The following is a 227901-nucleotide window of genomic DNA, read 5'->3' as shown; positions in this document are numbered from 1 at the left end:
ACGTATGTTCTAACGATAGCCGGACGTGCCGTCGGAGACAAGAGGAAGGGTGCCTGATCAGCACTTTCACCCGGAAGATGTCGGGTGTCCAGTGGAGCTTCGACGCCGCACCAGGGTTGGGCGTGACCGAGGCTGTGCCACCGCCACGAGCAATGGGGCGGGCGCTCCCGCAGCCGGACAGGCACCATCGCGCCTTCGCGCGGTACCGCCCTCGACGCGGCTAGGCAGGCCCCCGGGGTGTGCTCGCCCGGGACCGGTGGGCGGCCGGCGGCAGCGCTACGCGGCCGGGTCCGACGGGAGCGCCAGCAGGAACTCCGGCGCGCCCAGCCCCGACTCGGCGAAGGCCGCCGCGACCGCCGCCGCCACGGCCGACTCGGTCCCCGCACGCACCAGCGCGATCGCCGACCCGCCGAACCCGCCGCCCGTCATCCGCGCGCCGAGCGCACCGGCGGCGCGCGCCGCCGTCACCACCAGGTCCAGCTCCACGCAGGAGACCTCGTAGTCGTCGCGCAGCGAGGCGTGCGACGCATCCATCGCCGGACCCACCTCGTCGACGGCGCCCGAGCGCAGCAGCCCGACGAACTCGCGCACCCGCCCGATCTCCGAGAGCACGTGCCGCACGCGGCGCACCCGGACGGAGCCCTCGGGCGTTCCGTCGTCGAGCCGGGCCAGCGCGGTGGCGCCGCCGTCGGGCTCGTCGGCCACCGAGCGCAGCAGCGGCACGCCGAGCAGGGTCGCCGCCTCCTCGCAGGTCGCCCGCCGGGCGCCGTAGCCGCCCGTGGCGTGCGAGTGCTCGGCCTTGGTGTCGACGACGAGCAGCGCGAGCCCCGCGGCCGACAGGTCGAACGGCACCTGCTCCACCGAGCCGTCGAGGCAGTCGAGGAGGAGCGCTTGGCCGGCGTGGCACCTCAGGGACGAGGCCTGGTCGAGCCCACCCGTCGGCGCGCCCGCGATCTCGTTCTCGGCGCGCACGCACGCCGCCGCGAGACGGGCCCGCCCGGCGTCGTCGGAGGCCAGCCCGAGCCCGAAGACCTCGTCGAGCGCCACGGCGAACGCGGACTCCAGCGCGGCCGACGACGAGAGACCCGCGCCGTAGGGCACGCAGGAGTCCACCGTGGCGTCGAAGCCGCGCACGACGAACCCGGCCTGCCGCAGCGCCCACGCGACGCCGGCCACGTACGCGGCCCACCCCGACAGGGCCCCGGGCGCCACCGACGACAGCGACACCGCGACGACCGAGGACGCCTCCTGCGCCGACACCAGCCGGATCGTCTCGTCGTCCCGCGCCCGCAGCGCGACGAACGTGCGGTGCGGCAGCGCGATCGGCAGGCACAGCCCGCCGTTGTAGTCCGTGTGCTCGCCGATGAGGTTGACCCGCCCGGGCGCCGACCAGACGCCGTCAGGCTCGTCGGTGAAGGCGGTGGCGAACAGCGCGCGCACGCGCGCCGCGCCCTCGTCGCGCGACCAGGCCGGCCGCAGCGTCGCGGCCGAGGTGGTGGTGGTCATCGGGGCCTTTCAGCGGGTGACGGGGACGACGCCGAGCGGCTTGCCGGCCAGCCCGCGCGGGGTCGAGACGAGCCCGGCGGCGATCTCGCGCAGCGCCACCGCGGCGGGGGAGCCGGGGTCGGCGGCCACCACCGGCGTGCCGGCGTCGCCCGCCTCGCGCACGGCGATGTCGATCGGCACCCGGCCCAGCAGCGGCACGTCCGTGCCGACGAGCGTGGACAGGCTCGCCGCCACGCGCTCGCCGCCGCCCGACCCGAACAGCTCGAGCCGCGAGCCGTCCGGCTGGGTGAGCCAGGACATGTTCTCGATGACCCCGACCAGGCGCTGGTGCGTCTGCACGGCGACGGCCCCGGCGCGCTCGGCCACCTCCGCGGCGGCCAGTTGCGGCGTGGTGACGACGACGAGCGACGAGCCCGGCAGCAGCTGAGCCACGGAGATCGCGATGTCGCCCGTCCCGGGCGGCAGGTCGAGCAGCAGCACGTCGAGGTCGCCCCAGTACATGTCCGTGAGGAACTGCTGGAGCGCGCGGTGCAGCATCGGGCCGCGCCACACCACGGGCTGGCCGGGCTCGACGAACATGCCGATCGAGACGACCTTGACGCCGTGCGCCACCGGCGGGAGCAGCATCTCGTCGACCGCCGTCGGCGGCTGGTCGGTCCCCAGCATCCGCGGCAGCGAGAACCCGTAGATGTCCGCGTCGACGACGCCGACCGCCAGGCCCATCTGGGCCATCGCGACCGCGAGGTTGGCGGTGACCGACGACTTGCCGACCCCGCCCTTGCCGCTGGTGACGGCGATGACCCGGGTCAGCGAGTCCGGCTGCGCGAACGGGATGACCGGCTCGGGCCGCCCGCCGCGGAGCTTCTCGGTCAGACCGGCGCGTTGCTCGGCGGTCATCTGGCCGAGCTCGACCGAGACGGCCTGCACGCCCTCGAGCGCCTCCACCGCCGCCGTGACGTCCTTGACGAGCGTGTCCTTGAGCGGACAGCCGGGGACGGTCAGGTCGACGCGGACGGTCACGTGGCCGCCGTCGACGAGCACCGACCGGACCATGCCGAGGTCGGTGATCGGACGGCGGATCTCCGGGTCGAGCACACCGGTCAGCGCCTGGCGGACCGCAGCGGCAAGACCCTCGGGCTGGGAGGGGCTGGAGGGCATGCCGCCATCGTAAGCGGTGGCGCGGACGCCCCCGTGGGGCCAAGGACGTGACCTAGGACGTCCGCTCCGCGACCAGGTAGCCGCCCGCGTCGTACGTCACGGTGTAGGTCGCGCCGGGGTGGTGGGCGGTGGCCCACGCGACCAGCGCCGCGGGCGTCTTCTGGCCGCTGCTCCACGCGGAGTCGAAGACGAGGTAGTCCGCCGCCGGGTTGCCCTTGTTGCCCATCCAGTACACGTCGTGGTGGTCGACGAGGTAGTTCATCAGCCCGACGTCCGCCTCGACCGAGGCGCCGGCGGGGACCGCCGCCAGCGCGCCGCGGGCCGCCGCCTCCCGCGGGTTGGGGTGCCAGAACCCGGGGGTGCCGAGCTGTCCGAGCGCCACCTGCGGCGCGACCAGGGCGCCGACCGTCACGGCGACGGCGACGGCCGAGCGCGAGGAGGACCGCAGCCACGCGCGGGGCGAGCGTCCGGCGAGCTCGACCCCGTCGAGCATCGCGACGAACGCGATCGGCATGAGCACCGCGCTGTAGTGCCAGGTGTGGCCCCAGAAGCCGTAGTTGCCGGACCAGAACCGCCACAGGATCGTGGGCACCGCGACGAGCATCACCGGCGAGCGCAGCCCGACGAGCCCCGTGATCGCGACGAGGAGCAGCAGGGTGATGACCTTGCGCCAGTCGTCGACGAGGTGCGTGACCAGCAGCCACGGGTGCGTCGCGAGGTCGCGCCAGTCGAGCCGGTCGGCGTAGGCGAAGACGCCGGAGGGGTTGAGCGCGGGCAGGATCACCGCCTGCGTCAGGACGAGCCACACCACGCCCCAGGCGGCCAGGGCCCGGCCCAGCCACAGCGCGCGGCGGTCGTCGTCCGACAGCCACACCACCAGGAGCCCGATGACGAGCACGGTCGCGCCGAGGTCCTCCTTGACGAAGACCAGCGGCGCGGCCCACAGCGCGGCCGGCCACCAGCGCCGGCGGACCAGCGCGACCAGGGACAACGCCAGCAGCGGCACGGCGAACGCGATCTCGTGGAACTGGACCGCGACCGCGCCCACGACGCCGAAGCTCACGGCGTAGGCAGCGCCCACGAGCGACCCCGGGAGCGCGCCGAGCCGCCGCACCGCCTCGCGCGCGACGACGTACACGGACCACGCGAGCAGCAGGTCCTGCACCACCATGACGGTGACGGCGCTCGGCGCGATCCGGTACGGCAGGCCGAGCAGGACGAGCAGCGGGTGGAAGTGGTCGCCGAGCAGGTTGAAGCCGGCGCCCTTGATGTCCACCACCGGCGCTTGCAGGTGCGCGTACCGCTGCGCCAGCTGCGTGAAGATGCCCAGGTCCCACGAGGGCGTCTCCAGGCGGCGCCACTGCGACCACGAGAACGTCACGTAGGTCGCCAGCGCGAGGACCGCGACGACGAGCGGTCCGACGACGAGCCCGGCGGCCCGCGCGGCGGGCGCAACCGTCGCCTCGTCGGGCACCGCCACCTGTTCGCGGGCGCTCGTCGTCGTGCCGCCGGCGACGGGTTCCACCGCCTCGCCGACGACGTCGTCGACCGCTCGGTCGGCGCTCAGTCGGACGCCTCGAGCTCGGTCATGGCCTCCGTGGCCTGCTCCTCCTTGAGGTCCTCGAGCAGCTCGCGAAGCTCGGAGCGGACGAAGTCGCGGGTCGCGACCTCGGCGAGGCCGATGCGCAGCGCGGCGATCTCGCGGGCGAGGAACTCGGTGTCGGCGAGGTTCCGCTCGGCCTGCTGCCGGTCCTGCTCCAGGGAGACGCGGTCACGGTCGTCCTGCCGGTTCTGCGCGAGCAGGATCAGCGGTGCCGCGTACGAGGCCTGCACCGAGAAGCACAGGTTGAGCAGGATGAACGGGTACGGGTCCCAGTGATGGATCAGCCCGACGGCGTTGAGGATGATCCAGACGATGATGAACGCCGTCATGTAGAGCAGGAACCGACCGGTCCCCATGAACCGGGCAAAGGCCTCGGCGCCGCGCCCGACGCGGTCGGGGTCCCGCTTGGGCCGCCACCCGAGACGGGAGCCACGCGGCTGGTCGAGACGCTCAGCCATGGCGCGTCCCGTCCGACGCCTCGTCGTCCGCCTCGCGCCAGTCCTCCGGCAGCAGGTGGTCGAGGACGTCGTCGACCGATACCGCGCCGAGCAGGCGGCGCTCGCCGTCCAGCACCGGCAGCACCAGCAGGTTGTAGGTCGCCAGCTCCCGGGCGACGGTCGTCAGCGGGCTGTCCGGCCGCAGCGCCTCGATGTCGGTGTCGACGATCTGCCCGATGGACTCGTGCGGGGGGTGGCGCAGCATCCGCTGCAGGTGCACCACGCCGATGAAACGGCCTGTCGGCGTCTCGAGCGGGGGCCGCACGACGAAGACCGTCGAGGCCAGCGCCGGGTTGAGGTCCTCGCGGCGGACGTGGGCGAGGGCGGCGGCGATGGACGTCTCGGGGCCGAGGATCACGGGCTCGGTGGTCATGAGGCCACCGGCCGACCGGTCCTCGTAGGCCAGCAGGCGCAGCACGTCGGCGGCCTCGTCGGGCTCCATCGCCGCCAGCAGCTCGTTCTTGCGCTCGTCGGGCAGCTCGCGCAGCAGGTCGGTCGCGTCGTCGGGCTGCATCTCCTCGAGGACGTCCGCGGCGCGGTCGATCGCCAGGCCGGCGAGGATCGCCACCTGGTCGTCCTCCGGCAGCTCCTCGAGCACGTCCGCCAGCTGCTCGTCGGACAGCGCGGCCGCGACCTGGATGCGGCGCCGGCTCTCCATCTCGTGCAGCTCGTCGGCGACGTCGGCCGGCTTCATCTCCTCGTACCGCTCCGCCAGGAGCTCGGCACCCTGCGTCGGGGCGTGCTGGAACAGCCCGGCCACCTCGTCGAGCCCCACGGTCTGCGTGGTGCCGCGGCGACGCAGCAGGCCACCGCCGCCCTTGTGCCGGACCGACAGCTTGGTCGCGACCCAGTCCCCTCCCCGCTGGACCTCGATCGCCACGTCCTCGACGGTCGCCTGGGACACGCCGTCGGCCAGCGTCACGGTGCGCTCGAGGAGCTGGCCGACGACGAGCGTCTCGGTGGCGCGCTGCTCGAACCGGCGCATGTTGAGCAGCCCGGTGCTGATGACCTGCCCGGCGTCGATGCTCGTCACCCGGGTCAGCGGCAGGAAGATGCGCCGCTTGCCCGGCACCTCGACGACGAGGCCGACGGCGGCGGGGGCGGCCTTCAGCCGCTCGAGCAGCACGACGTCGCGGACCCGGCCGACCTGGTCCCCGATGGGGTCGAAGACGGCCGTGCCGGCGAGGCGCGCCACGAAGACCCTGGTCCCGACCGAGCTCACCGCGAAAGCGTAACCGGGCAGGTGTGCCTGGCACGGGTGCGCGCCGTGCGGGAGGATCGGTTCATGAGCATGAGCAGCGCGAACCGTGTGCCGCGGGTGCCGACCCTGCCGCAGGGGGAGACCGTCGCCTCCTACAGCACCTACCTCGAGGCGCAGAAGGCCGTCGACCACCTCGCCGAGCACCAGTTCCCGGTGCAGCAGGTGACGATCGTCGGCAGCGACCTGAAGACGGTCGAGCGGGTGCTGCGGCGGCTGTCCTACCCGTCGGCCGCCATCGGCGGCTTCGCGTCCGGGGCGTGGTTCGGCCTGTTCGTCGGCCTGATCCTCACGCTGTTCTCGTCGTCCGCGCTGGACCTCATGATCCCGGCCGTGCTCTTCGGCGGCGCGTTCGGGTTGCTCTTCTCCGTCATCACGTACTCGCTGACACGCGGGCGGCGCGACTTCACGTCGTCCAGCCAGATCGTCGCGACCTCGTACGCCGTGCTCTGCGCGTCGGAGCATGCCGGTCAGGCCCGCCAGATGCTCGCCGCCGTGGGCGGGGTCGTCTCCGGCTGGCCGGGCTCCGTGCCGACCCCGCCGCCGGTCGCGCCGGCACCGCCGCTCGGGCAGCCCCCGTCGACGCCGACCTACCCCGTCCCGCCCACGCCGCCGACCCCCCCGACGCAGCCGCCGGCCTGACGGCGTCAGTGGCGGATCGACAGCACGCCGAGCGCCACGATGCACGCCGTGATGAGGGCGACCGCCACCCAGTAGACGGCGGCGACCGCCCTCGGCGCCGTGAACTCGCCCATCAGCCGGCGGTCGCGCGCGATGCCCGACATGTAGCCGAGCAGCGGCAGCAGGAGCACCGCGTTGACCACCTGGGTGCCGATGAGCAGCGGGACCAGCGACACGCCCGGCAGGAGCACCAGCACCAGGCCCGTCACCGTGACCAGCGCGAACGTCCCATAGAACAGCGGCGCCTCGGCGGGCGAGTCGTCGAGGGCCGCCGGGCGCCCGGCGAAGTCGCACACCGAGTAGGCGGTCGACAGCGGCAGGATCGAGGCGGCCAGCAGCGCCGCGCCGATCAGCCCACCGGCGAAGAGCTGGGACGCCAGCCGGCCGGCGAGCGGCTCCAGCGCGGCGGCCGCGTCCGACGCGTCGGTGATCGTCAGGCCGTGGGCGTGCAGCGTCGCGGCGCACGCGACGACGACGAAGAAGCCGATGACCCCGGTGAGGATCGCGCCGGTGACGACGTCCCAGCGCAGCAGCCCGAGCTCGCGCGGCGTGAGCCGCTTGTCGACCGCGTACGACTGGATGAACGCCAGCCCCCACGGCGCCAGCGTGGTGCCGAGGGTGGCGGTGGCGATGAGCACCGCGTCGCGTCCCGACGGCAGGCTGGGGACCACCGTGCCGGCGAACGCCGCGCCCCAGTCCGGGCGCGCCAGGAAGCCGGCCGCGATGTAGGCGATGAACACCGCCGAGAGCGCCAGCAGCACGCGCTCGACGCCGCGGAACCCGCCCCGCAGCACCAGGACCGACACGAGCAGGGCCGCGACCGGGACTGAGATGTACCGGCTGACCCCGAAGATCTGGAAGCCCGCCGCGATGCCCGCGAACTCGGCGGTCGTGGTGCCGACGTTGGCCAGGCCCAGGGCGGCGATCGACAGCACGCCGGCGCGGGCGCCGTAGCGCTGCCGGATGAGCCCGGCGAGCCCCTGGCCGGTGACGACACCGATCCGCGCGCCCAGGTCCTGGAACAGGATCAGCGCGATGGTGGAGACGGTGAGCACCCACAGCAGGCGGTAGCCGTAGCCGCTGCCGAGCACGGAGTACGTGGTGATGCCGGCGGGGTCGTCGTCGGACAGCCCGGCGATGAGGCCGGGCCCGACGACGGCGGCCAGCGCGCCGAGGGTGATCCGGACCCGGGTGCGGCGGCGCGTGGGCGGGGTGGCGGTCGTGGTGCTCACTGGGCACCGCCCGAGGAGCGCTGCCACGGCCAGCGGCGCTCGCCCTGGTGGGCGAGCAGGTCGACGACGTCGTCGGCGAGGATGCGGCCGATCGGGCGGTTCGCCTCGTCGACCACCAGCAGCGACGAGCCGCGGTTGTCGGTCATCCGCTCGACGATGTCGTCCAGGCCGGCGTCCGGACCGACCGTCACGGGCCACGGCGGCCCGACGAGTCCGCGCAAGGGGGTGTCGGGCTCCGCGCCGAGCAGCTCGACGAAGGACACGTCGTCCAGCAGCGCGCCGGCCTCGTCGACCACGACGACGCCGGCCGGCGTCTCGCCCTCCTGCACCTGCCGGCGCACGGCCGCCACGGCGTCGCGGACGGTGTCGTCGGCGGGCAGGCGCACCAGCCGCGACGTCATGACGCCGCCGGCGGACTCCTCGTCGAACTGCAGCAGGGCGCCGAGCTCGGCACCGCGGTCCGCCGTCATCGCGTCGAGCAGCTCGTCGCGCTCCTCGGGCGGCATCTCGCGCAGGGCCTCGACGGCCTCGTCGGCCTCCATCGCCGCGACCAGCTCGGCGGCCTGCTCGACGGGGGCGTCGCGCAGCAGGTCGTTGAGGTCGCGGGCGTTCATCTCCTCGAGGGCGTCGGCCGCGGTACCGGGCTCGAGGCCGCCGAGCAGCTCGCGCCGCTCCGCGCGGCCGAGGGTCGCCAGCAGGTCCGCGAGGTCGGCGGACCGCATCCGGCGCAGCTCGGAGTGGGCGCGGGCCAGCCGCACCGACCCGCCCGGGACGCCGAAGGGCTGCACGCTCGACCAGTCGAGCACCAGGCCGGGGCTCGGCCGGCGCCCGAGCCCACCGGGCAGCGAGCGCCGCAGCAGGGACGTCAGCGAGACGTCGACGCCGACGAGCCGCCACACCGCCTGCACCCGCGTGATGTACAGGTCGGAGGCGCGGACCACCTGGACGCCCTGGACGTCCACGAGCTGGTGGTCGATGACGTCCCCCAGCAGCTGCAGCTCGCCCGCGCGACGCACCACGTCACGCAGGTCGAACCGCGTGGAGCGAAGGCGCACCGCGGACTGCTCGATCGCCTCGACGTCGGCGGCGTGGAGCCAGGTGCGGCGCTGGCCCACACGCACGATGAGCCCGGTGACCGGCGAGTAGCCCGCGTCCCAGTGGACGACGACGTCGACGACCGTGCCGACGACGTTGCCGTCGCCGTCGCGCACGGGGCGGCCGGCGAGGCCCGCGACGGAGACGAGGGCGCCCGCGACCTCCCGTCGCAGCGCGAGGACCTTGGGTCCGCGGCCGGCGCGTGAGCGCAGCCCGGCACGCCCGGGTGGGGCGGTGGGAAGGACGGAACCCGCCATGGGGACCTCCCGACGTACGCATGGCGCGCGCCGCACGGGCGCCGTCGACGAGGAGCTGGCACCGCGGTCACGCGCTGGGACTGGGGGACGGGCGCACGCCCGCCCCGGGCGGGGCGGCGGCGTCGTGGCCAGGGCTACGCCCGGCGGCCGAGGGGCACGGCCGCGACGTGGGTCAGCGGCGGTGCGAGGCGGCCGGCGAGAGGCGGGCCCTGCACGTACTGCCTGGTGCCATGCGGCTCACCCCCAAGGTCCGGTCCGCTGCGGGCGTACCCGCCCGGGCGCACAGGGTACCCGCCTCAGCGCTCCCGCAGGGCCGCCATCCAGGCCTCGACGTCGTCCGGCGTGCGCGCGAGCGCCCCGGTCAGGAGCCGGCAGCCGTCCTCGGTCACGACCACGTCGTCCTCGATGCGCACCCCGATCCCGCGCAGCTCCTCCGGCACGAGCAGGTCGTCGGACTTGAAGTACAGCCCGGGCTCGACCGTGAACACCATGCCCGGCTCGAGGACGCCGTCGAGGTACATCTCCGCGCGCGCCTGGGCGCAGTCGTGCACGTCGAGGCCGAGGTGGTGGCTGGTGCCGTGCACCATCCAGCGGCGGTGGAGCTGCGCGTCCGGGTCGAGCGACTCGGCGGCGCTCACCGGCAGCAGCCCCCAGGCGGCGACGCGGTCCGCGATGACCGCCATCGCCGCGGCGTGCACGTCGCGGAACCTGATGCCGGGGCGGATCGCCGCGATCGCGGCGTCCGCGGCGTCGAGCACCACCTGGTAGACCTTCCGCTGCGCGTCCGTGTACGTCCCGTTCACGGGCAGGGTGCGCGTGACGTCGGCCGTGTAGAGCGAGTCGGCCTCCACGCCGGCGTCGAGGAGCAGCAGCTCGCCGTCGCGCACGGCGCCGTCGTTGTCGGTCCAGTGCAGCGTGGTCGCGTGCTCGCCGGCGGCGGCGATGGTGTGGTAGCCGACGTCGTTGCCCTCCTGGCGGGCGTGCCCCAGGAACGTGCCCTCGACGACGCGCTCGCCCCGCCGGTGGGCGGTGGCGGCGGGCAGCGCCCGCACCACCTTGGCGAAGCCCTCGATCGTCGTGTCGACGGCCAGCTGGAGCTGCGCGAGCTCGTGCTCGTCCTTGACGAGCCGCAGCTCGCTGAGGGCCTCGGCCAGCCGCTCGTCGGACCGGCCCGCGGCCTCGTCCGCCCGGATCTGCGCGACGACCTCGTCGACCGCCTCGTCGACGCCCGCCAGCAGCAGGATCGCCACGCCGTCGGCGCCGGCGTCCTTGGCCAGCGCGTCGCGCAGCCCGTCGAGGTGCTCGGCGGTGATGCCGGTGAGGACCTCGATGTCCGCCAGGGCAGGCCGCGCGCCGACCCAGAACTCCCCGTGGGCGCTGTCGGCGAAGAACTCCTCGGTGTCCCGGCCGGCCGGCGGGTTGAGGTAGAGCACCGCGTGGTGTCCCGAGCCGCCGTCGCCGGCGCCGTCCTCGACGGGGTGCAGCACGAGCACGGCCTGTGGCTCCTGCTCCATGCCCAGGCCCGTGAGGTGCGCGAACGCGGCGTGCGGCCGGAACCGGAAGTCGGTGTCGTTGGACCGCACGGCGGGCGTGCCGGCGGGCACCACGAGGCGCGCACCCGGGAACCGCGCGGACAGGCGCGCCCGACGAGCGGCGGCGAAGTCCGCGGCGGGCGAGCGCGTCACCCCGAGGTCCGTGCGCGGCCCCCAGCCCGACGTGACGAAGTCGAGGAACCGCTTCGACGTCGGGCGCAGCGAGCGGTTGCCGCCACGGGTGCCGAGCGGCTGGTCAGAGGTCTCGGGGGAGTCGGTCACCCGGTCATCCTCCCACCGCGCGACGAGGCCACCGGCGACCGCTCGGCAGGTCGGTCAGCCGAGCGACGCGGCGCGATGGCGCTCAGGGGCGACGGTCCGGGTGGACCTCCATACGCCAGGTGCCTGCAGGTCCACCCGATGCCGGCGGGACGGGCGGCGACCACGGGACGCGGGCGCCCGGGGGCCGGCGAGGCGGGCGCTACCGTGTGCCGGTGCGCATCGACCTGCACACCCACTCGTCGGCGTCCGACGGCACGCAGGCACCGGCCGAGGTGGTGCGGGCCGCCGCCGACGCCGGCCTCGACGTGCTCGCGCTCACCGACCACGACACCACGTCCGGGTGGGACGAGGCCGCGGCCGCCGCGCGGGTGGCGGGCGTCGCGCTGGTGCGCGGCACGGAGGTCTCGGCGCGGTCGCAGCGCGTGTCGGTCCACCTGCTCAGCTACCTCCAGGACCCCGGGTACCGGCCGTTGGCCGACGAGCTCGCGCGCATCGCGGACTCGCGCGTGCACCGGGCGGAGCGGATCGTCGAGGCACTGTCGCGGGACGTGCCCATCACGTGGCAGCAGGTGCTGGACCAGGCGGGCGACGGGACGGTCGTCGGGCGCCCGCACATCGCCGACGTCCTCGTCGTCAACGGCGTGGTGCGCGACCGGGACCAGGCGTTCGCGACGCTGCTGCACGCGCGCGGCCCGTACTACGTGCCGTACCACGCCCCGGACGCGGCCGCCGCCGTGGAGCTGATCAGGGCGGCCGGCGGGGTGCCGGTGTTCGCGCACCCCGGCGCGGACGGCCGCGGGCGGATCGTCGAGGACGCCGTGTTCGACGAGCTGGCCGAGGCCGGCCTGGCCGGCCTCGAGGTGTTCCACCGCGACAACGACGAGGCCCAGCGGGCCCGGCTGGAGGCGATCGCGGAGCGGCTCGGGCTGCTGGTCACCGGGGCGAGCGACTACCACGGTGCCGGCAAGCTCAACCGGCTCGGGGAGAATCTGACGGCGCCGGAGGTCCTGGCGGCGATCGAGGAGGAGGGAACCGTCGAGGTGGTCAGGCCGTGATCGACGTCCAGCTGTTCATCTCTGTGTTCGTCACCCTCTTCGTCATCATGGACCCGCCCGGGACGGTGCCGATCTTCCTGGCGCTGACGCGGTCGATGACGCACGCCCAGCGCGGGCGCGCCGCCTGGCAGGCGCTCGCGGTGGCGTTCGGCGTGATCGTCGGGTTCGCGCTGTTCGGCCAGCAGCTGCTGACGTACCTGCACGTGTCGCTGCCGGCGCTGCAGGCCGCGGGCGGCCTGCTGCTGCTGCTCGTCGCGATGCAGCTGCTCACCGGCAAGGACCAGGGCGGCGTGCCCGACGACGTCGAGGTCGGGGGCAACGTGGCGATGGTGCCGCTCGGCACGCCCTTGCTCGCCGGGCCGGGCGCCATCGTCGCGACGATGGTGTTCGTGCACCAGGCGTCGGACGTCACCCAGTGGGTCGCCCTCGGGCTGGGCATCGTCCTGGTGCACGCGTGCCTCTACCTGGCGATGCGCTTCGCGACGGCCGTGCACCGGGTGCTCGGCGACTCCGGCACGCTCCTCGTCAGCCGCATCGCCGGCCTGCTCCTGGCGGCCATCGCCGCGCAGATGCTGGCCGACGCGATCCTCTCCTTCGCCCGCCAGGTGTAGCCGCCTCGCCGGACCGCGCGGTCAGTCCGTCGTGGCCGGGGCGGCGGACGACGAGCCCGAGCCGCGGCGGTGCCGACGGCGGCGGCGCTTGGCGGCGTCCGACGACCCGTCGGCACCGGTGGTGGCGGCGTCGACCGCCCGTGCGGGGCCGCCGGCCTCGTCGTGCGCGGGCTTGGGGCGCGACTCGCCCCGACCCTCGCCGGAGCGCGCCGACGCCTCCCCGGAGCGGCCTTCGCCGGAGCGGGCATCGCCGGACCGTCCGGAGCGACCGTGGCCACCGCGACCGCGGCCACCGCCGCTGCGGCCACCGTCGTCGTGCGGGTGCCCGTGGCGGTCGCCGGACGAGCCCCGGCCGCCGGCGGCGCCGCCGTGCTTGCCCGTCTCGCCGAGGTCCTCGATCTCCTCCGCCGCCAGGCCGGCGCGGACCTGCCGGTCCTTCGGCAGGCGCCCGGTGGTGCCCTGGGGGACGTCCAGGTCGGTGTACACGTGCGCCGACGAGGAGTAGGTCTCCACCGGCTCGGGGATGTCGAGCTCGAGCGCCTTGTTGATGAGGCCCCAGCGCGGCATGTCGTCCCAGTCGACGAACGTCACCGCGGTCCCCTTGTTGCCCGCGCGGCCGGTCCGCCCGGTGCGGTGGAGGTAGATCTTCTCGTCCTCGGGGCACTGGTAGTTGATGACGTGCGTGACGTCCTCGACGTCGATGCCGCGGGCCGCGACGTCGGTGGCGACGAGCACGTCGACCTTCCCGTGCCGGAACGCGCGGAGCGCCTGCTCACGGGCGCCCTGCCCGAGGTCGCCGTGGATGGCGCCCGCGGCGAACCCGCGCGCGGTCAGCTCCTCGGCCACCTTGGCGGCCGTGCGCTTGGTCCGCGCGAACACGATGGTCAGGCCCCGGCCCCGCGCCTGCAGGATGCGGGCCAGCAGCTCGAGCTTGTCGAGCGCGTGCGCGCGGTAGGCGACCTGGGTGATGTTCTGCACCGTCTGGTGGTCGTCGCCCGGGTCGTGCGCCCGGATGTGCGTCGGCTGCGTCATGTAGCGGCGGGCCATCGCCACGATGGCGCCCGGCATGGTGGCCGAGAAGAGCATGGTGTGGCGGCTGGCCGGCGTGGCGCCCAGCAGCTTCTCGACGTCGGGCAGGAAGCCGAGGTCGAGCATCTCGTCGGCCTCGTCGAGCACCACCGTGCGCGCATGGGCCAGGATCAGCGCGCGCTGGTTGAGCAGGTCGATCATGCGGCCCGGCGTGCCGACGACGACCTCGGCGCCGCGTGAGAGCGCCTCGACCTGCGGCTCGTAGGCGCGCCCGCCGTAGACCTGGACGATCCGCACGCGGCGGCCGGCGGCGGCCATCGCGAGGTCGCCCGCCACCTGGACGGCCAGCTCGCGCGTCGGCACGACGACGAGGGCCTGCGGCTTGCCGGGGGCGGACAGCTCGTCGTACCCGGGCTCACCGGGGGCGACGACGTGCTCGAGCAGCGGGATGCCGAAGCCGAGCGTCTTGCCGGTGCCGGTCTTGGCCTGGCCGATGATGTCGTGCTTGGCCAGGGCGACCGGCAGCGTCATCGCCTGGATGGGGAACGGGTTGACGATGCCGCGCTCGGCCAGCGCCTCGACCGTCTCGCGACGGATGTCGAAGTCGGCGAACGAGGCGTCGACGGCCTGCACGGAGGCGGCCGCACGGGAGGCGGCGCCGACGGGCGTGGGGACGGCGTCGGCGGCGGTCTGGTGGGTGTCGATGTCGGCGCCGACCGCGGTCGGCTGCTCGGAGGTGGTCACGCAGGACCCTTCACGGGAGGGTGGCGCTGCGCGGCGGCCGGGCCCGGGCCCACGATGCTGGCCCCGCCCTGGTCGCGGCGGCGTCGCCACGCTGGTTGGCCGGCAGCCGATCGTGAACGTCGTCTCGCACCCGGACGCCCCTGGGGGCGGTGCGAGGTGGCCGGTGAGCCTGAGAAGCAGGACGACCGGGCAACCGTATGAACGGCGACAGTCTACCCGAGGTCGTCCGACGACCGAGGGAGGGTGCCGTCGGGCGGGTGAACGGACGGTGACGGCCGGTGGTCCGCCCGGGGTGGGGCGGGGTTACCATCCGTGGATGGCCATCGCCCCCCCGATTGCGGACCCCTCCACCACGATCGAGCTCCTGGGCCTCGCCGCCCAGGTGGAGCACACCCAGTTCACCCGTCTGGCCGCCTACTCGCGAGTGGCGCCGGGCACGGCGCAGCGCATGGCGTTGGCGCGGTGCGCCGTGCAGCGGCTCGACGCGTGCGAACGGCTCCTGACGCGCATCACCGAGCTCGGCGGCGACGCCGACGCGGCGATGGCGGCCTTCTCCCACGTGCTCGACGGGTTCGACTCCCGCACGGCCTCCACCTCGTGGGCGGAGCGGCTGCTGGTGCCGTACCTGGGCTACGGCGTGGCGGACGACTTCTGCCGGATGGCCGCCGACGGGCTCGACGACGAGAGCCGCGCGCTGCTGCAGGAGGTGCTCACCGACCCGATGCCGGCCGACCTCGCGCTGGCCGAGCTCGACGACGTCACGGCCCACGACCACGTGCTGGGCGCGCGGCTGGCGCTGTGGGGGCGCCGGCTCGTCGGCGAGGCGCTCACGGTGGTGCAGAGCGTGCTCGAGTCGAAGCCCGGCATGGAGCACCTGCTCGGCGTCCAGCGCGGGGCGCTGTACGGCAAGCTGACGGCCGAGCACGCCCGCCGGATGGGCCGGCTGCGGCTGACCGCCTGACGGGCTAGAGGGAGCCGAAGCCGACCCGCGCGCGGGTCTCGGCGCCGATCTCCACGTACCCGATGCCCGCGGTCGGCACGATGATGCGCCGGCCGTGGGTGTCCACCAGCTCGAGCGCGGGCTTGCCCGCCAGCGCCGCAGCGACGGCCGCGGCCACCACGTCCGGGGACTCGTCGGACTCGAGCGTGATCTCGCGGGGCAGGTCCCGCACGCCGATCGTGATCTCCACGCCGCTGGCCTCCTTGGATGTGGCGGAGCCTCGATCCTAGGTCGTCGCGGCGCCGGGCCCCTCGTCCGCTCGTCGTGCGGGCCGCACGAGGCCGGCCACGCCCGCCCAGGCGACGCGCGCGACGAGGTCCGCGGTCTCCTCGGCGCTGGGCGCGTCGTCCCGGCGCAGCCGATGGATCGCGGCGCCCTGCGCCATGGCGACCAGCCCGACGGCGACCGTCCGCGCGGCCTGCGGCGCCAGGTCCGTGACGTGCGCCAGCACGTCGGCGATGCGCTGCGCGGCGTCCCGCGAGGCGCTCTCGACGCGCCCGCGGACCGCGGGGTCGTGCGTCACGTCGGACTCGAAGAGCAGGGTGGCGACCTCGCCGGCGGCGTCGACGAACGTGACGTAGGCCCGGACGATCGCCGCGACGACGTCGCGCCCGTCGCCCGGCGTGCCGGCGACGACCGGCCGCACGGCGTCGTCGATCGCCGTCAGGAGGTCCTGCCCGAGCGCGTCGACGATGGCGAGGTAGAGGTCGAGCTTCGACGGGAAGTGCCGGTAGAGCACGGGCTTGGTGACGTGCGCGTGCTCGGCGATGTCGTCCATCGAGACGTGGTGGTAGCCCCCGGCGGAGAACAGCTCCTGGGCGACCGCGAGCAGCTGGCCCCGGCGCTGCTCGCGCGTGAGGCGTCCGGCGCCCTCGGCATCCACGCGCGCATGGTAGCCATCGCACCCGGACGTCGGCCCGCGCTGTGGGCGGACGGTGGTGAGATCTGGGCATGCCATTCCTCGCGCGGCCCACTCCTGCGCACCTGCGCGGGCCCGGGGCGGCCGTCGAGCTCGACCCGGGACAGCGGGCGGCCGTCGAGGCGGTGGCCGCGGGTGCGGACGGGGCGCTGCTGGTGCTGGGTGCGCCGGGCACGGGCAAGACGACGGTGGCGCTGGAGGCCGTGGTCGCGGCGGGGCTCGAGCCGCAGGATGTGCTGGTGCTGGCCGCGTCCCGCCGGCTGGCGGCCGACCTGCGCGAGCGGCTGGCCGCCCGCTGGCCGCACACGGCGGCACGGCCGCTGGTCCAGACGCCGGCGGCGGCCGCCTTCGCCGTGCTGCGGGCCCGGGCCGCCGCGCGGGGGGAACCCCCGCCGGTGCTGGTGTCGGGGCCCGAGCAGGACCAGGTGCTCGCCGAGCTGCTGGCGGGGCATGCCGCCGGTGAGGGCGTGCCGATCGCCTGGCCGGAGGCGATCCGCCCGGACGCGCTGACGCTGCGGGCGTTCCGCGACGAGCTGCGCGACCTGCTGATGCGCGCCGCCGAGCGTGGCCTGGCGCCCGACGAGCTGGCGCGGCTGGGCCGCGAGCGCGGGCGCGCCGAGTGGGTGGCGGCGGCCCGGCTCTACGAGGAGTACCTCGACGTCATGTGGCTGCGGACGGGCACGCCCGACGTGGGTGCGCGGCTGGACCCGGCTGTGGTGGTCGACGAGGCGGCCCGTGCCCTGCTGGCGTGGGACGACGAGGTGGAGCGCACGCCGCGCCCGCGCTGGCGGCTGGTGGTCGTGGACGACCACCAGGAGTCGACGGCGGCGACGGCGCGGCTGCTGCGCGTGCTGGCCGACGACGGTGCGCGGCTGCTGCTGCTGGCCGACCCGGACGCGGCGGTGCAGACGTTCCGCGGCGCCGACCCGGCGCTCGTGGGCCGGGCCGGCGCGCAGCACGGCACCGGCGCGTTCGGCGCGCGCGCCATGACGTTGCCGACCGTGTGGCGGCACGGGCCGGCGCTGCGGGGCGTGGTGCAGCGCGTGACCGATCGCGTCGGCACGGTGGCGGGTGCCGAGCACCGCCGGGTGGGGGTGGCCCCGGCGGACGGCGCCGAACCGCAGGTCGCGCTGCTGACGGGCACCGCGCAGGAGGCGGCGTTCGTCGCCCACGTGCTGCGCGAGGCCCACCTGGAGCGGGGGGTCGCCTGGGGCGACATGGCGGTGGTGGCGCGCTCGGGCGAGCGGGTGACCTCGCTGCGACGGGCGCTGGCGGTGGCCGGGGTGCCGGTGAGCGTGCTCGGCTCGCAGGTGCCGCTGCGCGAGGAGCCGGCGGTGCGGCCCCTGCTCGACGTGCTGGCCGTGGTGACGGGCCGCGTGGCGCTGGACGCGGCGGTCGCGGCCGGGCTCGCGCTGTCGCCGGTGGGCGGGCTCGACGCCGTGGGCCTGCGGCGGGTGCGGCGGGCGCTGCGGGCCGAGGAGATCGGCGCCGGCGGCGGGCGCGCCAGCGACGAGCTGCTGGTCGAGGCCCTGCAGGAGCCGGGGGTGCTCGTCGGGCTGCGGCCGGAGGTCGGCGCACCGGTGCGGCGGCTCGCGCGGGTGATCGCCGCCGGGCGCGCGGCCGCCGGGGAGCCCGGTGCCGACGCGCACGCGGTGCTGTGGGCGGTGTGGGACGCCGCCGGGCTGTCGGAGCCGTGGCGCCGTGCGGCGCTGGCCGGGGGGACCGCCGGGCAACGGGCGGACCGCGACCTCGACGCCGTGCTGGCGCTGTTCCGGGCGGCGGAGACGTTCGTCGAGCGCACCCCGGCGGCGCCGCCGGGGTCGTTCGTCGACTGGCTGCTGGCGCAGGACGTGCCGGCGGACACCCTGGCCGCCCGGGCGCGGCGCGAGTCCGTGCCGGTGCTCACCGCGGCCGGCGCGGCCGGCCGGGAGTGGGACCTCGTCGTCGTCGCGGGCGTGCAGGAGGGGTCGTGGCCGGACCTGCGGCTGCGCGACTCGCTGCTCGGGGCGCAGGCGCTCGTGGACCTGCTGGACGGCCGCGCGCCCGACGGCGGAGCGCCGGACGTCGCCGCGGCGCGGCAGGCGGTGCTGGCCGACGAGCTGCGGAGCTTCGCGGTCGCGTGCTCGCGGGCGCGCTCGCGGCTGGTGGTGACGGCGGTGGCCGACCTGGAGTCCGAGCCGTCGCCGTTCGTCGACCTCGTGGTGGCGCCTGCGGGAGGCGGCACGGGCGACGACGAGGCGGTCGACGCCCGGCTGGTGACGCAGCTGCCCGCGCCGCTCGACCTGCGCGGGCTCGTCGCACGGCTGCGGAGCCGGCTGGAGGGGACGGCGCGGGCCGGTGCGCCCGACGCGGCGGCGGCCCGCACGCTCGCCCGGCTCGCCGCCGCCGGGGTCGACGGCGCCGACCCGGCGCAGTGGCACGGGCTGGCGGCGCCCTCGACCGAGGAGCCGCTGTGGCCGGCGGACGTGCGCGTGCCGGTGTCGCCGTCGCGGATCGAGCTCGCGGCGACGTGCGCGCTGCGCTGGGCGCTGGAGGCGGCCGGCGGGACGCCGACCTCGACGCGCGAGCAGAGCCTGGGCACGCTGGTGCACGCCGTCGCGCAGGAGCACCCGACCGGGACGTACGACGAGCTGCTGACCGCGCTCGACGAGCGATGGGCGTCCCTCGGGCTGCACGGCGGCTGGCCCGAGGCGGCGACGCGCCGGAAGGCCGAGGCGATGGTGTGCCGCCTCGCGGCCTACCTGCGAGGCGCGGGCGCCCCGCTGCTGGTGGAGGCGGGCTTCACGGTGACGACCGCCCGGGCGGCCGTGACGGGCAAGGTCGACCGGGTCGAGGTCGCGCCGCCGGACGAGGACGGCCACGAGCGGGCGCGCGTCGTCGACCTCAAGACCGGCTCCCAGGTGACGGGGCCGAAGGCGGAGGCGAACCCGCAGCTCGCCGCCTACCAGCTGGCCGTCGACGCCGGGGCGTTCGAGGGGCTGGCCCCCGGCACGACGAGCGCCGGGGCGACCCTGCTGTACGTCGGCAACGGCGCCGCCCGGGACGGCAGCAGGAAGGAGCAGTCGGCGCTCGACGACGGCCGCACCGCCTGGGCGCACGAGCTGATCGACGGCGTCGCGGACTCGATGGCGGCCTCGACGTTCCGGGCGACGCGCAACGACGACTGCCGGCGGTGCCCGGTGCGCTCGTCGTGCCCGGTGCAGCCCGAGGGCCGGGCGGTGACGCGATGATCTCCGCGCTCCTCGTGGCCGACCTGCTGCGCCGTGACCGGCCGACACCGGAGCAGGTGGCCGTCATCGAGGCCGACCTGGCACCGGCGCTGGTGGTGGCGGGTGCCGGCTCCGGCAAGACCGAGACGATGGCCGGGCGCGTCGTCTGGCTGCTGGCCAACGGGCTCGTCGAGCCCGGCCAGGTGCTCGGGCTGACGTTCACCCGGAAGGCCGCGGGCGAGCTCGAGCTGCGGGTGCGGCGCCGGCTGCGGGCGCTGGTGCGGGCGGCGACGGAGCGGGGCATCGAGCTGCCGGGAGGGGCGGCCCTCGGGCTCGGCGGCGCGGACGACCCGCTGGCCCGGCTGGAGCGGCCGACGATCTCGACGTACAACGCCTACGCGGCCTCGCTCGTCGCCGACCACGCGCTGCGCCTCGGCCTGGAGCCCGGGACGCGCCTGCTCGCCGAGGCGGCGCGCTGGCAGCTGGCCGACGAGATCGTCGAGTCCTGGTCGGAGGACCTCGGCCTGGACAACGCGGTGACGACCGTCGTCGAGGCAGTGCTCGCGCTGTCGGGGCAGCTCGACGAGCACCTGCTGACCACCGCCGAGGCGCAGGCGGGCATCGCGGGGATCGTCGAGGCGCTGGAGACGACGCCCGCCCCGCGTCCGCGCGCCGACCTCACGAAGATCGCGGAGTCGCTGCGAGCCCGCGGGCGGCTGCTCGACGTGGTCGAGGCCTATCGGGCGCGCAAGCGCCGCGCCGACGCCATCGACTTCGGGGACCAGGTGGCCTTCGCGGCGAGGCTCGCGCTGGAGGTGCCCGAGGTGGGGGCCGCCGAGCGGGACCGGTTCCGGGTGGTGCTCCTCGACGAGTACCAGGACACGTCCTACGCGCAGCTGACACTGCTGCGGGCGCTCTTCGGCGACGGGCACGCGGTGACGGCGGTGGGCGACCCGCACCAGTCGATCTACGGCTGGCGGGGCGCGAGCGCCGGCGGCCTCGAGCGGTTCCCCGAGGACTTCGCGGCACCCGCCCCGGGCGGCGGGCTGGCTCCGGCACGCGTGCTCACGCTGGCCACGTCGTTCCGCAACGACCACCGCGTGCTGGCGGCCGCGAACCTCGTCGCCGGTCCGCTGCGGGCGCGCTCGGCGGCGCGGGGCGGGCTCGTCGACGTGCCGGAGCTGGCGGCGGGGCCGCTGGCGGAGGAGGGCACGGTCACCGCGCGCATGCTCGCCACGATGGGCGACGAGGCCGAGGCGATCGCCGACTTCGTCGTCGCGCACTGGCGCGGGCCGGGCGGGGCGGGCGTCGGCCCGCACGCCGCCGCGGACGGCGCACCCGTCAGCGCCGCGGTGCTCTGCCGCAAGCGGCGCCAGTTCGAGGCGATCCACGCGGCGCTGACCGCGCGCGGGCTGCCGGTGGAGGTCGTCGGGCTGGGTGGCCTGCTCGACACGCCCGAGGTGGTCGACCTGGTCGCGCTGCTGCGGGCCGCGCACGACCCGTCGCGGGGCGACGCGCTCATGCGGCTGCTCACCGGGGCGCGCTACCGCATCGGCGCCGCCGACCTGCACGCGCTCGTCGCGTGGGCGCGGCAGCTGGCCGGCCGCCGCACGGACGCGCCGGTGGCGCCGGACGCCGTCGACGAGCGGTCGATCGTCGACGCGGTCGACGACCTGCCGCCGGCCGGGTGGCGCGACAAGGACGGGCGGCGGCTGACCGCCGTGGGGCGGGCGCGCCTGGCCGACCTCGCCGAGGTGTTGCGTGCCGTGCGGCGGCACACCTACCTGCCGCTCGTCGAGCTCGTCGGCCACGCCGAGCGGCTGCTCGGGCTGGACCTGGAGCTGTTGGCGCGACCCGGCGCCGATCCCGCCCGCGCCCGCATCCACGTGGATGCGTTCACGCAGGTGGCCGACGACTTCGCCCGTGCGGCGGACGCGCCGACGCTCGGGGCGTTCCTCGCCTGGCTGGAGGCGGCCGACGAGGAGGAGGACGGCCTGGAGATGCCGGTCGTCGAGCCCGACCCCCACGCCGTCCAGCTCATGACGATCCACGCCGCCAAGGGGCTCGAGTGGGATGCCGTCGCGGTGGCGGGGCTGGTCGACGGGATCCTGCCGGCCGACCCGGCGAACAAGGAGGGCTACACGAGCAACGCGTGGCTCAACGACCTGTGCGCGCTGCCGTACCCGCTGCGCGGCGACCGACGGGACCTGCCCGTGCTCGAGTACCGGGGTGCGGCCGACATCAAGGAGCTCGACCGGCGGCGGACGGCCTTCCGCGCGGCGGCGGGGGAGCACGGCCTCGCCGAGGAGCGGCGCCTCGCCTACGTCGCGATCACCCGCGCCCGGCACCACGCGCTGCTCACGGCGCACTGGTGGGGCACCGGGTCCCGGGTGCGTGTGCCGTCACCGTTCCTGCTCGAGCTGGTCGACGGCGGCCTCCTGGGCACCGCCGGCTGGGCGCCCGCGCCCGAACCGGGGACGACGAACCCGTACGGCGAGGTGCAGCCGTCGGCGCCCTGGCCGGGCGACCCGCTGCCGCCCGAGCGGCGCCGGGCGCTGGAGCTCGCCGCCGAGGCGGTGCGTGCCGCGGGTGCTCAGGCGGGGAGCCGGGCCGCCGCGCCCGACGCCTGGGCCGCCCAGGCCGATCGGCTGCTGGCGGAGCGCTCCGCCGCGACCGCTCGCCCGGGACCGGTCGAGCTGCCGACCGCCCTGTCCGCGTCGGCGGTGGTGCGGCTGGACCGCGACCCCGAGGCGTTCGCCGCCGCGTTGCGCCGGCCCGTGCCGCAGCCGCCCTCGCCGCAGGCCCGGCTCGGCACCGCGTTCCACGCCTGGGTCGAGGGCTACTTCGGCGCGGCGTCCCTCGTCGATGTGGACGCCCTGCCGGGCGCCGACGACGACTCGCTGCCCGTCACGGCGGACCTCGAGCGCCTCCGCGAGTCGTTCCGCGCGACGCCCTGGGCGGACCGGCGCCCCGTCGCCGTGGAGCAGGAGGTCCGCACGTCGGTGGACGGGTACGTCGTGACGTCGCGCATCGACGCGGTGTTCGACGACGTCGAGCGTGCCGACGTGCCGGACGGCATCGTCGTCGTCGACTGGAAGACGGGGCGCCCGCCGGAGGACCCTGCCGAGCGAGCCGCGCGCGAGCTTCAGCTCGCCGTGTACCGGCTGGCGTGGTCCCGCTGGAAGGGGATCCCGCTGGAGCGGGTGCGCGCGGCGTTCTGCTACGTCGCGACCGGGACCACGGTCTACCCGCAGCACCTGCTCGACGAGGAGGGGATCACCGCGCTGCTGCGCAGCGTGACCGGCGACCGGTGAGGCCGGAGATGGACGCCGAGGCTGCGGACCGCGGCGCGGTCGTCAGCTGACGGACTCGAGCTCGGTCGTCTGCTCGTCGAGGTCGAGGAGCATGGCGAACGCGTCGTCGACCACGTCCTGCTGCCCCGAGCGGACGCCGTAGAGGAGCCAGCGGGCGAGCGCCAGCTCGCCGGCCAGCAGCGCGCGGTCGGTGAGGAACGGGTCCGTGAGCTCGGTGCGTCGCAGCAGATAGGCCTCGAGGATCGACTCGACGGCGTCCGGCGGCGCGGCGACGAGCAGCCAGGCGAGGTCGTCGGCCGGGTCGGCGACCATGGCGTCGCCCCAGTCGAGGATGCCGCTGACGTCGCCGTCGTGGACGAGCACGTGCGATGCCGTCAGGTCGCCGTGCACGACCGTCGGCTGGAACCGCCACAGCCGTACGTCCTCGAGCTTCTTCTCCCAGCGGCGCAGCAGCCCGTTCGGCACCTTGCCGGTCTTGGCTGCCTCGTCGACCTCGGCCTGGCGCCGCTGCCGGTACGTCGGGGCGTCGTAGACCGGCCGGCCGGCGTTCTCGACGATCGACGTCGGCAGCTGGTGAAGCGCGCCCAGCGCCCGCCCCAGCCCGGCGGACAGACCCGGCCCGGCGGTGAGCTCCTCGAGCCGCAGCGGCCGCCCCGGCACCAACCGGTGCACCACGGCGCGGCCGCCCTCGTCGAGGTGGGCGAAGCCGGCGGGTCGCGGCACCTCGAACGGGAGCGTGCCGGCGTCGACCTGTGCGGCGAGCGCGCCGAGCAGCACGACCTCCGCCTCCAGGGCCGCTCCCGCGGCGGCGTCGGCGGGCGCTCGGACCACCCAGTGCCGCTGCTCGGCGTCGGTCACGAGCGCGACGTCGTACTCCGACCCGCCCTCCAGCGGCCGCCGGACGTCGTACGCGTCGAGGCCGGGGACGGCGACGGTCGCGAGGGCGGCGAGCGCGAGCGGGGAGCGAGGCACGTCGCCAGGGTAGGTCGGCGGCCGACGAGGGCGGGGGCCCCCGCCCGGCGTGTCCGGCATCCGCGCCCGCCCGAGCCGCGGTACGGCCGCCGCGTAGCGTGGCGCCGTGGACTTCCCCGCGGCCATGCCCCTCGCCCGAGCCCTCCTCGACCGCGCCGCCGACTTGCGCGCCGACCCCGACGTGCTCGCCCGCGCGCGCCTGGACCCTGCCACGCTCGTGCTCGTCGTCGGCGGCGGCCAGGTCGTCGTGGGGGAGTCCGGCGCCGCCGCGCTCCTCGACCCCGCGACCGCGGCCCGGGTCGCCGGGGACGACGGGCGGCCCGTCCCGAGCGGGGACGGCCCCCAGGGCGACGGGAACGACGAGCCCGGGCCCCCGACGCCCGGCGACGAGTCCTGGCTGCTGCTCGGGCGCGACGGGGACGACGCGTCGGCGCCGCTGATCCTGGCCCGGCGCGTGACTCGTGGCCGCGGCGCGCCGCGGATCGGTCAGTCGTCCGACGTGCTCGTGCACGGACCCGTGCCCGAGCCGGTGACGGCGGACCTCGTCGGGGCGGGCGTGGGTGCCCGGGGCCTCGCCGAACCCGACGGCGACGGTGCGAACCGCCGGCCCGTCGGAGCTCGTGAGGGTGATGGGGACCTCACGGGGCGCGGGAGCGACCGGGATGCGGGCGAGCGGGCCGGCCACCAGCGCGCGGTGCCCGTGCCCGCGCCGGGGCTGCGGTGGGCCGCCCTGCGGGAGGCGGGTGCCGACCTCCCGGCCCGCGATGCGGGCCTGGCCACCATGGCGGTCGCTCTCGACGAGTGGCACACCCGCCACCCCCGCTGCCCGCGTTGCGGTGCGCCGACGGTGCCGGCGCAGGCCGGCTGGATCCGGGTGTGCACGGTCGACGGCTCGGAGCACTACCCGCGGACGGACCCGGCGATCATCGTCGCGGTGGTGGACGACGACGACCGGATCCTGCTCGGCCACAACGCGGCGTGGCCGCCCGGCCGGTTCTCCACCCTGGCGGGCTTCGTGGAGGCGGGGGAGTCGGCCGAGCACGCGGTGGCGCGCGAGGTGGCGGAGGAGACGGCGGTCGTCGTCGACCGCGTCGTCTACCGCGGCAGCCAGCCGTGGCCCTTCCCGGCCTCGCTCATGCTGGCGTTCCGCGGGCACGCCGCCACCACCGAGGTGCACGCGGACGGCGCCGAGGTGACGCTGGCCCGCTGGTTCACGCGCGACGAGCTCGCGGCGGCGACGGCCACCGGCGAGGTGCTGCTGCCGATGCGCACGTCGGTGGCCTACGCCCTGATCACGGACTGGTTCGGGGCGCCGCTGCCGACGCGCTGGTGACGGACGGTCCGGGGCGCGTGGCGGGGCCGGTGCCGTTCCGGCGGCCGACGAAAGCGGGCCGGCGGCCCCTAGGCTCGAGCGCGTGACGCGCGTCGAGATCGAGACGCCTGAGGGGCCGGCCTGGGCCGACGTCGACCGGCCCGGCGGCGACGCGGTCGGGGTGTTCTTCGTGGGTCACGGTGCCGGCGGCGGGGTCGACCACGTCGACATCCGTGCCGCCTGCGACGGCGCGCTCGCGGCCGGCTACGTCGCCGTGCGCGTCACCCAGCCGTACCGCGTGGCCGGGCGACGTGTGCCACCCGCCGCCCCGCGGCTTGACGAGGCGTGGCTCACCGTGACGTCCGCGGTGCTGGACCAGGTGGGCCCGTTGCCGGCCGTCCACGGCGGCCGCTCCAGCGGCGCGCGGGTGGCGTGCCGCACGGCCGCCTCGACGGGGGCGGTGGCCGTGGTCGCGCTCGCGTTCCCGCTGCACCCGCCGGGCAGGCCGGACCGCAGCCGGCTCGCCGAGCTGGACACGCCAACCGTCCCGGTGCTGGTGGTGCAGGGCGATCGCGACGCCTTCGGGATGCCGCCGCCTGGCCCGCGACGCGAGGTCGTCGTCATCCCGGGCGACACGCACTCGCTCACGAAGGACCCGGACGCCGTGGGCGCCGCGGTCCACGCGTTCCTCGCGTTCCTCGCCGGCCGCGTGCCGGGCGCGCGTTAGCCGGCCGAGCGCGGGCCACGCGCCGCGACCGAGATCAGCCGGCAAGGCGCGCCTGCACCTCGGCCAGCGACGGGTTGGTGGCCGACGAGCCGTCGGGGAACACCAGCGTGGGCACGGTCCGGTTGCCGTCGTTGACGGACTCGACGAACGCCGCGGCGTCCGGCACCTGCTCGACGTCGACCTCGTCGTACGCGATGCCGGCGGCGTCGAGCTGCGACTTCAGGCGGCGGCAGTAGCCGCACCACGTGGTGGTGTACATGGTCAGCGTCGCGTCGCTCATCGTTCCTCGGTCGGTCGAAGGCTCGGTCGTCGGCCGACAACGTACGCCGCCGCGCCGGCATTCCTGGCCGTCCACCGGCCCGGCGGGCGGGTCCCGGCTGTCGGCGGCGGCTGGAAGGATGGCGGGCGATGTCCGCCGATGCCCTCCTGGACGCGCTCGACCCCGAGCAGCGCGCCGTCGCCACTGCCCTGACCGGGCCGGTCTGCGTGCTCGCCGGCGCCGGGACGGGCAAGACGAGGGCGATCACCCACCGCATCGCGTACGGCGTGCGCACGGGCGTCTACAAGCCGGCGAGCGTGCTGGCGGTGACGTTCACGGCGCGGGCGGCGGGGGAGATGCGCGTCCGGCTGCGCGGCCTGGGCGTCGGGGGCGTGCAGGCCCGCACGTTCCACGCCGCGGCGCTGCGCCAGCTCGGCTTCTTCTGGCCCAAGGTCGTCGGCGGCGCCCCGCCGCGGCTGCTGGAGAAGAAGGCCCCGCTCGTCGCCGAGGCCGCCCGGCGGGTGGGGCTCGACGTCGACCGCATCGCGGTCCGCGACCTCGCCAGCGAGGTGGAGTGGGCGAAGGTCAGCCTCGTGCCCGCCGACGACTACGTGGCGGCGGTCGGCGCGGCGGCCCGGCCGACGCCCGGCGGGTTCGCCGCGCAGGAGGTCGCCCGGCTCATGACGTCCTACGAGGACGTGAAGAACGAGCGCGGCGTCATCGACTTCGAGGACGTGCTGCTGCTGACCGCGGCGATGATCGCGCAGCGCCGCGACGTGGCCGACGTGGTGCGCGGGCAGTACCGCCACTTCGTCGTCGACGAGTACCAGGACGTCAGCCCGCTCCAGCAGTACCTGCTCGACCAGTGGCTCGGCGGCCGGCACGAGCTGTGCGTCGTCGGCGACCCGAGCCAGACCATCTACTCGTTCACCGGCGCGAGCCCCGAGCACCTGCTGGGGTTCGGCCGCACGCACCCCGGCGCCGCGCAGATCCGGCTGGTGCGCGACTACCGCTCGACACCGCAGGTGGTCACCCTCGCCAACCGGCTGCTGGTCTCGGGCCGCAAGCGGGGTGAGCCGAGCCCGCTCCAGCTCGTCGCGCAGCGCCCGGACGGCCCGCCCGTGCGCTGGACCGCGTACGACGACGACGAGGCCGAGGCCGCGGGGATCGCGGCGCGCATCGCGCGGCTGGTCGCCGACGGGACGCGGCCGAGCCAGATCGCGGTGCTCTACCGCACCAACGTCCAGGGGGAGGCCTTCGAGGAGGCGCTCGCCACGGCGGGCGTCGGCTACCAGGTGCGCGGCGGGGAGCGATTCTTCGCGCGGCGCGACGTCCGCGACGCGATCGTCCTGCTGCGCGGCGCGGTCCGCTCCGCCGACCCGTCCGTGAGCATGCCGGAGAACGCCCGCGACGTGCTGCGCACCGTCGGCTGGTCGGAGCAGCCCCCGGCGCCCCGCGGCGCCGCGCGCGAGCGGTGGGACGCGATGCAGGCGCTGGCCACGCTGGCCGACGACCTGGCGGCGGCGGGCGCGACCGGCCTGGCCGAGCTCGTGGCGGAGCTCGACGAGCGCGCGTCGGCGCAGCACGCCCCGGTCGTCGAGGGCGTGACGCTGGCCTCGCTGCACGCCGCCAAGGGGTTGGAGTGGGACGTCGTGTTCCTCGCCGGCCTCTCGGAGGGGCTGCTGCCGATCTCCCTGGCCGAGACCCCCGCCGCGCTCGAGGAGGAGCGCCGGCTGCTGTACGTCGGCGTGACGCGGGCGCGCGAGCGGCTGGAGATGTCGTTCGCCCGGGCGCGCACACCGGGGTCGCGCGGCACCCGCAAGGCGTCGCGGTTCCTCGACGGGCTGTGGCCGTCGGGCGGCACGGCACGCGCGGGCGGCGCCGAGCCGCCGGCCGCCGCCGACCCGGCGCTGCTGGCCCGCCTGCGCGAGTGGCGCACCGACGAGGCCCGCCGGCTCGACCGTCCCGCCTACACGGTGCTCGCCGACCGCGCCCTGGAGGACGTCGCGACGCTGCGCCCGGCGACGATCGCGGAGCTGGCCCGGGTCCGCGGGATCGGCCCCGTGAAGCTCGACGCCTACGGGCAGGCGCTGCTGGGGCTCGTCGCACGCCGCTGACCGGCGCCGGCGAAACTGCCACGAACTCGTGCCGATAATCCGTTGCCGCGGCGGGGAAGTCCCCCTACGGTGGACGAGGTTTGAGCACCGGGCTGTGCCGAAGAGGCACGGGTCCACGAACGAGAGGGGGTGCAGACCGACGTGACGACGATCCTCATGACCCGCACGGGCGCTTCTGCGTGCCTCCTCGCGGGCACCGGCACCCCGTTCCAGGGGCGTGCTGTGTCCGCCAACCGCCGCCGTGCCCAGCTCCAGGGGCGTACTGCGCCCGTCGTGGGCTTCCTCACGTCGGCCGGCACCGGCGTCGCCCTCGACGACCTCGACCCGATCCCTCGCGGGACCTCGTGATCTGACGACGAACATCGTCTCAGGCCGTGGATCCCGCACCGGGTCCGCGGCCTTCCTGTTTCTCCGGGAGAACCCGGTGAGCTGGGGCCGCGGACCCAGACCAGCTCACCAGCAAGGACTCCAGGAGGAATCGTGCAGCTCACGACGCTGCTCGACACCGTGTACCAGGGCGTCTCCACCACGGGCGCCGACGACTTCGACCGACTGGTCGCCGACCTCATCCCGTGCCGGACGCACGACCCCGAGCTGTGGTTCGCCGAGCACACCGCCCAGGTCGAGCAGGCCAAGGCGCTCTGCCGCACCTGCCCGCTGCTGGAGGGCTGCCTGGCCGGCGCGATCGAGCGCGAGGAGCCGTGGGGCGTCTGGGGTGGCGAGGTGTTCGTCGGCGGTCAGGTGGTCGCGACGAAGCGTGGCCGTGGCCGCCCACGCAAGGACACGGTGTACCCGGCCGCCTGAGCCGGACGACGAGGGCCCCGCACCACGACCGGTGCGGGGCCCTCGCGCGTCTCACGGCTCGTCGGGCAGCCGGGTGCAGCCGCAGCGCGGGTGGGGCTGCCACACCCGTTCCCGTGGGACCGCGTCCGGCAGCGCGACCTCCCACGTCAGCCCCGGGGCGATCGGCCGGCCGTCGACCGTGGCCAGCAGGCTCGCCACGGCCAGCCCGGCCGCGACCGATGCGACCGGACCGGGTTCCACGGCGTCCGTGCCGACGAGCTGGGACAGGACCAGCGGCCATGCGGGGTCGAGGTCGGCGCGATGCAGGTCCAGGCAGCGCAGGCACGCGCCCGCACCGGGCACGACGAGCGGCCCGACGACGGTGTCCCCCTCGCGCACCACGACCGACAGGTGCGTGACGTCGAGCGACAGGAGCCGCTCGGGGCGGGCCGGGTCGGCCGCGGCGCCCTCGACGACGACGAGGACGTCGGGCGTCGCGGGGCCGTCGACGTCGACGGTGGGGGCCACGTCCCGCAGCAGCCGGGTGGCGGCCCGCTCGCGGGGCTGCCCGACGTCGCTCCACCGGTAGCCGGTCGCGCCCACGTCGGCCGTGCGCACGGGTCGTTCGTCGTCCAGGAGGACGGTGCCGACGCCCGCGGCCGCGAGCCCTGCCGCGATGCCGAGGCCGGTGGGCCCGAGGCCGACGACGCCGACGCACGAGGCGCCGCGCCGGCGCGTGCGCGCCACCGGGTCGTCCTCCGGCCGCAGCAGCCCGAGCACGAGGGAATCCGGCGGGCCGTCGGGGATGTCGTCCGGCACCGCGAGGCCGGCGAGCGCGAGCTCGTCGACCAGGCCGCCCAGCCGCGGCCCGTCGAGCCCGGCACGCCGCGTGACCAGGGCCTCGACCTCGTCGGGAGCCAGGTTCGTCAGGCGCACGGCCCAGCGCGGGTCCGTGCCGACCTGCACCTCGTCGGCGCCGCGGCGCAGCACGGGCAGCCCCGTCCGCAGCCTCACGCCGGTCCCTCGCACCGGTGCAGAGTGCCAGCGCCGCCGGCCGCGCACGCTTCGTCGTCCACAGACACGCGAGGGGCCCCGCCACCATGGCGGAGCCCCTCGCGGACGGACCGGTTCAGGCCTTGCCGAGGATCCGGTTGAGCTTGGTGCCGCAGACCGGGCAGACGGCCTTGGCCATCTTGCGCCCGGACTCCGAGACGACAACCTCGCCCGTCGCCTCCCGCTTCTCCTTGCACTTCACGCAGTAGAACTCACCCGCGTAGGTCTCGGCCATCAGGTCCCTCCTCGAAGTGGTGCGTCGGCGCGCGCGAGGCGCCCGATGCGGAACGGGCCGGCGCCGTGTGCGGCGGGCCCAGGGGCACACAGTACAGACCGGGCACCCCGCGCAGGCCCGGACCAGGGTGGGAGCCGGAGGGTTCGACCATTCGGCGGAGGGCGTGCCGGCTGTGGAGGGAGGCGGGCGGTGTCGCCGCGCGGGGTTACGGTGCGGTCTGTGCCGACACCGGACGCCGTCGAGGTCCGCCGCTCCCGCCGCCGCACCCGCACCGTGACCGCGTGGCGCGAGGGCGGCGTCACGGTCGTGTCGATCCCGGCCCGGTTCACGCGGGCGCAGGAGCGCGAGTGGGTCGACCGGATGCTCGGCCGCCTCGCAGTGCAGGACGAGCGGCGCCGGCCCTCCGACGCGGCCCTGCTGCGGCGCGCGACGGAGCTCTCGCGGGAGTACCTGGAGGGGCGCGCGGTGCCGGCGTCGGTGTCGTGGTCGAGCCGGCAGGGCAAGCGCTGGGGCTCGTGCACCACGGTGGACCGCACCATCCGCATCTCCGACCGGCTGCAGGGCATGCCGCGCTGGGTGCTCGACTACGTGCTGATGCACGAGCTGGCGCACCTGCTGCGCCCCGGCCATGACGGGTCGTTCTGGGCGCTCGTGGACCGCTACCCGCACACCGCGCGCGCCCGCGGCTTCCTCGACGGGTACGCCTACGCCCGGGGGCACGGCGAGGCCGGGCCGGACGACGACGGCGCGTGGGATGTCGACGAGGACGCCATGCCGGTGCCCGACGAGGCCACGGACGGCGTCCTGTTCGACATGGGGACGGCTCGACGTCCGTCCCTCGGCGGCCGCCGCGCCTGACCGGACGCCGGGGGCTACGCGGAAGGCGCGCCGGGCTCGTCGTGGCCGAGGATCTCCGCGATCGCGGCGTCCAGCGCCGCCGACTCGGCGTCGGCCTCACGCTGCCGGGCGGCGTAGCCGGCGGGGTCGTCGAGGTCCGCCGCCGTCGGCATGAGGTCCGGGTGCTGCCACACGGCGTCCCGGCCGGACTGGCCGCGCTCGGCGGCGATGGCAGCCCACAGCGCCGCGGCGTCGCGCAGCCGGCGGGGCCGCAGCTGCAGCCCGACGAGCGTCGCGAGGGTCTGCTCCGCCGGGCCGCCGGCGGCCCGCCGCCGCCGCAGCATCTCCCGCAGCGCCACGGCGTGCGGCAGGTGGGCGAGGGCGGCGGCCGCGCTGACCTCGTCGACCCAGCCCTCGACGAGGGCCAGCGACGTCTCCAGGCGGTCGAGCGCGGCCTGCTGGCCGGGCGTCGTCTGCGGGCCGAACACGCCGCCGGACAACGCCGCCTGCAGGGCGGCGGGATCGGTCGGGTCGACGGAGCGGACGGCCTCCTCGAGCTGCTCGGTGTCGATGGTGATGCCGCGGGCGTACGCCTCCACGGCCCCGAGCAGGTGCGCGCGCAGCCACGGCACGTGGGTCATCAGCCGTGTCGCCGCGGCCTCGCGCAGCGCGAGGAAGAGCCGGAGCTCCTCGTCGGGCACCTCGAGGCCCTCGCCGAACGCGGCGACGTTGCCCGGCAGCAGCACGGGCACCGGGGTGGCGAGCAGCGACAGCCCGACGTCGGTCGCGCCGAACACCTCGCGGGCGAGCGTGCCGACGGCCTGGCCGACCTGGAGCCCGAACACCGTCTGGCCCAGCCGGTGGACCATGTCGGTGACGTCGAGCCCGAACCCCTCGCCGCCCATCTCCTCGCGGACGGTCGTCCCGAGCGCGCCGGCGAGGGCCGCCGCGAGCGACGTCGCGATCGGCTCGGTGAGCGTGCGCCAGGTCGGCAGCGTCGCCTCGACCCACTCCGCGCGGCTCCACGCCCGCCCGGCCGCGCCGGAGGGCGCGACGTCGGTGACGGCGTCGAGCCACAGCTCGGCGACGGAGAACGCGTCGGCGACCGTGCGACGGTCGATCGCGCCCACCGAGGGGTCCCCGCCGGCGCTCGCCTGCTGGCGCGCCAGCTCCTGGGCCATCTCCCAGTTGACGCCGCCCTCGCCGCCGGCGGCGACCAGGCGCTGCACCTGCGCCGCCATCTGGCGCAGGGACTCGGGGTCGGTCGGCATGCCCGGGATCGCCGGCAGCTGCGACGGGTCGAACCCGCCCTCCTTCAGCTGCTGGATCACCTCGTCGGCCGCGGGGCCCAGCATCGAGCGCAGCAGCTGCTCCCAGCCGGCGGATGCGGGGTCGAAGGGCGATTCGGCGCTCATGGCGAACTCCTCGAGGTCGGTCCGACCACGGTAACGACCGACCTGGCCCCCGGATGCCCGCCGGCGCCGGCCCGGTGGGCGGGTTCGCTCACGGCGCAGCGGGCGGGCATCGCCGCGGGCGTCACAACGCGCTCCCAGCGAGCTGCGCGATGATCGGCGGGTGCACGCCAGCCCACCCTCCCCGGCAGCGCCTTCCGAGCAGCCCGGCCCGGCCCCCGAGCAACCCGGCTCGTCCGCGGCCCAGCCCGCGGCGCCCGAGCAGCCCGAGGCGATCCTCCCGCCCCGGCCCGGCCCACGGTCCGCGCTGCTCGCGGGCGGCATGCTCGCCACGTCGCTGCTGCTCGCGGGGCTCGTCGTGCTCCCCGCGCCGTACGCGGTGCAGATGCCCGGCCCGACCGCGGACGTCCTCGGCGAGCAGAACGGCACGCCGCTCATCACGATCAAGGGCGCGACGACGTACCCGACGACCGGCCAGCTGCGGCTGACCACCGTCTCGGCCACCGGCACGCCGGGCTTCCCCTCGTCGGTGGCGAACGTCGTGCGCGCCTGGCTGTCCCGCAGCGACCTGGTGGTGCCCACGGAGGAGCTCGTCCCGCCGGGGCAGACCCAGCAGCAGCTCAACGACCTCAACAACCAGGAGATGACGTCGTCGCAGGAGAACGCGACGGTCGCCGCCCTGACCGAGCTCGGCTACACCGTGCCGGCGACGCTCACCGTCGCGGGGACCACGGGCGGCACCGACGCCGCGGGCAAGCTCAAGGCGGGCGACGTCCTGACGGCGATCGACGGCACGAAGCTCGGCGACTACCAGGCGCTCGTCACCACCCTCGGGAAGGTCAAGCCCGGGGCGACGATCACCCTCGGGATCACGCGCGGTGGGACCGGGATGGACGTGCCGGTCGTCACCGGGACGCGGTCCGACGGCAGCGGCGCCCTCATCGGCGTCTTCATCGACCCGACGTTCACCTTCCCGATCGACGTGAAGATCCAGATCGACGGCATCGGCGGCCCGAGCGCCGGGATGATGTTCGCGCTCGGGATCGTCGACCGGCTGACACCGGCCGACGAGACCAACGGCCAGCGCATCGCCGGCACCGGGACGATCGACGTCACGGGCGCGGTCGGCCCGATCGGCGGCATCCGGCAGAAGATGGCCGGCGCCCTGCGCGACGGGGCGACGTGGTTCCTCGCCCCGAAGGCGAACTGCGGCGACGTCACCGGGCACGTGCCGGCCGGGCTGCGCGTCGTCGCGGTCGCGACGCTGCACGACGCCGTCGCCGCGGTGACGGCGATCGGCAAGGGGACCGGCAGCAGCCTGCCGACCTGCGGCTGAGTCGCTACTGGAGGGTCGCGCGGACCGCGTCGACGAGCCCGGGCACCATCGTCGGGCCCTGGGCGACCTGGTCGTCGGCGTCGAACGCGCGCGTGCGCGCGGCGCACCACGAGCCGCCGCCGCGCAGCACCCCGACCGCCAGCCGCACGTCCGAGCGGTCCGGGTGGCCCATGAGGTAGCTCAGCGCCTCGTCGGGGTCCGCGGGCATGGCGTCCTCCGCGGCCGTCGGCAGCACGATCCGCTCGACGGTCACCACGACGCCGTCGACGGTGTCCGGCCAGCCGAGGCCGGCGAGCAGCTCCTCGAGGTCCTCCGCCTGGGGCAGCCCCTCCTGCTCCACGGACGTCAGGTGCCACGGCGTGGTCCGGGCGGCCTCCAGGACGTCGGGCGTCATCTGGTCGGCGAGCGACGGCTCGGCCGCCAGCGCGACCGACGTCCGCACGAGCGCGAACACGCGGACGGGCCCGTCCCAGCCGGCCGCGGCGACGTGCCGCTCGACCTCCTGGACGGCGAAGGCGAGGGCGGCGGTCGCCTCGGGCGAGTCGGGACCGGGTTGCATGCCGTCATGCTCCCATCCCTGTGGGAACCTGGGGCGCGGGCCCGGCGTTGTCCCGACGACCGGCCCAGCAGGCGTTCTGCCCAACCGACGACGACGAGGAACAGTGACTTCCGCCGAAAGCTCCCGGCCGCGCCCCCTGGCGCGGCGCCGCCGCGGTCCCCTCATCCCGACGATCGTCACGATCGTGGTGCTCGTCGTCGGGCTGCTGGTGCTGTCCCAGCTGTGGACCCAGGTGCTGTGGTTCGACCAGCTCGGCTTCAGCCGCGTGCTGTGGACGCAGTGGGGCACGCGCGTCGTGCTCTTCGTCCTCGGCTTCCTCATCATGGCCGGCGCCGTCGCGGCGAGCCTGCAGTACGCGTACCGCTCGCGGCCGGTGTACGCGCCGAGCTCGACCGAGCAGGCCAACCTCGACCAGTACCGCGAGGCGATCGAGCCGCTGCGGCGGCTCGTCATGGTCGTCGGGCCCCTGGTCCTCGGGCTGTTCGGCGGGGGCGCCGCGGCCCAGCGCTGGCAGACCGTGCAGCTGTTCCTGCACCGCCAGCACGTCGGCCAGACCGACCCCCAGTTCCACGTGGACCTGGGCTTCTACATGTTCACGCTGCCGCTGCTGCGCTTCGTGGTCTCGTTCCTCATGACCGCGACGGTGCTGTCGATCGTCGGCGCCGTCGCGACGCACTACCTGTACGGCGGGCTGCGCATCGGCGGGTCCGCCAAGGGCAACCGCACCACGGTGCAGGCGCGCCGGCACCTGTCGGTGCTGGGCGCGGTGCTCATGCTCCTCATCGCGGCGAGCTACTGGATGGACCGGTACTCGACGCTGATGAAGAGCACCGCGGCCAACGACCGCGTCGAGTTCTCCGGCGCGTCGTTCACGGACGTGCACGCGGTCATCCCGTCGAAGGCGATCCTCGCGGTCGCGGCGCTCGTCGTCGCCGTGGCGTTCGTCGTCAACGCGTTCGTCGCCAACTGGCGGCTGCCGGCCATCGGCGTCGGGCTCATGATCCTGTCGGCCGTCGTGGTCGGCGGCATCTACCCGGCGATCGTGCAGCGCTTCCAGGTGCAGCCCAACCAGCAGGCCAAGGAGGCGTCGTACATCCAGCGAAACATCGACGCCACCCGCCAGGCCTACGGCCTGACGAACATCGACGTCACGGCGTACCCCGCCGTCACCACCGCGACCGCGGGCCAGCTGCGCCAGGACGCCACCACCACCGCCTCCATCCGGCTGCTCGACCCTCAGATCGTCGCGCCCTCCTTCCGCCAGCTCCAGCAGATCCGCGGCTTCTACGACTTCCCCGACACGCTGTCGGTGGACCGCTACACGGTGGCCGGGCAGAGCCGTGACACGGTCATCGCGGCGCGCGAGATCAACGTGGACAACCTCGCCGACTCGCAGAAGAACTGGGTGAACCAGCACCTCATCTACACCCACGGCTACGGGGTCGTGGCGGCCTACGGCAACACGCGGGGCGCCAACGGCGCGCCGGCGTTCTGGGAGAGCGGCATCCCGTCGACCGGCGGGCTCGGCGCCTACGAGCCGCGCATCTACTTCGGCCACGAGTCGCCGAGCTACTCGATCGTCGGCGGCCCCGCCGGGTCGGCGGGCGAGGAGTTCGACTACCCCGACGACGCGGCACCCAACGGCAGCGGCGCGCAGACGACCCGGTTCCCCACCCAGCAGGTCTCCGCGGGGCCGAGCATCGGCAGCGCGTGGAACAAGCTGATGTACACGCTGAAGTTCGGCGACGAGCAGATCCTCTTCTCCAGCTCGGTCAGCGCGGACTCGCAGATCCTCTACGACCGCGACCCGCGCGACCGCGTGCAGAAGGTGGCGCCGTACCTCGAGCTCGACGGTCGGGTGTACCCGGCGGTCATCGACGGCCGGGTGAAGTGGATCATCGACGGCTACACGACGAGCGACCAGTACCCGTACTCGGCCAGCGAGTCGCTCGTGGACGCGACGACCGACTCCCTCACCGCGACGTCGACGACGATCCAGCCGCTGGGGTCCAAGACGGTCAACTACATCCGCAACTCGGTCAAGGCGACCGTCGACGCCTACGACGGCCACGTCGACCTCTACGCCTGGGACCCGAGCGACCCGGTGCTCAAGGCGTGGGAGGGTGTCTTCCCGGCGTCGATCAAGCCGATGTCGGACATCAGCGGTGCCCTCATGAGCCACATGCGCTACCCCGAGGACCTCTTCAAGGTGCAGCGCACGCTGCTCGGCAAGTACCACGTCACCGACGCGGCGCAGTTCTTCACCGGCAACGACTTCTGGGACACCCCGAGCGACCCGGTGCAGAACAACGACACGGTCAAGCAGCCGCCGTACTACCTGACGCTGCGGATGCCCGACCAGCCCCAGGCGCAGTTCTCGCTGATGTCGACGTACATCCCGATCGGCTCCAACGCGCGCAACGTGCTGACGGGCTACCTGGCGGTGGACTCGGAGGCCGGTGACATGGCCGGCCAACCGGCGGCCGACTACGGCAAGCTGCGGCTGCTGACGCTGCCGCGGGACTCGACCGTGCCAGGGCCGAACCAGGCCGTGGCCAACTTCAAGTCGGACACCACGGCGCAGGACGAGCTGGCGATCCTCGACCAGCACGGCTCCACGGTGCTCCGCGGCAACCTGCTCACCCTGCCGGTCGGCGGCGGCCTGCTCTACGTGCAGCCGGTGTACCTGCAGGCGTCGTCGGGCTCGACCTACCCGCTCCTGCAGCGCGTGCTGGTCTCGTTCGGGGACAAGGTGGGCTTCGCCGGGACGCTCGACGACGCGCTGAACCAGGTGTTCGGCGGCAGCTCGGGTGCCACCGCCGGCGATGCCGGGACGCAGGGCGAGACGCAGCCCGCCACCGGCGGCACCGGGGGGACCGGCTCGACGCCCAGCGCCGGTCCGACGACGGGCCCGACCCCGACGCCGACCACCACGTCGGGCGACCCGCGGGCCGAGCTCGCGGACGCGCTGCAGCGCGCCAGCCAGGCGATGAAGGACAGCGACCAGGCGCTCAAGAACGGCGACTTCGCCGCCTACGGCGCCGCCCAGAACCGGCTCGACCAGGCGGTGCAGGACGCGCTGTCGGCCGAGAACCGGCTGGGCGCGCCCACCCCGACGCCGACCGCGACACCGGGCGGCTGAGCCGTCCGGCCGCGGTCGGCGAGCGCGGCGAGGTCGGCCGCCAGGCGGCGCTCGTCCGCGTCGTCCGGGCCGGCGCCGCGCGCCCCGGCCGCGCGCCGGGCCGTCGGCCGCGCCCGGTCGGGGTCGCGCATGACGAGCCAGACGAGCGGGAGCACGACAAGGGCGGCGACGACGAGGCGGGCGAGCGTGTCCATGCCCTCACGCTGCGCTCCGGGGACCGCGCTGACGAGTGGCAGCAATGTCGATGGTCGACAAGATCCTGCCAACGGCGTTACCGTGCTGCATGCTGCGCAGCGTGACCGCGCTCGTCGTCGACGGGCTGGCGATGTTCGAGTTCGGCGTCGTGTGCGAGGTCTTCGGGATCGACCGCACCGAGGATGGCGTCCCGGCGTTCGACTTCCGCGTGGCGGCGGCGCGGCCCGGCGCGCGGATCCGCACCGGGATCGGCCTCGACCTCGTGGTCCAGGACGGGCTGGAGGCGCTCGAGGGCGCCGACCTGGTGGCAGTGCCCGCGACGACCATCCGCGACGAGTACCCGCCCGAGGTGCTCGCGGCGCTGCGCGCCGCCCACGAGCGCGGGGCCACGCTGCTCTCGGTCTGCTCCGGCGCGTTCGTCCTGGCGGCCGCCGGCATCCTCGACGGGCGCACCGTCACCACGCACTGGCGCCACGCGGCCGAGCTCGCCCGCCGCTTCCCGCGGGTCACCGTGGACGCGGACGTGCTCTTCGTCGACGACGGCGACGTCATCACGAGCGCCGGCACGGCCGCCGGGATCGACGCCTGCCTGCACCTGGTGCGCCGGGAGCTGGGCAGCGGTGTCGCCAACGCCGTGGCCCGGCGCATGGTGGTCCCGCCGCAGCGCGACGGCGGGCAGCGGCAGTTCATCGAGCACCCCGTGCCGGCCTGCACGGACGACTCGCTGCGACACGTGCTGGCGTGGGCCACCGAGCACCTGGCGCAGCCGCTGACCGTCGACTCGCTCGCGGCGCGGGCGCTGCTGTCGCCCCGGACCTTCGCCCGCCGGTTCGTCGACGAGACCGGCACCACGCCGATGCGCTGGCTGACGGCGCAGCGGGTGCTGCACGCGAGGCGGCTGCTGGAGGAGACGGACCTGCCGGTCGACGACGTCGCCCAGGAGTGCGGCTTCGGCACGGCGGCGCTGCTGCGGCACCACTTCGGCCGGGCGGTCGGCCTGCCGCCGAGCGACTACCGGTCGGCGTTCCGGGCCCGCGCCGCCTGAACCCGGCTAGGGCTCGCGCCCGACGAGCCAGCCGCGCAGCCGGTCGGGGCAGTCCGTGATCACCGCGTCGACGCCGAGGCGCTCGGCGGTCTGCCACTCCCAGGGCTCGTCGAGCGTCCAGACGGCGACCTCCTGGCCGGCGGCGTGCCGGCGCGCGACGAAGGTCGGGTCGGTGGCCAGCAGGGCACCGTCCGGGTTGACCGCGGCGAGGCCGAGCTCGTCGGCCAGGTCGTCGAGGTCGGGCGGGACGGCCTCCAGCAGCAGGCCGCGGCGCAGCTCGGGGGCCGCGTCGCGCAGCGCGCCGACGGTGACGGCCTCGAAGCTCTGCACGACGACGCGCGGGGCGAGCCCGGCGGCCAGCAGCGGCTCGGTGCACAGCGCGACGTCGTCGGGCGACCAGACGTCCTTCAGCTCGAGCAGGAGGTCGATGTCGCGCCGCCGCAGGAACGCCACGACCTCTTCGAACGTGGGCACGCGCTGGCCGGCGAACGCGGGGGAGAACCACGACCCGGCGTCCAGCGCCCGGATGGCCTCGAGCGTCAGACCGGCCACCGCCCCGGCGCCGTCGGTCGTCGCGTCGACGGTGTCGTCGTGGATCACCACCACGCGCCCGTCGGCGGTGAGCTGGACGTCCATCTCGACGCAGTCGGCGCCCGCGCGCCACGCGGCCTCGAAGGCCGCCAGCGTGTTCTGCGGCGCCACCGCCGAGTTGCCGCGGTGCCCGACGACCCTCATGTCCACATCCCCCGCTCCTGAAGGACGGTGCGCAGCAGGTCCGCACGGTCGGAGATGAGCCCGTCGACGCCCACGTCGATGAGGCGGACCATCTCGGCCGGCTCGTTGACGGTCCACACGTGGACCTTGAGGCCGGCGGCGTGCGCGGCGTCGACGGTGCGTTCGTCGACGAGGGTCAGTCGACCGGCTGTGGCCGGCACCTGGAGGCAGTCCACCCGCTCGGCCAGCCAGCGCACCGGGCGGCCGAGGCGCGTGTCGAGGGCGAACCGGGCGATCTCGGTCGTGCCGGCCGATGTCGCCACCGGCCTGCTCAGCCGGCGCTGCGTGGCCCGGCGGCGCGCGGCGGAGAACGAGGCGACGAGCACGCGGTCGTGCGAGCGGGTCCGCTCGATCACCTCGGCCACCGGGAAGATCCCCGCCGGCTCCTTGACGTCGATGTTGACGCGCACGTCGGGGAACGAGCCGAGCACGTCCTCCAGCAGCGGCACGGGCTCGACACCGCCGATGCGTGCCGCGCGGACCTCGCGCCAGGGGAGGTCGCGCACCCGGCCGTGGCCGTCGGTGGTGCGGTCGAGCGTGGCGTCGTGCAGCGCGACGGCGACGCCGTCCGACGTGGCGTGCGCGTCCGTCTCGACGTACCGGTACCCCAGGTCGACCGCGGCGGCGAACGCCGCCAGGGAGTTCTCCAGCCCGTCGCGCGAGAACCCGCGGTGCGCCAGCGCCGCGAAGGGTGGGTCGAGGTAGCCGGTCACGGCGCGATCCGGGTGAGGAACCCGGTCACGGTCGCGAGGTAGGCGGCGCGCGGCTCCGGGGCCGACAGCGCCAGGTCGTGGACGCCGCCGGCGATGACGCGGACGTCGACGTCGGCGCCGAGGCCGGGCGCGAGGCGCGCGAGCGTGCGCACGTCCAGCACGATGTCCTGCCGGTCCAGGTCGGGGTTCTCGTTGCGGTCCGGCCCCGAGGTGTCGGAGTGCGCGACGAGCACCGGGCACGAGATCTCCAGGCCGCGGGCGACACGCGCCTGCCCCTGCCGCACGGCCGACAGCCAGCCGGCCCGCGCCGGGACGCCCTCGGGCCGCTTGAGCCGCGTGTCGAAGTCCCACCGGCCGCCGTTGGCCGCCAGCAGGTGCGTCGCGTACACGGACGGCCGGCTCGACAGGGGTGTCAGCGGGCGCAGCCGCGCCAGGGCGCGCAGCACCTCGTCGCCCACGACGGGCGCGAACACCGAGCCGGCGCCGAGGAACGGGCTGTCGAGGAGGAGGCCCTCGATGCCGCCGCGCTCGCGATGGGCGTGCGCCCACAGGGCGGCGACGAGCCCCCCGGTGGAGTGCGCGTGCACGACGACGGGCACGCCGGGGTGCAGCAGCCGCGCGGCCGTGACGGCCGCGGTGAGGTCCGTGCCCTGCTCGCGCAGGTCGTCCTGGTAGTGCGGCACCTCGCCGAGCCGCCAGGCGCGCCCGGCCCGCCGGGCGTCCAGCGCGAGGAAGGCCCAGCCGGCCTCCTCCACCGCGGCGGCGAGGTGGGCCTGGAAGAAGTAGTCGTTGTAGCCGTGGAGGTGCACCACGACGCCGCGCGGGCGGCGGGGAACCTCCTTGCGGCGCACGAGGGCGTACTCGGGGTCCGAGCGGCCGGCCGCGACCGAGGCCGCCCGCGTCCCGGCGACGACGGGCGAGGCCGGTGCGCGTGCGACGACGAACCCGGGCAGGTGGTCGTCGTCGGCCCAGGTCAGACCGGCGTCGGGCTCGGTGCGCACGGGACAGGCCTACACCAGTTCGGGCTGCGCCGCCGCGGTCACGTCGTGCCGCCCGTCGACGCGCCGCCCGGCGGGGAAGCGCACGAGGAGGAACAGCACGAGGCCGACGACGAGCACCGTGACGATGCCGAGGATGCCCCAGTACTGGTGGTCGCCGCCCCACCGGATCGCCACGGTCCACGCCGCCGGCGCGAGGAACGTCGCGACCCGCCCGGTGGTGGCGTACAGGCCGAACGACTCGGCCTCCCGGCCCTCGTCGGCCATCCGCGCGAGGAGGCCGCGGCTGGCGGACTGCGCCGGTCCGACGCACGCCGAGAGCACGAGCCCGGCCACCCAGAAGACCGTCCGGCCCTTGGCGTGGAGCACGAAGATCGCGGTCGCGGACAGCACGAGGACGACGAGCGAGACGGCGATGACGCGGCGCGGCCCGAACCGGTCGTCGAGCCACCCGGCGGCGATGGTGAAGATGCCGGCGACGACGTTGGCGGCGATGGCGAAGACGATCACCTGCGACGAGCTGAACCCGAACGTCCCGGCGGCGAGCACGGCACCGAACGTGAACACGCCGGTCAGGCCGTCGCGGTAGACGGCCGAGGCGACGAGGTAGCCGAGCATCGAGCGGCGGGTGCGCCACAGCCGTGCGACGTCGCGGCCGAGCTTGGCGTACGCGCCGAGCGGGGTGATCGCCTGCGGGTCGCGCTCGGGGTGCTCCTTGACCGCAACGAGCACCGGGATCGCGAAGACCGCCATCCACACGGTCGCCAGGGCGATGGCGGCGCGGATGTTCCAGCCGTCCTTGCTCGAGACGCCGAACCAGCCGACGTCCGGGTTGATGAAGCCGACGAACAGCACGAGCAGCAGGACGATGCCGCCGACGTAGCCGGAGCCCCAGCCCAGGCCGCTGACGCGCCCGAGGTTGCCGGGCGTGGTGATCTTCAGCAGCAGCGCGTTGTAGGCGACGGATGCCAGCTCGTAGAACACCGTGCCGACCGCCAGCAGCGTGACGCCGAGCACCACCGCGCCGCCCAGGTGCCCGGGGGTGGGTCGGACGAAGACCATGCCGGCCATCGCCAGCACCGTGACCAGGGTGTTCCACCCCAGCCACGGCTTGCGCCGCCCGGACGCGTCCGCGAGCGCCCCGAGCGCCGGCGCCAGCAGCGCGACGCAGATGCCGGAGATCGTCATCGCCGTGCCGAGCCACTCGCTGTGCACGCCCTTGGCGTGGTCGACGTCCTGACCGGCCTCGACGAACGTCGACGACGTGAGCCAGACGGTGAAGACGAACGTCGTCACCACGGAGTTGAACGCCGCCGACCCCCAGTCCCAGGCCGCCCAGGCGAGCACGGGCTTGCGCAGCAGGCGCTGCCTGCCGAACGGCGCGGGGCCGGCGGTGGTCGGGGCGTCGTCCGCGGCGGCGCGGGTGGGGTCGTCAGCCACGCGCGGATCGTACGGCGCGTCGCCGCCGGTGGCCCGCGTGGCGCGCCCCACCCCTCGCCGAGCGCCGCAGTCGTCTGCCGAGCGCGGCAGCAACTTCCCTCGCATTCGGCGAACGACTGCGGCACTCGCGGAGAGCGGGCGGGCCGCAGTCGCCCGCCGGTGGTGCGGGCTCGGACGGCCTCAGGAGGCGGTCTGGTCGTCCACCGCCGCGTCCCCGGCATCGCGCTTGACCGCTTCGATGCCGTTCAGCGCGCCGTCCTTGCGGGTGTAGCCCTCGCCGCCGGTGGCGATGATCTGCCCGTTGGCGGACTTCAGCCGCCACCGGAACTCACCGTTGGCGCTCTTGTACAGCTCGAACTTCGCGGCCATGGGAACTCCCTCGTCGCAGACCCGGACGGACGCCACGCTAGGAGCGGGCGCCGGGCGCGGCCAGCCGAACGGTCAGAACCACTCGATCCGGGTGGGTCGGGCGGACGGAACGCCGCGGACGACGGGTCTTGCCACCACAAACTCCACGACTTAGACTAAGCCGTGAAATAAGCCTGACGGGTTGGGTGACGTCCCGCGTGGTCGGCAGCGATGCCGCCCCGCGACGCGCGGGGCGGCCCCTGTCGCCAGGCGAGGCACGGCCCGGCGAGACTCACACTCGGCACGGCGCACGGTTGCGCCCACTGAAAGGGATCTTCGATGGCGAACTCCTTCACCCGGCGGGCCCTGGTGCCCGTCGGCATCGTCGCCGCGTTGGCACTCGCGGCATGCTCGTCGACGGGTGGCGGCACCCCGGCCGCCACGGGCGGCACTCCTGCCGCGGCCACGTCCGGCGCTCCCGCGCCGACCGGCCCCCTCACGGTCTGGGTGATGGGGGACACCACCGCCCACTTCGACCAGATCGTGCAGCCGTTCACGCAGCAGACCGGCATCCAGGTCAAGGCCGTCGCGATCCCGTGGGACAGCGTCGACCAGAAGTTCACGACCGCGGTCGCCTCGGGCGACGGCCCCGACGTCCTGCAGGTGGGCCTGTCGAAGCTGCGCACCTACGCCGACACCGGCGCCCTGCTGCCCCTCGACGACGCGACCCTCGCCCCCTACAGCCACCTCGCCTCCGCCAACTTCGTCGACGGCGTCGCGGGGAAGGCGACCGCGGTGGGCGGCAAGGTCGTCAGCGTGCCGTGGATCAGCGACACGCGCGTCCTGTTCTACCGGTCCGACATCCTGGCGGCGGCGGGCATCAGCTCACCGCCGGCGACGTGGGACGAGCTCCGGGCGGACGCCAAGACGCTGGCCGGGCGTGGGCCCGGCAAGTACGGCTACTACATCCCGCAGTGGGACAGCCCGCTGCCGGTCGAGATGACCTGGGACTTCGGCGGCGACATCATCGGCGCCGACGGCGCCGTGAACTTCGACACCCCGGAGTTCCGCAAGGCCGTCGACCTGTACACCGGCCTGTACGCCGACAAGAGCGTCCCGACGAACAGCGACTTCGACCAGACGCAGGGCTTCGTGTCCGGCGCGACGCCGATGCTCGTGTCCGGCCCCTACCTGGCCGCCGCGATCAAGGACGCCGCCCCCGACCTGGCCGGCAAGTGGTCCGTCGCCCAGCTGCCGAAGGGCACGACGAACACGTCGCTCCTCGCGGGCTCGAACATGGCGGTCTGGGCGAAGTCGGCCCACAAGGACGCCGCCCTGACGCTGCTCGACTTCCTGTCGCAGCCGGCGACGCAGGTCGCCTGGTTCCAGCTCAACGGCGACCTGCCGACGGCCAAGGCGGCCCTCGCGGACACAGCGCTGACCGCCGACCCGCTCGTGTCCGTCTACGCCGCGCAGCTGGCCAACGCCAAGATCGTGCCGCTCGTCCCGAACTGGGACGGCGCGACCGGCAAGGCGCTCCTCGACGCCCTCAACTCCATCGTGCTGACCGGCAAGGACAAGGAGGCCGCGCTCACGTCGCTGTTCGCGGCCACCAAGGGTCAGTCGACCAACTGAGGGCCGAGCGCCGGCCCGGTGGTGGCGAGCCTCCTCCACCACCGGGCCTCCGCTCGCCACGCTCGAGAAGGGAACGTCACGATGCGATCGCGCGCGACGCCGTACGTCCTCGTCGGACCGGCGACCCTGCTGCTCCTCGCCTTCGGCGTGCTGCCGATCCTCGTCGCGGCGGTCGTCAGCCTGACGAACCTCGACGCCGCCGGGCTCGGCGACCTGTCGCGGGTCCAGGGCGTCGGCCTGGCCAACTACACAGAGCTGTTCGGGGACGCCGCGTTCTGGCAGGCGATGCGCAACACCGGCTTCTACGTCGTGGTCGGCGTCCCGTCGGTCGTCGTCATCTCGCTGGTCGTCGCGCTGCTCCTCAACCGCTCGCAGGGCCGGTTCTTCCGGGTGCTCCGGTCGTTCTACTTCCTGCCGGCGATCACGGGCATCGTCGCCATCGCGCTCGTCTGGGGGTACCTCTACAACACGCAGTTCGGGTTGCTGAACTACGTGCTCTCGCTCGTCGGGCTCGGGCCGGTGCAGTGGCTGTCCAGCCCGTCCCTGGTCAAGGTGTCCGTGGCGCTCGTCGCGATCTGGCGTGGCACGGGCCTCAACACGATCATCTTCCTGGCGGCGCTGCAGGGGGTGCCGAAGGAGTACCTCGAGGCGGCGGCCCTCGACGGCGCGTCGCGGCTGCGCACCACCTGGTCGGTGGTCCTGCCGCTGCTGCGGTTCGCGATCCTCTTCGTCACGGTGACGACGGTGATCGCCTGGCTGCAGTTCTTCGACGAGGCGTTCGTCCTCACCAAGGGCGGCCCGCTCGGGTCGTCGACGAGCATCTCGCTGTTCCTGTTCCAGCAGGGGTTCTCCGGCGCGCGGTTCGGCTACGCCAGCGCCGGGTCGGTGGTGCTGTTCGCCGTCATCGCCGTCGCGACGCTCCTCCAGCTGCGCGCGAGGAGGGCCGATGTCGAGTACTGACACGCTCGTGCCGCCCCGTGTCGTCGCCCGGCCGGCCGCGACCGCGCGGACCGGGCGGCGTCGGCGGCCCTGGATGGCGGGCGTCGTGCTGACGCTGGGCGCGGTCCTCACCGCGTTCCCCTTCGCCTGGATGATCGTCTCGGCGGTCAAGCCGCGCAGCGACTCCGTCGCCTACCCGCCGCACCTGCTCCCGTCGCACGTGACCGTCCAGTACTTCACGCAGCTCATGCGCCAGATGGACTTCGGCCGGTACCTCGTCAACACCCTCGGGGTGGTGCTCATCAGCATGGTGGGCCTGCTGGTCATGGCGATGGCCGGCTACGGGTTCGCGAAGTTCTCGTTCCGCGGCAAGGAGCCGATCTTCTTCCTCGTCCTGACGACGATGATGATCCCGGTCCAGGTGACGATGATCCCGACCTACCTCATCCTCAACGGGATCGGGCTGACGAACACGCTCGTCGGGATCGCCCTGCCGACGCTGGTCAGCGCGTTCGGCGTGTTCCTGTTCCGGCAGTTCATGACGACGATCCCCACCGAGGTGCTCGAGGCCGCCCGCATCGACGGGGCGGGGGAGGCGCGGATCTTCGCGCAGATCGTGCTGCCGATGTCGCGGCCGATCCTCGCCGTGCAGGTGGTGCTGACCTTCATCACCGGCTGGAACAGCTTCCTGTGGCCGCTCGTCATCGCGTCCGACCAGGGCCTGTACACCCTGTCCGTCGGCATCGCCCTGCTCAATCAGCAGGTCGCCACGAACCCGTCGCTCCAGATGGCCGCCGCCGCCGTCATGGTCGTGCCGGTCCTCGTCGTCTTCGTCGTCTTCCAGCGGCACATCGTGCAGGGGTTCGCCCTGTCCGGCCTCAAGTGAGCCCCCAGTGACCAGGAGAACCCCGTGACCACCACCACCGACGCGACCGGCACCGCCCTGGGCTTCGTCCGGGCGGAGGGCGGCGTGCTCGTCGACGGCGCCGGGGACCCGCTCCTGCTCCGGGGCGTCGGGCTGGGCGGCTGGCTCCTGCCGGAGGGGTACATGTGGCGCCTGGGCGCCGGGGCGCAGTCGCCGCGGCAGATCGAGGCGCTCGTCGCGCGGCTCGTCGGCGAGGCCCGCGCGGACGAGTTCTGGCGGGAGTACCGCGCGGCGTTCGTCACCGAGGCGGACATCGCACGGATCGCCGCGAGCGGCCTCGACCACGTGCGGGTGCCGATCAACTCCCGGCTCGTGCAGGCGCCGGACGGCGAACCCCTCGCGGAGGGGTACGCGCTGCTGGACGACGTCATCGGCTGGAGCCGCACGCACGGCCTGCGCGTCCTGCTCGACCTGCACGGCGCCCCCGGTGGGCAGACGGGCACGAACATCGACGACTCGCCGCACGGCGTCCCCGAGCTCTTCATGGACGCCCGCTACCGCGACCTGACGGTGCGGCTGTGGTCCGACCTGGCGACCCGGTACGCCGACGAGCCCGCGGTGCTCGGCTACGACCTGCTCAACGAGCCGCTGCCGAACGAGTGGCAGCACCGCTACCGCGACGACCTCGTGCGCCTCTACCGGGACCTGACCGCGACGGTGCGGGCCGTCGACGCGCGCCACCTCATCGTCTACGAGGGCCTGCACTGGGCGACGAACTTCGAGATCTTCACGGAGCGCTGGGACGACAACTCCTGCCTCCAGTTCCACAAGTACTGGTCCGCGCCCGACGAGGCCAGCATCCGGCCCTTCCTCGACGCCGCCGCGAGCCTGCGCTTGCCCCTCTACATGGGCGAGGGCGGGGAGAACCGCCTCGACTGGCTGTACACGGCGTTCCGCCTCTACGAGACGTTCGGCATCGGCTGGAACCTGTGGACCTGGAAGAAGCTCGACACCCGCACGTCCCCCGTGTCGGTGCGTCCCCCGCAGGGCTGGGACCGGTTCGCGGCGAGCGCGCAGGGCGCGCCGCGGCTGACGCCGGCGCAGGCCGACGCCGTGCTCACCGAGCTCGTCGCCAACGTCCGGGTCGAGGCGGCCACCTGGCAGCCGGACGTGCTGGCGGCGGCCACCGCCGCGGCCCCGGCGGTGGTGCCCGCGTGGGGCTACGGGTTCCGTGGCGCGGGGGAGTCGTACCTCGTCGGGCGCCCGGGGCCGTTCCCCGCGCTGCGTGCCGACGACGCCGGCGGGCTCACGTGGACGCGGCCCGGGGAGCACCCCGACAACCCGTTCCACCACGACGCCGGCCAGGAGGAGTCGCCCGACGAGGAGATCGGGGTCCGCCTGGACGCCGGCGACTGGCTGGAGTTCGAGCTGACCGGGGACCTGTCCCGCTACGCCCCCGTGGTCGTCGACGGGGCCGCCCGCGACGTCACGCTCGAGCCCGGCCGGCGCGGCCTGCGGGCGGTCGCCCACGGACCGGTGACCCTGGTGCGTATCGTCCGCACGGACGGTTCTGGCCGGGACGACGAGGCGTGAGAAGGGCGTGATGACCACCGACACGGCCGGGCGGGCACGCACCGGGGGCGAGCAGGCCACGGTCACCACGCTGCGGCTGCGCAACCGCGCTGCCGTGCTGCAGCACGTGATCCTGGCGCGCCAGACCACGCGCGCCGACATCGCGCGGGAGTGCGGCCTGTCGATGGCCAGCGCCGCCAACCTGGTCGCCGACCTGGTGGCGGAGGGCCTGGTGCACGAGACCGGCACCGTCGCCTCGGGCGGCGGGCGCCCCATCGCCCTCATCGCGCCCCGCCCGGAGGGCGCCTACACGATCGGCGCCGACATCGGCGAGCGCGGCGTCGCCGTCGAGCTGTTCGACCTGTCGATGACGGCGGTCGACCAGGAGTTCCGGGGCGGACGCTCCGAGGAGGACCCGCGGGCCATCGGCGACGACCTGCGCGCCGCGGTGGACGCGCTGCGCGCGCGGAACCGCGACACGTGGCCGCTGCTGCTGGGGATCGGGCTGGCGATGCCGGGCATCGTCGAGACCGACGACGCCGGACGCCAGACCCTCTACGCGCAGAGCCTCGGCTGGCCGCCCGTGCCGATCCCGGAGCTGCTGCCGGCCGACGTCCCGGTCTTCGCCGACAACGGCGGCAAGACGCAGGCGAAGGCCGAGCAGTGGTTCGGCGCGGCGCGTGGCGTCGAGCACGCCGTCGTGGCGCTGCTCGGGCGCGGCGTCGGCGTCGGGCTCGTCCAGGAGGGGCGCCTGCAGGCCGGTGCGCACTCGAGCGCCGGAGAGTGGGGCCACACGAAGATCGAGCGCGGCGGGCGGCTGTGCCGCTGCGGCGGCCGGGGTTGCGTCGAGGCCTACGTCGGCGCGGCCGCCATGCTCGGCGCCTGGGCGGAGCGCGGCGGCGTGTTCGAGGGCACCGGCTGGCGCGCGCTGGGGCAGCTCCTCGACGCCGCCGCGGCGGGTGAGCCCGCGGCGACCGCCGTGGTCGACGACGCGATCGCCGCGCTCGGCCACGCCCTGGCGAACCTGGTCAACCTCACCAACCCCGAGCGCATCGTCGTCGGCGGCTGGGTGGGCATCCGGCTGATGGACGCGCTCGCGGACCGGATCGACGCGGCGATCCGCGCCAACAGCCTGCAGCGGCCCGGGTCGCAGTACGAGCTGTGCCCCTCGACCTTCGGCGGCGACACCGTGGCGATCGGCGCCGCGATCCTCCCGCTCGAGCAGCTCATCCGCGAGCCGCGCGGCTAGGTCACGGCCGCCCGGGCGGCGGGCACCACCGGCGCCCGGGGCGCGCCGCCGCCGCGCGACCTCGCGTCATCGGACACTTGGCGACGGCCACCCTTTGTACTATGGTTCCTTAAGACCTAAACAAAGGGGTTCAGTCATGCAGCGTCCGACATGGGGTGCCGATGTCACGCGGACCGCGGTCCTGGCGCTCATCGGCGCGCAGGGTCCGGTGTCCCGTGCCGAGCTCGCGCGCAGCCTCAAGGTGTCGGCCGCCCTCGTCACGCAGCTCACCCGGCAGCTCATCGCCGACAACCTGCTCGAGGAGCTCGACGTCGTGCCCTCCGCGGGGGGCCGCCCGGGCCGCCTGCTCGGGCTGACGTCGTCGGCCGGCAACGCGATCGGCGTCAAGGTCGTGGCCGACCACGTGGCCCTCGTCGAGGTGCAGATCGACGGCTCGGTAGTCCGCTCGGCGACGGAGCAGTTCGACGCGTTCGCCCCCGACGCCCTCGACCGCCTCTCCCGGATCGTCGGCGCGTTCCTCGCGGGGAGCACCCGGCCGCTGCTCGGCGTCGGCGTGGGGCTCCCCGGCAACGTGGACGTCGCCTCGCAGGGCGTCGTCGACTCCTCGCAGCTGCGCTGGCAGCAGTACCCCGTCGGGCAGACCCTGCGACGCGACCACGGCCTGCCCGTGCTCGTCGAGAACAACGTCAACGCGCTGACCATGGCGGAGCGGCTCTACGGCGAGGGCCGCCACCACGACTCCTTCCTCGTCGTCACGCTCGGCACCGGCATCGGCGGCGGCCTCGTCGCCGACGGCGCGGTCGTGCGGGGCGCCTCGGGCGCCGCCGGCCAGATCGGCCACGTCCCGGTGATCCCCGGAGGCCCGGCGTGCCAGTGCGGCAACGCGGGCTGCCTCGAGGCCCTCATCGGCGAGCAGGCGCTCGTCGCCACCGCCCGCGAGCGCGGCCTGCGTGTCGGCGGCGGCATCGACGACCTGCGGGCCCTGGCCGACGAGGGCGACGCGGCGGCCCGCGCCGTCTTCCAGGAGGCCGGCGAGCTGCTCGGGCGGACCCTCGCGGGCGTGGTCAACGTGCTCGACCCGGAGATCGTCATCTTCCTCGGGGAGGGGCTGGCCGCCTGGCGGCACTGGGCGCCCGGCTTCGAGCCCGCGTTCCGCAGCGGCCTGCTCCCGCAGCTGCGTGGGATCGGCATCAGCATCGAGAGCTGGCAGGACGACCGGTGGGCGCAGGGTGCGGCCAGCCTCGTGCTCGCCACGCCGTTCGACACCGACGGCCGCTCGGGCGAGCAGGGCCGTCTCGTGCGGCAGCGCCTCGTCGACCAGAGCCTGGCGGGGGGTCGGCCGTGACGGTGCTCACCCCGCTCGACACCCGGCTCGCGGCGCCGCCGACGACGACCGGGCGGCGTCGCCGCGGCTGGCGGAACGGGCTGACGATCGTCGCCTTCCTCGCGCCGAGCGCGATCCCGCTGGCGGCCTTCGTCCTCTACCCGATGATCCAGGCGGCGTGGATCAGCCTGCACCGGTGGAACCTCATCTCCGCGATGCAGTGGGTGGGCTTCGGCAACTACACCAAGCTCGTCGCCGACCCGAAGACCCGCGCCGCGTTCGGCCACACGCTGTTCTACGTCGTCGGCGAGATCCCGCTGGTCTTCGTCGGCGGCCTCGCGCTGGCCCTGGCGCTCAACGCGAGGCTCAAGGGCCGGTCGTTGCTCCGCGGGGTCTACTTCCTGCCGGTGGTGACGAGCTGGATCGTCGTCGCCCTGGTGTGGCGCTGGTTGCTCAACCCCGCGGTCGGGGTGGTCAACCATGTCCTCGCGCTGGTCGGGATCCAGGGCCCCGGGTGGTGGACGGACCCTCGCTGGGCGATGCCCTCGATCATCCTGGCCTCGGCCTGGAAGGACCTGGGCTTCGTCATGGTCATCCTGCTGGCGGGGCTGCAGTCGATCCCCGAGGACGTCAAGGAGGCGGCCCTCATCGACGGCGCCGGCCCCTGGCGGCGCCTGCTGTCGATCACGCTGCCCCTGCTGTCGCCCCAGATCTTCTTCGTCGTCGTGATCTCCCTCATCAACGGCTTCCAGGTGTTCGACCAGGTGTACGCGATGACCGGCGGCGGGCCGGCGGGTGCCTCGCAGGTCGTCGTCCAGCAGGTCTACGACCTGACCTTCCGGTACTCGCAGGCCGGGTCGGCCGCCGCGCTGTCGTGGCTCCTGTTCGTCGTCATCCTCGTCATCACCCTGCTCCAGACGTGGGGCCAGCGCCGGTGGGTGCACGATGCGTAGCCGCACGGGTGTGGGCCGGTGGGTGCTGTGGGCGGTCCTCGTCCTCGGGGCGCTCGTCATGCTGTTCCCGTTCGTGTGGACCCTCGTCACGTCGATCTCCACCGGTGCCGGGCTGGACGCCACGCCGTCGCTCGTGCCGCAGCACCCCTCCTTCGGCGCCTACCTCGAGCTGTTCCGGCGCACGTCGTTCGGGCGGGTCGTCCTCAACTCGGCGATCATCGCCGTGGGCACCGTCGCGCTGCAGATCCTGACGAGCGCGCTCGCCGCCTACGTGTTCAGCCGGCTGCCGTTCCGCGGACGCGGGGTCGTCTTCGGCGTCTACCTCGCCACGATGATGGTGCCGATGCAGGTCCTGCTCGTCCCGCTCTTCGTCGAGATGAAGTCGCTGGGCCTCATCGACTCCTACCTCGGGGTGATCCTGCCCGGCATGGCCAGCGCGTTCGGTGTCTTCCTGCTGCGCCAGGCGATGAGCACGGTGCCACGCGAGCTCGACGAGGCGGCCCGCCTCGACGGCGCGGGGCACCTGCGGATCTTCGGCCAGGTGGTCATGCCGCTCGTCACGCCGGCGGTCGCGACGCTCGGCGTCTTCTCGTTCATGAACAGCTGGAACGCGTTCCTCTGGCCGCTGGTGATCCTGCGGTCCCCGCAGCTGAAGACCCTGCCGCTCGCGCTGGCCGCCCTCCAGGGCCAGTACACGACCCGGTGGGACGTCGTCATGGCCGGGTCGGTCGTCACGATCCTGCCGATGCTCGCCGTCTACGTCTTCGCGCAGAAGTACGTCATCCAGTCCGTGGCCGGCTCCGGCCTCAAGTGACCCCGCAGCAAGTGCCCATCCGTCCTCGTCAAGGGAGACCAGACATGTCTCGCACTCGCATCGGCGCCGTGGCCCTCGCGGCCGTCGGTGCCCTCGTCCTCGCCGCATGCTCGAGCGGTGGGTCCGGGGCGCCCGCAACGACCGGAGCCGGCGGCACCACGGCCGCCGCCGAACCGGTGACCATCACGTACTCGAACTTCATCTCCAACGGCGGCAACGAGGCCAACCTCGCGAAGATCGTCACGGCGTTCGAGGCGGCCAACCCCGGCATCACGGTGACCGTCAAGACCCTGCCGTACGCCGACTACTACACCGCGCTGCAGACGGACGTCGCGGCCGGCACGGCGGCGGACGTCGTCGACGTCGAGTCCGCGACGTACGGCGCCCTGGCCGACAGCGGCGCCCTCGCCGAGCTCAAGGGCGTCGACGCCTCGGTCTACAAGCCGTCCCTGCTGGCGGCCTACCAGCGCGACGGCAAGCAGTACGGCCTGCCGAGCTCCTTCTCGACGGTCGTGCTCTTCTACAACAAGGACCTGTTCGACAAGGCCGGCGTCGCGTACCCGACCTCGAGCTGGACGTGGGCCGACGAGCAGGCCGCGGCGAAGAAGCTCACCGACTCGGCGAACGGCGTGTTCGGTGACTACCAGCCGATCTCGTACAACGAGTTCTACAAGACGGTCGCGCAGGCCGGCGGCACGTTCCTGTCGAGCGACGGCAAGAAGGCGGCGTTCAACTCCCCGCAGGGCATCGCCGCGGCGCAGTGGCTCGTCGGCAAGAACGGCACCGTGATGCCGACCGCCGCCCAGGGCGCGGGCACGCCGGACTTCGACAGCAAGCTGTTCCACGACGGCAAGCTCGCCATGTGGCACACCGGCATCTGGATGTTCGGCGCCAACGCCGACGCCGCCTTCACGTGGGACGTGGCCGTCGAGCCCGGTGACACGCAGAAGGCGAGCGCGCTGTTCTCGAACGCCGTCGCCGTCACCGCGACGTCGAAGCACCAGGACGCCGCGCAGAAGTTCGCGGAGTACCTCACGTCGTCGAAGACGATGGTCGACACCCGCCTGGCCGCCGGCTGGGAGCTGCCGACCATCGCTGACGAGACCCAGCTCGGCGCCTATCTGACGAAGGGCGCCCCGGCCAACCGCCAGGCGGTCTTCGACTCGCTGGACAAGACGGTGCTCGCCCCGTCCATCGGCGCCAACCAGAACCAGATGCAGGACGCCGTGACCGCCAAGCTCACCGAGGCTGCTGCGGGAAGGCTGTCGGTTCAGGATGCCCTGAGCCAGGCCGAGGCCGAGGTGAACGCGCTGCTCGGCTGAGCCGGCAGCGCCCGTGGGGGTGGCGCCGGCGCCCGTCGGCGCCACCCCTGTCGGAACGACGGAAGGTACCCACGTGACCATCGCATCGGTGGCGCGCGTCGCGGAGGCGTCGCTGCAGGTCGTCGCAGACCTCCAGCTGCCCAACGGCGCGTACCCGGCGAGCCCCGACTTCGTCGCCTACCGCGGCTACTGCTGGTTTCGCGACGGCTCGTTCATCGCCGACGGCATGTCGGCGGCCGGCGCGCCCGCGTCCGCGACCCGCTTCTTCGGCTGGTGCGCCGCCACGATCGGGCAGCACGCCGACCGCATGACCGCGGCCGTCGAGGCGGCGCGGGCCGGCACGCCGCTGGACGACGAGGCGATGCTGCCGGCCCGGTTCACCTTCGACGGCGGGCTCGGCCTCGACCCGTGGTGGGACTTCCAGCTGGACGGGTACGGCACGTGGCTCTGGGCCCTCGTCGCGCACCTGCGTCGGCACCACCTGCCCGCCGAGCCGTACCTGCCCGCGGTGCGCCTGACGGTCGACTACCTCGTGTCCTCCTGGCACCGGCCGTGCTTCGACTGGTGGGAGGAGCACGCCGAGCGCGTGCACGTCTCGACGCTCGGCTGCATCGGCGCCGGCCTGGAGGCGGTGCTCGCCGCAGACCTGCTGGACGACGGGCGTGCGAGCGGCGCCCGCGCGGCCGCCTCCGGCATCCGCACGCTCGTGCGGTCGCAGGGCACGGTCGACGGTCACCTCACCAAGTGGGTCGGCCGCAGCGACGTCGACGGCTCTCTGGCCGCGCTGGTCGCGCCGCTGGGCTGGATCTCGCCCGACGACCCGGTCGCCACGGCGACGGTCGCGGCGATCGAGGACACGCTGGCCGACGACCTCGGCGTGCACCGCTTCGCCGACGACGTGTTCTACGGCGGCGGCCGGTGGCCGCTGCTCACCGCGTTCCACGGCATGGCCCGGCTCGCGATCGGCGACGAGGCCGGCGCGCGCGCGGACCTCGACTGGATCGCCTCGACCGCGACCGACGAGGGCCTGCTGCCGGAGCAGGTCTCCGACCGGCTGATCGTCCCCGACGCCCTGCCGCGCTGGACCGAGCGCTGGGGGGCCGTCGCCACACCCCTGCTCTGGAGCCACGGCGAGTACCTGCGCCTGTGGGACGCGCTCGGCCGGCCCTGAATCCTCGAGAGGACACCATGACCCAGCACGACGAGCCGGTGCGCCATCGGCCCACCGGCGACGGGCACCCGTACGCCGCCTCGCCCGACCAGCGCGTCCCGGTGCTGCCGCAGGCGGGGGAGCCGTTCTCGGTGGGCGTCGTCGCCTCGCCCGAGGTCGAGGCGATCGCCTGCGAGCTCGCCGGCCCGGACGGCGGGCTCGCCACGGTCCCCATGGAGCCGGGCGCCGTCACCGGGGCGGACGCCGCCGCGCTCGCGGGTGGCGAGGGACACCTCGCCGAGGCGCAGGCGGCGCAGGCGCGGGCGTCCGGGACCTGGCGCGCCACCCTCCCGGCGTTGCCCGCGGGGGAGCGCGGCCGCTACCGGTTCGTCGCCACCCTGCGCGACGGGCGGGTGTGGACGGGCCCCTGGCACGACGTCAGCGCGGGCGCGTGGTCCGCCGCCGGTGGCACGCTCCTGGTCGGCGGCCTGCCCGCCGAGCGCCACCCGCGGGTGGTCCCCGGGTCGGTGGCGTGGTGGCGGGACGCCGAGGGTGTGCGCCGCGCGCGCTTCGCGTTCCGCCTCGAGCCGCACGAGCACGTCGTCGGGTTCGGCGAGCGCTTCGACGCCGTCGACCAGCGGGGGCGGACGCCCGACGTCGTCGTCTTCGAGCAGTACAAGTCGCAGGGGCGGTTCGGCCGCACCTACCTGCCGATGCCCTTCGCCCACGTCGTCGGCGGCGACGGCTGGGGCTTCCACGTGCGCTCGTCACGGCGCAGCTGGTTCGACGTCGGCGCCTGCGACGCCGGCCGGCTCGTGGTGGAGGCGGCCGTCGGCCCGGACGGGCGGCTCGAGGTGGACGCCTGGGACGGGTCGGTCACCGACGTGCTGCGGGGCTTCCTCGACGACGTCGGGCACCCGCAGGAGCTGCCGAGCTGGGTCCACGAGCTGTGGGCGTCCGGCAACGAGTGGAACACGCAGGCGATCGCGACGGCCCGCATGGACACCCATCGCGAGCTCGACATCCCCGTCGGCGTCGTTGTCGTCGAGGCCTGGAGCGACGAGCTCGGCATCACGATCTTCCGGGACGCGCGGTACGACGTGCACGACGACGGGTCGCCGCACCGCCTGGGCGACTTCACCTTCCCCGGCGACGGGGCGTGGCCGGACCCGAGGGCGTGGGTCGACGACATGCACGCCCGCGGCATCAAGGTGGTGCTCTGGCAGATCCCGCTGCTCAAGACCGCCGGGACCATCGCCCGCGACGACCAGGACTGGCAGCCCGACGAGACGCGCCAGGTGCTGGCGGAGGGCGCCGCCCTCGCCGCCTCGGGCCACGTGGTGCTCGAGGCCGACGGCAGCCCCTACCTCAACCGCGCGTGGTGGTTCCCGCGCGCGCTCATGCCGGACCTGTCCACGCCCGCCGGCCGGCAGGCGTGGACGGCCTACCGCCGGTACCTGGTCGACGAGCTCGGGATCGACGGGTTCAAGACCGACGGCGGCGAGCACGCCTGGGGCGACGACCTGCGGTACGCCGACGGGCGCCGCGGCGACGAGGGCAACAACCTCAACCCGGTGCACTACGCGCGGGCCTTCGGCGACCTGCTCCGCTCGGCCGGCAAGGCTCCCGTGACCTTCTCGCGCGCCGGGTTCACCGGGTCGCAGGCCCACGGCGTGTTCTGGGCCGGCGACGAGGACTCCACGTGGGAGGCGTTCCGCTCGTCCCTCAACGCCGGCATCTCGGCGGCGGCCTGCGGCATCGTCTACTGGGGATGGGACATCGCGGGGTTCTCGGGACCGGTCCCGGACCCGGAGCTCTACGTGCGGGCGGTGGCCGCGTCCACGTTCCTGCCCGTGATGCAGTACCACTCGGAGTTCCACCACCACCGCCCGCCGCTGCGGGACCGCACCCCGTGGAACGTGGCGGAGACCGCGGGCGACCCGACCGTCGTCGACGCCTTCCGCCGGTACGCCCAGCTGCGCACGCGGCTGCTGCCGTACCTCACCGCGCAGGCCGCCGCGGCGGTCCGGACCTCGCGGCCGCTCATGCGTGGGCTCTTCGTCGACCACCCGCACGACGAGGCCGCGTGGGCCCACCCACACGAGTTCCTCCTCGGCGACGACGTGCTGGTCAGCCCCGTGACCGAGCCCGGCGTCTCGCGGTGGTCGACGTACCTGCCGGCGGGGGACTGGGTCGACGCCTGGGACGGCTCGCGGCACGGCGGTGGCCAGGTGGTCGACCGGCCGGCGCCGCGTGACGTCGTCCCGGTGTACCTGCGCGCGGAGGCCGAGGCCGCGCTGCGGCCGCTCTTCGCGTCCTGAGCGCCGGTCGAGGCCGCGTCAGCCCGATCGCCGTGGGTGGACCTCCAGTCGTGCCGCGCCTGGAGGTCCACCCGGACCGGCGCTAGAACCCCTCGGGGTGCTGCGGCACGTACGGCGCGGCGAGGGCCGCGAGCTCGTCGGGCTCCAGCGTGATCTCGACGGACGCGATCGCGTCCGTCAGGTGCTCCGGCTTCGTGGCGCCCACGATGGGCGCCGTGACGGCCGGCTGCTGGCGCACCCACGCGAGCGCGACCTGCGCCATCGGCACCCCGCGCGCTTCCGCCACGGAGGCCACCGCGTCGACGATCGCGCGGTCGGCGGCCTCCTGCTGGTGGTAGAGCGTCGCGCCGAACTCGTCGGTCTGCGTGCGCGAGGTCGTCGTGCCCCACGGCCGCGTGACGCGTCCGCGCGCCAGCGGGCTCCACGGGATGACGCCGACGCCCTGGTCGAGGCAGAACGGGTGCATCTCGCGCTCCTCCTCGCGCATGAGGAGGTTGTACTGGTCCTGCATCGACACGAACCGGGTCCAGCCGCCGAGATCAGCGGTGTACTGCAGCTGCGCGAGCTGCCACGCGTACATCGACGAGGCGCCGAGGTACCGGGCCTTGCCCGCCTTCACCACGTCGTGCAGCGCCTCCATCGTCTCCTCGACCGGCACCGTCGGGTCGAAGCGGTGGATCTGGTAGAGGTCGACGTGGTCGGTGCCGAGCCGCCGGAGGCTCGCGTCGATCGCCTGCATGATGTGGACCCGGGAGAGGCCGGCCCCGTGCGGGCCGGGGTGCATCCGGCCGTGGACCTTCGTCGCGATGACGACCTCCTCGCGGGGAGCCATGTCCTTCAGGGCACGCCCGACGAACTCCTCGCTGGTGCCGTCGGAGTAGACGTCCGCGGTGTCGAACGTGGTGATCCCGGCCTCCAGGGCCTGCCGGATGAACGGCCGGCTCTGCTCCTCCGGCAGGGTCCAGCCGTGCGACCCGCGGCTCGGGTCGCCGTAGCTCATGCACCCCAGCACGATCGCCGACACCCGCAGCCCGCTGCTGCCCAGCCTGACGTGTTCCATGGCGCGCTCCTCCTGCTCAGGGCCCCGGCGGTCGAGGTCCAGTCTGCCGGGCCGCGGCGTCGACCGGCGCGCGGTGGCGCATCACGCCGGCCGGAACCTCGCCGGGTCCACCGGGAGCTCCACCTCGAACCGCTCGCCGGGGGCGCCGACCACGTTCGGGTGGCCGGTGCTGACGGTCGCGCGCCCCGGCCGCACGTGGACGACGTGCACACGCCGCGTCTCGCCGGACCCGTCGGTCCAGTCCCACGAGCCATCGAGGCTCGCCAGGCCGCGGTCGACGACGAGCGCCCTGGCCTCGTCGCGCGACGGGGTGCGGCCCAGCGCGGAGCCGAGCAGGTCGCGCCCGACGAAGCCGTCGTCCGCCGCCTCGACGTAGCCCACCGTCTCGCCGTCGGAGCGTGCCACCGCCTGCCAGTGCCCGGGGATCATCCCGCCAGGCTAGGGCGGCCGAGCCCGCGGCTCGACGGGAAATTCGCCAGGGCTCAGGTCGGCGCCGACGCGTTGCGCCGGCTGCTCGTCGTGCGCGCCGGGACGAGCAACGCCAGACCGCTCACCAGGGCGGCCGGCATGAAGAAGATGCCGATGGTCAACGCACCGGCGACGCAGAGGAGGAAGAGCAGGGTGGTACCGGCGACGATCGCGGCCGTCCTGCCCCGCCCGCGCCACAGCGCATGGGTGGCGACGAGCAGCACCGGGGTGAGCAGGAGCCAGATCACCCAGCGGCCCTCCACGTCGACGAGCGTGGCGGCCGGGGCGGCAGACCCCGCGTCGGACGTCGTCGCACCGCTCGCCCGGTCGCTCAGGAGGTAGGCCGCGGCGGCCGCGGCGAGGGCCAGCGCGGCGAGCTGGACCACCCGCCTGGCGTCGAGGAAGCCGCGCACGACGCGATCGTCCTCCGGCCGGGTGCGGCCCGCCAGCGACGCTACGGCTCGAAGCGGTAGCCGGCGCCGGGGTGCGTGATGACGTGCCGCGGGTTGGCGGGGTCGGCCTCGAGCTTGCGGCGCAGCTGCGCGCTGTAGACGCGCAGGTAGTTCGTCTCCTCCGAGTAGCCCGGTCCCCACACGGCCTGGAGCAGCTGCTTGCGCGGCACGAGCCGCCCGGAGCTGCGGACGAGCACCTCGAGCATCGCCCACTCGGTGGGCGTCAGCCGCACCTCCGCGCCGTCGCGGAGCACCAGCCGGCGGGCGAGGTCGATCTCGAGGTCGCCCGCGACCACCACCGTGTCGCCGCCGTCGTCGACCGGCTGGGCGCGCCGCACGGCCGCGCGCAGCCGCGCGAGCAGCTCGTCCATGCCGAACGGCTTGGTGACGTAGTCGTCGGCGCCGGCGTCGAGGGCGTCCACCTTGTCCTCGCCGTGCTGCCGGGCGGAGAGCACGACGATCGGCACCCGCGTCCAGCCGCGCAGCGCCTCGATCACCTCGAAGCCCGACATGTCCGGCAGCCCGAGGTCGAGCAGCACCACGTCCGGGTGCCATGCGGCCGCCTCCCGCAGCGCCGACCTCCCGTCGTTGGCCACCCGCACGTCCCAGCCGACCGCGCGCAGCGTGATGGACAGGGCGCGCGCCAGGCCCACCTCGTCGTCGACGACGAGCACCCGCGAGGCCGTCACGCGTTCACCTCCTCGCGAGGGACGCGGAGCACCATGGTGAGGCCGCCGCCGGGGGTGTCCTCGGCGGACAGGTCGGCGCCGACCGCGGTGGCCAGGCCGTTGGCGACCGCCAGGCCGAGACCCACGCCGTCCGGGTGGTTGTCGGACAGCCGCCGGAAGGGCTCGAAGATCGCCGCGCGGTCCGCCTCGGGCACGCCCGGACCGCGGTCGATGACGCGGACCTCCACCTCACGGTCGCTCGCCGAGGCAAGCACCAGCACCGGCTCGTCCGGCGGCGAGTGCCGCACCGCGTTCGACGTGACGTTGTCCAGCACGCGCTCGAGGAGTCCGGGGTCGGTGTGGACCAGCGGCAGGTCCTCGGGGACGTCGAGCCGGACCCTGCGCCCGTAGGGCTCGACGACCACCGGGACCACCTCCTCGAGGCTCGCCGCCCGCAGCGCCGGGTGCAGGCCACCTGTCTGGAGGCGGGACATGTCGAGGAGGTTGGCGATGAGCCGCTCCAGCCGCGTCGTGGCCGCCGCCAGCGTGCGGACCAGGTCCTCGCGGTCGCCCTCGCCGAGCTCGAGCCCGGGCGAGGTCAGTGCGTCCACGGAGGCGCGGATCGTCGCCAGCGGGGTGCGCAGGTCGTGCGAGACGGCGGCCAGCAGCGCGGTCCGCGCGGCGTCCGCCTGCTCGAGCAGCCGCGCCTGCTCGGCCTGGGCGCGCAGCCGGCGCTGCTCGAAGACGACGCCCGCCTGCGACGCGAACGCCTCGAGCGCGCGCCGGTCGCCGGCCGGCAGGGGCCGGCCGCGCAGCGCGAGCACGCGGTGGTCGTCGACGTCGGCCACGGTGTCGGCGTCGGACGGGGTCGCTGCCGGCTCGGTGCCCGACGAGGCCACGCACGCCCACGTGCCGACGTCGGCCCGCTCGAGCAGCGCGACCGAGCCCTGGCCGAACGTCTCCCGCACCCGGTCGACCACCGCCTCGGCCGTGTCGCCGCCCTGCAGCACCGAGCGCGACACGGACGCGAGGGCCGAGGCCTCGGCGCGGCTGCGGTAGGCCTCCGCGGAGCGCCGCGCCGCGAGGTCCACCACGCTGGCGACCGCGACAGCGACGAGCACGAAGACGACGAGCGCGAAGGCGTTCTCCGGCTCGGCGATCGTGAACCGCCCGACGGGCTCGGTGAAGAACCAGTTCAGCGTGAGGAAGCCGATGACGGCCATGGCCACGGCTGGCCACAGGCCGCCCAGCAGCGCCACCCCCACCGTGCCCGCGAGGAACACCATGAGGAGGGTCGGGAAGCCGAGGTGCGACCGCAGCGGGAGCAGTGCCGTCGTCAGCACCGCGGGCAGGAGGATGGCGGCGACCCAGCCGGCGGTCTGCCGTTGGCGCGACAGCGCCGAGGCACGCCCGGGCTTCGGGATCCCGGCGCGCGCCAGCTGGTGCGTGACGAGGTGGACGTCGATCGACCCGGCGAGGCGGGCGATCTCGACGTCGGTCGACTCGGACAGCGCCTGCCGCCAGCGAGACCGCCGGGTGACGCCGACGACGATCATGGTCGCGTTGACCCCGTTGGCGAACTCCACCACCGCGCTGGCCACGTTCTCGCCCACCACGGTGTGGAAGGTGCCGCCGAGCGACTCGACGAGCTGGCGGTGCGCGGCGAGCGCCTGGGGCGGCGCCCCGGGCAGGCCGTCCGTCACGAGGACGTGGACGGCGAGCAGCTCGGAGCCGGGGGCGCGCTGCGCGAGCCGCGCGCCGCGGCGCAGCAGGGTGTCCGTCTCCGGACCGCCGGTGACGGCGACGACGATCCGCTCGCGCGTCGGCCAGGGCGCGCCGATCGCGTGCTCCTGGCGGTAGGCGGTCATCGCGTCGTCGACGCGGTCGGCCAGCCAGAGGAGCGCGAGCTCGCGCAGGGCCGTCAGGTTGCCCACGCGGAAGTACGACGAGAGCGACGCGTCGATCTGCTCGGCCTGGTACACGTTGCCGTGGGCCAGCCGGCGCCGCAGCGCCTGGGGCGAGAGGTCGACGAGCTGGATCTGGTCGGCGTTGCGCACGATCGCGTCCGGCACGGTCTCGCGCTGCCGCACGCCGGTGACGGCCTCGACCGCGTCGACGAGGGACTCCAGGTGCTGCACGTTGACGGTGGTGATGACGTCGATCCCCGCGGCGAGCAGGTCCTCGACGTCCTGCCAGCGCTTCGGGTGCACGCTGCCGGGCGCGTTGGTGTGCGCGAGCTCGTCGACGAGCACCACGTGCGGCGACCGCGCGACGACCGCCGGCACGTCGAGCTCCGTGAGCGACACGCCGCGGTAGGTCACGGTCCGCCGCGGCACGACCTCCAGGCCGTCGACGAGCGCCGCCGTGGCGGGCCGGCCGTGGGTCTCGATGAGGCCGACGACGACGTCCGTGCCGCGTGACCTCCGCCGGTGCGCCTCGTCGAGCATCGCGTAGGTCTTGCCGACGCCGGGTGCCGCGCCGAAGTAGACGATGAGGTGGCCGCGGCCGTGCTCAGCGGCGTTCATGGTGCCATCCTCCCGGTCCGCGGCGCGTCGCACGAGGGCGTGCAGGGCTGCACGGGACGACTGTCGCGTGCCGGGAGGCCTGGTCACGGGTTCCTGACGTTTCGCCTACGCCTCCTGACGCGATCTTGACGTTCCGGCACGCGCCCGAGCCGCGACGGCGAGCGTCAGGAGAACGTCAGGAGAGCCCCGGCCACCGTTGGGGTCCCGTGAGGATCGGCGCCGGCCGGCCGGCCGCGGCGGACGCTGGGCTCGTGAGGCTGCCCGGAGGGTTGCGCTCGGCCGCTGGAGCGGCACGCGGCGTCACGGCTCCCCGCCGCTGGGGTCGCGTCGACGCCGATGCGCTGCCGTACGGCGTCACGCGCTACCGGCTCGTCGTCTACCCGCCGGGGGTCGGCGCGGGCGCCCGCCTGCGGGTGCGGGCCTGGCGCGCCTGGCCGGTCACCGGCGCGGTGGTCTCGGTCGGCGTCGGGCTCGCGGCCTCGGTGGTGGCCGACCCCCTGCTCGCCGCCGTGACTGGGTGCCTGGCCTACCTCGGCGGGTTCCTGGCCCTCGGCGCCTCGGCCCTGCCGGAGCGGCGGGCGGTCCGCCAGGTGTGGGCGGAGGACCCCGGCGAGAGCGCCGCGCTCGACGACGTGGTGGGTGTCGCCCGGGTGCGCCTGCTCGGCGAGCTGCTGTGCGCGGCCGACGACGCGCTCGCCGACGGCGAGCTCTGCGAGTCCGAGTACCAGGGGGTGTGGCGGTGCGTCTACGACCAGGTGGGCGGCCTCCTGGCCCCCGACCCGGAGCGCGTGGACCCCGTGGGCCGCGCCTGAGCGACGGGGCGTCAGCGGAGCGTCAGCGTTGGCACCGCCCCGCGTCAGCGATGCGTCAGGATCCGCCGCCCGCGCCCGTCTCCGCGGTTGCATCGTGGGCGGCGCCGATCGTCGGCGCGCGGTCCCCTGCGGCCCGCTGGTGCTCGATCGGAGTCCCCGTGCTGGACGTCGTCTACGTCCTGGGCGTGATCGCCCTGTTCGCGTTGGTCGGCCTGATCGCGAAGGCGGTCGAGAAGCTGTGATCGTCTTCGAGATCGTGGCCGCCGTCCTCGGTGCGGCCGCCCTCGTCTACCTCGTGTACGCCCTCCTGAAGCCGGAGAGGTTCTGATGCCTTCCTGGCTGCTCGCGACCCTGTCGCTCCTGACGGTCGCGCTCCTGCTCGCGGCGGCGTACCGGCCGCTCGGCGACTACATGGCGTGGGTGTACACGTCCCCCCGGCACTGGAGGGCCGAGCGCGGGCTGTACCGCCTGATCGGCGTCGACCCCGCGTCCGAGCAGTCGTGGCGGGCCTACACGCGCAGCGTCCTGGCGTTCTCGGCCGTCGGCGTGCTGCTGCTCTACCTGCTGCAGCGCGTGCAGCACTGGCTGCCCTACTCCCTCGGGATGCCGGCGGTCCCGTCGGGCCTCTCGTTCAACACGGCGGCGTCGTTCGTCACCAACACGAACTGGCAGTCGTACACGCCTGAGCAGACGCTCGGCTACACCGTGCAGCTCGCAGGCCTCGTCGTGCAGAATTTCGTCTCGGCCGCCGTCGGCATCGCCGTGGCGATCGCCCTGGTGCGCGGCTTCGCGTACCGCCAGAGGCGGACGATCGGGAACTTCTGGGTCGACCTGGTGCGTGGGACGTTCCGCATCCTGCTGCCGATGGCGGTGGTCGCCGCGATCGTCCTGCTCATCGGCGGCGTCATCCAGAACTTCGACCCGTTCCACGCCCTGACCACCCTCGCCGGCGGGACGCAGACGCTGCCCGGGGGGCCGGTGGCCTCGCAGGAGGCGATCAAGGAGCTCGGCACCAACGGCGGCGGGTTCTTCAACGCCAACTCGGCGCACCCCTTCGAGAACCCCACCCAGTGGACCAACCTCGTCGAGATCGTGCTGCTGCTGCTCATTCCCTTCTCGCTGCCGCGCACGTTCGGCCGCATGGTCGGGGACGACCGGCAGGGCTACGCGATCCTCGCGGTGATGGCGCTCCTCTTCATCACCTCCTTCGTCGTCTTCACGGCCATCGAGCTGCACGGCCCTGGCACCGCCCCGCAGCTGGCGGGGGCGGCCATGGAGGGCAAGGAGCAACGGTTCGGCATCGTCGGCTCCACCCTGTTCGGGACGTCGAGCACGTTGACGTCGACCGGCGCGGTCAACTCGATGCACGACTCGCTGACGGCGCTGGGCGGCATGATGCCGATGCTCAACATGATGATCGGCGAGATCGCCCCCGGTGGCGTGGGCTCGGGCCTGTACGGCATCCTCGTCGTCGCGATCGTCGCGGTCTTCCTCGGCGGCCTGATGATCGGCCGGACGCCGGAGTACCTCGGCAAGCGGATCGGGGCCAAGGAGATCAAGCTCGCGGGGCTGTACGTGATCCTCACGCCCGCCCTGGTGCTCGTCGGCACGGCGTTGAGCTTCGCGATCCCCTCGGTGCGCGCGAGCGTCACGGGCACGTCGATCCTCAACCCGGGCGTCCACGGCCTGTCGGAGGTCCTCTACGCGTTCACCTCGGCCGCGAACAACAACGGGTCGGCCTTCGCCGGGCTGACGGCGAGCACCCCCTGGATGAGCACCGCGCTCGGCGTGGTGATGCTCGTCGGACGCTTCGTGCCGATCGTGTTCGTGCTGGCGCTGGCAGGCTCGCTCGCCGCGCAGGACAAGGTCCCCGTGACCGCCGGCACGTTGCCCACGCACCGGCCGCTCTTCGTCGGCCTCGTCGCGGGCGTCGCTCTCATCATCACCGCGCTGACGTTCTTCCCCGTTCTCGCGCTGGGTCCCCTGGCGGAAGGGCTCGTCTGATGTCCACCCTCACCGGCACGCCGGTCCGGCCGCACGCCACGCGGCCCGCGCGCGTCACGGCGGGCGCCTTCTCCTGGTCGCAGGTGCGGGCCTCCCTGCCGGGCGCCGTCCGCAAGCTCGACCCGCGCCAGCAGTGGCACAACCCCGTGATGTTCATCGTCTGGGTCGGGGCGGTGCTCACCACCGCGCTCGCGATCGGCGAGCCGTTCCTCGGCGGCCCGCAGGCGTCCGGCGGCACGCCCGTGCCGCGTTCGTTCACGGCGGTGATCGCCGTCTGGCTGTGGCTCACCGTGCTCTTCGCCAACCTGGCCGAGGCCGTCGCGGAGAGCCGGGGCAAGGCGCAGGCGGACAGCCTGCGCAAGACCCGCACCAGCACGATCGCCCGCCGCGTCGTCGGGTACGACGAGAAGGCGGACCCCGCCGCCCGGTCCTCCGCGATCGACGAGGTGCGGTCCGGCGACCTCCGGCTCGACGACGTCGTCGTCGTGTCGGCGGGGGAGACGATCCCGGGTGACGGCGACATCGTCTGGGGCATCGCCTCGGTGGACGAGTCGGCCATCACCGGCGAGTCCGCCCCAGTGATCCGCGAGTCGGGCGGCGACCGCAGCGCCGTCACGGGCGGCACGCGCGTGCTCTCCGACCGGATCGTCGTGCGGATCACGTCGAAGCCTGGCGAGACGTTCGTCGACCGGATGATCGCCCTGGTCGAGGGCGCCCAGCGGCAGCGGACGCCCAACGAGATCGCGCTGAGCATCCTCCTGGCGGCACTCACCATCATCTTCGTCGTCGTCTGCCTGGTACTGAACCCGATCGCCGGCTACGCGGCGAAGCCGGTGAGCATCACGGTGCTCGTCTCCCTGCTCGTCTGCCTCATCCCGACGACCATCGGGGCGCTCCTGTCGGCGATCGGCATCGCCGGCATGGATCGGCTGGTGCAGCGCAACGTCCTGGCGATGTCGGGGCGCGCCGTCGAGGCGGCGGGGGACGTCACCACGCTGCTGCTCGACAAGACCGGCACCATCACGTACGGCAACCGGCAGGCGGCCGCGTTCGTCCCGATGCCGGACGTCGACGCCCCGGAGCTCATCAAGGCCGCGGCGCTGTCGTCCCTCGCGGACCCGACGCCCGAGGGCACGTCGATCGTCGACCTCGCCCGGGAGCAGGGCGCGCTCGTCGGCGCCGACGCGCCCGGCTTGTTCGTCCCGTTCACCGCCCAGACCCGCATGTCGGGCCTCGACCTGCCGGACGGCACCCGGATCCGCAAGGGTGCCGGCAGCGCCGTCATGGCGTGGCTCGAGGAGGGCGGGCGCCGGCTGCCCCCGGAGATCGCCGCCGCGCTCGAGGAGCGCGTCCACCCGATCGCGCAGTCCGGCGGCACGCCGCTGGTGGTGGCTCTCGAGCAGCCCGGCGCTCCCGGGCGCGTCCTCGGCGTCGTCCACCTCAAGGACGTCGTGAAGCAGGGCATCGCCCAACGCTTCGCCGAGATGCGCGCCATGGGCATCCGCACGGTGATGATCACCGGCGACAACCCGCTGACCGCGGCCGCGATCGCGGCCGAGGCGGGCGTCGACGACTTCCTCGCCGAGGCGACGCCGGAGGACAAGCTCGAGCTGATCCGCAGGGAGCAGGCCGGCGGGCGGCTCGTGGCGATGACCGGCGACGGCACCAACGACGCGCCGGCCCTCGCCCAGGCCGACGTCGGGGTGGCGATGAACACCGGCACGGCCGCCGCGAAGGAGGCCGGCAACATGGTCGACCTCGACTCGGACCCGACGAAGCTCGTCAACATCGTCGAGATCGGCAAGCAGCTGCTCATCACGCGCGGGGCGCTGACCACGTTCTCCATCGCCAACGACGTCGCGAAGTACTTCGCGATCATCCCGGCGATGTTCATGGGCGTGTTCCCGGGCCTGGGGGCGCTCAACGTCATGCGCCTGCACTCGCCGTCGTCGGCGGTGCTCTCCGCGGTGATCTTCAACGCGATCATCATCGTGCTGCTCATCCCGCTCGCCCTGCGCGGCGTGCGCTACCGGCCCGTCTCCGTCTCGTCGACCCTGGCGCGCAACCTGCTCGTCTACGGCGTCGGCGGGATCGTCTCGCCGTTCCTCGGCATCTGGCTCATCGACCTCGTCGTGCGCCTGTTCCCCGGCTTCTGAAGGAGCGTTCATGAAGGCGTCGTCCACCGGTGGCAGCGGCCGCGTCTACGGGGTCGCCCTGCGCGCGATGGTGGTGTTCACCCTCGTCGTCGGTGTCGGCTACACCCTGGTCGTCACGGGCATCGGCCAGCTCGTGCTCCCCGCGCAGGCCCGGGGATCGGCGGTCCGTACGGCCGACGGCCGGGTCGCCGGCTCCGCCCTCATCGGGCAGTCGTTCACCGACGCGAGCGGCAACCCGCTGGCGAGGTACTTCCAGTCCCGGCCGTCGGCGGCCGGCAAGGGGTACGACGCCACGGCGTCGGGCGGTTCCAACCTCGGCCCCGAGAACCCGGTCCTCGTCAAGGCGATCACCGACCGCACGGCGCAGGTCGCGGCCTTCGACGGGGTGACGGAGGCCCAGGTGCCGCCGGACGCCGTCACGGCGTCCGCCTCCGGCCTCGACCCGGACATCAGCCCGGCGTACGCCGAGATCCAGGTGAACCGCGTGGCCCGGGCCCGGGGCCTGTCGCCCGACGAGGTGCGCAGCCTCGTCGCCGCGCACACGCAGGGCCGCGCTCTCGGGTTCCTCGGCGAGCCGACGGTCAACGTCGTGGAGCTCAACCTGGCGCTGGACCGGCTCGCGGGCTGACGACCGGCTGTCCGGCCCTCACGGCAGGATGGTCCGGTGCCGTCCTACGAGTTCGACGCGCCGCTGTGGCGCTGGCAGGCCCGCGCCCAGGACGTGTGGACGTTCGTCAGCCTGCCGGAGGCCCTGTCCGACGAGCTGCTCGAGCTGGGTGAGCCCTACGCGCGCGGGTTCGGCTCCCTGCGCGTCGAGGTGACGGTGGGCGCCACGGTGTGGCGGACGTCGGTGTTCCCCGACCACGGCCGGCGGGCCTACGTGCTGCCCGTCAAGCGCGCGGTGCGGGAGGCCGAGGGGCTCACCGTCGGCGAGCCGGCGCACGTGCGGCTGCGGCTCGTCGACCTGGAGCCGCGGTAGGGCGGGCGGCCCCGGGCCGCCCGCCCTACCCGCGCCGATGCGCTCACCGTGCCGTGTTGTACTTCCGCACCGCGACGACGTACGCGACCATCCCGACGCCGACCGTCCAGGCGAGCGCCACCCAGATGTCGCCGCCGACCGGCGTGCCCTCGATGAGGTCGCGCAGCGACTGCACCACCGACGTGACGGGCTGGTTCTCCGCGAACCACCGCACGGGGCCCGGCATGGTCGCCGTCGGGACGAACGCGGAGCTGAGGAACGGCAGGAAGATCAGCGGGTACGCGAACGCGCCGGCGCCGTCGACGGACTTGGCGGTGAGGCCGGGGATGACGGAGATCCAGGTCAGCGCGAGCGTGACCAGGGTGAGGATGCCGACGAAGGCGAGCCAGCCGAGGAGGCCGGCACGCGGCCGGAACCCGGTCGCGAAGGACACGCCGACGATGACGACGGTGGTGACCGCGTTGGACACCAGCGAGGTCAGCACGTGCGACCAGAGCACCGACGAGCGCGCGATCGGCATGGCGGTGAACCGCGCCGTGATGCCCGTGCGCGTGTCGCTGAACAGGCGCACGGCCGTGTATGCCACGGACGACGCGACGGCGATGAGGAGGATCCCCGGCAGCAGGTAGTTCGTGTAGTTGCTGCCGCCGGTCTGGATCGCGCCCCCGAACACGTAGCGGAACAGCAGCAGGAACGCGATCGGCATGATCGCGACGGTGATGATCGTGTCGGGGCTGCGCACGATCGCCTTCATGAGGCGCCCCGTCAGGGCTGCGGTGTCGTGGAGCATGGTCAGCTCGCCTCCTTGGCGCCGACGATGGCGAGGAAGATCTCCTCGAGGGTGGGCTGCTTCTCGACGTACTCGACGGTGGCCGGCGGGAACATCGCCTTGAGCTCGGCGAGCGTGCCGTCGGCGATGATGACGCCGCCGTGGAGGATGGCGATCCGGTGGGCGAGCGCCTCGGCCTCGTCGAGCATCTGGGTGGTCAGCAGGATGGTGGTGCCGCCGTCGGCCAGCTCCTTGACGGTCTTCCAGACCTCGAGCCGTGCCTCGGGGTCGAGGCCCGTGGTCGGCTCGTCGAGGAAGATGACGGCCGGGGAGCCGACGAGGCTCATGGCGACGTCCAGGCGCCGGGTCATGCCGCCGGAGTAGGTGCCGACGCGCCGGTCGGCGGCGTCCGTGAGGCCGAACCGCGCGAGCAGGTCGGTGGCCACCCGTGCGGGGTCCGGGATGCGGCGCAGGGTCGCGATGAGCTCGACGTTCTCGCGGCCCGTCAGCACCCCGTCGACGGCGGCGAACTGGCCCGTCAGGGCGATGGACCGGCGGACCTCGGCGGGGTGCGTGACCACGTCGTGCCCCGCCACCTGCACCGTGCCGCCGTCGGGCCGCATGAGCGTCGAGCAGATGTTGATGGTGGTCGTCTTGCCGGCGCCGTTGGAGCCGAGCAGGGCGAAGATCTCGCCCGGCTGCACCTGCAGGTCGACGCCGCGCAGCACGGCGTTGTCGCCGAAGGACTTGGTGAGGTTCTGGATCGAGATCGCGGCGGTCATGGCGCCCGTCCCTTCCTGTCGGTGGGGTGTCACTGCTCGGCCTCCTAGGCGATGAACGGTTCGGGGCGGCGCACGATGACGTCGCCGTAGCCGGTGCTGGCGTGGATCTCGGCGGTGGACTCGTCGCCGACCGGGCCCGCGACGGGCTGGAGCCGGTTGCGGATCGCACCGCTCTTCGACTGGAGGTCGAGCAGCGCCGCCGTGCCCTCGGGCACGCCGACCTCGACCGAGCCGTACGACGTCGTGAGCCGGACCGAGCCGGACTCGGCGTTCTCGACGCGCACGTTGCCGTACGAGGTCTTGGCGACGAGCGAGCCTGCGACGCGGCCGACGATGATGTCGCCGTGCGCGCCCGAGACCGTGAGCGAGCCGGTGACGACGCTGACGGTGGTGTGCCCGTTGGCCGAGCGGATCGTCGCGTCGCCCGCGATCTCGCGGATCCGGACCGACCCGGCGCTCGCCTTGAGCTCGGCCGGCCCGGCCACGCGGCCCGCGACGATGGACCCCGCTGACGCGTTCACCGTCAGGCGGTCCGCGGCCCCGACGCGGGCGTTGCCCGCCGAGAGGGTGACGTCGACCGCGCCGAGGGCACCCTCCGTGTCGAGCGCCCCGAACGCGATCTTGCCGCTCAGGGACGAGCCGGTGGGCAGCTCGATCGTCACGGCGACGGCGCCCTTGGGGCCGATCACGAGGTTCTTCAGGCTGCGGTCGTTGCCGACGGTGAGGATGCCGTTGGCGAAGTCGACGATCGTCTCCTGTGCCATGTGGGCGTCGGCGGACTTGCCCGGGTTGGCCGGCAGCACGGTGACGACGACGTCGTCGCGATCGCTCGCCACGACGTGGACCGAGCCGGCGACCTGGTCCAGGACCGTGGTGATCGGTGCGGGGGCGGGGAATGTGGGCATGACTGCTCCAGTGAGGGGGATGGGCGATGAGGAGAGGAGGAGGTGGGGCGCCGTCAGCGCACCCAGCCGGTGACCCGGTTGCCGCCCTTCTGCGGAACGCCGGTGGTCCGGGACGAGGTCTGCTCGAGCGCGGTGGCGACCGCACGGACGAGCCACGTGTTGACCGAGACGCCGTCGCGGGCGGCGGCGACCTCGACCTGGGTCTTGAGCTGGTCGGGCAGGCGCAGGGTGGTGCGGGTGGTCGTGGCCTCGTCGCCCTCGGCTGCCGCCGGCAGGCCGGCGGGCAGGGGCGGCGGCGGGGCGGTGGCCGGGGCGCCGGCGCGGGGGGCGCCGGCATCGGGCTCGGGGACGGCGACGACGAACTCGGGCTCGCCGCCACGGAGCCTCACATCGACCGAGCCCGGTGCGAGCTCCGCCGAGATCTCGCCCGCGGCGACCGAGAGGGCGTCGAGCAGGACGAGCCGCACGGCCGCGTCCAGCGGGGCCGCGAGGCGCGAGGCGAGCTGGCGGGCCTCGTCGCCGCCGGCCTCGGCCGCCGTTGCGAGCCGGTGCTGGAGGTCGTCGACGTACCGCGTGAGTTCCATGACGTCACTATGACACCACTATGGTGTCAGCGCAACACCACAGATGGTGTCATGTGTGTCATCGCAGGTGAGCGGCCGTATTCCGCGACGGCTCCTCCGCCGGTGCGCGTGCCGTCCGCCCCGCGCGGCAGGATGGGCCCATGCGCATCACGGTGACGGGAGCATGGGGCAAGGCCGGCCGCGCGGTCGTCGCGGACCTGCTGGGGCACGGCCACGAGGTGGTCGCCACCGACCTGGCGGGCACCACCGGGGAGTCGGAGACGCTCGGCGTCAACCTGCTGCGCGCCGACCTGTCCGACTACGGCCAGGCGCTCGAGGCGCTCGCGGGCAGCGAGGCGGTGGTGCACCTCGGGAACATCCCGGCGCCCGGCCACACGACGGCGCCGGAGACCCTCAACCGCAACACGGCGGCCAACTCGAACGTCTTCCTCGCGGCCGCGCGCCTGGGGCTGCGCAAGGTGGTGTGGGCCTCGAGCGAGACCACCCTCGGCCTGAGCTTCGCGCCCGAGACGCCACCGCGGTACGCACCGGTCGACGAGGTCCACTTCCCGGTGCCCCGGAGCACGTACGCGCTGTCCAAGGTGCTCGGGGAGGAGACCGCACGGCACGTCTCCGACTGGTCCGGCATCCCCTTCGTCGGGCTGCGCCTGTCCAACATCCACCGGCCGGAGGACTATCACCGGGTCCCGTCCTACTGGGCCGACCCCCGCTCCCGGATGTGGAACCTCTGGGGCTACGTCGACGTCCGCGACGTCGCCGCCGCCTGCCGGCAGGCGCTCGAGGTCCACACGACCGGCTCGCAGAACGTGGTGATCGCCGCGGCGGACACGATCATGAACGTCCCCTCCGCCGAGCTCATGGCCCGCGTGTTCCCCGACGTGCCGCTGACCCGACCGGTCGAGGGCTTCGAGACCCTGCTGGCGATCGGCGCAGCCCGCGACCTCTTCGGCTATGCGCCGGAGCACTCGTGGCGCGGCCACGTGGCCGCGTAGCTCAGTCCCGCCCCGCGGGCAGCCCCAGCGAGGCGACGTCGACCACGAGGTCGGCGGTGTCCCGCCACGCGGCGATCGCCGCCGCGTTCGGCTCGTCGACCGACGCCACCCAGGCACGGGCGGCGTCGGCGGCCTTGCCGAACCGCTCGTGCCGCGCGACGAGCCGGCGCACCCGCTCGTCGGACGCCAGCTCGCAGTACCAGACCTCGTCGAGCAGCCCGCGGACCGCCCGCCACGCGGGGTCCGGCGACAGGAGGTAGTTCCCCTCGGTGATGACGAGCCGCGCCTCGGGGAGCACGGGGATGGACCCGGCGACGGGCTGGTGGACCTCCCGGTCGAAGTCGGGCGCGTAGACGGCCCGGGCCCGCACGGTCCGGGCACGACGAAGCAGCGCGGCGTACCCGTCGACGTCGAACGTGTCGATGGCACCCTTCCGGTCGCGCCGTCCGAGGCGGACGAGCTCGGCGTTCGCGAGGTGGAAGCCGTCCATCGGCACGCGCACCACACCGACGCCGAGCGCCGCGACCGCCTGCGCCAGCCGCTCGCCGAGCGTGGACTTGCCGGCGCCCGGTGGCCCCGTGATCCCGAGGACGGCGCGCTCCGCCGTCTCGTCGTCGTGCGCGGCGAGCTCCGCCGCGCGAGCCGCGAGGGTGGGCAGGTCGTCGGCCATGACGGCATCCTCTCGCGCCATGCCGAGCGGGGCGGCCCTCCCGCCGCCGATCCCGGCGGCGGCGCGCGCGACGCCGCGCCGGAGGCCTGGCCGCGTGCGACGCTGACGCCCATGGAGACGGCCGCCGGCGTGATGCTCGTCGTGCTGCCGGTCGCCTACGTGCTCGTGGTCGCGACGCTGGCCCGCACCTTCGACTACCCGGGCATCCTGCGGCGGCCCACCGACGAGGTGCTGGCGCGGGTCCGCGCCGGTGGGAGGCGGCTGTCGCTGCTGTGGTGGGCGTTCGCGATGTGCGCGGTCCTCTTCGTCCCGGCCGGCACGCTGCTCGTGGCGAGCGTGTCCCAGGTGAGCGGCGAGCTGCGCACGACGATCGTCGCGCTGGGCGTGCTCGCGGCGGTCGTGCAGCTGCTGGGGCTGGTGCGGTGGTCCTTCGTCGTGCCGTGGCTGGCGCGCGAGGCGGTGGGGGCGTCGCCGGCGCGGGCCGAGGCGATCGACGTGGCGTTCCAGTCGCTGAACCGGTCGCTCGGCCTCGCGGTGGGCGAGCACCTCGGGTACCTGCTGACGGGCGTGTGGACCGCCCTGACCGGCGCAGCGATCCTCGCGCCCGGCGGGCTGCCGGCGTGGCTCGGCGTCCTGGCACTGCCGGTGGGGGCCGCGCTCGTCGTGTGCAGCGCGGAGTTCGTCGGGCCGCTCGAGCGCGACGGCTGGCGCTTCGCGACCCGGCTGCTGCCGATCGCCTTCGCCGCGTGGTGCGTCTGGCTCCTCGCGATGGGCGTCGTCCTGCTCGTCGTCCGCTGACGGAGCCCGCACCGGCCCCGGCACGCCGGTCGAGGAGTGCGGGGCCGGTGCTGACTGCTTGCGCCCGGCCCTTCCCGGACGTAGCCTCCTCGACTAGACAGACCCGTCTACCTAATGGAATCGACCCTGTCGCGCGCTGAGTGCGACACCCATCGCTCGCCCGTCCTGGAGGTTCGGCTATGACTGCGCAGAGCTGCTCCGACACGATGCCGCAGTGCGTCGCCCGCCCGGCCAGGTCGCGCCGCCTCCCGCGCCGGGCCGCCTTCGTCGCCGCCGCCCTGACGACGACCGCGTTCTTCTTCGCCGCCGGTGCGCCGACCCCGCTGCTCGTGCTCTACCAGCGTGAGTGGGGGTTCGCGCCCTCGCTGCTGACGCTGGCGTTCGGCGCCTACGCGATCGCGCTGCTGGCGGCGCTGCTCGTGTTCGGCTCCCTCTCGGACCACGTCGGGCGGCGTCCGGTCCTCGTCGCGGCGGTGCTCCTCGAGACGGCCGCCCTGGCGGGGTTCCTCGTCGCCAGGGACGTCGCCTGGGTCGTCGCCGCGCGTGTGGTGCAGGGCCTGGCGACGGGGCTCGCCACGAGCGCGTTCGGCGCCGCGGTGCTCGAGCTGGCCCCCGGGTCCCGGCCGCGCCTCGGGCCCGGCGTCAACACGGTCGCGGCCGCGGGCGGGCTGGGTCTGGGTGCGCTGGCCACCGGTGCGCTCGCCGCGGCGACACCGGCCGCCCCGGACGTCGTGTGGGGCACCCTCGCGGTGCTCATGGTCCCTGCGCTGGTGGCGGTCGCCGCGACGGACGAGACGGTCCGCCGGCGGCCGCGCGCCCTCGCGTCGCTCGTGCCGCGGGTGGCCGTGCCGGCGGCGGCCCGCCCGACCTTCCGCGTCGTGGCGCCCGCGCTGGCGGCCTCGTGGATGATGGGCGCCCTCTTCATGGGCCTGGTGCCGACGATCCTCGGCGCGCTCTGGGGGGTGCGGAGCCTGGCCGTCGACGGTGCGACCGCGTCCGTGGAGCCGCTCGTCGCGGCCGTGGCGGCGCTCGCGGTGGCGGGCCTGGCGGCCGGCCGTGCCACGGGCCTGGGGGTGCTGGCGGTCGTCCTCGGGGCGGGGTTCGTGATCGTCGCCGTCGCCACGTCCGACCTGCCGATGCTGCTGCTCGGCGGGGTCGTCGGGGGAGCGGGCTTCGGGGCGACGTTCAGCGGGGCGCTCCGGTCGCTGGTCCCGCTGGCCCAGGCGCACGAGCGGGGTGCCCTCCTCTCGGCGATGTACGTCGTCTCGTACCTGGCGTTCGGCGTCCCGGCGATCGTCGCCGGCCGGCTGGTCCGCCCGCTCGGTCTGCTGCCGGTGGTGGTGGCGTTCGGGGCGGTCATCGTCGCGAGCGCCGGCGTCGCGATCACCGCCCAGCTGGGCGCGCGGCGACGGGTGGTGGCCGCCGAGCCCGCGGCCGCCGAGGGATGACCGCGGATCGGTCCCCGGTCAGCGGGCCGCGGCGTCGATGAGCGTCTCGGCGGCGGCCCGCGCCTCGGCGGCGGCGTCGTGGTCGCTGTCCATCCAGCCGGCGATGCTCGCGCCGTCGTAGATCAGGTGGAGGCGGCGGGCGAGCTCGTCCGGCTGCGCGACCCCCAGCTCGCGCGCCGGCCCCGCGAACAGCCCACGCAGCCAGGCGCGGTACTCGTGGCTCGCCAGGCCGACGGCGCCGCCCGACGGCGCCTCGACCGACGCGGCGACGAAGGCGCACCCGCGGTAGCCGGGTTCGGCCATCTGGCGGGCCTGGGCCTCGAACACGGCGAGGATCCGCTCGCGGGGGGTGGTCGCGCCGGCCAGTGCCGCCTCGACCCGGACCCGCGTCCGCTCGTGGCGCTGGTGCAGGTACGCCGCGACGAGCGACTCCTTGCTGCCGAAGGTGTTGTACAGCGACGCCTTCGCCACGCCGGCGCGCTCGATCACGCGGTCGATGCCGACCGAGTGCACGCCCTCGGCGTAGAACAGCTCGCCCGCCGCGTCGAGCAGCCGCTCGCTCGCGGACCCCGTCTTGACGCCGGACATGAGAAGCCTCCCGGATGCCTGCCCAGACAGATCAGTCTACACGGCCATCCTTGACGGAATCCTGACTGGGCCCCCGGGACGCCGGTCCTTGCTTTCGGGCTGAACACGTGTATAGCGTGCTGGTCGTGCGTATAGCCCCGGCGCCCGACGAGCGGCCCGCGGCCGACCTCACGGCCCGGGCCCGCATCCGGGATGCCGCGATCGCGTGCTTCGCGGAGCAGGGCTTCGACGCGTCCTTCCGCACCATCGCGCAGCGGGCCGGCGTGTCACCTGGCCTCATCACGCACCACTTCGGGTCCAAGGAGGCGCTGCGCGCCGAGTGCGACGCGGAGGTGCTGCGCCAGTACACGGCGGTGAAGACCGACGCGATCGACATGCCCTCGGAGCACCTGCTGCGCTACCTGGCGGATCCCGGCATCGCCGCGGACCTCATGGTGTACATGCTCCGGGTCATCCACGCCGGGGGAGAGCCGGCGCGCCTGTTCCTCGAGCGCCTCATCGACAGGGCCCGCGGCGTCATGGCGCGCAGCGTCGAGGTCGGCCTGGTGCGAGCCTCGCGTGACGAGGAGGCGCGGCTGCGCTACATGACCTACCTGACGATGGGGTCGCTGCTCGTCCAGTTCGTCACGTCGCCGGGCCAGACACCCGAGGAGTTCGTCGCCTCGATCAGCGCGCGTGGGCAGGACCAGATCCTGCCGACCCTCGAGCTGTTCACCGAGGGCTTCCTCAACGACCGCACGGCGCTCGACGACTACGTGCGCTACCTCTGGCAGCCGCCCGACGACCAGGCGGGCTCGCAGTCCCAGACCGCCTGACACGACGTGCCACCACGCCTACCCCCGTGACGGCGTCCGCCGCCACGCGCCCACCCCTGCTCCAGCCAAGAAGGACGAGCATGTCAACCACTCAGATGGCCATCGAGATCGAGGGCCTGGAGAAGTCGTTCGGTCACGTCCACGCCCTGCGCGGGCTCGACCTGCACGTCCCGGCCGGCCAGGTGACCGGGTTCCTCGGTCCCAACGGCTCCGGCAAGACGACGACGATCCGGATCCTGCTCGGCCTGCTGCGGGCCGACGCCGGGCGCGCCACCGTCCTCGGCGGCGACCCGTGGTCGGACGCGGTGCGCCTGCACCGCGACATCGCCTACGTCCCCGGCGACGTGTCGCTGTGGCCGAACCTCACCGGCGGCGAGGCGATCGACATCCTGTGCCGCCTGTCCGGCCCGCTGGACCCGCAGCGCAAGCAGGCCATGCTCGAGCGCTTCGAGCTCGACCCGTCGAAGAAGGCCCGCACCTACTCCAAGGGCAACCGCCAGAAGGTGGCGCTGGTCGCGGCGCTCGCGTCGAACGCGCAGCTGCTGCTGCTCGACGAGCCGACGAGCGGCCTCGACCCGCTGATGGAGGCGGCCTTCACGGAGTCCATCCGAGAGGTCAAGGCCCAGGGCCGGTCCGTGCTCCTGTCGAGCCACATCTTCGCCGAGGTGGAGAAGCTGGCCGACCAGGTGGCGATCATCCGCGAGGGCGCCACCGTCGAGACCGGCACCATGGCGCAGCTGCGCCACCTGACGCGCACCCAGGTGACGGTGGTGCTCGACGGCGGCGTCGACGGGCTGGCCGCGCTGGCGGGCGTCCACGACGTCACCACCTCGGACGGCCACGTGACGTTCGCGGTCGACGAGGGCGAGCTGCCGGCGGTGCTGGCGGCCGTGGCGGCGCGCAACCCGCGGTCGATCGTCGCGAACCCGCCGTCGCTCGAGGAGCTCTTCCTGCGCCACTACGGCGACGAGCTGGCTGCGCTGGGAGCGGGGGTCGAGAAGTGACCGCCACCGTCGCCACCCCCGTCGCGGCACCGGCCCGGGTGCGTCCCTCGTCGGACGCCCTGGCGGGCCTGGGCACCATGGTGCGGTTCATCCTGCGGCGCAACCGCGTGCGGCTCGCCGTGTGGTTCCTCGTGCTCGTGGTGATGTACCAGTACGTCGTCAGCTACTACCGGACGATCTTCACCACCCAGAAGTCGCTCGACGAGTTCGCGGCGGTCTCCAACACGCCGGGCATCAAGGCGCTCACCGGCCTCTCGCCGGCGGCGAACACCATGGGCGGCGCGGTGTGGACCAAGGGTTGGATGACCGTGGTCCTCGCCCTGGCGATCGGCGTCGTCTTCCTCGTCACGCGCAGCGGGCGGGCCGACGAGGAGCTCGGCCGCACCGAGCTGCTGCGTTCACGGGTGCTCGGCGTGCATGCGTACTCCATGGCGTCGTGGCTGGTCAACGGGGCGCTGTGCGTCGGGGTGGGCCTCGGCATCGCGCTCGTGTCCATCGGCGGCCACCTCGACCCGGCGGGGACCGGCGTCGCGGGCTCGCTCGTCCTGGGCGCCTCGGTCACGGGCCTCGGCCTCGTCGGGCTGGGTGTCGGCGCGGTGGCCGGCCAGGTGTCGTCGACGTCCCGGGGGGCCAACTCCCTCGGGGCCACGGTGCTCATCGTGTTCTACGTGATGCGCATGGCGGGTGACCTGGGCAACGGCGTGCTGACCTGGGCCTCGCCCATCGGTTGGGGCCAGCACATGCAGCCGTACGCCGGCAACCGGTGGTGGCCGTTCGCGCTGCTCATCGTGCTGGCCGTGCTGCTGCTCGCGGTGGCCGGCTGGCTGGAGGCCACACGCGACCTCGGCGCCGGGCTCGTCCCCGAGCGGGCCGGGCGGTCGTCCGCACCTGCGCGATACGCCACGCCGCTCGGCCTCGCCCTGCGGCTGCAGCGCAACCCGATCATCGGCTGGACCGCCGCCATCGTGCTCGGCGGCATGATGTTCGGCTCCGTGGTGCAGGCGATGACCAACCTGCTGACGGACGCCGGCCAGGGTGCCGAGAACCTGCTGCGCGGCACCGGCGTCGCCGCGCTGCTGGCGCTGCTCATCAACGTGATGTCCCTGGTCACGGTGATCTTCGCCATGCAGAGCACGGTGACCCTGCGGTCCGACGAGGCGTCCGGGATGATCGAGCCGCAGCTGGCGGGCGCGCTGTCCCGCTGGCGGTGGGCGCTGCAGCGGCTGCTCATCCCGGCCGTGTGGTCCGCGGTGCTGCTCCTCATCGGCGGCTACCTGGTCGGCTCGGTGTACGGCGCCTCGATCCACGACGCCTCGCAGGGCGGGCGGCTGGCGCTGGCGGCGCTGGCGTACTGGCCGGCGGTCATGGTGTTCGTCGGGCTCGCCGTGCTCCTGTGGGGCTACGTGCCGCGCCTGGCGATCCCGATCGCGTGGGGCGTCATGGTCGCCATGTGGTTCCTCACGATGTTCGGTGAGGTGTTCGGCCTGCCGCAGTGGCTGCTCAACGCGCTGCCGTTGGCCGCGACGCCGTACCAGCCGCTCGAGGCGATGTCGTGGACGCCGCTGGTGGTGATGGCCCTCGTCGCGGCCGTGCTGACCTGGGCCGGGATCGACCGCTTCGCCCGCCGGGACGTGCAGCCCGCCTGACGGCACGCCAGGACCCTCCTGGTCCCGACTTCTGTGCACTACGCTGCAAAAGTCGAGCTGGGAGGGTCCTGCCGTGCCGAACGCCGCGGGGGTGGGCCGGGCGTCCGCGCGCGCCAACGCGGACGCGGTCCTCGACGCGCTGCGCACCGGCGGCGCGCTCTCGCGCCAGCAGATCTCGCAGCGCACCGGCCTGTCGGCCGCCACCGTCAGCCGTGCGACGGCCGCGCTCGTCGAGTCGGGCATCGTCGTCCCGTTCGGCCGCAGCCCCTCGAGCGGCGGCCGCCCGGCCGAGCTCTTGCGCTACGCGGGCGGGTCCCGCGTCGTCGCCGCCGTCCAGATCGGGGTGCGCCGCATCGAGGGCGCCCTCGTGGACCTCGACGGGAACGTCACCGTGCGCCGGACGATCGTGCCGGTCCTCGCCCGGTCCGGCTCGCAGGAGTGGGTGCGCCAGGTCGCGGGGCTCGTCGACCAGCTGGCCCGCACCGCGGCCACGGCGGGCACGCCCTGCCTCGGAGCCGGCGTCGCCGTCCCGGCGGTGGTCCACGGCGCCGACGACCGCATCGACGCGATGATCGGCTTCGGCGCCCACGACCTGCCCCTCGGCCGGCTGCTGCGCGACCAGCTGAGGATGCCGGTGGTCGTCGAGAACGACGCCAACGCCCTCGCGTACGGCGAGCTCAAGGAGGGCGAGGCCAGCGGCCTGAGCAGCCTCGTCGGCCTGTTCATCGACAACGGGATCGGCGCCGGCATCATCACGGGCGGCGCGCTGCACAAGGGTGCGCACGGCGAGGCGGGGGAGATCGGCTACCTGCTGGTGGAGCGATCGTCGCTCGGCCAGTCGTTCTCCGACCGGGGTGACCTCGAGGACCACATCGGGTACGACGCCCTCACGCGCCGCGCGCGCGAGCGCGGCCTCCAGCCGCCCGACGGTGGCCAGCTGACCGCCGGCGACGTGTTCCGGCTCGCCGCGGCGGGGAACCCGGTGGCCCGCGACCTGGCCGAGGAGATCCTCGACATCACGGCGATGGCGGTCGCCGCCATGGTGATCGTGCTCGACCCGCAGCTCGTCGTCATCGGCAGCACGGAGCCCGCCCGCGACTCGGCGATGGTGCCGGACGTGCAGCGCCGCCTGCAGGGACGGATCATCCACGTGCCGCGGATCGCGGCGGCCCACCACGGCGCGGACGCCGTGCTGGTCGGCGTCGGGCGGCTCGCCGCCGAGCGGGCGGGCTAGCCGCCAGGTTTCTATTCAGATACGAACAAAAGTCCGGGAGTCACATCGGCGCCGCGACGACCTAGCGTTGCGCCCACTTCGTCTCAACGCGGAGAAGAAGTGGGGCCCCAGGAGGCGTTGTGCTCGTCGGCGTGGACATCGGCGGTACCAAGACCCACGTGCGCGTCGTGCCCGACGACGCGGCGGTGCAGGACCTCGTCGTGCGCTCCGACTCCTGGATCGTCGGGATGCTCGCCTCCGACCCCGGCAACGCCCGGCGGCTCGTCGGCCTCCTGCCGGCCGAGGCCGTGGCGGCGGGCTCCGCGCTCGTCGTCGGTGCGCACGGGCTGGACAGCCCGGCCCAGGTGACGAGCTTCAACCGCTGGCTGGCCGACGCGTTCCCCGGCGCGACGCTCGGGGTCAACGACGTCGCGCTGCTCGCGCCCGCGGCCGGCCTCGACCAGGCGGTCTGCGTCGTCGCCGGCACCGGCTCGAAGGTCGTCGGGCACCGCGCGGACGGCAGCATCGTGGAGGCGGGCGGCCACGGGTTCCTCATCGGCGACCCGGGCTCGGCACCGGCCGTCGCGCGCGACGCGATGCGGGCGCTGCTCGAGGCCTACGACGAGGGTGCGGCGCTCGGCGGCCTGGCGGAGGCGATGCTCGCCGTCCACGGCCACCACGACCTGCCCGAGCTGTGGATCGCGATGTTCGTCGAGGACCCGTCGGCGGCGCTGTGGGGGAGCCTGGCGCCCGCGGTGTTCGCCGCCGCCGAGGCGGGCGACCGCCGCGCGCTCGCCGTCGTCGACGCCCACGCGAACCTCCTGACCGCCGACGTGCACCGCGTCATCCGGCGTGGTGCGCTCGGGGACGTCGTCGTCTGTGCCGGCGGCGTCATCACGGGCCAGCCGCTGCTGCGCGAGGCGCTGTGGCGGCACGTCGACGCCCTCGACCTCGGCCTGACCATGCGCACGCTCGACGTGCCACCCGTCGCGGGCGCGGTCGCGCTCGCTCGTCGCCTGCGGGACGGCGTCCGCAGCATCGCCTGACAGCAAGGCTCCTACCGACACGACGAAGTGGAGGACAGCATGACGATCCGAAGGATTCACCGGCGCGGCGCGCTCGCGGCGTCGGCCGCCCTGGCCGCGCTGGCCCTGGCCGCCTGCAGCGTCACGGGCACGTCAGGGAACCAGGCCACCGGCGGGAGCACCGGCGGTGGCGGCCAGGTGACGCTGAACGCCCTGTTCATGAAGCAGGCGGGCTACAGCGAGGACGACATCGCCAAGATGATCGCCACGTTCGAGCAGCAGAACCCCACCATCAAGGTCACCCCGACGTTCGTCGCCTACGAGGCGCTGCACGACAAGATCGTCACGTCGGCGCCGGCCGGCACGTACGACGTGGTGCTGATGGACGTCATCTGGCCGGCCGAGTTCGCGTCCAAGGGCCTCATCCAGGACGTCAGCAGCCGGTTCCCCAGCTCCTGGAAGACCGACATGCTCGGCGGCGCCCTCTCGGCCGCGCAGTACCAGGGCAAGTACTACGGCGTGCCGTGGGGCCCGTCCACCAAGCTGTTCTACGCGAACACCGACATGCTGGCGAAGGTCGGCGCGACGACGGCCGACGTCCAGACCTGGGACGGGGTGCTCGCGGTGGCCAAGAAGCTCAAGGACGCCGGCGTGGTGCAGTACCCGCTCGCGTGGAGCTGGTCGCAGGCCGAGGCCCTCATCTGCGACTACGCGCAGCTGCTCGGCGCCTTCGGCGGCCAGTTCACCGACAGCTCCGGCAAGCTCGTCGTCAACCAGGGCCCCGGCGTGGCGGCTCTGACCTGGATGAAGAAGACCCTCGACGACGGCCTGACGAACCCGGCCAGCCCGACGATGCTCGAGGACGACGTCAGCAAGACGATGGCCTCCGGCCAGGCGGCGATGTCGCTGAACTGGGAGTCGACCTTCCGCGACCTCAACGACGCGTCGATCTCGCAGGTGGTCGGCAAGGTCGCCGTCATGCCGACGCCCAAGGGCCCGTCCGGCGCCAACCCCGGCGTCAACGGCTCGATGGCGTGGGCGATCGGCGCCAAGTCGGCGCACCCCGACGAGGCCTGGAAGCTCATCGAGTTCCTCTCGAGCGAGGCCAACCAGGACCAGTTCGCCGTCAGCCAGATGCCGAACTGGAAGGCGTCGTACCAGAAGGCCGACATCACGAAGACCAACCCCGACGTGTTCAAGGCGGCGGGTCAGGCCTACGACTCGCTGATCTCGCGCCCCGAGGTGCCCAACTACACCCAGGTGTCGCAGATCCTCCAGGTCGAGATCCAGAACGCGCTGCTCGGCAAGAAGACCCCGCAGAAGGCGATGGACGACGCCGTCGCCCAGGCCAACGCGCTGAGCTGACCGACCGATGACGACCACCCCGGACACGGCGACAGGGACCGCGCGGGCGACCGAGTACCCGCTGCGCCGCAAGAAGCTGCGGCACAGCCAGGGCTTCCTCGCCTTCTGGCTGCTCGCGCCCGCCCTGCTCGCCGTGTTCGGGGTGATCATCTATCCGACGCTGCGCACCCTGCTCATCTCGTTCTTCCAGGTCGACTCGGCGCTGGCGACGTCGACGCCCTTCGTCGGGCTGCGCAACTACGTCGACGTGCTGACGGCGCACGGCTTCTGGTCGGCCGCCGGCCGCACGCTGTACTTCACGGTCGTGTCGACGTCGTTCGAGCTCGTCCTCGGCCTCGTCGTCGCCGGGCTGCTCAACGCGCGGTTCCGCGGCCGGTGGCTGTTCCGCACGATCGTCGTCATCCCGTGGGCGCTGCCGACGATCGTCAACGCGGCCATGTGGAAGGGGATCTTCAACGCGCAGTACGGCTCGCTCAACGCGCTGCTGACGCAGCTGCACCTCATCCGCGACTACCACGAGTGGCTCGGCGACCCGAACACGGCCCTCAACATGGTGATCCTCGCGGACGTGTGGAAGATGACCCCGCTGGTGGCGTTCTTCCTGCTGGCGGGCCTGACCTCGATCCCCACCGAGCTCTACGAGGCCGCGCGGATCGACCGGGCGAGCTGGCCGCAGGTGTTCCGCTCGATCGTGCTGCCGATGCTCGTGCCGTCGATCTCGATCGTCCTGGTGCTGCGCACCATCGACGCGTTCAAGGTGTTCGACATCATCTACGCGATGACGCGCGGCGGTCCGGTGAACTCGACCCAGACCATCGCGTTCTACGCCTACACCACGGCGTTCTCCGACCAGCAGTTCGGCCTGGGGTCGGCCCTCTCGTACGTCATCGTGCTCGCGATCCTCGGGCTGACGACGATCTACCTGCGCCTGCTGCGGCGATCGGAGATGAGCCTGCTGTGAAGACCCGCCGGCGTCGCTACACGGTGCTCGTCTACACCGGCGTCACCGTCGTCTCGGCCGTGATCCTCGCGCCGTTCCTCTGGATGGTGCTGGCGAGCGTCACGCCGCAGCGCATCCTCATCGCGCGGCCGCTGCGCTGGATCCCCGACCAGCTCGACTGGAGCCGGTACGAGCAGATCTTCCGGGGCGGTGCCCGCTCGGTCGGGGAGACCTTCCGCGCCGCCATGGTGAACTCGCTCGTCGTCGCGTCCGTCACGGTCGCGCTCGCGATGGTCGTCGGGACGCTCGGCGCCTACGCGTTCGCGCGGCTGCGGTTCCGGTTCCGGGGCGGCGTCCTGATGCTCTTCCTCGCCAGCTACATGCTGCCCCAGATCGCGCTGCTGATCCCGCTCTACCTGATCCTCAGCTCGGTGGGGCTGCTGGACAACCGGCTGGGCCTGATCCTCGTCGACCTGGCCCTCGTCGTGCCGTTCGTCCTGTGGATCCTGTCGAACTACTTCCTGACGATCCCGGAGGAGCTCGAGGACGCGGCGCGCGTCGACGGCACGACGAGGCTCGGCGCGCTGTGGCGCATCGTGCTGCCGTCCGCCCGGCCCGGCCTGTTCGCCGCGATCATGTTCGCGTTCCTGCTCGCCTGGGACGAGTTCATGTACGCCCTGATCTTCACGTCGACGAACGCCTCCAAGACGCTGCCCGTGGCGATCTCCGAGTTCTCCGGGCGGTACACCACCGACTTCGGGCTGGTGGCGGCGGGTGGCTTCCTGGCCGCGCTGCCCGCGCTCGTCGTCGCCATCGCGTTCCAGCGCTACGTGGTCAGCGGGCTGAGCACGGGCGCGGTCAAGGGCTGAGCCGGATCCGGATGGAGGAGGACGAATGAGCTACCGCGCGGACTACGTCGAGGCGGTGCGGTCGCAACCCGGGCTGCTGGCTGCGGCGCTGCAGCGGCTGACGCGCGACGTCGCGGCGGCGCGGCTGACGCCGTGGCGGGCGGGGGAGACGATCGGGCTGGTCGCGATGGGCGCCTCGTCGAACTCCGGCTGGGTGCTCGGGCCGGTGCTCGCGCGCGCGGGGCTGCGGTTCGCCAACCTGACGGCGTCGGAGGTGGACGCGACGCCCGGCGGCTTCCAGCCGGCCGACCACTACGTGCTGGTGTCGGAGTCCGGGCGCAGCCCGGAGCCGATCGCCGCTGGCGCGGGGCTGACCGTCGGCGAGCGGATCGTCGTCAGCAACTTCCCGGAGGCGCAGATCACCGCCGTGACGGACGCCGCCCTCGGCCTGGGCGGGTTCTCGGACTCACCGGTCTACACGGTCGGGTACACGGCGACGCTGCTCGCGTACGCGGTGCTGCTCGCGGACCGGGGCGTGGCGGCCGACGAGCCGTCCGCGATCCCCACGGCCGTCGCCGCCGCGCTGGCGCGGTACGACGAGGCCGGCCGCGCCGTCGGCGACCTGTGGGCGGCCGCGAGCAACGTCGACGTCGTCGGCTCGGGGGAGTCGTTCGCGGCCGTGACCGAGGCCGCGCTCATGGTGCGCGAGGGGCTGCGCACGCCCGCCGCCGCGTGGGACGCAGGCCAGTACGCGCACGGGCCGATCGAGGTCGCCGGGCCGGGGACGTGCGTCGTGCTCGTGGGCGACCGGCGCGAGCTTGCGCTGGTCACGCCGCTGCTGGAGCACGGGGCCGACGTCGTCGTCGTCACCGCCGAGCCCGACCGGGTGCCGTCGGCGGGCCACCCGCGCCTGGTCGTCGTCCCCGTGCCGGCCGGGCTCGGTCCGCTGGCGCGCGCGGCGGCGGAGGTCGTCGTCGCGCAGCTGGCCCTCGCGCGGGCGATCGAGCACAAGCCGTTCCCGATCTCCGAGTTCCTCTACCACGACCTCGACACGAAGCTCGAGGAGGTCCCCGCCCCCTGAGGAGCGGTGCGCCTCAGCCGCGCTCGACGAGCCGCACCACCGGGATGACGCGGTCCGTCTTCCGCTCGTAGGAGGCGAACCGGGGCACCGCCTGGACGATCTGCGCCCAAGCAGCCTCGCGCTCCGGGCCGTGCAGCTCCTCCGCCGTCACCGCGACCGTGCGCCCCTGCACCTCGATCTCCACCTCGTCGGGATGCGCCGCCAGGTTGAGGTACCAGGCCGGATGCCCCGCCGCGCCGTTGGCCGAGGCGGCGACGAGCCACGAGGCGCCGGTGCCCGGGAACCAGGCCACCGGGGTGGCGTGCTCGTGGCCCGTCTTGCGTCCGACCGTGTGCAGGATCAGCAGGTCCATGCCCATCGTCCGGCCTCCCGCGCGGCGCACGCGGCCGACGGACATCCGGTTGACGAGGCGGAGGACGGGGCCGCGCGGCTGCCGCGTGCCGTGGGTGCCGGGGGGCGTCGTGAAGCTCACGACCACAGCCTGCGGTCAGCGCGCGTCCATCGCACCCCGAGACCGGCTACCGGCCGACGATCTCCGCGAGCTCGACCAGGCGGTTCGAGAAGCCCCACTCGTTGTCGTACCAGGCGAGGACCTTCACCTGGTTCCCGACCGCCTCCGTCAGCGGGGCGTCGAAGATCGCGCTGTGCGGGTTCCCGACGATGTCGGCCGAGACGATCGGCGCGGTCGAGTACTCCAGGTACCGCCCGAGCTCGTCGGACGCCGCCGCGGCGCGGAACGCCTCGTTGACGTCCGCCACCGAGGCCGGCCTCGTCAGCACGGCGGTGAGGTCGGTGATGGACCCCACCGGGACCGGCACGCGAAGCGCGAAGCCGGTGAGCCGGCCGTCGAGCTCGGGGATGATCCTGCCGATGGTCCGGGCGGCGCCCGACGAGGTCGGGATGGTGGACATCGCCGCGGCGCGGGCGCGCCGCAGGTCGGAGTGCGGGGCGTCGTGCAGCCGCTGGTCGCTGGTGTAGGCGTGGATCGTCGTCATGAGCCCGGACTCGACGCCGAAGGCGTCGTGGAGCACCTTGGCCATGGGCGCCAGGCAGTTCGTGGTGCACGAGCCGTTGGAGAACACGTCGTGAGCCGCGACGTCGATGGCGTCGGTGTTCACCCCGAGGACGATCGCCGGCACGTCGCCCTTCGCGGGCGCCGAGACGATCACCTTGCGCGCGCCGCCCGCCAGGTGCAGGCGCGCGCTGTCGGCGTCCGTGAAGCGACCGGTGGACTCGATGACGACGTCGGCGCCGACCTCGCCCCAGGGGATGAGCGCGGGGTCGCGCTGCGCGAAGACCCGCAGCGAGTGCTCGCCGACGACGATCGACTCGCCCTCCACCCGCACGCCGTCCAGGTGACCGGAGATTGAGTCCCACTCCAGCAGCGTGGCCAGGGTGGTGACGTCGGTGATGTCGTTGACCGCGACCACCTCGACGTCGGCGCCGCTCGCCAGCGCGGCGCGCAGCACGCTGCGGCCGATCCGCCCGAACCCGTTGATGCCTACCCGAACCGTCATGAGCACTCCTCGATCGATGGTGTGGTGCGTGGCTGGGGTCGGGCCGCAGCGGCCCGGGCGGCCTCGAGGAGCGCGACCGCGCCGCGCACGGCCGCGTCCATCGGTGCCTGGGAGCCCTTCGCGCGGGCGAGGACGTAACCGCCCTGCAGCACCGCGGACAGCGTCAGGGCGAGGTCGCCGGGCACCGTGCTCGCCGGCAGCTCGCCGGCGGCGACCGCCTCGGTGATCGCCTGCGTCCAGCGGGCGGCGACGGTGTCGAAGGCGCCGGCGACGAGGGCGAGGAGCTCCGGGTCCTGGACCACCTGCGGGTCCTGGGTCATGCGACCGACCCGGCACCCCTTGGTCCCCGGGCGGGGCTGCGCCAGGTAGCGCTCGATGCGCTCGACCGGCGTCCCCTCGCCCGCCAGCACGCCGGACTCGGCGATCAGCGTGTCGATCGCGCCACGGAAGGCCGCCACCGCCAGCTCGTGCTTGCCGGAGAAGTGGTGGTACATGCTGCCCTGCCCCACGCCGGCCCGCGCCATCACCTCGTTCGGGCTCGTCGCGGCGTACCCGCGCTCCCACAGCAACGCGGCCATCGCGTCGGTCAGGCGCTCGCGGGTGCTCACGAGCCGACTGTACCTACTAGTAGGTACAGTCGGCTACGCCTCAGGCGTCGTTCCCTGTGTCGATCACGCGGCTCGGTGCACGGACCAGTCGCCCGGGCCGGCCATGGAGATCGGTACCGGGACGGGCGTGTAGACGGCCTCGCGGCCGATCTCCCGCGCCAGCTGCCAGAGCCGACCGTCGTCGGGGTCGTCGCCCCAGACGACGACGAGACGGCCGGCTGGCCGGCCGTCGACAGACGGAACGGTGAGGCGGGTCGGGGCGCCAGGGCCCCCGTTGCGCAGGATCGCGCTGTACGTGGCCACACCATCGGCCGGAACCTCGTCCCCGCGGACCGCCACGGTGACGACCTCGGTGCGCTCGATGACGCTCATGAGATGTCCTTTCGACTCGTTGACAATCACAGGATACATCTGGGATACAAGATGTACTCACGTGGTGAGTGGGACGGTCGGCGCAGGCTGCCGCCGTCAGGGAGGCCCGCGAAGGGAGACCGGCGATGCCCGAGACTGCGGTCGAGCCGAGCACGACGATGCGTGGCGTGAGCGCCGCCCAAGGTGCCTACGAGTACGCCCGCTCCAGGATCATGTCGGGCGAGCTGGCTCCCGGTTCGATGCTCAGCGAGAACGAGCTCGCGCGGCGCATCGGGGTCAGCAGGACCCCGGTGCGCGCGGCGCTGCTTCGTCTGCAGGGTGAGGGCTGGATCACCGTCTACCCCCGCCAGGGTGCGCTGGTGCGCGAGATCGGGGCCCAGGAGGCGGTCGACATCTTCGGTGCGCGCCTGCTGCTGGAGGTCTCCGGCGTCCGCGGGCTCGGCCCGGCGGGCCGCGCTGCGCTCGCGGCCGAGCTCGTCCCCGCCTTGGTGGAGCAAGAGGAGGTCGTGGGACGGGGCGACCTCGCAGGCTTCGTCGCGCTCGACGTGCGGATGCATCGCCGGTTCGTCGAGGGTGCGCGCAACGCGCTGCTGCTCGACCTGTACGACCGGCTCCGCGAGCGGCAGGCGTTCATCGTCGCGCGGAGCCTCGCCTCGCCCGGGCGCACCGCGGCCATCGTGGCCGAGCACCGCGAGCTTGTGGACCTGATCGCCGCGGACGACGTCGACGGCTTCGAGCGGCTGCTCGACGAGCACCTGCGGCGGACCCACGAGGTCTGGAGCCGCCTGGTCGGCCGGCCGGGAGCGCCGGCCGAGGCCTGACGAGCGGCCCGGGTCTCGCGTCGCCGCCATCGGCGCGCCGTCGCGGCCGGAAGCCCTCGGGCGGCGTGATGACGGTCCCCGGTGCGATAGTGAACGATGTGTCGTGAACTATCACGATCGAGAGGAGACGGACATGCATCACCACACCGGTGGATACCTCGGTCCCGATCTCGGCAGCTTCGCGCGCAGCTTCGCGGGCTTCGGCATGGGCGGACCGGGCTACGGGTACCAGGGACGCGTGCGGCGGGGGGACATCCGCCCCGCGGTGCTGCGGGTGCTGGCCGACGAGCCGATGCACGGCTACCAGGTCATCCAGGAGATCTCCCGGCGCAGCGGGGGAACGTGGAACCCCAGCGCCGGCTCCGTGTACCCCACGCTGCAGATGCTCGCCGACGAAGGTCTGGTCGTCGCGAAGGAGACCAGCGGCAAGAGGGTCTTCTCGCTCACCGAGGCCGGCCAGGCGGCGGTGGCGGACCTGGCCGACGAGCCGGCGCCGTGGGACCTGGCGGCCGCCAGCTCCGACCTGAGTGGTCATGCGGCGCTCCGCCAAGCCGGCGGGCGACTGGCCGCGGCGGTGCTGCAGATCGCGAAGTCCGGCGACAAGACTCAGATCATGTCGACCATCGAGATCCTCGACGCCGCGCGCAAGCAGGTCTACACCCTGCTCGCCCAGGACTGAGACGTGACGGAGCCCCCTCGGCTACGCGCACGCTACCGGCGGATCGTCACGTTCTTCGCCGGTGTGATGGCGAGGTTCATCCTCTGGGAGATCGTCCTGCCCAGGATCGGGCTGGGCCGGTGGTCGAACGGCAACCGGAGCGCCCGGAACCGTCGCACCGCGGTGCGGTTCCGGGCGCTCGCGCTGTCGATGGGCGGCCTGATGATCAAGGTGGGCCAGTTCCTCTCGGCACGTCTGGACGTGCTGCCGGCCGAGATCACCGACGAGCTGGCAGGCCTGCAGGACGAGGTGCCACCGGCCGCCTTTGCGGACATCCGGCGGCGCGCCGAGGAGGAGCTGGGACGCACGTTGGCCGAGGCTTTCCAGAGCTTCGACGAGACGCCGATGGCCGCCGCGTCGCTGGGGCAGGCGCACCGGGCGGTGCTGTGGGACGCCGATGCGGCGGAGACCGGCTTCGCGCAGGTCGTCGTCAAGGTGCAGCGACCGGAGATCGAGCAGATCGTCGCCGTCGACCTCGCTGCCCTGCGCCGCGTGGGCGGCTGGCTGACCCGGTACCGACCGGTCAGCAGCCGGGCCGATGTCCCGGCGCTGGTGGAGGAGTTCGCGGCCACCACGCTGGAGGAGATCGACTACACGGCCGAGGCTCGCAACGCCGAGCACTTCCGCTGGGTGTTCGAGAACGACGACCAGGTCGTGGTGCCGCGGGTTGCCTGGGAGCACTCACGGCTGCGGGTCCTCACGCTCGAGGACGTCTCGGCGATCCGGCTCGGCGACTACGAGGCGATCACCGCGGCCGGCATCGATCGCGTGCGGGTCGCCGAGAAGCTGGTGGAGACCTACCTGCAGCAGATCTTCGAGGACGGCGTGTTTCACGCCGACCCGCACCCGGGCAACCTCTTCGTCGCGCCTGTCGAGGGACGGGCCGGCGAGTTCCGGCTGACGTTCATCGACTTCGGCATGGTGGGACGGGTGCCCGACACGCTCCGCTCGTCGCTGCGGGAGGCGTTGATCGCGGTGGGTACCCAGGACTCGGCGCGCCTGGTCAGCGCCTTCGCGTCCATGGGCGTGCTGCTGCCCACCGCCGACACCAAGCTCCTGGACCTGGCCGTGGCTCAGGTGTTCGACCGCTTCGGCGGCATGGCGATGAGCGACCTGCGCACCATCAGCCACAAGGAGATGCGGGACATCGGCCTGCAGTTCCGCGAGCTGCTGGTGAGCATGCCGTTCCAGCTGCCGGAGAACCTCCTGCTGCTCGGTCGGACGCTGGCGGTCCTGTCGGGCATGTGCACCGGCCTGAACCCCGAGTTCAACCTGTGGACGTCGATCACCCCGTACGCCGCCACCCTGGTCTCCGACGAGGGTGGGAGAGGCGGACTGTGGAGCACCGTCGCCGCCGAGGGCACCAAGATCGTGCAGTCGCTGGTGGCCCTTCCCGGGCGTGTGGACCGCATCCTGACCCTCGTCGAACGCGGCGACCTGTCGGTGAAGACGCCCATGCTCGACCTTCGCATCCGCGCGCTGGACCGCTCGGTGCGACGGATCCCGATGGCCATCGTCTTCGCGGCGCTCCTGCTGGCCGGGGCGGTGCTCTACCCGGCCGAGCCGACGCTCGCCAAGGTGCTGATGGCCGTCTCGGTCCTGCCGCTGATCGGCACGCTGCGCCGCGGGCCGCGGCACCGGTAGCGCCGGTTCGCGGCGCTCCAGCGTGGCGCCGCTGCCTCACTCCTCGGCTTCCAGCCGGTCCTGCCGTCTCATCTCGGCACCGGGGGCCCGGTCCAGTGCGGCTTGGATGAGCTCGTCGACGTTCTCGACGACATCCGCCGGAAGGTAGGTCCTCGCGCCGCGTGTCTCGCCGTCGGACTCGCGAGTGACCATGACGCTGACGAGCGCACCGAACGGGCCGGTGGTCGTCCCTCCCGGCAGCACGTCGATCGACTCGACGTCGCCGACGGGGATCCGCACGGCGCCTCCGCGCACACCTTCCAGCACGACCTCCGCGGTCGTGATCCGCAGCCGCGTAGGGCTCATCGCCCCGCGCCACCACGCGGCGTAGGCGACGTCGCAGACCACCACCACAGCCCCGGCGATGAGGTACGCGACGAGTCCTGCGCCGGAGGCGACGGCCGCCGCGAATGGGACCACCGCGATGATCGCCAGGATCATCGCCAGCCGGCCACGCAGCCACCCGGGATCAGCCCGCAGCTCGTACAGCACGTCCCCGCCGACCGGACGACCCGCCGGATCGAAGGGCTCCCAGGGCTTGCTCATGTGTCCATCCCACCCATTCCTTGACGAGTCGGGGGTTGAGACGCTCGGCATCCAACTGAACAGCGGCGACCACGACCGCGGCAGCCGTGCCGACAACAACCGTGCCCGCGGGGGCCCGGTCGATGGTGCTGATCTTGCCCGCGGACATGGCCGGCGTGCGGCCCGTACGGCAGTCGGGTTCGTTCGCCGCCCGCCAAGGCGCCGCGACCCCGGCGTGCAGCAGCGTGCGGCGATCGGATGGTCAGGGCGATCGGACGGTGGCCGCCGGCTCGCCGTCGGTGCGCGCCGGGGGCAGGGGGTGCCGGTCACATGTCCCGGAGACGACGAAACCCCCTCACCTGCGTTCTGACCGGCCCGGGGCTCCGCCTGCCTGACGGCGCAGCACGTCGGTCCGCTCCAGCAGCTCGGCGCGGTCGATCTCGCCGCGGGCGTACCGGGCGCGGACCAGCTCCACCGCGAGGTCGTCCGTCACGGGGCGCCCGGCGGGCTGCAGGGCGTGGCGCAGCATCCGCAGCGCGACGGGGATCGCCGCGGCCCAGAAGAGCAGGTAGGCCGCCATCGACACCACGCCCAGAACCCGTGAGTCGTGCCGGGCCAGCAGCGCGGCGCTGTGCTCGTAGAACGGGTGCATCACTCCGCCTCTCTACCGGTCCACGTCGACGTCGGCACCGGGCGTTCCGTCAGCCGGCGAGCCAGCCACCACGCGGCACCACGCCGGCCCCGATCCGGGGCCGCCCAGGACACGCTCCGGACCTCGTCGGGCGTGGCGGCTGCCCGCTCGTCGTGCTCCCGCAGCAGCTGCGCCCACAGGGGCTCGATCAGCCGGTAGGTCACCTGTCGTTCGAGGTCATGGAACACGTCGTACCCGCGGGGCGTGAGCCGCAGCGTGCCGTGGTCCGGGACGACGAGCCCGCAGGCCCGTGCCGCGGCCGTCGCCAAGCGCGCCGGCAGGAGGCCCGCGGGACCGTAGGCGCTGCGCAGCACACCCTCGTCGAGAGCACCGGCGTAGGCCTGCCAGAACGCCTCGTAGGCTGCACCGCCGCCGTCCCCGAGGTGGAACCGCCGCGCCACCGGCAACCGACCTGCGTCGACCGCAGCGCGGTACGGCGCCAGCCCGAAGTGGTTCACCAGCAGGTCCCGGCCTGTGACCGAGCCGGCACCGGCGCCCATGCCGAGGAACCGGCGGCGCGTGATCGACGTGTACGCCTCGGCGCCGCTCCGCGCGAACGTCCACACCGACCGGCGTTCGTAGCCGCTGCGCCGCGCGATGCGATCCACCTCGGCCAGCACCGCGTGCTCCCGGCGCCGCGCGTGCCGGCCGGTGCCGAACGGTGTGTAGCCGAACCGCATCAGCGGGTACGTGGACACCTGGGCCACGCCGGCGGCGAAGCACTCGGCCGCGTCCTCGAGGAACGCCGCCGTCCACGGGTCGGTGCCAGGCCCCTCCAGTGCGACGTCGACGATGAGGTCGACGTCCACGACCGCGAACCGGCCCACGGCGGCGGCCACCGCCGCACGGGACGCGGCCGCGTCGTGCGGCCGTCCCAGCCGGCGCAGCACGGGGTCGTGGAACGACTGCGCACCGATGCTCACCGCGTCGAAGCCGGCGTCGGCGAGCCGGTCGAGCCCGGCCGGGGTGGCGTGGGTGGGCAGCACCTCGACCGCACGCCGGCCCGTGACCGGGAGGCGGTCGACGAGGTCGTTCAGGATCTCCGGGAAGAGCGTCGGCGTCCCGCCGCCGACGTACAGGGAGGTGAACGGCCCGAACGCTCGCAGGTGGGCGTCGGCCACCGCGTCGACCTCCTGCCGGAACGCCGTCAGGTACGGCCGGCTCAGCTCGTCTGACGTCAGGACCTTGTTGTACGGGCAGAACGGGCAGATCCACGAGCAGAAGGGGATGTGCACGTAGGCGCCCGCGGGCACGTCGAGCAGCCCGACGACGTCCGTAGCGCCCCGCAACGACGTCGCCGCGACCATGCGAAATCACCTCCCGCTCGTGGGCGTCGGGCGCCGCGACTCGCGACGCCGTTGCCGTGTCCTCACGCCGTCCGGTGCCCGCCCTTCCGGGCGGCACGGCGCCGCCCGACCAGCACCGCCGCGGCGGTCCCCCCGAGCAGCACCAGCCCGGCCGCGAGGAACGTCAGCGCCGGTCCCAGGGTCCGGTTGCCCACCAGCACCACCGCGAAGAACACGGCACCGACCGCACCGACCACCCACGGCCATACGGGGTCCTTGAGGTAGGTCAGCACGGCGGCGACCGCCACCACCCCGAGCAGGGCGGCCGCGAGCGGTTCACCGCGGCCGGCGGTGGTCATCGCACCGATCACCGTCGCCGCCAGGCCCAGCGCCACGCCCAGCTCCCGGTGGGCCAGCCGCCGCGATGCACCCCACGCCCACCCGGCGCCGAACGCCAGCAGCAGGCCGCCACGCAGGAGGTCCACGGCCGCCCAGTCGAAGGTGCCGCCCGGCCCCTCCTGCGCCGGGGCCGGCATCGCGGCATCAGGCGCGGAGACCATCAGCGCCGCACCGGCGACGAACAACGCGAGCTCGGCCAGCACGCTCGGTGCAACCAGCACCACGCCGGCCATCAGCACCCCAGCGACGGCGGCCGCCGCGACCAGGTTCCAGCGTCCGTCCGTGACGACGAACGCGGTGGTTGCCGTCGCGAGCGCGACACCGAGCGTCAGCACCACGCTGCCGGAGCGGCGCCGCACGGCGTGGCCTGGGGGTGCCGCACCACCGTGGGCTCGCACCGGCCAGGCGACGACGACGCCGGCGGCGAGCGCGACCGCCGTCAGACCGGCGGCGAGCAGCAGCTGCATGCCGCGGCTCATGGTCGTCCACTGCTGCTGCACCACCACGCCGACGGCGGCGAGCACGAAGGCGCTGCCGAGGTAGACCGCCGCCTCGAGCAGCCTGTCCCGCCATGAAGGCGCCGTCGGCGCGGTCGGTGTCACCCCCTGCACAGGCACCGGCGCGGGAGGCACCCCGGGGGCCTGGGCCGTGGGCGGGTGGCCGGCGCCGGCGACTGCCGCCAGCACTGCGTCGGCCTGCGCCCCGGTGAGCGTGCCGTCGGACACCAGCCGGCCGAGGGCGGTGGTCAGCAGGTCGCGCGGAGCGGGGCTGCCGGAGGGGTCGAGGGCCGGTCCGGCCGGGGGAACGGGTGTCGTCGTCATCGCTGACTCCCTGCTCACGCATCACGCGAGTCCTGCTCCCAGGCTCCTCCCCTGGAGTGGGAACGCAAGCCCGCCGCGGGTGAGCCCCCGCTCAGAACGCCCGATCGGCCGCCTCGGCGCTCGACGGCTCCACGAGCGCCTCGTCGATCGGCTCCAGCTACGCCGCCTCGCTCCGGCGCACCGGCGCCAGGGGCAGCAGGGCGTCGGCCGGTACGACCGAGGCCCTCCCGCTCTGCTGAGCGAAAGGGCCTCTGACGTGCTACATCATGAGTAGCGGGGGCAGGATTTGAACCTGCGACCTCTGGGTTATGAGCCCAGCGAGCTACCGAGCTGCTCCACCCCGCGTCGGCTGGTACAGGTTACGTCACGCAGGCGCTGGTCCCAAATCCGCGGATGGAGAGCATGCCCTGGGCGCCGGTCACGGGAACGCAAACCGCCTGGTGGCAGCCCCGCCGAGGGCGGTCGGACGGGCCGATCGACCCGCTCGGAGCCGGTGCCGTCGGGACGGGCCTCGAGCCGCCCGGCATGCTGCTACGTTCGCAGGCGCGACCTCGCCCGCCGCTCGGCGGTCCGCACGCGCGCCGACGACGAAGGAGCACGATGCCGCGCACGGCCCTGGTCCTGGTGGGCCACCACCCGTTCACCGACCCCTGGCACGACGACGCCGCGGTGGGCCATCTCGTGGCCCTGGAGCTCGCCCGGGCCGGGCTCGACCCGGTCCTGCGCGGCACGATGCCGTGGGCGCTCGACGAATTCGACCCGGCCGACCTCGCCCTGCTCGTCGTGAAGGCGGCACCGGGCACGCCGGACGACGGCACGTTCGACGCCTTCGACGAGCGTCTGACGGCGATCGTGGCCGCGGGCGTCCCGATCCTCGCGCTGCACCAGGGCTCCGGCGCGTTCCGCGGCGCGTACGCCGCGGCGGTCGGCGGCCGGTGGGGAGCGCACTCGTGGCACCCACCGCTCGGCGACACGGCCTTCCGCGCCGCGGACGACGAGCACCCGGTCAGCGCCGGCCTGGCGCCGTTCACGGCGTACGACGAGGGCTACGCGGGCCTCGACCTGGACGAGGGGATCCGGCCGCTGGTCGTCGTCGAGCATGACGGGGTCCCGTTCCCGGTGGTGTGGCAGGGGCCCGGCCCGTCCCGTGTGCTCGTCGACACCCTCGGCCACGACGCCCGGTCGTTCGCGTCGGAGGGCCGCACGGACCTGCTGCGCCGCGAGATCGCCTGGCTCACGGCCTGAGCTCGCCCGACGAACGGCCCGCACGAGATCACTCGGACGGGCCGTTCGTGGAGGTGGTGGAGGCTCAGGCCTCCGGCTCGTCGTCCGACGTTGCGGCGGGCGTGCCCGGCTGCTCGCCGGCGAGGACCAGGTAGAGGTCCTTGCGGGCGCGGTCGAGCACGACGAGCGCGCGCGCGACCTGCGCCTCGTCGCCGGTCTGGGCGACCTGCATGCTCGCGCCCATGAGCCCGCGCACGGCCTCGCGCAGCGCCCAGCGGGACTTCGGGGTGCGGGCGTTGGCGTCGGCGAACGGGTCGCCGAGCTCGTCGGCGTGGGCCGTGACGTACGCCTGGCCGGCCTCCGAGAGGCTCGCCAGCCGGCGGCCGCCCTCGGCGGCGATGGTGACGAGACCTTCGTCCTCGAGCATCGACAGCGCGGGGTAGACCGCGCCCGGGCTCGCGGTCCAGGCGCCGTCGGTCCGCTCCGCGATCTCGCGGATCAGGTCGTAGCCGTGGCGCGGCTGCTCGGCGAGGAGCAGCAGGATCGCGGCCCGGATGTCGCCGCGCCCGGCGCGCCGGCCGTGCCGGAAGCCGCGCCCCTGCATGGCCTCGAAGGCCGCCTCGGGTCCGCCCGGGCCGAAGGGGCCCTCCGGCCCGAAGCCGGGACCGAACGGCGGCCCGCCGGCGAAGCGGCCACGGCCGCCCCGGGGGCCGGGGCCGGCGGGCTGGTCGCGGAAGCGGCGTCGCTGCTCCTCGGGGACCGGGCCGCAGGGCGGCCCTCCGACGAAGGGTCCGCGACGGCCCTCGCGAGGGCCGAACCACGGGCCGACGAAGGGGTCGTGGTGGGCGTGCGTGCGGGCGTCCTCGAACGGATGCGGGTCGCGGTGGTGGTGATGGTGGTGCGTGGTCATGGTGTGCTCCTGCATGTGGGGTCCCGGTGCCCGGGACGGTGAGGCGCGATGCGCCGTCCGGGAGTCGTCATCTCCACCGGACGGCGTAACGATATATCGAAGACATATCGTTGGCAAGTGGGGTGACGATGGCGCTCGGCCGTGCTCCCACGCCGCTCCCGGCCCGGCCCCGGAACGCGCCGTGGGGCCCGGCCGTCCGGCCGGGCCCCACGGGGAACCGCTCGCGGGCGGCCGTCGCCGCCCTTCGTCGTGCTGCCTAGGCGCCGAACCACTCGTGGACGCGGCCGATGATCGCCTTCTCGAACAGGTCGTCGGAGTGCCGGTCGCGCAGCCACCGCGCGAGGCTCCCGCCCGCGGCCTCGTCGATCTCCTTCCAGCACGACGCGGGGTCGCTCACGGCGCGCGTGAGCTGGTCCTCGGCCTCGGCCGGCGTGCGGTAGAAGAACGGGTAGTCGACCGGCAGCAGCGCGTGCGCCCACGGCAGGTCGGGGAACACCCCGACCGCCCCGGCCGCCAGCGCCTCGACGTACTCGAGGCCGTACGACTCCTCGGTCGCCGTGGCGAGGAACGCCGTGGTGCGCGACAGCGCCTCCCAGTAGGAGTCGCGGGTCGCGGTGAGCGGCCCCACCCACATCCAGTCGCGGTGCGACATGCGCATCGCGAGCTCGGACACCAGGTGCGACTCGTGCAGCCGTGCCTCGACGCGGATGGGCGTCTTGTCGTGGACGCGCTCGACCACCTCGAGGAACATCCGCGGCTGCTTGCGCTCGGAGACGTAGATCGCGGGGTAGAGCACCAGCGGGGTCGTCGGCTCCTGGCGGGGGCGGACGTGGTCCAGCCGGAAGCCCAGGTTGACCCACGCGATCTTCGCCTTCTCGGCGAGCTCGGACACCGTGTACCGCGACACCACCTCGCGCACCTCGGTCGCGGTGCGCTCGGAGTTGGCGAAGGTGGGGAACAGGGCGCAGGACAACGCCAGCGCGGACTGCTCCACGGTCTCCGGGTAGGTCGTCGTCGGCCACCAGACGAAGTTCATCAGCCGCGGCTCGGCGCCGGCGGGTCGCAGGGTGCGCCACACGTCGACGGAGTCGAGCACGTCCATGTTGATGACCACGGTGGTCACCGGGTCGACGAACTCCAGCGGGATGAGGTCGAAGCCCTCGCACCGGCGGGGCCCGGGGCCGATGAGCTCGGCCCCGGGGAACACCCGCAGCAGGCGGCGGACGAGCGTCGACCCCGCGTCGTGCCCGACGACGTGCCCGTCGCCGTCGACGAGCGCGGCGTCGTGCTTGATCGCGATCCGCCGGGCGCTCATCGCGCTGCGCTCTTCTCCGCGTCGTTGTTCACGGCGTCGACCTCCGCGGGGTCACCGGACTGCGAGACGACCCCCACGGGCCGCCGATCGGCGGCCGGCACGATCGGGTCCGATGCCGGGGGCTCCTCGACAGTGTCCTCCAGCGACGCGCGGATGCGCATGCCGTAGAACGAGCGCCACACGAAGTAGGCCGACACGGCGAGGAACACGCCGGAGAAGACCTTGACGAGCGTCCCGTTGCCACCGGACGTCAGGCTGACGGCCAGCTCGACGGCCAGGAGGCCGAAGAGCGTCGTGAACTTGATGACGGGGTTGAGCGCGACCGACGAGGTGTCCTTGTACGGGTCGCCGACGGTGTCGCCGACGATCGTCGCGTCGTGCAGCGCCGTGCCCTTGGCGTGCAGGTCGACCTCGACGACCTTCTTCGCGTTGTCCCAGGCGCCGCCGGCGTTCGCCATGAAGATCGCCTGGTAGAGGCCGAAGACGGCGATCGAGACGAGGTAGCCGATGAAGAAGTACGGCTCGAGGAAGGCGAAGCACAGGGTGCCGAAGAACACCGCGAGGAACATGTTGAGCATGCCCTGCTGCGCGTACTGCGTGCAGATCTCGACGACCTTGCGGGAGTCCCTCTCGCTCGCCCTGGTGGCCGTCGCGTCGAGCTTGATGTGCTCCTTGATGAACTCGACCGCACGGTACGAGCCCGTCGTGACGGCCTGGATCGAGGCGCCGGTGAACCAGTAGATCATCGCGCCGCCCGTGATGAGGCCGAGCAGGAATGGCGGGTGCAGCAGCGACAGGTTGCCGACGTTCTCGGTGAGGCGGTTCGTCAGCGCCATGATGATCGAGAAGATCATGGTGGTGGCGCCGACGACGGCGGTGCCGATGAGCACCGGCTTGGCGGACGCCTTGAACGTGTTCCCGGCGCCGTCGTTCTCTTCCAGCATCTGCTTGGCCGAGTCCCACTTGACGTCGATGCCGAACTCCTTCTTCAGCTCGGCGTCGATGTCCGGGACCTCTTCGATGAGCGAGAGCTCGTAGACGCTCTGTGCGTTGTCCGTCACCGGGCCGTAGGAGTCGACCGCGATGGTCACCGGGCCCATGCCGAGGAAGCCGAACGCGACCAGCCCGAAGGCGAACACCGCCGGCGCGACCATGAGGGTCGAGGGAACCATCTCACTGATGAGGAACGCGCCGCTCATGAGCGCGACGATCGTCAGGCCCAGCCAGTAGCCGGAGAAGTTGCCGGCGACCAGGCCGGACAGGATGTTGAGCGACGGCCCGCCCTCGCGCGAGGACTTGACGACCTCGCGGACGTGCTTGCTCTTGGTCGACGTGAACACCTTGACCAGCTCGGGGATGATCGCGCCGGCCAGCGTGCCGAGGGAGATGATGACGGCGAACTTCCACCACACGCCTGCGGCGTCGCCCGTGAGGTTGCCGAGGACGTACCAGGTGGTGACGAACGTCAGGACGATGGACACCCCGCTGGTCAGCCACACGAGCTGGGTGAGCGGCGCCTCGAAGTTCATCCGTGTGGCCTTGGCGTACCGGGCCCGCACGATCGCGTCGTTGACCAGGTACGACAGGGCCGAGGCGACGAGCATGACCGCACGGACCGCGAAGATCCAGACGAGCAGCGTGGCCTGGACGGTGCCGGAGGACACGGCCAGCAGGATGAACGTGATGAGCGCGACGCCGGTGACTCCGTAGGTCTCGAAGCCGTCGGCCGACGGGCCGACCGAGTCGCCCGCGTTGTCGCCCGTGCAGTCGGCGATCACGCCGGGGTTGCGGGCGTCGTCCTCCTTGATCTTGAAGACGATCTTCATGAGGTCGGAACCGACGTCGGCGATCTTCGTGAAGATGCCGCCCGCGATGCGGAGCACGGACGCGCCGAGGGACTCGCCGATGGCGAAGCCGATGAAGCAGGCGCCGGCGATGTCGACGGGCAGGAACAGCAGGATGACGAGCATCATGAGCAGCTCGGTGCTGATGAGCACCATGCCGACGGACATGCCGGACTTCATCGGGATGCGGTGCACCGGGACGGGGTCACCGGCGAGCGACGCGTGCGCCGTGCGCGAGTTGGCGAACGTGTTGACGCGCATGCCGAACCAGGCCACGCCGTAGGAGCCCGCCATGCCGAGGAGGCTGAAGGCGATGATGATCGCCACGCGGCCCCAGCTGAAGTGCTGCAGCGCCTTGTAGTAGACGACGATCACCGCGGCGATGAACACCCACAGCGTCAGCAGGAACTTGCCCTGCTGCGTCAGGTAGGACTTGCACGTCGCGTAGATGAGCTCGGAGATCTCCTTCATCGACGTGTGCACCGGCAGCTTGCGCAGCTGCGTGAACACCATGACGCCGAAGCCGAGCCCGAGCACGCACAGGACGAGGCCGATGATGAGGAGGAGGCGGCCGGAGGCCCCTCCGACGACGTGGACGACCGAGAGATCCGGCAGGACGAGGTTGGCCTCGCCGCCGGAAGAATCGCCGGCCGACTGGGGGAAGAGGCTGGAGAACAACGCGATGTTCGTCATCGTTCCGATCCCGGGTGAAAGCGACCTTGCTTGTCGGAACCACGTTATGAGGGGGGTTCCGCACCGGGACGTGACCAATGACCCACCGAATTGAGATCCACGTCACATGGCGCGGGCCGGCCCCTCGGTGCCTCTGATCACGGCCTTCGCCGCCTCGGTGAGCAGGAGGACGACGACGGCGGCACCCGCCGCCAGCGCCCAGTCGCGCACCCCGAGGGGCGTCGACGAGAACCACGCGTGCATGAACGGCGCGTAGACGAACACGAGCTGCAGCGCCACGAGCGCGCCGCACGCGATCCAGACGAGCCGGTTGCCCCGCAGCACGCGCGGCGTCAGGCTCGACGATCCCAGGAAGCGGCAGCTGAACAGGAACGTCAGCTGGGCGACGGCCAGGACGGTCACCGCGGCGGTCTGCGACGTGCCGGCGCTGGCGCCGAGGCGACCGTCGAGCAGGTACACCCCGAGGGTCGCGCCGCCGATGAGCAGCGACGCCACGATGATGAGCGCCAGCAGCCGAGGCGTGACGACGTGCGAGCCTGCGGGACGCGGCGGCCGCGACATGATGCCGCGCTCAGCCGGCTCGCCCGCCAGGGCGAGCGACAGCGTGACCGCGGTGACGAGGTTGACCCACAGGATCTGCACGGGCTGGAGGGGCAGCGCGAGGCCGGCGAGCACCGCGACGAGGATGACGAGCGACTGCGCCCCGTTCGTCGGCAGCAGGAAGACGACGGACTTGCGGATGTTGTCGTAGATCCGCCGCCCTTCCTCCACCGCGCGCTCGATGGTGGCGAAGTTGTCGTCGGCCAGGACGATGTCGGCCGCCTCCTTCGTCGCCTCCGTGCCCTTGATCCCCATGGCCACGCCGACGTCCGCGCGCGTGAGGGCGGGCGCGTCGTTGACGCCGTCGCCGGTCATCGCGACCACCTGGCCGTGCGACTGCAGCGCGCGGACGATGCGGATCTTGTGCTCCGGGGAGGTCCGGGCGAAGACGGCCACCTCCAGCACGTGGCGGCGCAGCTCGTCCTGCGTCATCGCCTCGAGCTCGGCACCGGTGACCACCCTGGTGCCGTCCGGCCCGACGATGCCCAGCTCGCGCGCGATCGCCTCGGCGGTGCCGGCGTGGTCGCCGGTGATCATCGTCACGTGGATGCCCGCGGCGTGGCAGTCCGCGATCGCCTGGACCGCCTCCGGTCGTGGCGGGTCGACGATCCCGACGAGGCCGAGCAGCTCCAGCTCGTCGCCCACCGCCGCGAGCGAGAGCCCGTCCTCGCCGGGCGCCGGCCGCCGCGCGGCGGCGAGCACGCGCAGGCCGCGGCCGCCGAGGTCGTCGACGACCGCGTCCCACCGGGCCCGGTCCAGCGGGGCCGCGACCCCGCCGCGCAGCTCGGTCGTCGCGCGGTCGAGGAGCCGGTCCGGCGCGCCGACCACGTGCACCGCGCGCACGCCGTCGTGCTCGTCGAGCGTCGCGGAGAGCTTGTTCGACGACTCGAAGGGCACCTGTGCCAGCCGCACCACCCGGTCGGCGTCGGCGCCGGCCTTGCGGGCCAGCGCGACGAGGGCACCCTCGGTCGGTTGCCCGACGACCGTCCAGCGGCCGCCCGACTCGACGAGCCGGGCGTCGGCGCACGCGAGGAACGCGAGCGTCATGGCGGCCAGGTCGTCGTGCTCGCGCAGCGGCGCGGGCGCGCCGTCGAGGAGCACCCGCCCGGTGGGCTCGTAGCCGAGCCCCTCGACCGTGTAGGTGGCACCGCCGGTGACGACCGTGCTCGCGGTCATCTCGTTCTTGGTCAGGGTGCCGGTCTTGTCCGAGCAGATCGTCGTCACCGAGCCGAGCCCCTCGACGGCCGGAAGCCGCCGGGTGATCGCGTGGCGGCGCGCCATCTGCTGCACGCCGAGCGCCAGCGTGATGGTGACGAGCGCCGGGAGGCCCTCGGGCACCGCGGCGACGGCGAAGCCGATGGCGGCCGAGACCAGCTCGTCGAGCGCGAACGCGTGCACCACCCGGCCGATGACCAGCATCACGGCCGCCATGCCGAGGATGGTCAGCGACAGCTGCTTGCCGAGCCGGGCGAGCTGCCGGGTCAGGGGTGTCTCCAGGTGCTGGCCGGCCCCGGTGACGAGCGCCTGGATGCGCCCGATCTCGGTGCCGGCGCCCGTCGCCGTGACCACCGCCACCCCGCGGCCCGCCGCGACGATCGTGCCGGAGAACAGCATCGACGTGCGGTCGCCGACGCCCGCGTCGGCGGCCACCGCGGCGACATCCTTGGCCGCGGGGAGCGACTCGCCGGTCAGGGCGGCCTCGTCGACCTGCAGCGTGACCGCCTCGAGGAGCCGGACGTCGGCCGGCACTCGGTCGCCGGACCGCACCCGGACCACGTCCCCGGGGACCACGGACTGCGCGTCGACGTGCTGCCACGCGCCGTCGCGCAGCGCCTGGGCGTCGACCGAGAGCATCGTCGCGATCCCCGCGAGCGCGCTGGCCGCGCGGCCCTCCTGGACGTAGCCGACGAGGGCATTGACCACGGCGACGACGAGGATGACGGCGAAGTCCACCCACTCCCCGAGGATCGCCTTGAGCACGGCCGCGGCGAGCAGGATGTAGATGAGCACGTCGTCGAAGTGCGCCAGGAACCGCAGCACGGGGTGCCGGCGCGGCGGCTCGGGCAGCCGGTTGGGCCCCACCTCCGCCAGGCGGCGTGCGGCGTCGTCCGACGACAGCCCCCGCTCGTTCGACCCGAGCGCGGCGAGCACCTCCCCGGGCGGCGCCGCGTACGGGACGACCGGTGACTGCGCGACCGTGCTCATCCGAGGCCCCCGTCCGGACAGGTGAGGTGCGCACCAGCCTCGCCGGTGCGCGCCCCACCCGCCACAGGGATCAGATGTAGAGCGGGGTCAGCATCTCGTAGTCGTCGACGGTCGCGTCGTCGAGCACGGCCTCGATGATCTGGCGGCCCAGCGGGTCGAGCTCGTCGGTGAGGAACTGCGTGAGCTCGTGCTTGAAGAAGCCGGCGAGGATCGCCGCCCCCGCGTCGTACGCCTCGACGCCGACCTGCGACTGGTGCTCGGGCGACAGGAGTGTGGGGCGGATCTGCTGGCCGTCGATCTTGACCTCGCGCGGGCGGTAGCCGAACAGCGGGCAACGCGCCGGTGCCAGCTCCTCGCGGCGGATGCGTCCACCACCGCGCCGGGCGAGGTACTCGCGGGTCAGCCACTCGGCCGCGAAGCCGACCTTGTAGGCGCCGATGTGCTGGTTGGGGATGAGCACGTAGCGCGTGTGGTCGTTCGCGACCAGCTGCGACAGCAGGAGGTTCGCCGAGCCGACCTTGGTGTTGGTCGAGAACGGCCAGTAGGAGCCGACGCCCTCGGCGACGAGGCCGCCGTGCGCCAGCGCCGTGCTCTCGGCCCGGGACTCGCCGATCGACGGGTTCTTGTCGCCGCGCGGGGCGATGAGCCGCCACACCCACGCCAGGCTCGGCGGGATGATGTGCATCATCCCCATGATCCCGTAGTTGGGCTTCTCCCTCGTCGACGCGGGCATGCGCACGCCGAACGTGCGGACGTCGACCTCCTTGGGCTCCGCGATGACGTGGCGGATGAACCGCCGGGGGACGATCACGCGCGGGTTGGGGCAGCGCTTGCCGTTGGAGTCGAGCGTGTGCTCCCACGGCAGCACCGTCGAGTCGGGCACGCCGTCCAGCGAGAGGAAGACGAGCGGCTCCTCGGGGTGGATGATCACGCGCTCGAAGGCCGGGTCCTCGCCGTAGCTCGTCATGCCGTCGACCCGGACGAACCACCCGGCCTCGGCGTCGGAGACGACGAGCTTGTGGTTGTTCCGCTGGACGGCCGGGTGGCACAGCGTCATGTCGTCGGTGACCGGCGCCAGCGCGCTCGTCTCGCCGAGCGTGAGGTGGTACGGCTCGTTGGTCACGACGTTGGTGCCGACGAGGATGCGGCCGTCCTCCTCGCGGCGGATCTCCTGCGTCATCTCCGACTTGCCACCGCCCGAGGCGCCCTCGTGCATGATGACGGTCTCGTTCTCGTACGGCGTCGTCACCTGCACGCTCGACGCGTGGGCCGTGATCCAGCCCTCCTGCTCGCCGATGTCCAGGAGCACCGAGAACACGCCCTTCTTGGCGCTCGGCCCGGGGTACACGTTGTAGGCGAACACCTCGTGCAGCGTCTCGGTGCGGTCGTGGACGACGACCTGGCGGCCGCCGAACTCGGTGTGCCGGAACGGTGGCGCGAGGTAGAGGATCGAGCGCGGCGTGAACGGGCCGATCTCCTCGAACGTCACCCAGCCCTGCAGGTCGACGAGGATGAGCGCGAAGAACGCGGCATTGGCCGGCACCACCGCCAGCGACGGGTACCCGAACGACGGGCCGCCGGCCTTGAACGGCACCACGACGAGCTCCTGGGTGCCCAGCCAGTCGAGCGTCTTCTGCTTGACCGGGGCGAAGTCGGCGCCGTACACGTCGCGGTAGCGCGGCTTGTCGGTCGGCCGGTCGTCCGCGATGCGCATGCAGTCGGGGTCGCGGCGCCGCATGTAGTCCTCGGGGTAGTTCACGGCGATGCCGTTGCGGCAGCGGGTCACCGTCGCCTCGGGGACGGCGGTGCCGTCGACGTCGTACTCCACCGTGAACACGGGTCCCCCGGCGGGGCCGAGCGCGAGCGCGTACAGGTCCGCGCGCGACTCGGGGACGATCAGCCGCGGGCTCGCCTCGAGCGCGGCGCGCACCGCCTGCGGCAGGTTGACCTCGGACAGCGGCGTGGAGGTGGTGAGGCTCACGGCGGCTCCTTCGACGAGGTCGGCAGCCCGTCGCGGCCGCAGCCGTCCAGGGCGCCGGCACTGGCGATGCGGTTCCATTGAACGGCATGTGACGTGGCATGACGCTACGAACAGTGGGACGAGAATTCGTGGGACCTTCGGGCTCGCCGCGTCGCCCGGTGACCACCAGGTGGTCATCCGGCGGTCAGGGCGTGGTCAACGTCCAGGTCAGCGGCGCGTCCCGCCGATGGCACTCACCCGCGTGGGGCGGGCGGCTGAGCGGCGGGGCCGGACGGTGGGAGGCCGGGACCGGGGGGCGGGGGAGCGGCGGGCCAGCCCGGAGCGCCCACGGGCGCGCCGGCCACGGCGGCGCGGGCGGGCCGGCGCCGCCGGTACCACCGGCGCGACCAGACGAGGACGGGGACGAGCACCGCGGCGACGACCAGCCACGGCAGCAGCACGCCGAGCACCATGGAGGCGCCCCGCAGCGCCGCGAGCAACGAGTGCCAGCCCACCCCGAGACCGTCCAGGAACGTCCGAGGTTCGGGGGCCTGGATCGCCGGGGCGCCGGGCGCGGTCAGCGACACGGCGAGGGTCGACATCGCGACCTGGTCGGCCAGGGAGGCGCGCTGACCCTGCAGCTGCTCCAGCTCCGCCTGCCGCTGCGACAGCGCCTGCTCCGTGGACAGCAGCTCGGTCGTGGTCGACGTGTGCTGCAGGAACCCCTGGACCCGGTCGACCGAGGCCTGCGCCGCCGTGATGCGGGCGTCGAGGTCGACCACCGTCCCGGTGACGTCCTGCGTCTTCTCCGTGTAGCGGCTGACCTTGCCCAGGGCGCCCAGCTCCGTGACGGCCTCCTCGAGGGACGCGGCGGGCACCCGGATCGTCATCGACGCGGAGCCGGCCTCGCTCCCGGTGCCGGCGGTCTGGTCGCGCTGGTCGACGCGCCCGCCGAGCCGTTCGGCGACGCTCGCGACCCGGTCGGCCGCCGCGACCGGGTCGTCCACCGTGAGGTACAGCTCGCCGTTCTTCACCACCTGACGGGCCGCCGCGGGCGAGCCCGCGGCCCCGGTCGCGCCCGCGGCGGGCCGGGCGGCCGTGTCGCCGGCACCGCCGCCCTGGGCGAGCCCGCCCTGCTGCGGTGCCGAGCCCGCGGAGCTCGAGCCGCTGGACGAGGAGCAGCCCGCGACCAGCGCGCCGAGCAGGGCCGCGGCCGCGAGGGCCGCCCCGATCCGGCGGCGCTGCCGGTGCGGTGGGACACAGGTGCAGGTGGGACCGGCGGTCGTCATGCGGGGACGGTAGGCCCAAGGGGTGTCCTCGCGTGGCCGTTTCACCCCGATCGTGACGGGCTCGTGACCGCATCGGGTCCCGCGGCGTCGACGGTGCGGGTCGGTGGCCCGCGGCGGGCGCGGCTTCGCCGGGACTTCGCCAGTTCATGACGAACGCATGGGATTGGGTGGGCCGATCGGGGTGCCCTCATGACGATCTCGTGCTACAACTGTGACATCGGGCCGTAGCGGTGCGGCCCGTGAGCAGAAGAGGGGCGGCGAGAGCCGTCCCGCCCGTTCCGGGTTCAGGAGCCCGCCACGCCTCGTGCCGGCGAGACGGCTCCCGTTGACGCCCCGCTCCCGCCGGGAGCGGGGCGTCGTGCTGCCCGGCGCCTACGCTGGGCGCCGTGACCCTCCAGGACGTGCTGGTCCCGGCCGCGAGCGTCGTCGGCGGGGTGGTGGCCGGGCTGGTCGTCGCCGCCGTCGTCGAGGCGGTCGCACGTCGCATCGCCCGCCGCTCGCCGCTGGTGGCCGAGCTCACCCTTCGCTGCCACCGACCGCTGCGTGCGCTGCTCGTCGTCGTGCTCGGCTGGGTCGGGCTGCTCGCCAGCACCCGGGCGGCGGCGTGGCGCTCGGGCGTGTCGCACGGCCTGGCGATCCTCCTCATCGGCATCGTCGGCTGGTTGCTCGTCGGCCTGCTGCACGTGCTGGAGGACGCGGCGCTCCGCCGGTACGCCGGGGCCGCCGACAGCCGGCAGGTCCGCCGCGTGCAGACGCAGGCGCAGGTGCTGCGGCGCATCGGGGCCGCGGTGGTCGTCGTCTGGTCCGTCGGAGCGGCGCTCCTCACCTTCCCCGAGGTGCGGGTGGTCGGGGCCAGCGTGTTCGCCTCGGCGGGCCTGCTCTCGGTCGTCGCGGGCCTGGCCGCGCAGAGCTCGCTGGGCAACGTCTTCGCGGGGCTGCAGCTGGCGTTCACGGACGCCATCCGGATGGACGACATCGTCGTCGTGCAGGGCCAGACCGGCCGGATCGAGGAGGTGACGCTGACCTACGTCGGCGTGCGCCTCTGGGACGACCGCCGGGTCATCCTGCCCTCGAGCTGGTTCACGACGACGCCGTTCGAGAACTGGACGCACAGCGCGGTCGAGCTGCTCGGGACGGTCGAGATGGACGTCGACTGGTCGGTCCCCGTCGACGAGATGCGCGCGGAGCTGGAGCGTCTGCTGGCCGCCAGCGAGCTGTGGGACGGGCGCGTCGGTCGGCTCCAGGTGACGGACGCCACCGGTGGCCCGCTGCGGGTGCGGGTCCTCGTCTCGGCGCGCGACTCGGCCACGCTCTTCTCGTTGCGGTGCGAGCTGCGCGAGGGCCTGGCGGCCTGGGTGGTGCGCGAGTCGCCCGGTGCGCTGCCCCGCACGCGCACGCAGCGGATGGACGGGGGCGGCCTGGATGCCGGCTCCCCGACGGCCCCTGACGCGCAGGGCGACGGCGCGCCGCCTCCGGTCGCAGCCGTCGACGAGCCGTAGGCGCTGCTACAGCAGCGGCGAGCCGAGCCGCGCGGGCACGTGGTCGGCGTGGCCCGCCGCGCGCAGCGCGTCGCGCAGGGTCTCCATCGCCTCGTCGAGCCGCTCACCGGGCGTGTCCGGCCTCGCGTCGCGGAACGACAGGTGCGCCTCGCCCCAGGCGGGCAGCACGTGCAGGTGGAGGTGCGGCACCTCGAAGCCGGCGACGAGCAGGGCCGCCCGGGGGGCGCCGAACGCGGTCTCCTGGGCCGCGCCGATGACCTTCGCGACCCGCATCAGGTGGGCGAGCAGCTCGTCGGGCGCAGCGGTGAAGCGGTCGACCTCGGCACGCGGCACGACGAGCACGTGGCCGTCGGAGATGGGCGCGATCGTGGCGAACGCCACGCAGACGTCGTCGGACCACACGAAGCGGCCGGGGATCTCGCCGTCGATGATGCGCGTGAACAGGGTGGCCATGGCGGCAGGCTAGCCGCCTACGCCCGCCGCTCGTCGGCCAGCTGCGCCAGGGCCAGGACGGTGCGCCAGTTGCGCGCGGTGCCCACCAGCCCGGCCTCGCGGCTGAGGACGTCCAGGGTCAGCCGGGACCGGCCGATCCCGTGCGGGTAGTAGACGTAGGCCTCGGCGCCGTGCCAGACGACCTCCTCCTCGCCGTACCGGCCGGGGTCGAACCCGGCCACGGCGTCGGGGTCGGGCGTGCCGTCCCACACGACCACCGTCAGCCGCGAGGGGTCGTCCGCCGCGTGCTCGGGGCACGGCACGTCCGCGACGATCCGGTCCCACGCGGCGGCGGTCCGGGTGATCACGGGCACCGCGAAGCCGACCTGGCGGCCCAGTGCCCGGGACAGGCGCGGCCCGATCGTCGCGGGGTCGGCGTCCGGCGCGAGGACCAGCACGGCGTTGCCGCTGGCCGCGTACGTCGCGATCTGCGTGTGCCCGAGCTCGGACGCGGCGGCCTTGAGGTCGGCGGACCGCACCGTGCGCCCCCCGACGTTCACCGCTCGCAGCAGCGCGACCAGGACGTCCCCCATGGACCGCAACTGTGCCCCGCCACCGCCGGTCGTACCAGCGACCGACGGCCCAGGCGCGGTCACAGGTAGCGGACGGGGTCGAACTCGTCGAGCGGGATGATGCGCAGGCGAGGCAGCTGGACGTTGAACGCCTGGACGTCCAGCTCGAGGTCGTGGATCTCGAGGCCGCGCGGCTGCAGCGCGGTCAGCGTCGAGCTGACGAACTCGCGGAAGGCGACGAGCCCGACCCGCCGGCCGAGGTCGAGCAGCCGCTCGACCTCGGGGAAGAAGTCGCCGTCGTGGCTCCCGAGCACCACGTCGCCGCCGTTCTCGGCGATCGCCTCGAGCATGCGCTTGATGCCGATGTCGACGACCTTCTCGGAGGCGTCGCCGGCGAGCGGGATCGGCTGGAAGCCGATGGCCAGCAGCGCCTGGACGAACGACATCGGCAGCGAGCCGCCGGAGGCGTTGAGGAAGAAGAGGCCCTTGACCGGCTGGTCGAACCGTTCGCCGGCGAAGGTCAGCACCCGCTCCCAGCGGGGCCGGTACTCCGGCGTGGGCCGTCCCCCGAGGATGGACGAGCCGAGGGTCGCGTCGAGGTTCTCGCCGTCCACCACGAGATAGGTGGTGGACTGTCCGCTGGCCATCGCCACACTGTAGGCGTCAGGTCACCGACAGGAGGTGCGCATGACGAGCGGGTCGGCGCGTCGGGCGACGACGCGGGAGTCGTCGCAGACGTGGGAGTCGCTGTTCCGCACCCAGGTCGAGCTGCTGCGGCGCTTCCGGCACGACGACGTGTGGCACGAGGTCTCGCTCGAGGAGTACGACGTCCTGTACACGCTGGCGTCGAGCCCGGACCACTCGGCGCGGATCCGCGACCTGCACGACCGCAGCCTGCTGTCGCAGCCGAGCCTGTCGCGGCTCGTGGAGCGGCTCGAGGTGTCCGGGCTCGTGCGGCGCGGCCCGGTCGAGGGGGACCGGCGCGGCGTCGCCGTGACCCTGACCGACGAGGGCCTCCGGCTCCAGCGGCTGGTCGGCGGCCGGCACGCCCGGTCGATCGACGCGGTGGTCGGGGAGGCGCTCGACGCCGACGAGCTGGCGTCCCTGCGCTCGCTGCTCGACCGGCTGCGGGCGCGTGCGCGGGGCGCCCCGCTCTAGGACCTTGCGTCCAGGCGCAGGTGCCTTCCAGCCGTTAGGACTTCTGACCTAGACCTCGTGGGGCGCCGTCGCGGGACCTCCGGCCCATCGCTAAGGCGAGCCTGCGTTGCACCATGGCAAGCACACGCTTTCGCGGACACGTCGCCGTGGTCCGGCAGCACTGGGGGAGGGTTGATGAGGATTCTGGTCGTGGTGGCCTCCCGCCACGGGTCGACGTGGGAGATCGGCGAGGTGATGGCCGAGGCGATCGCCTCCCGGGGCAACCTCGTCGACCAACGGGCACCGGAGGACGTGGCGTCGCTCGAGGGGTACGACGCCGTGGTCCTCGGTTCCGCCGTCTACCTGGCGCACTGGATGGGCGCGGCCCGCGACTTCGCGGACCGGTTCTCCGAGGAGCTCTCGCGCATCCCCGTGTGGATGTTCTCGTGCGGCCTGGCGACGCAGCCGGCCGCCTCGGCCAACTCGCCGCACGAGCTGCTCGCGTTGCGCAACCTCATCGGCGCGCGCGGCCACCGCTCGTTCCGGGGCCGGCTGGACCGGGCGCTGCTGACGTTCGCGGAGCGGGCCGCCATCGCGGGGGCGCGGGCGCGCGAGGGGGACCACCGCGACCTGGCCGCCGTCCGGACCTGGGCGCTCGCGGTCGCCGACGACGTCGCGGCCCACCCGGAGGCGTCCGTCGCGCGTCACGGGGCGGCCGTCTAGCCCTGCGCGACGCGCGCAAGACTTACGTCAGACTGCAAGCGGTTTGCATGGACCCGTCCTACGATGGGGCCATGTCGAGGCGGCTGGCGGACGTGGCGCGCAAGGTCGGGGTCTCCGAGGCGACGGTGAGCCGCGTGCTCAACGACAAGCCCGGGGTCTCCGAGCAGACGCGCGCGGCGGTGCTCTCGGCGCTCGACGTGCTCGGCTACGAGCGTCCGACGAAGCTGCGCGGCGAGCGCGCCCGGCTGGTCGGGCTCGTGCTGCCCGAGCTGCAGAACCCGATCTTCCCGGCGTTCGCGGAGGTGGTCGGTGGCGCCCTGGCGCAGCAGGGCTACACGCCGGTCCTCTGCACCCAGACGGCCGGCGGCATCACGGAGGCCGAGTACGTCGACCTCCTGCTCACCCAGCAGGTGTCCGGGATCGTGTTCGCCGGCGGGCTGTACGCGCAGCGCAGCGCGTCGCACGAGCACTACGGCCGGCTCGACCGGCTCAACCTGCCGGTGGTCCTCATCAACGCCTCGATCGACGAGCTGCCGTTCCCGCGGGTGTCGTGCGACGACGAGGTGGCCGTGGAGCAGGCGCTCACGCACCTGACCTCGCTGGGGCACACGCGGATCGGGCTGGTGCTCGGTCCGGTGGACCACGTGCCGTCGGAGCGCAAGCTCAACGCGGCGCGGACGCTCGGCGCGCGCCTCGGCATCGAGGTCCCGGACCGGTGGGTGGCCCGTTCGGCCTACTCGCTGGAGAGCGGGCAGGCCTCCGCCACCAGGCTGCTGCGCGAGGGCGTCACCGCGATCGCCTGCGCCTCCGACCCGCTCGCGCTCGGCGCGATCCGAGCGGCGCGGCGGGCCGGGCTGCGCGTGCCCGAGGACGTCTCGATCGTCGGGTACGACGACTCGGCGTTCATGAACTGCACCGAGCCACCGCTGACGACGGTGCGGCAGCCGATCGACGCGATGGGCCGCGCGGCGATCGACCTCCTGGTCCAGCAGATCGCCGGGTCGGGCACGGCGGCGGACGAGCTGCTCTTCGAGCCGGAGCTCGTGGTGCGCGGCTCGACGGCCCCGGCTCCGGCCGAGCTGCCGAGCGCGATCCTCGCCGCCCACTGACGTCCCACCGGCCGAGGGCGATCGTGGCCGGCCACTGACGTCCCACCGCCGCGTCGTCCGTCGGTCCCGCGCGCCATCATGCCGATCCCCTCTGCCTTCGGTCACGTTTCGATAACTTGGCTGTCGACTTCTTGCGTAGTTCTCGTCGTGACCTTTAGTGTCTCCGTCGTCGACAACGCGGTCCGCGCTCGTCGTCCAGGCACGAGAGACGGGGCCTTCGTTGGCGCAGGCGCACTCCGATCCGCTGTGGTGGCGGGACGCGGTCATCTACGAGGTGTATCCGCGCTCCTTCGCGGACGGGAACGGCGACGGGATAGGCGACCTCACCGGCCTGCGGCAGCGCCTGCCGTACCTCGCCCGGCTCGGTGTCGACGCGATCTGGGTCACCCCGTGGTACGCGTCGCCGATGGCCGACGGTGGCTACGACGTCGCCGACTACCGGGCGATCGACCCCGACTTCGGCACGCTCGAGCAGGCCGAGCAGGTCATCGCCGAGGCCCGCGAGCTGGGCATCCGCACCATCGTCGACGTCGTCCCCAACCACGTCTCCTCGCAGCACGCCTGGTTCAGGGCGGCGCTCGCGGCGGCCCCCGGATCGCCGGAGCGCGCTCGCTTCTGGTTCCACCCCGGCCAGGGCCCGCGCGGGGACGGGATCCCGACGAGGTGGCGCAGCGACTTCGCCGGTCCGACGTGGGCACGCACCCGCAACCCCGACGGCACGCCGGGCGAGTGGTACCTCCACCTGTTCACGCCCGAGCAGCCGGACCTCAACTGGCGCAACCCGGAGGTCGTCGCCGAGCACCTGGACATCCTGCGGTTCTGGTTCGACCGCGGCGCGGCCGGCATCCGGATCGACTCGGCGGCGCTGCTCGTCAAGGACGCGGCCCTCCCGGAGGTCCCGGCGCACCCGGGACCCGGCGAGCACCCCCACGTCGACCGCGACGAGCTCCACGACATCTACCGGGGCTGGCGCGCGGTCGCCGACGGGTACCCCGACACCCGCGTGCTCGTCGGCGAGGTGTGGCTCGAGGACCGCGAGCGGTTCGCCCGCTACCTGCGGCCCGACGAGATGCACACCGCCTTCAACTTCGACTTCATGGCGCGCCCGTGGGAGGCCAAGGAGCTGCGCGAGTCGATCGACCAGACGCTCGCCGCGCACGCCCCGGTCGGTGCCCCGCCGACCTGGGTGCTCTCCAACCACGACGTCACCCGTCCGGTCACGCGGTACGGCCGCGGCGACTCGTCGTTCTCCTTCGCCGGCAAGCGGTTCGGCACACCCACCGACCTCGACCTCGGCCGTCGTCGTGCCCGGGCCGCCGCGCTGCTCACCGCCGCGCTGCCCGGCTCCTGGTACGTCTACCAGGGCGAGGAGCTCGGGCTGCCCGAGGTCGAGGACCTCCCGGTCGAGGTGCTGCAGGACCCGATGCACTACCGCTCCGGCGGCACCGACCCCGGCCGTGACGGCTGTCGCGTGCCGTTGCCGTGGTCCGGCACCGAGCGGCCCTACGGCTTCAGCCCCGCCGGCGCGGCGCGCGGGCCGTGGCTGCCGCAGCCGACCGACTGGGCGGGGCTCACGGTGGAGCACGAGGAGGCCGACGAGGCCTCGATGCTCCACCTGTACCGGCGGGCCATCGAGGTCCGCCGGGCGGAGCGGATGGCCGGGAGCCTCGGCGACGGTCCGCTGGCCTGGGTCGACGCCGGCTCCGACGTGCTGGCGTTCACCCGCGGCGACGTGCTCTGCGTGGTCAACCTCGGCCCCGAGCCCGTCGACCTGCCGCCCCACGAAGACGTCCTGCTGTTGAGCGGCCCGCTCGACGCAGGGCGGCTGCCCCGCGATACCGCGGGGTGGCTGCGCACGACCCGCACGAACACCGAGCGGAACCCGGGACCCGGGACCCAACCAGGAGGAGTGACGAGACGATGAGGTCCTCACGCACGACCGCGCTCGGCATGGCCGGCGCGCTTGCCATCGGCCTGCTGGCCGCCTGTTCATCGACGGGCAGCCCGACGAGCCCGACGACCCCCGCCGACGCGGGGCCGACCACCCCGGCGGCCGCCGCGCCGGTCACCATCACGGTTGCGGGCAATCTGCCCGGCGCCTCGCAGGAGAACAACGACCAGCTCGACGCGCGCGTCAAGGAGTTCGAGGCCAAGTACCCGAACATCACGATCCAGCCGGAGGAGTACCAGTGGCTGGCGACGACGTTCACCGCGCAGCTGGCCGGCGGCACGCTGCCGACCGTCTTCGAGATCCCCGTGACCGACGGCAAGACGCTCATCGAGAACAAGCAGCTCGCGAACATCGACGCCCAGGTCAAGGCCAACCTGTCGTACTACAACGACTTCAACCCGGCGATCGTCGGCTACGGCCAGGACTCGTCCGGCACGTTCTTCGCCGTCCCGGCCAAGAACTTCTACGCCAACGCCCTGCACATCAACCGGAACCTGTTCAAGCAGGCCGGGCTCGACCCCGACAAGCCGCCGACGACCTGGGACGAGGTCCGCCAGGACGCGAAGATCATCCACGACAAGACCGGCGTCTACGGCTTCGGCCAGATGGGCAACGGGGCGACCGGCGGCTGGCAGATCGCGGTGGACGTCGACTCCCGCGGCGGCGCCCTCGAGAAGGCGAACGCCGACGGCACGTACACGGCCACCCTCACCGACCCGGCGGTCAAGGCCTCGCTCCAGTGGCTCGCCAGCCTGGCGGCCGACGGCTCGATCGACCCCGACACGTCGCTCGACTGGTCCGGCATCAACGCGGCCTTCGCCTCCGGCCAGTTCGCGATGTTCACGTCGGGCAGCGACGTCTACAACGCCATGGTCCAGACCAACAACATGACGGCCGACTGGGGCTACGGCCTCACGGCGGTGCCGACGGAGAACGGCGGCGCGGCGCTCGGCGGCGGCACGCTGGCGGCGGTCAAGGCCAACGCGACGGACGCGGAGAAGGACGCCGCGGTCAAGTGGATCGACTTCTGGTACCTGTCCAAGCTGCGTGACAAGGACCAGGCCGTCGCCGACGCGAAGGTCGCCGTGGCGGCCAAGCAGCCGGTCGGCACGCCGGTGCTCCCGATCTTCAGCAAGTCGCAGTACGAGCAGTCCCTCGTCTGGATCAAGGACTACATCAACGTCCCGCTCGAGAACATGAAGGGCTACACGGACGTGATGTTCTCCCAGCCGGTCGGCGGCGAGCCGAAGATGGCGACCCAGGCGGTCTACCAGCTGCTGTCGCCGGTGTTCCAGGCGGTCCTCACCGACAAGACCGCCAACATCGACAAGCTCCTGGCCGACGCCAACGTGCAGGCGCAGGACGCGATCGACCACCCGGCGGCCTCGTAGCGCCGTCCCCTCGGTCCCCGGCCGGGCGGCCCGTCCGCCCGGCCGGGGACCGCACATCCGTCCCCTCAGCGCACGTGAGGAATGGTCACCATGGTCACGGACGACCTGGTCGTCGCGGTCCGGCCGAGCGGCCGGCGCACCCGTATCACCACGCGGTTCGTCACGCAGCACACCCGGCGCCGGCGCCACACGCCCGCCACGTGGCTGCGTGGCGGCGGCCTGTCCGCCCTCGTCTTCGCGCTCCCCGCGATCTTCGTCTTCGGGTGGTTCTCCTGGCTGCCGATCGTCAAGTCGGTCGTCATGAGCTTCCAGAAGACGAACCTCATCGTCACCACCTGGGTGGGTCTCGCGAACTTCCACCGCGTGCTCGCCGACCCGCTGCTGCCCATCGCGATCCGCAACACGCTGTGGTTCGCGCTGCTCGCGCTGGTCTTCGGGTTCCCGGTGCCGCTGGTGGCCGCCGTCCTCATGAGCGAGGTGCGGCGGTGGAAGGGGCTGTACTCCGTCCTCGCCTACCTGCCGGTCGTCATCCCGCCGGTGGTGGCCGTGCTGCTGTGGAAGTTCTTCTACACCCCGGGCCCGCGCGGCGTCTTCAACCAGCTCCTCGGCTCCGTGCACCTCGGTCCCGTGCTGTGGTTGCAGGACAAGGCGATCGTCATGCCCGCCCTCGTCCTCGAGGCGACGTGGGCGGCGGCCGGCGGGACGATCATCATCTACCTCGCCGCGCTGACCAGCGTGCCCGCCGAGCTCTACGACGCGGCCGAGGTCGACGGCGCCTCCGTGTGGGGGAAGGTCTGGCACGTGACGATGCCGCACCTGCGCGGCGTCCTCTTCGTCACCTTCATCCTGCAGATCCTCGCGACCGCCCAGGTGTTCAACGAGCCCTACCTCTTCACCGGCGGCGGGCCGAGCAACCGCACGCTGACGGTGCTCCTGCTCATCTACAACTACGCCTTCGGGACCAGCCTCGGCGGCAGGTACGGCGAGGCGACCGCGCTGTCGGTCATGCTCGCCGTGGTGCTGGCGATCCTCTCGGTCCTCTACTTCCGTCTCACCCGCCGCTGGAGCACCTCGTGAGCACGACGACCCACGCACCCTGGCCGACCACGTCCACCGCCCCCGCGGCGCCCGCCACCAGGCGCCGCCGCACGTCCCCGGCCAGCGACCTCGCCTCGCGGACGGCGATCTCCGAGGTGGAGTGGCGCCGACCCGCGGTCCGCCGGCCGTGGCGGGCGATGCACGTCGTGCTCCTCGTCCTGCTGGTGGTGGCGGCCATCGGACCGCTGGCGCTGCTCCTGAAGTTCGCGGTCACGCCGACCCAGGACATCCTGCGGACGCCGCTGGCGCTGTTCCCGCACGGCGTGAAGTGGTCGAACGTCACCGAGGCGTGGAACCGGGTCCACATCAGCCGCTACTTCGTCAACTCGCTCATCGCCGCGGCGGGGTGCTGGGCCAGCCAGGTCCTGGTGGCGACGTCCGCCGGCTACGTGCTCTCGGTGCTGCGGCCGCGCTGGGCCCAGCTGCTCAACGCGGCGATCCTCTGCACGCTGTTCGTGCCCGCGGTGGTGCTGCTCGTCCCGCTCTATCTTGTGGCGCTGCACCCGCCGCTCATCGGCGTCTCGCTGGTCAACACGTTCTGGGGCGTGTGGCTCCCGGCCGGTGCCAGCGCGTTCAACGTGGTGCTCATGACGCGGTTCTTCGACAACCTGCCGCGCGAGATCTTCGAGGCGGCGCGCGTGGACGGCGCCGGCCCGTTCCGTGTGTTCTGGTCGATGGTGCTGCCGATGAGCAGGCCGATCCTGGGTGTCGTCTCGGTGTTCGCCGTCATCGCGTCCTGGAAGGACTTCCTCTGGCCGATGCTGGTGCTGCGCAACCCGAACATGCAGCCGCTGGCGGTCCGGCTGCCCTCGCTGCAGGCGTCCACCGACCTGGGCGTGCTCATGGCGGCGATGGCGATCGCCGCGCTGCTGCCGGTGGTCATGTTCCTCGTCTTCCAGCGCACGTTCCTCAGCAGCGCCGGGATGGGCGGGGCGGTCAAGGGGTAGGGGTCGCGCGCCGGGTCGCCCGGCGCGAGGATCGGGGCATGACGGACCCGACCGGCACCTGGCGCCTGGTGCTCCTCGACGGCCGCCCGCCGGCGAGCGACACTCATGGCCCCGTCACCCTGACGTTCGACGGCGACGGGATGCTCTACGGCATGGCGGGCGTCAACCGCGTGCGTGCCACCTGGTCGGCGGACGCGGACGACCAGCTCGCGGTCGGCCCGCTCGTGTCGACGATGATGGCCGGCCCCGACGACGCGATGGCGACCGAGCGTGACCTGCTCGCGCTGCTGTCGGTGCGCCTGGCCGCGACCGTCGACGACGGGGGCCTGCGCCTGGTGAGCGAGGACGGCACCGAGGCCGTCCTCGTGCCCGAGGACCCGCTCCGCTCCGTGTAGCGGCTCAGGGGTAGAGCCCGCGCGTGCGGTGCGCCTCCGCGACCCTGCGAACCCCGATGACGAGCGCGGCGTCGCGCAGGCTGACACCCTCCGCCCGGGCGTACTGCGCCACCGTCGCGTACGAGCGGTGCATCCGCTGCGCCAACCGCTCCTCGATCTCCGGCTCGGTCCACCAGTACGCCTCGTTGGCCTGGACCCACTCGAAGTACGAGACGACGACGCCGCCGGCGTTGGCGAGGATGTCGGGCACCACGACGACGCCGCGCTCCGCGAGGACCCGGTCCCCGGCGGTCGTCGTCGGGCCGTTCGCCGCCTCGACCACCCAGCGCGCCTTGACGTTGGCCGCGGTCTCCTCGTCGAGCACGCCCTCCACGGCGGCCGGGACCAGGAGGTCGACGTCGAGCCCGAGCAGCGCGGTGTTGTCGATGGGCTCGCCGCCGGGGAAGCCGACGACCGTGCCGGTGTGCTGCACGTGGGCGAGCACCGCGGGGACGTCCAGCCCGTCCGGTGCCATGACGCCGCCGTGCTCGTCGGACACCGCGACGACGCGCGTCCCCGCCTCGGCGAGGAAGCGCGCCAGGTGCGAGCCGACCTTGCCGAAGCCCTGGACGGCCGCGCTGACCTCCCGCAGGTCGACGCCCGCGTCGGCGAGCGTCGCGGCCGCCATGTGCACCACGCCGCGGCTCGTCGCCGTCGCCCGCCCGAGCGAGCCGCCCACCGACAGCGGCTTGCCCGTGGTCACGGCCGGGATGGTGTAGCCGCGGTTGACGGAGTAGGTGTCCATCACCCACGCCATCGTCTGCTCGTTGGTCCCCACGTCCGGCGCCATGATGTCCCGCTCGGGGCCGATCATCGGCATGATCTCGCTGGTGTAGCGGCGGGTGATGCGCTCGAGCTCGCCGGGGCTGTAGCGGCTGGGGTCAAGCGCGACGCCGCCCTTGGCGCCGCCGTACGGCAGCTCGACGACCGCGCACTTCCACGTCATCCACATCGCCAGGGCGCGGACCTCGTCGAGGTCGACGTTCGCGGCGTAGCGCAGCCCGCCCTTGCCCGGCCCGCGCGAGATGTTGTGCTGCACCCGGTAGCCGTGCCGGATCTCGACGTGCCCGTCGTCCCGGCGCAGGGGTACCGCGACGTGCATCTCACGACGCGGGGTCGCGAGCATCGCGTGCATGCCGTCGTCGTACCCGAGGATCTCGATCGCCGTCGCCAGCTGCGCCCGCGCCGTCGCGAGCGGGGAGGGGTCCGCCATGGGGCCACTGTGCCACCCCGGCGACCCTCCGGCGCGCACGCGTGCCGGAGGCGCGGATGCTCTCAGGCGGAGGCGCGCACGACGAGCTCGGGCGCGAAGATCATCGGCGGCCCCGGCTCGGCCCGGCCCTGGAGCTGGTCGAGCAGGCGCAGGCCCGCGGCGCGCGCCATCGCGACCACCGGCTGGACCACGCTCGTCAACGGAGGCGTCGTGGAGGCCGCGATCGCGATGTTGTCGTAGCCGACCACCGCGACGTCGTCGGGCACCGCACGGCCGGCCTCGGCGAGCGCGAGGAGGGCGCCGGAGGCCATCAGGTCCGAGGCGACGAAGATGCCGTCCACGTCGGGGTGCTCGGCGAGCAGCGTCCGGGCGGCCGTCGCGCCGCCGGCGATGGTGAAGTCGGCGAGGACCACGGCGTCGTCCGGCTGACCGGCGGCGGCCATCGCGGCACGCCAGCCGGCGAGGCGGTCGACACCGGCGGACATGTCCTGCGGGCCGGCGATCGTCGCGATCCGCTTCCGGCCGAGGTCGACCAGGCGCTGGGTGGCCAGCCGGCCGCCCTCGACGTTGTCCAGGTCGACGTACTCCAGGCCGAAGTCCTCGATCTCGCCGGCGACCATCGGCCGCCCGACGAACACGCTCGGCAGCCGGAGCTCGGCGAGGGCACGGTCGAGGTCGTCGTCCGAGTGGTGCGAGACGACGATCGCCCCGTCCACGTGCCCGTTGCGCAGGTAGCGCACGGTGCGCTTGCCCTGGCCGGGCCGGACGATGACGAGGACGACCTGGATGTCGGTGTCCGCGAGCGACGCGGAGACGCCCGACAGCACGCCGGCGAAGAACGGGTCCGACAGCACCCGCTCGTCGGGCTCCGGGATCACGACGGCGATGGAGTCCGTGCGGCGCGTGACGAGCGAGCGGGCGGCCCGGTTGGGCGTGTACGCGAGCTCGGCGACGGCGCGCTCGACCGAGGCCAGTGCCTCCGGGGAGACGCGGTGGCCGCCGTTGATGGCACGCGAGGCGGTCGATCGCGAGACACCCGCGCGCGCGGCCACCTCTTCGAGGGTGGACACGGCCGGGCCTGTGGACAGGCCGACTCGGGGCTGGCGCCTGGGCACGCTGGTCCTCCTAACGGGCGATCGGGATCACTGTCGACGGCGGGTGCCGACCCCCGGACAGGGTCGGCACCCGCCGTCGCACGGCTCAGCCCTTGACGGCCCCTTGCATGATGCCCGAGACCAGCTGACGTCCCGCGACGATGAACAGCACGAGGAGCGGCAGCACGGAGACGAATACTCCCGCCATAACCTGGGAGTAGTCCGCGTAGTAGTGCGCCTGGAGCATCTTGAGCGCGACCGGCAGCGTCGTCTTGCCCGGCACCGCGCCGAGGACGACGAGCGGCCAGAAGTAGTTCGTCCAGTTCGCGACGAACGTGAACAGCCCGAGCATGGTCGCGGCGGGACGGGCGGCGGGCAGCGCCACCGACCAGAAGGTGCGGATCATCGACGCGCCGTCGACGCGGGCGGCCTCGATGAGCTCGTAGGGCAGGGCGCCCTCGAGGTACTGCGTCATCCAGAACACGCCGAACGCCGTGACGAGGGCGGGCAGGATGACCGCCGGCAGCTTGCCGATGAGGTGGAGCTGCTTCATCACGAGGAACAGCGGCACGACGCCCAGCTGCGTGGGGATCGCCGTCGTCGCGATGACGAAGACCAGCAGCGGCCCGCGACCCCGGAACCGGAGCTTGGCGAACGAGTACCCCGCGAGCGTCGAGAACAGCACCACCGAGACCGCGGTCACGACGGAGACGACGAACGAGTTGCGCAGCGCCGCCCAGAACCCGATGTCCGACGTGACGACCTTCAGCATGTTCTCCCAGAGGTGGGAGCCGGGGATCAACGACGGGATGGGGTGACGGGCGACGTCCTCCTTCGTCGACGACGCGATGAGGAAGGAGTAGTAGAGCGGGTAGACCGCCACGAGCAGGACGACGGTCAGGATCGAGTAGGTCAGCCAGCGGGGGCGTCGGTTGGCTCCCGCGCCCTTCTGGCCGCTTCGACGGGCGGCCGCGCGGGCGGCGCCGGCGCCGGCGGACTGCCGGATGACGGGAACGGACGGGGCGCTCATGCCGCCACCTTCTTCCGACGCCGGCCGCGCCTGCCGGATACTCCGCCTTCGGAGGCGATCCGCTGGGTGAGGCCGTAGTTGACCAGGCTGATGATGAGGATGATGAGGAACAGCAGCCAGGCGACGGCCGCGGAGCGGCCGAGGTTGTTCTGGCTGCCCCAGCCGAGCTGGTAGAGGTACATCGTCACCGTGACGAACTGGCCGTCGGCGCCGCCCGCGGTGAGCGCGCCGTTCTGCTGGTCGAACATCGTCGGCTCGTCGAAGATCTGCAGGCCGCCGATGGTCGACGTGATGATGACGAAGATCAGGGTGGGGCGGATCATCGGGATGGTCACCGAGAAGAACTGCCGCACGCGCGAGGCGCCGTCGATGATCGCGGCCTCGAACACGTCGTTCGGGATCGCCTGCATGGCGGCGAGGACGACGAGGGTGTTGTAGCCGAGCCAGCGGTAGTTGACCATCGTCGCGATGGCCAGGTGGGCGGGCAGCACCTGCGCGTGCCAGGCGACCGGGTTCATCCCGATCTTGGTGAGCAGCGCGTTCACCATGCCGGACTGGTCGGCGAACATCTGGCCGAAGATCAGGCCGACGGCGACGGGGGCGACCACGTAAGGGACGAGCACGCCCATCCGCCAGAAGGTCCTGGCCCGCAGGTTCGCGTGGAGCACGGCGGCGATGACGAGCGCCAGGATGATCTGCGGCACGGACGAGAGCAGGAAGATGCTCACCGTGTTGCGCAGCGCCTTCCAGAAGAACGGCTGGTGCAGCACCGCGACGTAGTTCGCGAAGCCCGCGGAGCCGTGGCGGCCCGTCAGCAGGTTCCACTTGGAGACCGAGACGTAGGCCGTGTACAGGAGCGGGAACAGGCCGGTGATCGCGAACAGGATGAAGAACGGCGAGATGTACAGGTAGGGCGAGGCCTTGACGTCGAAGCGACCCAGCTTCTGACGCAGGCGGCTCGGGCGGCGCCGGCGGTGGTCGCCGACGGGCGGCGAGATCTCCAGCTCGGTAGTGGTGGCCACGGTAGGTCTCCTCGATGCGTGTGCTGCGGACCGCTGGGTGCTCGGTGGGGCCGGGACCCACGCGGGATCCCGGCCCCACCGACCTACGGAATCGTCAGCCGAGCTGGCTCACCGCGGAGAGGAACTTCGTCCACGACGCGTCCGGCGTGTCGGTCTTGTCGACGTCGACTCGCGTCAGCGCCTTGCCGAACTGGTCGTTGATGTCGAAGTAGTGCGAGCCACGGTAGGGCTGGTGGCCGACCGCGGAGAACCGGTTGGAGAAGATCTGGCCGGTCGGCGCGTTGTTGTAGTAGGCGTCGGTCTTGGCCGTCACGGACGGGTCCTTGACCGCGTCGCTCTGGCTCGGGAAGTTGCCGTACTTGACGAAGACGGCCGCGGCCTGCGCCGGAGCGGTCAGCCAGTCGGCGAGCGCCTTGGCGGCGTCGACGTGCGTGCCACCGGCCGGGACGAGCAGGTAGCTGCCGCCCCAGTTGCTGGACCCGCCGGGCAGGACGTCCGCGATGTCCCAGTTCTTCTGGTCGGGGGCGTTGCCGGCGATGATCTGCGTCATCCACGCCGGGCACATGACGGTGGCGAACTTGTCGGAGGCGAAGGCCTTCGTCCAGTCGTCCGTCCACTGCGCGAGGTGCGCGGACTGGTTGGTGTGCGCGGTCAGCATCGTGTAGACCGTCTTGGCCGGCGAGTCGGCCTTGGCGACCGTGATGGAGTCGTCAGCCTTGGACTCGAACGGCTCGGCCTGCTGGTTGTTGGCGACCTGGGCCAGGGCGCCGAGCGAGTCGAACCACGCCGCACCGGTGTTGGCCTTCATGAACTGGTCGCCGACGGAGAAGTACTTGTCCCACGTGGCGCTGGTCCCGCCGAGGAGCTCGGCGACGGCGGCGCGGTCGGTCGGCAGGCCGGCCTTCTGGAACAGGTCCTTGCGGTAGCACAGGCCCTGCGGGCCGGAGTCGGTGCCGAGGCCGATGACCTTGCCCTTGGCGTCGGTCGCCTGGGCGGTCTTCCAGTCGGGCCAGCGGTTCTTGTTGTCCGCGGTCGAGACGTCGGCGAAGAAGTCCGAGGACTTCAGCAGCTCGGGCATCCAGTCCAGGTCGGCGGCGACGATGTCGTCGGTGACGGTGTTCGTCGCGATGGAGTTCTTCACCGCGGCGCGCGCGTCGTCGGACTTGGCGGCCTTGTCGTGGACGATCGTGATGTTCGGGTGGTCCTTCATGTACTGCGTGAAGAGGTCCGCGTACCCGAACTCGTTGAACGTCTGGATCTTGAGCGTGATCTTCTCGGTGCTGGCCGCCGTGGTGGCCGGTGCGCCGGTGGTCGGGCTGGTGGTGTTGCCGCCGGTGCTCGAGCACGCGGTGACGATCATCGCGAGGCCCGAGATCCCGGCCGCGACGGCCCAGATCTTGCGCGTAGTACGCACTGTGACTCCCTTGTCGGTTCGACGGCTTCCTCGCCGTGCCGCTGGTCGCGCCCCCCGTCGGACGGACGAGGCGGCGTTCGACGTGGTCACGTTCCCACCCCTGCGGCACAGCCGGTGCAGGAGCGCTCCCACGCGTTGGCATGAACAGTGGCGGGGGGCGTCCAGGGTGTCAAGTACTGAGGGGTCGGCGAGGCGGGTGGAAGCGATCTCACACGTGCATCGCTGCAGGTCAGAGGCGCGAGTCAAGCGCTGGCTGTTACCGAATCGTTAACGGCGGGAGCGTGTCCACGCCGCCCGGAGGGCCGAGGCGTGGCGCCCGGGCAGGGCCCCTCGGCGCCCGCGCGCGGTGACGTCGGCGGGGCGGGCCGCAGACCGGGTGCGCGGCCGTGCCGACCGGGCCCGCGGGGTTCGTCGTGCCGGTCCGCGCCTACGCTGGGCCCGTGTCGACGCTGAGCAACCTCGCCGAGCGGTACGGCGCGCTCGAACCGGCCGACCTCGAGTGGCTCCACCTCCTCGTCGGCGACTGGCAGGTGATCTCCGACCTCGCATTCGCGGACCTCGTCCTCTGGCTGCCGACGACGGACGGCGACTGGATCGCGGTGGCGCAGGTGCGCCCGTCGACCGCGCCGACCGTGCACTACGACGACGTCGTCGGCTCCCGCGTCCCGGAGGGCCAGCGCGCGCAGCTCGAGCTGGCCCGCAGCTCGCAGCGTGCGCAGCGCTCGCGCGAGCCGCGCTGGTTCGGCGAGTACGCCGTGCGCGAGGAGGCCGTGCCCGTGGTCCGCAAGGAACGGGCCATCGCGGTGCTCGCGCGCCAGACGAACCTCGGCGGGGCGCGGACGCCGAGCCGGCTGGAGATCAACTACGTCGAGTCGGCCGACGACCTGCTCGGCATGGTGGCGCGCGGCGAGTTCCCGCGCCCGGACGCCCCGACCGGGCGCCAGCGGGGCGCGCCGCGCGTCAGCGACGGCCTCATCCGGCTCAACGCCGAGGGCGAGGTGCTGTACGCGTCGCCGAACGCGCTGTCCGGGTTCCACCGCCTCGGTGCGATGGGCGACCTCGTCGGCCGCTCGCTCATCGAGGTGGTGCCCGACCTGCTCGACGGCGAGTCGCCGGTCGACGAGTCGCTGCCGCTGGTGCTCGCCGGCCGGGCGGCGTGGCGGGTGGACGTCGAGACGCACGGCGTCGCGCTGGCGCTGCGGGCGGTGCCGCTGACCGAGGAGGGCGAGCGGATCGGCGCCGTGGTGCTGTGCCGCGACGTCTCCGAGCTGCGCCGGCGCGAGCGGGAGCTGATCACCAAGGACGCGACGATCCGCGAGATCCACCACCGGGTGAAGAACAACCTGCAGACGGTGGCGGCACTGCTGCGGCTGCAGGCCCGGAGGGTGACGAGCGCCGAGGCGCTCGCGGCGCTGGCCGAGGCCGAGCGCCGGGTCGCGACGATCGCGCTGGTGCACGAGACGCTGTCGCAGACCCTCGACGAGTCCGTGGAGTTCGACGACCTCATCGGCCGCAGCCTGCGGCTCGCGGCAGACGTCGCGACTCCGGGGGCGCGGGTCCGCACGCACATGGAGGGGTCGTTCGGCCTCGTCCTGGCCGACGACGCGACGGCGCTCGCGCTGGTGCTGACCGAGCTGGTGACCAACGCGGTCGAGCACGGGTTCGCCGGGCGGGATGCCGGGAGCGTCGACATCGAGGTCGAGCGCGACGGGGACAGCCTCCGTGTCGTCGTCGCGGACGACGGCGTCGGGGTGCCGGACGACCGGGGCGCCGGCAGCGGGCTGGGCACGCAGATCGTCGCCACGCTGGTGCGCAACGAGCTGCGCGGGACCATCGACTGGCGGCCGCGCGAGGGCGGTGGGACCCGCGTGGAGGTGCACTGCCGGCTGCGCGTCAACCGCGACGCCCAGACCGTGGCCTGAGGCGGCCGGACAGCGCGACGCCCGGGCTCACGAGGGAGGAGCCCCGGTGCACCCGGACGTCGTGAGCCGCGGTGGTGAGGTCAGCTGGCGCGGCGCTGGCGCGCGGTGCGGCGCTTGAGGGCGCGGCGCTCGTCCTCGGACAGGCCGCCCCAGACGCCGGCGTCCTGACCGGTCTCGATCGCCCACTTGAGGCAGGTGTCGACGACCTCGCAGCGACGGCACACGGCCTTCGCGTCCTCGATCTGCAGCAGGGCCGGGCCCGTGTTGCCGATGGGGAAGAAGAGCTCGGGGTCCTCGTCCAGACACGCAGCGCGGTGGCGCCAATCCATGGATGTCTCCTTGCGCGCGCAGCCCATCCAACGCCCGGTCGGGGCGCGACGAACCACGGGGGAATGATGGGGGGTTTCGTGCTGCCACCAAGGTTCACATCCGTCTCGGCCTCGGCACAAGGGTTACGAGAACGTTTCGACCTGGTGACCGCAGAGACGTTCGTCACATCCTGTGGGCACTCTGAGCGGCCGACCCCGCGTTCTCGCAGGTGATCCCATCAAATGGCTCGGCGAGGCGCTGACCTGCGGCGTCGGGGCCGCGCGGGGCGCGAAGGGACTTAGGTCCCGACAAGAGGGGATGTTCAGGTGGGTTCCGCGGCGGGTTCAGTGCTTGACCCGGGCCGTCCGGAGGGTGGGACGAGCCACCCTGCTGTGGTACAGGGGCTCTTCCCGCGACCGCCGGGCGGCCGCGTAGGGTCCAGACCGTGACGGGTCGGGTTCCGGTGGCGGTGCTGGTGGCGTGCGCGCTCGTCTGGCTCCAGGCCGCCGTCGCCCTGGCGGCGGCGACCGCCCTCGTCGCCGACCTGTTCAGGGGCGCTCAGATGCCGGGGGCGTCCGCCGCCCTCGCCGTCATCGCGCTCGGCGTCGCCGGGGCGCTCGCGGGCGCCGGCTTCGCGCTGCTGCGCGGTGGCCGTCGCTGGGCGCGCAGCCCCGTGCTGACGGTGCAGCTCCTGGTGGCAGCGCTCGCGGTGGCCGCCTGGACGACCGCTCCCGCGCCGTGGCCCGCCGTGGCGCTGGCGCTCGCCGTCGCCGTGGTCGTCGCGCTGCTCGTCCCGTCGGCCGTCGGGTGGACGGTGCCGGGGCGGGCGACCAAGCAGCCGTGAGCCGACGGCGCCCGTCGGACGTCTCGCCCGGGACCGGCCCGTCGGCCTGACGTCCGCGGGTGGTCACGGGTTCTGCTCGGCGCCGTGCGGGGCCTTCCCGGGGCGCCGCTCGAGGCACGCCACCTGCAGCGGGACCACGTCGCGGCCGAGGCGGAGCGCCCCGCGGCCGGGAGGCTGGCGTCGTGCCTCGGCGAGCCAGGGCCCCTCGGGACCCAGCAGGTCGGCGGCGCCGGGCTCGGTGACGTCCAGCACGAGCAGGCGGGCGGCGCGGCACAGCGTCGGCACCGGGCCGCGGAACGCGCCGACCGCATGAGCGGTGGTGGTCGCCGCGACCAGGTGCAGGGGATCGCGCGCCCCTAGCCGCCCGGCGAGCGCCTCGGCCAGCGCCGGGTCACGGGCCTCGAGCTCGTCGACGTCGTCGACGACCAGGAGCGCGCCCTCGGCGTCCAGGTCGGCGGCGCACCTCGGCCGGACCACCCGCAGGCCCGCGTTCGCGGCCCCGGCCGCGAGCACGTCCAGCGCGGTGGTGCGGCCGGAGCCGCGCGGGCCGACGACGAGGAGCGGGAGCGTCAGGTCCATCCCGACCGGCCCGGCGTCGTCGCCGCCCAGGCCGAGGGCGACGAACGGCGCCGGCCCAGGTGGCAGCGGTCCGCTCACCCGCGTCGGCAGCGTCCGGACGCGGGGCGTGGCGTCGTCGGGCGTGGCACCGTCGGCCCGTGCCGCGGCGTCCTCCGGCCGCCCCGCCGGCGCCAGCGCCACCTGGCAGAGCACGGCCTCGCCGCGCCCGAGGTGGACGGCGCGGCCCGGCCTCCGGCGCTGCCCCGCCAGCTCGAGGGGGACTCCGGCGAGGACGTCGCCGGTCGGGTCGGGTGAGCCCAGCACGAGTCGGTCTGCGAAGGACGGCGAGAGCCGGAGCGTCGCCCCGCCGATCCCGCCCGCGGCGACCACGGCCACCGGCCCGCCGGCGACCGCCCAGAGCCGCTCGAGGCACTCGAGGGCGGCGCCCCGGGCGAGGGGGCCGAGGACGGCGGCGACGGCCGGGAGGTCGTCGACGAGCAGCAGCGGACGGCGACCGGCGGCGGGCCGGCCACCCGACAGCAGCCGGACGAGGCGTGCGACGCGCGCGCCGTCCTCGACGTCCAGCTGCGACGCGACGCCGCGCGGGACGAGGCCGGACGGGAGGCCGACCGCGTGCACGGGGCGTCCCGCCGCGAGCGCGGCCGACGCGACGGCGGCCAGGGTCGTGCTGCGACCGGAGCCCGGTCCGCCGAGCACGAGGAGGTGGCCCGCGTCGGGGTCCCAGCGCACCGGGCCGCGGGACAGCTCGTCGGGCAGGTCCGCGAGGGCGAGCGGCAGGCCCGGCCCCGACGGGACGTCGGACCACTCGACGTGTGGCGGCAGCGGCGGCAGCCACGGCCCGGTGGCGCTGGGCCGGCCCGCGGCCGCCGCCCTGATCGCCCGGACCCATGCCGACGGTCCGTCGTCGGGCCGCGTCGGCGGACCACCGGCGGGCCCTGTCGGCCGACCGCCCTCGGGCCGCGGGTCCGTCGGTTCGGCCGTATCGCGCTCGGGCGCCCGCGCCGGCCGCGCCGGATCGGTGCCGGACGGGCCTGGTGGCGCGACCGGGGTCCAGCCGGGGCCGGCGGACCACGGGGCGGCGAGCCGGACCGGCTGGCGCCGCCGGCCGGGGAGGGCGCGCGCGACGCGCAGCACCTCGGGCCGCCCGGGTCCGCGGGCGAGCAGGGCGAGGCCGGCCCGGTCGAAGCCGGCCGCGTCCGGGATGCCGACGAGGTCGGTGGAGTCGGCCGCGTCGACCACGCGCAGCACGGCCCGCAGCCCGACGTTCGCCCGCAGGTCGGCCGGCACCGCGCCCGCGGGTCGCTGCGTCGCCAGCACCAGGTGGACCCCGAGCGACCGGCCCTGCGCGGCGAGGCGGGCCCACGACGGCAGCAGCTCGGGCAGCTCGTCGGCCAGCGCCCGGAACTCGTCGACGACGACGAGCAGCCGGGGCGGCGTCCCGGGGTCGGCCGGGTCCAGCTCGGCGAGGTCGCGCGCCGCGCGTGCGGCGAGGATCCGCTCGCGGCGGCGGAGCTCGGCGGCCAGCCCGCGCAGGGTGCGGCGGGCGGCGGCGGCGTCGAGGTCGGAGAGGTGGCCGACGACGTGCGGCAGGCCCGCCAGCGCGGGCGGCAGCCCGGTGGCGCCCTTGAAGTCGACGAGGAGCACGGCGAGGCGGTCGGGCGGCTGGGCGAGGGCGAGCCCGAGGGTGATCGTCGCCAGCAGCTCCGACTTGCCGGACCCGGTGGTGCCGGCGACGAGCGCATGGGGACCGTCCCGCACCAGGTCCACGACGACGGGCGACCCGTCGGCGGCACGGCCGACGGGGACGGTCAGCGCGGGCCGGCCCCACCGGAGCGCGATCGCGCCGGCCTCCGGCGGCGGCACACCCGGTAGGTCGCCGAGCAGGACGTCCCCCGAGCTCGCGGGGTGCGGGTGCGAACGGCCGGCGAGGCCGCGGGCGACGGCCTCGGCGACACCGGGGGAGACGCCGACGAAGGGCAGCGCGCGGGTGCGATCGCCCTCGGTCAGCCGCGCCGTGCGCCCGCCGACCTCGAGGACGGTCGTGCACCAGGGCGGCGGTCGGCCGCCGACGAGGCGCAGCACGCGACCCGGACCGTCGACGCGACCGGGCGGGCGCTCGTCGTCCACGACCACCAGCCGCCGACGGATCCGCCCGCCGTCACCGGTTGCTCCATGCCCGGTCAGGGGCCGCCCGGTGGGCCCGTCGCGACCGCTCACCCCCGAGCAGGTGACCGTGCCGTCGAACCACCTGAGCCATGACCAGTCGCCCGGTCGGCCGGTCCGCAGCTCCACGGCGGCGGCGGGATCGGCGGCCAGCAGGTCGAGCAGGAGCCCGCGGGCGGCGGCGAGCGCGGCGGGGCGCGGCCCCGCGACCGTCAGCTCGCCCTCCCACACGGCGGACAGGACGCCGCTGCGGCCCGCGGGGCCCGGCGGGCGCTCGGGCGGCGCGTGCCCGGCGAGCGCGTCGGCGGTCCCGTCACGAGAACGCAGGGCGGCACCGGTCGGGTCGGCCGCCAGGGCGACCCGCAGCGCCGCCAGGTCGAGGGGCGGCTCGGGCTCGGGCCCCGGCCGGGGACCGGGAGGCGCCGGGCGCTGGCCGACGAGGACCAGGGCGCTCAGCGCGCCGAGCAGGAGCACGGGCTGGTGCATGGTCGCGGCCAGGGCCGCCGAGGTCGTGGCGCCCGCGGCGGCGGGCGCGAGGCGCAGCCAGCGTGCGGGGTCGTGACGCCGGGCAGCGGGCGGCGCGTCGCGGAGGCGCAGGGCGAGCGTGCTCGAGCCCGCCTGCAGCCGGTCGCCCACGCGCCACGACGTCCAGCGCCAGCGGGCGATGCGCCGGGCGCGGCCGCGCGCGGGCACGAGGTACGCCGGGCTCGTCGTGCCCCGGACGAGGACGAGCGCGACGCGCGGACGCCGCCGGGGCCGCCCCGAGCCCGCGACCCCGACGGGCGACGGGTGCGGGCGGGCCCGCCGCGGGCGCCACGGTCGCGGCAGGCGCGGCGGGCGGAGGAGGACGAGCCACGGCTCGTCGTCGGTCACCGGGAGCTCCCCGCGAGGGCCGAGCGTCGTCGGCCCCTCCGCGACCAGGAGCGCGCCCGTGCCCGGACCCGCGACGACCGCCAGGTGCCACGGCGCCCGGGCCGCGCGGACGGCGTCGGGCGTCGCCCCGGGACCCGGACGCACGGTCGCACCGTGGCGCAGGGGGGCGACGCCTGCGGGATGGTCGTCGTCCAGCCCGACGCCGTCGGCGGTGAACGGCCGCGAGAGCCACGAGGGGTCGCCGGTGAGCCGCGCCAGCGCGCCGCGCAGCCGGCGGACGGGCAGGCCGTCGTCGACCTCGACGTCGGCCGCGCCGGCGGGGGACAGGGCCGTCAGGCGCACCCGCCGAGACTGGCGCCGGCGCCGGGCGCCGGAGCGCCGGGCGGGCGACCCTGGGGACATCCCTCCACGTCCCCAGGGCCGCCCGTCGGCTCACTCCTCGGCGAGCGCCGCCACCGGAGGAGTCCGCGCCGCCGAGCGCGCCGGCACGACCGAGGCGAGCAGCCCCGCGCCGAGCGCGACGACGAGGACGAGCCCGAGGTCCCGCCAGGGCACGGCCGGCACGAAGCCACCGACCTGGCCGAGGACCGTCGCGGCACCCGCCCAGCCGTAGCCCAGGCCGAACGTGATGCCGAGCACCGCGCCCACCCCGGCGATGAGCACGCCCTCGATGGCCAGCGCCCCGCGCAGCCCCGCCCGGGTCAGGCCGATCGCCCGCAGCGTGGCCGACTCGCGCCGGCGTTCGATGACGGACAGGGACAGCGTGTTCGTCACGCCGAGGAGCGCGATGAGCACCGCCACCCCCAGCAGCCCGACGACGACGGTGAGCATGATGCCGATGACGCGGTCGTACTGCGCACGGGACGTGCCGGGGCCGGAGGCCTGCAGCGACGCGGTGCCCAGGGCACCCTGGACGGACCGCAGGGTGGCGACCGGGTCGGCCGTCGGGTCGAGCGCCACGTACAGCGTGTCCGGGATGGCGTCCGGAGCCAGCCGCGCCAGGGTCGCCGGGGTGACGATGGCCTCGGTCAGCCCGGTGGGCGTGGCCTGGTCGAGCGCGACCGCCTCGCCGACGGGGGTGCCGGAGGCGTCCACCCGGCGCAGCTCGGCCCGGCCGGGAGCGGCGGCCAGCCAGGAGGGCAGCAGCACGCTGCCGTCCGTGAGGGACGCGGCCGCCCGCGGGTCCCGCAGCACGTTCGCCGCGTCCTGCGGCGACAAGGCCCGCACGGTCACCGGGGTGGCCTGGCCCTTCGCGTCCGTCACGGTCAGCGTCGCCGAGGGCAGGCTGGCGACGTGGCGGACCCCCGCGATCGCGGCGATCCTCGTGGCCAGCCCGGCGGGCAGGCCCGACGCGTCGCTCCCCGAGGGGGTGACCTCGATGTCGACGGGGAAGTGGCCGTCCAGCGTCCGGTCGAGCGAGGTCCGCGCGCTCGCGGCGCCCGTGCTCATCATGACGACGAGCGTCACGCCGATGAGCAGCGCGGTGCTCGTCGCCGCGGTGCGGCGCGGGTTGCGCACGGTGTTGGCGGCGGCGAGCCGCGGCACGGGACCGAGCCGGCCGAGGCCGCGCTCCAGCGCGCCCAGCACGGGCGGCACCCAGAACACGGCGGACAGCAGGAGCCCGACGAAGGACACGGTGCCGCCGAGCACGCCGATGCCGAGCGCCGCCAGCGGGCTGCCCTTCGTCCCGAGCCCCAGCGCCACGGCGCCGCCCAGCACGAGCAGGCCCAGAACGACCAGGACGAGGGCAACGGCGAGCCGCACCCGTCCGGCCCCGGCCCCCGCGCGGGGTGCGTCGATCGGCCGGAGCGCCTCGATGGCAGTGACGTGCGTGGCGGCGCGGGCCGGGACGAGGGAAGCCAGCACGGTGACGAGCGTGCCGACGACCAGCGGCACGAGGACCACCTGCCACGTCACGTCGACGGCGGCCGGCAGCGGCGCCGTCACGGAGGTGTGGTGCAGCACCGCGAGGGTCGCCTGCGCGAGCGCGGTGCCCGCCAGGATGCCCGCGGCGGAGGAGGCCAGCCCCAGCAGGGTCGCCTCGAGGATCACGGACGCCCGCAGCTGTGCGCGCCGTGCGCCCACCGCCCGCAGCAGCGCGAGCGTGCGGGTGCGCTGCGCGACGAGCACCTGGAACGTGTTGGCGATGACGAGCGCGGCGACGAGCATCGCGACGGCCGCGAAGCCCAGCACCACCGTGACCAGGGCCTGGTCGCCGCCCCTGCCGAGCCGCTGCATCTGCTCCGCGGCCGCGTCGGCCCGGGTCAGGACGTGCGCCGCGGGCAGCGCGGCCGCCAGCTCGTCACGGAGCGCGGTGGGCGCCGTCCCGGCCGACGCGGCGACCACGATCTCGTTGGTCCCCTCGGCGAGCAGCGAGCCGCCCGAGCGCCAGCGTCCGACGTCCTCCGGCAGTGCGAGCGCGGCGCCGCCCCCCGACGCCCACGCGCCGTGCGGGTCGTCGACGAACCCGACGAGCGTCATCGTCTCGGTGCTCTCCCCGGCGGTCGGCCTCGCCGGCTTGCCCGTCCCACCCGTGGCCGCAGCCCCGTCGTTGGCGGTCGCGGCACTCGCGCCGGCCGAGGCGCTCACCGTGGGCGTCGTGCCCGCCGGCGGCGCCTGCCACACGGCGGTCAGCGTGCCGCCGAGCGTGACGCCGAAGTCCTCGGCGACCTTGCGGGGCAGGGCGATCTCACCGGCCTTCGTCGGCATGCGGCCCTCCTGCACGCGCAGCGCCGTCAGCCGCTCGTCGGACACGGTCGGGGCCACCAGCTGCCAGCGGTCCTGAGTGGCCGTGCGCAGCTCGACCCCGCCGCCGGTGAGGATGTCCGCGGCGGCGACGCCGGGCGCCGACCGGATGGTGGCGAGGTCGGCGTCCGAGAGCGTGCCGCCGACGACCACGTCGGCCTGCCCGTACCGCGCGGTGACCGCGTCGCGCGCGGTGCGGCTCATGACGTCGCCGGCGAGCAGGGTCGCGGCGACGAACGCGGTGCCGATGGTGATCGCCAGGCCGGCCGCCACGAGCCGCCCGACGCTGCGGCGCATCTGGGCCAGGGTGAGCCGGAACATCAGACCCCCTCGAGCTGGCGCAGGGCGTCGAGGCCGGCGAGCACCGACTCGGGCGTGGGGTCGGCGATGTCACCGGCGATCCGCCCGTCCGCGAGCAGCACCACGCGGTCGGCGTACGCGGCGGCCGTCGGGTCGTGGGTGACCATGATGACGGTCTGCCCGAGCTCGCGGACCGACCGGCGGAGGAACGACAGCACCTGCGCCCCGGCCCGCGAGTCGAGGTTGCCGGTGGGCTCGTCGGCGAACACCACGTCGGGCTTCGTCACCAGGGCGCGGGCGATCGCCACCCGCTGCTGCTGGCCGCCGGACAGCTCGCTCGGCCGGTGGTCGAGCCGGTCGCCGAGGCTCAGCGTCGCGACGAGCTGGCCCAGCCACGCCTCGTCGGGCCGGGCGCCGGCCAGGTCGAGCGGCAGCAGCACGTTCTGCTGCGCCGTGAACATCGGCAGCAGGTTGAAGCTCTGGAAGACGAAGCCGACGCGGTCCCGGCGCAGCCGGGTGAGGGCGTCGTCGTCCAGCCCGCTCAGCACGGTCTCGCCCAGCCGCACGGTGCCGCTCGTGGCGGCGTCGAGGCCGGCGAGCAGGTGCATCAGCGTCGACTTGCCGGACCCGGAAGGCCCCATGATCGCGGTGAACGCACCCGCGGCGAAGTCGACGTCGACGCCGTCGAGGGCGTGCACCTCGGCCGCACCGCGGCCGTAGACCTTCGTCAGGCCGCGGGCCGACGAGGCGATGGTGGGACTCATGGGGGTTTCCTCCGGTGATCGGGTGACGGGCTCACGCTAGGAGCCGCATCGCGGTCGCCGCGTCGCCCCCCGGTCGCTCGTCGTGCCCCCCGGGGTCAGACCCAGGTCGCACCCCGACCGTCATTTTCCTGAACCTTCCGTCGCGATCCACGACGAGAAGTTCAGGAAAGTGAAGGCGCGGGGGGGAGGGGCGGGGCGGGGGGCGGGGCGGGGGGAGAGAGAGTGGGGGTGGGGACGGGTCAGGCGCCGGGGCGGACCAGGCCGGCCTCGTAGGCCGCCACCACCGCCTGGACGCGGTCGCGCACGGCGAGCTTGGCGAGGATGCGCCCGACATGGGTCTTGACCGTCGCCTCGGCGACGAACAGGTCCTGCCCGATCTCCGTGTTCGAGCGGCCGCGCGCCATGAGGACGAGGACCTCGCGCTCGCGGTCGGTCAGGTCGTCGATCGCGCGGCGGGCGGGGTCGTCGGCCTCGTTCTCCGGTGCCGGCAGCACCTGGACGAGGTGCTCCAGCAGCCGCCGGGTCGAGGAGGGGGCGATGACGGCGTCGCCGCGGTGCACCGTCCGGATCGCCGCGAGCATCTCCTCGGGCGGCGCGTCCTTGAGCAGGAACCCGGACGCGCCGGCGCGGATCGCGTCCAGCACGTACTCGTCGAGGTCGAACGTCGTGAGGACGACGACCTTCGGCGCGTCCTCGTGGGCGGTGATCTGCGCGGTCGCGGTCAGGCCGTCCATCGTCGGCATCCGGACGTCCATGAGGACCACGTCGACGTGCGGACCGGAGCCGGTGAGCTGGCGGACCGCCTGGGCGCCGTCGCCGGCCTCCAGGACCACCCGCAGGTCTTCCTGCGAGTCGATGACCATGCGGAACCCGGCGCGCACCAGCTGCTGGTCGTCGACCAGCGCGACGTCGATCATGACACTCCTCGGGGGGTGGGGATCTCGGCGCGCACGCGGAAGCCGCCGCCGGGCCGGGGCCCGGCGCTCAGCGTGCCGCCGAACATCGCGGTGCGCTCGCGCATGCCGACCAGCCCCTGGCCGGCACCGTCGCTGTCGGCAGCGGCGCCACGGCCGTCGTCGGCCACCTCGAGCACCACCGCCTCCGGCCGCCAGGCCAGCAGCACGGTGACGTTCGGGTCGGGGCCGGCGTGCTTGAGCACGTTCGTCAGGGACTCCTGGGCGATGCGGAACACGGTGAGGCCCGCGCCCGGCGGCAGGTTGCGCGGCGTGCCGACGCGCGCCAGCGAGACGCGCATCCCGGCGCCCCGCAGCTGGGCGACGAGGTCCTCGAGGTCGCCCTCCGCCGGCTGCGGGGCCACGGCGACCGAGCCGGTGCCGGGCGTCGCCGTGATGATGCCGGGCGCCTCGTCGTGCGGCCCGTCGGTGCGCAGCACGCCGAGCAGCCGCCGCATGTCCGTCAGCGCCGCCCGGCCGATCTCGCCGATGGTCTCCAGCGCGTGGGTGGGCGCCTGCGGGTTCGCCGCGGCCGCGTACCGGCCGCCGTCGGCCTGGGCGATGATCACCGACAGCGAGTGGGCGACGATGTCGTGCATCTCGCGCGCGATGCGGGCGCGCTCGGCGGACGTGGCGAGCTGGGCCTGCCGGTCGCGATCCACCTCGGCCTGCCGCGCGCGGTCGACGAGGGCCTCGAGGCGCAGCATGCGGCCGCGGCGTGCCAGCGCGAAGGCCCACACGGCCAGCACCATGAGGAACGCGAACGTCCCGGCGGCGAACGGCGTGAGGACGTCGTTCGACCGTTGCAGCAGCAGCACGGTGACCAGGCCCGACCCGGCGATCGCCCCCCACAGGGCGGTGCGCCGTGCCCACAGCGGGCTGTGCACGGTCGCCGAGTACAGCGCGACGAGCACGAGGAAGTCCAGCGGCAGCACCACCGGCGTGAGGAAGAGCATCTGGGCAAGCACGACGCCGTAGACGACGCCCGCCGACGGGGCGGGTGCCACGCGGCGCCACGCGAGGGGGACCGCCACGGCGGTGCACAGGGCCAGGCCGGCGGCGAACGAGCCGAAGGCGTAGCGGGTGATGGGCAGGCCCGACGCGTTGGGCACGCGGACGAGGCTGCCGTTGACCACGACGGACCCGGGCAGGACGACGAGCAGGAGCACGCCGGCGAAGACGCAGTCGACCGCGAAGCGATGCTCGTCCTCCCACGCGAGGAGCCGCTCCCACCGGGACATGCCTGCAGGGTATTGGCGCGGGCGGGGTGGGTGGATGGTCCGGCGGGCGGACGTGGCGCGCCGCACCGTCCGTCCGCGGTCGCACGACGAGCGGGCGGCGTCCCGTCGGTCGTCGTGGACGTGCGTGCCAGTAGCGGGGAACACCACCGCGTGACCTAGCATGGGGCAATGACCCAGGTGCTGCTGGCCGAGGACGATCCAGCGATTGCCGAACCTTTGGCCCGGGCGCTCGGGCGTGAAGGTTACGACGTGCACGTGCAAGGAACTGGTCAAGGCGCCATCGACGGCGCGCCGGGCGCGGACCTCATCGTCCTCGACCTGGGCCTGCCCGACATGGACGGCCTGGACGTCGCGCGCTCCATCCGCTCCGCCGGCCTGTCCACGCCGGTCCTCGTCCTCACCGCGCGCGCGGAGGAGGTCGACCTCGTCGTCGGCCTCGACGCGGGCGCCGACGACTACGTCACCAAGCCCTTCCGCCTCGCCGAGCTGCTCGCCCGGGTCCGCGCGCTGCTGCGTCGCAGCGGCAGCGAGCCGCTGGAGGAGGACGAGCTGCGGGCGCAGGACGTCCGCGTCGACGCGGCCTCGCGACGGGCGTTCCAGGGCGAGCGCGAGCTGCACCTGACCGCCAAGGAGTTCGACCTCCTGCGCGTGCTCGTCCAGGCCAACGGCGCCGTGGTGGGCCGCGACCAGCTGATGCGCGACGTGTGGGGCTCCGACCCCACCGGCTCGACGAAGACGCTGGACATGCACGTGTCGTGGCTGCGCCGCAAGCTCGGCGACGACGCCAACGCCCCGCGCTACATCACCACGGTGCGCGGGATGGGCTTCCGGTTCGAGACCGAGGCCGGTGTCCCGGTGGCCGAGCGGGTCTAGCTCGTGCGCCGCCGCGTCCTGCAGGCGACCATCGCGGCGGTGGCGGTCGCCGTCATCCTCCTCGGCGTGCCCCTGGGCTTCCTCGGGGCGCAGATGGTCCGCCAGGCCGACATGCGCAGCCTCGACACGCGCGCCGGCCGCGCCGCCAGCGCCATCGACCTGCGCGTGCAGCTCGGCGCACAGCTCACCGACCGGTCCATCGAGGGCTACGTCGGCTCGAGCGGCGAGATCCAGGCCACCGTCGTCGTGCGCACGCCCGACGACCGGGTGCTGCGCGCCGGGCCCAACCCGACGGGCCGGCTCGTCTCGGTGGAGAAGACGGGGAGCTCGGGCGCCCAGGTGATCCTCTACGCCTCGTGGTGGGACCTGCTGTGGCGGTCGATGCGGATCGTGCTCCTCGTCATCGGGGCCGCCCTCGTCGCGTTCGGTGCCGGCATCGCCACCGCCATCTGGCAGGCCAACCGGCTGGCCCGGCCGCTGGTGTACCTCGCTGCGTCCGCCGAGCAGCTCGGCACCGGGCAGGTGCGGCCGTCGCTGGAGCCGTCCGGGGTAGAGGAGATCGACCTGGTCGCCTCCGAGCTGTCCCGGTCCGCCGACCGGATGGCCGGCCGCCTGGCCGCCGAGCGGCAGTTCGCCTCCGACGCCTCCCACCAGCTGCGCACGCCGCTGACCGCGCTGACGATGCGGCTGGAGGAGATCGCGGCGATCGCCACCGAGGACGAGGTGCGCGAGGAGGCGCGCATCAGCCTCGAGCAGGTGGAGCGGCTGGTGCGCGTCGTCGACGACCTGCTCGCCGCGTCGCGCCGCGCGCAGGGCGGGACCACGGAGGCGGTGTCGCTGGCCGACGTGGTGCACCAGCAGGAGGAGGAGTGGGTGCCGACGTTCGCGCGCGCCGGGCGCTCGCTGGTCGTCGACATCGATCCCGCGACCCAGGTGCTCGCCACGCCCGGGGCGCTCGCGCAGGTGCTGGCCACCCTCATCGAGAACTCGCTCAAGCACGGCGCGGGCACGACGACGGTGCGCTCCCGCTCGTCGGGGGTGTCCGGTGGCGTCGTGGTGGAGGTCGGCGACGAGGGCGGCGGGGTGCCCGACGATCTGGCGGGCCGGATCTTCGAGCGCGGCACGACGTCCGGCAAGGGGACCGGCCTCGGCCTCTCGCTCGCGCGCGACCTCGCGGCGGCGGACGGCGGCCGGCTCGAGCTCGCGCAGCGCCGGCCGGCGGTGTTCGCGCTGTTCCTCGCCGGCGTGCCGGCGTCGCTGCGGCGCGAGGTGGTGCTGCCCCGCGGCGCGGTGGTGGCCACGCGCGGCGGGCACAGCCGCCGGCGCTGAGGGTCGCCCGTCGCAGCCCCCACCCCCCTCGGCTTCATTTTCCTGAAGTTGTCGTCGTGATTCGCGACAAGAAGCTCACGAAAGCGGACGCGGCGAGGCGTCCACAGGCCGGTCGGGACATCCGGCGGGCCACCGTGGGGCACATCGGATGACGACACCGCCCTCCGGGCGGCGACCGTGGCCGCATGGGTGGCAGCACACCGGTGCGCGGGCGCGACCGGGACTGGGTTCCGTCCGTGGCATGGCGGCAGGCCGGCGTCTTCACCCGCCGGCAGGCGATCCAGTGTGGTGCCACCGCCGGCCAGGTGCGGTGGCGCGTCGAGCGGGGGATCTGGGTGCCGGTCGCCGGCTTCGTGCTGCGTGCCGCGGCGCAGGCACCGAGTGACCATGCCGAGATGTTCGCCGCGCATCTCACGTGGCCCGGCTGCGTCGTCGCGCTCGGTACGGCGGCGCGCGTTCACCGTCTCCCGGTCGCGGCCGACGAGAAGATCCATGTCGTCGTGCCCTCTGGGCGGCCATCGCGCGGCCGACTGACGCCGCACCAGTTCCGGCTCGATGACGACGACGTGGTCGACGTCATGGGTGTGCGCGTCACCGGTTTCCGGCGGACGGTCTTCGACTGCCTCGGGCGCCTGCCGGAGCAGCAGGCCCTTGACCTGCTCGCGTGGGTCGCATCGCGACGCCTCGTCGAGCACGACGAGCTCACCTCCTGGGTCGCCGAGCACCCCGGCAGGTGGGGGAATCCGTCCCGGCGGCGGCTCGCGCGGCGACTGGCCGAAGGTGCCATGAACCCGGCGGAGGACCTCCTGCACGCCATCCTCCGGCGCGCGGGGATCACGGGGTGGTCGGCGGGAGAGCCGCTGCACGAGCACGTCGGTGTGTGGGCGGTGGCGGACGTGTACTTCGCCGACGTGCGCCTGGTCATCGAGGTCGACGGGCAGCGTGCTCACGGCGATGAGCGCTTCCAGGGCGACCGGACCCGCCAGAACCTCCTCGTCACGGCCGGCTGCACCGTGCTCCGCTACACCTGGGCCGACCTCACGCAGCGTCCCGACCAGGTCGCGGCGCAGGTCCGTGCCGCCGTGGCGTCCCTCCGCGCGACGGCACTTTCCTGAAGAAGTGGCGGTGAATCACGACCGCAACGTCAGGAAAATGAAGAAGCGGGGGGTGGTGGCGGGGCGGAGCCCGCGGAACGGGAGAGTGGGCCGACGAGTGTGCGTCAGAGCTGCGTCGCCGCGATGACGGCGACCTCGTCGGCCCCCGAGGCCGTCTTCGGGGCCTTGCCGCCCGTGAAGACCCACAGCTTGTAGCCGACGTAGCGGATCGCGGTGCCGACGACGATGCCGGCGACCTTGGCGGCGTTGAGCGCCAGTGGCGAGGCCAGGTTGAACGTGTAGCGCGTCAGCGCGACGGTCCCGACCGGGACGAGCGCGGCGACGATGTTGATCGCCGCGTAGATGACGAGCTCGCGCCCACGCCGGCCGCTGCTCTTGTCCTTGAACGTCCAGTGCCGGTTCCCGATCCACGACACGAGCGTCGCGGTGGTGACGGAGATGATGTTGGCCGTCGTCGTCTTGTGGGCGAGCACCTGGCCGGGGCCGAACACGAGGAGGTTGAACAGGCCCATGTCGACCACGAAGGAGACGCCGCCGACGACGAGGAAGCGCGCCATCTCCAGCGCCCATGCCCACAGGCCCTTGATGGACAGGCGGCTGTGCGTCGCGGTGCCGTCGACCGGGTCGGCCACGAGGGTCGCAGCGGGCAGCAGCTCGTCGTTCGCGGTCACGTGGCGAGGATAGCGCCGCGGCCCTGGACGCTTCCTGGGAGAGGGGTCCCCTCCCGAGCGGCGGGCGTCCGCCCGACCAGGGAGAATGGAAGCCTCCACGGACCCTCCTCGGGAAGGACACACATGGCTGCCCAGCCTCTCGTCGGGATTCTCATGGGATCGGACTCCGACTGGCCGATCATGCAGGCGGCGGCCGACGCCCTCGCGGAGTTCGACGTGCCGGTCGAGGTGGACGTCATCTCGGCGCACCGCCAGCCGGACAAGGCCCTGGCGTTCGCGCGCTCGGCCGCCGGCCGTGGGCTGCGGGTCATCATCGCCGGCGCCGGTGGGGCCGCCCACCTGCCCGGGGTGCTGGCCGCCGTCACCACGCTGCCGGTCATCGGCGTGCCGGTGCCGCTGGCGCAGCTCGACGGGCTGGACTCGCTTCTCTCGATCGTGCAGATGCCGGCGGGCGTGCCGGTGGCGACGGTCGGCGTGGGCGCCGCGCGCAACGCGGGCCTGCTCGCGGTGCGGATGCTCGGTGCGGGGTCCGACGAGGTGGGCCAGCGGCTCGCGCCGGCCCTGGTGGCGTTCGCGCAGAACCTCACGGCCCAGGCCGACGCGAAGGGGGAGCGGCTGCGGGCGAAGCTCTCGGGGACGCCGACGGGGTTCAGCGCGTAGGCGCGCCGGGCGAGGTCCCGACGGCGAGCGCGATCGCCTGCGCCCGGCTCGCCACGCCCAGCTTGGCGAACAGGGCGTTGACGTGCGTCTTCACCGTTGCCAGGCCGACGAAGAGCTGCCGGGCGATCTCGGGGTTGGTGCGGCCGCGGGCGATCTCGGCGAGCACCTGCGCCTCGCGCGGCGTCAGCACCGGGAAGCGGGCCAGCAGCGCGGCGGCGTCCGTCGGCCGGGCGGCAGCCCGGCCGACGGCGGCGTCGACCAGCCGGGCGCCGACCTGCGGTGCGAGCGTCGTCTGGCCGTGCGCGACCGCGCGCACCGCCGCGGCGACCTCGGCCCGCCCGGCGTCCTTGGTCAGGTAGCCACGGGCGCCGGCCTGGAGTGCCGAGAGGATCGATTCGTCGTCGGCGTACGTGGTGAGCACGAGGACGGCCGTCGTGGGGTGGCGCGCGACGATCCGGGCCGTCGCCGCCGCGCCGTCGAGCCGCGGCATGCGCAGGTCCATGAGGACCACGTCCGGCGACAGGTCGGCGACGAGCGCCACGGCCTCCTCGCCGTCGGCGGCCTGCCCGACGACGACGACGTCGGGCAGCAGGCCGAGCACCGTGACCAGGCCGTCCCGGACGATGGCCTGGTCGTCGGCGACGAGCACGCGGATCGGTCGGTCCATGCCGGTCAGCCCGCGGCGACGCGCGCACGGGCGCGGACGACGAAGCGGCCGTCGTGCTCGCCTGCCGTGGCGGCACCGCCGGGCAGGAGCGCGAAGCGCTCGGCCATGCCCACCAGCCCGTGACCGCCGACCGCTGCCGGTGCGGGCCCGCCACCGCCGACCGCCGCCGGCGCGAGGGGGTTGGAGACGGTCAGCGTGAGCAGCTCGTCGGTGGCGACGAGCGAGGCCTCGACCGGGGTCCCGGGGGCGTGCCGGCGGGCGTTGCTCAGCGCCTCCTGCAGGGCCCGCGCGAACGCCCCGGCCAGCGGCGCCGGGATCGGCGCGGGGGCCCGTGCCAGGTCGAGGCGCGCGGCGACCCGCCCGCCGAGCTCACGGTGCGTCCGGAGCAGCCGCTCGGCGGCGTCCCTCAGGTCCGTCGCCGGCGACGCGGGGAAGGGTCCGCGGGGTTCGTCGTCCCCGCCCGGTTCGCCGCGCCGACCGGGGTTGACCGGCTCGGAGCGCCGGCTGGGGCGGACCGCCTCGCCACGCGCGCCGAGCGGCTCGCTGCGCAGGCCGGCCTGGCCGTCACGCACGGGTTCGCCACAGCCCGCCCCACCATCGCCAACGGGCCCGGCGCGTCCGATGTGATCGCCGAGAACCGGCTCGTCGGGTGCCCGCAGCGCCGCCACGGCCCGCCGGGAGTCCGCCAGCCCCTCGGCGGCGAGCACCCGTGCCTGGGAGACCGTCACGCGCGCTTCGCCGACGCGCCCGGCCTCCAGCAGCGCCTCCGCGGCGTCGAGCTGGATCACCAGGCCGCCGAGGCTGTGGGCCAGGACGTCGTGGATGTCGCTGGCGGCCGCCTGCCGGGCGGCGAGCGCCCCGGCGCGGGCCTCCTGCGCGCGAGCCTCCAGCTGGCGGGCCTCGAGCTCGCGGGTGCGGGCGATCGCGACGCCCGACTGCCGGCGCGTGATGCCGATGAGCATCCACACGGCGACCGCGGCGAGGTACGAGACCGACGGCGAGGCGTGCGTCGCCACGGCGCCGAGCGGCGTCAGGACGGTGGCGATCGCGGCGGCCGTGGCGCCGAGCCACACGGGCGCGCCCTCGTCGGCGATCGCGACGATGATCAGCACGGCCTGCGGCGCCAGGTGGGTGCCGTTCGTCGGGACCACCGAGAACGAGGCGACGGCGACGCCCACCAGGGTCGCGGCGCGACGCACGGCCGTCAGCGCGGGGCGGCGGCCCGGTCGGTCGTCGGGCCGTGGCAGGACCTCGACCATGGCCCAGGCGGCGATCGCGAGGGCGGTGGCCCATGCGACCCACGCGCCGTGCAGCTCGACGGAACGGCCGACGACCACGCCGTAGCCGACGACGGCCATGCCGAGGGCGTGCAGCGCCAGCGGCAGCCGGCGGTCGCGAGGGATCACGGCGCCCATTGTGGGCACGGTGGGCTCAGGCGCTCACGCGCTGCGCCGCGACGCCGAGCCGCTCGAGCCGCAGGACGAGGACCGCCGTGCGGGCGGCGCGGTTGGCGGCCAGGACGAGCAGGATCATGGCCGTGCCGGTGACCGCCCCCGCGCCCAGGCGCGTGGCGGCAACGTCCATGCCGATCCGGACGGCGATGAGGGCGAGCCAGAGGGCGACGCCGGCCCACCCGGTCCGGGTCTCGTACCGCACGGTGCCGGCCCGCGACCGGCCGCCTCGATCCCCGGACTCGTAGGCCGTGATCGCGGCGGGTGCCATCGGGCGGAATCGCGCGATGGTGCCCATGGCGGCGCCGGCGCCCGCCGCGAGCACCAGCTCGAGGGCGAGCACGACGAGGTCGACCGCCGTGAGGACCACGGTCCCGCCCGGCTGCGCGAAGGTGGCGAGGCCGACGGCCCCCGCGATCACGGGCCAGCGCCACAGGCGGGCCGGGTCGACGACCTGCCAGGTGGTCTGCCGGTAGCAGATCCAGGCCACGACGCCGATGCCGAGGAGGAGGTCGGACACGTTCTGGAGCGTGAGGGACATGCCCCCCATGCAACCGGCGGGGTCGTGCCCGGCCCACCACCCTGGGGTGGAGCCCGGGTGGAGACCCGAGGCTCAGCCCGGGATGCCGCCGACCGTCCCCGCGGGGAGCTTGCCGTCACGGACCTGCTGCCAGAAGGCGGGTGCCTTCGCCGGGTCGATGAGCACGGTCGAGCCGACGTTGCCGGGGCGGTAGTCGATGCTCTTGAGCGGCGGAGTGCCCGTGACCCCGCCCGGCCCGTTCGCCGCGCGGAACGCGAGGGCAAGGCTCGCCAGCGTCCGGATGTTCGCCTGGTTGTCCAGCGTCAGCGCGCCCGTGCCGGCGTCGATGAGCTTGACCTGCTCGCTCGGATGCCACACGAGGCTGGCGACGTCCAGCTTGCCGAGGATCGCGCCGACGAGCTGGCGCTGGCGCTTCTCGCGGCCGATGTCGCCCTCGGGATCCGCCTTGCGCATCCGCGAGTAGGCGACGGCCTGGGTGCCGTTGATGTCGTGGCAGCCCGCCGTCCAGACCATGCCGGACTCCGGGTCGTTGGCGTCCCGGTTGTAGCAGACGTTGACGCCGCCGACCGCGTCGACCACGTCCTTGACGCCGCCGAGACCGACCTCGGCGTAGTGGTCGATCTTCAGCCCGGTGAGCTGCTCGACCGTGTGGACGAGGAGCGGCGCGCCACCCCAGGCGAAGGCGGCGTTGAGCTTCGCGGGCCCGTGGCCGTCGATCGTCACGTACGTGTCCCGCGGCAGCGAGATGAGCGACGTCGGGCCGTGCTGCGGCACGTGCAGCAGCAGGATCGTGTCGGTGCGGGCCCCCTGCGTGCCGTCCTGCGGGATCCCGTCCCCGCCGCGGGCGTCCGAGCCCGCGATGAGGTACGTCGTGCCGGGTGTGGCAGCGGCGCTGGAGAGCGCGGCGGTGTGCTGGATCTTCTTGTTCGCCCAGACCGCCAGGCCGACCGGCCAGGCGAGGGCGAGGACCAGCAGCACGACGAGCACCAGCACGGCGAGGCGGACGCGGTGGGTGCGCCGGGGGCCTGCCGCCTCGGCACCCGGTCTCGTCGGGCGCGCGTCGGCCATCGCGGGGGGCAGGCCAGACCCGGATCGGGTGGCAGTGGTCGACCGTCGAGGGACCGCACCGGCGGACGTCGTCGACGAGCCCGGGACCGGACGAGCGGGCGAGCCCGGGAGGACGGGCCGCGACGACGCGAGGGAGTCGACGCGCGTGGCGGCCATGGGCGGATCCGCCCACGGCTCACCGGCACGTGGCGTGGACCGTGGGGCTGAGCCACGCGCGGCCTGCGCGGCCGGCCGCGCGCCCGAGCCCCGCAGCGGTGGGACGGGTTGGGCCGAACCGCCCGGGCGCGCCGTGACTCGAGGTGCGGCGGGTGGGGTTGGCCGGCGGACCGGCGCCGGCGGACTGGCCGGGCCGCGACCGACGACGACGACGGGTTCGTCGTCGTTCCGCTGCGGGCGTCGTGGGGCGCCGGGCGTGAAGCTCGGCGGGTTGGCGCGCTCGTTCGTCATGCGTCCTCCCTGCCCGTGGGGCCGCTGCCGGCCCGTCGATCGTACGGAGGGCCCGCGGGCATCACCTGCCGCAACACGCAGGGGCGGGCGACACCGTCACTTGCAGACGGCGGTGACGTCGGCGGGGGTGAAGGGCTGCTGGCCGGCGACCTTGGTCTGGGCCGGCGTCGGGGTCGCGGTGGCGGTCCCGGCCGGGGCCGTCGTCGCCGTCGCGCCGCCGGACGTGGCCGCGTGGCTCGGGGTGGCGGACGACGACGGGGTGCTCACCGGTGCGTCGGCCCCCGCGATCGGCTTGTCGGCGACCATGTCCGCCCAGACGATCTTGGCGGCCGGCGCCCAGACCAGGCGGTTGGGGTCGCTCGGCGCGGTCAGCACGGGGATGGTCATGAAGGTGATGTCGTTCGCCCGCACCGAGCGCAGGCTGTAGGCGAGCCCGGAGAGCGTGACCAGGTTGAGCCCGCTGTCGACCGTCAACGAGCTGGTGGCGGCGGACAGGAAGCTCGTCACCTTGGCGGGGTTCGCCAGCGTGTTCGCCGACAGCACCTGGTTGGCGATCGCGGCGATGAGCCGCTGCTGGTCGCCGATCCGGTCGAGGTCGCCGCCGTTGCCGATGTTGCCGTGGCGGGCCCGGGCGAACTGGAGCGCCTGCACGCCGTTGAGGGTCTGCTGGCCGGCCTTCAGGTTGAGGCCGGTGTAGACGTCGTGCAGGTCGCGCGGGATGCAGATGTTGACGCCGCCGACCGCGTTGACCATCGCCTGGAACCCGACGAAGTCGACGACGATGAAGTGGTCGATCTTGAGGCCGGTCGTGTTCTGCACCGTACGGCCCGTGCAGGCGGCCGCCGATGCGAGGTCCTTGCCGAGCTGCCAGCCGGTGCCGAAGGCCGAGTTGAACATCGCGTTGTGCTGCGGCCCGCTCTTCTTGCCGTTGGTGGCCTGGCACGACGGGATGTCGACGAGCGAGTCGCGGGGGATCGACACCGCCTCGACCCGGTCCCGGTTGGCGGAGATGTGCAGCACGATCGCCGTGTCGGAGTTGGTGCTCGGATCGGCCCCGCCGATGGCGGCGTTCGCGCCGTTCCGCTGGTCGGAGCCGAGCACGAGGATGTTGATCGGCCGTCCGGCGTTCGGGTCCACCGGGTCGGCCTCCACCGTGGTGCCGTCCGTCGGCGCCGGCTCGCCGAGGAGGCTGCCCACGTCCATCTGGCGGATGTTCGAGTTGAGCCTGGCGCCCAGGGCCGCGAACGCCGAGACGCCGAACAGGAGCACGCCGGTCAGCGAGAGCGCGACGACGCGCAGCGCCCGGCGGGCGACCAGGCGGCGCGCGTGTCGGGGACCGCGCGGGTGCGCGACGGAGGCGTGGCGGACGGGCATGACTCGAGATCCTACGGACGGGGTATGGCCGCGTTCCGGCCGTCGGGGGAGGGGCCGGTGGAGGATCTGTGCAGATCAGCGACCGAGCTGGGCGTACTTCTTCTCGGTGGCGTCCTTCTGCGGGCGCCACCACGCCTCGTTGGCCCGGTACCAGTCGATCGTCGCCGCCAAGCCGTCGCGGAACGTCGTGTACCGGGGCACCCAGCCGAGCTCGTCGCGCAGCTTGGACGCGTCGATCGCGTAGCGCAGGTCGTGCCCTGGGCGGTCGCTCACCAGGTCGTAGGCGTCGGCGGGCTGGCCCATGAGCTCGAGGATGCTCTCGACGACCGTCTTGTTGTCCTGCTCGCCGTCGGCGCCGATGAGGTACGTCTCGCCGAGCCGGCCCTTCTCGAGGATGGCCCACACCGCGGCGTTGTGGTCGTCGACGTGGATCCAGTCCCGGACGTTCTGGCCGGTGCCGTAGAGCTTGGGCCGCACGCCGTCGATGACGTTGGTGATCTGGCGCGGGATGAACTTCTCCACGTGCTGGTACGGGCCGTAGTTGTTGGAGCAGTTCGAGATCGTCGCGCGCACGCCGAAGCTCCGGGCCCAGGCCCGGACGAGCAGGTCGCTGCCGGCCTTCGTCGAGCTGTACGGGGAGCTCGGGTTGTACGGCGTGGTGGGCGTGAACTTCGCCGGGTCGTCGAGCTCGAGGTCGCCGTAGACCTCGTCGGTCGAGATGTGGTGCAAGCGCACGTCGTACCGGCGGACGGCCTCGAGCAGCTGGTACGTGCCGATGAGGTTCGTCCGCACGAACGGCCACGGGTCGTGCAGGGAGTTGTCGTTGTGCGACTCGGCGGCGAAGTGGACCACCGCGTCCACGTTCTTGACGAGGCTGTCGACGATGTCCGGGTCGGCGATGTCGCCCTTGGCGAAGAGGACCTTGCCCTCGACAGGGTCGAGGCTGTGCTCGTCGCCGGCGTACGTCAGCGCGTCGAGGACCGTGACCTGGACGTCCGGGTGCTCGCGGACCGTGTGGTGGACGAAGTTGGACCCGATGAAGCCGGCCCCGCCGGTGACGAGCAAACGCATGCCGATATAGTCGCGCACATTGCGCGGCGGGATCACACCGCGAGGATGGAGCGACGGTCGGTGAGCGGTGAGACTGGCGGGGCGGACGATCTCGTCGAGGCATTCCGGGGTCTCGAGACGTCGCCAGGGGGCGTCGACGACCTGCGACGCACAGTGCTGAACCAGCGGGAGTACATCCTGGGGGTGGAGGCCGAGCTGGCGACTGCACGACGCGAGCGCGCTCGGCTCGAGCAGGAGAACGCGCGGCTTCGGCGTGCGCTCCATCGCGCCAAGCGCCTCCCGTTCGGCTGGATCGACTCGGTCCGACGCTTGATGACGGGTCTGCGCCGTCGGATCGCGATCATCGCCTCGTGAAGGCTCCGCTCGTCTCGATCTTGACGCCGGTCTACGACCCGCCGGTGTCGGCACTGCAGGCCGCGATCGCGTCCGTGCGCTCCCAGACGTTCACCGAGTGGGAGCTGGTTCTCGTCGACGACGCATCCCGGTCGCCCGACGTGCGCGCTGCCCTGGCACGGGCAACCGCGAGTGATCCGCGGATCCGCTCGATCACGCGTGCCACCAACGGCGGCATCGTCGCCGCCTCGAACGATGCGCTGGCAGCAGCGCGCGGCGAGTTCGTCGCGCTGCTCGACCACGACGACCTCCTCACGCGCGACGCGCTGGCGAGCGTGGTTGCCGCCGTTCGCCGGGAGCCGGACACCGACTACCTCTACAGCGACGAGGACAAGGTCGACGCGCAGGGCCACTTCTACGACGCGTTCCACAAGCCCGACTGGTCACCCGAGCGGCTCCGGGGCCAGATGTACACCGCCCATCTGTCCGTGCTGCGGACGGGCCTTGTGCGCGAGGTCGGTGGTTTCGCTGCGGGCTCAGACGGATCACAGGACCACGACCTCGTCCTGCGGGTGACTGAGCGGGCCCGACACATCGTGCACGTGCCCAAGGTGCTCTACCACTGGCGCTCCGTCGCGGGTTCGACAGCAGGTGGCATCGACGCCAAGCCCTACGCCTGGGAAGCGGGCCGCGCCGCGGTGCAGCGCCATCTCGACCGCTGCGCGATCGCCGGCGAGGCACTGCTCGGTCCGGTCCCGGGCACGTATCGCGTCCGCCGGTCTCTGAGTCCCGAGACGTCGGTGAGCGTCGTCGTCCCGACGCGCGGTGGACGGGGGCGCGTCTGGGGCGAAGCACGCTGCTTCGTCGTCGAGATGGTTCGCTCGGTGCTCTCGCACACGGAGCACGAGAACCTGGAGATCGTCGTCGTGTACGACGAGGACACGCCTGCTTCGGTGCTCGGGTCACTTCGCACGGTGGCGGGGAGCCGGCTGACGCTCGTCCCCTTCCGGGAGCCATTCAACTTCAGTGCCAAGTGCAATGTCGGCTTCCTCGCGTCGCAGGGCGACGTGGTCGTCTTCATGAACGACGACATGCAGGTGGTGACCGACAGGTTCATCGAGGAGCTGGTGGCGCCGCTCGCCGAGCCCGGGGTGGGTGCGGCGGGGGCCCGCCTCCTGTTCGCCGACGGGAGTCTTCAGCACGGCGGGCACGTATACGCCGAAGGCGACCTGACGCACGCCGGGTTCCGGGCGGCCGGGGACAGCTACGGGCCTTTCAGCGCCTTTCTCGTCAACCGCGAGTGCTCCGGCCTGACCGCCGCGTGCCTCGCCGTCAGCCGGAGCGTCGTGGACGATGTGGGCGGCTTCTGCGAGGACCTTCCGGGCAACTTCAACGACGTCGACCTGTCGAACAAGATCAGGTTCCGCGGTCTGCGGCTGGTGTGGCTGGCCGACGTCACGGCGTACCACTTCGAGTCGCAGACGCGTGATCCTCAGGTGGAGCCCTGGGAGTACGACTTCATCATGCGACGGTGGGCCAGCCCTCGGCGTGATCCATATCTGCCGGATGAGATTCCCTCGCGACGCCGCTGACCGCAAGCGCCGGCATCGCCGCGCATCTCACTGGGTCTGCATGAGCTGCGCCGTCATGGCGACCGGCCCTCGACTCGTAGCCGCGGAGCGCACCGAGAACTGGCAGGCGTTCGGTACGGCGTGGAGCTCGCGCCCGGTGCTGTCGTAGAGGGACGTCGCCACCGTGTAGTCGCCGTCGCCCAGCGCAAGGTGAGGCAGGTCGAGGACGAAACGGTGGTGCCCGCGCAACGGTTGCAGCTCGATCCCGAGCATGTCGTTGGTCGTCTGGAAGAGAACCGTGCCGATGGGCGTCGTGATGCCGACCCCGAGGGTCCAGTCGCGGACCTCCTCGTCGGCGACGATCTCCATCGCGATCGTCAGCTTCTCGCCCGGGCCGACGACCGGCCGCAACGACTGATCGGCGAGGGTTGTTGCGCCGACTCCGATGAAACGGGCATGAGGCACGTCGTCGGCTTGCTTTTCGCGCTGCCGCTCGAGGTCGGCGCGGCGCGTCTCGTCGAAGTCGGCACGCAGCACGCTGAGGGCATCCTGCGGCTCACCGTCGGCGACGACGCGGCCGTGCTCGAGCACGACGACGCGGTCGCAGAACTCTGCGACCTGGTCCATGCCGTGCGAGACGAGGATGATCGTCCGGCCTTCCTTCTGGAAGGTGCGGATGCGGTCGAGGCACTTGCGCTGGAAGGGCTCGTCGCCCACGGCCAGCACCTCGTCCACGAGCAGGATGTCCGGGTCGACGTGGACGGCGACGGCGAAGGCGAGGCGCACGTACATCCCCGACGAGTAGAACTTCACCTGGGTGTCGATGAAGTCGCCGATGCCGGAGAAGTCGACGATGGCGTCGAAGTTCCGGTCCGTGAACTCCCGTGAGAGGCCGAGGATGGAGGCGTTGAGGTAGACGTTCTCGCGGCCCGTGAGGTCGGGATGGAACCCGGCGCCGAGCTCGAGGAGCGCCGCCAGCCGCCCGCGGAGCAGCACCTCCCCGCTGGTCGGATGGATGATCCCGCCGATGGTCTTGAGCAGCGTGCTCTTGCCGGAGCCGTTGGGACCGACGAGCCCCACGGTGGAGCCGGCCGCGATGGAGAGGCTGACTCCGTCGAGCGCGCGGAACTCCTCCCGGTACCGGCGGGACTGCCTCGGGTTGAGGACGCGCTCCTTGAGCGACTTCTCCTTGTGGATGACGAAGTGCTTCGAGACGTTCCTGACCTCGATGACGTTGGGTGCGGTCGACATCACAGCTCCTGGGCGAAGTTGCCCTGCATCCGGGCAAAGACGCGTTGACTGATCCACAGGATCACCAGGGACGCGGCCAGGGCGGTCCCCAGCCTCGCCCCGAGATCGGCAGGGAAGGGCCGATCGCTTCCCGCGACCCAGAACACCCGCTGGAAGCCGAGAACGATGAGGGTCGCCGGGTTGGCGAGGTACAGCTCCTCGAGCAGGCGACCTCCGGCGCGTGACGCAGCGAGCGCGTTGCCGGCCATCTGCCACGAGTACACGACCGGCGACGCCCAGAACAGGATCATGAGGGCGACCTCGACGAGGTACTGCACGTCACGCAGGTAGACGTTCGTCGCGGACAGGAGCAGCGCCATCGCGGTGGCGAACACGTACAGCAACGCGAGCGAGAGCGGCAGGTACCACCACCGGGAGCCGGTGGGGAACTTCCCGGTGACGGCGGTCGCCGCGACCAGGATCGCCAGCTGGATGGCGAAGTTGATCGAGGCCGAGCCCACCACGCTCAGCGGGAACACCTCCCGCGGCAGGTAGATCTTCTTCACCAGGCCCGAGTTGTTGACGACGGACGACGTGCCGATCGAGATGATCTCGGAGTACAGCGTCCACGCGGTCAGCCCGGAGTAGATGAAGATCGCGAACGACGGGATGTTCTTCTCCGCGCCCATGAACTTGCCCAGCGCGATGTAGTAGATCAGCAGCAGGGCCAGTGGGCGGATGAGGCTCCAGACGAAGCCGAGCGCGCTGTCCTTGTACTTGGCGGTGAACTCGCGGTTCACAAGCAGGCCGAGCAGCTCGCGCCTCGAGGCGATGTCCCGCATGTTGGCGAGGGTGCCGCGGAACAAGGAGTAGGTCGGCTCGGCGGGTCTCAGCGGCTCCTGCGCGAGGCGTTCGGCGCGCTTCTGAGCGGTGGTGGTGCTCATCGATCCCCTCGACTGCGTGCGCGTTGCAGGTCCTGAGCGCGCGAACACTGCGTCGTAGCGTAACGGACCTAGGTCGAGATCCTGGCTGCCCCGGGCAGCACGGGGGGCCTGGCTAGGATCGCTGACGCGCCCGAGTTCCGGGACGAGAGCGGTCTTGGAGGGCGAATGACGGCGTCGCGACGAGCGTCTGACGAGGGGCGCACGGGCGTGGTGTCCGTCGTTCTCGTCAACTACAAGGGCGCCGACGACACGATCGCGTGCCTGCGCTCGTTGACGAGCCTCGACTGGCCCGCTGAGCGCCTCGAGATGGTGGTCGTCGACAACGCGTCGAGCGACGGCAGCGCGGCCCGCATCCGCGACGCGGTCCCCGGCGCCCTGGTGGTCGAGTCGCCGTCCAACACCGGCTTCGCCGGCGGCTGCAACCTCGGCGTGGCGCACGCCACGGGCGAGTACGTCGCCTTCCTCAACAACGACGCGCGAGCGGACCGCTCCTGGCTCACCGCAGCCGTGGCGACGTTGGAGTCCGACGACCGCTGCGGTGCGGTGGCCTGCAAGGTGCTCGACTGGGACGGCAAGCTCGTCGACTACGTCGGCGCCGCGCTCACCTGGTACGGCATGGGCTACAAGCCCCACGCCGAGCGGCCGGACTCGACCGACTTCGACCGGCCGAGGGACGTGCTCTTCGCGACCGGTGCGGCGATGGTGATGCGGGCCGGCGTCTACCGCGAGGTCGGCGGCTTCGACGAGCGGTTCTTCATGTTCTACGAGGACGTCGACCTCGGCTGGCGGCTCAACCTGCTCGGCTGGCGGGTGCGCTACGAGCCTCGCTCGATCGCGTTCCACAAGCACCACGCGACGATGGCCAAGTTCGGCAGCTTCCGCGAGCGCTACCTGCTCGAGCGCAACGCCCTCATGGCGATGTACAAGAACTACGACGACGAGACGTTGACCCACACCCTGCCGGCGGCGCTGATGCTCGCCGTGCGTCGCGCGCTGGCGATGAGCGGCACCGACTCGTCGGTGCTCGACCTCGAGCGGTCGCCGGGCGGCGACGACAAGCTCACGCTCGAGCTTGACAAGACAGCCTTGACCTCGACGTTCGCGATCGATGGGTTCGTCGGCCAGCTCTCGTCCCTGGAGGAGTCGCGTCGCGACATCCAGGCGCGTCGGCGCCGCTCGGACCGCGAGCTCTTCCCGCTCTTTCGCGACGCCTTCGAGCCGGCCTACGGCATGGCCTCCTACGTCAAGGCGCACGACGAGCTCGTCGACGCCTTCGGCATCGCGGAACACCTGACGGGCGGCCAGCGGATCCTCGTCGTCACGGGAGAGCCGCTGCTGGAGAAGATGGCGGGCCCCGCGATCCGCGCGTGGGAGATCGCCAAGGCGCTGGCCGACGAGCACGACGTGTGGCTCGTGTCGACCGGAGGCTGCCGCGTGTCGTCGGACACGTTCCGGGTGTCCTCCGAGTGGGGCGACGGGCTGAGCAAGGCGCTGGAGTGGGCCGACGTCATCGTCTTCCAGGGTCTCTTGCTCGAGGTCGCGCCCTGGCTCGCGGCGACGTCCAAGATCCTCGTCGCGGACCTCTACGACCCGATGCACCTCGAGCAGCTCGAGCAGGCGAAGGACCTGCCCCCGGGGGAGCGGGAGCTGGCGGTCGCCGACGCGACGCGGGTGCTGAACGAGACGATCGCGCGCGCGGACTTCATGCTGTGCGCCTCCGAGAAGCAGCGCGACTTCTGGCTGGGCCAGCTGGCGGGCCAGGGGCGGGTCAACCCCGCGGTGTACGACGAGGACCAGACGCTCGCGTCGCTGCTGGCAGTCGTGCCGTTCGGGGTCAGCGACGAGCCGCCGGTGCAGCGGCGGCACGCGATCCGAGGCGCCGTTCCCGGGATCGGCATGGACGACAAGGTGATCCTGTGGGGTGGCGGCCTCTACAACTGGTTCGACCCCTTGACGCTCGTCCGCGCGGTCGCGGCCCTCGATAGGAAGCACGATGACGTCCGCCTGTTCTTCCTCGGCATGTCGCACCCGAACCCCGGCGTGCCGAAGATGAGGGTTGCCTGGGAGACCCGGCAGCTCGCCGACGAGCTGGGTCTGACCGACCGCGTCGTCTTCTTCAACGAGGGCTGGGTGGCATACGACGAGCGGGCGGACTACCTCCTCGACGCCAACATCGGCGTCTCGACCCACTTCACGCACGTTGAGACGACGTTCAGCTTCCGGACGCGGATGCTCGACTACCTGTGGGCGTCGCTCCCGATCGTGGCGACCGAGGGTGACACGTTCGCGGATCTCATTGCGTCGCGCGGGCTGGGCAGGGTGGTGCCGGCGCGTGATGTCGACGAGTTGGCGGCCGCGCTGGAGGAGATGCTCTACGACCGGGCTGCCGCGCAGGCCGCGCGAGAGAATGTCACCGGCGTCGTCGCGCAGTTCCGTTGGAGCGCTGTGCTCCGACCTCTCGTGGCGTTCAGCCGGTCTCCGCGGCGCGCCGCCGATCTGCCCATCACGAGCGGTTCGCCCATGGCGACGGCCAGGGTGCGGCGACCGGTGCGTCGGCTCGGCCTGGTCGGTTCCGTGCGTCTGGCCGGGGCCTACTTCCGAGTGGGCGGGCTCCGAGAGGTGAGCCGGCGTGTGACGGGCCGGGTGAAGAGGCAACTGTCCGGACGCAGCTGAGGTGGTCAGACGTGGAGGATCTGCCCGATTCTCCGGAGTGCGGTGTTCTTCCAGAGGCCTGAGCGGGCGATGTCCGTGACGCGGGCCAGCTTGCCGCGGTTCTCCAGACCGGCGCACGTGGCCACCGCGGAAAGGTCCCGGGCGGAGAGGCGATCGCCGAACTGCGCGAGGAAGGCCGAGGCTTGGGCCGATGCCGCTCGCATCCGTGCCCGGGTCTCGTTGCCGTCGAGCGCGCGTCCCAGCAGGTAGCGGGCATCTCGCGCATCGACCGCACCGACGGCGTTGCCGCCGTGCTGCCGGTAGAGCAGGGTCGGCGCCTCGACGTACCCGATGCGACCGAAGGCCGCCGCGATGAGCGCCAGCCACCAGTCGTGCATCGCGACCCCGTCGAACGGTTCGCGCACCAGGTCGGCCAGCGCTCGGTTGATCATGACCGTGCACCCGGTGACGGAGTTCTGTACCAGGAGCCGCGCCAGCCGCGTCTCGTGGACGGGCAGCTTCTGGACGTGCGCCATCGAGGGTGATGTGATCCGCAGGGATTGGTCGACGACCGCGGCGTCGGTGTGGACGAGAACAGGCACCCCGGCGCCGACCGAGGCCTCGATCCGCTGCATCTCGGCCAGCGTGAGCGCCACCTTGTCTTCTCGCCAGACGTCGTCGTCGTCGGCGAGCATGACATATCGCCCGGTCGACCCGACGAGCATCTCGAGGAAGTTCTGGCTCGCGGAACCGCTGTTGGACGGCCGTTGGTTCACCACGATGCGGTGGGGGTGGTCCGCAGCGCGGCGCTGCGCGACGGCATAGGTGTCGTCCGCGGAGTTGTCGTCCCGGATTCGCAGCACCCAGTCGTGGCACGTCTGGGCGAGCACCGACTCGATCTGCGCATCGATGTAGGCGCCGCCCTGGTAGGCGGCCATCAGGATCTCGATCGTGGCGGGCGGTGTCACTTCTCGGGTGCCAGCGAACGCTCGAACTCCAGGGCGACTTCCCACCGCGGAAGCAGGCCTCCGGCGACGGCCTCCGCGAGAGACGGGGCAGCCGCGTCCTTGTCGGACAGCAGCGGCGTCAGGGGACCCCCGTCGCGCGCGGTCGTCGGCCACGTGATGCCGAGCGCGGGGTCCAGCGGGTTCACGCCGTGCTCGTGGCCCGGTGCGTAGGGCGCCGAGCACAGGTAGAGCACGGTCGAGCCGTCCTCCAGGGACATGAAGGCGTGCCCCAGCCCCTCCGACAGATAGATGGCGCGCCGGTCGGAGTCATCGAGCAGCACCGAGTCCCACTGACCGAACGTCGGAGAACCGACCCTGATGTCCACGACGACGTCCAGCACGGCGCCACGCGCACACGTGACGTACTTCGCCTGGCTCGGTGGCACGTCGGCGTAGTGCAGACCCCGGACGACGCCCGCCGCGGAGACGGACAGGTTCGCCTGGGCCACCGTCAGTCGGTGTCCGACCGTCTGCGCGAACGGCGCTCCCTGGAAGTACTCGAGGAAGACGCCCCGCGGGTCGGCGAACTGTCGTGGGGTGAACTCCCATGCTCCAGGTAGACGGAGTGCGCGGAACGTCATTCTCGGTCCTCTCCTGTCGGGCGGCGTCGGCCAGCCTAGCGAGGCGGATAGGCTGCCACGTCGGTCAACTGCAGCGGGAGGGCACATGCGCTGGCTCGTCGTCGGGTCCTACGGGATGCTCGGTCAAGACCTCATCGCACGGCTGAGCGCCGAAGGTGAAGTTGTGACGGCCGTCGACCGGGACACGCTCGACATCACCGACCCGGAGGCGGTCCTGGCCGCCGTGCCCGGCCACGACGTCGTGGCGAACTGCGCGGCCTTCACAGCCGTCGATCCCGCGGAGGAGCAGGAGGGCGCCGCGTTCGCGGTGAACGCTGTCGGAGCCGCGAACCTGGCGCGAGCAGCTGGCCGCACCGGTGCGCGGATGCTTCACATCTCCACCGACTACGTGTTCGATGGCGTCGCGTCGTCGCCCTACGCCGAGGACGCCCCGCCGGCACCCCGCTCTGCATACGGCCGCACCAAGGCCGCGGGGGAGTGGGCGGTGCGCGCCATGGCACCCCGGCACCTCATCGTGCGCACGGCATGGCTCTACGGCGCTCATGGCAACAGCTTCCCCAAGACCATCGCCCGTGTGGCCCGCGCGGGTGGGCCCCTCGCCGTCGTCACCGACCAGGTGGGGCAGCCGACCTGGACGGTCGACCTCGCCGACCTTGTCGTGCGACTGGTGCTCGACGGCGCGCCCTCGGGGACGTATCACGGCACCTCCTCGGGCGAGACGTCGTGGTACGAGTTCGCGCGGGCGGTCGTCACCGCCGCGGGGCTCGACGCCGCGATCGTCGGGGAGACCACGAGCACGGCCTTCGTCCGTCCGGCGCCGCGTCCGGCCTACTCGGTCCTCGGCCACGACGCGCTGACGGCGATCGGCGTTGCGCCGATCGGCCCTTGGCGCGAGCGGTGGGATGCCGCGGCGCCGCTCGTCATCGGCGAGGCTCAGCCCGCGGTGTAGCCCGTGCAGGCGAGCTTGGCCGCCGTTCCGGTGGCGGGATCGACGCCGAACAGGCAGACCGTGTGCGCGCCGGCCGGGGTAGCCAGCGGAATCGTGTAGCCGTGCGCCGCGCCGTCGCCGTAGACCGCGTCGACATCGGGCCGCAGGCCGGCGGCAAGGCCGTCGCCCGCCGGCGTGCCGTCGATGGTGAACCGGACGTCGATCGACATGGAGGTGTCGGGGTCGAAGGCCCACCCTGCAACGGTGAGCTGGCCGCCGGAGGCGGTTGCCCAGTCGATGACTCCCGTGGGGGCCCTGTTGGCGGCGTTGGCGGCGACCGTCACGGTCTTGCAGCCGAGGTCGGACTCGACGCCGGCGTTGGCGTCGACGCCGCGCACGCACGCCGTGTGAGTCCCGGGAGGGACGATGAAGGCGAACGTGTACCCGTGCAGGTCACCGTCGCCGTACGTCGCGGCGATGTCCGGCCTGGAGGCTGCGGCGATGATGTTTCCTGCGAGCACGCCATCGACGTACGCCCGGACCTGGATCGGGGCGGTGGTGTCCGGGTCGAGCGCCCAGCCCGTCGCGGTGGCTGTCGTGGTGTTCAGGGTGAGGTTCTCGACCGCGCCCCGGGCGAGGGCCCCCGGATCGGGACCGACGAAGGAGGCGCAGCCGATCTCGGGGTTCACGCCGCCCGTCGCATCGATCGCGTACGCGCAGAGGCGGTGCGGGCCGGGAGTCGTCGGGATCGTGATGCCGTAGCCGTGCAGCGGCCCCATGCCGTAGACGGCAGCGACGTCAGGCCGGGACAGGGCCGCGGTGGTGGCAGTGGTCCACGTGCCGTCGACGTAGAAGTGCACGGCGATCGACGCGGTGGTGTCGGGGTCGAAGGCCCAGCCGGTGACGGTGAGCTGACCTCCCGCCACCGTGGCGCTGTCGACCACGCCGATCGGTTGGCGGTTGACCACGTTCACCATCTGGCAGCCGATCTCAGGGGCGTAGGCGCCGGCGGTGTCGACGGCGTAGACGCACACCCGGTGGGGGCCGCCCGAGGCTGCCGCCGCGATCGAGTAGCCGTGCAGGTCACCGTCGCCGTAGACGGCCGCGACGTCGGGCCGCGAGATGTCGGTCCAGCTGGCGGCGACGTCGCGTCCGTCGACGTAGACGTGCACGACGATCGGCCCGGTGGTGTCAGGGTCGAACGCCCACCCCCGGACGGTCAGCTGACCGCCCGCGACCGTGGCGGAGTCGACCACCCCCAGCGGCGGGCGGTCGACGACCGTGACGGTCCGGCAGCCGATCTCAGGCGCGAAGAGTCCGGCCGAGTCGACCGCGTAGACGCACACCCGGTGGACCCCTGGGGCCGCCGGGGCGAAGATCGAATAGCCGTGCAGGTCGCCCTTCCTGTAGACGGCGGCGACGTCCGGACGGGAGATCGATGTCCAGGCTGCCGCTATGTCCCGGCCGTCGACGTAGACGTGGACGACGATCGGCGCGGTCGTGTCCGGGTCGAAGGCCCAGCCGTTGGCGGTGACACCCTGGTCGCTGGTCCACACCGAGTCCACCACGCCGATCGGCGCGCGCTGGGTCGTCGGACCGAACCAGTCGGTGAAATAGAGGTAGAAGTTGCGGTTCCCGTACGACGCGCACGCGTCGGAGGATGCTCCGTAGCCGGCGGCCAGCGCTGCGGCGTTCGGCTGGTACGGCGTGTAGTCGTAGAGGCCGGCGGTCGCCTGGTTCTGGATCAGCACCTGGGACGACCCGCACCCGGTCGTCGGTGAGTAGGCGATCGTGTTCACGACGCCTGCGCGGTAGCTGTATCGCGTCGGGTTGAGCGCGTAGTTCCGGAACTGCGACGCCGCCGAGTACACCTGGTTGAAGAAGCCGTAGTAGGTGCTGTCGCAAGCGGCCGAGTCCGGGCACCCGTAGCCCATGGCGCTCCGGTAGCGGCTGGCAAACAAGCCGCTGCCGGACGCGGTCACGAGGCCCTGCTCCTTCTGGAGGATGACGATGATCGCCTGCGGGTTGATGCCGCAGCTCTGGGCCACCTTGGCGATGATCGTTGCGGCGCTCTCGCCGGTCGCCCCGGCGTAGCCGCCCGGGCACCGGTCGGTGGCAGATCGCGTCGTGGTGTCCTGCCGGAAGTCCTTGAGGCAGGGAGTGCCGTCGCTACCGGGCTGGCACGTGGCGCCCTTCTGGCTGAGGAACACCTGGATGTCGGACGCCGACATCGTCGTCCAGTCGAAGAACACCGCGTCGCTGACGATGTCGCTGGGGTCGAAGTCAATGGCGTTGGCCGCGGCCTGTGCGGCGGGGACCGGAGCCACGGCGAAGAACGCAACTGACGTCACCACCGACGCGACCGCCGTGATGAGGGCGACTACTGCGCGGCGTGGCCTGGCATGCATCACGGCACCTCGACGGGCTGGGGCGCGGAGCTGCCGCGCGTGTGTGGCGATCCGTAGGAGACATCGGCATGCCAGGTCCCCTTGGAGAGGTCTTTCGCCGGAACGGTGAGGAGTCCGCAGGACGTCGAGCTGGCGTCGGCGTACGCCTGTCCGTCGACCTTCACGGTCGCAGAGCCGAGCGTCACCGTCAGTGTGCAGGTCCCGCCGTCCTCGACCACCGGGACGAACGAGCTGACCTCGATGGCCCGCGTCACGGAGTTCCACTGCGCCGAGGTGACCGTCACGGCAACCTGCGTGCGAGTGTCGCCGGGCGTCGCCGTCGGTGCCTCCACGGTCGGCCTTGGCGCCACGCTCGGCGTGACGACCGGCGACGGGACCGGTGATGCCGCAACCACGGACTGCGTCGGCATGGCCGCGGTGCTCGATCCCCCCGCAGTCGGATCGGTTGCCGCCGGGAGTGCGGCGGTGTGCGACGTGCACCCGGCCAGAAGGACGGCGAGTCCTCCGGCCACGGCGACGGTGCGCAACGTCGTGCGTCGCACGGGACCTCGCAATGCTGCTCTGGGGTGGGCGCTTCACGATAGACGGTGGCGCGTCCCGCCCCGGGGGACACGCCTGAGCGCACGTCGGATCAGGTGAGCCTCGGCGGGCCCGGGAGCGGCCTCGAGAAGATACGGGCCCGAGCGGGCCGAAACGGTACCGTCGGTGTCCGTGCACACACAGATGGCAGCGCCGAGCGGGAGCGTCGATTCCGGGACATCCCCCGACCTGCTCACCGGCGCGCCGCGGCCGTGGTTCCGTCGTGTCGCCGCGGTGGCCGCGGGTGCACTCGCAGGTGGGACCGCCGCGTGGCTCGTCGAGGCCCAGGTGCTGCGTGGGCTGCCGGCCTTGGCCGTCATGGTCGTGGCCGGGCTGGCGGTGCCCACGTCTCGGGAGCTGGCGCGCCGGGTGCTCATCGCGGGCTGCGTGTTCCTGGGGTGGGTCCCCGTCACGTGGTGGTGGCGACTGCCCGTCGGTGGGGTGGGCCATTTCGGGGTGATCCTCGGTGTCGTGATCGGCGTTCTCGTCGGCTGGGTCGTCTGGCGCAGCACGCTCGATCGGGTGCGGCTGCTGTGGCCCCGCCTGCGCGGCACGGATGCCGTGCTGGCCGCGGCCGCCGCGGGGGCACTCTGGATCTACCAGCCCGGCCTTCAGTCCGTGTCGGCGGCGGGAGAGCTCACGCGGTTCTTCGCGGGCTGGGACAACGTGGCCCACTACAACATGACGGAGATGATCCGGCGGTTCGGGGTCATGGTGATCCACGCGCCCACGGGAGCTCTCGGCGAGTGGACCTACGGTCCTTATCCGCAGGGCTTCCACGCCGTGGCGGCCACGGTCATGGAAGGTCTCGCGGGCGTGGGGGCCGCAGACGTCGCCACCGACCTCGTCGCCTACGGGCGCGCGATGACGATCGTCCTCGTCGGTGCCCTGGTCACCGTCGTCGCCGGGATCTGCTCGCTGCCGGCACTTCGTCGCCGTCCGTTGCTCGCCCTGCCCATCGCCACGTTCGCCGTCGTCACCTTCGGGCTGGGCCCCGGAGGGCTCCTGGTGCACGACGGCTTCCCCAACTTCTACCTCGCGGTCGCGATGCTGTGCTGCCTCCCCCTGATCGGCCTTCAGATGAGCAAACCGGGCAGTGTCGGTCTGCTCGTCGCGATGGTGGGGGCAGTCCTTGGCGTCGCCCACAACTGGTCGCTGCTGCTGGTCATGGGTGTGTTCGGGGCCGGCGTCGCCCTCCTGCCCCTGCGGCGTTCTCGATGGCCGCGGTTGTGGTCGGAGTGGGCACGCGCACTGGTGCCCGTCGTCGCGGGTCTCCTGTGGCTCGGCGTCGCCTGGTCGATGCTGCGACAGAACCCGCCGTTGAGCGACATCCTCCAGATCCCGGGTGGCATCACCCAGGTGCCGTTCAGCGTCTTCGTTCTCACCGGAGCCCTCGCCCTGGCCGCGTGCGGCCTCGGGCTGGCGCACCTCCGCAACCCGCGAGGTGCGGCGCATCGCGACGACGTGCTGCGGCTGGGTGCCCTCGGCTGCGTCCCCTTGGTGGGGCTCGTCGTGTCGGGCCTCATCGCGTGGGCACAGATCCGGCAGTCCGGCGACGTGGGGTACTACTTCTGGAAGTTCGCCATCGCGACCCAGATCGTGTCGGCGATCGTGCTGTGCTGCGCCGTGGCCGTCCTGGCGCCGGGGTTCGGGGTTCGACGGGGCTGGTCGACCAGGCGCGTCGGGACGTCGGCCGTCGCCGCCGTCGTGTCGGTGGCGCTGACGGCAGGGGTGGCCCAGGCCTACGGCACCCCGCACAAGTTCCCGAGCTCGATCGGCGGTGTGATCGCCCCCGGTATCTCGGCTCGAGCCGACTTCCTGGCGATCGGTGCTGCACCGCTCCCCGAAGCGGCGACGCTCGTAGCGGCGGCACGTGCCGACGACGGACGTGCCGTTCCCGTGGTCTACGCCGTCCCCTCGTCGTCGCCACGCGTCGCCTGGTTCCTGCTGTCCCAGTGGTACTACGCCCTGACGGGCCGCTGGACCGTGACCGACGACGCTCTGATGCGGACCGTGAAGACGCCCGCCCAGATGACCGACGCCGACTTCGCTGCGCTGGTCAGGGACGCGGTGCTCAACGAGCCCGAGGCGGTCGTCGTGGTCCCGCCGGGCTCGGCGGACGGTGTACGGCGGTTGCTGGAGCCGGATGGGTTGTCGGATCGCGTCCTCTCCTGGTGACCCGCCGCCGGTGATGGTCCCCAGCGGTCGGTATCCTCGCGGGGGTCGGGCGACCGCCGCGGCCATGACGGTGAGGAGCGACGGGTCGATGTCCACTACGCGCCACGAGGTTCTGGCGCTGCCGAGCGCACCTCGAACATGGGCAGTGTGGTACCGCCGATGGACTCGGCCGAGCCGGGTCCCGCTCCTGCGGCAGGTGGCCTACGGGCTGGCCGGCTATGCCGTGATGTTCGCCGGGCTCGTCGCGCTGCGGATCAACGGTTCGTCGATGGGGCTGCTGTACTCGCAGTTCTTCTCCGGCGCGGATCCGCACCTCCTCGCCGGCACCGAACGACCGATCCGCAGCGACGAGTGGCTCGTCGCGAATCCGCTCATCATCTCGCAGGTGAAGCAGGGGCTGCCGCGCATGAGCGAGGTCCTGCCCGGCGGCTTCGACGCGTCGATCGTGTGGGACCTGCCCACTCGCGACTGGTCGGTGCTGCTCCGCCCGCACGAGTGGGGCTTCTTCGTCCTACCGCTGGACTACGCCTACGCGTTCCGGTGGTGGTTGCCCCTGTTCGTCGCGGCTGCGGCCGTGTTCGTCCTGGCCTGCCTGCTCTGGCGTCGGACCATCGCATCGTGGTTGGTGGCCGGTGCCTTCGTGGTCTCGCCGTTCTTCCAGTGGTGGTTCGGCTCGGGGAGCTTCTGGCCGCCGGCGGCCGCCGCGGCTGCCGCCGGCGCGATGGTGGTGCTGCTGCGGGCGCCGCGTCGATGGATGCGGTGGGCGGCGGCAGCGGTTGCGGGGTACCTCGTGGCGGTGGCGGTGATCGCGCTCTACCCGCCCTACCTCATCCCCTGCTTCTACCCGGCGATCGGCTTCTGCGTCGGCTGGTTCGCCACGCGCAGCTCGACCGAGCTGGCGTGGTCGGCGCGCTGGCGGCGCCTGATCCCGCTGGGCGTCGCCGCGGTGGCCGCGGGCGTGGCGGCCGGGGCGTTCCTGCTGACCCACGCGGCGGCAGTCAACGCCGTCACCTCGACGGTGTACCCGGGGCAGCGCCTGACGCCTCCCGGTCGGGCCGACGAGTTCCCCTGGACGCCGATGTACGCGGGCGTCTTCTCGTCGGCGCTCCGCGGGATCGTCACCGGGTTCGCCGCGAACGCCTCGGAGGGGTCGAGCTTCATCTTCTTCGGTCTGTACCTGGTGGCGTCCGCCGGATGGCTGGTGTGGCGCCAGTGGCGACGGCGGCGCGAGATGGACTGGGCGCTCGTCGGCGTGCTCGCTTCCTTCGCGTTGCTGGCCGCCTACACGTATGTGCCCGGCTGGGGTCCGCTGGCCCACCTCCTGCTGCTGGACCGGGTCGAGATGCCCCGGATCGTCATCGGGTACGGGGTCGCCTCGATCATCCTGCTGGTGCTCGTCGTCGGGCGTCTTCGGACCGATCCGCCGGGCCGCATCCCGTGGTGGACCACCGCCGTCGCGGTGCTCCTGGTGGTGGGCAACCACCTGGCCGTGTGGCACCGTGTCCGCACCGCGGCACCGTTGGTCCTGGTCACCGCGCTGTGGTGGATTCCCGCCCTTGTCCTGCTCGCGCTAGCAACGGCGATGTTCTCCCGCGGTCGTGCGACCGTGCCGGCACTGCTGTCCGCCATCGTCGGTCTCGTGGCCGCCGGCTGGGTCAACCCCGTGTACCAGGGGGTCCTCGACCTGCGCTCGACGGACATCGGTCAGGCGATCGAACGGACCGATGCCCAGGCGCCCGGTGCTTGGGTCGCTGTCGGGGGACTGGGGGCGACCTCCGTGCTGCGGGAGACCGGCGTGGAGTCCTACAGCGGGGTCCAGGCGTGGCCCACGGCATCGATGTGGGACGCGCTGGACCCGGACAAGTCCGACCTGACCACGTGGGACCGCTACGCGCACGTCAACTGGGTCGCCGACCTTGGCGCGCCTCCGATCACGCTCGCGCACCTGGATGTCGTCCAGGTGCGCCTGGACTCGTGCGACACCTTCGCCCAGACACACCTGTCCCACGTCCTGTCCGAGGGACCCGCCGCCCAGCCGTGCCTCGCGGAGCGTGCCCGGATCCCGTCGGGCGGTGTCACGTACTACATCTATGACGTCGTGCGTGCGCCCTGACCCGGCGCGAACCGGTCAGGCCGGATCGGAGCTCGACGACGCCTCGCGGGTCGGCCCGGATGCCTCGACGTGGTGCTCGACCTCGAAGCGCAGCAGAGACAGCTCCTCGGCGATCGTGCGCGTCTCCTCCTCGAGACCCGAGACTTCGACGGACAGCTGGATGCACACGAGGAGCAGGACGACGAAGGCCACGGCGAAGACCAGGTTGACCGGCGTCTCGACGCCGACGAGCGCCGCCAGCCAGACCGCAAGCCGAGGGAAGACCCCGAGCACGACGACGGCCAGCGCGAGCACGATCCACACCGCCGCGTACTTCTCGCGCATGCGCCGTCGGCGCATGAGGAGAAAGAGCATCACCAGGACGATGACCGTCAGGGCGAGGGCGAACACGTAGCCGCTCATGCAGTGCCTTCATGGGTGATGGGGGCCGTTGCCGGTCGAGAGAGCGCGATGAGCAGCGCCAGGATGGCGCGACCGAGAAAGACCGCGGCGCGGAACGGTCGGTGCGAGGGGCGGCCGCCTGCTCGCTCGCGCATCGTCACGGCCACCTGGCGAACGCGCAGGCCGGCGCGCGCCGCGACGACCAGCGACTCGACCGTGTCACCGAGGTACTCGGCCGGGTAGTCCGCGGCGAAGAGGGCGATCGCCGCAGGGCCGCACGCCTTGAAGCCGGATGTGGTGTCCGTGAGGCGCGTCCGGGTCACGCGCGACAGGACGGTCGACAGCAGCTTCATCGCCCACTGACGGGGACCGTGCACCTCGTAGTCGCCGGCGCCGGCGAAGCGCGAGCCGATCACGATGTCCGCACCCTCGTCGTCCATCGTGGCGAGAAGGCGACCGATCTGTGCCGGATCGTGCTGACCGTCGGCGTCCACCTGAATCGCGACATCGTGGCCGTGCCGCAGCGCGAACCGGTAACCGGTTCGCAGCGCGCCGCCGACCCCGAGGTTGATCGGCAGGTCGACGACCATGGCCCCGGCTTGACGCGCCGCCTCGCTCGTCCGGTCCGTCGAGCCGTCGTTGACGACGAGGATGCTCGCGTCAGGTGCGCAGCGGCGGACCTCGAGGACGGTGGCTCCCACCGTCTGCTCCTCGTTCCAGGCCGGCATGACGACGAGCACGCGCCGGGGCGACGGGTTGGGCATGCGGGCACTCTACCGAGGTGGTCGATGCGAGGGACGCGGCGTCGCCACCGGCGCGCACCGGTCTGGGGCGCGGTCAGCCGTTGGCCGCGCCCATGAGAGGATCACCTGTCCGAGTCCGTCCGGATCCGAGTAGGGCAACACCCATGAGTTCTCCGGCGCTGCCGGTCGTGACCCCGGAACGGGCACCTCGCCGGACGAACGCACTGGTCGATGGGTGGCGCTCGGCCAGCACCCGGTGGTCCTCGCCGCGTCGGAGCCCACTGCCGGTGCGCCGCCAGGTGGTGCTCGGCCTCGGGAGTCTCTCACTCCTCTTCACCGCCCTGGTCGCGTTGCGGATCAGCGGGTCGTCGATGGGGGTGCTCTACTCGCAGTTCTTCGGAGGCGCTGATCCCCGCCTCCTCGTGGGGAGGCCGTGGCCGATCCGCAGCGACGAGTGGCTCGTCTCGACGCCGCTCACCGTGTCCCAGGTCGACCAGGGACTGCCGCGCTTCAACGGGGTCCTTCCGGGCGGCTTCGACGCGTCGATCGTCTGGGACCTCCCGACGCGCGACTGGTCCGTGCTGCTCCGGCCCCACATGTGGGGCTTCTTCGTCCTGCCGCTCGACTACGCCTTCGCCTTCCGATGGTGGCTGCCGTTCTTCGTGATGACGGCCGCCGTCTTCGCCCTCGTGTGCGTGCTGTGGCGTCGGCCGTTCGCGGCGCTGGCCGTCGCCGGTGCCTTCGCCGTGTCACCGTTCTTCCAGTGGTGGTTCGGCGCGGGCAGCTTCTGGCCCCCCGCAGCCGCGGCGACCGCCTGCGCGGCGATGGTGGTGCTGCTGCGCAGCCGGCGGCGGTGGGAACGCTGGGCCGCGGCGGGGCTCACCGGCTACGTCGTCGCGGTCTCGGCGGTCTCGCTCTACCCGCCGTACCTCATCCCGTGCGTCTACCCCGCGGCGGCCTTCTGCATCGGATGGTTCGCCACGCGCAGCTCCTTCGCCGGGAGCTGGCGGCAACGGTGGGGTCGGCTGGTGCCGCTGGGAGTCGCGGCTGCCGCCGCCGGGCTGGCGGTCGTGGCATTCCTGACGACCCACCATGCCGCGGTGGACGCCGTCAACGCCACCGTCTACCCCGGTGCTCGGCGGGTGCCGACGGGGCAGTCTGCCGGCTTCCCGTGGACGGCGATGTACGCCGGGGTCTTCGCGTCAGCGCTGCACGGCGACATCAGAGGCTTCGCCCCCAATGCGTCGGAGGGCTCGAGCTTCGTGCTTCTCGGGCTGTATCTCCTGGCGTCCGCCGCGTGGCTCGTCTGGTCCCGATGGCGCCGGTTGCGCGAGGTCGACTGGGCGATCGTCGCGACGGTCGGTTCGCTCGTCCTGCTGCTCGCCTTCGTCTACGTGCCCGGGTGGGACCCGGTGGCCCATGTGCTCCTGCTCGACCGCGTGAACATGCCGCGCATCGTGATCGGGTTCGGGACGGTGTCGATCTTGCTGCTCGCACTGGTCGTGGGACGGCTGCGTGAGGGAGGCGGGTTGACGATTCCGTGGTGGACCACCGCAGGCGCCGTGGTGCTCGTCGTCGCCGATCACCTCGCGGTGTGGCACCGGGTGCGAGCTGCCGCCCCCGCCGTGCTGGCCAACGCCTTGGCCTGGGTGCCGATGCTGGTACTGCTCGCGTTCGCGCTCGCGATGTTCTCCCGAGGCCGCGCCACGGTTCCGGCCGTGCTGGTCGCGCTCGTCGGCCTCGTCGTCGCGGGCTGGGTGAACCCGCTCTACCAGGGAGTTCTCGACCTGCGGTCGACGAGTGTCGGGCAGGCGATCGAGAAGGCGGAGGCCGACGAGCCCGGCGCATGGGTCGCCGTCGGGCCCCTCGGTGCAACGGCGGTGCTACGGGAGACCGGTGTGGAGGCGTACAGCGGTGTGCAGGGCTGGCCGACGCAGGAGATGTGGGCGGAACTCGATCCCGATGGCAGCGACCGGACCATCTGGGACCGCTACGCCCACGTGAACTGGACGGCAGATCCGACGGCACCACCGCTCACCCTGGTCCAGGCGGACGTCGTCCAGGTCCGACTCGACTCATGCGACCCGTTCGCGCAGCAGCACCTCGCCCACGTGCTGAGCCAGCAGCCGCTCGACCAGCCCTGCCTGGCCGCACGTCAGACCGTGGCCCAGGGACCGGTCACGTACTACCTCTACGACGTCGTGCCCACGCGATGAGGCGGGGTGTGGACGCGAGCGTGAAGGGGCCCGCCACCGGGAAGCGGGCGGGCAACGGCCCCCTCATCACCGGTTCCGGGGCGGCGTCGATCGGCATCGCATCGGGCGTCGCCGCCGTGTCCGGCTACGGCGTGCTCGTGATCGTCGCGCACGTGCTGAGCCCTGCGCGCAACGCGGACTTCCTCGTGTACTGGTCGCTGCTCTTCGCCCTGATCGGCGTGTACGGGGGCCTGCAGCAGGAGGCGACCCGCGCGGTCGCCACGGCGGAGATGCTGCCAGCGGTGCCGCTGGCCCCGCGCCGCCGCTCGCCGATCCTGCTGTGGTCCCTCGTCGTGGCAGCCGCGCTGACGGTGCTCGCCCTGGCGGCGTCTCCCTGGTGGCGTTCATCCGTGCTGGTCGGCTCCGCCCCGCTGGCGGTGCTCCTCCTGTGTGGCGGCGGGATGGTCTACTCCGGCCATCTGACGGTCGTGGGCATCATGTCCGGCCGACGGCAATGGTCGGCGACGGCGGTCCTGATCGGCGCGGAGTCGTTGCTGCGACTCGTGATCGTCGGCGCGGCAGCGCTCGCCGGCGTCGGCCTCGGTGGCTTCGAGGCTGCCGCGACCGCGTCCACCGCTCTCTGGTTGCTGATGCCGCTCGTGTCGCCCACCCTCCGGAGCGCGATCCGGGCGCCGGCTGATGCCCCGCCGGCACAGGTCGTCAGGCGGTCCCTGCAGGCCATGCTGGCCGCGCTGGGATCGTCCGCCCTGGTGGTCGGTTTCCCGACCCTGCTGCGCCTGAGCTCCACGACGGCCGAGTGGGCGACCGCGGCCCCGCTCGTGCTCGCGATCTCCGTCACACGGGCGCCGCTGCTCATTCCTCTCAACGCGTTCCAGGGCGTCGCGATCGGCTACTTCCTCGACCCTCGCCGGGGGCGGGCTGCCGCGATGGTCCGTGTCATCGGCGGAATCGTGGGCGTCGGGGTGATCGGGGCGGTGCTGGCCGCGCTCGTCGGTCCGCCGCTCATGGGGCTGTTCTTCGGGCCCGCGTACCGCGTCAGCGGTGTGGTGCTCGGGGCACTGACGCTCGCCGCCGTCGCGCTGGCGGTTCTCACGATGACGGGTGCGGGCGTCCTGTCCCTGGCACACCATCGTGCCTACGCGGCCGGTTGGCTCGTAGCGATGGCGGTGTCGCTCGGCCTCGTGTTCGCACCGATGTCGCTCTCCGCCAGAGCGATACTCGCGCTCGCGGCAGGACCCGTGGCCGGGATCGCCGTGCACGCGTTCGCGCTGCGCGGCACCGCGCGGGCCGCCGGCGGCTCGGGCGGTCGATCAGCCGCCTGAGCTCGCTCAGGCGGGCTTCACGGTCGACCCGGGCCCGCTGCGCGGTACCAGGCGGCGAGGTCGGCCATCGTCTGCGGCAGCGTGAAGGTGGGGCGCCATCCGGTGTCCTCACGCAGTCGCGTGACATCGGCGACGAAGACCGGCACATCGACCGCGCGGACACGGTCGGGGTCGACGACGATCCGAGCGGTGCCACCGAACGCTTCGATGAGGCCCTCGAGCAGCGCACGCATCGTCACCGGGACGCCGCTGGCGACGTTGTACACCGCGCCCGGCCGACCGAGCTCCATGACCGTCGAATAGGCGCTGGCGACGTCACGCACGTCCAGGTAGTCCCGTGCGACGTCGAGGTTTCCGACGTGGACCTCGGTGGCCCCGGCGGCGAGCTGACGTGCCCAGTCCGACAGCGCGTAGGCGCCCACGTGTCCCGGCCCCGTGTGCTGGAAGGCGCGAGTCACGACGAGGTCGACACCGGAGGCGCGGGACCACTGGAGGGCGATGGCTTCGGCAGCGACCTTCGACGAGCCGTACGACGTCAGCGGTACGAGCGCGTCGTCCTCGCGCACCGGTCGCCCATCCGCCGGCGGGCGGCCGTAGGCGAACGCAGAGCTGGTGACGAGTACCCGCTCCACGCACCCGACATCCGTCGCGGCCTGCAGCACGGCGGCGGTCCCGAGCGTGTTGGTGCGGTAGAGCGCCAGCACGTCCGGAGTGGTCACCGTGTCCACGATCGCGGCGAGGTGGAACAGGTGCGACGGGCGCTCCGCTTCGACGAGCGACCGCAACGCGGCGACATCGTCGATCTCGACGGGGTACTCCGCCACACCGTCGACGCCCGACGATCGGCGGTGGACGGTTCCGGCGACGTGCCAGCCGTCAGCCAGGAGCCGGCGCGCGAGATGACGGCCGGCGAAGCCACTGACGCCCGTGACGAGCGCGCGTCGCGGCTCGGTCATCTCGCGTCCAGCGCAGCCTCGACGACGTCGACCACCCGGTCCCAGGTGTAGGTGGCGGCGATCCGGAGGCGGCCGGCCTCGCCCATCTCCGCCGCCTTCGTGCGGTCACCGAGGATCGTCGCGAGGCGAGATCCGGTCGTCTGGCTGTCGGTCGGGTCGACGAGGAAGCCCGAGACACCGTCCTCGACGTCCTCACCGGTGACGCCCGAGCGAACGACGGGCGTGCCGCAGGCGAGCGCCTCCTTCACCGGCAGCGACATCGAGGTCGCCCCCGAGACGAGCGACGTCCCGGTCTGCAGCAGGACGTCCGCGAGCGAGTACAGCCGGGGCAGGTCGGAGAACGGAAGAAACCCCAGGTAGCTGACGCGATCGGAGACGCCCAGCTCCTCGGCCCTCCTGACGAGCCGAGCCTGCTCGGCGGCGTCGTCCCTCGTGCTCGTGATGACCAGCCGCGCGTCTGGCACCGTGCGGGACGCCACGGCGAAGGCCTCGAGCGCCAGGTCGGTGCGCTTGATGGGAGAGAAGTCCGTCGAGTGCACGACGATGGGCCCGACGCCGACCCGTTCTGCCAGGTCCCGCGTCTCCTCGGGTCGGTACGGCCGGAAGAACTCCGTGTCGACACCGGCATACGTGCAGACGGCGTCCGTCCGCGAATAGGTGCGGGTCACCTGGCCCTTCGTCGTCTCGTTGAGGGTCAGCAGAGCATCCGCGGCACGGATCCCGGTGACGTCCACCCGACCGTACGCCGCGCGGAGGAAGGCGAGCAGCGCGCGCTTCGGCGCCGAGTACATGCCCACGACCTCGGCGTCATGGAAGAACGGGAAGGGCTCGAAGCACAGGCTGACATGACGCAGGCCATGCCTCCGCGCTGCCCGGGCCCCCGCCCACGGCATCGGGAAGAAGCTTGACACGACGGCGCTGGCATCCGCCGCCGCCTTCTCCACAGCGCGGCGGTCCCGCTCGAGGAAGGCCGGGAACGCCCCCCAGTACGCCATCGACGTCGAGGTGGGCCCCCCGATCTCGCGCAGCTCGACCCCCGCCTCGGCGTATCGCTCGCTCCACAGCGGTGAGGTTCGCTCCACGAGGACTGTGACCGGCCGACGCTCCGCCAGGCGGCGCGTCACCTCGAAGATCATCTTCGTGCCCCCGCCAGGCATGAGGAAGTGGCTGTGCAGCCACAGGACGGGACGCTGCGCCACGGGCTCAGGCACGACCGAAGAAGCTGCGGAAGCCCTCGGCGATGTGGTCGAGGTGGCCTTGGGTCAGGTTCGGGTGGTTCCCCACGAAGAGCCCACGCTCACCGACCTGCGTCGCGTTGGCGAGCGATCCGACGGTCCGGTGCGGGTTGTCGCGGAACGCCGGCTGAACGGCGAGGTTGCCGGCGACGATCGGCCGTGTGGCGATCTTGCGGGCCTCGAGGTGGTCGCAGAGCGCGCGTCGCGTCACGGCGTCCTTGGCCATGACGGCGAACCCGAACCAGGTGGACCGTGCGCCGGCCTGCTCGGTGACGAACTCGAGCTCGTCGGACAGATCGGCCAAGGCGGACAGGAGGTAGTCGGCGTTGGCGCGGCGCTGCTCGTTGAACTCCTCCAGCCTGCGGAGCTGCACGAGACCGAACGCGGCCTGCAGCTCCATCGGACGGAGGTTGTAGCCGATGTGCACGAAGAGGAACCGAGGGTCGATCCAGGGGTTCGCGGACTCGATCTCCTTGCCGCTGGGCATGTCTCGCGTCCAGCCGTGCGCCCGGATCGACCTGGCCAGCTCGGCGAGGTGGTCGTCGTCCGTGACGACCATGCCGCCCTCGATGGTCGTGATGTGGTGGGAGAAGTAGAACGAGTAGGTGCCGAAATGCCCGAACGTGCCGACCATCCGGCCGCCGACGCTGCTGCCGAGGGACTCGCAGGTGTCCTCGATCACCCACAGGTCGTGCTCGCGCGCGAACTGCATCAGCGGTTCCATGTCCACCGGGTTGCCGAGCAGGTGCACCGGCATGATGGCGCGCGTCTTGGCGGAGAGGGCGTCCCGCAAGTCCTCCGGACGGAGGTTGAGCGTCTTGGGGTCGACGTCGACGAGCACGGGGACGCACCCGTACTGAAGGATCGGCGACAGGCTCGTCGCCCACGTCACCGCGGGCACGATCACCTCGTCGCCGGGACGTAGAGCCCCGGGGACGGCCGCGCTCGACATCACGGCGAGACCGAGCAGGTTCGCCGAGGATCCGCTGTTCACCATGATCGCGTGCTTCGACCCGACGTAGCTCGCGAACGCTGCCTCGAACTCCCTGACCCGGGCGCCCATGGTGACGTACTGGGTCAGCAGCGAGTCGATCGCGCCGCCGACCTCCTCGGCACCGTAGAGCGGCACCGACAACGGGCACTCGTCGTCGGGAAGCGGGGGCAGCAGCTCGAAGTGCTCCTTGACGAGGAGGTCGATCTGCGCGCGGATGGCGCCGCGGCGAGCCGCGGCGTCGTCCGCGGCGGGGACGGGGTTGCCGGTCAGGGCCTGGGACACGGTGGCGCTACCTTTGCATTCGGTGGGATCTGGGCGTCAGGACCGAACGTGGTCGCGGTTCTCGCGGTACCACTGGACGGTCGCGGCGATGCCATCGTCGAGCGCGATGGAAGGGTTCCAGCCGAGACCCCGCAACCGCGACACGTCGAGAAGCTTCCGCGGAGTGCCGTCGGCACGCGACGTGTCCCACCGGGTGGTCCCCGTGTAGCCCGCCGCGTCGGCGACCATCGCTGAGATGTCGCGGATGGAGTGGTCCTCCCCGGTCCCGACGTTGATCGTCGACGGATCGTCATAGTGGTCCAGGAGGAACGACACCGCCGATGCGAGGTCGTCCACGTGCAAGAACTCGCGCAGCGGCGAGCCGGAGCCCCAGTTGACGACCTCGGGTGCGTGAGTCTCGGCCGCGTTGACGTAGCGCCGGATCAACGCGGGCAGCACGTGGGAGCCGTCCGGCGAGAAGTTGTCCCCTGGCCCGTAGAGGTTGGTCGGCATGGCGGAGATCCACCGGCGCCCGTACTCCCGGCGAACGGACTGGACCTGCATGATCCCGGCGATCTTGGCGATGGCGTAGGCCTCGTTCGTGGACTCCAGGTGCCCGGTAAGGAGGTACTCCTCCTTGATCGGCTGAGGCGCCAAGCGCGGGTAGATGCAGGACGAGCCGAGGAACAGCAGCCGATCCACGCCGTGCTCCAGCGCCGCGTCCATGAGGTTCACCTGGATGCGCAGGTTCTCGGACAGGAACTCGGCCGGGAAGGTGTCGTTCGCCAGGATGCCGCCGACACGCGCGGCGGCAATGACGACCGTCGTCGGCCGGATCTCGTCGAACAACCTGCGGGTCGCTTCCCGGTCCCTCAGATCGACGTCCGCGCTCGTACGTCCGACGAGGTTCGTCCACCCGTCGGCCTCGAGCCGTCGCCAGATCGCCGATCCCGCCAGCCCGCGGTGCCCGGCGACGTACGTCGTGCCGGACTTGTCAGACAGCATGGGTTACCTCTCCCTCGTGGGCGAGTCGCCGGGCTCTGCGCGAGACCGCTGTGGCTGCCCGCGACGCAGCCCACCGGACGGGGAACTCCCAGAGCGGCGCGACGGGACGAAGTGCGGGGGCCAGGTGGCGGCGCTTGACGGCCTCGGACTCGGCGCTGGATGCCTGGCGATTGGCCACGGTCAGAGAGTCCGGGTGCCACCTGAAGGCGGAGACCGGCTCCCGCGTCGACAGGTACCTGCCACTGGAGCGAAGGCGGAGGAACATGTCGAGGTCCATGGCGTACCGCAAGGTCGGATCGAACAGGCCGACCGCCCGCATCGCGTCGAGGCGGATCATCGAGCCCGGGTGGGGGATGAGGTCGGGGCCCCAGGGCAGCAGCCAGCGTGCAGCTCGTCCCGCCCGAGAGGTCCCGATGACGTTGCCCTGCGGGTCGATGTAGTCGCAGCCGCCATAGGTGACCACCACGTCTGGCCCGCTCTGCATCAGGTCGAGGAGCCGGCGCAGGCCGCCCGGTCGGAACAGGTCGTCGTCGCCCATCCACGCGTAGTAGCTCTCCGAGCCGGCCGCGTCGATGCCCGCGTTGATCGCCGCTGAGATGCCGGACTTCGGGTCGCCGACGACCGTCGCACCGTGGCTCAGCGCCAGGTCACGCGCTGCGGAGGCGGATTCGGGGGCGACGACGACGAGCCGTAGCGGGACGTCGTCGCGCTGGGCGTCGATGGTGGCGAGCGTCAGCTCGAGGGTGTCGAGCCTGTCGCCCAGGGTTGGCAGGACGACGAGGACGGAACCGTCCGTCATGCCCACGTCACGGTGTCGATCCACGGGCGGCCCTCGTGCTTGAGCGCCTCGATGTCGGCGTCCACCATGAGCCGGGCGAGGTCCGGTGCGTGCACCTTGGGCGTCCAACCCAGGACGTCTCGCGCCTTGCTGGGATCGCCGATCAGTGCATCGACCTCGGTGGGCCGCAGGTAGCGCGGGTCGAACTTCACGTACTTCTCCCAGTCGAGGCCGACGCGGTCGAAGGACGTGCTGAGGAAGTCACGCACGGTGTACTTAGTGCCCGTGGCGACGACGTAGTCGGACGGCTCGTCGTTCTGGAGCATGCGCCACATGGCTTCGACGTACTCGGGCGCGTAGCCCCAATCTCGGATCGCGTCGAGGTTGCCCATGTACAGCTCGGTCTGCTGACCGGCAGCGATCCGCGCCACTGCCCGCGTGATCTTGCGGGTCACAAAGGTCTCGCCCCGGCGCGGCGACTCGTGGTTGAAGAGGATGCCGTTGACCGCGAACATGCCGTAGCCCTCGCGGTAGTTGCGGGTCACCCAGTAGGCGTAGACCTTCGCGGCCCCGTACGGCGATCGCGGGTAGAACGCGGTGGTCTCGTTCTGCGGCGGCGGCGTAGCGCCGAACATCTCCGAGCTCGACGCCTGGTAGTACCTGCAGTGCAGGCCGATCATGCGGATGGTCTCGAGCAGGCGGATCGCGCCCAGACCGGTGGCGTCGCCGGTGTACTCGGGCTCGTCGAAGGAGACCCGGACGTGCGACTGGGCCGCGAGGTTGTAGACCTCCTGCGGCTGGATGCTGTCCAGCAGCGTGGCGAGCCGGGAACCGTCTGAGAGGTCGCCGTAGTGGAGGAACAGGTTCGACTGCTCGTCGTGCACGTCGCGGTAGAGGTGGTCGATCCGGCTGGTGTTGAAGGTCGACGAGCGGCGGATGAGTCCGTGGACCTCGTATCCCTTCGCGAGGAGCATCTCCGCGAGGTAGCTGCCATCCTGGCCGGTGATGCCCGTCACGAACGCTCGACGCCGAGCGTCCTGGGTGCCTGCCGTCACGACTTTTCCTTCCGCAGTGGGCGCATGTTCGGACCGGCCAGATGCGCCGGGGTCTGCCGACATCGTAGCGGTGGGCGTGCACCGGGATCGCGCCCCGAGCGGCCCGGGGCGGAGGGGGGGCGTCGCGTGCGCCGCCCCCTGCCCCGTGCGGCGGTTCGCGGCGCAGCCGTGCCGGGGGCCGCCCTCACCATCGCGGCCGCGAGCTCACTTCTGCGCGAGGAGGGCGAGCAGGTAGGTGCCGTAGCCGGACTTGACGAGTCCTTCGGCCCGGGCCCGGAGCTCGTCGTCGCCGAGGAATCCACGGCGCCAGGCGGCCTCTTCGGGAGAACCGATCTTGAGTCCCTGACGGGACTCGATGGTCCGGACGAAGTCGGATGCTTCGAGCAGCGAGTCGAACGTGCCCGTGTCCAGCCAGGCGGTGCCGCGCGGCAGCACCTCGACGCGCAGCCGACCCTGGCGCAGGTACTCGCGGTTGACGTCGGTGATCTCGTACTCGCCGCGTGCGGAGGGCTGGAGCCCCTTCGCGATCTCGACGACGTCGTTGTCGTAGAAGTAGAGCCCCGGCACGGCGTAGTTCGACTTGGGCTGTGCGGGCTTCTCCTCGAGCGAGAGCGCGCGGCCGGAGTCGTCGAACTCGACGACGCCGTAGGCGCTCGGCTCGGCGACCCGGTAGGCGAAGACGGCCCCGCCGTCGATGTCCCCGAACCGCTGCAGGGTCGAGCCGAGGCCTGGGCCGTAGAAGATGTTGTCCCCGAGCACGAGCGCGGCGGCGTCGTTCCCGACGAAGTCGGCCCCGAGGACGAAGGCCTGCGCGAGGCCGTTCGGCACGTCCTGCACGGTGTAGGAGATCGAGATCCCGAACTGCGACCCGTCCCCGAGCAGACGGTGGAACTGCTCCGCATCGTGGGGCGTGGTGATGATGAGGACGTCTCTGATGCCGGCGAGGATCAACGTCGAGAGCGGGTAGTAGATCATCGGCTTGTCGTAGACGGGGACCAGCTGCTTGCTGACGCCGAGGGTGATGGGGTGCAGCCGGGTGCCGGAGCCACCGGCCAGGATGATGCCGCGCATGGTGCCCCAGTCTGGCGCACCGTCAGGGTCGTTGCCGCACGCACCGGTAGGATCCATCGGTCCGGGTCCCGACGACGAGGTGATCGTGTTCCGCATCAGCGAGGCGACGCAGCCTTACGCATGGGGGTCCGCGGACGCCCTGCACGCCATGTTCGGGGTGGAGCCGGACGGTGGGGTGATCGCCGAGGCGTGGTTCGGGATGCACCGCTCGGCGCCGTCGAGGGTGGTTCACGACGCGGGGACCCTCGAGGCCCTCGTCGCGGCCGCACCGGAGGCCGCCCTCGGCCCGGACGTCGTCGCCCGCTTCGGCCCCCAGCTCCCGTACCTGCTCAAGGTCCTCGCCGCCGAGCGCCCGCTGTCCCTCCAGGTGCACCCCCACATCGACCGGGCGCGCGAGGGGTTCGACGAGGAGGATGCGGCGGGCGTGCCGCTCGACGCCCCGCACCGCAACTACAAGGATCGCAACCACAAGCCCGAGCTCGTGTTCGCGATCACCCGGTTCGAGGCCATGTGCGGTTTCCGTGCCCCGCGCCGTGCGGCGGAGCTCTTCGCCGGCCTCGACGCGCCGCTCGCCCGGCAGCTGCACGCTCTGCTCGTCGAGCGCCCGACGAGCGAGGGGATCCGGGCGGCGTTCACCCACCTGCTCGACGCGACGACCCGGCCCGGGCCCGAGGAGGTCGCCCAGGTGGCGAAGGCCTCGGCCGAACGCCTCGGCGCGGGCTCACCCTCCCCGCGCGCCGACCGCACCGTGCTGCTGCTGCAGGAGGAGTACCCCGGCGATCCCGGCGTCGTCACGAGCCTGCTGCTCAACCCGGTGACGCTGCAGCCCGGCGAGGCGATGTTCGTGCCGGCGGGCGGCGTGCACGCGTACCTCCGCGGCGTGGCCGTCGAGATCATGGCCAGCTCGGACAACGTGCTGCGCGCCGGCCTGACGCCCAAGCACGTCGACGTCCCGGAGCTCCTGCGCAACGTCGACTACGTCGCGGCCCCGCCGATCCGCATCGCGCCCGAGGTGTTCCACGGCGCGACGAAGGTCTTCTACGCCCCGGTCGACGACTTCGAGCTGTCCGTCACCGAACCGGCCGACGACGGCGACCACCCGCTGCCGGGCCGCGGCCCGCGCATCCTGCTGTGCCTGGAGGGCGAGGTCCACGTCGCGACGAGCGACGACGGGGCCCTGACGCTCGGCCGGGGCCAGGCGGCGTTCGTCCCGGCGGCCGACGGCCGGCTCACGGTCCGTGGCGCAGGAAGGCTCGTCCAGGCCGACGTGCCCTGACGGCCGGGGCGGCGCCCACGGCGCACCACAGCCTTCCGGTCAGGCGGCTGCCGGGGCGCCGAGCTCGTCCGCCGCCTCGTCCGAGGTGGGTGCGAGCGCGTTCGTCGCCCCCGAGGGGCGCAGGGTGAACCACGCGACGCAGGCGACGACGGCCACCGCGACCGCGTAGACGGCCACCGCGGTGAGGTATCCGAGCGGCGACGACCACTCGGGTGACCGCGTCAGGAGCCGGCCGTCGACGCCGACGGCGTAGCGGCGCATCGCCCACCAGAACGCGGCCACGTGCGCCATCGCGACGGCAGGGACGGCCATCCACCGCACGATGCGGCGGGCCAGCTCGTCGAACGGACCGGCGACGGACGTCAGGGCGATGGCGGCGACCATCGGGACGCCGACGGCGATCGGCAGGGTGTAGCGCCCCTGCCAGATGAGGCCGGTGTCGGCCGCGGTGGGGACCTGGAGCGCGACGGGCATCACGACGACGGCGAGGGCACTCAGCAGCAGGGCGACCCGGAGCGGGCCCCCTGCCGCCGCGACGGAGACCGCGAGCAGCGTGCCGACCAGGGCGATCCAGACCATGACGGTGAGGATCGGGCTGGGGGTGTCGAGCCAACCGAAGTTGCCGATCATCTGCAGCAGGTGCTCGGCGGTCTGCGCCAGCTCGAACCACGCCGCCCGGAACGGTGATGTGAACTCGGGGTACCGCCGGTCGCCGGTGGCGATGGCCCCATGCGTTGCGACCCAGGTGGCGGCGGCAAGGCCGGCCACCACTCCGATGGCGAGGGTCCATCGGACGGAGGGCAGCTTCCGCAGCAGCCGCAGCCGGCCCTTGGGGGCGACGACGAGCGCGACGACCACGATCGTCAGCGCCCAGACCGGGCCGGACGCGCGCGTGTTGAGCAGCAGCGCCCCACTGAGGGCGAGCTGCACCAGGGTCCCGCGGCTGGGGGTGCCCGAGGAGCGGGCGAGCACGAGGCACGCTGCCCAGAACGCGAAGGCCGACGAGATCTCGAGCCCCTGGGGATTGACCATGGCCCCGACGAACAGGGTCATCGGGGTGAGGGCGGCGACGGCGGCCCATGTCCACGCCGCCGGCAGAGTCGTCGTGCGCAGCCGGTACAGGCCCCACACCGTCAGCGCCGCGGCGATGACGCCGGAGACCAGGCGCATCGCGTAGACGCTCGCCTTGGCGGACAAGAAGAGGGACGGCCAGCCCACGAGCAGGTAGTACAGCGGCGGGTACTGGCCCGCGAAGGTGTCGACGGCGACCGTCGTCCCGTCCGGCGCGGGGATCGGCTGCTGGCACGAGGCGGCCACGTACGGCAGGTGCGCGAAGCAGGCCGACAGCCGGCTGACCGCGAGGTAGTCGGAGGGCAGGTGCACGGTCGCCGGGGGGCCGGGCTCGGCGGGGTCGGCCTGGGCCCCTGACGGGGCTGCGCTCCACTGGGTTCGCGCCACGGCCGCGGCGCGAACCACGTGCGACGGCTCGTCGGGCGAGGCCATGAGCGGTATCGAGACCGACCAGATCGCCTGCAGCGCCGCGAGGGCGAGTCCCAGCCCCACCCAACCCAGAACAGGCCGTCGGACGCGGGAGACAAGGGGTGGTGCCGCGACGGGATCGGACGCAGCGAGGGCGGGGGTGGTGGCGGCGCCGCGAGTCACTGCCGGAGTGTCCCACCCCGAAGGCCGGGGCGGCTGGGAAACGGCGCGCCACGGCGGCGCGCCATCCGCGCCCGAGGTGCCACAAGGCCCACCGCGGGCGGGCTCCGGGGGAGGGCTCGGAACGCGCGTGGCGCTCCGAGTTCGCTCGCAGCGCTGTCGCTCCGGCGTGCCGTTCCGCGTCCGCGGGGCGAGAGTGCCTCTGTGAAGGTCTTCGTCCAGATCCCGTGCCTCGACGAGGCGGCGACGCTCCCGGCCGTCCTCGACTCGATCCCGGCGCGGATCGACGGCGTGGACGAGCTGGAGGTGCTCGTCATCGACGACGGCTCGTCGGACGGCACGTCCGAGGTCGCGGACGCCCACGGGGTGAAGCACGTCCTCCGGCACACCCGCACGGCCGGCCTCGCGCGGAGCTTCCGCGACGGCATCGACTATGCGCTCGCGCACGGCGCCGACATCGTCGTGACCACCGACGGCGACAACCAGTACCCGCAGGAGCGCATCGGCGACATCGTCGCCCCGATCCTCGCCGGCGAGGCCGACATCGTGATCGCCGACCGGCAGACCGACGGGATCGCGCACTTCTCGTCGTCCAAGAAGCTCCTGCAGCGCGTCGGGAGCCGCGTGGTGAACGTCGCGGCGGACACGGACCTGCCCGACGCGCCCTCGGGCTTCCGCGCCTACTCGCGCGCGGCGTTGCTGCGCCTCAACATCGTCACCGACTTCAGCTACGCCATGGAGACGATCATCCAGGCCGGCCACAAGCGCCTGCGCATCACGAGCGTGCCCATCGAGACCAACCCCAAGACCCGCGAGTCGCGGCTGTTCCGGAACGACTTCCAGCACGTGAGCCGGTCGGGCTCGGCGATCCTCCGCTCGTACCTGATGTACAAGCCCTACGGCGTCTTCTTCTCGCTCGCGGCCGTGTTCGCCGTCCTGGCGCTGGTCCCCATGGTGCGTTTCGTCATCCTGTGGGCGATCCACCCCGAGCACACCGGCAACGTCCAGTCGCTGATCTTCGGCGCGATCATGGCCGTGGCATCCCTGCTGTCACTGGCCCTCGGGGTCCTGGCGGACCTCCTGCGGACCAACCGGCGGCTGCTGGAGGACCAGCTCGAGCGCATCAAGGAGATCCAGTACCGCCGGTGAACGACGACGAGCCCCGCCCCGTGCTGCTGGCGACGGGGACCTACGACGCCGACGCGCACCCGCGCGTCCGCGTGCTCGTGGAGGGGATGCGGGCGCGTGGCTGGCGGGTCGACGAGGTCGTCGAGCCCCTGGGCGTCGGCACGGATCGCCGGGTCCGAGCCCTGCGCGACCCCGCGGCGGTGCCGGGGATCGTCGCCGCGGTCGGGCGCGCCTGGTGGCGCCTGGTGCCCCGGCTGCGGCGGCGGATGCGCTTCGGGCCGCCGCCGGACGCGGTGCTCGTCGGGCACCTCGGGCACCTGGACGTGGGGCTCGTGCGGCTCCTGACGCGCCCGGCGCCGGTCGTCCTGGACTACCTCGTCTCGGGCGCGGGCACCGCGACCGACCGGGGCGTCGGCACCACGCCGGTCCGGTGGCTCCTGGCCGCGCTCGACCGGTTCGCGCTCGGGCGCGCGGACGTCGTGGTGGTGGACACCGACGAGCGCCTCGCCGAGCTGCCGCCGCGCGTCCGGCCGCGAGCGGTCGTCGTCCCGGTCGGGGCCGACGAACGCTGGTTCGCCGCCGGGCGCGCGGTCGGCCTGGATGCCGGGACGACGACGCGCCCGACCGTCGGCGCCTCAGCGACGAGCCTGCCCGACCCCGGCACCGACCCGAGGACCGGCCCGGCGGACCTCGATGCCGGGTCGGTGACGAACGTCGCGGGTGTCGTGCCGGCAGGCACGAGGCCGCTCTCGGTGATCTTCTTTGGGCTCTTCACGCCGCTGCAGGGCACGACGACGATCGCGGCGGCGCTGCGCGAGCTCGACGGCGTCGTGACGGCGACCGTCGTCGGCGGCGGGCAGGACGCGGCCGCGGCGGACGCGGTCCTCCGTGGCGTCCCGGGCGTGCGGCGCCTGCCCTGGGTGGCGGCCGACGAGCTGCCGGGCCTGGTCGCGCGCCACGACGTCTGCCTCGGCATCGTCGGGACCACCGACAAGGCACGCCGCGTCGTCCCGACGAAGGTGTTCCAGGGCGCCGCCGCGGGCTGCGCGATCGTCACGAGCGATACGCCGCCCCAGCGCCGCGCCCTCGGTGACGCTGCCTGGTTCGTCCCGCCGGGCGATGCGCCGGCCCTCGCGGCGGCGCTGCGGGACCTGGCGGCGGACGACGAGCGGCTCGGCCGGCTGCGGCGCGCGGCACGAGCACGTGCCGAGCTGGCGTTCGCGCCGGTCACCGTGGTGGGCGAGCTGGACGCGCGCCTGCGCGGGAAGCAGCAGGGCGCTGCCCCATGATGGGCACCGGTCGGCCGTGAGGGAGGCGTGACGGCGGTGCTCGGCGTGCTCAGGTCGCCATGGGTCCGGATCGGCTTCGTCGTCGTGGCGCTGGCCGGTGCGGCCTACGCGATCGCCAGCGACTGGGGCCCGATCGTCGCCGCCCTGCATCGGCTCCCGCTCGGCAACGCGCTCCTGGCGGTCGCGGTGAACGTCGTCTACCTCGGGTGCACGTGGGCCAGCTGGCGCGCGGTGCTGACCGACCTCGGCTCCCGGCTGGGTGTCCGGGCGTCGTTCGAGGTGTTCTTCCTCAGCCAGATCGGCAAGTACGTCCCCGGCGGCGTGTGGCACATGGTGGCCGCCAGCGAGCTGGGCCTGGACCGGCAGGTCCCTCGCCGGCGCTCGTTCAGCGCCATCGCCGTGGCCACCGTCGTGGCGATCGCCACCGCCCTCGTGGCGGCGGTCCCGCTGCTCGTCCTGTCCGGACGCTCGATCGCGGCGCGCGGCTGGCTGTGGCTCTCGCTGCCCGTGGCGCTGGCGTTCCTGGCGCCCGCCGTGCTCAACCGGCTGCTCGCGCTGGCGATGCGCGTCCTGCGACGCGAGCCCCTCGAGCACCCGATGACCGCGCGGGGGACCGCGGCCGCGACGGGGTGGGCGCTGCTCGGCTGGTGCGTCGTCGGGTTCCAGGTGTGGCTCGTCGGCCTCGGGCTGGGCCTCGGCCGGTCGTCGCTGGTGGCGGTGATCGGCGCCTACGCCATCGCCTGGGTGGCCGGCTTCGTCGTGGTGGTGGCCCCGGCGGGCCTCGGGCCGCGCGAGCTCGTGCTCGGCGTGCTGCTCGCGGGCGCCCTGCCCGCGGGGTCCGCCGTGGTCCTCGTCATCGTCACGCGCCTGGTCCAGACCGTCGTCGACGTCGCGATGGCGGCCGCCGGCTACGTGCTCACCCGCCGCGCGCCCTCGCCCGCGACGGCGTCGACCCGGGGAGAAGACCGGGCGCCGTCGGACCGGTGACGGTCGGTCAGGCGGGACTGCGGCGGCGGCCGTGCGACCCGTCCAGCCTGGCGGTGAGGAAGCTCGTGGTCGGCTGGCTCAGGCTCGGCCGGTCCGGCAGGGGCGCCGCCCCTCGTCGTCCGCTGCGTCAGGCGTCGCCGGTGACCCGGCCGAGCGCGACGATCCCGGGACCCCGGTCCGGGTGGCGGCCCTGCCACGCGAGGAACGGCCGCGAGACGCCGGCCCGCAGCGCGCCCATCGCCGCGCTGCGCGCCTGCCGCTGCCGGCCCGAGCTCTCGGTGCGCCGGTTTACCGGCACGCCGCGGACCTCGTCGGCATGCCGCCGCGCGACCGCGTTGCGCGCCGCCTCGAGGGCGTACCCGAACGGGTAGCCGTAGTGGACCACCCGCACCGGCTCCACGCCGGCGGCGCGGAACAGCTCCGCGACGGTCTCGCGGCTGTAGCGGCGGAGGTGCCCGACCTTCTCGTCCCACGGACCGAAGCGCCGCGGTTCCGCGGGGACGGAGAGGACGACGAGCGCGCCGGGCGCCGCGAGGCGGCACCAGCGGCGGAGCTCCCCGGCGTCGTCGGGCAGGTGCTCGAGCACCTCGAACGCGCACAGCAGCCCCGCCTCGCCCGCCGGGAGGTCGGCGACGGACGGCACGACGAGCCCCGCCCAGGGCGCGACGCGCTCGCGGGCCACGGCGGCCGAGGCCGCGTCCGGCTCGACGCCGGCGTAGCGCGCGTAGGTCGAGGCGAGCCGGGCGCCGAAGGCCCCCAAGCCGCAGCCGAGCTCGACGACGAGCAGGTCGCGGCGGGTGGGCAGCAGGGCGCCGAGGGCGGCCCAGCGCATCGTCCCCCACCAGGTCAGCGGGGGCAGTCGGCTCGGGGGCTGCGGCACGCCTCGACCGTAGAGGGGCGTGGTCGCCGCCGCCCGCCGAGCGCCGGCAGCCCGATCCGCCGAGCGCCGGCCCTCCGTCCGCGGCGCCACTGGCGACGGTGCAGGTGCCCGTGCCTCGGACCTGCCGCGCGGGATCACGCGCCGGATGGTTGTGTGAGGTGGTGGTCGACCAGATCGCCGCGGCGTCCGAGGCGGTGCCGGCCCGGCACGTGACCTCGTCCCGGCGAGGAGGCCGGGGCGTCCGGCTGCTGCGCGAGCTGCCGGACCGGCTCCCGGTGATCCTCGGTTGCCTGACGGTGCCCGCCCTGGGCGCGACGCTCGTCGGACAGTTCCGCCCCTTCGTCGTGCTGCCCCTGTGGGCGCTGCTCGTCGCGCTGACCTGGCGCCTGGTGCCCCCGCCGCCGGCCGGCGGCAGGGTGGGCCCCATCGTCGGCCTGCTCACGCTGGTGGGTGGGTGGAGCGGGTGGGGCGTCGCGACGGCCGGTCGGTACGTGGTCGTGCAGCGCGACCCGGGGTTCCTCACGCTCGAGGCCTGGTGGCTGACGACCCACCCGTCGTCCCGGATCCCCGTCGGCTCGGCGCTCCAGGGCGCGGTGGCCGGCGCGAGCGCGGCGACCGACGGCTTCACCGTCCACGGCGGCGTCCTGCTGCCGCAGGGCAACAGCGCGCTGCCCGCCCTGCTGGCCACCGTGGGCTGGGCGGGCGGCCCGCCGGCCGTGCTGTGGGCGAACGTCCTGGTCGGTGCGGTGGCGATCGTGGCGGTCTTCGCGGTCGCGCGGAGGCTCGTCGGGCCGTGGTGGTCGCTGCTCGCGGCCGCGGGTGTCGCGTGCGCCCTGCCGATGCTGGCCTTCACGCGGTCGGCGTACACGGAGCCGCTTGTCCTGGCGCTGACGTTCGGCGGGGTGGCGATGCTGATCGGCGCCCGGCAGCGCCCCTCGGGCGGCGCGTTCGCGCTGGCCGGCGGCATGGTGGGTGCGGCGGCCGCCGCGCGGATCGACGGCGCGCTGGTCGTCGCGGGCGCCGCGCTCGGGCTGGCGTGCGTGGTGCTCGCCGCCGAGGACCCCGAGGAGCGGCGCCGCCTGGCCCGCCACGCCGCCCTCGCGCTGGCCGTCATGGGCGGCATCGGCGCGCTCGGGCTCGTCGACCTCGTGCTCCTGTCGCCCGACTACCTGGACGACCTCAGCTCCCAGCTCGCGCTGCTGCTGGGTGGCACGGCCGCGCTGCTCGTCGTCGTCGGTGCCGTGCTGGACTCCCGGCTGCGCGACCGGGTGCGGGCCTGGCTGGGCCGGCACCGGCGCGCCCTGGGCACGGCCGGCCAGGTGCTCGTCGTGGCCGCGTTCGTGGTCCTGGCCTCGCGACCGCTGTGGCTGACCGTGCGCGGCGCGCCCGCCGGCAGCCCCGCGGCACAGGCGATCGCCGAGGTCCAGGGGGCCGAGGGCCTGCCGCCGGACGGGACCCGCACGTACGACGAGCGGACGCTGACGTGGCTCGCCTGGTACCTGGGCTGGCCCACCCTCGTCGCCGCCGCGGTCGGGGCGGTGGTCGTGGTGCGGCGCATCGCCGTGCGCCGCGACGTCGCGGCCGCGGCGCTCGCGTCTATGGCGGTGGCCGGGTCGACGCTCTACCTCGTGGCGCCCGCCATCACGCCGGACCAGATCTGGGCCGTGCGGCGGCTCCTGCCGGTGGCCCTGCCGGCCGCGGTGGTGCTCGCGGTGATCGCCCTCGCCGCGGCGTGGGAACGCCGCCGGTGGTTCTGGCGCGTCCCGGCGGCGCTGGTGGTGATCGCCACGATCGCCGTGCCGGTGTCCACCTGGTTCCCCGTGGCGGCGCACCGTGAGCTCGGCGGCCAGCTGTCCCTCGTCGACGGCACGTGCACGGCGCTCCAGCGGATCGGCGCGACCCGGGTGGTGTGGGTGAAGTCGGCGCCGTGGAAGTACCTGGCGACGCTGCGCGTGATCTGCGGCGTCGAGGTCGTCGAGTTCACCGACAACCCGTCGCGGGACCAGCTGGCGCAGGTGGCCCGGGCGTGGGGCGGCGCGCTCGTCGTGCTGTCCGAAGACCCGACGCCGCTCGGGTTCGACCCCAACTCCGTGCCGTTCGCGCCGAACGTCGTCGGCACGCAGTGGGAGCGCCGGATCTCCGGCCCGCCCCGGGCGGTCGTGACGCGCAACGACGCGGTGTGGGCGTGGTCGCTCGCCCCGGACGGGTCGCTCACCCAGCTGTCGGCGCCGACGCCGTGACGTGCTCGCTCGCCACCAGCCGCGCCCGGCGCTCGTCGTCCGCCCGGAGCTGCTCGGCGTAGCCGCCGCCGACGAGCACCACCGACCCGTCGGCGGCCAGCACGTCGAGCACGGCACGCAGCAGCCCGTCGAGCGGCGTCGCGGTCGCGTCGAGCAGCACGCGTCCGGCGTCGGCCCCGGGCCGCACCAGGCCGGCGTAGGTCACCGCCCCCGAGGGGCCGGCCAGCGCCGGGGCCCCGGGGTCGGCCACCGGCACGTAGCCCAGCGCGTCGCCGTAGGACAGGACGGTCGCGCCGTCGAGCACGCCGTCGGCCAGGGGCTCGGGGAACGAGCGCGCGAGCGCCGGCAGCGCCACCGCCACGACCCCGTGCCGGCCCGGGAACGACGAGGGCGAGGCGGTGAGCACAGCGTCCTCGCCGGGGGCCGCGCCGGCCTCGTCGGGCACGACGACGCAGGCGCCCACCCGCCAGACCGCCAGCGCCCACACGACCGCCCGCCAGTGGCCCGGGAGGTCGAGGAGCACCCGGTAGCCTGGGCCCGCGTCGAGCTCCTCCACGAGCAGGTTGGACGCCTTCGTCACCCACTGCGCGAGCACCGGGCCGGACAGCTCGACGCGTTCGCCGCCGTCGCCGTACCAGGTCAGCGCGGGCCTGGCGGCACGGGCCAGGCGGGTGTGCAGGGACGTCACGGGGGAGCCGGTCACGCGCCCAGCCTAAGTTCACCCGTCCGGGTGGCCCGGATATCACGGCTCGGCTTGACGCCACCTGAACGACACGCGTGTAATTCCCTCAACGCAAGTCCTTGGCACGCCCGTACCGAGCAGCCCTGAGCCCGAGAGAACACCACGGAGGCACCCATGTGGAACCTGCTCGACGACGACGGGGACGCCACCTCCGTCGCCCGGACGCCGGCGCCCGCCGGCAACGTCCTGCCGCTGTTCGCGGCCGACGCCGTCGACGACGACGGCCTGCTCTCGTGGCAGGAGCGCGCCCTGTGCGCCCAGACGGATCCCGAGGCGTTCTTCCCCGAGAAGGGCGGCTCGACGCGGGAGGCGAAGAAGGTCTGCACCCAGTGCGAGGTCCGGGCGGAGTGCCTGGAGTACGCGCTGGCGAACGACGAGCGGTTCGGCATCTGGGGCGGGTTGTCGGAGCGTGAGCGGCGCAAGCTCAAGCGCCGTGTCGTCTGAGGTTCGGCCGGTTCACAGCGAACGGATCGGCCCCGGGCGAGTGTCGCACCCGGGTCCCACGCCGACCGCGTCCGATGATGGCGCGGTCATGACCGACACGCTCTCCACCCACGCGCTGCCGACGACGGCGACGTCCGGGATCCCCGTGACGGCGCCGGTGACCGCCGTCGTCGTGACCGCCGGGCTGACCCGGTACCTGCCCACCACGCTCACCGCCCTCGCGGCGCAGACGCGCCGGCCCGTGCGCGTGCTCGTGGTGGACGTCGGTGGCCCGGACGGCGTCCCCGAGCTGCTCGACGAGGCCTTCGCCGCCGCCCCGCCGGGCCCCATGCCGCGCCTGACGCGCACCACGGCCGCCGGCGTGGCGACCTTCGGGCGGGCGGTCAGCGCCGGCCTGGCGACCATGGACCTGGCGCTCCAGGAGCAGGCCACGCCGTGGGTCTGGCTGCTGCACGACGACAGCGCGCCGGCCCCCGACGCGCTCGCGGAGCTGGTCCGGGCCGTGGGCCGGGCGCCCTCGGTGGTGCTGGCGGGCAGCAAGCAGCGCACCTGGACCGACCCCGAGCGGCTGCTCGAGGTCGGCGTGCGGACCACCCCCTGGGGTCGCCGGATGACCGACGTCGAGCCGGGCGAGCTCGACCAGGGACAGCTCGACGGGCGCACCGACGTGCTGGCGGTGGGGCTCGCCGGCGCGCTCGTGCGGCGCGACGTGTGGGACGCGCTCGGCGGGCCGGACCCGGCGCTGGGCGAGTTCGGGGCGGGCCTCGACGTCTCGCGGCGCGCCCGCCTGGCCGGCCACCGCGTGGTCGTCGTGCCCTCCGCCGTCGTGCGGCACGCCCAGGCACGCTTCAACGGGCTGCGCGGCCGCACGGGCCCCGACGTCGACCTCGACGGCGACGGCGCGGCCGACGCCGCCGACCCCCGCCGCTCGCTCGCCCGCCGGCGGCGCGCGGTGGTGCACAGCCGCCTCGTCGCGGCGCCCCTGCCGCTGCTGCCGCTCGTCGCGGCGGTCGCCGTGCTGGCGACGCTGGTCCGGGCGGTGGGGGAGCTGGCGTTCAACCAGCCGGCGGCCGCGGCCGACGAGGTGCGGGGCGGTTTCGGCGCGCTGACGCGGCCCGCGGCCCTGTGGCGCGCGCGGCGGCGGGCCGCGGCGACGCGACGGCTGCCGCGACGCGCGCTGTGGGCGCTGGAGGCGACCTGGCGCGACGTGTGGATGCAGGCGCAGGACCGCCGGCTGGCGCGCCTCGAGGCGCGCAAGGTGCAGCGCGCCCCGTCGGAGCTGGAGATCGGCGAGCTGGCGGCGGTGGCGACGCGCCGCAGGTGGACCCTCGGGGCCCTGGCCGGCCTGCTGCTCGCGGCGTCTGCCCTCGGCTTCGGGCCGCTCCTCGGTCCGGTCGTGGGCGACGGGGGCCGGCTGGTCGGTGGCGCGCTCGCCGCCGCGACGACGTCCTGGGGGGACGCCTGGGCGGCGGCGACGAGCGGCTGGGTGCGCGACGGCCTCGGCGCGGCCGGGCCCGCCGACCCGCTGCTCCTGGTGCTGGCGCTGCCGGCGGCCGTCCTCGGCGGCCACCTCGCCGGCGTCGTGGCGGTGGTCATGCTCGGGTCGGTGCTGCTCGCAGGGCTCGGTGCCTGGGCGGCCGCCGGGGCCGCCACCAGGTCCGCCGGCGTGCGGGCGTGGGCGGCCCTCGTGTGGGCCGCCGCGCCGCCGCTGCTGCTCGCCGTCGGGTCCGGCCGGCTGGGCGCGGTCGTCGCGCACGTCGCGCTGCCCTGGGTGGCCCTCGGGATCGCACGCGCGTGCGGCGTGCAGCGCGTCGACCAGGTGGTCTCCGGCGTGGTCACCGCCGTCGCGTCCGACGAGCACGCGCTGGCCCTCACCCGGGCGCAGCGCACCGTCGCCTGGGCGGAGGGCGACGACGACGCGCCACGGCCCGCGGCCGGGCTGCACCCGGAGATCCGCGTGGCGACGGTGGACGACGAGCAGCCCGGCCCGGACGAGTCCCACGCCGTCCTGACCGAGGACGCGTCGCCGGCGGGCCGGCACGCACCGGCCGGCGTCGTGCCGACCCAGCGGCCGGCGGCCACGCCACCTGGCGGCGTCGCGCGCCTCGTCGGTGCGCCCGATCCCACCGGATCGATCACCGCCGCGGCAGGGGCGGCGCTCGCGCTCGCCGTCGCCGTGGCGGGCGCGCCCGTGCTCCTGGCCCCGGCGGTCCTCGCGATCCTCGCCGTCGTCGTCACCGTGCCGCGCCGCCGCTGGCGCCTGCTCCTCGTCCCCGTCCCGGCCCTGGCCGTCCTGGCGCCGCTGCTCGTCGAGGCGGGGCGGCGCGGCAAGGACGGCCTGCGCCTGCTGGTCGGCGAGCCGGGGCTGCCCGTCGCGGCGACGCCCGCCCCGCCGTGGCAGCGGCTGCTCGGCCTGCCGGTCGACGGCGGCGCGCTCGTGCCGGCCGGCCTGACGGGCCGCGTCGCGCAGGTCTGGCCGCTCACGCTGGGCGGCATGGTGCTGGTCCTCGCCCTGCTGGCGCTGCTGCGGGGTCGCACCGCGGCCCGCGGCGTGCGGATCGGCTGGGTCGTCGCGGCGCTCGGGCTGGCGACGGCGTCCCTCGTCGCGGTCGTCCCGGTCGTGGTGGCCGGCGGCACGGTCGGCCCCGCCTGGACGGGCGCCCCGCTGTCGCTCGCCCTGCTCGGTCTCCTGGGCGCGGCGCTGCTCGGCACCGCGGGGCTGCGGGAACGGCTCGCGCGCTGGTCCTTCGGCTGGCGGCAGGCCGTCAGCGCGGCGGTGGCGGTGGTGGCGGTCGTCGTCACGGTCGGCACGCTCGCCTCGTGGGCCTGGACCGCGCCGGGCACCACCGCCCTGCGCCCGCTCGGCCGGCTCGTCGTGCCCGCCGTGGCGCAGGAGGTCCAGCAGGGGCCGAACGCCGCGCGCGTGCTCGCGCTGTCCGACGACGGCGGCGGGGCGGCGTGGACGCTCCTGCGCGCCGACGGCACGCAGCTGGTGGACTCGTCGTCGGCGGTGGCCACCCGCGGGCTCTCCGGCGGCTTGCGGACCCCCGTGGTGCCGCCTCCGGACACCGCGACGGAGGAGGTCGACACGCTCGCCGCCCAGCTGTTCCACGGGGCCAGCGCCGACGTCTCCGGCCGGCTGGCGGGCCTGGCGGTGGCCGACGTGCTCGTCCCACCCGCCGCGGCGGGCGACGCGGCCGCCGGCGCCGCACGCGCGCTGCTCGTCGGCCGCCTGGACTCCACCCCCGGCCTGGCGCGCGTCACGGACAACGAGACCGGCACGCTGTGGCGCCTGAGCCCCGCGCCGCGCGACGACGGGACCCCGGGCCCCGACGTCGTCAGCGCCTGGGCGCGGCTGCTGCCCGCCGGCGCCGACCCCACCGACGCCGGCAAGCCCGCGACGGCCGTGGCCGCCGACGGTCGGGGCGTCGACGCGCAGGTCGGCGCCGACGCTTCCGGGTCGCCGCGCGCGCTGGTCCTCGCCGAGCGGGCGGACCCGGCGTGGCATGCGACGCTCGACGGCCGCGCCCTGCGGGCCGTCGACAGCGGCTGGCGCCAGACCTTCGAGGTGCCCGCGACCGGCGGCCACCTCGTCGTCTGGTACGAGCCGCCGATGCGCACCGGATGGCTGTGGCTGGTCGGCGTCGTCGGCGCCTTCACGGTGCTCCTGGCGATCCCGCTGCGCCGGCGACGGGCGGTGCGACCGTGAGCGGGGTCTGGCTGGGGCGGGTGCTGCGGACCGCGGGTGCGATCGTCGTCGTCGCGGCCACCGGCGCCGTGGTCCTCGCCGGGACCCGGCTGGCGCCCGTCCCGGTGCCCCCCGTCGCGTCCGGCTCGGTCGACGTCCCCCCGGCGCCCGCCACCGCCGTGTGCCCCGGGCCCCTGATCCAGCAGGCGGCCACCGGCAGCGGCTCGTTCAGCTCGGCGCCGGTGACCCCCCTGACGAACGTCGCCCTGCTGGCGGTCCCGCCGGACGGCAGCACGCTGGCGGGCACGCTGCGCAGCCTCGACGGCGCGCGGACGTACGCGACGCCCACGTCCGGCAACGGTGTGGCCGGCGTCACGGACCCCGCCGGCCCGCTCGTCGCGCGCGCCCAGACGGGCGCGGGCAGCGCACGCCTGGCCGCCGTCAGCGGCTCCGTGGTGACGGCCGGCGACCTGCGCGGCCTCGCCGCCGCGACGTGCGAGGCGCCTGCCGCGGACGCGTGGCTCGTCGGCGGGTCGACGGCCGTGGGCAGCACCGCCGACCTCGTCATCGTCAACCCGGGCAGCACCACCGCCGAGGTCTCGGTCCAGGTGTTCGGCCCGAACGGCGCCGTCACCCTGCCGACGGCCATGCAGCTCGTCGCGCCGCACGCGCAGAAGGTCGTCAGCCTCGGGGGTGCCGCGCCCGACCAGCGCGCCCTCGCCGTGCACCTGTCCACCGCCGGCGGCCAGGTCGCGGCCTGGCTGCAGGACTCCGCGCTGCGCGGGTACACGCCGGCGGGCCTCGACCTCGTGGTCGCGGGTGCCGCGCCCGCGACCCGCCAGGTGATCCCGGGCGTGGACCTCGAGGCGTCGACGGGCAACTCCCCGGACGCGCCCGTGCTGCGGCTCCTGGCGCCCGGCGGCGGCACCACGACCGCGACCGTGACGCTCCTCGGTTCGAACGGCCCCGTCGACGTGCCCGGCTCGAGCTCGGTTCCGCTCGTCGGGGGACAGGTGACGGACGTACCGCTCGGCGGCGTGCCGGCCGACGCCTACACGGTGGTCGTCGACGCGCCGTCGCCGGTGGTGGCGGCGATGGAGCTCTCCCGCACCGGCAAGCCCGGCGACCTCGACCCCACGCCGCGCGTCGACCGCGCCTGGGCCGCGGCCGCGCCCGTCGGGGGCGGGCTCGCGGTGCCGGCGACCGGCACGGACACCACGCTCGTCATCGGCGCCGTCGCGGCGGGGGACCAGGCGACCGCCACGGGCACGCTCACCGGCACGCTTCGGGTGCTGGGCCTGGCGGGCCGGGTGCTGGCCACCAAGGACGTGCAGATCGACGCCGCCAGCACGGGTTCCTGGAAGCTCTCGGACCTGGGGACCGACCCCGCGCAGGTGACCGGCATCGAGCTGCTGGCGGGGGACGCCCACCTCGGCGCCTCGTGGGCGCTCGTCGCCGAGCGCACGCAGGACGACGGCGTGCTCGCCTCGGTGCTGCTGCCGGCGCCGGTCGTCACCGACCCGGTGACCGTCGTCGTGCGCCAGGACGCGACGCTCGGCGTCGGGCGCTAGCGGGACGCGACGACGATCTCCCAGGTGCGGCGCGTGGCCAGCCCCGCCCGCAGCGCCCACCGCACCGGCGCGTGGTACCAGCGGGAGTACCGGCGCGCGAGGTACCGGTAGGCGCTGGCGTGGTGCGCGCGGATCATCGGCACCGGCCGTGAGCGCCACGACGTGCCCCCGATGTGCGTCACCCGGGCCGCCGGCACGTAGAGGTTCGTCCACCCGGCACGCCCGAGGCGCTCGCCGAGGTCGAGATCCTCGAAGAACATGAAGTAGCTCTCGTCGAAGCCGCCGACCTGCTCGAACGCCTCGCGTCGCAGCAGCAGGCAGGCGCCGGACAACCAGCCGGCGGCGCGCGCGCCGCCCGCGGTCTCCTGGCGCACCTGGTAGGCCTTGGTCCACGGGTTGCCGGGCCACACCCGCACCAGCAGCGCGTGGCCCACGCCTTGCGTCAGCGACGGCAGCTCGCGCGCGGACGGGTAGACGGTGCCGTCGGGGTTGAGCAGCGCGGGGCCGGCGGAACCGACCCGCGGCGTCGCGCCGGCCGCGGCGACGAGCGCGTCGATCGAGCCCGGCTGCCAGACGAGGTCGGCGTTGCACACGAGCAGCCACGGGGTCCGGGCGTCCGCGGCGCCGGCGTTGGCACCGGCGCCGTACCCGACGTTGGCGCCCGGCACGACGAGCCGCGCGCCGTGCTCGTCGGCGACCGCGCGGGACCGCGACTGGTCGGTGCCGTTGTCGACGATGACGAGCTCGAGGCCCGCGCCGGCGGCCCGCAGGGAGCGCGCGAAGTCGTCGAGCTCGGGGCCGGGGTGGTACACGACGCAGACGACGCGGACGGTAGCGGTGCTCATCGTCCTGACAGGCTAGTAGTCGTCGGAGTACCCCGGGTCCACGTCCTCCGGCGCCCGGCCCAGCAGGTGCGCCACCTGCTCGACGACGACGTCGTGGACGAGGTCCGCCAGGTCCAGCGGATCGGTGGCGCGGGCCTCGAGGGGCCGGCGGTAGACGACGATGCGGTTCGGCAGGCCGGCGTTGGCGGGGAAGTAGCGCCCCAGCGGCACGCCGCCGTGCTCCCACGGCGCCGGCCCGGACGGTGGCACGTCCTCGACGGCGAACTCGGTGCCCTCGAGCTGGCGCGCCCAGCGCCGCTCCAGCTCGTCGACCGCGTCCAGCACCAGGTCGTCGAAGCGCTCGGCGCGCGTGCGGTAGGCGGGCGCCGTGGTCGGCAGGAGCGGGCCCCGCAGGCCGCGCCCGTGCGGGTCGCGCCGCCGGAGCGGGACGGTGGGCTGCTGGCCGCCGCGCTTCGCGTCCCGCCGGGCGGGCAGGCCCGCGGACGACGAGCGACGCAGCGACCTCACGGCGCCGACTCTAGCCGCGGCCGGGCCGGGGTTCGGCGTTGTGATCCCAGGTGTTGTCACCGTGCGGCGGTACCGTCACCTCCGTGCGATCCGTCCGGTTGTGCTCACGCTCCGCCTGCGGCCGCCCGGCCGTGGCCACGCTGACCTACGTGTACGGCGACTCGACCGCCGTCCTGGGGCCGTTGGCGACGCTCGCGGAGCCGCACTCGTACGACCTGTGCGCCGAGCACGCCGCGCGCCTCACCGCCCCGCGCGGGTGGGAGGTGGTGCGCCTGCTGCCGGAGTTCGAACCGCTCGCACCGTCGCACGACGACCTGCTGGCCCTGGCGGACGCGGTGCGGGAGGCCGGGCGCCCGCCCGAGCCCGCGCCGGCCGCCGAGCCCGTCGTCGCCGCCGGGGAGCGGCGACGCGGCCACCTGCGGGTGGTGCACGGCGAGGGCGACGCGTGACACGCCGCAAGGAGAGCCGGCGGGTGCCCAGCGCGCCCCTGCCGCTGGGATCGGTGGCGCAGCCGGCGGGGCCGCCTGCGCGGGGGACCGAGGCGTGCCTGTCGTGCGGCTCGACGGACCTGGTGCGCATCCGCATGGGCGTCGCCGGCGGCCGCAACGTCGTCTTCGTCTCCTGCCCGCGCTGCGAGCACACGGCGTGGTTCGACGAGGACGGCGACGGCACGCCGCTGAGCAGCGAGGACGTCACGGGGATCGACCCGGCCGGTGGCCGGCAGGCCCCCCGGTAGACTCGCCGGCGCGAGGAGGAGGGTGCACATGGAGCCCTGGGCGCGTGCCCTGCTGCGGTGCCCGGTGACGGGCGCCGAGCTGGTCGACGGGGTCGGTCCCGACGGCCGGCCCGAGCTGGTGTCGACGGACCCGACGCGCCCGTTGGCGTACCCCGTCCGCGACGGCATCCCGGTGCTGCTGGCCGACGAGGCCCGGCCGGTCACGCCCGCGACGTGACGCGCGGCGCCGCGTGAGCGACGAGGCAGGCGGGCACGGCGGCGGCGTCCGCGCGATCGTCGCCGCGCTGGCCGCCAACCTGGGCATCGCGGCCGTCAAGCTCGTCGCCTACCTGCTGACGTCGTCGTCGTCCATGCTCGCCGAGGCGGTGCACTCGGTGGCGGACTCGGGCAACCAGGTGCTCCTGCTGCTCGGCGGCCGCCGCGCCCGGCGGGAGCCCGACGAGGCCCACCCCTTCGGCTACGGCCGCGAGCGGTTCCTCTACGCGTTCATCGTGTCGATCGTCCTGTTCACGCTCGGTGGCCTGTTCGCCCTGTACGAGGCGTGGCACAAGTGGCTCGACCCGCACCCGATCGAGGGGCGCTGGTGGTGGGTGCCGCTGGCGGTGCTGGCGGCGTCGATGGTCATGGAGTCGCTGTCGCTGCGCACCGCCGTGCACGAGTCGGCGCCCTCGCGGCGCGGGCGCACGTGGTGGGGTTTCGTGCGGGGCACCAAGGCGCCCGAGCTGGCCGTGGTGCTGCTGGAGGACACCGGCGCGCTTCTCGGCCTGACGTTCGCCGCGGTCGGCGTCTCGATGACCCTGGCGACGCACGACGGGCGGTGGGACGCCCTCGGCTCGGCCGCGATCGGCCTGCTGCTGGTGAGCATCGCGGCGATCCTCGCCGTCGAGACGACGTCGCTGCTGGTGGGCGAGGCCGCGGAGCCGGCCGACGTCGCCGCCATCGGCGCCGCCCTCGTCGGGCCCGGCATCGCGTCCGTGATCCACCTGCGCACGGTGCACCTGGGTCCCGACGAGCTGCTGGTCGCCGCCAAGGTCGAGGTGACGGCCCGGGAGACCGCCGAGGAGATCGCCACGGCGATCGACGCCGCCGAGGCCCGCGTCCGCGCCGCGGTGCCGCTCGCCCGGGTCATCTACCTGGAGCCGGACCTGCGTCGCACCCCGTAGGCCGGCAGGCCCGCAGCGCCGAGCGCCCAGCTCCTCATCGAGACCGGCCGAAGCGACGCTCGAAACGCACGGTCTCGGCGACGACGTGGGCGCTCGACGGAGCGGCGAGCTCAGTCGGGGTCGGGGATCGCGTGCGGCAGGCGGGTCAGCAGCGCCGCGTCGGCGGTGGCCCGCGCCTGCCGGCGGTACTCGGCCGCCAGCTCCCGCGTCCGCCGCGCGGCGACGACGGCCGCGAGGAAGTCCTCGGGGTGCACGCCGGCGGGCGGCAGGGGCCGCACGTAGGCCTGCACCTGGGCCGTCAGCCGGGTGCCGAGCTCGACGCGGGACGCCGGGTGCAGCGTGCTCGCGCGCCCGAGGAACTGCCGCACCGCGAGGGCCAGGCCGTCCGGCAGCCGCGCGATGTCCGCGGACTCGGCCCAGCCGTGCAGGTAGGGCGGCATCACGACGGTCACCGCCGGGGTCCGCCGCCCGCGCACGCGCGCCGAGTACGTCCCGGCGAGCATGTCGCCGAGCCGCTTGCCCCGCGGGTGGACGGCGGACGCGACGATCGCGACGACGCCGGACGTGCCCCACAGCTCGACCACGCCGACGAGCGCGCGCACCAAGGCGTGGCGCACGGTGATCGGGCCGCCGTCGTCGCGCACGATCCGCATCCCCATCGCCAGCTTGCCGAGGGAGCGGCCGCGCGTCAGGGTCTCGATCGTCACGGGGGCGACCACGAGCACGACGACGAGGGTCAGGACCGAGAAGATCGCGGCCGAGTAGTCGCCGCCCCCGCCGAGGACCCCGACGACCATGAGCACCACGAGCGTGCCGACGACGTAGGCGGCGGCGTCGATGAGGCCGCCGAGCATCCGCGACGCGAACGCCGCGGGGCGGGTCTCGAGCAGCACGCCCTCACCGGTGAGGATCCCCTGGTCGGTCACGCCGACCCCCGGCGGGACGTGCCGGCGCTGCGGGTGGGGGCCACCCGGCGAGCGTATCGGCCCGGGACGCCGCCCGGGCCTGGCAGGCTGGGGCCATGGACCTCGACGCGCTCGTCGTCGCGCGCACGCCGGCCTGGCAGCGGCTCGACGCGCTGGCGCGCCGGCGGCGCCTGTCCGGGGCGGAGTCCGACGAGCTCGTCCGGCTCTACCGTGCCGTCTCCACCGACCTCTCGGTGGTCCGCTCGTCGGCCCCGGACCCCGAGGTCGTCGCCCGGCTGTCGCAGCTGCTCGGCCGGGCGCGGGCGCGGATCGCCGGCACCCACGCGCCGCGCTGGTCGCTCGTGACGCGCTTCGTGGTGGTCATGCTGCCGGCGGCGCTGTACCGGCTGCGCTGGTGGACCCTCGCCGTGGCGGTGGCCTTCGTCGCCGTGGGCGTCGTCTCGGGCTGGTGGGTGGCGACCCACCCGGCCGCCCTGGACGCCATGGGGACGCCGGAGGCGCGCCAGCAGTACGTCGACCAGGCGTTCACCTCCTACTACGACCCGTCCGCGGGCTTCGCGGCCATGGTCTGGAGCAACAACTTCTGGTTGACGTGGCTGTGCATCGGCGGCGGGATCACGGGCGTCGTGCCGGCGGGATTCCTGGTCAGCAACGCCATCAGCGTCGGGGCGGCCGGCGGGCTCATGGCCTCCTACGGCCACCTCGGGGTGTTCCTCCAGCTGATCCTGCCGCACGGGTTCATGGAGCTGACCAGCGTGTTCGTCGCGGGCGCCGCCGGGCTCAAGCTCTTCTGGGCGTGGATCGACCCGGGGCCACGGCCCCGGGGACGCGCCCTGGCCGACGAGGGCCGCGCCCTCGTCACCGTCGCGCTCGGGCTCGTGGCGACGCTCGCCGTCTCCGGCCTCGTCGAGGCCTTCGTCACGGGCTCCCACCTGCCGTGGGGCGTGAAGATCACGATCGGCCTGCTCGTCGTGACGGCCTTCTGGGTGTACACGCTGACGCTCGGCCGCCGTGCGGCCCGCGCCGGCGAGACGGGGGACATGCAGGCCGACCTCGCCGGCTACACGGTCGCCACCGCCGGCTGACGTCGCATCCTCAGCCCCGGCGGGGCTACAGGCGGCCGGCCGCCTTGAGCGCCAGGTAGGCGTCGGCCAGGCGGGGGGCGAGCTCGTCGGGCAGCGCCTCGACGACGTCCAGCCCACGCCGCCGCAGCCGCTGCGCGACGGCCGCACGCTCCAGGCCGGCCCGCTCCGCGGCCGCGGCGTCGAAGACGTCGGCGCTCGTCGTCCGCGTCGCACGGAGGGTCTCCTCCTGCGGGTCGAGGACCGAGGCGACGACGACGGCGTGCCGCGACGTCAGCTGCCCGGCGACGTCGAGCAGGCCCTGCTCCACCGCGGCCGGGTCCAGCGCGGTGAGGAGGACGACGAGCGCGCGCTGCGTCAGCCGCTCGCGCACCTGCGCCGCGATGCCCGCCCAGTCGGCCTCGACGAGCTCCGGCTGGATGCCCGCGAGGGCGTCCGCGAAGGCCGGGAGGACGCGCCGCCCGGTGCTCCCGGCGACCCGGGCCCGCACCCGCCGGTCGAACGCGAGCAGCTCCACCCGGTCGCCGGCGTGCGTCGCGAGGGTCGCCAGCAGGAGCGCCGCCTCGATCGAGGCCTCCAGCCGCGGGGCGTCGTCGACCCGCACCGCGCTCGTCCGCGAGGTGTCGACGACGACGAGCACTCGCCGGTCGCGCTCGGGGCGCCAGGTGCGGACGACGACGTCCGCCCGGCGAGCGGTGGCGCGCCAGTCGATGGAGCGCACGTCGTCCCCGATGACGTACTCGCGGAGCGAGTCGAACTCGGTGCCGGCCCCCCGGACCTGGACCGCGGCCCGCCCGTCGAGCTCCCGCAGCCTCGCCAGCCGGCTCGGCAGGTGCCGGCGGGAGGCGAACTCCGGCAGCACCCGCAGGCGCCCCCCGACCGGGAGGCTCGCCTGCCGGCCCGCCAGCCCCAGCGGCCCCACGGTGCGGATCGTCACCGCGCCCGCCGGCACGTCGCCCCGCCGGGTCGGCAGCAGGTCCGTGACCACGCGGCGGGCCTCGCCCGGCGGCAGGTCGACGCGGTGCCGCGGCGTGCGGCGCGCGAGCGACGCCGGTGACCCCGGCGCGGCTCCGTCGCCCGCCGGCGCCAGCGCCGACGCCGGCCAGGCGTCGCGCACGAGGGCCCGCGCCCGCCGCGTGTCCCGGTTCTCCAGCGTCAGCACGGAGCGGGCCGGCTGGGTGAGGCGCACGGAGCCCGGCAGGGCGCGCGAGACCGCGACGCGCCGCGGGGAGGCAGCCAGCGCGACGTCGAGCCCGCAGAGGACGACGACGACCGCGGCCCAGGCCAGCACGGTGCCGGGCACCGGCACGAGCAGCACCGCGACGGCGCCGAGCGCCGTCAGCACCACCGCCCGCCACGTGATAGCCACGGCCGCCTCAGCGCGGGACGGGCACGGAGGCGAGCACCGTGTCGAGGACGGTCTCCGCGGTGACGCCCTCGAGCTCGGCCTCGGGACGGACCTGGACGCGGTGGCGCAGCGTGGGGTGGGCCAGCGCCTTGACATCGTCGGGCGTCACGTAGCCGCGCCCGGACAGCCACGCCCACGCCCGCGCCGTCGCCAGCAGCGCGGTGGCACCGCGCGGCGAGACGCCGAGCGACAGCGACGGCGACTCGCGCGTCGCGCGGACCAGGTCGACGACGTAGCCGACGACCTCGCGCGCCACCGTCACCTGGGCCACCTGGGCGCGCGCCGCCGCCAGCACGCCGGCGTCGGCGACCGGCCGGATGCCGGCGGCCCGCAGGTCCCGCGGGTCGAACCCGTGCGCGTGCCGCTCGAGCACCTCGATCTCGTCGGGCCGCGGCGGCAGCGGCAGCAGCAGCTTGAGCAGGAACCGGTCGAGCTGTGCCTCGGGCAGCGGATAGGTGCCCTCGTACTCCACCGGGTTCTGCGTGGCGACGACGACGAACGGCTCGGGCAGCGGGCGCGGCGTGCCGTCCACCGACACCTGCCGCTCCTCCATCGCCTCGAGCAGCGAGGCCTGCGTCTTGGGGGGCGTCCGGTTGATCTCGTCGGCCAGCAGGAGGTTGGTGAACACCGGGCCCTGCCGGAAGGAGAACTCGGCGGTGCGCGCGTCGTAGACGAGCGAGCCGGTGACGTCGCCCGGCATGAGGTCGGGCGTGAACTGCACGCGCTTGGTGTCCAGGGTCAGCGCGGCCGACAGCGCGCGCACGAGCAGCGTCTTGGCGACCCCGGGCACGCCCTCGAGCAGCACGTGCCCGCGGCACAGCAGCGCGATGACCAGGCCGGTCACCGCGGCGTCCTGCCCGACGACCGCCTTGCCGACCTCGGCCCGGACGGCACCGAGCGCGGCGCGCAGGGGTGCGCCGGGGTCGGCCGCCGGCGCCGTGGGGGCCTCGGGGCGGTCGGGGGCCACCGGCCCGCCGTGTCGCTGTGGCTCGCCGTAGCCAGGAACGTCGTCGCTCACGGGCGGTTGACCTCGCTCTCCAGGATGTCCAGCTCGTCGGCCAGGGTGGCCAGCTCTCGGTCGTCGTGCGGTGGCGGCCCGTACAGCAGGCGCGCCACGTCGTCGGGGGCGGTCCCCGAGGCCCGCGCGACCGCCTCGATCGTCGCGTGGGCGTCGGCGGAGCGGGGCAGGCCGAGGCGGCCCGCCATCCGGGTCGCCGCCCCGGCGCGCAGCGCCGCCGCGGCGTGCCCGTGCGACCGGCCACGCCGGTACAGCCGGCCCCGCCCGCGGGTCGTCTCGGCGGCCGGCACCACCACCGGCAGCCGTTCGGCGACCACCGGGCCGAGCCGGCGGCCGCGCCACAGCGCGAGCACGAGCGCGACCACCAGCGCCTGCAGGCCGAGCACCGTCAGCCAGGGCGGCACCAGGCTGCCGAGGCTCTGGCCGCCGCCGCCGCCGTCGGCACCGGCGCCGATCGCCGGGAGGAACCAGGTGAGGTGGTCGTGCCGACCGAGCATCCGGATCGCCAGGGCCGCGTTGCCGTCCGTCGCCAGGGCGCCGTTGGTGAGGGGCGTCGCGTCGGCCAGCACCGCCACGCGACGGCCGGCGGCGTTCGTCGTGACGGCGTAGGCGCCGCCGCCCTGCGCGCCGGCGCCCGGTGCGGGGAAGCACGTCACGACGCCGGGCGACTGCGCGGTCAGCGCACCGGCGGCGGTCACGGTGCCGGCCGCAACCGCGTCCGCGTCCGTGCACGCGGCCTGGCGGGCGGTGGCCGCCGAGCCGCCGCCGTACGCCAGCCCGACGCCCGGCGCGAGCTGGTCGAGGTACTGCGTCGCGGCCACGAGGACGAGGTCGGCGTCCACCTGCGCCAGGCGCTGCGCGTCCTGCGGGGTCAGCGCGTAGTCGTCGACGACGAGCAGGGTCCCGCCCGCGGCGGCGCGCTCGGCGTCCCGCAGGGACCGCACGTACGTCACGGTGACGCCGTGCCGGCCGAGGACCTGCGCCAGCGCCCGCGCGCCGTTGCCGGACGGGTTGTCCGGCGCGAGCGGCGTCGTCGACGTCCGGGGGGCCGGCAGGATCGCCAGCAGCGCCCCGACGAGCAGCACGCCGAGCACGACGAGCACGGGCCGCCAGCGCCGCCAGCGACCCGCCGCGCGCGTGCGCGCCGTCGTGCCGTCGCCGACGACGACCGTGGTCGCGCTCACGCCGGCACCTGCTCCCGCCGGGCGGCGCCGGCCAGCCGGTCCACGGCCCGCATGGTGTCGTCGTCGGCCGGGCCGGCGGTGCGCTCGCCGTAGACGACCTCGTCGAACAGCTCGGCGCCCTCGGTGAGGTCGCGCGCGACGCTCGGCAGCACGCGGCCGGCCTCGGCGGCCACCTCCAGCGCCGTGCGGCCGGGCCGCTCGTCGAGGACGGCGCGCTCCTCGAGCGCGCGCACCACGGCGCGGAACCGCTCCGCGACGGCGCGCGACCAGTCGCCGGCGGCCGCGGCGGCATCGGCCGCCGTCCTCAGCTGCGCGGCGCTGCGCCGGTCGTCGTGCCCGAGGACCTCGCGGTCGCGGGCGGCGCGGTGGGAGCGGCGCACGGGCCCGGCGACCCACAGCGCGACGAGGACGACGACCACGAGGATGCCGACGACCAGCAGCGCCGCCAGCGCGGGCTGCATGCCCAGCGTCGGCAGCCCCTGGAACTGCTGCGCGATCCAGCGCAGCAGGCGGACGAGCAGGCTGTCCTGCTGGTGGTACGCCGGGTTGGCGAGCTCGTCGGCCGCCCACCGCCGCGCGGTCGGCGCGTCGGGCGTCACCGGGGGCTCGAGGAGCACCGGCGGCCTACCGGACGGCGGCGGCCGCGTCGGCGGTGGCCGCGCGGCCGAGCTCGATGTCGAGGCCCTCGCGCCGCATCCGCACGTCGATGTAGAGCAGCGCCACCACGGCGGAGGTGTACGTCGTGGTCGCCGTCAGCGCGATGATCTGGCCCACGGACGTGATCGCCAGCGACGTCGCCGAGACGAGCTCGCCGGAGGACGCGAACGACGCGACGAGGCTGAACGGCGTGAGGATGATCTGCTGCAGCACGCCCATGAGCAGCGAGACCAGCAGCCAGATCCCGAACAGCCGCCAGAAGCTGCCGCGCGTGAGGCGCCACGCCCGCCGGACGGTGGCCCAGAAGCCCTTGCCCTCCAGCATCAGGGCGGGCGTCACCAGCAGGGTGCGGGTGCTGAACCACACGGCGCCGACCACGATGACGACGAACGCCACCAGGCCGGCGACGACCGCGGCACCGTTGTGGTGGGACACGGCGAGGAGGACGACGATCCCCACCAGCACGGCGATGGCGGCGACGACCACGGCGCCGGACAGGAACGAGAACCCGACGACCCACCAGACCCGCCCGGAGCGCAGCACGTCGCGCACCGTGATGGTGCGGCCCAGCACGGAGCGGCTGACCGCCACGACGAGGAGGCCGGTGAGGATCGTCGTCACCAGCACCGTGACGGGCTGCGTGAACACCGAGCCGAACGCGTACGAGAGGTTCCCGCTCAGCTGGCCGGACTCGGCGGGGGACAGACCCGTGGCGGTCGAGCCGAACACGTCGTTGAGCGGCGTCGTGAGGAACCCGGAGACGTAGTAGGTGAGCAGGGCCGAGAAGATCACCGCGACGGCCACCGCCACCGACGACAGGCCGAACATGACGGCGGGGTTCGCGCGGATGGCGCGCACGCCGCCGTCGAGCATCTCGCCGAGCGACAGCGGGCGCAGCGGGATGATGCCGGGCTGGAGCACCGGCGGGGCCCAGGCCTGGGGTGCCGGCTGGTAGCCGTACCCGGGGGGCGGCGGCTGCTGCCCCGACCAGGGCGGCGGCTGCTGGCCGGCCCAGGCCGGCGGCACCTGCGGCGCGCCCCACCCGGTGGGCTGCTGGCCCGGTGCCTGCCACGCCGGGGGCTCGTCGTGCGGCCGTGGCTCGTCGTGCCGCTCCTGGCCGGACCCGCCGGGCGCCGTCCAGGCGGGCGGGCGGTCCTCGGGGCTGGTCATGCCGCTGCGTCCCCTCCCGGGCCGCGGCCGGTGCGCGCCCCGGCGGCCATCGTGCCACGGCGGGGTGCCCGTCCGCGGGCCGTCCGGCGCGGGCGGGGGGAGGTCCGCGACCGGTCCACCTGCGGATCCGCCGTCCCGGCCTGCCCTCGGTGCGACAATGCCCCCCATGAAGGGTCGTGTGCTGGTGGTCGACGACGACACCGCGCTGGCGGAGATGATCGGCATCGTGCTGCGCTCGGAGGGGTTCGAGCCGGTCTTCTGCGAGGACGGGGACCACGCGCTGGGGGTCTTCCGCAACGCGCAGCCGGACCTGGTGCTGCTCGACCTCATGCTGCCGGGCAAGGACGGGTACGAGGTCTGCCGGCAGATCCGTGGCGAGTCGGGCGTCCCGATCGTCATGCTGACGGCCAAGAGCGACACGGTCGACGTGGTGCTCGGCCTGGAGGCCGGCGCCGACGACTACATCTCCAAGCCCTTCAAGCCGAAGGAGCTCGTCGCGCGTGTCCGCGCGCGGCTGCGGCGGTCCGACGAGCCCGTGCCGGAGCACCTGGCGATCGGCGACCTGACGATCGACGTGCCCGGCCACCGGGTCTCGCGCGACGGCGAGCAGATCTCGTTGACGCCGCTCGAGTTCGACCTGCTCGTCGCGCTGGCGCGCAAGCCGTGGCAGGTGTTCACGCGCGAGGTGCTGCTCGAGAAGGTCTGGGGCTACCGCCACGCGGCCGACACCCGGCTCGTCAACGTCCACGTGCAGCGGCTGCGCTCGAAGATCGAGCACGACCCCGAGAAGCCCGAGATCGTCATGACCGTCCGCGGGGTCGGCTACAAGGCGGGCGCGACGACCTCGTGACCGAGGGCGCGCGCCGCGGCCGGCCGCGGTGGACGAGCGTGTGGCGGCTGCTGCGGTCCCGGTGGCTGCGGCGGCTGCGGGACGCCGTGCACTGGTGGCGCCAGTCGCTGCAGGTGCGGGTGCTGACGTCCACGCTGGTCATCGGCCTGGTCGCCCTCGCCCTCGTCTTCGTCTACGTCGGGCAGCGCACCGCCGCCGGCCTGTTCGACGAGCGCCGCGACCAGGTGCTGGAGGAGAGCTTCCGCTCCTCGCAGCAGGCGCAGCAGACCCTCAGCGCGTCGACCGCGCAGACGGCGGCCGAGGTGTTCGTGCTGCTGCGCGGCGTGACCACCGAGCAGAGCACGGGCGGGCCCAGCAGCCCCGAGGTCTTCATGCTGCGCGCGCCGGTGCAGCCGACGACCGGGCAGCCGCCGCCGGTGCAGGTCGGCAACACGGCGACGAAGCCGGCGCTGGTGTACCTCATCAGCGACGGCCTCAAGGCCGCGGTGGCCGACAAGAAGCAGCACTGGCAGTCGGTGGCGATCACCGAGGAGGACGGCAGCACGACGCCCGGCATCATCGTGGGCCAGCAGGTGCAGGTGCCCGTCGTCGGTACCTACCAGCTCTACTTCCTCTACCGGCTGGACGCGGAGCAGCGCCGGCTCGACTTCCTGCTCGGCACCCTCGCGCTCGCCGCGGGTGCCCTCGTGGTGCTGCTCGCCTCCATCACGTGGCTCGTGACGCTGCAGACCGTGCGCCCCGTGCGGCGGGCCGCCGAGGTCGCCGAGCGGCTCGCGGACGGCCAGCTGACCGAGCGCATGCCCGTGCACGGCGAGGACGAGATGGCGACGCTGGCGCGCTCGTTCAACGAGATGGCCGCCTCGCTCCAGGACCAGATCCGCCGGCTCGAGGAGCTGTCCGCACTGCAGCGCCGGTTCGTCTCCGACGTGTCGCACGAGCTGCGCACCCCGCTGACGACCGTGCGGATGGCGGGCGAGATGATCTACGCCGCCCGGCAGTCGTTCGACCCGGCGACGAAACGCTCGGCCGAGCTGCTCAGCACGCAGCTGGACCGGTTCGAGGACCTCCTGGCCGACCTGCTGGAGATCAGCCGCTACGACGCCGGCGCGGCCGTGCTGGACGCCGAGGGTCGGGACGTGCGCGACGTGGTGCTGCGGACCGTGGACAACGTGGTGACGCTGGCGGCCCGCAAGGGCTCGTGGCTGCGGGTGGACCTGCCCGAGGGCCAGGCCGTCGCGGACATCGACCCCCGGCGCGTCGAGCGCGTCTGCCGCAACCTGCTGGTCAACGCGATCGAGCACGCGGAGGGGACGCCGGTCGAGGTGCGCGTGGCTGCCGACGCGAAGGCGGTCGCCGTCGTCGTGCGCGACCACGGCATCGGCATGACGCCCGAGGAGGTCGCGCACGTGTTCGACCGGTTCTGGCGCGCCGACCCGGCGCGGGCCCGCACCACGGGAGGCACCGGCCTGGGCCTGGCCATCTCGCTCGAGGACGCGCACCTGCACGGCGGCTGGCTCGATGCCTGGGGACGCCCGGGCCAGGGCGCGAGCTTCCGGCTGACGCTGCCCCGGCGGGCCGGCATGAGGCTGACCGGCTCGCCGCTGGACCTCGTGCCGGCACCCGAGCCGGAGACGGTCGTCGTCCCGGCCGGCGTGCCGCGCACCGACCCGGCCGCGCTGCCGGAGTGGACCGGCGCGTTCGACCCGGACCGTCAGGAGGTGCCGTGATGAGCCGCGCCCTGCGGGTGGCCGGCCTGCTGGCCGTCGCCGCCGTCGCCCTCGGCGCCTGTGCCCGGATCCCGACGTCGGGGCCCGTGCAGCAGGGCGGCGGGGGCCAGGTCGCCGAGCCGAACCCGGCCGTCGTCCTCGCCGTCGGCCCGCAGCCCGGATCGCAGCCCGAGCAGATCGTCGAGGACTACCTGACGGCCGGCGCCGCCGGCGTGTCGAACGGCCTGGACTTCACGGTGGCCCGCAAGTACCTGTACGGCGACGCGGCGGCGAACTGGAACCCGCTGGGCGGCGTCCTCGTCGTCGACGGCTTCACGCCGTCCCAGCCGAGCGACACGCAGGTGACGATCGACGCGTCCGTCGTCGCCAAGGTCGACGCCGACGGCGTGTACTCGGAGACGGCCCGCGGCGCTCCCGAGACGGTGACGTTCGGGATGGTGCAGGACACCTCGGGGCAGTGGCGCATCAAGGACGTGCCGGACGGCCTCATCCTCACGTCGCGGCAGTTCCAGGACCAGTTCCGCCGGGTGTCCCTCTTCTTCCTCACGCCCGACGCGCAGTACCTGGTGCCGGACCCGCGCTGGTACCCCGCGGTCAACCTGGCGACGTCGGTGGTCAAGGGGCTGCTCGCCGGCCCGGCACCGTTGCTGCGCGACGCCGTGCGGACGGCGGTGCCCCAGGGTGTCGTCCTGACGCCGGAGGCGGTGACGGTGAAGGACGGCCAGGCGGAGGTCGACCTCGGGCCGGCCAGCGCGGTGCAGGCCGCCGACCACGACCTGCTGGTCGCCCAGATCCAGGAGACGCTCGTCCAGCAGGTGGCGCAGGTGCGCACCGTCGTCGTGCAGGCGGGGGCGGACGGGCCGCAGCTGCAGGGCACCAAGCAGCTCCTGACGATCGGCCAGGCCCAGGCGACCCCGGCCGCCGCGGAGGCGATCGCCTCCGACGCCAACGGCGAGCACCTGGCGGCGCTGGGCTCGCCGGGCACCCCACCCGTACCCGTGGCGGGGGTCGCGCCGCTGACCGGCCTCGACGCCCGTAGCCCGGCGCGCTCGGAGAACGGCGTGGTGCGGGTGTTCCTGCGGGGGCCGAACGAGCTGGCCACCGTGCCGACGGCGAGCCAGGCGTCGCAGACGCTCCTGCAGTCGCCCAACCTCGCGGCGCCCTCGGTCGACCGGTTCGGCTGGGTGTGGACCGCCTCCGGCGGCACCGTGTCCGCGGTCGACGGCCACGATCCCGACGTCAGCCTCACCCCGAAGTGGCTGGCCGACCGCACCGTCACGGCCGTGCGCGTCTCCCGGGACGGCACGCGCATCGCGGTCGTCTCGACCGCCCAGGACGGGTCGGGCGTGTCCATCGACGTGGCCGGCATCGCGCGCGACGAGCGGGGTGGCCCGCAGCAGCTGTCCGACCAGACGCAGCGCGTGGGCGCGGCCCTGACGGTCGCCGGGTCCGTGGTCTGGTACGACGACGACCAGCTCGCCGTGCTCGCGCGCGGCGCCGGGTCGGCCACCGTGTGGGAGGTGCCGCTCGGTGGGCCCAGCAAGGCGCTGCCGGACGTGGCGGGCGGGGTCTCGCTCGCGGGCTGGCGCACGGAGCGCAGCCTCCTGGTCGCGACGAGCGACGGGCGGCTGCTGACCTTCAGCGGACCGACGTGGACCCCGGTCGAGGGCGTCTCCGGGGTGCGTGACCCCTCCTACCCCGGCTGAGGCGCCCACAGCCCGGTGGTCCGGCCGCGCCGGTGCCCGCCGGGTGCGCACGTGCCGTGGCCCGCCGTGGGACGACGAGGCTGCGCGCCGTGCACGGGGCGGGCGGGGCATGGTGGCGGGTGGCAGGCCGGGAGCTCCTCGGCCTGGTGCTCCCGATCGCGTGCGCCGGGTGCGGCGCGGACGACGTGCCGTGGTGCGACGGGTGCGCGCAGGGGCTGGCCCGCCCGGCCTGGCGGGTCGAGGGGCGGGCCGCGCGGCTGGACCGGATGGACGGGCGGCCGCCGGTGGCGGTGTGGGCGGTGGCCGACTTCGCGGGGCCCGTGCGGCGCGCGGTGAGCGCCTGGAAGGACCACGGCCGCGCCGACATGACGGCGGCGCTGGGCGCCTCGGCGCGGCGTGCGACCCGGGCGCTGGTCGACGAGGCGGGGGAGTCGCTCCTCGGGCCCGGCCCCGTGCTCGTCGTGCCGGCGCCCTCCACCCCGGCCGCGCGCCGGAGGCGGGGCTGGGACCCGGCCGGGGAGCTCGCCGCCGCGGTGGCCGACGAGCTGACCCGTCGGGGGTGCCCGGCGCGCCGTGCGCCGGTGCTGCGGCGGACGGCCGGCGCCGACCAGGCCGGCCTGTCGGCGCGGGCGCGCTCCCGGAACCTCTCGGGCCACGTCCACGTCCGCCGGTGGCCGTCGGCCCTGCCGGGGCGAGCCGTGCTCGTCGACGACGTGCTGACGACGGGGGCGACCTTCGCCGCCTGCGTGCGGGCGCTCGAGGCCTCGGGGATCGCCGTGGTCGCCGGGGTCGTGGTCGCGTCGACACCCTCGCCCGGGTCCGGCGCAGGTTCGCCCGGTCCGACCTTTTGACGGCCTCGAACGACGGGTTAACGTGGTGCATGGAACCGGTCCTCCCGGCGCCTGCGCGGCGGCCCGACCGGTTGCGGAGGAGGTGGTGTCGTCGTTGCCCCTCGGGGCCCAGGACTGCTCGCCACCGGGCGCCGAGTCACCGGCGCCCCTCACCTCCCAGGAGGCCCTCATGGAGATCGTGGTTGCCGGTCGTCACACCGATGTGCCAGCCCGCTACCGGACCCACGTGGCAGCCAAGCTCGCCAAGATCGAGCAGCTCGCTCCGCGCGCGCAGCGCGTGGACGTGCTCGTCTCGCACGAGGCGAACCCGCGCCAGGCTGACTTCAGCGAGCGGGTCGAGCTGACCGTCGTCGACCGCGGACCCGTGATCCGCGCCGAGGCGTCGGCGGACGACCCGTACGCGGCGCTCGACCTGGCGCTGGCCAGGCTGCTGGAGCGGCTGCGCCGCAGCCGCGACCGGCGCAGGGAGCGCAAGGACACCACGATCCCGGGGACCGAGCCCACCGGCGAGCCGCAGGACGCGGAGGTGGGCGCCGCGGGCATCGATGCCGTGCGGGTCCTCGACGACGGCACCAGGGAGATCCCGCTGGGGGACTCGCCGGTGGTGATCCGCGAGAAGGTCCACGAGGCGGCACCGATGACGGTCGACGACGCGCTCTACCAGATGGAGCTCGTCGGCCACGACTTCTTCCTCTTCGTCGATGCCGAGAGCGGTCGCCCGGCGGTGGCCTACCGGCGGCACGGCTGGTCGTACGGCGTCATCCAGCTCGACACGGTCGTCCTCGAGGGCGTGGGCGCCCGGGTGCGCGAGCCCGCGCCGGCGTTCTAGGCCACGTCGTCCGGGCGGACGGCCGTTCCGGCGACCGTTCGCCCGGACGTCGCGCGTCCGGGGTGTCGGTGGGCCGGGGGAGGATGCGGGCGTGCCCGTGACCGACGCCCCCGCACGCGCCGTCGCCCACCTGACGATGGCGCAGGCCCGCAGGATCGCGCTGCGCGCCGCCGGCCTCGACCGGGCACGCCCGGACGGCCCCGTCACCGCCCGTGACGTCGGCACCGTGGTCGACCGTCTCGGCGTCGTCCAGATCGACTCGGTCAACGTGTTCGCGCGGGCGCACCTCATGCCGCTCTACGCGCGGCTGGGCGCCTTCGACGCGGGGCTCGTCGACCGTGCCGCGAACCGGGCCCCGCGCCGGCTCGTGGAGTCGTGGGCGCACATGGCCTCGTTCGTCACGCCCGAGACCTACCGCCTGCTCGGCTGGCGGCGGCAGAGCTACCTGCGCGACGCGTGGGGCATGGTCCGCGACGTGCCGCTGCAGCATGCGCCGGTCGTCGACGACATCCGCGCGCTCCTCGCGGACGCCGGCCCGCTCACCGCCGAGCAGGTGCACGCCCGGCTCGGCCACGAGCGCCCGCAGCGGCCCGACGACCAGTGGGGCTGGAACTGGACGGTGTCCAAGCGGGTCCTGGAGTACCTCTTCTTCACCGGGCAGGCGGCGTCCGCGGGCCGCAACGGCGCGTTCGAGCGGCGCTACGACCTGGTCGAGCGCGTGCTGCCGCGGGCGGTCCTGGGCCTGCCGGAGCCCGACGAGCGCGACGCGGTGCGCGAGCTCGTCGCCACGTCGATCCGGGCGCTGGGCGTCGGGACCCTGCGCTGCGTGGCCGACTACTTCCGGCTGCGGCAGGCGCCGACGGCCCTGGCCCTCGCCGAGCTGGCCGAGGAGGGCGTCGTCGAGCCCGTGGTCGTCGACGGCTGGGGCACCGGCTGGCGGCACGTGGGCGCGACCGCGCCGCGCACGACGAGCGCGCGCACCCTGCTGTCGCCGTTCGACCCGCTCGTCTGGGAGCGCACGCGGGTGGAGGCCCTGTTCGGCCTGCGGTACCGCATCGAGATCTACACGCCCGCGGCCAAGCGGACGTGGGGCTACTACGTGCTCCCGTTCCTGCTGGGCGACCGGGTGGTCGCCCTGGTCGACCTCAAGGCGGACCGCCAGGACGGTGTGCTGCGGGTGCTGGCGGCGCACCCGGTCGGCGGCGCCGTCGCCGGGGTCCCCGCCGAGCTGGCCGCCGAGCTGCGCGTGGCGGCGGGCTGGCTCGGGCTGTCCGACGTGGTCGTCGCGGACCGCGACGGCAACGCGCGGGGCGAGCTCGCCGGGCCGCTGGCCACGGCGCTGGGGGCCTGAGCCCGCCACCAGGGCGCCCACCCCGCCGACCCATGGCTCGCCTAGGATGGCTAGGCCCGGCCGAGTGGCCGGTGAGGTCCACCGCCCCTGCAGGGGTGCGAGCAGTCGGGAGTGGCGCGTGGCGTCCGTCGTCGAGAAGGTTCTGCGGCTCGGTGAGGGCCGGATCCTCAGGAGGCTGGCCGGGATCGCGGCGCAGGTCAACGCCCTGGAGGACGGGTTCGAGACCCTCACCGACGCCGAGCTGCGCGAGGAGACCGACCGCTTCAAGGAGCGGCTGGCCGACGGCGAGAAGATCGACGACATCCTGCCCGAGGCGTTCGCCGCGGTGCGCGAGGCGTCCCGCCGCACGCTGGGCCAGCGCCACTTCGACGTGCAGCTCATGGGCGGCGCGGCCCTGCACCTGGGCAACATCGCCGAGATGAAGACCGGCGAGGGCAAGACGCTCGTGGCGACGCTGCCGGCCTACCTCAACGCCCTGTCTGGCCAGGGCGTCCACGTCGTCACGGTCAACGACTACCTGGCCGGCTACCAGAGCGAGCTCATGGGCCGCGTGTTCCGGTTCCTCGGGCTGACCACCGGCTGCATCCTCGGCCAGATGACACCGGCCGAGCGGCGGGTCCAGTACGCCGCCGACATCACCTACGGCACCAACAACGAGTTCGGCTTCGACTACCTCCGCGACAACATGGCGTGGACGGTGGACGAGCTCGTCCAGCGGGGCCACCACTACGCGATCGTCGACGAGGTCGACTCCATCCTCATCGACGAGGCCCGGACCCCGCTCATCATCTCCGGCCCCGCGTCCGGCGACGCCAACCGCTGGTACACCGAGTTCGCCAAGGTCGCCCGCCGCCTCGAGCCGGAGCGCGACTACGAGGTGGACGAGAAGAAGCGCACCATCGGCGTCCTGGAGCCGGGGATCGCCCGCGTCGAGGACTACCTCGGCATCGACAACCTCTACGAGTCGCTCAACACCCCGCTCATCGGGTTCCTCAACAACGCCATCAAGGCGAAGGAGCTCTTCAAGCGGGACAAGGACTACGTCGTGCTGCAGGGCGAGGTGCTCATCGTCGACGAGCACACCGGCCGCATCCTCCCCGGCCGGCGCTACAACGAGGGCATGCACCAGGCCATCGAGGCCAAGGAGGGCGTGACCATCAAGGCGGAGAACCAGACCCTCGCCACGATCACGCTGCAGAACTACTTCCGCCTCTACACCAAGCTCGCGGGCATGACCGGCACGGCCGAGACCGAGGCCGCCGAGTTCCTCAACACCTACAAGCTCGGCGTGGTGCCGATCCCGACGAACAAGCCGATGATCCGCCTCGACCAGCGCGACTTCGTCTACAAGGGCGAGGAGGGCAAGTTCGACGCCGTCGTCGCCGACATCGTCGAGCGCCACGCCAAGGGCCAGCCGGTCCTCGTCGGCACCGTCTCGGTCGAGAAGAGCGAGTACCTGTCGAGCAAGCTGAAGAAGCACGGCGTGCCGCACGAGGTGCTCAACGCCAAGCAGCACGAGCGCGAGGCGGCCGTCGTCGCCCAGGCCGGCCGCAAGGGCGCCGTCACCGTCGCCACCAACATGGCCGGCCGCGGCACCGACATCATGCTCGGCGGCAACGCCGAGTTCATGGCCGTCGCGGAGATGGAGCAGCGCGGGTACGACCCCGCGGAGCGCCCGGAGGAGTACGAGGCCGCGTGGCCCGGCGTGCTCGCCAAGATGAAGGACGCGGTCGCGGCCGAGCACGACGAGGTCGTCGGGCTCGGTGGGCTCTACGTCCTCGGCACCGAGCGGCACGAGTCGCGCCGCATCGACAACCAGCTCCGCGGCCGTTCCGGCCGCCAGGGCGACCCCGGGGAGTCCCGGTTCTACCTGTCGATGCAGGACGACCTCATGCGCCTGTTCAACTCGGGCCTGGCCGAGTCGATGATGCAGCGCGCCGGGTTCCCCGAGGACCTGCCGCTGGAGAGCAAGATCGTCACCCGCGGCATCGCGTCGGCGCAGTCGCAGGTCGAGGCGCGCAACTTCGAGATCCGCAAGAACGTCCTCAAGTACGACGACGTGATGAACCGCCAGCGCGAGGTCATCTACGCCCAGCGCCGGCGCGTGCTGGAGGGCGAGGACCTCGCCGACCAGATCACGCACTTCCGGCGCGACGTGCTCATGGGGTACATCCACGACGCCACGGCCGAGGGCCGGCCGGAGGACTGGGACCTCGACACGCTGTGGACCGCCCTGCGCGGCATCTTCCCGATCTCCATCACGGTCGACGACGTCGTCGAGGCGGCCGGTGGGATCGAGCGGCTGGACGCCGAGATGATCGAGCGCGAGGTGCTCTCGGACGCCGAGATCGCCTACGCCGACCGCGAGGCGCTCCTCGGCGAGGAGGGCATCCGCCAGCTCGAGCGGCGCGTGACGCTCGCCGTCCTCGACCGCAAGTGGCGCGAGCACCTCTACGAGATGGACTACCTCAAGGAGGGCATCGGCCTGCGGGCGATGGCCCAGCGCGACCCGCTCATCGAGTACCAGCGCGAGGGCTACCAGCTGTTCTCGGCGATGACCGACGCGATCAAGGAGGAGAGCGTCCAGTACCTGTTCAACCTCGAGGTGCAGGTCGCCGAGCCCGAGGTGTCCGAGGCGCCCGCCGAGGTCGCACCGGACGAGAACGCGGCGCCCGCCGAGGTCGAGGCGGCCCCCGCGCCGCGGGTCGTCGCCCAAGGTCTGGACGGACCCGCCCAGCGCGCGCCCCTGAGCTACTCGGCACCGTCGTCGGACGGCGACGGCGCGGTGGTGTCGAGCGGTGACGCGCGGCGTGCCGGCTCCGGGACGGCCCAGCGCTCCGGCGCCCCGGCCTCCGCGCCGGCCGCCGGTGGGGGGAACCGTGAGGAGCGCCGCAAGGCCGCCAAGCAGGGCAAGAAGCGCCACTGACCCTCGCCCGCCGCAGGGTGGCGCGCTAGCCGACCTCGAGCGCCGTGGCGCGCCACGCGCCGCGGTGCGTCTCGAGCCGCAGCGCGATCGCCCGCACGCGCCGTCCGTCGTCGACCACCGCGGTCGCCTCGACGAGGTGCTCGTGGAGGGCGCACACGCGCACGCCGCGGACGGCCGCGGCGCGGGTCAGCGCCGGCACCGCGCCCCGTGTGACGGCGGCGCGCGCCCGCAGCGCGTCGAGCACGCCCGGGGCCAGCCAGCGCGCGAGCTGCGCGGCGGGCCGTCGCCCGACGATGACCTCGACGCTCGCGCCCGCGAGGCGTCGTGCGACGACCGTCGGGTCCTCGGCGGGAGCAGGCCCGCGCGGCTCGTCGGCCTCGTCGCTGCCGAGCGAACGATCGTCGGCCTTGAGGATGCGGAGCCGTTCGGCCGGCGTCGGCGGTGGCCCGCCGACGGGGGTCGTGGCGCGGCGCACCCGTGCCGGCGGGAGCGCGGGCACGAGCCGCACCCGCGGGCCCCCCGCGGCGTCCGCGGATGTCGTGGCCACCGGTGCCGCGGGGTCCTGCACCAGGTGGAGCGTCGCCGGGCGTGTGGCGGGCGCGGCGGTGACGGCCCGCCGGAAGAGCAGCTCGGCGGCGGTCTCGGGCGCGAGCTCGGCGAGGGCGCTCACCGGGTCATCGCCGGCGGGGCGACGAGCACCTGACCGGGCAGGATCAGCCCGGGGTCGGGCCCGATCGTCGCGGCGTTCGCCGCGTACCAGGCGGGCCACGCCGCGGCGACGTCCGCCTCGCTCGCGTCGGCCGGCAGGTGGCGGGCGGCGATGCCCCAGAGGGTGTCGCCGCGCACGACGACGACGGTCGCGGCCTCACCACCGGCCGGCGCGCCATCGCCTGACGTCCACCGCGCCGCACCGGGGACGGCCAGCGCGTCGGCGTTGCTGCCCGGCGAGACGGTCGGTCGCCACGCCCCTGGCGTGAGGGTTCCGGAGGTGCCCAGGGAGCTGCCGCCGCCGCGTGCCGTGGCGCCCGACATGGCCGAGCCGACAGACGGCGCCCAGCCGGGGTCGAACGGAGCAGTGGTGACCACCGCCGGTGCCGGCGCGGCGCTCGTGGTGCCGGCCATCGCGGCGGACGGTGCCGGCGCCGCACTCGTGGTGCCGGGCAGGGCGGCCGCCGGGGCCTGCGACGCGGCGGCGCTCCCGGCAGGCGGGAGCGAAGGCGCGGGCACCGTCGTCGTCACCGCCCACCCCAGGTCAGGTCCCGCGTCACCCGTGGCGACCGACGCGGTCGAGGGGCCGGCGGTCGTGGAGAGGTCGGCGGCCGACGCGGAGGTCACCGAGGCCGCGCCGAGCCCGGCGGCGACCGCCACGACGAGCGCCCGCCGTACGGCGGCCGGCGCGCACCGCTGCACCCACGCCTCGCCGTGCCGCCAGGCACCACCGGCGTGGCGGGCGAGCAGGCACGCGACGGCCATCGCCGCCGAGGCCGCGAGCCACGCCAGGACCAGGGCTCCGGTCGCGAGCACGGCGAGCTCCACCAGCTCGTCGGGCCCCGCGGTCGCCACGCCCACCGCCAGCTCGAGCGCGCGGCGCCCGCACGCCGCGGCCACCCCTGCTGACACGATCGCGGCCCCGCCGAGGGCGGGCACGCGACCCGCCGCCGTCCGGGGCGCCGCTGCCACGACGCCCATCGGATCTCCTTTTTCTGCTGCTGTAATGTCAGTTGATGCCGTTTGATGCGGCATGGCTCGCCTAGGTGTACCCGCTGCCGACGCCCGGTGTCGAGCGCTCACCGGCCCGGATCACCCGGACGGGTCCGCCGCCACTCGTTCGGCGGCCGCCCGCAACCCGTTCGGCCCTGCCGCCGCCGCCGGCCGGCGCCCTAGCGTGCGCACCGTGCAGTGGCAGCTGCTCTTCGAAGACCTGGATGCTCAGTTCGCGGCGGCGCAGGCCGAGCAGGCCCGCGCGGTCCGGTCCGACCTGGTGCGCGCCGAGCGCGCCACGACGCACCTCGCCGACCGGCTGCGCGCCGCCGTCGGCCTCCCGCTCCGGGTGCAGGCCGGCGACGTCGCGGTGGCGGGCGAGCTCCTCGACGTGGGCGAGGGCTGGGCCCTCCTGTCCGAGCCGCCCGCCCGGCAGGCCCTCGTGCCGGTCGCGGCGATCACCGCGGTCGCGGGGCTCGTCCCTCAGGTGGCTCCGCCGCCGGGCCGGGTGGGCCGCTCGCTCGGCCTGTCCCATGCGCTCCGGGCGCTGTCGCGGGACCGGGCGCAGGTGCAGGTGTGCGCGGCGGGCCGGACGCTGACCGGGGTGATCGACCGCGTCGGTGCCGACCACCTCGACCTGCGGCCTGCCGTCGGCCCGCCGTGGACGGTGCCGTTCAGCGCCCTGCTGGTGGTGCGCTCCCGGTGAGGGCTCAGGCGTCCGTGGCAGCGGCGCCGTGCGATGCGCGGGACCGTGTCTGCTCGTACATCCGCTCGATGTACCGCTCCAGCTCGCTGGCCTCCACGCGCCAGATGCCGCGGCCACCGATCTGGATGGCGGGCAGCTCACCGGACTTGACCAGCGAGTACGCCTGCTGCGCGGAGATGTTGAGGATCTCCGTCACGTCCGCGAGCGTGAGGAAGCGCGGTGCCATGCCCGCAGTGTGGCACGGGCGGACGACGAGCCCACCGACCCGCGCGACTTGTCCACAGCCTCGGCCGCGCCGCACCCGTCCCACCCCCGATGATGCAGCCCCGAGACGAGGAGGACGCCCGTGAGCCGCCTGGAGACCGGGACGCTCGACCTGCCGGCGCCGGTGGCGCAGCGCCTGCGCCGCCCGGGCTGGCGCGATCCCCGGCTGCTGACGGGGCTGGCGCTCGTGGCGGCCTCGGTCGCGCTCGGCTCGTGGGCGCTGCGCGCCGCCGAGCGGACCGTGCCGGTCTTCGTCGTCCGCGAGACGACGGTTCCGGGCGCCGCGATCGACGCCGCAGCGCTGACGGTCGCGGACGTGCGGCTCGGCGGCGTGGACCTGGCGCGGTACGTGCGCGCCGACGCGCCGCTCCCCGCCGGTGCCGTGGCGCTGCGCGTGGTCGAGGCCGGCGAGCTGCTGCCGGCGTCGGCCATCGGGTCGGCGGACGCCCTCGCGCTCCGCCCGGTCTCCGTGCCCGTCGCCGGCAGGCTCCCGGAGGCGGTCCGCAGCGGCGCCCGGGTGGACCTGTGGTTCAGCCCCAAGGCCCGGGCCGCGGACGACGCGCCCGGCGCGCCGTCGCAGCTCGCGGCCGCGCTGACCGTCGCGGAGGTGGACCGCCCTCAGGGCGCGTTCGCGGCGGGCGGTGCGACGACCGTGCACGTGCTCGTCCCGATCGAGCAGCTGCCGGACGTGCTGGCGGCCCTTGCCGCGAACGGCCGGGTGGACGTCGTCGCGGTGCCGGGGAGCTGACGTGCCGGTCGGCGTGCTGTGCGCGGTCCAGGGGGCGGCCGAGGCCGCGCTCGTCCAGGCGGTCGAGGGCGACGGGCGGCTCGCCGTCACGCGCCGCTGCGCGGACGTCGTCGAGCTGCTGGCCGCGGCCGAGGCCGGCCTGGGCCGGCTGGCGCTGGTCTCGGCGGAGCTCGACGGCCTCGACCGGGACGCGGTCGCGGCGCTGCACCACGCCGGCCTGCGGGTGGTCTGCGTCGCCGACCAGGACCGACCCTGGCTGACGGACCGGCTCGCCGCGTGCGGCGCGGACCTCGTCGTGCCGCCGCCCGGTGACCCGGGAGCGGCGCGGGACGTCGTCGGGCGCGCGGGTGCCCTGCTCGACGCCCCCGACCGCGTACCCGACCGGGTCACCGGGCCGGTGGCCCCCGCCCGGCGGGGCCGCCTGGTCGCGGTGTGGGGGCCGACGGGGGCACCCGGGCGCACCACGCTGGCGGTCAACCTGGCCGCCGAGATCGCCGCGCTGGGCCGCTCGTCGCTCCTCGTCGACGCCGACACCTACGGCGGGGCGGTCGCCCAGGTGATCGGCCTGCTCGACGAGGCTCCGGGGATCGCCGCCGCGGCCCGGGCGGCGGCCGCCGGCACCCTCGACGTGGCCGCGCTGGCCAGGCTGGCGCCCGTGGCAAGCCAGGGGCTGCGCGTGCTGACCGGGATCGCCCGCGCGGACCGCTGGCCGGAGCTGCCCGCAACCGCGCTGGACGCGCTGTGGGCGGTGGCGCGCTCGCTCGTCGACCTGACCGTGGTGGACACCGGCTTCGGCCTCGAGCGCGACGAGGTCCTCAGCTACGACACGCGGGCCCCCCAGCGCAACGCCGCGACCCTCTCGGCGCTCGCCGCAGCGGACGTGGTCGTCGCGGTCGGCGCCGGCGACCCGGTCGGTGTCGCACGCCTGGTGCGGGGGCTCGCCGACCTCGCCGACCTGGGGCTCGAGGGCGCCCGGCTCGTCGTCGTCAACCGGTTGCGCGCCGCCGCGACCGGCCCGGACCCGCATCGGGCCGTCGCCGACGCCCTCGCGCGCTACGCCGGGATCGGCGAGGTGCTCGTCGTGCCCGACGACCGGGCGGCGTGCGACGCCGCGCTGCTCGCCGGTCGGACGCTGCGCGAGTGCGCCCCGGGCGGCCCGGCGCGCAAGGCGATCGCCGCGCTCGCGGCGCGGCTGGCCACCCTGGTGCCGGCGCGCTGAGGGCAGACTGTGCCCGTGCGCGTCTACCTGCCCGCCGTCCTCGACCAGCTGCCCCGCGAGCAGGTGGGCCCCGGCCGTGCTCACGCCGTCACCCCCGAGCTGCGGTCCGGGCTGCCGGGGGAGGACGACGAGGGCTGGGAGTACGCCGCCCTGCTGGCGGCGGCCGACGACGCGCTCGCGCTGCTGCGGCGCCACCCGGGCTCGCCGCGGCTGCGGGTGGTGCTGGCGGCCGACGTGCCCGAGGGCCTCGTCGACGGCGGCACCGGGCCGGACGAGCCGGCCAGCGCGGTGGATCTCGTCGCGGGCGTGCCGTGGGAGGCCGTCGTCAGCGTCCACGTCGACGAGCCGGCGGCCGCGCAGGACGTCGTCGACGCGCTCGCCGGGGACCGGGCGGCCGACGACCGGCTCGTCGAGCGGGAGCTGCTCTGGTACGACGTCACGGAGGTCGGCCGCATCCCCTGGTGAGCCCCGCGGGGGCCGGTTTGGTCCCACCCCGTCGCTCCGGTAATCTTTGCCGCCGGTACGACCTCCGGTTGCGGCACCGGCCCCTCGCGGGGCCGGGGCGGGAACCGGGTGGTCATACCCCGGTGGGGTATGGTGTAACTGGCAGCACGAGGGATTCTGGTTCCCTTAGTCTAGGTTCGAATCCTGGTACCCCAGCGCTGTGACCTGCGAGGTCGCCGCTCCTCGAGCGGATCGGCTAGCATGGTCACTCCCGCGGGGCCGCAAGGCCTCGTGGCGCGACAGGCCCCCGTTGTGTAGCGGCCTAGCACGCCGCCCTCTCACGGCGGTAGCGCCGGTTCGAATCCGGTCGGGGGTACGAGCAAGGCCCGGTCACCGAGGTGACCGGGCCTTCGTCGTCGCTGGGGCCTCGCGCGGCGGGGTCAGTCCGCGGTGCGGCGGAGCACCTCGGTGAGGCGGTTGGCGGCGCTCACCACGGCGGCGGCATGGAGCCGGCCGGGCTGGCGGGAGAGGCGCTCGAGCGGCCCGGACACCGACACCGCGGCGACGACGCGACCGGACGGGCCCCGCACCGGCGCGGACACGGAGGCGACACCGATCTCGCGCTCGGACACCGACTGCGCCCAGCCGCGGCGGCGCACGCCGGACAGGATCGTCGCGGTGAACTTGGCGCCCTGCAGGCCGCGGTGCAGCCGGTCCGGCTCCTCCCACGCGAGGAGCACCTGGGCGGCCGAGCCGGCGAGCATCGTCAGCGTCGCCCCGACCGGGATCGAGTCGCGCAGGCCCACGGGCCGCTCGGCGGCCGCGACGCAGATGCGCATGTCGCCCTGGCGCCGGTAGAGCTGGGCCGACTCGCCGGTGTGGTCCCGCAGCGCGGTCAGCACCGGCCCCGCGGCGGCCAGCAGCCGGTCCTCGCCCGCGGCCGTGGCCAGCTCCGACAGGCGCGGGCCGAGGACGAACCGACCCTGCAGGTCACGCGCGACCAGGCGGTGATGCTCCAGGGCGACGGCGAGGCGGTGCGCGGTCGGGCGGGCGAGGTGGGTGGCGGTCACCAGCTGGGCGAGCGTCGCGGGTCCCGCCTCGAGGGCGCTGAGGACCGCGGCCGCCTTGTCCAGGACGCCGACTCCGCTAGAGTTGTCCATAGGTCGATATTGTCGTCTCGTCTACTGAGATGCAAGTCGGGGCACCAACCCCGGGCGTGAGACGCCTCGACCGACGCGCGGACGCCGGAGCCACAGTAATCCGGGGATCCGGACGAGAACGAGCACGAGGGACAGGCGACATGGCGGGAACGCTGGCGGAGAAGGTCTGGCAGGCGCACGTCGTGCGCCGCGGTGAGGACGGCGCGCCGGACATCCTCTACATCGACCTCCACCTCGTCCACGAGGTGACCAGCCCGCAGGCGTTCGAGGGCCTGCGCCTCGCCGGCCGGAAGGTTCGGCGCCCGGACCTGACGATCGCGACCGAGGACCACAACACCCCGACGCTCGACATCGACCTGCCGATCGCCGACGCCACCAGCCGGACACAGATCGAGACGCTGCGCGCCAACGCGGCGGAGTTCGGCGTCCGGATCCACTCGCTCGGCGACGCCGACCAGGGGATCGTCCACCAGGTCGGCCCCCAGCTCGGCCTGACGATGCCGGGCCTGACGGTCGTCTGCGGCGACTCCCACACCTCGACGCACGGCGCGTTCGGCGCGCTGGCCTTCGGCATCGGCACGAGCGAGGTCGAGCACGTGCTGGCCACGCAGACGCTGCCGCTCACGCCGTTCAAGACGATGGCGATCACGGTCGAGGGCGAGCTGCCCGCGGGTGCGACCAGCAAGGACATCATCCTGGCGATCATCGCCAAGATCGGCACCGGCGGCGGCCAGGGCTACGTCCTGGAGTACCGCGGCGACGCGATCCGCGCGCTCTCGATGGAGGCGCGCATGACGGTCTGCAACATGTCGATCGAGGCCGGCGCCCGCGCCGGGATGATCGCGCCCGACGAGACGACCTTCGCCTACCTCAAGGGTCGCCCGCACGCTCCGGAGGGCGGCGACTGGGACGCCGCCGTCGAGTACTGGCGCACCCTGCGGTCCGACGACGACGCGACCTACGACGCCGAGGTCGTGCTGCAGGCGAAGGACATCGAGCCGTACGTCACGTGGGGCACGAACCCCGGTCAGGGCTTGCCGCTGTCGGCCAGCGTCCCGGTGCCGGAGGAGATCGCCGACGAGGCGACCCGCCTCGCCGCCGAGCGCGCCATCGAGTACATGGGCCTGACGCCCGGGCAGCCGCTGCGTGACATCACGGTCGACACGGTGTTCATCGGCTCGTGCACCAACGGCCGCATCGAGGACCTCCGGTCCGTCGCGAAGGTCGTCCGGGGCCGGCGCAAGGCCGACAGCGTCCGCGTGCTCGTCGTGCCCGCCTCCGCGCGCGTGCGGCTGCAGGCCGAGGCGGAGGGGCTGGACCGGATCTTCCTCGACTTCGGCGCGGAGTGGCGCAACGCCGGGTGCTCGATGTGCCTCGGCATGAACCCCGACCAGCTGGCGCCGGGCGAGCGCGCCGCCTCGACGTCCAACCGCAACTTCGAGGGCCGGCAGGGCAAGGGCGGGCGCACCCACCTCGTCAGCCCGCTCGTCGCGGCCGCCACCGCGATCCGCGGCACGCTCTCGTCCCTGGCCGACCTCGACCTGCCGGCGGGCACGACGGTCGACGGCAGCCCCCTGGCCCCCCTCGACCCGCACCTGACGGTGCAGGTCTGATCCGCAGGAGATCGGCGATGGAGAAGTTCACCCAGCACACCGGCGTCGGCGTCCCGCTGCGGCGCAGCAACGTCGACACCGACCAGATCATCCCGGCGGTGTTCCTCAAGCGGGTCACCCGGACCGGGTTCGAGGACGCGTTGTTCTCCGCGTGGCGCAACGACCCCGCGTTCGTCCTCAACCAGGACGCCTACCGGGCCGGGTCGGTGCTCGTCGCCGGCGCGGACTTCGGCACCGGCTCGTCGCGCGAGCACGCGGTGTGGGCGCTCAAGGACTACGGGTTCCGCGTGGTGCTGTCGCCCCGGTTCGCGGACATCTTCCGTGGCAACGCGGGCAAGCAGGGCCTCGTCGCGGCGACGGTCTCGGCCGAGGACGTCGAGCTGATCTGGAAGATCCTTGAGACCCGCCCGGGCACCGAGGTGACGGTCGACCTCGTCGCGCGGACCGCGACGTGCGACGACGTGGTGGTGTCGATCGGCATCGACGACTACACGCGCTGGCGGCTGATGGAGGGGCTCGACGACATCGGGCTGACGCTCCAGCACGCGCAGGACATCACCGAGTTCGAGGCCCGGCGCGAGGCGTGGCGGCCGACGACGCTGCCCGCCAAGCACCTGCCGCCGCAGCCGGTCGAGCCGGCGCGCCCGGTGCCGCTCACGCTCGGCGCCACGCGCACGCGGTAGCGACCCGGCGATTCGGGCGCGCGGCCCGCGGCGCGCCAGTACCGTGAGCGGCACGACGAAGGAGGCCCGCCATGGTCAGCAAGTCGCAGCTCGCCCAGCGCATCGCGGCGCGGGGCGCCACGCCGGCCCAGGCCGCCCACGCGGTCGACGCCGTGCTCGGGGAGATCACCGCCGCCCTGGCGGCGGGGGAGAAGGTGACGCTCGTCGGCTTCGGCTCGTTCGAGCCCGTCGCCCGCGGCGCCCGCACGGCGCGCAACCCCCGCACCGGCGAGACGGTTCCGGTGGCCGCTACGACGGTGCCGCGGTTCCACCCCGGTGCCGGGCTCCGCACCGCGGTGGACGGCGGCGGGACGTCGCTGCGCCCCGTCGGCTCGCTCGCGGACGGCTACGCGTCGCTCGTCGTGCCCGAGGCGCCGGCGAAGGCGGCGCGGCCGGCCAAGCCGGCGAAGCCCGCGCCCAAGAAGGTCGCCAAGGCCGCCAAGCCGGCGGCGAAGGACGACAAGCACAAGGGCAAGGACGCCAAGGGCAAGAAGTCGGGCAAGAAGAAGTAGCCACCGCACAACGGCCTCACAGACTCTGTGTGGGTTTCGCGCGGATCATCCGGCCCAGGGGCGTCGGAGTGCGGGTGACGCCAACCGTGGGAGACGATGTGCCCCATGGATGACCTGCTCTACGTCGACGGAGGAAACCCCCTCTCGGGTGAGATCACCGTGCGGGGCGCGAAGAACTTCGTCTCCAAGGCCATGGTCGCGGCCCTGCTCGGCGAGACGCCGAGCGTGCTGCGCAACGTGCCGGAGATCCGCGACGTCCAGGTGGTGTCGTCCCTGCTCGAGCTCCACGGCGTCGCGGTGGACCACGACGCCGAGGCCGGCACGGTGCGGATCGACCCGACGAACGTGGACTCCGCCGTCGTGGCCGACATCGACACGCTCGCCGGGTCCAGCCGCATCCCGATCCTGTTCTGCGGCCCGCTGCTGCACCGGCTCGGCGAGGCGTTCATCCCGGACCTGGGCGGCTGCCGCATCGGCGACCGGCCGATCAACTACCACCTCGACATCCTTCGCCAGTTCGGCGCCGTGGTGGACAAGCGCGAGAACGGGATCCACATCCTCGCGCCGAACGGGCTGACCGGCACCAAGGTCGCGCTGCCGTACCCGAGCGTCGGTGCGACCGAGCAGCTGCTGCTCACCGCGGTGCGGGCCGAGGGCAAGACCGAGCTCTCGGGCGCGGCGATCGAGCCCGAGATCATGGACCTCATCAACGTCCTGCAGAAGATGGGCGCGATCATCTCGGTCGACACCGACCGCGTGATCCGCATCGAGGGCGTCGACCGGCTCATCGGGTTCTCCCACACCGCGCTCGCGGACCGGATCGAGGCCGCGTCCTGGGCGTCGGCGGCGCTCGCCACCGGGGGCGACATCTTCGTCCGGGGCGCGACGCAGCCGGAGATGACGACCTTCCTCAACACCTTCCGCAAGGTCGGCGGCGAGTTCGTCGTCGAGGACGACGGCATCCGCTTCTACCACCCGGGCGGCGACCTGCGGTCGATCCAGCTCGAGACCGACGTGCACCCCGGGTTCATGACCGACTGGCAGCAGCCGCTCGTGGTGGCCCTGACGCAGGCCAGCGGCCTGTCGATCGTCCACGAGACGGTGTACGAGAACCGGTTCGGGTTCGTCGACGCGCTCGTCGGCATGGGCGCGACCATCCAGGTCTACAAGGAGTGCCTCGGGTCGCGGCCCTGCCGGTTCGGGCAGCGGAACTTCTACCACTCGGCGGTCATCTCCGGCCCGACGACCCTGACGGCGGCGGCCATCGAGGTGCCCGACCTGCGCGGCGGGTTCAGCCACCTCATCGCGGCGCTCACCGCGAAGGGGACCTCGTCCGTGCGCGGCATCAGCCTCATCGACCGCGGGTACGAGCGGTTCACCGAGAAGCTCGCGGCGCTCGGTGCCTCGTTCAGCCGCGAGGCCCCGAAGCGCTGATCTGGCGCCCGGACGAGCCGCGCGGTCCCGGTCGGTGGGGCCGTCGGCGTCCGGCTAGAGTCGGCTCCCATGGCTCACCCGGCGCGCGCCAACGGCGCCTATCGCTTCGTCGCCGCGATCGTCCGGCCCTTCCTGCGGGCGACGACACGTCGCGACTGGCGCGGCACCGAGAACCTCCGGCGTGACGGCGGCTTCATCGCCGCCGGGAACCACGCCACCGAGATCGACCCGCTGACGTTCGCGCACGTGCTGTGGGACAACGGCATCGCGCCGCGCATCCTCGCCAAGGCGTCGCTGTTCAAGGTCCCCGTGCTCGGTGCGATCCTGCGGGCCACCGGCCAGCTCCCGGTGGACCGGGGCGGCTCGCGCGCCGCCGACTCGCTCGGGCCCGCCACCAGGGCCCTGGCCGCCGGGGAGGTCGTCGCGGTGTTCCCGGAGGGAACGCTGACCCGCGACCCAGACCTGTGGCCGATGGCGGGCAAGACGGGTGTCGCTCGGCTGGCGCTGGCGAGCCGCGCGCCGGTGGTGCCCATCGCGCAGTGGGGGGCCACCGAGCTCCTGCCGCGGTACTCGAAGAAGTTCAGGCCGTTCCCGCGCAAGCAGGTCTGGGTGGTCGTCGGCACGCCCGTCCCGCTGGACGACCTGTACGACCGGCCCACCGACGCGCTCGTGCTGCGCGAGGCCACCGACCGCGTGCTCGACGCCATCACCGCGCTGCTCGAGCAGATCCGGGGTGAGGCGGCGCCGAAGCCGCGCTTCGACCTGCGCGACCACCCCGAGTACGAGGAGCGCAAGACCGTCTACCCGCCGGTGGCGGGTCGATGACACGCGCCGCCGTCATCGGCAGCGGGGCCTGGGGCACGACCTTCGCCCAGGTGCTCGCCGACGCCGGGTGCGACGTCGCCGTGTGGGGGCACGACGACGCGTTGTGCCGGCGGATGAACGCCACGCACGTCAACGACGCGCACCTGCCCGGCGTGCTGCTGCCGGAGATTATCCGGGCTTCGTCGGACGCCGCGGACGTGCTGGCCGGGGCGGACCTGGTCGCGGTGGCCGTCCCCGTGCAGGTCGCCCGCGAGGCGCTGGCCCCGATGGCCGCGGCCGTCCCGCCGGGCGTGCCGGTCGTCTCGCTGATGAAGGGCGTGGAGCTGGCGACGGACGTGCTGGCGTCGCGGATGCTCGCGCAGGCGCTGGCGCTGCCCGACGAGCGTGTCGCGGTGCTGTCGGGCCCGAACCTCGCCAAGGAGATCGCCGCCCGCCAGCCGACGGCGACGGTCATCGCCTCGGTCTCCGACGACACCGCGACCCTCGTCGCCCGGACCGTGCAGACCGCGTACTTCCGTCCGTACACGTCGTCCGACGTCGTCGGCGTGGAGCTGTGCGGCGCGGTGAAGAACGTCATCGCGATCGCGGTCGGCATCGCGCAGGGCCGGGGGCTCGGCTACAACACGACGGCGACGCTGGTCACGCGCGGCCTGGCGGAGATCCGCCGGCTGGGCCTGCGGCTCGGCGCGGACGGTGAGACCTTCGCCGGCCTGGCCGGCGCCGGGGACCTCATGGCGACCTGCGCGTCGCCGCTGTCCCGCAACCACTCGCTCGGCGTGCTGCTGGGCCAGGGAGCGGGTCTGGACGAGGCGATCACCCGCACCGAGGGCACCGCCGAGGGGGTCAAGACGAGCCGCGCGGTCGCCGAGCTCGCGGCCACCCTCGAGGTCGACATGCCCATCACCGACGCGGTCGCCAAGGTGCTCTTCGAGGGCCTGCCGGTCGACGACCTGGCGCCGATGCTCCTCGGCCGGCCGATGAAGGCCGAGGCGGCCGACGTACCGCTGGACGCCTCCTAGCGAGCGGAGGTCCGGGGCGCTTGCCCTGCTGAACCCCTACGCCCCGGCGTGACGTCCCGCGAGCTGGACCCGCCGTGGGGCCTCGCCCTCGTGCGTCTCGTGCCGTCGATGTTGCACGACGAGGAGCGGCCCGCGGAGCTGCGGGGACATGTGGCGCGCGGCTCGAGGCTGCGCGCCGAGCGGTCCGGCCACCCCGGCCTGCTGACCGGGCGTCTCTGCTGGTCAGAAGGGTGGGTTGTCGGGGATGGCGCGGGGGTGCTTGTCGAGCTTCTCGGTTCGCCCGTGGTTGCCGGGGGTGACGCGGTAGGTCAGTCCGGCGGGGGTGTGCCACTCGAACACGCCGGGGGCCATCTGTCGCAGGGTGAAGCCGCCGTCGGTCTTCAGTCGGTGGCATCGGGTGGACAGGGGTCCGAGATTGCCGGCCGAGGTGGTGCCGGGCACGGGCGAGCCGTTGGCGGGGGTGCTGTGGTACTCGGTGGTGTGGTCGATGTCGCAGCGGGGCCCGGGCACACTGCAGCCGGGTCCGGCGCAGACCTGGTCGCGGGCCAGAACGTGCTCGGCCAGGGCTGCTGGTGGCCGGTAGCGGGTGCGTCCGACGTCCAGCACGGCGCCGGTCAGTGGGTCGGTGACGATGCGACGCCAGGTTCCCCCGAGTGCCAGGGCACGGGCCTGCTCGGCAGCGATCGGTCCGAACCCGGCCAGCTCAGCCGGCTGGTCGTCCAGTCCCATCAAGGTGGACAAGGCGACGGTGACGTCGATGCGGACCTTGGGGATCCGGATGCCGGGAGCGGCCCGCCCCGGCGGACGCGCCTGGCCGGCCGGCCAGGCGCCCTGCTCGTGGTCGATGTCGGTCTCCAGGTCGACCTCGTCCGGCCCTCGGTGAGCGCCGTCGGGCGCGCGGTCGATGCCGTCGGTCTCCTGGTCGGTGCCGTCCGGGGGCGCCACGAGGCTGGATCCGAGCGCGGCGTCGGTGGTCGTCGCAGCGTCATGTCGGGTGTCGCCGCCCACACCGTTCCCGCCCAGCATCAACGTGGTGCCGGCGAGCAGGGCGGTGCCGGTGGCTAGGTCGGTCAGGGTGTCGGCGCGCAGCTGGTCCAGGGTGCGCGGGTCCCCGGCGGCCCGCGCGGCGCGGGCGGTGGCCTCCAACGTGCCGTCGATCCGCGCCGCGTCGGTGGCCGGGAGGACGGCCCATAGGCCGGCCATCCCGTCCGGCAGCCGGCGGGGGTGGCACACGTGCCGGGCCGCCAACGCCTTTGGCAGGCGTATCGCGGCATCCTCGGGGTCGGCGGCCAGCAGGGCCCGGTCCACGTCGGCGGCCAGCTGCGTCGGGGTGCGCAGCGACGCCTGCGGCAGGACCTGCTCCAGCACCGGCCAGGACAGCTGGTAGGCCCGGTCAGCCAACCGGTCGCTCAGCACCCGCAGCTTGGCAAGATCGAGCAGCCCGTCGCGGACCGCGTCGGCCACCGGCAACAGCTGCGCACCCAACGCCCGCCCATCACGCACCAGCCGGTTGGCGGCCGGACGCGACCAGCCCAGCCGCATCGCCAGCTCATCACCGGCCACACACGTGCGCGACGGCACCGGCTGGCGCCACAACGGGTTCATCGACGCCCGCCGCGACAACTCCCCCGCCGCCAACGCACCCAGCAGGTGATCGAACGCGGCC

Annotated in this window: 201 protein-coding genes, 3 tRNA genes and 1 pseudogene; 104 read left to right on the top strand and 101 right to left on the bottom strand. The window is 74.0% G+C overall.

Features of this window, described 5'->3' with window-relative positions; all coding sequences use genetic code 11:
* Positions 1-276: 276 nt before the first annotated feature.
* The 5 genes from galK to BGO37_RS04495 are packed head-to-tail and all read right to left on the bottom strand — an operon-like array spanning position 277 to position 5986.
* Positions 277-1506, bottom strand: coding sequence for a galactokinase (galK, locus tag BGO37_RS04515; protein ID WP_291752683.1), 1230 nt, complete (start codon positions 1504-1506; stop codon positions 277-279).
* Between the two features lie 9 nt (positions 1507-1515).
* The gene (locus tag BGO37_RS04510) at positions 1516-2664 is read right to left on the bottom strand and encodes an Mrp/NBP35 family ATP-binding protein (protein ID WP_291752681.1); all 1149 of its coding nucleotides are present in this window, start codon (positions 2662-2664) and stop codon (positions 1516-1518) included.
* Between the two features lie 52 nt (positions 2665-2716).
* Positions 2717-4189, bottom strand: coding sequence for a DUF2079 domain-containing protein (locus BGO37_RS04505; protein ID WP_291752680.1), 1473 nt, complete (start codon positions 4187-4189; stop codon positions 2717-2719).
* A gap of 38 nt (positions 4190-4227) precedes the next feature.
* Positions 4228-4725 carry a DUF1003 domain-containing protein gene (locus BGO37_RS04500; RefSeq protein WP_291752679.1) on the bottom strand — a complete coding sequence of 166 codons (498 nt, stop codon included), beginning with the start codon at positions 4723-4725 and terminating at the stop codon, positions 4228-4230.
* Positions 4718-5986: a CBS domain-containing protein gene (locus tag BGO37_RS04495; protein WP_291752676.1), complete on the bottom strand. Its 1269-nt coding sequence runs from the start codon at positions 5984-5986 to the stop codon at positions 4718-4720. The genes BGO37_RS04500 and BGO37_RS04495 overlap by 8 nt, the downstream gene beginning before the upstream one ends.
* Before the next feature lie 63 nt (positions 5987-6049).
* Between BGO37_RS04495 and BGO37_RS04490 the strand changes: the two genes are divergently transcribed.
* Complete coding sequence (locus tag BGO37_RS04490) at positions 6050-6664, top strand: general stress protein (protein WP_291752674.1); 615 nt, start codon at positions 6050-6052, stop codon at positions 6662-6664.
* Between the two features lie 5 nt (positions 6665-6669).
* Here BGO37_RS04490 and BGO37_RS04485 read toward each other — a convergent pair whose 3' ends face one another.
* From BGO37_RS04485 to BGO37_RS04475, 3 genes are all read right to left on the bottom strand, one after another.
* The gene (locus BGO37_RS04485; protein ID WP_291752672.1) at positions 6670-7935 is read right to left on the bottom strand and encodes an Nramp family divalent metal transporter; all 1266 of its coding nucleotides are present in this window, start codon (positions 7933-7935) and stop codon (positions 6670-6672) included.
* Positions 7932-9287 carry a CBS domain-containing protein gene (locus BGO37_RS04480; RefSeq protein ID WP_291752670.1) on the bottom strand — a complete coding sequence of 452 codons (1356 nt, stop codon included), beginning with the start codon at positions 9285-9287 and terminating at the stop codon, positions 7932-7934. Before BGO37_RS04480 ends, BGO37_RS04485 begins: the two co-directional genes overlap by 4 nt.
* A 296-nt stretch (positions 9288-9583) precedes the next feature.
* Positions 9584-11101, bottom strand: a complete 1518-nt coding sequence (locus BGO37_RS04475; RefSeq protein WP_291752668.1) for an aminopeptidase P family protein — start codon at positions 11099-11101, stop codon at positions 9584-9586.
* Between the two features lie 212 nt (positions 11102-11313).
* Between BGO37_RS04475 and BGO37_RS04470 the strand changes: the two genes are divergently transcribed.
* Positions 11314-12156 carry a PHP domain-containing protein gene (locus BGO37_RS04470; protein WP_291752665.1) on the top strand — a complete coding sequence of 281 codons (843 nt, stop codon included), beginning with the start codon at positions 11314-11316 and terminating at the stop codon, positions 12154-12156.
* Positions 12156-12767, top strand: coding sequence for a MarC family protein (locus BGO37_RS04465; protein WP_291753009.1), 612 nt, complete (start codon positions 12156-12158; stop codon positions 12765-12767). Before BGO37_RS04470 ends, BGO37_RS04465 begins: the two co-directional genes overlap by 1 nt.
* Positions 12768-12788: 21 nt before the next feature.
* Here the strand turns inward: BGO37_RS04465 and BGO37_RS04460 are convergent, their stop codons facing one another.
* Positions 12789-14540, bottom strand: a complete 1752-nt coding sequence (locus tag BGO37_RS04460) for a DEAD/DEAH box helicase (protein ID WP_291752664.1) — start codon at positions 14538-14540, stop codon at positions 12789-12791.
* 316 nt (positions 14541-14856) lie between these two features.
* Here BGO37_RS04460 and BGO37_RS04455 point away from each other — a divergent pair, with 316 nt between their 5' ends.
* A complete protein-coding gene (locus BGO37_RS04455; RefSeq protein WP_291752662.1) occupies positions 14857-15501 on the top strand; it encodes a ferritin-like fold-containing protein in 645 nt (214 codons plus the stop codon).
* 4 nt (positions 15502-15505) lie between these two features.
* Here BGO37_RS04455 and BGO37_RS04450 read toward each other — a convergent pair whose 3' ends face one another.
* Entirely contained in the window at positions 15506-15730 is a 225-nt protein-coding gene (locus tag BGO37_RS04450) for a DUF3107 domain-containing protein (RefSeq protein ID WP_291752660.1), read from the bottom strand.
* A 36-nt stretch (positions 15731-15766) separates the two neighbouring features.
* A complete protein-coding gene (locus BGO37_RS04445; RefSeq protein WP_291752658.1) occupies positions 15767-16423 on the bottom strand; it encodes a TetR/AcrR family transcriptional regulator in 657 nt (218 codons plus the stop codon).
* 68 nt (positions 16424-16491) lie between these two features.
* Here BGO37_RS04445 and BGO37_RS04440 point away from each other — a divergent pair, with 68 nt between their 5' ends.
* Entirely contained in the window at positions 16492-19689 is a 3198-nt protein-coding gene (locus BGO37_RS04440; RefSeq protein ID WP_291752656.1) for an ATP-dependent DNA helicase, read from the top strand.
* A complete protein-coding gene (locus BGO37_RS04435; RefSeq protein WP_291752654.1) occupies positions 19686-22982 on the top strand; it encodes an ATP-dependent DNA helicase in 3297 nt (1098 codons plus the stop codon). The genes BGO37_RS04440 and BGO37_RS04435 overlap by 4 nt, the downstream gene beginning before the upstream one ends.
* Before the next feature lie 42 nt (positions 22983-23024).
* Here the strand turns inward: BGO37_RS04435 and BGO37_RS04430 are convergent, their stop codons facing one another.
* Positions 23025-23954, bottom strand: coding sequence for a phosphotransferase (locus BGO37_RS04430; RefSeq protein ID WP_291752652.1), 930 nt, complete (start codon positions 23952-23954; stop codon positions 23025-23027).
* 106 nt (positions 23955-24060) lie between these two features.
* Here BGO37_RS04430 and nudC point away from each other — a divergent pair, with 106 nt between their 5' ends.
* Both nudC and BGO37_RS04420 read left to right on the top strand, forming a co-directional pair.
* Complete coding sequence (nudC, locus tag BGO37_RS04425; RefSeq protein ID WP_291752651.1) at positions 24061-25287, top strand: NAD(+) diphosphatase; 1227 nt, start codon at positions 24061-24063, stop codon at positions 25285-25287.
* 82 nt (positions 25288-25369) lie between these two features.
* Positions 25370-25993 carry an alpha/beta family hydrolase gene (locus BGO37_RS04420; protein ID WP_291752649.1) on the top strand — a complete coding sequence of 208 codons (624 nt, stop codon included), beginning with the start codon at positions 25370-25372 and terminating at the stop codon, positions 25991-25993.
* Between the two features lie 34 nt (positions 25994-26027).
* Here BGO37_RS04420 and BGO37_RS04415 read toward each other — a convergent pair whose 3' ends face one another.
* Entirely contained in the window at positions 26028-26273 is a 246-nt protein-coding gene (locus tag BGO37_RS04415) for a mycoredoxin (protein ID WP_291752648.1), read from the bottom strand.
* 128 nt (positions 26274-26401) lie between these two features.
* Here BGO37_RS04415 and BGO37_RS04410 point away from each other — a divergent pair, with 128 nt between their 5' ends.
* The 3 genes from BGO37_RS04410 to BGO37_RS04400 all read left to right on the top strand — a co-directional run bounded on the left by BGO37_RS04410 (position 26402) and on the right by BGO37_RS04400 (position 29173).
* Complete coding sequence (locus BGO37_RS04410; RefSeq protein WP_291752646.1) at positions 26402-28369, top strand: ATP-dependent helicase; 1968 nt, start codon at positions 26402-26404, stop codon at positions 28367-28369.
* 129 nt (positions 28370-28498) lie between these two features.
* Positions 28499-28717, top strand: coding sequence for a hypothetical protein (locus BGO37_RS04405; protein ID WP_291752644.1), 219 nt, complete (start codon positions 28499-28501; stop codon positions 28715-28717).
* 159 nt (positions 28718-28876) lie between these two features.
* Positions 28877-29173, top strand: a complete 297-nt coding sequence (locus BGO37_RS04400; RefSeq protein WP_367188085.1) for a WhiB family transcriptional regulator — start codon at positions 28877-28879, stop codon at positions 29171-29173.
* Between the two features lie 51 nt (positions 29174-29224).
* Here the strand turns inward: BGO37_RS04400 and BGO37_RS04395 are convergent, their stop codons facing one another.
* Complete coding sequence (locus BGO37_RS04395; protein WP_291752640.1) at positions 29225-30166, bottom strand: thiamine biosynthesis protein ThiF; 942 nt, start codon at positions 30164-30166, stop codon at positions 29225-29227.
* Between the two features lie 115 nt (positions 30167-30281).
* Positions 30282-30440: a DUF5679 domain-containing protein gene (locus BGO37_RS04390; RefSeq protein WP_291752638.1), complete on the bottom strand. Its 159-nt coding sequence runs from the start codon at positions 30438-30440 to the stop codon at positions 30282-30284.
* A gap of 219 nt (positions 30441-30659) precedes the next feature.
* Here BGO37_RS04390 and BGO37_RS04385 point away from each other — a divergent pair, with 219 nt between their 5' ends.
* Positions 30660-31298 (top strand): M48 family metallopeptidase, encoded by a 639-nt coding sequence (locus BGO37_RS04385; protein ID WP_291752636.1) that lies wholly within the window; start codon positions 30660-30662, stop codon positions 31296-31298.
* Positions 31299-31312: 14 nt separating this feature from the next.
* Here BGO37_RS04385 and BGO37_RS04380 read toward each other — a convergent pair whose 3' ends face one another.
* The gene (locus BGO37_RS04380) at positions 31313-32692 is read right to left on the bottom strand and encodes a zinc-dependent metalloprotease (RefSeq protein ID WP_291752634.1); all 1380 of its coding nucleotides are present in this window, start codon (positions 32690-32692) and stop codon (positions 31313-31315) included.
* 160 nt (positions 32693-32852) lie between these two features.
* Between BGO37_RS04380 and BGO37_RS04375 the strand changes: the two genes are divergently transcribed.
* The gene (locus BGO37_RS04375; RefSeq protein ID WP_291752632.1) at positions 32853-34025 is read left to right on the top strand and encodes a S16 family serine protease; all 1173 of its coding nucleotides are present in this window, start codon (positions 32853-32855) and stop codon (positions 34023-34025) included.
* A 4-nt stretch (positions 34026-34029) separates the two neighbouring features.
* Here the strand turns inward: BGO37_RS04375 and BGO37_RS04370 are convergent, their stop codons facing one another.
* On the bottom strand, positions 34030-34584 hold the full coding sequence (locus BGO37_RS04370) for a PPA1309 family protein (RefSeq protein WP_291752630.1): 555 nt from the start codon (positions 34582-34584) through the stop codon (positions 34030-34032).
* 103 nt (positions 34585-34687) lie between these two features.
* On the opposite strand from BGO37_RS04370, the gene BGO37_RS04365 reads away from it, so the two are divergent.
* On the top strand, positions 34688-37726 hold the full coding sequence (locus BGO37_RS04365; RefSeq protein ID WP_291752628.1) for a UPF0182 family protein: 3039 nt from the start codon (positions 34688-34690) through the stop codon (positions 37724-37726).
* Here BGO37_RS04365 and BGO37_RS04360 read toward each other — a convergent pair.
* Positions 37618-37920: a hypothetical protein gene (locus BGO37_RS04360; protein WP_291752626.1), complete on the bottom strand. Its 303-nt coding sequence runs from the start codon at positions 37918-37920 to the stop codon at positions 37618-37620. The genes BGO37_RS04365 and BGO37_RS04360 overlap by 109 nt on opposite strands.
* 89 nt (positions 37921-38009) lie before the next feature.
* Here BGO37_RS04360 and BGO37_RS04355 point away from each other — a divergent pair, with 89 nt between their 5' ends.
* The gene (locus BGO37_RS04355; RefSeq protein WP_291752624.1) at positions 38010-38966 is read left to right on the top strand and encodes a helix-turn-helix domain-containing protein; all 957 of its coding nucleotides are present in this window, start codon (positions 38010-38012) and stop codon (positions 38964-38966) included.
* 6 nt (positions 38967-38972) lie between these two features.
* On the opposite strand, the gene BGO37_RS04350 is transcribed toward BGO37_RS04355, so the two are convergent.
* From BGO37_RS04350 to BGO37_RS04330, 5 genes are all read right to left on the bottom strand, one after another.
* On the bottom strand, positions 38973-39701 hold the full coding sequence (locus BGO37_RS04350; protein WP_291752621.1) for a glycerophosphodiester phosphodiesterase family protein: 729 nt from the start codon (positions 39699-39701) through the stop codon (positions 38973-38975).
* On the bottom strand, positions 39698-40453 hold the full coding sequence (locus BGO37_RS04345) for a glycerophosphodiester phosphodiesterase (RefSeq protein WP_291752619.1): 756 nt from the start codon (positions 40451-40453) through the stop codon (positions 39698-39700). The genes BGO37_RS04350 and BGO37_RS04345 overlap by 4 nt, the downstream gene beginning before the upstream one ends.
* The gene (locus BGO37_RS04340; RefSeq protein ID WP_291752617.1) at positions 40450-41454 is read right to left on the bottom strand and encodes an alpha/beta hydrolase; all 1005 of its coding nucleotides are present in this window, start codon (positions 41452-41454) and stop codon (positions 40450-40452) included. The genes BGO37_RS04345 and BGO37_RS04340 overlap by 4 nt, the downstream gene beginning before the upstream one ends.
* Positions 41455-41463: 9 nt before the next feature.
* Complete coding sequence (locus BGO37_RS04335) at positions 41464-42891, bottom strand: MFS transporter (protein ID WP_291752615.1); 1428 nt, start codon at positions 42889-42891, stop codon at positions 41464-41466.
* A 180-nt stretch (positions 42892-43071) separates the two neighbouring features.
* Positions 43072-43260: a DUF1508 domain-containing protein gene (locus BGO37_RS04330; RefSeq protein WP_291752613.1), complete on the bottom strand. Its 189-nt coding sequence runs from the start codon at positions 43258-43260 to the stop codon at positions 43072-43074.
* A 318-nt stretch (positions 43261-43578) separates the two neighbouring features.
* Here BGO37_RS04330 and BGO37_RS04325 point away from each other — a divergent pair, with 318 nt between their 5' ends.
* The 11 genes from BGO37_RS04325 to BGO37_RS04275 all read left to right on the top strand — a co-directional run bounded on the left by BGO37_RS04325 (position 43579) and on the right by BGO37_RS04275 (position 57383).
* A complete protein-coding gene (locus BGO37_RS04325; protein WP_291752612.1) occupies positions 43579-44874 on the top strand; it encodes an extracellular solute-binding protein in 1296 nt (431 codons plus the stop codon).
* 81 nt (positions 44875-44955) lie between these two features.
* Positions 44956-45834 carry a carbohydrate ABC transporter permease gene (locus tag BGO37_RS04320; protein WP_291752610.1) on the top strand — a complete coding sequence of 293 codons (879 nt, stop codon included), beginning with the start codon at positions 44956-44958 and terminating at the stop codon, positions 45832-45834.
* Positions 45821-46699, top strand: coding sequence for a carbohydrate ABC transporter permease (locus BGO37_RS04315; RefSeq protein WP_291752609.1), 879 nt, complete (start codon positions 45821-45823; stop codon positions 46697-46699). Before BGO37_RS04320 ends, BGO37_RS04315 begins: the two co-directional genes overlap by 14 nt.
* A 24-nt stretch (positions 46700-46723) precedes the next feature.
* Complete coding sequence (locus BGO37_RS04310) at positions 46724-48271, top strand: cellulase family glycosylhydrolase (RefSeq protein WP_291752608.1); 1548 nt, start codon at positions 46724-46726, stop codon at positions 48269-48271.
* Between the two features lie 10 nt (positions 48272-48281).
* Positions 48282-49499: an ROK family transcriptional regulator gene (locus tag BGO37_RS04305; RefSeq protein WP_291752606.1), complete on the top strand. Its 1218-nt coding sequence runs from the start codon at positions 48282-48284 to the stop codon at positions 49497-49499.
* A gap of 136 nt (positions 49500-49635) precedes the next feature.
* Entirely contained in the window at positions 49636-50844 is a 1209-nt protein-coding gene (locus BGO37_RS04300; RefSeq protein WP_291752605.1) for an ROK family transcriptional regulator, read from the top strand.
* A complete protein-coding gene (locus BGO37_RS04295) occupies positions 50841-51776 on the top strand; it encodes a carbohydrate ABC transporter permease (RefSeq protein WP_291752603.1) in 936 nt (311 codons plus the stop codon). Before BGO37_RS04300 ends, BGO37_RS04295 begins: the two co-directional genes overlap by 4 nt.
* Positions 51769-52590: a carbohydrate ABC transporter permease gene (locus tag BGO37_RS04290; protein ID WP_291752602.1), complete on the top strand. Its 822-nt coding sequence runs from the start codon at positions 51769-51771 to the stop codon at positions 52588-52590. Before BGO37_RS04295 ends, BGO37_RS04290 begins: the two co-directional genes overlap by 8 nt.
* A gap of 44 nt (positions 52591-52634) precedes the next feature.
* Entirely contained in the window at positions 52635-53912 is a 1278-nt protein-coding gene (locus BGO37_RS04285; protein ID WP_291752600.1) for a sugar ABC transporter substrate-binding protein, read from the top strand.
* A 73-nt stretch (positions 53913-53985) separates the two neighbouring features.
* Positions 53986-55083, top strand: a complete 1098-nt coding sequence (locus tag BGO37_RS04280) for a glycoside hydrolase family 15 protein (RefSeq protein WP_291752598.1) — start codon at positions 53986-53988, stop codon at positions 55081-55083.
* 17 nt (positions 55084-55100) lie between these two features.
* The gene (locus BGO37_RS04275) at positions 55101-57383 is read left to right on the top strand and encodes a TIM-barrel domain-containing protein (RefSeq protein ID WP_291752597.1); all 2283 of its coding nucleotides are present in this window, start codon (positions 55101-55103) and stop codon (positions 57381-57383) included.
* Between the two features lie 82 nt (positions 57384-57465).
* On the opposite strand, the gene BGO37_RS04270 is transcribed toward BGO37_RS04275, so the two are convergent.
* From BGO37_RS04270 to BGO37_RS04250, 5 genes are all read right to left on the bottom strand, one after another.
* Complete coding sequence (locus tag BGO37_RS04270; protein WP_291752596.1) at positions 57466-58443, bottom strand: aldo/keto reductase; 978 nt, start codon at positions 58441-58443, stop codon at positions 57466-57468.
* Positions 58444-58524: 81 nt separating this feature from the next.
* A complete protein-coding gene (locus tag BGO37_RS04265) occupies positions 58525-58872 on the bottom strand; it encodes a hypothetical protein (RefSeq protein WP_291752595.1) in 348 nt (115 codons plus the stop codon).
* Positions 58873-58925: 53 nt separating this feature from the next.
* Positions 58926-59324 (bottom strand): hypothetical protein, encoded by a 399-nt coding sequence (locus tag BGO37_RS04260; RefSeq protein WP_291752594.1) that lies wholly within the window; start codon positions 59322-59324, stop codon positions 58926-58928.
* 41 nt (positions 59325-59365) lie between these two features.
* Positions 59366-60052, bottom strand: coding sequence for a response regulator transcription factor (locus BGO37_RS04255; RefSeq protein WP_291752593.1), 687 nt, complete (start codon positions 60050-60052; stop codon positions 59366-59368).
* On the bottom strand, positions 60049-62556 hold the full coding sequence (locus BGO37_RS04250) for a sensor histidine kinase KdpD (protein ID WP_291752591.1): 2508 nt from the start codon (positions 62554-62556) through the stop codon (positions 60049-60051). The genes BGO37_RS04255 and BGO37_RS04250 overlap by 4 nt, the downstream gene beginning before the upstream one ends.
* Positions 62557-62807: 251 nt before the next feature.
* Between BGO37_RS04250 and BGO37_RS04245 the strand changes: the two genes are divergently transcribed.
* The 7 genes from BGO37_RS04245 to BGO37_RS04215 are packed head-to-tail and all read left to right on the top strand — an operon-like array spanning position 62808 to position 68507.
* Positions 62808-63368, top strand: a complete 561-nt coding sequence (locus BGO37_RS04245; protein WP_291752589.1) for a DUF6611 family protein — start codon at positions 62808-62810, stop codon at positions 63366-63368.
* Positions 63369-63418: 50 nt separating this feature from the next.
* Positions 63419-63610: a hypothetical protein gene (locus tag BGO37_RS04240; RefSeq protein WP_291752587.1), complete on the top strand. Its 192-nt coding sequence runs from the start codon at positions 63419-63421 to the stop codon at positions 63608-63610.
* Positions 63607-63696 carry a K(+)-transporting ATPase subunit F gene (gene kdpF, locus BGO37_RS04235; protein WP_291752585.1) on the top strand — a complete coding sequence of 30 codons (90 nt, stop codon included), beginning with the start codon at positions 63607-63609 and terminating at the stop codon, positions 63694-63696. The genes BGO37_RS04240 and kdpF overlap by 4 nt, the downstream gene beginning before the upstream one ends.
* Entirely contained in the window at positions 63696-65372 is a 1677-nt protein-coding gene (kdpA, locus tag BGO37_RS04230; protein WP_291752583.1) for a potassium-transporting ATPase subunit KdpA, read from the top strand. The genes kdpF and kdpA overlap by 1 nt, the downstream gene beginning before the upstream one ends.
* On the top strand, positions 65372-67528 hold the full coding sequence (kdpB, locus tag BGO37_RS04225) for a potassium-transporting ATPase subunit KdpB (RefSeq protein WP_291752582.1): 2157 nt from the start codon (positions 65372-65374) through the stop codon (positions 67526-67528). Before kdpA ends, kdpB begins: the two co-directional genes overlap by 1 nt.
* 10 nt (positions 67529-67538) lie before the next feature.
* Positions 67539-68156 (top strand): potassium-transporting ATPase subunit KdpC, encoded by a 618-nt coding sequence (kdpC, locus tag BGO37_RS04220; protein WP_291752581.1) that lies wholly within the window; start codon positions 67539-67541, stop codon positions 68154-68156.
* 36 nt (positions 68157-68192) lie between these two features.
* The gene (locus tag BGO37_RS04215; RefSeq protein WP_291752579.1) at positions 68193-68507 is read left to right on the top strand and encodes a DUF1905 domain-containing protein; all 315 of its coding nucleotides are present in this window, start codon (positions 68193-68195) and stop codon (positions 68505-68507) included.
* 43 nt (positions 68508-68550) lie between these two features.
* Here the strand turns inward: BGO37_RS04215 and BGO37_RS04210 are convergent, their stop codons facing one another.
* From BGO37_RS04210 to BGO37_RS04195, 4 genes are read right to left on the bottom strand one after another with little or no spacing between them, the layout of a single operon-like run.
* On the bottom strand, positions 68551-69297 hold the full coding sequence (locus BGO37_RS04210; RefSeq protein ID WP_291752577.1) for an ABC transporter permease: 747 nt from the start codon (positions 69295-69297) through the stop codon (positions 68551-68553).
* Positions 69298-69299: 2 nt separating this feature from the next.
* A complete protein-coding gene (locus BGO37_RS04205; protein WP_291752575.1) occupies positions 69300-70058 on the bottom strand; it encodes an ABC transporter ATP-binding protein in 759 nt (252 codons plus the stop codon).
* A 44-nt stretch (positions 70059-70102) separates the two neighbouring features.
* Complete coding sequence (locus tag BGO37_RS04200; RefSeq protein ID WP_291752573.1) at positions 70103-70963, bottom strand: DUF4097 family beta strand repeat-containing protein; 861 nt, start codon at positions 70961-70963, stop codon at positions 70103-70105.
* Positions 70964-71016: 53 nt separating this feature from the next.
* Entirely contained in the window at positions 71017-71547 is a 531-nt protein-coding gene (locus tag BGO37_RS04195; protein WP_291752572.1) for a histidine kinase, read from the bottom strand.
* Between the two features lie 140 nt (positions 71548-71687).
* Between BGO37_RS04195 and BGO37_RS04190 the strand changes: the two genes are divergently transcribed.
* Positions 71688-72539 (top strand): NAD(P)-dependent oxidoreductase, encoded by an 852-nt coding sequence (locus tag BGO37_RS04190; protein ID WP_291752571.1) that lies wholly within the window; start codon positions 71688-71690, stop codon positions 72537-72539.
* A 1-nt stretch (position 72540) separates the two neighbouring features.
* Here BGO37_RS04190 and BGO37_RS04185 read toward each other — a convergent pair whose 3' ends face one another.
* Positions 72541-73209: a nucleoside/nucleotide kinase family protein gene (locus tag BGO37_RS04185; RefSeq protein WP_291752569.1), complete on the bottom strand. Its 669-nt coding sequence runs from the start codon at positions 73207-73209 to the stop codon at positions 72541-72543.
* A 111-nt stretch (positions 73210-73320) separates the two neighbouring features.
* Here BGO37_RS04185 and BGO37_RS04180 point away from each other — a divergent pair, with 111 nt between their 5' ends.
* Complete coding sequence (locus tag BGO37_RS04180) at positions 73321-74007, top strand: DUF4386 domain-containing protein (protein ID WP_291752568.1); 687 nt, start codon at positions 73321-73323, stop codon at positions 74005-74007.
* A gap of 179 nt (positions 74008-74186) precedes the next feature.
* Positions 74187-75455 carry an MFS transporter gene (locus BGO37_RS04175; RefSeq protein ID WP_291752567.1) on the top strand — a complete coding sequence of 423 codons (1269 nt, stop codon included), beginning with the start codon at positions 74187-74189 and terminating at the stop codon, positions 75453-75455.
* An 18-nt stretch (positions 75456-75473) separates the two neighbouring features.
* Here BGO37_RS04175 and BGO37_RS04170 read toward each other — a convergent pair whose 3' ends face one another.
* On the bottom strand, positions 75474-76043 hold the full coding sequence (locus BGO37_RS04170; protein WP_291752566.1) for a TetR/AcrR family transcriptional regulator: 570 nt from the start codon (positions 76041-76043) through the stop codon (positions 75474-75476).
* 125 nt (positions 76044-76168) lie between these two features.
* On the opposite strand from BGO37_RS04170, the gene BGO37_RS04165 reads away from it, so the two are divergent.
* The 9 genes from BGO37_RS04165 to BGO37_RS04125 all read left to right on the top strand — a co-directional run bounded on the left by BGO37_RS04165 (position 76169) and on the right by BGO37_RS04125 (position 85980).
* On the top strand, positions 76169-76858 hold the full coding sequence (locus BGO37_RS04165; RefSeq protein ID WP_291752565.1) for a TetR/AcrR family transcriptional regulator: 690 nt from the start codon (positions 76169-76171) through the stop codon (positions 76856-76858).
* A gap of 80 nt (positions 76859-76938) precedes the next feature.
* Positions 76939-77862, top strand: coding sequence for an ABC transporter ATP-binding protein (locus tag BGO37_RS04160; protein WP_291752563.1), 924 nt, complete (start codon positions 76939-76941; stop codon positions 77860-77862).
* Entirely contained in the window at positions 77859-79508 is a 1650-nt protein-coding gene (locus BGO37_RS04155; protein ID WP_291752561.1) for an ABC transporter permease, read from the top strand. Before BGO37_RS04160 ends, BGO37_RS04155 begins: the two co-directional genes overlap by 4 nt.
* A 73-nt stretch (positions 79509-79581) precedes the next feature.
* Positions 79582-80742: an ROK family transcriptional regulator gene (locus BGO37_RS04150; protein WP_291752560.1), complete on the top strand. Its 1161-nt coding sequence runs from the start codon at positions 79582-79584 to the stop codon at positions 80740-80742.
* A 119-nt stretch (positions 80743-80861) separates the two neighbouring features.
* Positions 80862-81767, top strand: coding sequence for a BadF/BadG/BcrA/BcrD ATPase family protein (locus BGO37_RS04145; protein WP_291752559.1), 906 nt, complete (start codon positions 80862-80864; stop codon positions 81765-81767).
* Positions 81768-81806: 39 nt separating this feature from the next.
* Positions 81807-83111 carry an extracellular solute-binding protein gene (locus BGO37_RS04140; RefSeq protein ID WP_291752557.1) on the top strand — a complete coding sequence of 435 codons (1305 nt, stop codon included), beginning with the start codon at positions 81807-81809 and terminating at the stop codon, positions 83109-83111.
* Between the two features lie 7 nt (positions 83112-83118).
* The gene (locus tag BGO37_RS04135; protein ID WP_291752555.1) at positions 83119-84072 is read left to right on the top strand and encodes a carbohydrate ABC transporter permease; all 954 of its coding nucleotides are present in this window, start codon (positions 83119-83121) and stop codon (positions 84070-84072) included.
* Positions 84069-84920, top strand: coding sequence for a carbohydrate ABC transporter permease (locus BGO37_RS04130; RefSeq protein ID WP_291752553.1), 852 nt, complete (start codon positions 84069-84071; stop codon positions 84918-84920). Before BGO37_RS04135 ends, BGO37_RS04130 begins: the two co-directional genes overlap by 4 nt.
* 25 nt (positions 84921-84945) lie before the next feature.
* Complete coding sequence (locus BGO37_RS04125; protein WP_291752551.1) at positions 84946-85980, top strand: SIS domain-containing protein; 1035 nt, start codon at positions 84946-84948, stop codon at positions 85978-85980.
* A 13-nt stretch (positions 85981-85993) separates the two neighbouring features.
* On the opposite strand, the gene BGO37_RS04120 is transcribed toward BGO37_RS04125, so the two are convergent.
* The 4 genes from BGO37_RS04120 to BGO37_RS04105 all read right to left on the bottom strand — a co-directional run bounded on the left by BGO37_RS04120 (position 85994) and on the right by BGO37_RS04105 (position 88477).
* Positions 85994-86452 (bottom strand): nitroreductase/quinone reductase family protein, encoded by a 459-nt coding sequence (locus BGO37_RS04120; protein WP_291752550.1) that lies wholly within the window; start codon positions 86450-86452, stop codon positions 85994-85996.
* A 46-nt stretch (positions 86453-86498) separates the two neighbouring features.
* The gene (gap, locus tag BGO37_RS04115) at positions 86499-87497 is read right to left on the bottom strand and encodes a type I glyceraldehyde-3-phosphate dehydrogenase (RefSeq protein WP_291752548.1); all 999 of its coding nucleotides are present in this window, start codon (positions 87495-87497) and stop codon (positions 86499-86501) included.
* On the bottom strand, positions 87494-88105 hold the full coding sequence (locus BGO37_RS04110; protein WP_291752547.1) for a TetR/AcrR family transcriptional regulator: 612 nt from the start codon (positions 88103-88105) through the stop codon (positions 87494-87496). The genes gap and BGO37_RS04110 overlap by 4 nt, the downstream gene beginning before the upstream one ends.
* 63 nt (positions 88106-88168) lie before the next feature.
* Positions 88169-88477, bottom strand: coding sequence for a hypothetical protein (locus BGO37_RS04105; RefSeq protein WP_291752545.1), 309 nt, complete (start codon positions 88475-88477; stop codon positions 88169-88171).
* 125 nt (positions 88478-88602) lie between these two features.
* Here BGO37_RS04105 and BGO37_RS04100 point away from each other — a divergent pair, with 125 nt between their 5' ends.
* From BGO37_RS04100 to BGO37_RS04090, 3 genes are all read left to right on the top strand, one after another.
* Positions 88603-89298, top strand: coding sequence for a GntR family transcriptional regulator (locus BGO37_RS04100; protein ID WP_291752543.1), 696 nt, complete (start codon positions 88603-88605; stop codon positions 89296-89298).
* 133 nt (positions 89299-89431) lie between these two features.
* On the top strand, positions 89432-89977 hold the full coding sequence (locus BGO37_RS04095; protein ID WP_291752541.1) for a PadR family transcriptional regulator: 546 nt from the start codon (positions 89432-89434) through the stop codon (positions 89975-89977).
* Between the two features lie 3 nt (positions 89978-89980).
* On the top strand, positions 89981-91660 hold the full coding sequence (locus BGO37_RS04090; protein ID WP_367188084.1) for an ABC1 kinase family protein: 1680 nt from the start codon (positions 89981-89983) through the stop codon (positions 91658-91660).
* 36 nt (positions 91661-91696) lie between these two features.
* Here the strand turns inward: BGO37_RS04090 and BGO37_RS04085 are convergent, their stop codons facing one another.
* From BGO37_RS04085 to BGO37_RS04065, 5 genes are all read right to left on the bottom strand, one after another.
* Positions 91697-92245 (bottom strand): hypothetical protein, encoded by a 549-nt coding sequence (locus BGO37_RS04085; protein WP_291752540.1) that lies wholly within the window; start codon positions 92243-92245, stop codon positions 91697-91699.
* A gap of 334 nt (positions 92246-92579) precedes the next feature.
* Positions 92580-92876, bottom strand: coding sequence for a hypothetical protein (locus tag BGO37_RS04080; protein ID WP_291752539.1), 297 nt, complete (start codon positions 92874-92876; stop codon positions 92580-92582).
* Complete coding sequence (locus BGO37_RS04075) at positions 92876-94222, bottom strand: radical SAM protein (protein ID WP_291752538.1); 1347 nt, start codon at positions 94220-94222, stop codon at positions 92876-92878. Before BGO37_RS04075 ends, BGO37_RS04080 begins: the two co-directional genes overlap by 1 nt.
* A 62-nt stretch (positions 94223-94284) precedes the next feature.
* Positions 94285-95421, bottom strand: coding sequence for a hypothetical protein (locus tag BGO37_RS04070; RefSeq protein ID WP_291752537.1), 1137 nt, complete (start codon positions 95419-95421; stop codon positions 94285-94287).
* 271 nt (positions 95422-95692) lie between these two features.
* Positions 95693-95766: transfer RNA gene (locus BGO37_RS04065), tRNA-Met, on the bottom strand.
* Positions 95767-96021: 255 nt separating this feature from the next.
* Here BGO37_RS04065 and BGO37_RS04060 point away from each other — a divergent pair.
* The gene (locus BGO37_RS04060) at positions 96022-96666 is read left to right on the top strand and encodes a ThuA domain-containing protein (RefSeq protein ID WP_291752536.1); all 645 of its coding nucleotides are present in this window, start codon (positions 96022-96024) and stop codon (positions 96664-96666) included.
* Between the two features lie 64 nt (positions 96667-96730).
* On the opposite strand, the gene BGO37_RS04055 is transcribed toward BGO37_RS04060, so the two are convergent.
* The 6 genes from BGO37_RS04055 to BGO37_RS04030 form a co-directional block, all read right to left on the bottom strand.
* Positions 96731-97555 (bottom strand): PadR family transcriptional regulator, encoded by an 825-nt coding sequence (locus BGO37_RS04055; protein WP_291752535.1) that lies wholly within the window; start codon positions 97553-97555, stop codon positions 96731-96733.
* 256 nt (positions 97556-97811) lie between these two features.
* Positions 97812-98870: a glycosyltransferase family 1 protein gene (locus BGO37_RS04050; RefSeq protein ID WP_291752534.1), complete on the bottom strand. Its 1059-nt coding sequence runs from the start codon at positions 98868-98870 to the stop codon at positions 97812-97814.
* Positions 98867-101407, bottom strand: coding sequence for a sodium-translocating pyrophosphatase (locus BGO37_RS04045; RefSeq protein WP_291752532.1), 2541 nt, complete (start codon positions 101405-101407; stop codon positions 98867-98869). Before BGO37_RS04045 ends, BGO37_RS04050 begins: the two co-directional genes overlap by 4 nt.
* Positions 101408-101509: 102 nt before the next feature.
* Positions 101510-104212, bottom strand: coding sequence for an HAD-IC family P-type ATPase (locus tag BGO37_RS04040; RefSeq protein ID WP_291752531.1), 2703 nt, complete (start codon positions 104210-104212; stop codon positions 101510-101512).
* A gap of 70 nt (positions 104213-104282) precedes the next feature.
* Entirely contained in the window at positions 104283-106193 is a 1911-nt protein-coding gene (locus BGO37_RS04035; RefSeq protein WP_291752530.1) for a DUF4914 family protein, read from the bottom strand.
* Between the two features lie 233 nt (positions 106194-106426).
* Positions 106427-107461 carry a DUF4349 domain-containing protein gene (locus BGO37_RS04030; protein WP_291752529.1) on the bottom strand — a complete coding sequence of 345 codons (1035 nt, stop codon included), beginning with the start codon at positions 107459-107461 and terminating at the stop codon, positions 106427-106429.
* A 386-nt stretch (positions 107462-107847) separates the two neighbouring features.
* Here BGO37_RS04030 and BGO37_RS04025 point away from each other — a divergent pair, with 386 nt between their 5' ends.
* Complete coding sequence (locus BGO37_RS04025; protein ID WP_291752528.1) at positions 107848-108960, top strand: mechanosensitive ion channel domain-containing protein; 1113 nt, start codon at positions 107848-107850, stop codon at positions 108958-108960.
* Positions 108961-108966: 6 nt separating this feature from the next.
* Here BGO37_RS04025 and BGO37_RS04020 read toward each other — a convergent pair whose 3' ends face one another.
* Genes BGO37_RS04020 through BGO37_RS04010 form a run of 3 tightly spaced genes read right to left on the bottom strand, consistent with a single transcriptional unit; the run spans position 108967 to position 110611 of the window.
* Positions 108967-109413 carry an HIT family protein gene (locus BGO37_RS04020; protein ID WP_291752527.1) on the bottom strand — a complete coding sequence of 149 codons (447 nt, stop codon included), beginning with the start codon at positions 109411-109413 and terminating at the stop codon, positions 108967-108969.
* 17 nt (positions 109414-109430) lie between these two features.
* A complete protein-coding gene (locus tag BGO37_RS04015) occupies positions 109431-109985 on the bottom strand; it encodes a DUF1697 domain-containing protein (RefSeq protein WP_291752525.1) in 555 nt (184 codons plus the stop codon).
* Positions 109986-110044: 59 nt separating this feature from the next.
* On the bottom strand, positions 110045-110611 hold the full coding sequence (locus BGO37_RS04010) for an NYN domain-containing protein (RefSeq protein ID WP_291752523.1): 567 nt from the start codon (positions 110609-110611) through the stop codon (positions 110045-110047).
* 40 nt (positions 110612-110651) lie between these two features.
* Here BGO37_RS04010 and BGO37_RS04005 point away from each other — a divergent pair, with 40 nt between their 5' ends.
* From BGO37_RS04005 to BGO37_RS03970, 8 genes are all read left to right on the top strand, one after another.
* Positions 110652-111122, top strand: a complete 471-nt coding sequence (locus BGO37_RS04005; protein ID WP_291752521.1) for a MarR family winged helix-turn-helix transcriptional regulator — start codon at positions 110652-110654, stop codon at positions 111120-111122.
* Positions 111123-111296: 174 nt separating this feature from the next.
* Positions 111297-111824: a flavodoxin domain-containing protein gene (locus BGO37_RS04000; RefSeq protein ID WP_291752519.1), complete on the top strand. Its 528-nt coding sequence runs from the start codon at positions 111297-111299 to the stop codon at positions 111822-111824.
* Positions 111825-111895: 71 nt separating this feature from the next.
* Entirely contained in the window at positions 111896-112933 is a 1038-nt protein-coding gene (locus tag BGO37_RS03995) for a LacI family DNA-binding transcriptional regulator (protein WP_291752517.1), read from the top strand.
* 220 nt (positions 112934-113153) lie between these two features.
* On the top strand, positions 113154-114857 hold the full coding sequence (locus BGO37_RS03990) for a glycoside hydrolase family 13 protein (RefSeq protein WP_291752515.1): 1704 nt from the start codon (positions 113154-113156) through the stop codon (positions 114855-114857).
* Positions 114854-116275 carry an ABC transporter substrate-binding protein gene (locus tag BGO37_RS03985; protein ID WP_291752514.1) on the top strand — a complete coding sequence of 474 codons (1422 nt, stop codon included), beginning with the start codon at positions 114854-114856 and terminating at the stop codon, positions 116273-116275. Before BGO37_RS03990 ends, BGO37_RS03985 begins: the two co-directional genes overlap by 4 nt.
* A 90-nt stretch (positions 116276-116365) precedes the next feature.
* Positions 116366-117352 (top strand): carbohydrate ABC transporter permease, encoded by a 987-nt coding sequence (locus tag BGO37_RS03980; protein WP_291752513.1) that lies wholly within the window; start codon positions 116366-116368, stop codon positions 117350-117352.
* Positions 117349-118320 carry a carbohydrate ABC transporter permease gene (locus BGO37_RS03975; RefSeq protein WP_291752511.1) on the top strand — a complete coding sequence of 324 codons (972 nt, stop codon included), beginning with the start codon at positions 117349-117351 and terminating at the stop codon, positions 118318-118320. Before BGO37_RS03980 ends, BGO37_RS03975 begins: the two co-directional genes overlap by 4 nt.
* 38 nt (positions 118321-118358) lie before the next feature.
* Positions 118359-118715, top strand: a complete 357-nt coding sequence (locus BGO37_RS03970; RefSeq protein WP_291752509.1) for an META domain-containing protein — start codon at positions 118359-118361, stop codon at positions 118713-118715.
* Positions 118716-118719: 4 nt separating this feature from the next.
* Here the strand turns inward: BGO37_RS03970 and BGO37_RS03965 are convergent, their stop codons facing one another.
* The 5 genes from BGO37_RS03965 to BGO37_RS03945 all read right to left on the bottom strand — a co-directional run bounded on the left by BGO37_RS03965 (position 118720) and on the right by BGO37_RS03945 (position 124527).
* Positions 118720-119967 (bottom strand): Glu/Leu/Phe/Val dehydrogenase, encoded by a 1248-nt coding sequence (locus tag BGO37_RS03965; protein ID WP_291752508.1) that lies wholly within the window; start codon positions 119965-119967, stop codon positions 118720-118722.
* Positions 119968-120029: 62 nt separating this feature from the next.
* Complete coding sequence (locus tag BGO37_RS03960; RefSeq protein ID WP_291752507.1) at positions 120030-121037, bottom strand: LacI family DNA-binding transcriptional regulator; 1008 nt, start codon at positions 121035-121037, stop codon at positions 120030-120032.
* A 130-nt stretch (positions 121038-121167) separates the two neighbouring features.
* Positions 121168-122091, bottom strand: coding sequence for a carbohydrate ABC transporter permease (locus tag BGO37_RS03955; protein ID WP_291752505.1), 924 nt, complete (start codon positions 122089-122091; stop codon positions 121168-121170).
* Complete coding sequence (locus BGO37_RS03950) at positions 122088-123095, bottom strand: carbohydrate ABC transporter permease (RefSeq protein WP_291753007.1); 1008 nt, start codon at positions 123093-123095, stop codon at positions 122088-122090. Before BGO37_RS03950 ends, BGO37_RS03955 begins: the two co-directional genes overlap by 4 nt.
* A 112-nt stretch (positions 123096-123207) precedes the next feature.
* The gene (locus BGO37_RS03945; RefSeq protein WP_291752503.1) at positions 123208-124527 is read right to left on the bottom strand and encodes an ABC transporter substrate-binding protein; all 1320 of its coding nucleotides are present in this window, start codon (positions 124525-124527) and stop codon (positions 123208-123210) included.
* A gap of 440 nt (positions 124528-124967) precedes the next feature.
* Between BGO37_RS03945 and BGO37_RS03940 the strand changes: the two genes are divergently transcribed.
* Positions 124968-126449: a sensor histidine kinase gene (locus BGO37_RS03940; protein ID WP_291752502.1), complete on the top strand. Its 1482-nt coding sequence runs from the start codon at positions 124968-124970 to the stop codon at positions 126447-126449.
* Positions 126450-126529: 80 nt separating this feature from the next.
* Here BGO37_RS03940 and BGO37_RS03935 read toward each other — a convergent pair whose 3' ends face one another.
* On the bottom strand, positions 126530-126778 hold the full coding sequence (locus BGO37_RS03935) for a WhiB family transcriptional regulator (protein ID WP_291752500.1): 249 nt from the start codon (positions 126776-126778) through the stop codon (positions 126530-126532).
* Positions 126779-127203: 425 nt separating this feature from the next.
* On the opposite strand from BGO37_RS03935, the gene BGO37_RS03930 reads away from it, so the two are divergent.
* Positions 127204-127602, top strand: a complete 399-nt coding sequence (locus BGO37_RS03930) for a hypothetical protein (protein ID WP_291752498.1) — start codon at positions 127204-127206, stop codon at positions 127600-127602.
* A gap of 63 nt (positions 127603-127665) precedes the next feature.
* Here the strand turns inward: BGO37_RS03930 and BGO37_RS03925 are convergent, their stop codons facing one another.
* The 5 genes from BGO37_RS03925 to BGO37_RS03905 form a co-directional block, all read right to left on the bottom strand.
* Positions 127666-131559: an FtsK/SpoIIIE domain-containing protein gene (locus BGO37_RS03925; protein WP_291752495.1), complete on the bottom strand. Its 3894-nt coding sequence runs from the start codon at positions 131557-131559 to the stop codon at positions 127666-127668.
* Positions 131560-131649: 90 nt separating this feature from the next.
* Positions 131650-134283: an ABC transporter permease gene (locus BGO37_RS03920; RefSeq protein ID WP_291752493.1), complete on the bottom strand. Its 2634-nt coding sequence runs from the start codon at positions 134281-134283 to the stop codon at positions 131650-131652.
* The gene (locus BGO37_RS03915; RefSeq protein ID WP_291752492.1) at positions 134283-135026 is read right to left on the bottom strand and encodes an ABC transporter ATP-binding protein; all 744 of its coding nucleotides are present in this window, start codon (positions 135024-135026) and stop codon (positions 134283-134285) included. The genes BGO37_RS03920 and BGO37_RS03915 overlap by 1 nt, the downstream gene beginning before the upstream one ends.
* 239 nt (positions 135027-135265) lie before the next feature.
* The gene (locus tag BGO37_RS03910; protein ID WP_291752490.1) at positions 135266-135943 is read right to left on the bottom strand and encodes a response regulator transcription factor; all 678 of its coding nucleotides are present in this window, start codon (positions 135941-135943) and stop codon (positions 135266-135268) included.
* A complete protein-coding gene (locus BGO37_RS03905) occupies positions 135940-137220 on the bottom strand; it encodes a sensor histidine kinase (protein ID WP_291752487.1) in 1281 nt (426 codons plus the stop codon). The genes BGO37_RS03910 and BGO37_RS03905 overlap by 4 nt, the downstream gene beginning before the upstream one ends.
* 168 nt (positions 137221-137388) lie before the next feature.
* Here BGO37_RS03905 and BGO37_RS03900 point away from each other — a divergent pair, with 168 nt between their 5' ends.
* The 3 genes from BGO37_RS03900 (at position 137389) to BGO37_RS03890 (ending at position 140537) form a co-directional block, all read left to right on the top strand.
* Entirely contained in the window at positions 137389-138093 is a 705-nt protein-coding gene (locus BGO37_RS03900; protein WP_291752485.1) for a response regulator transcription factor, read from the top strand.
* Between the two features lie 3 nt (positions 138094-138096).
* On the top strand, positions 138097-139422 hold the full coding sequence (locus tag BGO37_RS03895; protein WP_291752483.1) for an ATP-binding protein: 1326 nt from the start codon (positions 138097-138099) through the stop codon (positions 139420-139422).
* A 185-nt stretch (positions 139423-139607) separates the two neighbouring features.
* Positions 139608-140537, top strand: coding sequence for a DUF559 domain-containing protein (locus BGO37_RS03890; protein WP_291752482.1), 930 nt, complete (start codon positions 139608-139610; stop codon positions 140535-140537).
* A 104-nt stretch (positions 140538-140641) separates the two neighbouring features.
* Here the strand turns inward: BGO37_RS03890 and BGO37_RS03885 are convergent, their stop codons facing one another.
* Entirely contained in the window at positions 140642-141208 is a 567-nt protein-coding gene (locus BGO37_RS03885) for a GtrA family protein (protein ID WP_291752480.1), read from the bottom strand.
* A gap of 123 nt (positions 141209-141331) precedes the next feature.
* On the opposite strand from BGO37_RS03885, the gene purE reads away from it, so the two are divergent.
* Positions 141332-141868 (top strand): 5-(carboxyamino)imidazole ribonucleotide mutase, encoded by a 537-nt coding sequence (purE, locus tag BGO37_RS03880; protein WP_291752477.1) that lies wholly within the window; start codon positions 141332-141334, stop codon positions 141866-141868.
* Here purE and BGO37_RS03875 read toward each other — a convergent pair.
* The 6 genes from BGO37_RS03875 to rfbB all read right to left on the bottom strand — a co-directional run bounded on the left by BGO37_RS03875 (position 141858) and on the right by rfbB (position 148487).
* A complete protein-coding gene (locus BGO37_RS03875; protein WP_291752475.1) occupies positions 141858-142535 on the bottom strand; it encodes a response regulator transcription factor in 678 nt (225 codons plus the stop codon). The genes purE and BGO37_RS03875 overlap by 11 nt on opposite strands.
* Before the next feature lie 5 nt (positions 142536-142540).
* Positions 142541-143941, bottom strand: a complete 1401-nt coding sequence (locus BGO37_RS03870; protein ID WP_291752472.1) for a histidine kinase — start codon at positions 143939-143941, stop codon at positions 142541-142543.
* A 25-nt stretch (positions 143942-143966) separates the two neighbouring features.
* Positions 143967-144527 (bottom strand): hypothetical protein, encoded by a 561-nt coding sequence (locus tag BGO37_RS03865; RefSeq protein ID WP_291752470.1) that lies wholly within the window; start codon positions 144525-144527, stop codon positions 143967-143969.
* Positions 144528-144599: 72 nt separating this feature from the next.
* Positions 144600-145595 (bottom strand): LCP family protein, encoded by a 996-nt coding sequence (locus BGO37_RS03860; protein ID WP_291752468.1) that lies wholly within the window; start codon positions 145593-145595, stop codon positions 144600-144602.
* Positions 145596-146138: 543 nt separating this feature from the next.
* Positions 146139-147416 (bottom strand): LCP family protein, encoded by a 1278-nt coding sequence (locus BGO37_RS03855; protein WP_291752467.1) that lies wholly within the window; start codon positions 147414-147416, stop codon positions 146139-146141.
* A 75-nt stretch (positions 147417-147491) separates the two neighbouring features.
* Positions 147492-148487: a dTDP-glucose 4,6-dehydratase gene (gene rfbB, locus BGO37_RS03850; protein ID WP_291752465.1), complete on the bottom strand. Its 996-nt coding sequence runs from the start codon at positions 148485-148487 to the stop codon at positions 147492-147494.
* A gap of 60 nt (positions 148488-148547) precedes the next feature.
* Here rfbB and BGO37_RS03845 point away from each other — a divergent pair, with 60 nt between their 5' ends.
* Together BGO37_RS03845 and BGO37_RS03840 are read left to right on the top strand one after the other, a co-directional pair.
* Positions 148548-148841, top strand: coding sequence for a hypothetical protein (locus BGO37_RS03845; RefSeq protein ID WP_291752462.1), 294 nt, complete (start codon positions 148548-148550; stop codon positions 148839-148841).
* The gene (locus BGO37_RS03840) at positions 148838-150412 is read left to right on the top strand and encodes a glycosyltransferase (RefSeq protein ID WP_291752461.1); all 1575 of its coding nucleotides are present in this window, start codon (positions 148838-148840) and stop codon (positions 150410-150412) included. Before BGO37_RS03845 ends, BGO37_RS03840 begins: the two co-directional genes overlap by 4 nt.
* 27 nt (positions 150413-150439) lie before the next feature.
* Here the strand turns inward: BGO37_RS03840 and BGO37_RS03835 are convergent, their stop codons facing one another.
* Together BGO37_RS03835 and BGO37_RS03830 are read right to left on the bottom strand one after the other, a co-directional pair.
* Positions 150440-151642 (bottom strand): ABC transporter ATP-binding protein, encoded by a 1203-nt coding sequence (locus BGO37_RS03835; RefSeq protein ID WP_291752458.1) that lies wholly within the window; start codon positions 151640-151642, stop codon positions 150440-150442.
* Entirely contained in the window at positions 151642-152565 is a 924-nt protein-coding gene (locus BGO37_RS03830; protein ID WP_291752456.1) for an ABC transporter permease, read from the bottom strand. Before BGO37_RS03830 ends, BGO37_RS03835 begins: the two co-directional genes overlap by 1 nt.
* A gap of 207 nt (positions 152566-152772) precedes the next feature.
* Here BGO37_RS03830 and BGO37_RS03825 point away from each other — a divergent pair, with 207 nt between their 5' ends.
* Positions 152773-155238 (top strand): glycosyltransferase, encoded by a 2466-nt coding sequence (locus BGO37_RS03825; protein ID WP_291752454.1) that lies wholly within the window; start codon positions 152773-152775, stop codon positions 155236-155238.
* 5 nt (positions 155239-155243) lie between these two features.
* Here BGO37_RS03825 and BGO37_RS03820 read toward each other — a convergent pair whose 3' ends face one another.
* Together BGO37_RS03820 and BGO37_RS03815 are read right to left on the bottom strand one after the other, a co-directional pair.
* Positions 155244-156185: a glycosyltransferase family 2 protein gene (locus BGO37_RS03820; protein ID WP_291752451.1), complete on the bottom strand. Its 942-nt coding sequence runs from the start codon at positions 156183-156185 to the stop codon at positions 155244-155246.
* The gene (locus BGO37_RS03815) at positions 156182-156805 is read right to left on the bottom strand and encodes a dTDP-4-dehydrorhamnose 3,5-epimerase family protein (RefSeq protein ID WP_291752449.1); all 624 of its coding nucleotides are present in this window, start codon (positions 156803-156805) and stop codon (positions 156182-156184) included. Before BGO37_RS03815 ends, BGO37_RS03820 begins: the two co-directional genes overlap by 4 nt.
* A gap of 85 nt (positions 156806-156890) precedes the next feature.
* Here BGO37_RS03815 and rfbD point away from each other — a divergent pair, with 85 nt between their 5' ends.
* A complete protein-coding gene (rfbD, locus tag BGO37_RS03810) occupies positions 156891-157754 on the top strand; it encodes a dTDP-4-dehydrorhamnose reductase (RefSeq protein WP_291752447.1) in 864 nt (287 codons plus the stop codon).
* On the opposite strand, the gene BGO37_RS03805 is transcribed toward rfbD, so the two are convergent.
* Both BGO37_RS03805 and BGO37_RS03800 read right to left on the bottom strand, forming a co-directional pair.
* The gene (locus BGO37_RS03805) at positions 157739-160141 is read right to left on the bottom strand and encodes a hypothetical protein (protein ID WP_291752445.1); all 2403 of its coding nucleotides are present in this window, start codon (positions 160139-160141) and stop codon (positions 157739-157741) included. The two genes, rfbD and BGO37_RS03805, sit on opposite strands and share 16 nt — an antisense overlap.
* Positions 160141-160395, bottom strand: coding sequence for a hypothetical protein (locus BGO37_RS03800; protein WP_291752442.1), 255 nt, complete (start codon positions 160393-160395; stop codon positions 160141-160143). The genes BGO37_RS03805 and BGO37_RS03800 overlap by 1 nt, the downstream gene beginning before the upstream one ends.
* A gap of 457 nt (positions 160396-160852) precedes the next feature.
* Between BGO37_RS03800 and BGO37_RS03795 the strand changes: the two genes are divergently transcribed.
* Both BGO37_RS03795 and BGO37_RS03790 read left to right on the top strand, forming a co-directional pair.
* The gene (locus tag BGO37_RS03795) at positions 160853-162898 is read left to right on the top strand and encodes a hypothetical protein (RefSeq protein WP_291752439.1); all 2046 of its coding nucleotides are present in this window, start codon (positions 160853-160855) and stop codon (positions 162896-162898) included.
* Between the two features lie 196 nt (positions 162899-163094).
* On the top strand, positions 163095-165011 hold the full coding sequence (locus tag BGO37_RS03790; protein WP_291752438.1) for a hypothetical protein: 1917 nt from the start codon (positions 163095-163097) through the stop codon (positions 165009-165011).
* 15 nt (positions 165012-165026) lie between these two features.
* On the opposite strand, the gene BGO37_RS03785 is transcribed toward BGO37_RS03790, so the two are convergent.
* Positions 165027-165413, bottom strand: a complete 387-nt coding sequence (locus tag BGO37_RS03785) for a DUF2304 domain-containing protein (RefSeq protein ID WP_291752435.1) — start codon at positions 165411-165413, stop codon at positions 165027-165029.
* Positions 165410-166156: a glycosyltransferase family 2 protein gene (locus BGO37_RS03780; RefSeq protein ID WP_291752433.1), complete on the bottom strand. Its 747-nt coding sequence runs from the start codon at positions 166154-166156 to the stop codon at positions 165410-165412. The genes BGO37_RS03785 and BGO37_RS03780 overlap by 4 nt, the downstream gene beginning before the upstream one ends.
* A 266-nt stretch (positions 166157-166422) precedes the next feature.
* On the opposite strand from BGO37_RS03780, the gene BGO37_RS03775 reads away from it, so the two are divergent.
* Entirely contained in the window at positions 166423-168351 is a 1929-nt protein-coding gene (locus BGO37_RS03775) for a hypothetical protein (protein WP_291752431.1), read from the top strand.
* An 8-nt stretch (positions 168352-168359) separates the two neighbouring features.
* A complete protein-coding gene (locus BGO37_RS03770) occupies positions 168360-169673 on the top strand; it encodes a hypothetical protein (RefSeq protein ID WP_291752429.1) in 1314 nt (437 codons plus the stop codon).
* 17 nt (positions 169674-169690) lie between these two features.
* Here BGO37_RS03770 and BGO37_RS03765 read toward each other — a convergent pair whose 3' ends face one another.
* From BGO37_RS03765 to rfbA, 7 genes are all read right to left on the bottom strand, one after another.
* Positions 169691-170629 (bottom strand): NAD(P)-dependent oxidoreductase, encoded by a 939-nt coding sequence (locus BGO37_RS03765; RefSeq protein WP_291752427.1) that lies wholly within the window; start codon positions 170627-170629, stop codon positions 169691-169693.
* Positions 170626-171840 carry a glycosyltransferase family 4 protein gene (locus BGO37_RS03760; RefSeq protein WP_291752425.1) on the bottom strand — a complete coding sequence of 405 codons (1215 nt, stop codon included), beginning with the start codon at positions 171838-171840 and terminating at the stop codon, positions 170626-170628. Before BGO37_RS03760 ends, BGO37_RS03765 begins: the two co-directional genes overlap by 4 nt.
* On the bottom strand, positions 171833-173140 hold the full coding sequence (locus BGO37_RS03755; RefSeq protein WP_291752422.1) for an aminotransferase class I/II-fold pyridoxal phosphate-dependent enzyme: 1308 nt from the start codon (positions 173138-173140) through the stop codon (positions 171833-171835). The genes BGO37_RS03760 and BGO37_RS03755 overlap by 8 nt, the downstream gene beginning before the upstream one ends.
* Before the next feature lie 36 nt (positions 173141-173176).
* Positions 173177-174124 carry a GDP-L-fucose synthase gene (locus tag BGO37_RS03750; protein WP_291752419.1) on the bottom strand — a complete coding sequence of 316 codons (948 nt, stop codon included), beginning with the start codon at positions 174122-174124 and terminating at the stop codon, positions 173177-173179.
* Complete coding sequence (locus BGO37_RS03745; RefSeq protein WP_291752416.1) at positions 174114-174923, bottom strand: glycosyltransferase; 810 nt, start codon at positions 174921-174923, stop codon at positions 174114-174116. Before BGO37_RS03745 ends, BGO37_RS03750 begins: the two co-directional genes overlap by 11 nt.
* On the bottom strand, positions 174920-175957 hold the full coding sequence (gmd, locus tag BGO37_RS03740; protein ID WP_291752414.1) for a GDP-mannose 4,6-dehydratase: 1038 nt from the start codon (positions 175955-175957) through the stop codon (positions 174920-174922). Before gmd ends, BGO37_RS03745 begins: the two co-directional genes overlap by 4 nt.
* Before the next feature lie 204 nt (positions 175958-176161).
* Positions 176162-177028, bottom strand: coding sequence for a glucose-1-phosphate thymidylyltransferase RfbA (gene rfbA / locus BGO37_RS03735; protein ID WP_291752412.1), 867 nt, complete (start codon positions 177026-177028; stop codon positions 176162-176164).
* Between the two features lie 85 nt (positions 177029-177113).
* Between rfbA and manA the strand changes: the two genes are divergently transcribed.
* A complete protein-coding gene (gene manA / locus BGO37_RS03730) occupies positions 177114-178304 on the top strand; it encodes a mannose-6-phosphate isomerase, class I (protein WP_291752411.1) in 1191 nt (396 codons plus the stop codon).
* Positions 178305-178343: 39 nt separating this feature from the next.
* Here the strand turns inward: manA and BGO37_RS03725 are convergent, their stop codons facing one another.
* Positions 178344-179867: a DUF2142 domain-containing protein gene (locus BGO37_RS03725; protein ID WP_291752409.1), complete on the bottom strand. Its 1524-nt coding sequence runs from the start codon at positions 179865-179867 to the stop codon at positions 178344-178346.
* 300 nt (positions 179868-180167) lie between these two features.
* Between BGO37_RS03725 and BGO37_RS03720 the strand changes: the two genes are divergently transcribed.
* The 3 genes from BGO37_RS03720 to BGO37_RS03710 are packed head-to-tail and all read left to right on the top strand — an operon-like array spanning position 180168 to position 183367.
* Positions 180168-181112: a glycosyltransferase family 2 protein gene (locus BGO37_RS03720; protein WP_291752408.1), complete on the top strand. Its 945-nt coding sequence runs from the start codon at positions 180168-180170 to the stop codon at positions 181110-181112.
* Positions 181109-182380: a glycosyltransferase gene (locus BGO37_RS03715; RefSeq protein ID WP_291752405.1), complete on the top strand. Its 1272-nt coding sequence runs from the start codon at positions 181109-181111 to the stop codon at positions 182378-182380. The genes BGO37_RS03720 and BGO37_RS03715 overlap by 4 nt, the downstream gene beginning before the upstream one ends.
* Before the next feature lie 45 nt (positions 182381-182425).
* Complete coding sequence (locus BGO37_RS03710) at positions 182426-183367, top strand: lysylphosphatidylglycerol synthase domain-containing protein (protein ID WP_291752402.1); 942 nt, start codon at positions 182426-182428, stop codon at positions 183365-183367.
* A gap of 127 nt (positions 183368-183494) precedes the next feature.
* Here BGO37_RS03710 and BGO37_RS03705 read toward each other — a convergent pair whose 3' ends face one another.
* Complete coding sequence (locus BGO37_RS03705; protein ID WP_291752399.1) at positions 183495-184247, bottom strand: class I SAM-dependent methyltransferase; 753 nt, start codon at positions 184245-184247, stop codon at positions 183495-183497.
* Between the two features lie 158 nt (positions 184248-184405).
* Between BGO37_RS03705 and BGO37_RS03700 the strand changes: the two genes are divergently transcribed.
* Complete coding sequence (locus BGO37_RS03700) at positions 184406-186487, top strand: glycosyltransferase family 39 protein (protein ID WP_291752397.1); 2082 nt, start codon at positions 184406-184408, stop codon at positions 186485-186487.
* Here BGO37_RS03700 and BGO37_RS03695 read toward each other — a convergent pair.
* On the bottom strand, positions 186459-187190 hold the full coding sequence (locus tag BGO37_RS03695; RefSeq protein ID WP_291752395.1) for a TIGR03089 family protein: 732 nt from the start codon (positions 187188-187190) through the stop codon (positions 186459-186461). The genes BGO37_RS03700 and BGO37_RS03695 overlap by 29 nt on opposite strands.
* A gap of 153 nt (positions 187191-187343) precedes the next feature.
* Here BGO37_RS03695 and BGO37_RS03690 point away from each other — a divergent pair, with 153 nt between their 5' ends.
* The 3 genes from BGO37_RS03690 (at position 187344) to BGO37_RS03680 (ending at position 192932) form a co-directional block, all read left to right on the top strand.
* Entirely contained in the window at positions 187344-187673 is a 330-nt protein-coding gene (locus BGO37_RS03690; RefSeq protein ID WP_291752393.1) for a WhiB family transcriptional regulator, read from the top strand.
* A gap of 88 nt (positions 187674-187761) precedes the next feature.
* Positions 187762-191382 (top strand): glycosyltransferase, encoded by a 3621-nt coding sequence (locus tag BGO37_RS03685; protein ID WP_291752391.1) that lies wholly within the window; start codon positions 187762-187764, stop codon positions 191380-191382.
* Complete coding sequence (locus BGO37_RS03680; RefSeq protein ID WP_291752388.1) at positions 191379-192932, top strand: DUF5719 family protein; 1554 nt, start codon at positions 191379-191381, stop codon at positions 192930-192932. The genes BGO37_RS03685 and BGO37_RS03680 overlap by 4 nt, the downstream gene beginning before the upstream one ends.
* Here the strand turns inward: BGO37_RS03680 and BGO37_RS03675 are convergent.
* Both BGO37_RS03675 and BGO37_RS03670 read right to left on the bottom strand, forming a co-directional pair.
* Positions 192929-193777, bottom strand: a complete 849-nt coding sequence (locus BGO37_RS03675) for a glycosyltransferase family 2 protein (protein ID WP_291752386.1) — start codon at positions 193775-193777, stop codon at positions 192929-192931. The genes BGO37_RS03680 and BGO37_RS03675 overlap by 4 nt on opposite strands.
* Positions 193778-193789: 12 nt before the next feature.
* Entirely contained in the window at positions 193790-194284 is a 495-nt protein-coding gene (locus tag BGO37_RS03670) for a metallopeptidase family protein (protein ID WP_367188083.1), read from the bottom strand.
* 83 nt (positions 194285-194367) lie between these two features.
* On the opposite strand from BGO37_RS03670, the gene BGO37_RS03665 reads away from it, so the two are divergent.
* Genes BGO37_RS03665 through BGO37_RS03650 form a run of 4 tightly spaced genes read left to right on the top strand, consistent with a single transcriptional unit; the run spans position 194368 to position 196183 of the window.
* Entirely contained in the window at positions 194368-194733 is a 366-nt protein-coding gene (locus tag BGO37_RS03665) for a DUF3499 domain-containing protein (protein WP_291752384.1), read from the top strand.
* Between the two features lie 23 nt (positions 194734-194756).
* Positions 194757-195020, top strand: coding sequence for a hypothetical protein (locus BGO37_RS03660; protein WP_291752382.1), 264 nt, complete (start codon positions 194757-194759; stop codon positions 195018-195020).
* A 28-nt stretch (positions 195021-195048) separates the two neighbouring features.
* Entirely contained in the window at positions 195049-195237 is a 189-nt protein-coding gene (locus tag BGO37_RS03655) for a hypothetical protein (RefSeq protein WP_291752379.1), read from the top strand.
* A gap of 13 nt (positions 195238-195250) precedes the next feature.
* Positions 195251-196183, top strand: coding sequence for a cation diffusion facilitator family transporter (locus tag BGO37_RS03650; protein WP_291752377.1), 933 nt, complete (start codon positions 195251-195253; stop codon positions 196181-196183).
* Positions 196184-196293: 110 nt separating this feature from the next.
* Here BGO37_RS03650 and BGO37_RS03645 read toward each other — a convergent pair whose 3' ends face one another.
* Positions 196294-197109, bottom strand: coding sequence for an RDD family protein (locus BGO37_RS03645; RefSeq protein WP_291752374.1), 816 nt, complete (start codon positions 197107-197109; stop codon positions 196294-196296).
* A 95-nt stretch (positions 197110-197204) separates the two neighbouring features.
* On the opposite strand from BGO37_RS03645, the gene BGO37_RS03640 reads away from it, so the two are divergent.
* Positions 197205-198194 carry a stage II sporulation protein M gene (locus tag BGO37_RS03640; protein ID WP_291752371.1) on the top strand — a complete coding sequence of 330 codons (990 nt, stop codon included), beginning with the start codon at positions 197205-197207 and terminating at the stop codon, positions 198192-198194.
* A gap of 25 nt (positions 198195-198219) precedes the next feature.
* Here BGO37_RS03640 and BGO37_RS03635 read toward each other — a convergent pair whose 3' ends face one another.
* From BGO37_RS03635 to BGO37_RS03615, 5 genes are read right to left on the bottom strand one after another with little or no spacing between them, the layout of a single operon-like run.
* Positions 198220-199560: a DUF58 domain-containing protein gene (locus tag BGO37_RS03635; RefSeq protein ID WP_291752369.1), complete on the bottom strand. Its 1341-nt coding sequence runs from the start codon at positions 199558-199560 to the stop codon at positions 198220-198222.
* A gap of 7 nt (positions 199561-199567) precedes the next feature.
* Entirely contained in the window at positions 199568-200566 is a 999-nt protein-coding gene (locus tag BGO37_RS03630) for a MoxR family ATPase (protein WP_291753004.1), read from the bottom strand.
* 47 nt (positions 200567-200613) lie between these two features.
* The gene (locus BGO37_RS03625; RefSeq protein WP_291752366.1) at positions 200614-201801 is read right to left on the bottom strand and encodes a DUF4350 domain-containing protein; all 1188 of its coding nucleotides are present in this window, start codon (positions 201799-201801) and stop codon (positions 200614-200616) included.
* On the bottom strand, positions 201798-202418 hold the full coding sequence (locus BGO37_RS03620) for a DUF4129 domain-containing protein (protein WP_291752363.1): 621 nt from the start codon (positions 202416-202418) through the stop codon (positions 201798-201800). Before BGO37_RS03620 ends, BGO37_RS03625 begins: the two co-directional genes overlap by 4 nt.
* Before the next feature lie 7 nt (positions 202419-202425).
* On the bottom strand, positions 202426-203628 hold the full coding sequence (locus BGO37_RS03615) for a hypothetical protein (RefSeq protein WP_291752361.1): 1203 nt from the start codon (positions 203626-203628) through the stop codon (positions 202426-202428).
* Positions 203629-203794: 166 nt separating this feature from the next.
* On the opposite strand from BGO37_RS03615, the gene mtrA reads away from it, so the two are divergent.
* The 7 genes from mtrA to secA all read left to right on the top strand — a co-directional run bounded on the left by mtrA (position 203795) and on the right by secA (position 213868).
* Positions 203795-204478, top strand: coding sequence for an MtrAB system response regulator MtrA (gene mtrA, locus BGO37_RS03610; protein WP_291752359.1), 684 nt, complete (start codon positions 203795-203797; stop codon positions 204476-204478).
* Positions 204475-206205 carry an MtrAB system histidine kinase MtrB gene (gene mtrB, locus BGO37_RS03605; protein WP_291752358.1) on the top strand — a complete coding sequence of 577 codons (1731 nt, stop codon included), beginning with the start codon at positions 204475-204477 and terminating at the stop codon, positions 206203-206205. Before mtrA ends, mtrB begins: the two co-directional genes overlap by 4 nt.
* On the top strand, positions 206205-207911 hold the full coding sequence (locus BGO37_RS03600) for an LpqB family beta-propeller domain-containing protein (RefSeq protein WP_291752357.1): 1707 nt from the start codon (positions 206205-206207) through the stop codon (positions 207909-207911). The genes mtrB and BGO37_RS03600 overlap by 1 nt, the downstream gene beginning before the upstream one ends.
* Positions 207912-208030: 119 nt before the next feature.
* Positions 208031-208762, top strand: a complete 732-nt coding sequence (locus BGO37_RS03595; protein ID WP_291752356.1) for a ComF family protein — start codon at positions 208031-208033, stop codon at positions 208760-208762.
* A gap of 169 nt (positions 208763-208931) precedes the next feature.
* A complete protein-coding gene (gene raiA, locus BGO37_RS03590) occupies positions 208932-209591 on the top strand; it encodes a ribosome-associated translation inhibitor RaiA (RefSeq protein ID WP_291752355.1) in 660 nt (219 codons plus the stop codon).
* 91 nt (positions 209592-209682) lie between these two features.
* On the top strand, positions 209683-210942 hold the full coding sequence (locus tag BGO37_RS03585; RefSeq protein WP_291752354.1) for a crosslink repair DNA glycosylase YcaQ family protein: 1260 nt from the start codon (positions 209683-209685) through the stop codon (positions 210940-210942).
* A 118-nt stretch (positions 210943-211060) separates the two neighbouring features.
* Entirely contained in the window at positions 211061-213868 is a 2808-nt protein-coding gene (secA, locus tag BGO37_RS03580) for a preprotein translocase subunit SecA (protein ID WP_291752353.1), read from the top strand.
* A gap of 25 nt (positions 213869-213893) precedes the next feature.
* Here the strand turns inward: secA and BGO37_RS03575 are convergent, their stop codons facing one another.
* The gene (locus BGO37_RS03575) at positions 213894-214538 is read right to left on the bottom strand and encodes an Rv3235 family protein (protein WP_291752351.1); all 645 of its coding nucleotides are present in this window, start codon (positions 214536-214538) and stop codon (positions 213894-213896) included.
* A complete protein-coding gene (locus tag BGO37_RS03570) occupies positions 214535-215557 on the bottom strand; it encodes a LysM domain-containing protein (RefSeq protein ID WP_291752349.1) in 1023 nt (340 codons plus the stop codon). The genes BGO37_RS03575 and BGO37_RS03570 overlap by 4 nt, the downstream gene beginning before the upstream one ends.
* Before the next feature lie 205 nt (positions 215558-215762).
* On the opposite strand from BGO37_RS03570, the gene BGO37_RS03565 reads away from it, so the two are divergent.
* Entirely contained in the window at positions 215763-216275 is a 513-nt protein-coding gene (locus BGO37_RS03565) for a hypothetical protein (RefSeq protein ID WP_291752348.1), read from the top strand.
* A 4-nt stretch (positions 216276-216279) separates the two neighbouring features.
* On the opposite strand, the gene BGO37_RS03560 is transcribed toward BGO37_RS03565, so the two are convergent.
* Positions 216280-216501 (bottom strand): helix-turn-helix domain-containing protein, encoded by a 222-nt coding sequence (locus tag BGO37_RS03560; protein WP_291752346.1) that lies wholly within the window; start codon positions 216499-216501, stop codon positions 216280-216282.
* 120 nt (positions 216502-216621) lie between these two features.
* On the opposite strand from BGO37_RS03560, the gene BGO37_RS03555 reads away from it, so the two are divergent.
* From BGO37_RS03555 to BGO37_RS03535, 5 genes are all read left to right on the top strand, one after another.
* Positions 216622-217287: a hypothetical protein gene (locus tag BGO37_RS03555; RefSeq protein WP_367188082.1), complete on the top strand. Its 666-nt coding sequence runs from the start codon at positions 216622-216624 to the stop codon at positions 217285-217287.
* Position 217288: 1 nt separating this feature from the next.
* On the top strand, positions 217289-218506 hold the full coding sequence (locus tag BGO37_RS03550) for a hypothetical protein (RefSeq protein WP_291752343.1): 1218 nt from the start codon (positions 217289-217291) through the stop codon (positions 218504-218506).
* Positions 218507-218521: 15 nt separating this feature from the next.
* Positions 218522-218971, top strand: a complete 450-nt coding sequence (locus BGO37_RS03545; RefSeq protein WP_291752341.1) for a hypothetical protein — start codon at positions 218522-218524, stop codon at positions 218969-218971.
* A gap of 123 nt (positions 218972-219094) precedes the next feature.
* Positions 219095-219166 (top strand) — tRNA-Gln (locus BGO37_RS03540).
* Between the two features lie 87 nt (positions 219167-219253).
* Positions 219254-219326 (top strand) — tRNA-Glu (locus BGO37_RS03535).
* A 64-nt stretch (positions 219327-219390) separates the two neighbouring features.
* Here BGO37_RS03535 and BGO37_RS03530 read toward each other — a convergent pair.
* Complete coding sequence (locus BGO37_RS03530; protein WP_291752339.1) at positions 219391-220110, bottom strand: IclR family transcriptional regulator; 720 nt, start codon at positions 220108-220110, stop codon at positions 219391-219393.
* Positions 220111-220250: 140 nt separating this feature from the next.
* On the opposite strand from BGO37_RS03530, the gene leuC reads away from it, so the two are divergent.
* The 6 genes and pseudogenes from leuC to BGO37_RS03500 all read left to right on the top strand — a co-directional run bounded on the left by leuC (position 220251) and on the right by BGO37_RS03500 (position 226235).
* Positions 220251-221723, top strand: a complete 1473-nt coding sequence (gene leuC / locus BGO37_RS03525) for a 3-isopropylmalate dehydratase large subunit (protein ID WP_291752335.1) — start codon at positions 220251-220253, stop codon at positions 221721-221723.
* A 17-nt stretch (positions 221724-221740) separates the two neighbouring features.
* On the top strand, positions 221741-222406 hold the full coding sequence (gene leuD / locus BGO37_RS03520; RefSeq protein WP_291752332.1) for a 3-isopropylmalate dehydratase small subunit: 666 nt from the start codon (positions 221741-221743) through the stop codon (positions 222404-222406).
* 71 nt (positions 222407-222477) lie between these two features.
* Positions 222478-222747, top strand: a pseudogene (locus BGO37_RS03515) (HU family DNA-binding protein); the annotation flags it as partial.
* A gap of 315 nt (positions 222748-223062) precedes the next feature.
* Positions 223063-224391 (top strand): UDP-N-acetylglucosamine 1-carboxyvinyltransferase, encoded by a 1329-nt coding sequence (gene murA, locus BGO37_RS03510; protein ID WP_291752330.1) that lies wholly within the window; start codon positions 223063-223065, stop codon positions 224389-224391.
* Positions 224392-224460: 69 nt separating this feature from the next.
* Complete coding sequence (locus BGO37_RS03505; RefSeq protein WP_291752328.1) at positions 224461-225216, top strand: 1-acyl-sn-glycerol-3-phosphate acyltransferase; 756 nt, start codon at positions 224461-224463, stop codon at positions 225214-225216.
* Entirely contained in the window at positions 225213-226235 is a 1023-nt protein-coding gene (locus tag BGO37_RS03500) for an NAD(P)H-dependent glycerol-3-phosphate dehydrogenase (protein ID WP_291752326.1), read from the top strand. Before BGO37_RS03505 ends, BGO37_RS03500 begins: the two co-directional genes overlap by 4 nt.
* A gap of 222 nt (positions 226236-226457) precedes the next feature.
* On the opposite strand, the gene BGO37_RS03495 is transcribed toward BGO37_RS03500, so the two are convergent.
* The coding region (locus BGO37_RS03495; RefSeq protein ID WP_291752324.1) for an HNH endonuclease signature motif containing protein at positions 226458-227901 on the bottom strand (1444 nt) is incomplete at its 5' end.

This window comes from Cellulomonas sp. 73-92 (assembly GCF_001898175.1).
Taxonomy (GTDB): domain Bacteria; phylum Actinomycetota; class Actinomycetes; order Actinomycetales; family Cellulomonadaceae; genus Cellulomonas.
Note: the sequence above shows the minus strand (reverse complement) of the source record. Positions and strands in the feature narration are given on the sequence as shown.

What these genes read in the sequence shown, in the direction of transcription:
- BGO37_RS04055 (WP_291752535.1), bottom strand. Translation starts at nt 97,555, where the DNA reads ATGACCACGCACCACCATCACCACCACCGCGACCCGCATCCGTTCGAG.
- BGO37_RS04415 (WP_291752648.1), bottom strand. Translation starts at nt 26,273, where the DNA reads ATGAGCGACGCGACGCTGACCATGTACACCACCACGTGGTGCGGCTAC.
- BGO37_RS04085 (WP_291752540.1), bottom strand. Translation starts at nt 92,245, where the DNA reads ATGAGCAAGCCCTGGGAGCCCTTCGATCCGGCGGGTCGTCCGGTCGGC.
- BGO37_RS03780 (WP_291752433.1), bottom strand. Translation starts at nt 166,156, where the DNA reads ATGCCCAACCCGTCGCCCCGGCGCGTGCTCGTCGTCATGCCGGCCTGG.
- BGO37_RS04265 (WP_291752595.1), bottom strand. Translation starts at nt 58,872, where the DNA reads ATGATCCCCGGGCACTGGCAGGCGGTGGCACGCTCCGACGGCGAGACG.
- leuC (WP_291752335.1), top strand. Translation starts at nt 220,251, where the DNA reads ATGGCGGGAACGCTGGCGGAGAAGGTCTGGCAGGCGCACGTCGTGCGC.
- BGO37_RS04500 (WP_291752679.1), bottom strand. Translation starts at nt 4,725, where the DNA reads ATGGCTGAGCGTCTCGACCAGCCGCGTGGCTCCCGTCTCGGGTGGCGG.
- BGO37_RS03655 (WP_291752379.1), top strand. Translation starts at nt 195,049, where the DNA reads ATGGAGCCCTGGGCGCGTGCCCTGCTGCGGTGCCCGGTGACGGGCGCC.
- BGO37_RS04435 (WP_291752654.1), top strand. Translation starts at nt 19,686, where the DNA reads ATGATCTCCGCGCTCCTCGTGGCCGACCTGCTGCGCCGTGACCGGCCG.
- BGO37_RS04100 (WP_291752543.1), top strand. Translation starts at nt 88,603, where the DNA reads ATGCCCGAGACTGCGGTCGAGCCGAGCACGACGATGCGTGGCGTGAGC.
- BGO37_RS04180 (WP_291752568.1), top strand. Translation starts at nt 73,321, where the DNA reads ATGGAGACGGCCGCCGGCGTGATGCTCGTCGTGCTGCCGGTCGCCTAC.
- BGO37_RS03995 (WP_291752517.1), top strand. Translation starts at nt 111,896, where the DNA reads ATGTCGAGGCGGCTGGCGGACGTGGCGCGCAAGGTCGGGGTCTCCGAG.
- BGO37_RS03685 (WP_291752391.1), top strand. Translation starts at nt 187,762, where the DNA reads ATGACCGACACGCTCTCCACCCACGCGCTGCCGACGACGGCGACGTCC.
- BGO37_RS03920 (WP_291752493.1), bottom strand. Translation starts at nt 134,283, where the DNA reads ATGTTCCGGCTCACCCTGGCCCAGATGCGCCGCAGCGTCGGGCGGCTC.
- BGO37_RS03915 (WP_291752492.1), bottom strand. Translation starts at nt 135,026, where the DNA reads ATGAGTCCCACCATCGCCTCGTCGGCCCGCGGCCTGACGAAGGTCTAC.
- BGO37_RS04030 (WP_291752529.1), bottom strand. Translation starts at nt 107,461, where the DNA reads ATGACGACCGCCGGTCCCACCTGCACCTGTGTCCCACCGCACCGGCAG.
- BGO37_RS03765 (WP_291752427.1), bottom strand. Translation starts at nt 170,629, where the DNA reads ATGACCGAGCCGCGACGCGCGCTCGTCACGGGCGTCAGTGGCTTCGCC.
- BGO37_RS04195 (WP_291752572.1), bottom strand. Translation starts at nt 71,547, where the DNA reads ATGGAACTCACGCGGTACGTCGACGACCTCCAGCACCGGCTCGCAACG.
- BGO37_RS04010 (WP_291752523.1), bottom strand. Translation starts at nt 110,611, where the DNA reads ATGGCCAGCGGACAGTCCACCACCTATCTCGTGGTGGACGGCGAGAAC.
- BGO37_RS03570 (WP_291752349.1), bottom strand. Translation starts at nt 215,557, where the DNA reads ATGGGCGTCGTGGCAGCGGCGCCCCGGACGGCGGCGGGTCGCGTGCCC.
- BGO37_RS03965 (WP_291752508.1), bottom strand. Translation starts at nt 119,967, where the DNA reads ATGGCGGACCCCTCCCCGCTCGCGACGGCGCGGGCGCAGCTGGCGACG.
- BGO37_RS04000 (WP_291752519.1), top strand. Translation starts at nt 111,297, where the DNA reads ATGAGGATTCTGGTCGTGGTGGCCTCCCGCCACGGGTCGACGTGGGAG.
- BGO37_RS04455 (WP_291752662.1), top strand. Translation starts at nt 14,857, where the DNA reads ATGGCCATCGCCCCCCCGATTGCGGACCCCTCCACCACGATCGAGCTC.
- BGO37_RS04360 (WP_291752626.1), bottom strand. Translation starts at nt 37,920, where the DNA reads ATGGACACGCTCGCCCGCCTCGTCGTCGCCGCCCTTGTCGTGCTCCCG.
- BGO37_RS03970 (WP_291752509.1), top strand. Translation starts at nt 118,359, where the DNA reads ATGACGGACCCGACCGGCACCTGGCGCCTGGTGCTCCTCGACGGCCGC.
- BGO37_RS03830 (WP_291752456.1), bottom strand. Translation starts at nt 152,565, where the DNA reads ATGAGCACCACCACCGCTCAGAAGCGCGCCGAACGCCTCGCGCAGGAG.
- BGO37_RS03985 (WP_291752514.1), top strand. Translation starts at nt 114,854, where the DNA reads ATGAGGTCCTCACGCACGACCGCGCTCGGCATGGCCGGCGCGCTTGCC.
- BGO37_RS04005 (WP_291752521.1), top strand. Translation starts at nt 110,652, where the DNA reads ATGACGAGCGGGTCGGCGCGTCGGGCGACGACGCGGGAGTCGTCGCAG.
- BGO37_RS03860 (WP_291752468.1), bottom strand. Translation starts at nt 145,595, where the DNA reads ATGGCCGACGCGCGCCCGACGAGACCGGGTGCCGAGGCGGCAGGCCCC.
- BGO37_RS04330 (WP_291752613.1), bottom strand. Translation starts at nt 43,260, where the DNA reads ATGGCCGCGAAGTTCGAGCTGTACAAGAGCGCCAACGGTGAGTTCCGG.
- BGO37_RS04105 (WP_291752545.1), bottom strand. Translation starts at nt 88,477, where the DNA reads ATGAGCGTCATCGAGCGCACCGAGGTCGTCACCGTGGCGGTCCGCGGG.
- leuD (WP_291752332.1), top strand. Translation starts at nt 221,741, where the DNA reads ATGGAGAAGTTCACCCAGCACACCGGCGTCGGCGTCCCGCTGCGGCGC.
- BGO37_RS04510 (WP_291752681.1), bottom strand. Translation starts at nt 2,664, where the DNA reads ATGCCCTCCAGCCCCTCCCAGCCCGAGGGTCTTGCCGCTGCGGTCCGC.
- BGO37_RS04190 (WP_291752571.1), top strand. Translation starts at nt 71,688, where the DNA reads ATGCGCATCACGGTGACGGGAGCATGGGGCAAGGCCGGCCGCGCGGTC.
- BGO37_RS03980 (WP_291752513.1), top strand. Translation starts at nt 116,366, where the DNA reads ATGGTCACGGACGACCTGGTCGTCGCGGTCCGGCCGAGCGGCCGGCGC.
- BGO37_RS04250 (WP_291752591.1), bottom strand. Translation starts at nt 62,556, where the DNA reads ATGAACGCCGCTGAGCACGGCCGCGGCCACCTCATCGTCTACTTCGGC.
- mtrA (WP_291752359.1), top strand. Translation starts at nt 203,795, where the DNA reads ATGAAGGGTCGTGTGCTGGTGGTCGACGACGACACCGCGCTGGCGGAG.
- BGO37_RS04325 (WP_291752612.1), top strand. Translation starts at nt 43,579, where the DNA reads ATGGCGAACTCCTTCACCCGGCGGGCCCTGGTGCCCGTCGGCATCGTC.
- BGO37_RS04160 (WP_291752563.1), top strand. Translation starts at nt 76,939, where the DNA reads ATGTCAACCACTCAGATGGCCATCGAGATCGAGGGCCTGGAGAAGTCG.
- BGO37_RS04175 (WP_291752567.1), top strand. Translation starts at nt 74,187, where the DNA reads ATGACTGCGCAGAGCTGCTCCGACACGATGCCGCAGTGCGTCGCCCGC.
- BGO37_RS03910 (WP_291752490.1), bottom strand. Translation starts at nt 135,943, where the DNA reads ATGATCGACGTCGCGCTGGTCGACGACCAGCAGCTGGTGCGCGCCGGG.
- BGO37_RS04240 (WP_291752587.1), top strand. Translation starts at nt 63,419, where the DNA reads ATGCGTCAGGATCCGCCGCCCGCGCCCGTCTCCGCGGTTGCATCGTGG.
- BGO37_RS03875 (WP_291752475.1), bottom strand. Translation starts at nt 142,535, where the DNA reads ATGGACCGACCGATCCGCGTGCTCGTCGCCGACGACCAGGCCATCGTC.
- BGO37_RS03690 (WP_291752393.1), top strand. Translation starts at nt 187,344, where the DNA reads ATGTGGAACCTGCTCGACGACGACGGGGACGCCACCTCCGTCGCCCGG.
- BGO37_RS04140 (WP_291752557.1), top strand. Translation starts at nt 81,807, where the DNA reads ATGACGATCCGAAGGATTCACCGGCGCGGCGCGCTCGCGGCGTCGGCC.
- purE (WP_291752477.1), top strand. Translation starts at nt 141,332, where the DNA reads ATGGCTGCCCAGCCTCTCGTCGGGATTCTCATGGGATCGGACTCCGAC.
- BGO37_RS04305 (WP_291752606.1), top strand. Translation starts at nt 48,282, where the DNA reads ATGACCACCGACACGGCCGGGCGGGCACGCACCGGGGGCGAGCAGGCC.
- BGO37_RS04060 (WP_291752536.1), top strand. Translation starts at nt 96,022, where the DNA reads ATGCCGCGCACGGCCCTGGTCCTGGTGGGCCACCACCCGTTCACCGAC.
- BGO37_RS03750 (WP_291752419.1), bottom strand. Translation starts at nt 174,124, where the DNA reads ATGCTGTCTGACAAGTCCGGCACGACGTACGTCGCCGGGCACCGCGGG.
- BGO37_RS04390 (WP_291752638.1), bottom strand. Translation starts at nt 30,440, where the DNA reads ATGGCCGAGACCTACGCGGGTGAGTTCTACTGCGTGAAGTGCAAGGAG.
- BGO37_RS04170 (WP_291752566.1), bottom strand. Translation starts at nt 76,043, where the DNA reads ATGTCCGGCGTCAAGACGGGGTCCGCGAGCGAGCGGCTGCTCGACGCG.
- BGO37_RS04205 (WP_291752575.1), bottom strand. Translation starts at nt 70,058, where the DNA reads ATGACCGCCGCGATCTCGATCCAGAACCTCACCAAGTCCTTCGGCGAC.
- BGO37_RS03855 (WP_291752467.1), bottom strand. Translation starts at nt 147,416, where the DNA reads ATGCCCGTCCGCCACGCCTCCGTCGCGCACCCGCGCGGTCCCCGACAC.
- kdpB (WP_291752582.1), top strand. Translation starts at nt 65,372, where the DNA reads ATGTCCACCCTCACCGGCACGCCGGTCCGGCCGCACGCCACGCGGCCC.
- galK (WP_291752683.1), bottom strand. Translation starts at nt 1,506, where the DNA reads ATGACCACCACCACCTCGGCCGCGACGCTGCGGCCGGCCTGGTCGCGC.
- BGO37_RS04480 (WP_291752670.1), bottom strand. Translation starts at nt 9,287, where the DNA reads ATGGCGGGTTCCGTCCTTCCCACCGCCCCACCCGGGCGTGCCGGGCTG.
- BGO37_RS04355 (WP_291752624.1), top strand. Translation starts at nt 38,010, where the DNA reads ATGCTGCGCAGCGTGACCGCGCTCGTCGTCGACGGGCTGGCGATGTTC.
- BGO37_RS03900 (WP_291752485.1), top strand. Translation starts at nt 137,389, where the DNA reads ATGACCCAGGTGCTGCTGGCCGAGGACGATCCAGCGATTGCCGAACCT.
- rfbB (WP_291752465.1), bottom strand. Translation starts at nt 148,487, where the DNA reads ATGCGTTTGCTCGTCACCGGCGGGGCCGGCTTCATCGGGTCCAACTTC.
- BGO37_RS04380 (WP_291752634.1), bottom strand. Translation starts at nt 32,692, where the DNA reads ATGAGCGCCGAATCGCCCTTCGACCCCGCATCCGCCGGCTGGGAGCAG.
- BGO37_RS03905 (WP_291752487.1), bottom strand. Translation starts at nt 137,220, where the DNA reads ATGTCCCGGTGGGAGCGGCTCCTCGCGTGGGAGGACGAGCATCGCTTC.
- BGO37_RS04290 (WP_291752602.1), top strand. Translation starts at nt 51,769, where the DNA reads ATGCGTAGCCGCACGGGTGTGGGCCGGTGGGTGCTGTGGGCGGTCCTC.
- BGO37_RS04270 (WP_291752596.1), bottom strand. Translation starts at nt 58,443, where the DNA reads ATGGAACACGTCAGGCTGGGCAGCAGCGGGCTGCGGGTGTCGGCGATC.
- BGO37_RS03500 (WP_291752326.1), top strand. Translation starts at nt 225,213, where the DNA reads ATGACACGCGCCGCCGTCATCGGCAGCGGGGCCTGGGGCACGACCTTC.
- BGO37_RS03745 (WP_291752416.1), bottom strand. Translation starts at nt 174,923, where the DNA reads ATGACGGACGGTTCCGTCCTCGTCGTCCTGCCAACCCTGGGCGACAGG.
- BGO37_RS03505 (WP_291752328.1), top strand. Translation starts at nt 224,461, where the DNA reads ATGGCTCACCCGGCGCGCGCCAACGGCGCCTATCGCTTCGTCGCCGCG.
- BGO37_RS03530 (WP_291752339.1), bottom strand. Translation starts at nt 220,110, where the DNA reads ATGGACAACTCTAGCGGAGTCGGCGTCCTGGACAAGGCGGCCGCGGTC.
- BGO37_RS03955 (WP_291752505.1), bottom strand. Translation starts at nt 122,091, where the DNA reads ATGAGCGCCCCGTCCGTTCCCGTCATCCGGCAGTCCGCCGGCGCCGGC.
- BGO37_RS04320 (WP_291752610.1), top strand. Translation starts at nt 44,956, where the DNA reads ATGCGATCGCGCGCGACGCCGTACGTCCTCGTCGGACCGGCGACCCTG.
- BGO37_RS04210 (WP_291752577.1), bottom strand. Translation starts at nt 69,297, where the DNA reads ATGCTCCACGACACCGCAGCCCTGACGGGGCGCCTCATGAAGGCGATC.
- rfbA (WP_291752412.1), bottom strand. Translation starts at nt 177,028, where the DNA reads ATGCGCGGCATCATCCTGGCCGGTGGCTCCGGCACCCGGCTGCACCCC.
- kdpC (WP_291752581.1), top strand. Translation starts at nt 67,539, where the DNA reads ATGAAGGCGTCGTCCACCGGTGGCAGCGGCCGCGTCTACGGGGTCGCC.
- BGO37_RS04350 (WP_291752621.1), bottom strand. Translation starts at nt 39,701, where the DNA reads ATGAGGGTCGTCGGGCACCGCGGCAACTCGGCGGTGGCGCCGCAGAAC.
- BGO37_RS04410 (WP_291752646.1), top strand. Translation starts at nt 26,402, where the DNA reads ATGTCCGCCGATGCCCTCCTGGACGCGCTCGACCCCGAGCAGCGCGCC.
- BGO37_RS04095 (WP_291752541.1), top strand. Translation starts at nt 89,432, where the DNA reads ATGCATCACCACACCGGTGGATACCTCGGTCCCGATCTCGGCAGCTTC.
- BGO37_RS03640 (WP_291752371.1), top strand. Translation starts at nt 197,205, where the DNA reads ATGGACCTCGACGCGCTCGTCGTCGCGCGCACGCCGGCCTGGCAGCGG.
- raiA (WP_291752355.1), top strand. Translation starts at nt 208,932, where the DNA reads ATGGAGATCGTGGTTGCCGGTCGTCACACCGATGTGCCAGCCCGCTAC.
- kdpA (WP_291752583.1), top strand. Translation starts at nt 63,696, where the DNA reads ATGCCTTCCTGGCTGCTCGCGACCCTGTCGCTCCTGACGGTCGCGCTC.
- BGO37_RS04300 (WP_291752605.1), top strand. Translation starts at nt 49,636, where the DNA reads ATGCAGCGTCCGACATGGGGTGCCGATGTCACGCGGACCGCGGTCCTG.
- BGO37_RS03785 (WP_291752435.1), bottom strand. Translation starts at nt 165,413, where the DNA reads ATGAGCGGCTACGTGTTCGCCCTCGCCCTGACGGTCATCGTCCTGGTG.
- BGO37_RS03805 (WP_291752445.1), bottom strand. Translation starts at nt 160,141, where the DNA reads ATGCATGCCAGGCCACGCCGCGCAGTAGTCGCCCTCATCACGGCGGTC.
- rfbD (WP_291752447.1), top strand. Translation starts at nt 156,891, where the DNA reads ATGCGCTGGCTCGTCGTCGGGTCCTACGGGATGCTCGGTCAAGACCTC.
- BGO37_RS03890 (WP_291752482.1), top strand. Translation starts at nt 139,608, where the DNA reads ATGGGTGGCAGCACACCGGTGCGCGGGCGCGACCGGGACTGGGTTCCG.
- BGO37_RS03935 (WP_291752500.1), bottom strand. Translation starts at nt 126,778, where the DNA reads ATGGATTGGCGCCACCGCGCTGCGTGTCTGGACGAGGACCCCGAGCTC.
- BGO37_RS04490 (WP_291752674.1), top strand. Translation starts at nt 6,050, where the DNA reads ATGAGCATGAGCAGCGCGAACCGTGTGCCGCGGGTGCCGACCCTGCCG.
- gap (WP_291752548.1), bottom strand. Translation starts at nt 87,497, where the DNA reads ATGACGGTTCGGGTAGGCATCAACGGGTTCGGGCGGATCGGCCGCAGC.
- BGO37_RS04200 (WP_291752573.1), bottom strand. Translation starts at nt 70,963, where the DNA reads ATGCCCACATTCCCCGCCCCCGCACCGATCACCACGGTCCTGGACCAG.
- BGO37_RS04040 (WP_291752531.1), bottom strand. Translation starts at nt 104,212, where the DNA reads ATGAGCACGGTCGCGCAGTCACCGGTCGTCCCGTACGCGGCGCCGCCC.
- BGO37_RS04015 (WP_291752525.1), bottom strand. Translation starts at nt 109,985, where the DNA reads ATGGGGGACGTCCTGGTCGCGCTGCTGCGAGCGGTGAACGTCGGGGGG.
- BGO37_RS04050 (WP_291752534.1), bottom strand. Translation starts at nt 98,870, where the DNA reads ATGAGCGCCCGGCGGATCGCGATCAAGCACGACGCCGCGCTCGTCGAC.
- BGO37_RS04440 (WP_291752656.1), top strand. Translation starts at nt 16,492, where the DNA reads ATGCCATTCCTCGCGCGGCCCACTCCTGCGCACCTGCGCGGGCCCGGG.
- BGO37_RS04135 (WP_291752555.1), top strand. Translation starts at nt 83,119, where the DNA reads ATGACGACCACCCCGGACACGGCGACAGGGACCGCGCGGGCGACCGAG.
- BGO37_RS04275 (WP_291752597.1), top strand. Translation starts at nt 55,101, where the DNA reads ATGACCCAGCACGACGAGCCGGTGCGCCATCGGCCCACCGGCGACGGG.
- BGO37_RS03835 (WP_291752458.1), bottom strand. Translation starts at nt 151,642, where the DNA reads ATGTCGACCGCACCCAACGTCATCGAGGTCAGGAACGTCTCGAAGCAC.
- BGO37_RS03600 (WP_291752357.1), top strand. Translation starts at nt 206,205, where the DNA reads ATGAGCCGCGCCCTGCGGGTGGCCGGCCTGCTGGCCGTCGCCGCCGTC.
- BGO37_RS03675 (WP_291752386.1), bottom strand. Translation starts at nt 193,777, where the DNA reads ATGAGCACCGCTACCGTCCGCGTCGTCTGCGTCGTGTACCACCCCGGC.
- BGO37_RS04075 (WP_291752538.1), bottom strand. Translation starts at nt 94,222, where the DNA reads ATGGTCGCGGCGACGTCGTTGCGGGGCGCTACGGACGTCGTCGGGCTG.
- BGO37_RS04080 (WP_291752539.1), bottom strand. Translation starts at nt 92,876, where the DNA reads ATGCACCCGTTCTACGAGCACAGCGCCGCGCTGCTGGCCCGGCACGAC.
- BGO37_RS04185 (WP_291752569.1), bottom strand. Translation starts at nt 73,209, where the DNA reads ATGGCCGACGACCTGCCCACCCTCGCGGCTCGCGCGGCGGAGCTCGCC.
- BGO37_RS04125 (WP_291752551.1), top strand. Translation starts at nt 84,946, where the DNA reads ATGAGCTACCGCGCGGACTACGTCGAGGCGGTGCGGTCGCAACCCGGG.
- BGO37_RS04070 (WP_291752537.1), bottom strand. Translation starts at nt 95,421, where the DNA reads ATGACGACGACACCCGTTCCCCCGGCCGGACCGGCCCTCGACCCCTCC.
- BGO37_RS04045 (WP_291752532.1), bottom strand. Translation starts at nt 101,407, where the DNA reads ATGACGAACATCGCGTTGTTCTCCAGCCTCTTCCCCCAGTCGGCCGGC.
- BGO37_RS04020 (WP_291752527.1), bottom strand. Translation starts at nt 109,413, where the DNA reads ATGGCCACCCTGTTCACGCGCATCATCGACGGCGAGATCCCCGGCCGC.
- murA (WP_291752330.1), top strand. Translation starts at nt 223,063, where the DNA reads ATGGATGACCTGCTCTACGTCGACGGAGGAAACCCCCTCTCGGGTGAG.
- BGO37_RS03615 (WP_291752361.1), bottom strand. Translation starts at nt 203,628, where the DNA reads ATGACCAGCCCCGAGGACCGCCCGCCCGCCTGGACGGCGCCCGGCGGG.
- BGO37_RS04370 (WP_291752630.1), bottom strand. Translation starts at nt 34,584, where the DNA reads ATGCAACCCGGTCCCGACTCGCCCGAGGCGACCGCCGCCCTCGCCTTC.
- BGO37_RS03815 (WP_291752449.1), bottom strand. Translation starts at nt 156,805, where the DNA reads ATGACGTTCCGCGCACTCCGTCTACCTGGAGCATGGGAGTTCACCCCA.
- BGO37_RS03865 (WP_291752470.1), bottom strand. Translation starts at nt 144,527, where the DNA reads ATGTCCCTCACGCTCCAGAACGTGTCCGACCTCCTCCTCGGCATCGGC.
- BGO37_RS04285 (WP_291752600.1), top strand. Translation starts at nt 52,635, where the DNA reads ATGTCTCGCACTCGCATCGGCGCCGTGGCCCTCGCGGCCGTCGGTGCC.
- BGO37_RS03560 (WP_291752346.1), bottom strand. Translation starts at nt 216,501, where the DNA reads ATGGCACCGCGCTTCCTCACGCTCGCGGACGTGACGGAGATCCTCAAC.
- BGO37_RS04315 (WP_291752609.1), top strand. Translation starts at nt 45,821, where the DNA reads ATGTCGAGTACTGACACGCTCGTGCCGCCCCGTGTCGTCGCCCGGCCG.